Source organism: Pseudomonas sp. P110(2024), from assembly GCF_057480795.1.
The window spans coordinates 111,829-336,101 of sequence record NZ_JBLIYT010000003.1 but is presented as its reverse complement, the minus strand read 5'-3'; the positions used below and the strand labels follow the sequence as shown (position 1 = coordinate 336,101).

The following is a 224,273-nucleotide window of genomic DNA, read 5'->3' as shown; positions in this document are numbered from 1 at the left end:
CCTCGGTGAAGGCAAGGAAGTGATCGGCATCCACGCCCACGCCGACGTGGTACCGGTCACTCCGGACAACTGGAAGCTCAAGGACGGCACCAAGCTCGACCCGTTCAAGGTCACCCTGGTGGGCGACCGCATGTACGGCCGCGGCACCGAGGACGACAAGAACGGCATCGTCGTCGCGCTGTACGCGCTGAGGGTGGCCAAGGACGAGAAGCTGCCGCTGGCGCGCCAGTTCAAGCTGCTGGTGGACACCACCGAGGAAACCACCGGAGACGCCATCCCTTATTACTTCGAACGCAACGCCACCCCCGACTACAACCTGGCGCTGGACGGCGGCTACCCGGTGGTAATCGCCGAGAAAGGCTATGGCACCGTCATGGCCACCTTCGCCAAGCGTGCCGGTGACGGCAAAGGCGCCGAGGTGATCAACCTCACCGGCGGCCTGGCCACCAACCAGATCCCCGGCAGCTCGGTGGCGACATTGACCGGCGACAAGCCGGCCGACCTGGCCAAGGCGCTGAACAAGGCCGGCGCGGCCTACGTCAAACGCCATGGCGGCGACTTCAGCATCGACGCCAAGGTCGACGGCAAGCAGGTGCTGCTCACCGTGACCGGCGTGTCGGCGCACTCCTCCGAGCCCGAGTCCGGGGTCAACCCAGTGGCGCGCATGCTCGACTTCCTCAACGGCCTGGGCAAGGACGTGCCGCTCAAGCACAACCACATCACCGACGCCGCTCGCTACGCCGCCGACAACTGGGGCCTGGACTACCTGGGCAACAAGCTCGGCGTCGGTTTCAAGGACGACTTCATGGGCCCGCTGACCACCTCGTTGACCTTCGTCGGCCTGGATGACAAGGCGCTGAAGTTGGCCGTCAACCTGCGCATTCCCAAAGGCAAGTCGCTCGACACCCTCAAGGGCGAGATCGCCGGCAAGCTCGATGCGTGGAAGGCCAAGAGCAAGACCCCGGTGGCGTTCGACTACACCCTCGATCAGCCGATGTACCGCAACCCCGAGGGCGAATGGGTCAAGGCCCTGCTGGCCGTGGCCAGCGAGAACCTGGGCATGAAGCACGAGTACGGCACCTCCGCTGGCGCCACCTCGGTGCACGACCTGCCCAACGGCGTGCAGTTCGGCCTGGCCATGCCGGACGTCAAGTACACCGGGCACAACGACAACGAGTTCAAGACCGTGGAGCAGTTCATGCTCGACCTGCAGGTCGTCAGCGAGATGGTGGCGCGGATCGGGCAGATGCCGAAGCTCTGATGACCCACTCGGGGCCGCGTTGCGGCCCCTTGCCGCGATGACGTTTTTCAATCACCTCGATGCCGTTTCCTGCATTGCCGTGCAGAGCGCCGTGCCGGATGCTTTATTTACTCCGACACGTCGCATTTGCACCCACAGAGGCCCGTATGAAGAACGTCGAACAAATCCTCAAAGCCAAGTCCCAGCACCACACCGTCTACACCATCAACCCTGACGACTCGGTGTTGGATGCCTTGAAGTTGCTGGCGGAGAAGAACGTCGGCGCCCTGCCGGTGATGGAGCATGGCCAGGTAGTGGGAATCGTCAGCGAACGCGACTACGCCCGCAAGCTGGTGCTCAAGGGTCGCTCCTCGGCGGCCACGCCGGTACGCGACATCATGAGTTCTCCGGTGGTCACGGTTGAACCCAAGCAGAATCTCGAGTACTGCATGAACCTGATGACCAACCGCCACCTGCGCCACCTGCCGGTGGTGCATGAGGGCAAGCTGCTCGGGCTGCTGTCGATCGGCGACCTGGTGAAGGAAACCATCGCCGAACAGGCCAACCTGATCCTGCAACTGGAGCAGTACATCCGCGGTGAATGACCCTGCTCAGTGATAGGCGCGCTCCAGCTCGTCCAGCTGATGGTCGAAGCTGCGCAGGCGCGCCGACCAGGTGTACACCAGCACTTCCAGATCCCTGTTGAGCACGGCGGTGTTGCCGCCGTCACGGGCCGGCGCGTCGCACAGGTCCAGCTGGTAGCGCTCGCGGGCCATGGCCGTGGCCACGCTGGACAGGTCGCGGGCATTGGCCAGCCAGTGATGGTGGTGGTCGTGCACTTCCCGGTCGAGTTCCCGGCACTGGCGCTTGAGGGCGTCCAGGCTCTGCTCCAGCGGCGTGCCCTTGAGCTCGCCCATCACCTCCTCGAAGGTGCGTCCGGAGTGCCAGTAGCTGCCCCAGAAATAGCGGTCGAACACCGTCTCGACCCGGCGCAGGGCGACCTTGGTGTTCCAGATGGTCAGCAACGTTCGTCCCTGGGCGACTTCGCGCCTGTTCAGGTGCAGCTGCTGCCAGGCGATCCACGCCAGCCCGCACAACGCCACCGCCGCGGTCACGGCGGCGGCGGCATAGAGAAACTGCACGGCCTGGTTCATCGTATGGGTGTGCCGGATACCGTAGAAGTAGCCGGCGGTCAGGGTGCCCAGGATCGTCACGGTGCACCAGAAACCTGGTGCGTAGGGATCTTTCATTGCGCCATCCCCTCTTGTTTTCCCTGAGCATAGCAACGCCCCGATCACCCATCAGGTGCCGCTCGGCGCTTTATTGGCGGGGACGGCGCAGCGCCTCGTTGAGTTGGTCGAACAGCTCCGCCCAATCGGCATCTTCAAGGATGCTGTCCCTGAGGAACGAGCGCTGGGACTCGTTCCAGAACGGCGCATCCACCAGCTTCACATCCCCCTTGAGCGGCGAATGACTGGTGATGAACTGGTCGATGCCCAGCGCATCGTCCGGCAGGCCCAGTTGCTTGAACAGTTCGGAAAACTTGTGGATCGGCGCTTCCATGATTCACTCCTATGGCCGGGCCGGTCGTCCACGACGCCAGCCCGGCGTGGGTTGCGAGCATCAGCTCAGTTCGCGCACTTCGGCGTGCGGCACCAGTTTCAAGTATTGCTCCATGCTCATGTGGATAAGGTGATCGTGGTCACCTGCCTCGAGGTAGACATCACCTTGGCGGGTAAGGGTCCGGTCGAGCAGCATGGGAATGTTGTAGGCATCGCCCAGGGCCGGGATGGCGCCGCGTTCGCAATCGCCGAACAGGCTCGGCAGGTTGCTTTCGCGGGTCAGCTGCCAGGCGCCGGTCATGCGCACTTCGGTCATGTCCAGATGCCGGTTGGCCGGCAGCACGGCCATGATGTAGTTGCCATGGCGGTCATCGAGCATCACCGACTTGGCGACCCGCTCGGCGGGTACGCCGGCCGTGCGCGCCGACTCCAGGCTGGTGGCCGAATGGGGATGGGGAATGATGTCGTAGTCGCAGTTGGCCTGGTCCAGGCGCTGCTGAAGGGTCTTGGCCATACGCATGATGCACCTCCGGTTTTGCCCCCACCCTCAAGTTTAGGCCGTGGCCCGGCAGCCACGACTAAACTTCAAGGACAGGTCCGCATGAGGTGACGACAGGTGATCGCCCGGCGCTGGCGCGTGCTGCTGTTGCTGCTGATCCTGGGCTTCGCCCCGGGCGGCCAGGCCGCGCCCGGTGCCACCGTGTGGCTGCTGAGCGTCGACGACGCCATCGGTCCGGCCAGCGCCGACTACCTCCTGCGCGGGCTGGACCAGGCGCAGGCCCAGGGCGCGCAACTGGTGGTCATCCGCCTCGACACTCCCGGCGGGCTCGACAGCGCAATGCGCCAGATCATCAAGGCCATTCTCGCAAGCACGCTGCCGGTGGCCACCTACGTCGCCCCGGGCGGCGCCAGGGCGGCCAGCGCCGGCACGTACATCCTCTATGCCAGCCACGTGGCGGCCATGGCCCCGGGAACCAACCTGGGCGCGGCGACGCCGGTACAGATCGGCGCACCCGGCAAGGACGAAAAGCCCGCCGCGAACAGCGAGCAGGACACCCTCCCCCGTAAACAGGTCAACGACGCCGCGGCCTACATCCGTGGCCTGGCGCAACTGCGCGGGCGCAACGCCGACTGGGCGGAGAAGGCCGTGCGCGAGGCGGTCAGCCTGTCGGCCAGCGAAGCCCAGCGGCTGAAGGTGATCGACCTGGTCGCCGCTGACCTGCCCGACCTGCTGCGCCAGCTCGATGGCCGGACGCTGACCGTCGCCGGCCAGCCAGCATCACTGCAGACCGCCGGCGCCAATGTAGTGGAGCACCTGCCGGACTGGCGCACTCGCCTGCTGGCGGTGATCACCAACCCCAGCGTGGCGCTGATCCTGATCATGATCGGCGTGTACGGCCTGCTGTTCGAATTCATGAACCCAGGCTCCGGAGTCGGCGGCGTGGTCGGCGGCATCTGCCTGCTGCTGGCGCTGTACGCCCTGCAACTGCTGCCGGTGAGCCACGCCGGGGTGGCGTTGATCCTGCTCGGTGTGGCGTTCATGGTCGCCGAGGCGTTCCTGCCCAGTTTCGGGGTGATCGGCTTCGGCGGCATCGTCGCCTTCGTGGTCGGCGCGGTGATCCTGATGGACACCGACGCCCCTGGCTTTGGCATTCCGCTGACGCTGATCGTCAGCCTGGCAGTGTTGTCGGCGCTGTTGCTCGGCGGCGTGCTGGGCATGGCGCTGAAGGCGCGCCGACGCGCCCTGGTCAGCGGCGATGCCGGGCTGGTGGGCAGCCTGGTGACGGTGACCCAGGTACGCGCGGACAACCCGTTCTGCGGCTCGGTACAGGCCCAGGGCGAACAGTGGCAGGCGCAGTGCGCGACACCGCTGCAGCCGGGCCAGCACGTGCGGGTGACCGCCCGTCATGGCGTGACGCTGGAAGTCAGCGCCACTGCGCCCACGGCGCAAGGAGAGTAGACGATGTTCATGCAATTCGGATTCAGCGCCGTGCTGGTGCTGCTGGGCATACTGCTGCTCTTGGCCCTGCGCATCCTGCGCGAGTACGAGCGCGGCGTGGTGTTCCAGCTCGGGCGCTTCTGGCAGGTCAAGGGCCCGGGGCTGATCATCCTGATTCCCGGCATCCAGCAGATGGTCCGGGTCGACCTGCGCACCGTGGTGCTCGACGTGCCCTCCCAGGACGTGATCACCCGCGACAACGTCTCGGTCAAGGTCAATGCCGTGCTGTACTTTCGCGTGCTCGACCCGCAGAAGGCGATCATCCAGGTCGAGAACTTCCTCACCGCCACCAGCCAGCTGGCCCAGACCACCCTGCGCGCCGTGCTCGGCAAGCACGAGCTGGACGAACTGCTGGCCGAGCGCGAGCAGTTGAATTCGGATATCCGCGAGGTGCTGGACGCGCAGACCGACGCCTGGGGCATCAAGGTGGCCAACGTCGAGATCAAGCATGTCGACCTCAACGAGTCGATGGTCCGCGCCATCGCCCGCCAGGCCGAGGCCGAGCGCGAACGACGGGCCAAGGTGATCCATGCCGAAGGCGAGCTGCAGGCCTCGGAGAAGCTGATGCAGGCCGCGCAGATGCTGGGCAAGGAGCCGGGGGCGATGCAGCTGCGCTACATGCAGACGCTGGGGTCGATCGCCGGGGACAAGAGCTCGACCATCGTGTTTCCGCTGCCGGTGGATCTGCTCAAGGGGCTGGTGGACAAGCAGCGCTGATGGGGCCTCTGGGAGGCCCCATCACGCGTCAAAGCGGCGCGCGACGCAAGGTAGCGAGGAACGTCGCCGCACCGATGAACAGCCCGGCAAAGGTACGGTTCAGGCGCTTCTGCTGCTTCGGCGTGCGCAGCAGGCGCAGCACCCGCGAAGCCAGCCCGGTATATCCAGCCATCACCAGCATGTCGACACTGATCATGGTCACGGTGATCGCCACATACTGCGGCAACAGCGCCTCGTGCGGGTTGATGAACTGCGGCAGCACCGCCAGCATGAACACCAGCGCCTTGGGGTTGCTGACGTTGACCAGGAAGCCGCGGAACACCAGGCTCAGCGGCTTGCCGATCGGTCGTACGCCGGACTCGTCGCTCATGTCCATCGGCAGGGCTTGCCATTGCTTGTAGGCGAGGTAGACGAGGTAGGCGACGCCGAACCACTTGATGACCTGGAAGGCGGTGGCCGACGCGGCGAGGATGGCGCCAACACCGGCGGCGATGATGGCGATCTGCACGATCAGGCCCAATTGCAGGCCCAGGGCGTTCCAGTAACCACGCCAGAAGCCGTACTGCAGCCCACTGGACATCGAGGCGATTGCCCCGGCGCCCGGCGACAGGCTGATCACCCAGCACGCGGCAAAGAAGGCCAACCACGTTTCCATCGACATCGCACACCTCGCTCTAACAGCTTTTGCAAACCGCTAAGCTAAGGTGTTGGCGAAAAAATAACCAGACAATTCTGCGGCTTCAGTCGGTTTCCATCGCCTCAGGCTTGGCCGCCACGGCGGCTTCAGTGCCACGCCAACGCCGCACGGCCTTCTGGAAGAACTGGCTGTTCGGCACCTGCACCAGCGCTCCACCGGCTTCCGGCGTTTCCATCAGCGTGGTGTACAGCAGGTTGATGGCGATCACCCGGCCTTTCACCCCCGGCTTGTCGAGGGTATCGACCAGCTCGACCACATCGCCAATGCGAAACGGTCCGACGGTGAAGATCAGCACCGCGCACAGCAGGTTGGACAGCACGCTCCAGATGGCGAAGAACGCCACCGCCGCCACCGCGACGAAGCCCGACAGCGCCGTCCACAGCACCGTGGCGGACACCCCCATGCGCTCGAGCACGAACAGCAGCGCGCTGCCCATGATCAGCCAGCGCAGGGCGCCGCGCACCGGCACCATCAGCTCGTGCGGCAACGGGTAGCGCTCGCCCAGGCTGCGCAGGCTGCGCGCGACCATGCGCTGCAGGACGAAGGCGGCGATCAGGATCAGCAGGATCTGCAGCCCCAGCCAGAACGAGTCCATCCACTGCCCCGGCAGCAGCGAACGCAGCGCCTCCATCAGGACAGCGCCTCGAGCTCGGCCTGCATGCTTTCCAGCGTTTCCAGGGCTTCCATCCAGGCTTCCTCAAGCTCGCCTTCGCGTTGCTTGAGCTTGGTCTGACGGGCCAGCAAGTCGCGCAGCTCATCCTTGCGCGTGGCCTCGTACAGACCGCTGTCGCCCAACGTCGTCTCGATCTCGGCCAGTTGCTGGTGCACCTGGTTGAGTTCGGCCTCCAGCTTGTCGGCCGCCTTCTTGTGCGGTGCCAACTGCTGACGCAGGGCCGCAGCGGCCTGGCGCTGGGCCTTCTTGTCGGTCTTGTCCGGGTTCGCGGGCGCGCTGCTCACCGGCGCGTTGCGTTGGCGGTACTCGACCAGCCAGCGGCTGTAGTCGTCCAGGTCGCCGTCGAAGGTGTCGACCTTGCCGTCGGCCACCAGCAGGAAGTCGTTGGTGGTGCTCTTGAGCAGGTGACGGTCGTGGGACACCACCACCACGGCACCGGCGAACTCCTGCAGGGCCATGGTCAACGCCAGGCGCATCTCAAGGTCGAGGTGGTTGGTCGGTTCGTCGAGCAGCAGCAGGTTCGGCCGCTCCCAGGCGATCAACGCCAGGGCCAGGCGGGCCTTCTCGCCACCGGAGAAATTCACCACCGGCTCGTCGACACGGTTGCCGTGGAAATCGAAGCCGCCGAGAAAGTCGCGCAGGGTCTGCTCGCGCTCGCCCGGGGCGATGCGCTGCAGGTGCAGCAGCGGACTGGCCTTGTCGTCCAGCGAGTCGAGCTGGTGCTGGGCGAAATAGCCGACGGCGAGGTTCTCGCCGCGCACCAGGCGCCCGGACAGCGGCTGCAGCTCGCCGGCGAGGTTCTTGATCAGGGTCGACTTGCCCGCGCCGTTGGGGCCGAGCAGGCCGATCCGCGCACCCGGCGCCAGTTGCAGCTTGACCTTCTCGAGGATGGCCTTGTCGCCATAGCCCAGGCGGCCTTCGGACAGGTCGAGCAACGGGCTGGAAATCTTCTCCGACTCGCGGAAGACAAAGTCGAACGGCGAATCGACATGGGCCGCCGACAGCTCCTCCATGCGCTCCAGGGCCTTGATCCGGCTCTGTGCCTGGCGGGCCTTGGTGGCCTGGGCCTTGAAGCGGGCGATGTACTTTTCCATGTGCGCGCGCTGCGCCTGCTGCTTCTCGTAGGCCTGCTGCTGCTGCGCCAGGCGTTCGGCGCGGGTGCGCTCGAAGGCGCTGTAGCCGCCCTTGTAGAGATTGAGCTTGCGCTGCTCGACATGCAGCACATGGTCGACCACTGCATCGAGGAAATCACGGTCGTGGGAGATCAGCAGCAGCGTGCCCGGGTAGCCCTTGAGCCACTCTTCCAGCCAGAGGATGGCATCGAGGTCCAGGTGGTTGGTGGGCTCGTCGAGCAGCAGCAGGTCGGACGGGCACATCAGTGCCTGGGCCAGGTTCAGGCGCATTCGCCAGCCACCGGAGAAGTCGCCGACGCGGCGGTCCATCTGCTCGTTGGTAAAGCCCAGGCCGGCCAGCAGCTTGCGCGCGCGGGCATCGGCGGTGTAGCCGTCGGCGCTGTCCAGCTCACTGTGCAGGCGCGCCAGGGCGGTGCCGTCGTGTGCCTGCTCGGCGGCGGCCAGCTCCGCCTGCACCTTGCGCAGGCGGGCGTCGCCGTCGAGCACATAGTCCACGGCGATGCGGTCAAGGGTGTCGACCTCCTGGCGCATGTGGGCGATGCGCCAGTCGCCGGGCAGCAGGCAATCGCCGGCATCGGGCGAAAGCTCACCGCGCAGCAGGGCGAACAGGCTGGATTTACCGGCGCCGTTGGCGCCGATCAGGCCGGCCTTGTGACCGGTGTGCAGGGTCATCTCGGCGCCTTCTAGCAGGCGCTGGGGACCACGCTGTAAAGTGAGGTTCGATAGTCTGATCATGATGGTCGCGGAGTCTACCAGCTTCGTCGATCACTGGCGCGAGTGAAACCATGCACACCGACCTGTGGAATCACGCCCTGGCCTTGTATGCCCGGCCAGGCGTCGAAGCCGCCAGCCTGGCCCTCCAGGAACTGGGCGGCGATGTCTGCCTGCTGCTCTGCGGCACCTGGCTGCAGACCCGCGGCGTGGCCGCCGATGAACAAAGGATTACCGCCTTGAAGGCCCTTGCCGGCCCCTGGCAACGCGACGTGGTGACGCCGCTACGCATGCTACGCCGGCAATGGCGCGAGCAGGCGCTGGCCGACCCGCGACTGAGCGTGATGCGTGAGCAGGTGAAGGCGCTGGAGTTGCAGGCTGAACGCACCTTGTTGGAGCGCCTGGAGGCGTTGGCGCACGAGTGGCCTGCGCAAGCGGGCGCCGCGCAGGACTGGCTGACCCGGCTGGCGCCGGACCAGGCCCGGGACCACGACGCGCTGCATCAACTGCGCGCCGCGGCCCGTGAGCTTCAGGACGCCGAAGTCGACGACTGAGCCGGTGTGGCGGTTGCCGCAGGCGTGGCCGCGCTGTTCGCAGGCGCCGGGGTGGTGCTGGCGGTCGGCGTGGCTGGCTGGTTTTCGGCTGGCTTGCTGGCTACAGGCTTGGCCGGAGCCTTGGCAGCGGCCGGTTTGGCTGCTGTCTTGGCTGCAGGTTTGGCGGCGGGCTTGGCCGCTGCTGGCTTGGCCGGGGCCTTGGCGGCAGCAGGCTTGGCCGCTGATTTGACTGCTGGTTTCGCTGCAGCGGTCTTTGCCGGTGCCTTGGCAGCAGCTGGTTTAGCCGCTGGCTTGGCAGCAGGTTTCGCGGCAGCGGTCTTCGCCGGGGCCTTGGCGGCAGCTGGCTTGGCCGCTGGCTTGGCGGCAGGTTTCGCGGCTGCAGTCTTCGCCGGGGCCTTGGCGGCAGCCGGTTTGGCCACTGACTTGGCGGCAGGTTTTGCGGCTGCAGTCTTCGCCGGGGCCTTGGCAGCAGCCGGTTTGGCCGCTGGCTTGGCGGCAGGTTTTGCGGCTGCAGTCCTCGCCGGTGCCTTGGCGGCAGCCGGCTTGGCCGCTGGCTTGGCGGCAGGTTTTGCGGCTGCAGTCCTCGCCGGTGCCTTGGCGGCAGCAGGCTTGGCCGCTGGTTTGGCTGCAGCTTTCGCGGCGGCTTTCGGTGCCGCAGTACGCGAGTCCAAGGCCTTGGCGGCCGCCTCACGCACCTTGCCGACACCCTGGGCCAGCTTCAGGCTTTCCTGGGCATCGCGCTTGAGTTGCTGGATATAAGTACGGGTTTGCGCTTGGCGATCCTTGAGCGAATCGAGCAAGTCCTCAAGTTCTCCGGCGACTTTTTGCGCCTTGCCCTGAGCCTTGGCTTTACCGGCCTTGGCGGCGTCCTGCAACTTCAAACGAGCGTTGTGCAGTTTCTCTTGGGCCTTGCCACGTTGTTTTTCCAACTTGGCCAACAGTTTCTCGGCATCCGCCAGCGCTTGGGAGCAGGCATCTTCCAAATGTTCGAGCAAGCTACCGGAAAGTTGCTGGAGCAGGTGCAACGGCGTACTGACTGCTTTCTTCTTGGCCGACATGGTTTACCTCCTGGCTGACGAGAGTGCGGCTCATACTATGCTTCTGCTGCTACCGCCGCTAGGGCATGTTGACAGTCTCAGTAGCGCCGCGTTGCATGCCTGGGCAAAGTTGTTGTCTTGCAGCTGGAAACAAGTGTAGTTGCCCATTAGTGCACTGCCGATATTTACACATCTTCGCCCAACAACGCTGGCATACTTTGCGCTCTTTGCCGCAGGAACCGTTCATGCCTCGTTATCTGACTCTGGGCCTGTGCCTGGTGATGCCACTCGCCCTGGCCAACGCCGAAACCGCCCCCGCCAACGACAGCGACCTGGCCTACAGCCTCGGTGCCAGCCTGGGCGAGCGCCTGCGCCAGGAAGTCCCCGGCCTGCAGCTCGACGCACTGGTCGAAGGCCTGCGCCAGGCCTATCAGGGCCAGCCGCCCCGCATTGCCAAGTCACGCATGCAGGCCATCCTCGAACAGCACGAGACGCAAGCCAACGCCGCCGCCGAACAGGCCCAGGTGGACAAGCTGGTGGAAGCGGAAAAACGCTTCATCGCCGGCGAACGGGCCAAGGCCGGGGTACGCGAACTGCCTGAGGGCATCCTCTACAGCGAGCTGGCCAGCGGCAGCGGCGCACAACCCAAGGCCAGCGGTCGCGTGCAGGTGCGCTATGTAGGGAAATTGCCGGATGGCACGGTGTTCGACCAGAACCTGCAACCGCAATGGTTCAAGCTGGACTCGGTGATCGAGGGCTGGCAGGTGGCGCTGCCACGCATGAAGGCGGGGGCGAAATGGCGCCTGGTGATCCCGTCGGCGCAAGCCTACGGCGCCGACGGTGCGGGTGACCTGATCGCACCCTATACCCCACTGGTGTTCGAGATCGAACTGCTGGACGTGGCCGACTGAATCAGGCCTGCACCGCGTCCTCTTGCTTGTGGGCGTTGTGCAGCACTTCGATCAGGCAGTCTTCCAGCTCGAAACGCTCGTGCAACAGGCTTCCGAGCTTGCCCAGCTTTTCCGCGAAGCGTTCGGTGTCGGTGCATTCGCCCTTGGCGCAGTGGTCGTTGAAGGCCAGGGCGATCTGGGTGATGTCGTTGATCCGCGGGTTGATTTCCTCGGCCAGCTCCAGCGCACGCTCGTCGCCAAAAGCCTTGGCCTCGCTGATGAGCTGTTCGCACACCTCGAAGTGCCACGCCGAGACGTAGTCGACGAGGACCTCGCAGAATCCGCCGTTGTGGTGCTTGTCGGCAAAGGCCGGCTTGGCATCGCGCAACGCGCGGAAGGCCTGCACCAGTTCCTGGCGCTCCTCCAGCCAACGATCGATCAGCTTGTGAACACCGCCCCAGCGTTCCTGGGCGTTCTGGCAACTATCGAGCATGGCGATCTCTTCCCTTCTGGGTAGATGCCGCTGCACCTCGCGACACAACACCGTGGCACAAAGGTGACGTCAGCAAACGGCATCGAGCAGTTGTATTTTCGGTAAGCGTGCTGCGAGATTATTCCCGCGCGACCTGCCCTTCAAGGTACGCAGCAGACAAAGTTCATACAAGCGTTTAATCCCGTTGCCGGCCACCGCTGGTCGCGCAATGCCCGGTGCATTGCCGTGGATCAACCCGCCGCGTCCTGGCGCAATCGATACAGCACCAGCCACGACAACGGCACCGCCGCCAGCAACAGGAAGGCCAGCAGGCTCCATTCCGGCAGGGTCAGATCGAGGAAGCTCCAGTTGACCGACACGCAGTCCGGGCTGCCCAGCAGGAACGCCTGCAGAATCTCGCTCCACGGGCGTTCGACCAGGTGCGCCAGGGGCAGGTGGCAACCGCTGACCGGCAGCGGCTCGGCCTGCAGCCAGACATGCCGCCCCGCCAGCAAGGCGCCAGCCGACGCGAACAGCAGCGCCAGCCGGGCATGCCAGCGGCGGGCGCCGGTGTGTAGCGTGGCGACCAGGCAGGTCAGCGCAAAACAGCCCAGCATCAGGCGCTGGCTGAAACACAACGCGCAGGGATCCAGGCCAACCACGTTCTCGAGACGGAACGACGCAACCAGCACCACTACGGCGGCCAGGAAGGCGGGAAGGAACGAGCTGCGCAAGCAGGCCAGCGACATGGGTAGATGTGATCCGAAAATGAAGGAAGTGGTTTGAAACGGTAGAGGAAAGGAGCGCTTTGTATCAAGGCGCTACAGTGCAGACAAGTCGCTGAATGGCTAGAGAATCATTTTTGTGGAGCGTGGGAATATTCCGACGCGAAGGAAGGAAGATTCAACGCCCTCCCCGCAGAGGGCGCGTCTTGAGTCATCGCTCATCAGAAAATGCAACACGCCGCTGGCAAAACATCGCACCTGCACCGGCAGGCATGCCCGCGATGCGCAACAGTACGTCACGTGGCCAGTGAGCCCTCAGGCCCGAACACCCTCCGGCAGCGGCAACGCCAGCAGGCGCTCATCCAGCAGCCCCAGCCCTTCCTGGAACAGCTGATTGCTGCGCTCGGTCTCGCCAAGCCCTGCCAGCAAGCGTGCCAGCTCGGCGCAGGTTTCCGGATTGCGCTCCATGCGCAGACTGCTCTCCAGATAGTCTCGCGCCTTGCCCCACAAGCGGTTCTGCAGGCTCAGCCGCCCGAGGGTAAGCAGCAGGCTCGGATCCTGCGGGTGTTCCTTCAACCAGGCTTCGGCCGTCTGCAACTGGCGCGCCGGATCGTCGCCGCGCACCAGCCCGTACAGGCGTGCCAGGTGGCTTTCGTAGCCGCGCTTGAGCGCGCCGCGAAGCACCTGCTCGGCCTCGCCCTGGGCACCGACCTGACGCAGCTGTTCGGCATAGGCAGACACCAGTTGCGGCTCTTGACGCTGAGCATTGGTCAGCTGTTGCCAGGCGCGCTCGAGCGCCTGGCGCGCCGTCTGCGGATCCTCGCCACGGGTCGCCGCCAGGCCCAGGTTCTGGCCCCAGGCGCGCTGCTCCAGGTCGGCAAGCTCCGCCGCGGGCAGCACCTTGTGCTTGCGCAAGTCCGGCAGCAGGCGGATCAACGCCGGCCAGTCACCGCGCTCCAAGTGCAGGCGCTGCAGCAGGCGCAACACCTGGGCATTGTGCGGGTGACGCTCCTGCATCGCCTGCAGGGCCTCCAGCGCACCCTCGCTCTCGCCCCGGTCCATCTGCAACTGGGCATGGGTCAGGGCAACGGCGAGCTCCGCCTGGGGCTGGCGCTCCAGGGCGCGTTCGAGCAGGTTGTCACGCTCCTCCACCCGTCCCAGTTCGTTGGCGGCGCGAGCGGCACCGAGGTAGTAGAGCAGTGGCTGGCGGTCGGACTCGGCGGCACGCTGCAAGTGGCGCTGGGCACTCGCCCAGCGCCCCTCGGCCAGGTCCAGCTGGCCTTGTTCGACGGCGATGCGGGTACGGCGGCTGCGGTTGCGCCGCGACCACGGGTTGACCACCCCGGACGAGGTCAGCACCAGGCCGACCAGGTAACGCAGCAGCAACAGCAGCACGATGATGCCAACCAGCGCGCCGAGCGCCGCCCACAGCCCGGACTGATAGCGGAAGCCGCCGTAGGCGATCAGCACGTAGCCGCTATGCTTGGCAATCGCGATGCCCAGCGCCGCGGCAACGACGATCGCCAGCACCGCCAGCAGGTACACTCGCTTCATGGCTTGGCCCCCTCGGCGGCGGCCGGTAGGTGGCGACGCTGGATGTAGGCCTGCACCGCGGCCAGGCTCTCGCTCAGGTCAGGCGTGACCACCGACACCGGCTGTTCGGCCAGCTGGTTGAAGCTGTCGAGCATCGCCTTGCTTTGCGGGTTGTCCGGGTTGAAGTTGGCCAGCAACACGCTGCGCGCGTCGTCCAGGGCCTGGGCATAGACCTTGGCCTCGCCGTTGAGCGCCGCCCATTGCGCCTGCTCGATGGTCAGGCTCAGGGCCAGGCGCAGCTGGTTGAGCGACTGCCCGGACAGCAGCGGGCGGACGTTGTCGTCGGCATTGAACTCGATCTGGAAGTACTTGGAGATCTCCGCCCACCACTGCGACCAGCGGCTGGCGCCGTCGCCATCGGCGGTCAGCGCGCCCATGGCGTCGGCTTTGCTGTCGAACTCCGGCGACTGGGCGCTGAGCTGCTGCACCAGTTCACGCTGCGCGGCGAGCTTGAGGAACAGCCCAGTGCGATCCGGCTGCTCGGTGCTGGACAGCGTCGCCAGGCTGCGGGCCAGTTGCTCGCGGGCGGCGAAGGCGCCCGGGTCGCTCTGCTCGCGGAGGATCTCGTCGGCACCTTCGACCAGCGCCTTGGCGCTGGTGATGTCCTGCAGCGCCGACAGGCGCAGGGTGGCCAGGCGCAACAGGTGCTCGGCCTCGGCCAGGCGCCACTCCTTGCGGCTTTCGCCGAGCACGGTTTCCAGGCGCTGGCTCAGGCGCTGCTGGTCGCCCTGCAATTGCGCCACAAGGCGCCGGCGGTCTTCCAGCTCACTGGCTGCCGGCAAGCTGGCCAGCTGCGCGCTGAGCTGCTGCTCGCGCTGCTGCAGCGCGTCGGCGCGTTGATTGAGGGCTTGCAGGTGTTCGCCCTGGCCTTGCTCGCTGCCTTGCAGCTGACGGACCTGCCAGACGCTCCAGCCGCCGACCGCGACGCCGGCGGCGCCCAGCAGCAGGGCCAGCAGCGCCAGGCCGTTGCCGGAGCGTCGGGCGGGCTTGGCGGTGGCGGATTGCGGCGCCTCGGGCGCCGCGGGCTGTTCAGTGTTGGACAAGACAGTTTCGCTCACGTATCCATCCTTTGCATGGTGGCGCATAGCTCTCTAGCTTAGCGCCTTAAGGGGCAGGCGCAGCGGTTCGCTGCACGGCTGCCAGCAAGGCCGCGGCGCTGGCGCCACGGCAATCCACAATGTCTTTCGCCCCGAGCGCTCGGGCCTGCTCGGCCACCCGGGGGCTGGGCACGAACAGCGGCAAGCGGGAAAACCGCGGCCAATCCGCACCCGCCAGTCGCTGCAAGTGTTCCAGACCCTGCCCACTGCTGACCACCAAGCCATTGAGGCGTTCCCCATCGATGCGCTGGGCGAGGGTCGTGGCAGGGTAGTGCGGCAGGCAGCGGCGATACAATTCCAGATAATCGACACTAGCACCTTGCTCGGCAAGACGCTCGGCCAGCAGTTCACGACCTCCGACGCCGCGCACGATAAGGACGCGGGGTGCCGACACGGCGATAGCCTCGCGCAGGGCGGGCAATGCGAGCAAGGCTTCGCTGTTGTCGCCGACAGCCGGGAAGGCCACCTGCAACCGGTGCTCCTGAAGGATCCGCGCGGTTGCCTCGCCCACCGTGAACCAGCCGGCGAACGGCGGCGTCACTCCCGCTTGGGCGAGTTGCTCCAGCAGCAGGCGGGCGGCCGGCTTGCTGACCACGATGATGGCGTGGGCCTCGGCGATCGCCCGCAGGCGCTGCAACTGCGCCGGGTTCGGCGCGATTGTCTCGATCACCAGCAACGGCAGGCTGGCGCTGGCGATGCCCGCGTCGGCCAGGGTCTGCGCCAGCGCCGCACAGTCCTCTTCAGGGCGGGTCAGCAGCAGGCGCCAGGGGCTCACGGGTGGCCGGCCTCGCCGTAGACTTCCTTGAGGATCGCCTCGGCCCCCTGCCCGAGCAGGTCTTCAGCGACCTGCACACCCAGGCGCTCGGCATCGGCACGCGGCGCCCGGGCCTCGGCCACCAGCAAAGTACCGCCGGAGGGCTGGCCAACCAGGCCGCGCAGCCACAGCTGTTCGCCTTCAAGCACCGCGTAGCAGGCAATCGGCACCTGGCAACCGCCATTGAGGCGCTTGTTCAGGGCACGCTCGGCCACCACCCGGTCGGCGGTGTCGGCATGGTGCAACGGCGCCAGCAAGGCATGGATCTGGGCGTCGGCGCTGCGGCATTCGATGCCCACCGCACCCTGGCCGCCCGCCGGCAGGCTGTCATCGACGCTGATGGAGGCAGTGATGCGGTCCTCGAAGCCGAGGCGGATCAGGCCGGCGGCGGCGAGGATGATGGCGTCGTACTCACCGACATCGAGCTTGGCCAGGCGGGTGTTGACGTTGCCACGCAGGAAACGGATCTCGAGGTCGGGCCGGCGCGCCAGCAACTGGGCCTGGCGGCGCAGGCTGGAAGTGCCGACGATGCTGCCGGCCGGCAAGGCCTCGAGGCTTGCGAAGGTGTTGGAAACGAAGGCGTCGCGCGGGTCTTCACGCTCGCAGATGCAGTACAGGCCCAGGCCCTCGGGGAAGTCCATGGGAACATCCTTCATCGAGTGCACGGCGATGTCGGCCTCGTTGTCAAGCAGAGCGGTTTCCAGCTCCTTGACGAACAGGCCCTTGCCGCCGATCTTCGCCAGCGGCGCGTCGAGCAGCTTGTCGCCGCGGCTGACCATCGGCACCAGGGTCACCAGAAGACCAGGATGCGCCTGCTCCAGGCGGGCTTTGACGTATTCGGCCTGCCACAGGGCCAAGGCACTTTTACGGGTGGCAATGCGGATTTCGCGAGTGGACATGAAGCGCACCGATCCAGAGAAATGCGGTCGATGATAACAGCTCCTCTGGGTGTGCCCGCAGATTCAGATCAGCAAAGCGCCACGCGGGAGCGGGCATGACCCGCGATTGCGATGGCGGGCAACACCTCATCGCGGGGCAAGCCCGCTCCCACGCCACGAACAGGTATTCAGTGCAAGGACTGCATCATCTTGCGCACCCCCGCCACATGGCGGCGGCTGACGGTCAGGGCGTCGCCGTCCAGGCCCTTGAGATAGAGCTGGAAATGCCCCAGCGGCGTGCGCTGCAGGCGCTCGATGCGCTCACGGGCAACCAGCGCGTTGCGGTGGATGCGCACGAAACGCTCGCCAAACTCGTCCTCCAGGGCCTTGAGCGGCTCGTCAAGCAGCACTTCGCCCGCCTCATGGCGCAGGGTGACGTACTTGTGGTCGGCGATGAAGTAGATGACCTGGGGAATGGGGATCAACTCGATGCCTTTGCGGGTACGGGCACTGATATGGCTGCGCGGGCCACCACCGGCATCGCTGGCGGGGCGGGTCAGCGCGGCCAGTTGGGCCCGGTTGGGTTTTTCTGCCCGGCGCAGGGCGTCGCGCAGGGCCTGCGGCTGGATGGGCTTGTCGACATGGCTCAGGGTGCTGTCCCTGAAAGCTTCGCTGCCGTACTCATCGTCGCCGGTGCAGAACACCACCGCCGGCGGCGACTCGCGTTCGCACAGCCGGGCGGCGACCTGCAGGCCATCGAGGCCCGGCATGCCGATATCCAGCAGCACCACATCGGGCTTGAGGCTTTCGATCAGGGTCAGGGCCTCCTCGCCGTTGGTGGCGCTGGGCTCCATCACGGTGTACCCCTCCAGCTCGCCAAGCAGCCGGCTCAGGCGCTCGCGGGCCAGGGGTTCATCATCAACGATCAGGACATTCATAATTGCGCTGGATTCCTGAGTGAGTCTCGCACGGGTATAGCGTAGACAAGTGTGGGGCGACCGAAACGCGGTCACGCTACAGACCGGTGCGAAGGCCAAAGATTCACTGGTCTGGCAGATTCACCGCCAGTCCTTTGTCCAACTGTAGACGCTCCGTGGAACACTGCCGTTCAATCGTTGAATATGCCGCACCCCCTTGTAACGGGACGATTCTCGCGACCAGCGCCCTGCGGCGGCGGGCGCAACCCTGCTATGATCGGCGCACTTTTTCCGTTCACGCCTTCAACGAGTGAATCCATGAGCACCGACAAGACCAATCAGTCCTGGGGCGGCCGCTTCAGTGAGCCCGTCGACGCCTTCGTCGCCCGCTTCACCGCCTCGGTCGATTTCGACAAGCGCCTGTACCGCCACGACATCATGGGTTCGATCGCCCACGCCACCATGCTGGCGCAGGTCGGCGTCCTCACCGATGCCGAGCGCGACACCATCATCGATGGCCTGAAGACCATCCAGGGCGAAATCGAGGCCGGCTCCTTCGACTGGCGCGTCGACCTCGAAGACGTGCACATGAACATCGAAGCGCGCCTGACCGACCGCATCGGTATCACCGGCAAGAAGCTGCACACCGGCCGCAGCCGCAACGACCAGGTGGCCACCGACATCCGCCTGTGGCTGCGCGACGAGATCGACCTGATCCTGGCCGAGATCACCCGCCTGCAGCAGGGCCTGCTGGAGCAGGCCGAGCGCGAGGCCGAGACCATCATGCCCGGCTTCACCCACCTGCAGACCGCGCAGCCGGTGACCTTCGGCCACCACCTGCTGGCCTGGTTCGAGATGCTCAGCCGTGACTACGAGCGCCTGGTGGACTGCCGCAAGCGCGCCAACCGCATGCCCCTGGGCAGCGCCGCCCTGGCCGGCACCACCTACCCGATCGACCGCGAACTGACCTGCAAGCTGCTGGGCTTCGAGGCCGTGGGCGGCAACTCGCTGGACAGCGTCTCGGACCGCGACTTCGCCATCGAATTCTGCTCGGCGGCGAGCATCGCGATGATGCACCTGTCGCGCTTCTCCGAAGAGCTGGTGCTGTGGACTAGCGCCCAGTTCCAGTTCGTCGACCTGCCTGATCGTTTCTGCACCGGCAGCTCGATCATGCCGCAGAAGAAGAACCCAGACGTGCCGGAGCTGGTGCGCGGCAAGAGCGGCCGCGTGTTCGGCGCCCTGACCGGCCTGCTGACCCTGATGAAAGGCCAGCCGCTGGCCTACAACAAGGACAACCAGGAAGATAAAGAGCCGCTGTTCGACGCCGCCGACACCCTGCGCGACTCACTGCGTGCCTTTGCCGACATGATCCCGGCGATCAAGCCCAAGCACGCGATCATGCGCGAAGCGGCCCTGCGCGGCTTCTCCACCGCCACGGACCTGGCCGACTACCTGGTGCGCCGCGGCCTGCCGTTCCGTGATTGCCACGAGATCGTCGGCCATGCGGTGAAGTACGGTGTCGATACCGGCAAGGACCTGGCCGAGATGAGCCTGGACGAACTGCGCCAGTTCAGCGACCAGATCGAGCAGGACGTGTTCGCCGTACTGACCCTGGAAGGTTCGGTCAACGCCCGCAACCACATCGGCGGCACCGCGCCGGCCCAGGTGCGCGCGGCCGTCGCGCGCGGCAAGGCCTTGCTGGCTTCTCGCTAAGCAGTCAGGGGCCGCTTTGCGGCCCTTTCGCCGGCAAGCCGGCTCCCACTCCGATCACACAGCCCTCAGCGCTTCGCTGTATCCGTGGGAGCCGGCTTGCCAGCAAAAGGCCCCGACGCCAGTCAGCGCTTGCTCTTGATCATTTCCAGGAACGCCGGCATCGCCGCATCCTTGTCCGCCACGATCCGCGCCATGTGCGGGTTCTCGCCCAGCAACTGCAACAGCGCCTTCGCTTGCGGGAAATCCGCCAGGAAGTCGATATTGAGCACCTTCTTGCCCACCGCGCAGGCCAGGTCTACCGAGAAGCAGAACATCAGGTCGGCGATGGTCAGTTGCTCACCGGCCACGTATGGCTGGAACCGCCCGTTGCGCTTGAGGGTGGCGAAGCCCGCCAGCAGGTCCGCCCGCGCCCGCTCCTTGATCAGCGGTTCCACCGCCGTGCCGAAGAACGCCTCGGCGTAGCAGGTACGCGCCGGCAGCTCGATATACAGCTCGATCTCCCGCAGCAGCTCGCGCACCTTGGCCTGCCCGAAGGCATCGGCCGGCAGCAGCGCCTTGCCCGGCTGGGTCTGTTCGATGTAGTCGAGGATGACCCCGGTTTCGCTGATGAAACCGTGCTCGGTCTCAAGCACCGGCACCTTGCCGCGAGGGCTGACGGCCAGGGCTTGAGGCAACTGACCACCGAAGAACGGTACCTCCTCGAAGGGCACGCCCTTCTCCAGCAAGGCCAGCTTGACCATGTTGTAGTAGTTGCTGACTGCGAATCCATGAAGCTTGAGCATTGAGACAGCCTCCAAGGCCGTATGGGGTTGGCCCGGCTGTTATAGCCCCCTGCCCGGCCCTTGACCAGTGGCATGCTCGGCGTTGATGGCCGGGCATTGCCAACCCAGACATGGCACACTATGCGCTTCACCACAGGAGTACCGCCATGAGCGAGCACGACGAGATCGACGGCAACGACGAAGAAGCCTTCACCGAGGCTACCCTCACCCAGGCCATCGAGAACCAGATCGAAAGCGGCGAACCCGCGGCGGCCAAGGCCACCTTCAACAAGCTGACCCTGGTCGGCTACGAGCGCGAGGACATCCTCAATCTCATGGCCCATGTGCTGGCCATCGAAATCGACGCCATGCTCGACGAAGACCGTCCGTTCAACACCGAATGGTATGAAACCGCCCTGCGGGCCCTGCCGGAGCTGCCACCTGAGGCGGATCAAGGCGACATCGAATAAGCCTGACTACACTCCTGACTTCCATCCTTGTCTCGAAGTCAGGAGTTGCCCATGCCTTTTACCCCCGAACTGATCGCCGAACTGGAAGTCCTTTCTCAGTTCAACCTGGATAACCACCAGGAAGGCATCAAGGTTAGCAGCGACGCCTCCCCCGCCCTGGTCGCCGCTGCCAAGCGCTTGCATGACAAAGGGCTCACCGACCAACCCGATGGCGGTTACCTCACCAGCCTTGGTAACGATGCTGCTGAGAGCGTCCGGCTTTTGCTGACCATCCTCAAATCAAAATCCGCCCAGCCGGCCTGAACCCCTGCTCCCGCTCCTGCAGCTCGGCAGACCTGCAGGAGCGGGCTTACCGTCGATGGCTTGCACAGGCGCTGCAAATCTGACGTCAAAAACCCAGCAACCCCTTATCCGAGCGCCCCACTCAGGCTAAACTCGCCAGTGCTCCCCCGGCCTGCCTGAGTGCGCAATGTACCACCCCCATGAAATCCGCCCCGATCTCGACCAAGGCATCGACCGCAAGGAGCTGTCCAAGCTGAGCGCGCGCTTCCTGAAGATCAACCAGGGCCGCCTGGCACGGGCCATGGAAGGGCTGTCCACGCGCCAGCAACTGGTCCTCACCCTGTTGCCGCTGTTCTTCCACGTCAATCACCCGCTGTTGCCGGGCTATGTGTCGGGCACCACCCCCGCCGGCGTATCCGGCTTCGAGCCCGACAGCGACCTGCTGGCCGAGGCCCAGCGCCTGACCCGCTCGTTCACCTACAAACCGCGCCACGGCAAGCCGCAGCAACCAATCCACGGCCTGTTCCTGATGGGCAGCCTGGGCACCCTGGCTCAGGCCGAGCAGAGTGACATGGACCTTTGGGTCTGCCACGCCCCCGACCTGGACGAGCAGGCCCTGGCCGACCTGCGCCGCAAATGCCAGCTGCTCGAAGCCTGGGCCGCCAGCCAGGGCGCCGAGGCGCACCTGTTCCTGATCGAGCCACGCGGCTTCGTCCGGGGCGAGCGCGACAGCCAGCTCAGCTCAGACGACTGCGGCACCACCCAGCACTACCTGCTGCTCGACGAGTTCTACCGCACCGCCATCTGGCTGGCCGGGCGTACGCCGCTGTGGTGGCTGGTGCCGGTGTACCAGGAGCATAACTACCGGGACTTTACCCAGACCCTACTGGCCAAGCGCTTCATCCGCATCACCGACGCCCTGGACCTCGGCAACCTGGCGCACATACCGCCTGGCGAGTATGTCGGTGCTGGGCTGTGGCAGCTGTTCAAGGGCATCGACTCGCCCTACAAATCGCTGCTCAAGCTGCTGCTCACCGAAGCTTACGCCAGCGAACACCCGCAGGTGCGCTGCCTGAGCCTGGATTACAAGCAGGCCGTGTTCGCCAACCAGCTGGACCTGGACGAGCTCGACCCCTACGTCATGGTCTACCGGCGCATCGAACGCTACCTGCTTCAGCGTGGCGAATCGGCGCGCCTGGAGCTGGTGCGGCGCAGCCTGTACCTGAAAGTGAACAAGAAGCTAAGCGACCTGGGCCGCACCCGCAGCGGCGGCTGGCAGCGCCAGCTGCTCGGGCGCCTGACCGAGGAATGGGGCTGGGACGAGCGCCAGCTGGCGTTGCTCGACAGCCGCAGCCAGTGGAAAGTGCGCCAGGTGGCGGTCGAGCGCCGCGAGCTGGTGGCCGAGCTGAACCACAGCTACCGCTTCCTGACCCAGTTCGCCCGCCAGCAGAACGCCAACAGCCGCGCCGACCAGCGCGACCTCAACGTCCTCGGCCGGCGCCTGTACGCCGCCTTCGAGCGACGGGCCGGCAAGATCGAGGTGATCAACCCGGGCATCGCCCCGGACCTGGCCGAAGACACCCTGACCCTGGTGCACTCGCCCAACCGCAAGGAGCCGGGCACCCACCACTGGGGCCTGTACAACGGCAACCTCGGCGTGCACGAGTGGGAGCACTTCAGCCCGATCAAGCGCTGCCGCGAACTGCTCGAGCTGCTCACCTGGGCCCATCGCAACGGCGTGATCGACAGCGGCACACGCCTGGCCCTGCACCCTGGCGCCAGCGACCTGAGCGAGTTCGAGCTGTTCAACCTGATCGGCAGCCTGCAACAGAGCATCCCCCTGCCCCTGGAAACGGTCAGCGAGGTGCGCCTGCTGCAACCGAGCGTGGCCGACGAGATCCTGCTGCTGGTGAATGTCGGGGTCGATCCGCTGCGCCATCACCGCGACCTGAACATCCTGATGACCACCGAGCGCACCGACTCGCTGAGCTACGCCGGGGTGCGCGAGAACCTGGTGCTGACCCTCGACCAGATCACCCTCAACAGCTGGAACGAGGTCCTGGTGCAGCGCTACGATGGCGAGCATGCGCTGGTGCGCTGCCTGCGCGACTTCCTCAACAGCCTGGGCCTGCGCAGCCACCGCCCGCGGGTGCGGGTGCGCTGCTACTGCCACAACCGCGCCCAGGCTATCAGCCAACGGGTCGAGGACATCTTCGACACCGTGCAGCTGCTGCTCGACCAGGGCCTGAATCACCGCTACCTGCTGCAGGTGGCCCAGCACACCCACATCCTCGACCTGCAGCCCGGGCAGATCACCCTGGCCAGCCTCGCCGACCACGACGCGGTGCTGGCGGCCCTCGGCGAGGAGCGCAGCCGCTACAGCCCGCTGCACCTGGACGCCCATGCCCTGCAGGACCATGACCTGCCGCTGGTCCTGGCCCAGGGCCGCCCCGGCTGTATCCAGGTGTTCTACCGGCTGTTCGAAGGCTGGGCCGACCTGTATGTGCTCGACGAGCACAACGCGCTCTGGCAGCAACGGCTGCCGCTGCAGGACGAGCAGCACCTGCTGCTGCCGCTGCAACGCTTCCTGCAATCGATGCTGATGCGCCGCGATGCCCAACTGCCCCTGGACAGCCTGCCGCTGGCGTCGCTGGATATCCTCTACTACCAGTTGCTGCCATCCGGCCTCGGCAAGGCACGCAGCCTGGAGCCGCGACAGACGCCAATGGACAGCCAGAACCAGGCCTACTACGAGGTCCAGGCGATCCTCCAGGCGGGTACCGGCGACGGGGTGCATGTCACGCTCTACTGCGACCAGCAGGAGTTTTCCGAACTGGAGCATGGCGACCAGCTGTATGCCGTGGTCGCCCGGCAGATCCTGGGCCAGCGCCGCAGCAGCGGCCGTTACCGCTGCTACATCACCGACCTCGACCTGTCCGAGCTGCTGGAGGACGAGCAGGGGTCCACCAGCCTGTACCTGCGCTACAAGCGCGAGCTGGAGCAGGCGCTCAACGATGGGCTGGAACAGTTGCAGGCGCGGCTGGAGCCCTGACTCTCTCGGCGTTGACGGGCCGCTCCTACAGGGGAATGCGCAGTATCAGAGATCGAAATCCCCTGCCGCCTCCGGCTGGTACTCGACCGCCAGCAGCTCCAGCTTGAGGGTCTTGCCGCCCGGCGCCGGCCAGTCGATCTGGTCGCCCACCGACAGGCCGAGCAGGGCGCAGCCGATCGGCGCAAGAATCGATACGTTGCCCTCGGGGCCGGCATCCTTCGGGTACACCAGGGTCAGGTGGTAATCCTTGCCGCTGGCACTCTCTCGGCAGTGCACCCGCGAATTCATGGTCACCACGCCGGCCGGCACCTCTTCATGCCCGACCACCTGCTCGGCACGGTCCAGCTCGTCCTGCAGGGCGAGCACACCTGGGGTGCTTTCATCGAGGTCGTCGAGCAGGCGCTCGAGACGCTGCACGTCCAAGCGGGTGAGGATGAGGGAAGGCTTGGTGCTCATGATCCAGTCAGACTCCTTTGAACAGGCAATTTTCAACAGGCAGATAAAGCAAAACCCCGCCCAAGGGCGGGGTTTGCAAAATACTGTGGCGTCATCGACGCAGACCCTGACACTACCACAGCGGGGCAAATACTCAAGCCCACTCCTTCGTTGTGCCTATGCCGGTGCTCGCGATTTCAGGGCCAGCGCCTCGCGGCAGATCTGCCGGCGCCGCTCGTCATCGGCCGAGCGCCACTCGCGGATATGCTCGACATGGCGGTGACAGCCGGTGCAGACCTTGTGCTCATCCAGCCGACATATGCTGATACAAGGTGATGGCACCGCCGGGCTCACGTTGCTGTAGAGCGGCTTGGGTGGCCGGGGCAGGTCGCTCATCTCAGATCTCGTCGAAGTCCAGCTTCTCGCCGGCGCGTTCCCAGACGATGCGCTCGAGCATCTCGCCCAGCAGTTCTTCGCTCTTCTCACAGACCCATTTGCCGCTCTCTTCGTCGTAGTCGAAGTGGAAGCCGCCGGACTTGTCCGCCAGCCACAGCTGGCGCAGCGGCTCCTGGCGGCTGAAGATCAGCTGGCTGCCGTTGTCGAACTTGACGGTGAGAACGCCGGCGGAGTTCTCCATGTCCAGGTCCATGCCGCTTTCATCGAACAGGTCTTCCAGGGCCTGTTGGGTCGCATCGACCAGGTCGTGGAAACGCGCTTCGCTCAAACTCATTGCAGGGACCTCGAAAAATGGCTGTACACACGCAAGCCGGGCACGATAAGGGCGAACGCCTCAAGCTACAAGCTAATCGCGGTAAGAAAAAGCCGCATGTCCTTCGGTCGCCCATGCCCGCCGAGCGGGGCTGACCCTTGCATAGGCAATCAGGTGGGCGCTCGGTATACTCGGGCGCAATACTGCATATTTCCAAGGATTTCACCCATGAAACGCCTGATTTCCTCCCTCGCGGCGCTGGTCGCGGTTGCCTGCCTCGTTTCGGCCTGCGGTCAGAAAGGCCCCCTGTACCTGCCTGAAGACGGCAAGGACGGCAAAGGCCCGCGCAAATCGCACCAGCATGCCAAGCCTGTCCAGCCGCAACCGGTGCTGGTGCAGCCGCAAGAGCAGCCAGAAGAGTCGCCCGCGCAGTAAGGAAATCCCATGGACGCATTCAACTACCGCGGCGGCGAGCTGTTCGCGGAAGGGGTGGCCCTGACGGCGATCGCCGAACGCTTCGGCACGCCCACCTACGTGTACTCGCGCGCCCATATCGAGGCCCAGTACCGCAGCTATACCGACGCCCTGCAAGGGGTCGAGCACCTGGTCTGCTTCGCGGTCAAGGCCAACTCCAACCTGGGCGTGCTGAACCTGCTGGCGCGCCTCGGCGCAGGCTTCGACATCGTCTCCGGCGGTGAGCTGGAGCGCGTCCTGGCCGCCGGCGGGCGCGCCGATCGCGTGGTGTTCTCCGGGGTCGGCAAGACCCGTGACGACATGCGCCGCGCTCTGGAAGTGGGCGTGCACTGCTTCAACGTCGAGTCCACCGACGAGCTCGAGCGCCTCCAGGTCGTTGCCGCCGAAATGGGCAAGACGGCCCCGGTTTCGCTACGCGTGAACCCGGACGTCGACGCCGGCACCCATCCGTACATTTCCACCGGTCTCAAAGAGAACAAGTTCGGCATCGCCATCGCCGACGCCGAGGCTATCTACGTGCGTGCCGCGCAGTTGCCGAACCTGGATGTGGTCGGCGTCGACTGCCACATCGGCTCGCAACTGACCACCGTCGAGCCCTTCCTCGACGCCCTCGACCGCCTGCTGGTGCTGGTCGACCGCCTGGCCGAGTGCGGCATCCACCTGCGCCACCTGGACCTCGGCGGCGGTGTCGGCGTGCGCTACCGCGACGAGCAACCACCGCTGCTGGCCGACTACATCGCCGCCATTCGCGAGCGCGTCGGCGAGCGCGACCTGGCCCTGGTGTTCGAGCCGGGCCGCTACATCGTCGCCAACGGCGGCGTGCTGCTGACCCGCGTGGAATACCTCAAGCACACCGAGCACAAGGATTTCGCCATCATCGATGCGGCCATGAACGACCTGATCCGTCCCGCCTTGTACCAGGCCTGGATGGACGTCAGCGCGGTCAAGCCCCGCGAAGGTGAAGGCCGGGCCTACGACCTGGTCGGCCCGATCTGCGAAACCGGCGACTTCCTGGGCAAGGACCGCGTGCTGGACCTGGCCGAGGGCGACCTGCTGGCCGTCCGCTCGGCGGGCGCCTATGGTTTCGTCATGAGCTCCAACTACAACACCCGTGGCCGTTGCGCCGAAGTGCTGGTCGATGGCGACCTGGCCTTCGAAGTGCGTCGCCGCGAGACCGTCGCCGAATTGTTCGCCGGCGAAAGCCTGCTGCCGGAGTGAGCCCATGCTGCTGCGTTTCACCAAGATGCACGGGCTGGGCAACGACTTCATGGTCCTCGACCTGGTCAGCCAGCACGCGCACATCCAACCCAAGCACGCCAAGCAATGGGGCGACCGCAACACCGGTATCGGCTTCGACCAACTGCTGATCGTCGAGGCGCCGAGTAACCCGGATGTGGATTTCCGCTACCGGATCTTCAATGCCGACGGCTCCGAAGTCGAGCAGTGCGGCAACGGCGCGCGCTGCTTCGCTCGCTTCGTATTGGACAAGCGCCTGACGGCCAAGAAGCGCATTCGCGTCGAGACCAAGGGCGGCATCATCGAGCTCGATGTGCGCAACGACGGCCAGATCTGCGTCGACATGGGGCCGCCACGCTTCGCCCCGGCCGAGATCCCGTTCATCGCCGACGAGCAGGCCATCAGCTATGCGCTGGAAGTCGATGGCCAGGTGCACCAGATCGCCGCGGTGTCCATGGGCAACCCGCATTCGGTACTGCGCGTCGACGACGTGCGCAGTGCGCCGGTCCATGAGCTGGGCCCGAAGATCGAGCATCACCCGCGCTTCCCGCAGCGGGTCAATGCAGGCTTCATCCAGGTGGTCGACCGCCACCGCGCCAACCTGCGGGTATGGGAGCGTGGCGCCGGCGAGACCCAGGCCTGCGGTACCGGCGCCTGCGCCGCGGCCGTGGTGGCGATCAGCCAGGGCTGGATGGACTCGCCGGTGACCATCGACCTGCCGGGCGGCCGCCTGAGCATCGAGTGGGCCGGCCCCGGCAAGCCGGTGCTGATGACCGGCCCCGCCGTCCGCGTGTTCGAAGGACAAGTTCGTCTCTAAGCGAGTATCCGCCATGACCGATCAGCCTAACGTTGCATCCCCGCAGGCCCGAGAGCTCGATGCCGAAGCGGTGGTCGCCTACCTGCGCGCCCACCCGACCTTCTTCGCCGAGCACGACGAGCTGCTGCTCGAACAGCGCATCCCCCATCAGCGCGGCGACAGCGTGTCGCTGGTGGAGCGCCAGCTCAAGCTGCTGCGCGACCGCAACATCGAGATGCGCCATCGCCTGTCGCAGTTGATGGACGTGGCCCGTGACAACGACCGGCTGTTCGACAAGACCCGCCGGCTGATCCTCGACCTGCTCGACGCCGGTACCCTCGAAGAGGTGGTGATGGCGGTCGAGGACAGCCTGCGCCAGGAATTCCAGGTGCCCTTCGTCAGCCTGATCCTGTTCGGCGAGAACGCCGCGCCCGTGGGCCGCTGGGTCTCCGGGGCCGAGGCGCAGCAGGCCATCGGCGGGCTGATCGGCGGCGGCAAGACCATCAGCGGCAGCCTGCGCGAGCATGAACTGGCCTTCCTGTTCGGCGATGCCCAGCACAAGGAAGTCGGTTCCAGCGCCGTGGCCACCCTTGAGTACCAGGGCCTGCACGGCGTGCTGGCGATCGGCAGCCGCGACCCGCAGCACTACAAGAGCAGCGTCGGCACCCTGTTCCTCAGCTACATCGCCGAAGTGCTTGGCCGCGTGGTGCCGCGCTTCACCCAGACGCTGCGCTCGGTACGCTGATGGAACGCCAGCTGGAGGCTTATTGCGCTCACCTGCGCAACGAGCGCCAGGTGTCCGAGCACACCCTGCTGGCCTACCGCCGCGACCTCGAGAAAGTCATCGAATTCTGCAACACCCAGGGCATCGCCGGCTGGAGCGCCCTGCAGGTCCAGCAGTTGCGCCAGCTGGTCGCCCGTCAGCACCATCACGGCCAGTCCTCGCGCAGCCTGGCGCGCTTGCTCTCGGCGGTGCGCGGCCTGTACCGCTACCTCAACCGCGAAGGCCATTGCCAGCACGACCCGGCCAACGGCCTGGCGCCGCCCAAGGGTGAACGGCGCCTGCCCAAGGTGCTGGACACCGACCGTGCCCTGCAACTGCTCGATGGCGGCGTCGACGACGAGTTCATTGCCCGTCGCGACCAGGCGATCCTCGAACTGTTCTACTCGTCCGGCCTGCGCCTGTCGGAGCTGACCGGGCTCGACCTCGAACACCTGGACCTGGCCGCCGGGCTGGTACAGGTGCACGGCAAGGGCGGCAAGAGCCGCGTGCTGCCGGTCGGCCGCAAGGCCCGCGAGGCGATGCAGGCGTGGCTCAAGCTGCGCGGCATCGCCGGCCCGCGGGACGGCGCGGTGTTCCTCAGTCGCCAGGGCAAGCGCCTCGGCCCCCGCGCCATCCAGCTGCGGGTCAAGGCCGCCGGCGAGCGCGAGCTCGGCCAGCACCTGCACCCGCACATGCTTCGCCATTCCTTCGCCAGCCACCTGCTGGAATCGTCCCAGGACCTGCGCGCGGTGCAGGAGATGCTCGGCCACGCCGACATCAGCACCACGCAGATCTACACCCACCTGGACTTCCAGCACCTGGCCGCGGTGTACGACAGCGCCCACCCTCGGGCCAAACGCAGCAAGGACACGGACTCATGAGCATCAAGCTGATCACCTTCGACCTGGACGACACCCTCTGGGACACCGCGCCGGTCATCGCCAGCGCCGAAGTCGTCCTGCGCGACTGGCTCGAAGCCAACGCGCCGATCCTCGGCGGCGTGCCGGTCGAGCACCTGTTCGCCATCCGCGAGCGCCTGGTGCAGGCCGAACCGGGTCTCAAACACCGCATCAGCGCCCTGCGCCGACGGGTGCTGTTCCACGCCCTGGAAGAGGTCGGCTACAGCGAGCAGCACGCCCAGGAGCTGGCCAACGAGGGCTTCGAGGTGTTCCTGCATGCCCGGCACCAGGTCGAGGTGTTCCCCGAGGTGCAGCCGGTTCTGGAGATCCTGCGCCATCACTACACCCTCGGCGTGGTCACCAACGGCAATGCCGACGTGCGCAGGCTCGGCCTGGCGGACTACTTCCGCTTCGCGCTGTGCGCGGAGGACCTAGGGATAGGCAAGCCGGACCCGGCACCGTTCCTCGAAGCGCTGAAGCGCGGTGAGGTGGACGCAGGGGCGGCGGTGCACGTCGGCGACCATCCGGGTGACGACATCGCCGGCGCCCAGCGCGCCGGGCTGCGGGCGGTATGGTTCAACCCGCAGCACAAGCCCTGGAGCGGCGAACAGGCGCCGGATGCGGAGATTCAGCGGCTGTCGCAGTTGCCCGACGTGCTGTCGCGCTGGCGCTGACTGGCTTCATATTCCCCATCCCACATCTTCAGGCAATGCTCCTACAGAGACCGTGCCAACCTGACAGGCACAAAAAAGCCCGCAGCGACGGCGGGCTTTTTTGCGTTCAGCCACTCAGATAGGGCGGCTGCCGTACTTGTTGTCCGGCTTCTTGGGCGGATCGGCGACCACGTTGGCCTCCACTTCCTGCACCTTGCCACCGCGCGACAGGAACTCTTCCATCGCCTTGGCCAGCGCATCGCGCTCTTTCTGCTTGGCTTCCATGCTCGGCATCTCGTCTACCGAGACCGCCGCCTTGGACTTGCCCTTGGCCGCAGGAGCCGGGCTGCTGTCATCGTCGCCGGCGTCTTCCGCGCCGTCGTCAGCGGCCGCTTCAAGGCCGTCATCAGCCTCGTCTTCGTCGCCTACTTCGAGGTCATCATTTTCCAGATCGTCGTCGCTCATGTTCTACCTCATGACTTGCGAAAAGCAGGTTAGTTATAGACCGGTGCAGCCGTAGACCGGCAGCCACCAGTGAAAATTCAACTGGCCGTGGATTGGCCACTGCCCTGGGTGTCCACCCCCTCATGGGGGGCCCGGCACCCTGCAGGCCCTGCTCCTGGCAAGGCCTGACAAAATTGTTTGAGCCCTTGCTGGCCACAGGCTATTGGCAAGCCTAGCAAAGGGTAGCGAAGTGTGTGGACTACTCGTCCAGCTTCCTTCGGCGCGCATTCTAGCGCGCTCGCAGAAAAAGCAAAGCACCAGAAACACCCGATGGCTTGTAAGTTTTAACCCCGGGTCGCGATCAGCGCAGGGAAACCGTTTGCCCCAGGCCAAACGGTAAATTACAGGCAAAAAAATGCCCGGCGAACCGGGCAAGTTTTCCAGCATCGCGGTTACAGGTTGTAGCCGCGCTCGTTGTGTTGAGCCAGGTCGAGGCCGACCGACTCTTCTTCTTCGCTGACCCGCAGGCCCATCACCAGGTCGAGGACCTTGAGGATCACGTAGGTGACGATGGCGGTGTAGACCACGGTGAAGATCACGCCCTTGGCCTGGATCCAGAACTGCGCGGCGATGTCGGTGACCGCGCCGAAGCCGCCCAGGGCAGGTGCCGCGAACACGCCGGTGAGCAGTGCACCGATGATGCCGCCGATGCCGTGCACGCCGAAGGCGTCCAGGGAGTCGTCATAGCCCAGCTTGCGCTTGAGGCTGGTGGCGCAGAAGTAGCAGACCACGCCGGACACCAGGCCGATCACCAGGGCGCCCATCGGCCCGACAGTGCCGGCGGCCGGGGTGATGGCGACCAGGCCGGCGACCACGCCCGAGGCAATGCCCAGTGCGCTTGGCTTGCCGTGGAAGATCCACTCGGCGAACATCCAGCCCAGGGCGGCGGCGGCGGTGGCGATCTGGGTCACCAGCATGGCCATGCCGGCGGTACCGTTGGCCGCGGCGGCGGAACCTGCGTTGAAGCCGAACCAGCCGATCCACAGCATGGCCGCGCCCATCAGGGTGTAGCCCAGGTTGTGGGGGGCCATCGGCGTGGTCGGGTAGCCCTTGCGCTTGCCCAGTACCAGGCAGCAGACCAGGCCGGCGATACCGGCGTTGATGTGCACCACGGTGCCGCCGGCGAAGTCCAGCACGCCCCAGTCCCACATCAGCGCGCCGTCACCGCTCCAGACCATGTGCGCGATCGGCGCATAGACCAGGGTGAACCACACGCCCATGAAGATCAGCATTGCCGAGAACTTCATGCGCTCGGCGAAGGCACCGACGATCAGCGCCGGGGTGATGATGGCGAAGGTCATCTGGAAGGTGATGAACACCGCCTCGGGGAACAGCGCGGTGGCCGAGGTCAGGCCCGACGGCGTGACGCCGTTGAGGAAGGCCTTGGAGAAGCCACCGATGAAGGAATTGAAGTTGAGCACGCCCTTTTCCATACCAGCGGTATCGAAAGCCAGGCTGTAGCCGTAGATGACCCACAGGATGCTGATCAACCCAGTGATGGCGAAACACTGCATCATCACCGACAGCACGTTCTTCGAGCGCACCATGCCGCCGTAGAACAGGGCCAGGCCCGGGATGGTCATGAACAGGACCAGTGCCGTCGAGGTGAGCATCCAGGCGGTGTCGCCGGAGTTCAGCACGGGGGCGGCAGTTTCCTCGGCCAGGGCCAGCCCTGGCATTACGAGGGACAATAGGGCTCCTAGCCCTGCGATCTTGCGCAGAGTCATGTTGTTTTCTCCTGGGGCGTTGGGTTTGGTGAGGCTTGGTTTGGCGCTTAGATCGCGTCGGTATCGGTCTCGCCGGTACGGATGCGGATCGCCTGCTCCAGATTGACCACGAAGATCTTGCCGTCGCCGATCTTGCCGGTGTTGGCCGCCTTGGTGATGGCTTCGATCACCCGATCGAGGTCCTTGTCGTCGATGGCGACATCGATCTTCACCTTGGGCAGGAAATCGACCACATATTCAGCGCCGCGATACAGCTCGGTGTGACCCTTCTGCCGGCCGAAGCCTTTGACTTCGGTCACGGTGATGCCCTGCACGCCGATTTCCGACAGCGACTCGCGCACGTCGTCCAGCTTGAACGGCTTGATGATGGCAGTGACTAGCTTCATGAAACTCTCTCCCGATTTGGTGGACTTGCCCCAGGAAAACAAACCCGTCTCAAGTCTAAGCGCAGCGCCTGGCTTTGTAACGCGTCGTCGGCTCCATCCTCCCCGCCGACGCACGATCCGGCTGTGACGAAGAACCTTCCGGCTCCGCCTGCGCACTGCCTGGTCACAAGGGACTGCATCAGTGCATGGCTCGCTCAGGTCTTTGCAGAAACCTTGCCAGTTAGCGTAAGTCACGGGAAAACAGGTAGTTGCGTGAACCGGCAGGGATTGGCCAATCGCCAGCAAGGAAAAAGCGCACAAAATCGGTGCGCGACCTTTGGCCGCCCTGCGCGAAAAGCGTGCAGCGCAAGTGGCTCGGAGCCCCGTGCTACACTGCTGCCCTTTCAGTGATCAGCGGATACCAGACATGCTCGCGCCCAAAGCCTTCCTCGATGCCCTGAGCGACCAGGCCTCGCGCCTGTTCAGCGGTGACACCGCCGCGCCCCGCGCCGAACTGGAAAGCCAGTTCAAGGTGCTGATGCAGGGTGCCTTCAGCAAGCTCGACCTGGTCAGCCGCGAGGAGTTCGACAGCCAGATGGTGGTGCTGGCCCGCACCCGCGCCCGCCTGGAGGCCCTGGAAAAGCAGGTTGCCGAGCTGGAAGCACGGATGGCGCCGCCCGCCGCAGACTAACAATCGATACAGGGAGTGTTAGCCATGAAAGTCAGTGCCCGGAATGTCTTTGAAGGTTCGGTCAGCGACATCAAGCCAGGCGCGGTGAATGCCGAGGTCGAACTGACCCTGGGCGGCGGCGAGAAGCTGGTCGCGGTGGTCACCATGGCCAGCCTGCACAACCTCAACATCAACGTCGGCAAGCAGGCCGTGGCGCTGGTCAAGGCCTCGCACATCATCCTGGGCGCCAAGCCTTGATCGAATGCCCGCTTCTGCCTTGACCAGGCAGGAGCGGGCTTGCCCTGCGATAACACTTGCGCAGAGGTATTGCATTAATTCCCCGCCCAGCAGATGAAACATATTTAAGTTACGCCTTCCCGGTTGACTTCCCCGCTATGCTTTGCATAAAGTTCACCCGCCCCGAAAAGCGGGCCTTTATTTCAACTCACGAAGAATTCAATGGACACAGTATCTAGTCGCTGTCTGGCAGCCTTTGGCCGCCAGGCACTTGAACCGGAACTCCGGGCCCGCCCCTAGGTCGGGCAAGCCGCGCCAGAGCCTGTTGCTCCGCCGTAGCTTGCCGCCCCGGGTGCCCGCCCGGTCGGAGGCAAGCTCATGAACCTCGATATCGCCACCCCTCGCCTACGCACCTGTGCGCACAAGGCCCCGCACCGTCCTGTCCTCGGCTGGGGCTTGTCCTCGTCCCTGGAGCCGCCCAGTCGATAGCGCGCCCGTTACTGCCTTTAGTGACGCGCGCGATGCTGTCCGTTCGCTGAACTGACGCCATATAAATCGTCAGAAACGTCCGAACTTTAAATAATTAAAGTTTGTTGGCGTTCTATTGCCCGCCATTTAGCAAAGGAATTAACCGACCATGGAATCAGCCAGTCGAAAGTTCGCTGCCGATCTAATTTCCGGCATTCGCCAGCGAACACGTAAACGTCGGAAAAACCACGTTTTTCATTGTTTGAATCATTGCGACACGGGACACGTTCACTCACCTTCCCTACCGTGAGTCGACTGTGTGTCGTGCCGCCTCCTGCGGCAGGAGCACAGCCAAATGACCGTAAAAGACCGCAACACCCGCAGCAAAGCCGGCGACGATGCCCGCCTGTCGATGCGCGCCGCCCGCGAGGCACGCAACGGCCTGGCCGTGACCCTGGCCAACCTCGACGCCAGCGAGCTGGGCCTGACCGAGCACGAAGCCGCCAAGCGCCTGCAGCGCGACGGCGCCAACCAGGTTGCCCATGACAAGCCGCAACCGGCCCTGGTGCAACTGCTCAAGGCCCTGCACAACCCCTTCATCTACGTGCTGCTCACCCTCGCCGGCATCAGCTTCGTCACCGACTACTGGCTGCCGGTACGCGCAGGCGACCTGGAAGAAGCGGACCTGACCAAGGTCATCATCATCATGACCATGGTCAGCCTCAGCAGCCTGCTGCGCTTCTGGCAGGAGTACCGCTCGGGCAAGGCCGCCGATGCGCTCAAGGCCATGGTCCGCACCACCGCCACCGTGCTGCGCCGCGAGCGCCACGACCAGCCGGCGCGCCTGCGCGAAGTGCCGATGAACGAACTGGTGGCCGGCGATATCGTGCAACTGGCCGCCGGCGACATGATCCCCGCCGATATCCGCCTGATCGAGTCCCGCGACCTGTTCATCAGCCAGGCCGTGCTGACTGGCGAAGCGCTGCCGGTGGAGAAGTACGACACCCTCGGTCACGTCGCGCAGAAGTCCGCAGCCGACAACGCCAACGATGAAAGCGGCCTGCTGGATCTGCCCAACATCGGCTTCATGGGCACCAACGTGGTCAGCGGCCGCGCCCGCGCCGTGGTGGTGGCCACCGGCAAGCGCACCTACTTCGGTTCGCTGGCCAAGGCCATCGTCGGCTCGCGCAGCCAGACCGCCTTCGACCGCGGGGTGAACAGCGTCAGCCGCCTGTTGATCCGCTTCATGCTGGTGATGGTGCCAGTGGTGTTCATGCTCAACGGCGTGGTCAAGGGCGACTGGAGCGACGCCTTCCTGTTCGCCCTGGCCGTGGCCGTGGGCCTGACCCCGGAAATGCTGCCGATGATCGTCAGCGCCAACCTGGCCAAGGGCGCCGTGGCCATGGCCCGGCGCAAGGTGGTGGTCAAGCGCCTGAACGCCATCCAGAACTTCGGTTCGATGGACGTGCTGTGCACCGACAAGACCGGCACCCTGACCCAGGACCGCATCATCCTCGAGCACCACGTCGACCCCAGCGGCCACAAGGACCCGCGCCTGCTGGAACTGGCCTGGCTCAACAGCCACCACCAGAGCGGCGTGAAGAACCTGATGGACCAGGCCGTGCTGCGTTTTGCCGGCGCAGACCAAGGCTTCCAGCCACCCTATGCCTACGCCAAGGTCGACGAGCTACCCTTCGACTTCATCCGCCGGCGCCTGTCGGTTATCGTCCAGGATGCCCTGGGCGATCATTTGCTGGTGAGCAAGGGCGCCGTCGAGGAAATGCTGGCCATCGCCACCCATGTCGAGGAAGGCGGCCAGCGGGTCGCCCTGGATGCCGGGCGGCGCCAGCAGTTGCTGGCCACCGCCAGCGCCTACTACCAAGACGGTTTTCGCGTGCTGCTGGTCGGCACCCGCGACATTCCGGCCGCCGCCGGCAAGCCCCAGTACCACACCGATGACGAGCGCGAGCTGGTGATCCGCGGCTTCCTGACCTTCCTCGATCCGCCCAAGGAAACCGCCGGCCCGGCCATCGCTGCCCTGCGCGAGATGGGGGTGAAGGTCAAGGTGCTGACCGGCGACAACCCGGTGGTCACCTGCAAGGTCTGCCGCGAAGTGGGCCTGGAACCCGGCCAGCCGCTGCTCGGCCAGGACATCGAGCGCCTGGACGACACCCAGCTCAAGGCGCTGGTCGAAGAGCGCACGGTGTTCGCCAAGCTCACTCCGTTGCAGAAATCGCGGGTGCTCAAGGCGCTGCAGGCCAACGGCCACACCGTGGGCTTCCTCGGCGACGGCATCAACGACGCCCCGGCGCTGCGCGATGCCGACGTGGGCATCTCGGTGGACAGCGGCACCGACATTGCCAAGGAGTCGGCCGACATCATCCTTCTGGAAAAGAGCCTGATGGTGCTGGAAGAAGGCGTGCTCAAGGGCCGCGAAACCTTCGGCAACATCATGAAGTACCTGTGCATGACCGCCAGCTCCAACTTCGGCAACGTGTTCTCGGTGCTGGTGGCCAGCGCGTTCATCCCGTTCATGCCGATGCTGGCGATCCACCTGCTGCTGCAGAACCTGATGTACGACTTCTCCCAGCTGTCGCTACCGTGGGATCGCATGGACAAGGAATTCCTGCGTGAGCCACGCAAGTGGGATGCCCGCAACATCGGTCGTTTCATGCTGTGGATCGGCCCCACTTCGTCGATTTTCGACATCACCACCTTTGCCCTGATGTGGTACGTGTTCGCCGCCAACAGCGTGGAAATGCAGGCGCTGTTCCAGTCCGGCTGGTTCATCGAGGGGTTGCTGTCGCAAACGCTGGTGGTGCACATGCTGCGCACCCGCAAGGTGCCGTTCTTCCAGAGCACCGCGGCGCTGCCGGTGATCCTGGCCACCGGCCTGGTCATGTGCCTGGGCATCTACATCCCGTTCTCGCCGCTGGGGGCGATGGTCGGGCTGGTGCCACTGCCGTGGGAATACTTCCCGTGGCTGGCCGCCACCCTGCTGGGCTACTGCCTGGTGGCCCAGGGCATGAAGACCCTGTACATCCGCCGCTTCGGCCAGTGGTTCTGAGGGGGTGAGCATGCGCGTACTGATCTGCGCGGGGCGCAACTACGCCGACAGCCAACGCTGCCGCCAGGCGCTGGACGCCCTCCAGCGCCAGCAACCGATCCGGGTGCTGATCCACGGCGGCAGCCAGCACCTGGGTGGCGAGATCGAAGGCTGGGCCCGCGAACAGGGCGCCGACATCGTGCGCTACCCGCCCAACTGGCAGCTGCACGGCAAGCTGGCCGAGCGTCTGCGCAACGTCTTCATGCTGCGCGACAGCCGGCCCGACCTGGTGCTGGCGCTGCCAGGCGGCGACGATACCGAGGAGCTGCTGGCACGGGCGCGAGGTTCGGGGATTCCAGTGATCTGCGGCAGGCAGCCTCGGGCGGCAGGCGCCCACAGTACTGAGTGCCAGGCCGGACAAAACTCGACGCACTCTTCTCGTCCACCTGCCCAGGAGCACCACTAAGCTTTGCCAGGCCGCAGGCTGCGGCTTTCACGCGAACCTGGAGTGCCAACCCCAACCGAAACTCCCGTCGCGCAACCCGGCGGGAGGCCTCCAGTGTTCAAGATCCAGACCACCGAACAATTCCGGGCCGACTTTCGGTTGCAACTAAGCAGGGGCCCAGACCTTGCCGCCTTCAAGGATGTTGTCCGCCACCTGGAAAAGCAGCTCCCGCTGCCGCCCAGGCATTGTGATGGTCAGCTGGTAGGGGCGCCCGGTCGCTGGTGCTGCCTCGTCAGTTACGACTGGTGGTTAATCTACCAATGCGACATCAGAGCCGGCGCCATCACCTTGGAACAGACCGGCCCACACGGCTACCTGTTCGAATAGACCCTTGGCTCAAATACCCAGGTCCTTGAACAACGTCTCGGCGTTGTCATGCGTCTGTACGGTACGCTCACGGTCTTGGGCTTCCATTACCTGGCGGGCTCGCTCGTTTAGCGACAAAGCCTTCACTTCGAACGGCAGCGTTTTGGTCTGTACGACCTGGACCAGCATCATGCGGATGGCCTGGGAAACGGTGATGCCCATTTCCTCCAGGATTCTTGTCGCATTGGTCTTCAGTTCGCTATCGATGCGCGTGCGAACGACTTCGGTATGGGCCATGAGATCCCCCTTAAAGCACTTTGTAGCTACATTGTGATCACATTCTAGACCTTAGCCTCGCCCTGTCCAGATACAACAGTCAGAAAGGCGGGCTGACCGGAAAAACCTCGACGCACTCTTCTCGTCCACCTGCCCAAGCGCACCACTAAGCTTTGCCAAGCCGCAGGACGCGGCCATCACCTGCAAACACGGAGTGCCCATGTCCCTCGCCCTCGTCCACAGCCGCGCCCAGGTGGGCGTGCAGGCCCCCGCCGTCAGCGTCGAAACCCACCTGGCCAATGGCCTGCCCACGCTTACCCTGGTCGGCCTGCCGGAAACCACGGTCAAGGAGAGCAAGGACCGGGTCCGCAGCGCCATCGTCAACTCGGGCCTGGACTATCCGGCCCGGCGCATCACCCAGAGCCTCGCCCCCGCCGACCTGCCCAAGGACGGAGGCCGCTACGACCTGGCCATCGCCCTGGGCATCCTTGCCGCCAATGGTCAGGTACCGGTGGCCACCCTCGACGATATCGAATGCCTGGGTGAGCTGGCCCTGTCGGGCGCCTTGCGCCCGGTGCAAGGCGTGCTGCCCGCCGCATTGGCGGCCCGGGATGCGGGTCGGGCACTGGTGGTGCCACGGGAGAATGCCGAGGAAGCCAGCCTGGCCAGCGGCCTGGTGGTGTATGCGATGGGACACCTGCGCGAGCTGGTGGCCCACCTGAACGGCCAACCCGCGCTGTCTCCCTACGCGGCCAATGGCCTGCTGCTGGAGCAACGCCCCTATCCGGACCTCAGCGAAGTCCAGGGCCAGATCGCGGCCAAGCGCGCCCTGCTGGTCGCCGCGGCCGGTGCGCACAACCTGTTGTTCACAGGTCCCCCGGGCACTGGCAAGACCTTGCTTGCCAGTCGTCTGCCCGGGCTGCTGCCGCCGCTGGACGAGCGCGAGGCACTGGAGGTGGCGGCGATCCGCTCGGTCAGCGGCCACGCACCGCTCGATAGCTGGCCACAGCGGCCGTTCCGCCATCCGCACCATTCGGCCTCAGGTCCGGCGCTGGTCGGCGGCGGCAGCCGGCCGCAACCCGGCGAGATCACCCTGGCGCACCATGGCGTGCTGTTTCTCGACGAACTGCCCGAGTTCGAACGGCGGGTGCTGGAGGTGCTGCGCGAACCGCTGGAGTCCGGCGAGATCGTGGTGGCCCGGGCCAAGGACCGGGTGCGCTTCCCGGCGCGCTTCCAGCTGGTAGCGGCCATGAACCCCTGCCCCTGCGGTTACCTGGGCGACCCCACCGGCCGCTGCCGGTGCAGCAGCGAACAAGTTCAGCGCTACCGCAACAAGCTGTCCGGCCCACTGCTCGACCGTATCGACCTGCACCTGACGGTAGCCCGGGAAAGTACCGTGCTGACCCACCAGCCCAGTGGCGAGACCAGCGCCAGCGTTGGCCAGAGAGTGGCCGAGGCACGGGCGCTGCAGCAGCGCCGGCAGGGCTGCGCCAACGCCTTCCTCGACCTCAAGGGGCTGCGTCGGCATTGCCCGCTGGAGCCGGTTGACCAGGCCTGGCTGGAGCAGGCCTGCGAACGGCTGACACTGTCGTTGCGGGCGGCGCACCGGCTGCTGAAGGTCGCCCGCACGCTGGCGGACCTGGAGGGCGCGCAATCCATCGCCAGGGCGCACCTGGCGGAAGCGTTGCAGTACCGACCCGGCACTTGATGCTGCCCCCTGAGAAAGCGGCCTTGCCGAGGCGTAGGGCCGGTCGGAAAAGGGCGCGCAGCGGCCTCAGATTCCGAGCCACCATCGAAATTGCTGGGGCTGCTGCGCAGCCCTTTCGCGACGCAAGGCCGCTCCCACAGGGGGACAAGTTCCCTGCGCGACAGCGCAGCCCGAAGGGCTGGGCGATCTCCTCCAGGAATTAGCCAAGACGCACTCAATCAGCGTCATAGCGGAAATATATTTTGTACGCTAAATATTTGCGCGCAATATTCACTTCAAGCAGCAAGCAGTCGCCCCCACTCAGCGGAACCCGGAGAACGATCATGACCCTACGCAAAGCCTTCGCCCTTACCGTTACCACCCTGGCCCTCGGCACCAGCGCCGGCAGCTTCGCCAGCGAAGCCACCCCGTACCACTACGGCATGGATCTGGACATCGCCAAGGTCATCAGCATCGATGCACCCACCAGCGCCCAGGGCCAGGCCAGCACCGCCACCCTGACCTACCGCGACAGCAGCGGCCAGTTGCGCGCCGTGAGCTACGTGCAACCCACCGTCCTCGCCAACCAGAACTGAGCCACGGCTCGACCCCTGAAGGAGCTAGAACATGAAACTGTCCCACACCCTGACCGCCGGCCTGCTGGCCCTCGCCGTGAACAGCGCCTTCGCCGCCGGCAGCCCTGGCGTCGAGCACACCACCCAGGGCTTCCTCGAGGCCCTGGCCACAGGTGGCGGCAAGCCGCTTGAAACCCTCGCGCCCAAGGATGCCCGTGCGGTGCTGAGCGGTGCCCAGGCCGGGGTGAAGGTCGACCTGTCGGGGATCCGCGTCGAACGCCGGACCATCCAGGCCGATGGCCAGCCGCTGGAGATCCGTGTGGTGCGGCCCGAAGGCGCCAAGGGCGAGTTGCCGGTGTTCATGTTCTTCCACGGCGGCGGCTGGGTGCTGGGCGACTACCCCACCCACGAACGCCTGATCCGTGACCTGGTGGTGGGCTCCGGTGCCGCGGCGGTCTACGTCGACTACACGCCCTCACCGGAAGCCAGGTTCCCCACCGCGATCAACCAGGCCTATGCCGCCACCCGCTGGGTCGCCGAGCACGGCAAGGAGATCGGCGTGGACGGCAGCCGCCTGGCGGTGGCCGGCAACAGCGTCGGCGGCAACATGGCCGCAGTGGTGGCGATCAAGGCCAAGGAGGCCGGCACGCCCAAGCTGCGCTTCCAGGCCCTGCTGTGGCCGGTGACCGACGCCAACTTCAACAACGCGTCGTATAACCAGTTCGCCGAAGGCCACTTCCTGACCCGCAACATGATGCAGTGGTTCTGGAACAACTACACCACCGACCCGCGCCAGCGCGACGATATCCACGCCTCGCCGCTGCGCGCCAGCCTCGAGCAGCTGAAAGGCCTGCCGCCGGCCCTGGTGCAGACCGCCGAGATGGACGTGCTGCGCGACGAAGGCGAAGCCTATGCCCGTAAGCTGGACGCCGCCGGGGTACCGGTGACCGCCGTGCGCTACAACGGCCTGATCCATGACTACGGCCTGCTCAATGTGCTGAGCACCGTGCCCAGTGTGCGCAGTGCCATGGACCAGGCGGCGCAGGCGCTGAAAGACCATCTGCAGTAAGCAGTTGATCGCGGGGCAAGCCCGCTCCCACGAAGGTCAGTTACCTTGCGTGCGAGCGGGCTTGCCCCGCGATTGACTCAGCAAAGGTCCTACTTTCAGAACGCTGCTTCCTGTAACCCCAGGATTGTCCTGTTTCGCTCCCCGCCCGAAAATGCCCGCCTCTTTCATCGATGACATAAGCTGTTGCATCAAACGCTGCCGCACGCAGTTCAAGGAGTCCGAGCAATGCCACACGAAGGCAGCCTTCTACAAACCGCCGTCATCTTCCTCCTCGCCGCCGTGGTCGCCGTGCCCCTGGCCAAGCGCCTGCAACTGGGCGCCGTGCTCGGCTACCTGCTGGCCGGCGTGGCCATCGGCCCGCAGGCCCTGGGGCTGATCCGCGACACCGAGAGCGTCGCGCACATCTCCGAGCTGGGCGTGGTGTTGCTGCTGTTCATCATTGGCCTGGAGCTGTCGCCCCGGCGCCTGTGGCTGATGCGCAAGTCGGTGTTCGGCGTCGGCACCGCGCAGGTGGTGCTGACCGGCGCGGCACTCGGCGCCATCGCCCTGTTCGGCTTCAGCCAAAGCCTGCCGGCGGCCATCGTGCTCGGCCTGGGCCTGGCGCTGTCGTCCACCGCCCTGGGCCTGCAGAGCCTGGCCGAGAGCAAGCAGCTCAACGCGCCCCACGGCCGCCTGGCCTTCGCCATCCTGCTGTTCCAGGACATCGCCGCAATCCCGCTGATCGCCCTGGTGCCGCTGCTGGCCGCCAGCGGCCCGGACACCAGCCACGGCGACAGCTTCGAACATGGCCTGAAAGTATTCGCCAGCATCGCCATCGTTATCGTCGGCGGCCGCTACCTTTTGCGCCCGCTGTTTCGCACCGTTGCCCGCACCGGCTTGCCGGAGGTGTCCACCGCCACCGCACTGCTGGTGGTGATCGGCACTGCCTGGCTGATGGAGGAAGCCGGTATTTCCATGGCCCTGGGCGCCTTCCTCGCCGGTCTGTTGCTGGCCGACTCCGAGTACCGCCACGAGTTGGAATCGCAGATCGAGCCGTTCAAGGGCCTGCTGCTGGGGCTGTTCTTCATCAGCGTCGGCATGGGCGCCAACCTGCGCCTGCTGCTGGAAATGCCGCTGGTGCTGCTGGGCATGACCGTGCTGTTGATCGCGGTGAAACTGCTGCTGCTGATCGGCGTCGGCCGCATCGCCGGGGGCCTCAACAGCGCCAGCGCCCTGCGCCTGGGCATGGTGCTGGCGGCCGGTGGCGAATTTGCCTTCGTGGTGTTCAAGCTGGGCAAGGACCAGGGCCTGTTCGACACCCTGACCTACGACCTGCTGCTGATGACCATCACCCTGTCGATGGCCCTCACCCCGCTGCTGATGATCGGCTGCGCCCGCGCCCTCAAGCGTCCGCAACCCGCCCGGGAAGTACCTGAGCAATACAAGCAGATCGACGCCGGCACGCCACGGGTGGTGATCGTCGGCATGGGCCGCATGGGCCAGATCGTGGCGCGCATCCTGCGGGCGCAGAAGATCCCCTTCGTCGCCCTGGAAACCTCGGTGGACACCATCGAGCTGACCCGCATGTTCGAGCAGGTTCCGGTGTTCTACGGCGATCCGTCGCGTACCGAGGTGCTACATGCGGCAAAGGTCGACGAAGCCGAGTACGTGATCATCACCATCGACGACCCCGAGGCCGCGACCCGCACCGCGGAGCGGGTCAAGCGCCTGTACCCGCACCTGAAGGTGATCGCCCGGGCGCGCAACCGTCAGCATGTGCACAAGCTGGTGGACGTGGGCGCCGAGCCGATTCGCGAGACCTTCCATTCCAGCCTGGAAATGAGCCGGCGGGCGCTGGTCGGGCTGGGGCTGACCGAGGCCCAGGCGGCGGATCGCATCGCCCGCTTCACCGAGCATGACGAGCAGGTGCTGGAGGCCCAGGGCCATGTGCGCGACGACCGGGCCAAGGTGATGCAGACGGCCAAGGAAGCGCGGGTGGAGCTGGAGCGGTTGTTTGCGTCGGATGAGGATTGACGCTCAGCCGAACGCCAGGCGCTCGATGGGTGGATGCTCGCGGTGCGCGGCCTGCCACAGGTCGTAAGCCGCCTGCTCGGCCAGATACTGCCGGGCACTGCCAAGACCGGCCAGTTCGAGGCGATAGGCCAGGTCGGCTGAAATGGCTGCATGGCCGTTGAGCACTGTGGATAACTGACCACGTGAATAGCCAAGGTGGCGGGCCAGGGAAGAGACGTTCATGCCGATGGCGGGCAGTACGTCTTCGCGCAGGGCTTCGCCGGGGTGGGGTGGGGTGGGTTGTGCATAGTTGTCACTTCGTCTTGAAATCTTGGGGCTGCTACGCAGCCCTTTCGCGACACAAGGCCGCTCCCACAGCGATCGCGCCAGATTGAGGGACCTGAGCCAGACAGTTGCTCCTACAGGAGATCGCGATCTCTGTGGGAGCGGCCTTGTGTCGCGAAAGGGCCGCAAAGCGGCCCCCAGTTCAAACAGAGCAGATCGAGGTCTCACCCTACGCTGATGATCCAGCCGCCAACGGGTTTCCTACGCCAGTTCTCGCCACTGGATAGCAACTGGTTTCGCGCTCGCCTGAAACCATACAACAGCGGCAGTGCAGATCAACCGAGAAGCTTCCGACAAGCTCGAAGGAACGTGTTCAAAAACGCTCGAATCTGCTGAGTTCAGCCATGTCCTACGTGATCTGAAAACCTTTCCTACTGAGCAGCCTACAGCCCAAGAAATACCCTACAAAGTCTGTCGATACCCTTCTGATTGTCCGGGGAAATCATGCCCTCTAGGCTGACCGGGTCGCTGTCGCTTCAGCGATCGGACGTGGAAATCCGGTTAGGGTTATTGCCTTCAATGGCAGTTGTGCGCGGGAGGCCTTCTGGCCTGCCGGGTTGACCTCTAACCGGTTTCCACCCCGCGTACGACTGCCACCCTCTGCGTGGAAACGGACGGTTGCGGTTCAACCCTTAGAGGATCACTGCAATGAAAAAAATCGTCCCCGACCCACCCCTCCCCGACACCCGCCACCACCCCTTCGGCAAATGCGACGCCGGCCACCCACCGCTGTTCGCGGTCAACCCCAATATCAACGCCCACGACGCCCTGGTGCATGTCGCCGAGTACCTGCGCAGTGCCTACAACGTCGGCTACAAGGCGCTGGAGCATATGGATGAAACCGGCAGGAGCCTGTTGTGGGCCAGCCTGCATGGCATCGAGATGGCCGAAGGCCTGACGGAGGCAATGCTGGAGGGAATCGAGTCGTCCTGAGCGACATTGGCTTGAAGGGAGTTGGATGAGGGCCACCATCGCCCGGTAGACTGCGAGCCATTGTCCCCGGCGCGCTGCGGAGATCGCCCCTTGGAAGACCTCAACTCCCTCTACTACTTCACCCAGGTGGTCGAGCACGGTGGCTTCGCCCCGGCCGGACGGGCGCTGGACATGCCCAAGTCCAAACTCAGCCGGCGCATCGCCGACCTGGAGGAGCGCCTCGGCGTGCGCCTGCTGCACCGCAACAGCCGGCACTGCTCGCTGACCGAGATCGGCCAGGCCTACTACAACCGCTGCCTGGCCATGCGCGTGGAAGCCGAGGGCGCCGCCGAGATCATCGAGCGCAACCGTAGCGAGCCACGCGGGCTGGTGCGCATCAGCTGCCCGACCACCCTGCTCAACTCCTGGGTCGGGCCGATGCTGACCCGCTACATGCTCAAGTACCCGCAGGTGGAGCTGTTCATCGAAAGCACCAACCGCCGCGTCGATCTGCTGCATGAGGGCTTCGACGTGGCGCTGCGGGTGCGTTTCCCGCCGCTGGAGAACACCGATATGGTGATGAAGGTGCTGAGCAACAGCACCCAGTGCCTGGTCGGGCATCCGTCGTTTCTCGAACAGCTTGCGCAAGGCTTTGATCCGCAGCAGCTCAGCGAGCTACCCAGCGTCCATTGGGGCGGCGCCCAGCGTGATTACCAGTGGGAGCTGTTCCAGGGTGAGGACATGAGCCGCAGCCTGGTGATCCCGCACAAACCACGGATGGTCACCGACGACCTGTTCGCGCTGCGGCATTTCGTGGTGGCGGGCGTGGGGATCGCGCACCTGCCCAGGGTGGCGGTGCGCGAGGACCTGGCGGCGGGGCGGCTGGTGGAGATGCTGCCAGGCTGGCATCCGCGTTGCGGCATCGTGCATGCGATCTTCCCGTCACGGCGGGGGTTGCTGCCGTCGGTGCGGTCGTTGATCGATCATCTGGCGGAGGAGTTCGCCATCAGCGACATGGCGTAGCACGCCATCGCGGGGCCAGCCCGCTCCCACGAAGCCCTGTAGTCTCGGTGGGAGCGGGCTTGCCCCGCGATCAGGCCATCAGAACGCGAAGCAGGAACAACCCAACGCACCCCAGAAGCCCTGGTAATCGCTCACCGGCACACTGGAATGCCGCGCCTTCTCATGGCTGTGGGCATGCACCCCGCACGGCCCGACACACTGGTGCAGCGCCGCCGCCATCGGCGCACCGGCGCGCCAGTGCCCCGGCACCTTGGCCACCGGCGACCACTCCGGCAATACCGGTACCTGCGCTGGGCCCAGCTTGTCGAACTCCGCGGCGCCGTACACCACCTTGCCGTCGACAACGGTCAGCACCGACTCGATGCCCTTGATCGCCTCTTCATCGACGCTGAAGAAGTCCAGCGACAGCGCCGCCAGGTCCGCCAGCTGGCCGACCTTGATCTGCCCCTTCTTGCCCTGCTCGCTGGAGAACCAGGCGCTGCCATGGGTGAACAGCTGCAGCGCGGTCTCGCGGCTCAGGCCTTGCGGATACAGTTCCAGCCCACCGACGGTCTTGCCGCTGACCATCCAGTACAGCGAAGTCCACGGGTTGTAGCTGGAGACCCGGGTAGCATCTGTCCCCGCCCCCACCGGCACGCCCATGTCGAGCATGCGCTTGATCGGCGGGGTGTGTTCGGCGGCCTTGGCGCCATAACGCTCGACGAAATACTCACCCTGGAAGGCCATGCGGTCCTGGATGGCGATGCCACCGCCCAATGCCCGGACCCGCTCGATGTTCTGCGGGGTGATGGTTTCGGCATGGTCGAAGAACCATGGCAGGCCATTGAACGGGATGTCGCGGTTGACCTTCTCGAACACATCGAGCATGCGCGAGATCGACTCGTCGTAGGTGGCGTGCAGGCGGAACGGCCAGCGCTGCTCGACCAGGTGACGCACCACCGGCTCCAGCTCCTGCTCCATGGTCTGCGGCAGGTCCGGGCGCGGCTCGAGGAAGTCCTCGAAGTCGGCGGCGGAGAACACCAGCATCTCGCCGGCACCGTTGTGGCGGAAGAAGTCGTTGCCGTCGCCGGGCTTCACCTTCTGCGTCCAGTTCTTGAAGTCAGCCAGTTCTTCCTTGGGCTTCTGGGTGAACAGGTTGTAGGCAATGCGCACGGTCAACTGGTCGTTGTTGGCCAGCTCCTGGATCACCTGGTAGTCGTCCGGGTAGTTCTGGTAGCCGCCACCGGCATCGATCGCGCTGGTCAGCCCGAGGCGGTTGAGCTCGCGCATGAACTGGCGGGTGGAGTTGACCTGGTACTCCAGCGGCAGCTTCGGCCCCTTGGCCAGGGTGGCGTAGAGAATGGTGGCGTTGGGCCGGGCGATGAGCATGCCGGTGGGATTGCCGAACTTGTCGCGCTGGATTTCGCCGCCTGGGGGATTGGGCGTGTCCTTGGTGTAGCCCACCGCCCTGAGCGCGGCGCGGTTGAGCAGCGCACGGTCGTAGAGGTGCAGCAGGAACACCGGGGTGTCCGGCGCGGCCTGGTTGATCTCTTCCAGCGTGGGCATGCGTTTCTCGGCGAACTGGAACTCGTTCCAGCCGCCGACCACGCGCACCCACTGCGGGGTCGGCGTGCGCTCGGCCTGGTCCTTGAGCATGCGCAGGGCGTCGGCCAGCGACGGCACGCCTTCCCAGCGCAGTTCGAGGTTGTAGTTCAGGCCACCGCGAATCAGGTGCAGGTGCGAGTCGTTGAGGCCGGGGATCACCGTGCGCTGCTTGAGATCGATGATCTGCGTGGCGGTCCCCTTGTGGGCCATGGCTTCGGCGTCGCTGCCCACGGCGAGGAACTTGCCGTCCTTGATGGCGACGGCGCTGGCGTTGGGTTTCTCGCGATCAACGGTGTGCAACTTGCCATTGAACAAGATGAGGTCGGCGTTCATGGGATCTCCTGAAAGGGCGGCACGGGCGGAATCGGTGAACGGCAATGCGCTCCACAGCGCGCCGGCGGCACCGAGCACGGTGCTGGTGGCGAGGAACTTGCGGCGGCTCTGGTCGGTAGGGTCCTGGCTCATGGTGCTCTCCGTCCGGGTGGGTGATCGGCAGGCGGTTGAAGGCTAGCAATGGATCACGGCGGGCGCTCAGCGGCGCAACCAGCCGGCACAGCGGCGCGTCACCCAGGGCATGATGTAGAACACCACGGGCAGGATGACGAACAGGTTGGTGACCAAGTTGCCGGTGATCTGGCCACCCAGCAGCGGATAGCGAGCAAACAGCGGCGCCAGCAGCTGGGGAATGACCAGGGTCATCGGGCAGATCACCAGGTAGGTCAGCAGGGCCTGTTTCCAGCGCGGCGGTTGCGCGGCGCCGACGCTGGGCGGGGTGAACCAGAACTCCGGGTCATCGTGCACCTGGGTCTGGTCGCCGTCTTCCAGCAGTGGCAGCACTTCACTGATCAGCGCCTGGCGCTCGGCAGAGTTGACCCAGGCCTGCAGCAGGCCGGCGTCGGCGAAGCGCACCACGGTGGTGAAGTGGCGGCCGCCGTCGTCCGGGCGGATGACATTGACGTCCAGATGACCGGGCTGTTGACGAGCGGTAGTCACGGCGCGCTTGAGCCAGGTTTCGTAGCGCGCCAGCGCCTGGGCACGGACCTTGTGCTGGATCACCAGCGTGACGACGCTGCGGTTGCCTTCGGTTGCGGTGTTCATCGCTGTCATTCCCTGGAGATGAGCTGGCCTGCATCCACTGTGCAACAGCAGACGAGCGCTGGATTGGATGGGTGTGCTGCCTTGCCTGGCACCATCGCCCTCGCGGGTGCCAGGCTGGCGGCGGCTTACTTGCCGGCGGTCAGGGCGTTGTAGCTGGTGATCAGGTTGCGGTAGTCCGGGATGTGGTTGGAGAACAGCGCCGCCAGCCCTTCGACATCGTTGCGCCAGTCGCGGTGCAGCTCACAGGCCACGCCGAACCAGGTCATCAGTTGCGCGCCGGCCTGGCTCATACGGTTGTGGGCCGCGTCGCGGGTCATTTCGTTGAAGGTGCCGGAAGCATCGGTGACCACGAACACCTCGAACTCCTCTTCCAGAGCCGCCAGCGCCGGGAAGGCCACGCACACTTCGGTCACCACGCCGGCGATAATCAGCTGTTTCTTGCCAGTGGCCTTTACTGCCTTGACGAAGTCTTCGTTGTCCCAGGCGTTGATCTGGCCTGGGCGGGCGATGTACGGGGCATCCGGGAACAGCTCTTTCAGCTCCGGCACCAGCGGGCCGTTGGGGCCTTGCTCGAAGCTGGTGGTGAGGATGGTCGGCAGGTTGAAGTACTTGGCAAGGTCGGCCAGGGCCAGCACGTTGTTCTTGAAGCGGTCCGGCTCGATGTCGCGGACCAGGGACAGCAAGCCGGCCTGGTGGTCGACCAGCAGTACGGCGGCGTCGTCTTTGTTCAGGCGGTTGTATTTGAAGTTGTTCATTGCCGGTGCTCCTTGGGTTTCGATCTTCAGTGGGGTGGGTGTTTCGCGTTGATGGGAGAAGATTAAAACCGGAACCTTTGTGGCGGTAGATAGCGAAATTTGGCTGTAGCGTTCTATTTTACGAACGATGGATAGGCGCCACGTTTTCTGGCCTTATCGCGGGCTTGCCCCGCGATTGCGATACCCGCAGACAGCCATTGCCCGCTACCCCAACCTGCTCTATTACTACCCACAGCCCTCCCCCGCACCGAGACCACCATGCTGGCGTTCATCCAGTCATACCCGCTGTTGCTCGGCACCTTGCTGATCCTGCTCGACCTGCTGCTCTGGCAGCTGATTCCGCTGCACCACCGGGCTTGGCGCATCGCCACGCGGCTGGTGTGCTTCCTGGTGTTTAGCTCGGTGCTGCTGACGGCGGGCATGAGCCCGCTGCAACCGCCGCCCTGGGCCGACGATGTGCCGCGCAACCTGATGGCCACGGTGCTGGCGATCGGCTGGTGGCTGTTCGCCGCGCGCACGGTGACGGTGGTGTTCGGCCTGCTGCTGGTGGCACGCGGCAGCCACGGCGGGCGCCTGCTGCAGGATGTGGTCGGGGCGCTGATCTTCCTGGTCGCGGCGGTGGCGGCGGCGGCCTATGTGATGCAACTGCCGGTCAAGGGCCTGCTGGCGACCTCCGGGGTGATGGCCATCGTCATCGGCCTGGCGTTGCAGAGCACCCTGGCCGACGTGTTCTCCGGCATCGTGCTGAACACCACGCGGCCCTACCAGATCGGTGACTCGATCTCGATCGACGGCACCGAGGGCAAGGTGGTCGACATCGACTGGCGCGCCACCCGCCTGATCACCGGCAACAGCAGCCTGGCGGTCATCCCCAATTCAGTGGCGGCCAAGGCCAAGATCCTCAACTTCAGCCGCCCGGCCGAGGTGCATGGGGTGTCGATCAGCGTGGTGGTGCCGGCCAAGGTGCGTCCGCAGCGGGTGTTCGATGCGCTGGAAAAGACCCTGCAGGGCACCAGCATCCTGCTCGACAAGCCGGCGCCCAAGGTCACGGTGAAAGCTTCGAGCCTGGAGTCGGTGGAGTACGAAGCCAGCGGCTTTATCGCCGAGATGTCGCGCAAGACCGAGGTGCGCAACCAGCTGTTCGACCTGGCCCACCGCCACCTGGAGGCCAGCGGCGTGACCTGGAACACCGAGCTTGGCGCCCCCGTGCGCAGTCGCCAGCGCGAACTGCTGGACGAAGTGCGGGTGTTCCGCTCACTGAGCAACGAAGAGCGCGATGCCCTGAGCCAGCGCATGACCACGGTGGAGTACCTGGCCGACCAGGTCATCCTCGGTATCGGCGAGCGCTCGGAGCATGTGCTGCTGATCAGCCGTGGCGTGGTGCTGGCCTCGGTACGCGATGGCGAGCGGTTGATCGAAGGCGGGCGCATGGGGCCTGGGGAGGTGCTGGGGCTGGAGGGGCTGGTGGACGACGAGGCCTCGCCGGTCGAGTTCCGCGCCCTGAGCGGCTGCATGCTCTATCGCATCGACAAGGAACAGGTGCGCGGTTGCCTGGCCGAGAGTGGTGATGTGAAGTCGGCGCTGACCAAGCTGCAGCGGTTCCGCCGGCAGAAGCGCGAGTCACTGCTGCTGCAGAAACCGGCGGTGGTGAAGAAAGGTGGGTTCCTGAGCTGGTTGCATAAGTGAGCCAATCGCGGGGCCAGCCCGCTCCCACGTTCCTGGTTGCCCCAAGGATTATCCAGCCTGCACAGCGTGGGAGCGGGCTTGCCCCGCGATAGCGATTACAACACCACCCGCAGACACTGCCCCGCGTGATACAGCGAGAACCCCGACTCGTAGAACGCCGTGCGCAACGACGGCGCGCTCACCGGCCTCATCGGCGAGAATGGAATCGGCAGGCTGTCCGGATCATCCTTGAGCAGGAACTCGGCAAACGCCCGGCCGATCACCGTGCCGGTGGTGTTGCCGCGCCCGTTGTAGCCGGTCACCGCCACCAGCCCCGGCGCCGGTTCGAACAGGCGCATCAGGTGATCCGGGGTGAAGTCGATGCAGCCGGTCCAGTGCATCTCCCACTCGACCTTGCCCAGCGCCGGGTAGTAGTGGCTCTGGATACGGTCGGCCCAGCTGCGCACGAACCAGGCCGGCTTGTTGTCGACCCGGCCGAGGCTGCCGAGCAGCAGGCGGCCATGGTCGTCGCGGCGGATGCTGCTGAGCACGGTGCGGGTGTCCCACGAGCCCTGGCCATGGGGCAGGACCTTGTCGGCGGCGGCGCCATGCAGGGGCTTGGAGGCGACCTGGTAGTAATAGCCGCGGAAGAAGTGCTTTTGCAGGTTGCTCCAGTCGCCTTCGGTGTAGGCGCCGGTGGAGATCACCACCTTGTCGGCACGCACCGCGCCGCGTGCGGTCTTCACTCGCCAGGCGTCGCCATCACGCTCCAGGCACTCTACCGAGGACTGCTGGAACAGCTTGCCGCCCAGCCGGTTCACGGCGGCGGCCAGGCCTTGTGTATAGCCCATGGGGTTGATAGTGCCGGCGCGGCGGTCGAGCAGCGCGGCGGAAATCTTGTCGGTACCGCAGTATTCCTGGCAGTGCGCGCCGGTCAGCAGCTCGACGTCGGCGCCGCGCCGGGTCCACTGCTGGTGGCGGGCCTCGAGGTCGGCGATGCCGGTGGCGTTGTGCGCCATGTGCAAGGTGCCCTGGTGCCGGGCCTGACAGTCGATACTCAGGCGCTCGATCATGGCGAATACTTCACCCGGGGCCTCGCCCAGCACCTTGTTCAGGCGGGCGCCCTGCTTGTGGCCGAGAGTGGCCTCGACGTCGTCGGGGCGGATCCAGGTGCCGGCGTTAACCAGGCCGACGTTGCGCCCGGAGCCGCCGTGGCCGATCTTCCAGGCTTCCAGCAGGATCACCGACTTGCCCTGCTCCAGCAGGTGGATCGCCGCCGACAAGCCGGTGATGCCGCCGCCGATCACGCAGACATCGGCCTTGTGCTCGCCGGCCAGGGCCTGGGCGGCGACGGTCGGCTGGGTGACGTGTTCCCACAGACATTCTTGACGCAGTTCGGACATGGCCGGCTCCAGCAATTGTTCTTATTGCCTCTGGGGCCGCTTCGCAGCCCTTTCGCGACACAAGGCCGCTCCCACAGGAATCGCGCCGAACCCTGTGGGAGCGGCCTTGTGTCGCGATTCGGGGGCGTCAGCCCCCGCCCACGATCATCAGTCGAACACGATGCCCTGCGCCAGCGGCAACTCACGCGAATAGTTCACGGTATTGGTCTGCCGGCGCATGTAGCCCTTCCAGGCGTCCGACCCGGACTCACGCCCGCCCCCGGTCTCCTTCTCACCCCCGAACGCCCCGCCGATCTCCGCGCCGCTGGTGCCGATGTTGACGTTGGCGATGCCACAATCGCTGCCCGAGGCGCTCTGGAAACGCTCGGCCTCGCGAATGTCGGTGGTAAAGATGCACGACGACAGGCCTTGCGGCACCTCGTTGTTCAGGCGCAGGGCCTCTTCGAAGTCGTCGTAGGCCAACACGTAGAGGATCGGCGCGAAGGTCTCGTGGCGGACCACGTCGCTCTGGGCCGGCATCTCGGCAATGGCCGGCGACACGTAGTAGGCGTTCGGGTACTGGTCGGCCAGCTGACGCTCGCCACCGAACACCTGGCCACCCTCGTCGCGGGCCTTGGCCAGCGCGCCCTGCATGGCATCGAACGACTGCTTGTCGATCAGCGGGCCGACCAGGTTGTCCTTGCGCGGGTCACCGATGCGCACCTTGCCGTAGGCGGCTTTGACGCGGGCGACCACTTCGTCCTTGATCGAACGGTGAACGATAAGACGGCGCAGGGTGGTGCAGCGCTGGCCGGCGGTGCCGACGGCGGAGAACAGGATGCCGCGCACGGCCAGGTCGAGGTCGGCGCTCGGGGCCAGGATCATGGCGTTGTTGCCGCCCAGCTCGAGAATGCTGCGGCCGAATCGCGCCGCGACACGCGGGCCGACTTCACGACCCATCCGCGTACTGCCGGTGGCGCTGACCAGCGGCACGCGTGGGTCGTCGACCAGGGCTTCGCCGGCTTCGCGACCACCGATCACCAATTGCGCCAGGCCAGCCGGCGCATCACCGAAGGCCTTCACGGCCTTGTCGAACAGTGCCTGGCAGGCCAGGGCGGTCAGCGGGGTCTTCTCGGACGGCTTCCACACCACGGCGTTGCCGGCCACCAGCGCCAGCGCGGTGTTCCACGCCCATACCGCCACCGGGAAATTGAAGGCGCTGATCACCCCGACCACGCCCAGCGGGTGCCAGGTTTCACGCATGTGGTGGCCCGGACGCTCGGAGGCGATGGTCAGGCCGTACAGCTGGCGCGACAGGCCGACGGCGAAGTCGCAGATGTCGATCATTTCCTGCACTTCGCCCAGGCCTTCCTGGGTGATCTTGCCGGCTTCGATGGAGACCAGTTCGCCGAGGTCGGCCTTGTGTTCGCGCAGCACCTCGCCGAACAGGCGCACCAGCTCGCCGCGACGTGGGGCCGGCACGCTGCGCCAGGTTTCGAAGGCCTGTTGCGCCTGGTCGATGCGGGCAATGGTGTCGGCCTTGCCGAGCAGTTTCACCGAGGCGATGCGGCTGCCGTCAATCGGGGTGTGAACAGGGTAGTCGCCCTGGGTGTGAGCCGCGGCGGCAACGCCAAGACGCTCGAGCAGTGCAGCAACCATTGTGCTTCTCCTTTCATCGGGTGAAGGGGTGGAAAAGGATGTGGGTCAGTATTAATCCGATTACACAGGTGCAACAAACGACCTTTATTCCGCATATCATTCCGCCAGGTAATGATTTCAGCCGCCGAGACCGCTTATGTCCAAACGCCTGGTTCCGTCCATGACCGCCCTGCAGTGCTTCGAGGCCGCAGCCCGCCACCTGAGCTTCACCCGCGCCGCCGAGGAGCTGCACCTGACCCAGAGCGCGGTGAGCAAGCAGGTGGCGCAGCTCGAGGAGATGCTGCGTCACCACCTGTTCCTGCGCATCCGTCGACGCTTGCAGCTAACCCCCGCCGGCAGCCTGTACCTGGCCGAGGTGAACAAGATCCTTACCCAGGTGGACATGTCCAGCCGCTATGTCCTGAGCTATGGCTCGCAGACCGAAGTATTGAAGGTAGCCACTCAACCGAGTTTCGGCGTGCGCTGGTTGATTCCGCACCTAAAAGGCTTCGGCAAGCGCCACCCGAACATCCACCTGGATATCCGCAACGAGATGGAGCCGTTCTCCCTGCTGCAGGGGTCGGCCGACGTGGTGTTCTTCTATGGCCAGGGCACCTGGCCGGGGGCGACCTGCGTCGAGCTGTTCGGCGAAGAAGTGGTGCCTGTGTGCGCGCCGGAACTGTTGCAAGGCCGCACGCTGCCTGACGCGGGCGCGGTGGCGGAGCTGGTATTGCTGCAGAGCACCTCGCGCCCGGAGGCCTGGCACGCGTGGTTCCTGGAGCAAGGGCTGCACACCGACAACAGCTACCACGGGCCACGCTTCGACACCTTCTACATGGCCTTGAGCGCGGCGCAGGCGGGGTGCGGGGTGGCGCTGGTGCCGCGGTACCTGGTGGCCCGGGAGCTGGCCGAGGGCAGCCTGGTGCTGGCCTGGGACCATGCGATGAAGAGCAGTGGCGCGCATTATCTGGCGTATGCCGAGCATGCGGCGGAAGTGCCGAAGGTGCGGGCGTTGGTGGAGTGGGTTCGCGAACAGTTGCAGGCTTGAGATTGCCGGGGCTGCTTTGCGGCCCCATGGTCCTCAAGGTCGATCAATTATGGAATGAAACCCGCACTTTTTTTCGCTTGTACGCCAGCTCCATTCCCAGTTTTCATGTAACTGTCCTCCACTCACCCAGGAAGCTTGCGATGCCCGCCCATGATTTCGTCAGCCCCGACAGCATCCGCGCGCAGTTCTCTGCCGCCATGTCGCTCATGTACAAGCAGGAAGTCCCCCTGTACGGCACGCTGCTTGAGCTGGTGAGCGAGACCAACCAGCAGGTCATGGCCGCACAGCCCACGGTGGCCGAGGCCCTGCGCTGGACCGGCGAGATCGAACGCCTCGACCAGGAACGCCACGGCGCCATCCGCGTGGGCACCGCCGAGGAACTGGCCACCATCGCCCGCCTGTTCGCGGTGATGGGCATGCAGCCGGTCGGCTACTACGACCTGAGCTCGGCCGGCGTGCCGGTGCACTCCACCGCGTTTCGCGCCGTGCATGAACAGTCGCTGCACATCAGCCCGTTCCGCGTGTTCACCTCGCTGCTGCGCCTGGAGCTGATCGACAACCCGCAACTGCGCGCACTGGCCCGGGGCATCCTGGAGAAACGGCAGATCTTCACCCCCCGCGTGCTCGAGCTGATCGCCCAATGCGAACGCGACGGCGGCCTGGACGCAAGCGATGCCGAGGCCTTCGTCCAGGAGGCATTGCACACCTTCCGCTGGCACCAGGACGCCACGGTCAGCGCCGAGCAGTACCAGCAGTTGCACGACCAGCACCGGCTGATCGCCGACGTGGTGGCGTTCAAAGGCCCGCATATCAACCACCTGACCCCGCGCACCCTGGACATCGACGCGATCCAGCTCGGCATGCCGGCCAAGGGTATTCCGCCCAAGGCCGTGGTCGAGGGGCCGCCCACCCGGCGCCAGCCGATCCTGCTGCGCCAGACCAGCTTCAAGGCCCTGCAGGAGAAGGTCGCCTTCAGTGATGCCCAGGGCAGCCACACGGCGCGTTTCGGCGAGATCGAACAGCGCGGCGCGGCGCTGACGCCCAAGGGGCGCCAGCTGTACGACCGGCTGCTGGATGCGACCCGTGAAGCTTTGGGCGGCGCACCGGCGGAGGCCAATGCCGAGCGATACAGGGCGCTGCTCGCGGAGCACTTCGCCGAGTTTCCGGATGACCTGGGGCAGATGCGCGAGCAGGGGCTGGCGTACTTTCGCTACTTCGCCACCGAGAAAGGCCTGGCCGAGCGCGGGCAACAGGATCGCCCGACCACCCTGCAGGGGCTGATCGACGCCGGGCACGTGCATTTCGAGGCGCTGGTGTACGAGGATTTCCTGCCGGTGAGCGCGGCAGGGATCTTCCAGTCCAACCTGGGGGACGATGGCCAGGCCGACTATGGCAGCAACGCCAACCGCGAGGCCTTCGAGCAGGCGCTGGGGTTGCAGGTGCAGGATGAGCTGGCGCTGTATGCGCAGAGCGAGCGCCGGTCGTTGCAGGCGTGTGCGCAGGCGTTGGGGCTGGGGACGCTGTAGTATTTGAAACCGCTGGGGCCGCGTTGCGGCCCGTTCGCGACACAAGCCCGCTCCTACATGGGAACGCGCTCGCCTGGAGCGGCCTTGTGTCGCGCAAGGGCTGCAAGGCAGCCCCAGTGCACTAGCGGTGAGTGCGGAACCGATCCACTTCCTGGCGCAACTGCCCCGCCAGCCCCTCCAGCTCGCGGGCCGTCATGGCCAGTTCATTGGCCACATCACGCTGCTCGCTGTTGGCCTGGGCGATGCTCTGCAGGTTGCGGCTGAGCACCGTCGCGGTGCTGCTCTGCTCCTGGGTCGCGGTGCTGATCACGGCGAATTGCTCGCCCGCCACCCGGCTCTGCTCGTCGATGCGCGCCAGGGCTTCGGCCACCTTGTCGTTGCGTGCCAGGCCTTCCTGCATCAGCTGATTGCCCTGCTCCAACGTGCTGATGGCATGGCCGGTCTGCTGCTGGATGCTGGCGATCATGCCCGAGATCTCGTCGGTGGCCTGGCGGGTGCGCGCGGCCAAGCCACGAACTTCGTCAGCGACCACGGCAAATCCACGACCCTGCTCGCCGGCCCGCGCCGCCTCAATGGCGGCGTTCAGCGCTAGCAGGTTGGTCTGCTCGGCGATCGAGGTGATCACGCCGACAATCCCACCGATCTCCTGCGAACGGGCGCCCAGGGTGTCCATCACTCTGGCGGTGCCACCCAAGGCCTCGGCGATCTGCCGCAGGGAAACCGAGGCTTCATCCATGGCGCTGCGTCCGATGCGGGTCTGCTGGGCATTGTCGCGGGCCATGCGCTCGGTGCCGGCCATGTTGTCGGCGATGTTCATCGACGTGGCGCTGAACTCCTCCACCGCGCCGGCCATGCTGGTGATCTCGCCGGACTGCTGGTCCATGCCCTCGCAGGCACCGGACGACAGGCCCGACAACGAGCGGGCACGGCCACTGACCTGGTCGGAGGCAGCACGGATATGCTCGACCATGGTCGCCAGGGCCTCACCCATCTGGTTGAAGCTGCGGGCCAGCTGGCCGATCTCGTCATGGCTGGTGACGCTCAGGCGAGCATTCAGGTCGCCGGCGCCGAGGGCTTCGGCCTGGCGCACCAGGTCGCCCAGCGGGCGCAGTTTACGGCGCAGCAACCAAAGGGTGGCGGCCACGGCCAGCAGCATCGCCAGCACGCTGCCGATGGCCAGGCGCAGGCCAACGCTCCAGGTCACGTCGCGGATCTCGCCCTCGGGCATGCTTGCCACCACAGTCCACGGGCCCTCGGCGAACGGCTCGGTGACGCTGAACACCGGCTCGCCGGCACCGGCCCAGAACTGCCCTGCCCCCGGTTTCAGCGCCTTGACTACCTGAGCCGCCGCCTCGCCGTCACGTACCTCGGCCGGCGGCACCAGCCACTTGCCTTGCTCGTCCAGCAACGCCAGCGAGCCGGTCTGGCCGATGCGGAAGCGCTTGAGGTTGGCGAACTGGGCGTTCTGCGCATCGGTGTAGTCGAAGCCGACGAACAGCACCGCGATCACCCGGCCACCGCCGTCACGCACCGGCACGTAACGGGTCATGTAGTTGCGCTCGAACAGCACGGCGCGGCCGACATAGGTCTGCCCGGCCATCAGCTTGGCGTAGGCCGGATGCTGGCGATCGAGCTGGGTGCCGATGGCGCGGCTGCCGTCCTGCTTGGTCAGGCTGGTGCTGATACGCACGAAGTCGTCGCCGCTGCGCACGAACAGGGTCGCGACCCCGGCGGTCATCTGCTGGAACTCGTCGACCTGGCGGAAATCGTTGTTCAGCAGGTGGTCGCCCAGGTACAGCGCCGGTGTCGCGGCACCGGCGACGTTGACCGTCTCACCGGCGTGCAGCGCCAGCCCCGAGGCGAATCGGCGCTCGAACAGGCCGCTCAGGCGCTGGGTGTTGTCCTTGAGCGAGCCGTGGAAGGTGTCGAGCTGGTCGGCCAGCAGCCGCGCCTCGCTGGCCAGATGCGCCTGGCGGGTGGTGAGGTTGGCGTCGTCCAGCGAACGCAGGGCGAACAGGGTGCTACCGGTGATCACCAGCGCCAGCACGATGGCGAGGGCGATCCCGAGCTGCGAGGCGATTCGGGCACGCGGTTGAGACATGGCAAGGCTCCTGGCAAGAGGCCGGGATCGTCCTGATCACGCTGACCGCCCGCTGCATATCGACGGGGAATCGCGTCCTCTTCCGGGACGCTGGTGCAAGTTGATCGGCGTCTGTAGGAAATACTTGAGTGCTGGACCGGGATATTCGCAAACGTTTTCTTGCTGTGGCCCGCGATGGTTATCAACCTTGCGCCGACAGTACCTGCACAACCGGCAGGTCCATTGCCGCCGCCTCCTCCTGCAGGAACACACTCAACCTGCGCAGCCGCTCCCCGCCCGGCCGGGTCCGCGGCCACACCAGGTAGTAGTCCATGCCACTGGCCACCGCAGTCGGCCAGGGCAGGCTCAGCCGGCGCTGGGCCACGTCCTCGGCCACCATCAGCAGGTCGCCCATGGAGATCCCATAGCCCCGTGCCGCGGCGATCATGCCCAGTTCCAAGGTATCGAACACCTGCCCGCCCTTGAGCGAGACCTTGTCGGTCAGCCCCATGCGCGCCAGCCAGGCACGCCAGTCACGCTTGTCCGGCGTGGGGTGCAGCAGTTCGATGCCCGCCAGGCGCCGTTCGTCCCAGGGCGCGTCATCGAGCAGTTCCGGCGCGCCCACCGGGATCAGCAACTCGGAGAACAGCCGGCGCACCTCCCAGTCTGCCGGAAAGCTGCCATCGCTGAGCAGCACCGCGCAGTCGAACGGCTCCTGGTTGAAGTCGACATGATCGACATCCATCCAGGCGCTGGTCAGCTGCACCTCGTTGCCCGGCTGCAGGTGGCGAAAACGGCTCAGGCGCGCCAGCAGCCAGCGCATGGTCAGGGTCGAGGGCGCCTTCATGCGCAGGATGTCGTCCTCGCCGCGCAAGGTATCGCAGGCCCGCTCCAGCGACGCGAAGCCGTCGCGCACACCGGGCAGCAGCATGCGCGCGGCTTCGGTCAGTTGCAGGCTTCGCCCGCTGCGTATGAACAGGCGGCAGGCGAAATGCTCCTCAAGGGTGCGGATATGCCGGCTGACCGCGCTCTGGGTGATCGACAGTTCTTCACCGGCACGGGTGAACGAACTGAGCCGGGCGGCAGCTTCGAATGCGCGCAGCGCATAGAGCGGAGGCAGTTGGCGGGTCATGGCGCACCTGTTAGGCGGGGCGTAGGTCGGATGCACAGGATCATACATCCATGAGTCAGGCTCATGCCTGTGATCGCATTTATCCTTTTGTGCAAAGCTGACCGAGGCCTCAGAATCGACGGCTCGCTTCCCCGACTCATCCAGAAGGACCGCCCCCATGCATGTCGCGCCCACCACTGAACTCAAGGCTTTGCTGCGCCTGGCCGGGCCGCTGATCGCCTCGCAGTTGGCGCACATGCTGATGGTACTCACCGATACCCTGATGATGGCCCGCATCAGCCCGCAGGCCTTGGCCGGTGGCGGCCTGGGCGCGGCGAGCTATTCGTTCGTGTCGATCTTCTGCCTGGGTGTGATCGCCGCGGTCGGCACGCTGGTGGCGATCCGCAAGGGCGCCAACGACACCGAGGGCGTCACCCGCCTGGCCCAGAGCGGCCTGTGGCTGGCCTGGGGCTTGGCGTTGGTCTCGGCGCTGGTGATGTGGAACCTCAAGCCAGTGCTGCTGCTGTTCGGCCAGAAGCCGGAGAACGTCGACTCGGCGATGCAGCTGCTCACCCTGCTGCCGCTCGCCCTCCCCGGCTACATGACCTTCATGGCCCTGCGCGGCTTCACCAGCGCCCTGGGTCACTCGACCCCGGTGATGGTCATCAGCCTGGTGGGCACAGTGTTCAACTACCTGTTCAACCATGCGCTGATCGAGGGCATGTTCGGCCTGCCCAAGCTCGGGCTGATGGGCATCGGCCTGGTCACCGCCGTGGTGACCCTGGGCATGGCCATCGCCCTCGCGCTTTATATTCGCTGGCACAAGGCCTATGCCGCCTACCCGCTGCGCAAGGGGCTGTCGCGCCCTTCCCTGCCGGCACTGCGCGAGCTGTGGCGGCTGGGCCTGCCGATTGGCGGTACCTATATGGTCGAAGTGGGCCTGTTTGCCTTCGCCGCCCTGTGCATGGGCGTGCTGGGCAGCACGGAACTGGCGGCGCACCAGATCGCACTGCAGATCGTCTCGACCGCATTCATGGTCCCGACCGGTCTTTCGTATGCGGTGACCATGCGCGTCGGCCTCTACTATGGTGCCGGCAACCTGTTGGCGGCTCGCAGCGCCGGGCGCGTGGGTATCGGCTTCGGTGCCTCGCTGATGTTCGCCTTCGCCGCACTGTTCTGGTTGTTGCCGGACGCCCTGGTTGGTTTGTTCATCGACCGTAACGACCCGGCCTTCGCGGCGATCTTCATGCTGGCGGTACAGTTGGTGATGGTGGCGGCATGGTTCGAGCTATTCGATGGCGTGCAGACCATCGCCATGGGCTCGATCCGTGGCCTGAAGGACGCCAAGACCACTTTCCTGATCGGCCTGGTGTGCTACTGGCTGGTGGGTGCGCCGAGCGCGTGGCTGTTCGCCTTCAACCTCGGCGGCGGCGCGCAGGGGATCTGGTGGGGGCTGGCGCTGGGCCTGGCCTGCGCGGCGGTGGCGTTGACGTTCGGCTTTGAGTGGCGGATGAAGCGGTTGCTGGGCAAGGCAGAGCGGGCGCGGGGGGCGGCGGTGTCGGTTTGAGGGGTTTGGGGGCGCTGGGGATCACGTGATGGCGGACAAGTACCTGGCGCTGCAACTGTACCGTCGAACACCTTGAAGTAAAAACCGTCTAAAACTGTACTACTGTACCGCCATAAACATCACTTTCTGTTCACCACTTCCCTACTACCTCCACAAAACCGCACCAAAAAAGCGCACACCAGTACAGTTTTGCCAATAACAAGTGCAACAGTCCCTTCCAACAGTTAACTGCCCCCTCACAATACACCTGAACTGTACCTACTGTTCTGGACGAGAGAAGAGGAAGATGGGCACCAGTTAAATCACTCCCTAATGCCGCCACAAGCGGAAGGATGACATATCATGGAACGTACCCTCAGTTCCGACCTGGTTTTCGAAAAAGCCCAAGCTTCCAACGCCGCCCTGCCGCTGCGCGTCCTGTCCACCCTGGTACTGTGGCAGCGCCGCATGGCCAGCCGCCGCCAGCTGGCGCGCCTGGACTCCCGCCTGCTGGCTGACGCCGGCATCAGCGAGTCGCAGCGCTACGAAGAGCTGAGCAAGCCGTTCTGGCGCTAAGCGCCGGACGCCGGCCCAGGCCGGCACCGCAAACTCACAAGAACCCGTTGCAGGAAACTGCGGCGGGTTTTTTGTTTCAAGGCCCGGACTAGAGCATTCGCACGACCAAACATAACAGTTTTTATAACTTACAAATCGACAGGCACAGTTACTATTTGTGATCTTTTCTCGAGCCAAATGGCCGAACCAGCGCGTGTTACGCTTGTCTTACGCGCCTGGCAGAGAAAAGTACCGTGACGAGCCAAGCGAGCGTCCGATAAGCAGAACCATCCAGACCCTGTGCAGGAGTCCCCGACCATGTCCCGTTATCACCTGTTTGGCGCCGCCTTGCTGCTGTCGCTCGCCGGCGCGGCCAATGCCACCAGCTTCGTCGTCACCACCGACGCTGTGGTAGGCGCAGTAGCCGCCTCCACCGACGCCACCTCCGACATCTCCTCCTCGTTCCGCGACGACAAGATCGTCAAGGCCGCCCGTGACGATGCCGCCAGCTTCGTTGGCAGCGACGGCGCCATTCGCGGCGCCAAGCTGGAGAGCGCGTTCGCGCATATTCGCCAGCAACTGCCGGAGCTGCAGGCCAGCGACGCGCAACTGGCCCGCGCCATCCTCGCCATCTGAGCCCCGCACCGCCCGGATTCACTGGCCCCGCCCGTGGATCCGGGGTAGCCTTCGCAGCCCGAGATCATCGCCAGACCGCCCATGCGTTACCTGTTGCCTTCACTGTTCGCCCTGGCCTGCATGAGCAGCGCCCAGGCCATGGATACCACCACCCAGAGCCTGGTCATCAGCGGCTACGTCACCAGCCAGGTTACCGCCGCGCCGTTCGACCGCAAGCTGGTCGCCGCCGCCCGTGACGACGCTGCCGCATTCGTCGCCAGCGACGGCCGGATCCGCGGCGCGCGCCTGCAGGCGGCGCTGGACATGCTGCATCAGGACCTGGCCCGGCCTTGCGTCGGCGACCGTGAACTGGCCGAAGCGATTCTCGTCCAATAACTACATTCGACTCCCCTGTACTTCCGGAGATGCTCCATGCGTAAACCGCTGATCGCCGCCACCCTCGGCATGCTGCTGCTCGCCGACCTGGCCCAGGCCCACACCCTGGTGGCCACCAGCAACATCATCGTCCGCGCCTTTGGCCGTTCGATCGATTTCACCTCCGACACCACCACCTCGATCCGCGACTCGAAAGTGGTGCGTGAAGCCCACGACGACGCCGCCAGCTTCGTCGCCAGCAACGGTGATATCCGCGGCGCCCAGCTCGAGGCCGCCTTCGACACCCTGCGCGCCCGCGTCCCCGAGGCCCGTGACGCCAGCGACCAGGTGCTGGCCGAAGCCATCCTCGCCCTGTGAAGCGCGTGCGTGCCTGGCTGCTGGGCTGCGCCCTGACGCTGCTCGGCACGCCCGCCCTGGCCGACCTGCAGCTGGTGCTGCAGCGCGACGGCCTCGACCCTGCACAACAGCAGGCGACCCAGACGTTGCTCGACGAAGCCATGGCCAAGCTGCCACCGCGCTTCAAACAGCAATTGGACCGGCAAATCCTGGTCGGCTGGACCGAGCGCATGCCCGAGGACGCCTACGGCCAGGCTTCTCCGGTGGCCAGCCTGGAACTCAACCGGCGCCTGCTGCCGGGCCTGGTCGACGGCAGCGCCGCCCGCGAGAAGACCAACCGTCCCCACGGCACGGTCCGCGAGGAATTGCTGGCCACCGTGCTCCACGAACTCACCCATATCTATGACCGCGCGCGCCTGTGGCCGGACGCCGAGCGCCAGCTGATCAGCCGCTGCAAGCGCCAGCAAGGCGCTCTGGGCAAGGTCGGGCTGCCGCAGGACTGCCGTGGCCAGGCCGAACGCCGCTTTACCCTGAGCGACGACCCGCGCCTGCTGGATTTGGCCGGCTGGCCACAGTACGTCGGCCGGCGCGGCGAGCGCGAGCAGCACAACGGCCAGCTGGTGCGCAGCCCGGATCCCTACGAGCTGAGCAGCCCGAAAGAGTTCATCGCGGTCAACATGGAATACTTCCTCCTCGACCCGAGCTACGGCTGCCGTCGCCCTGCGCTAAACCAGTACCTGCGCGACCATTTCGGCTGGGCGCCGCAACAGGACACCTGCGCCAGGGGCCTGCCGTTCCTCAATGCCGGCAACGATTTCGCCCGCCAGCCATTGGGTGAGATCGACCCGGAGCGGGTCTACGAGGTGGACTACCTGCTGGCCGAAGCCAACCAGAACTGGGTCAGCCGTTGGGGCCACAGCATGCTGCGCCTGGTGATCTGCGCCCCGGGCCGCCCGCGCGGTCCAGCCTGCCGCCTGGACCTGGACCAGAGCCTGGTGCTGTCGTACCGCGCCTTCGTCAACGACGTGCAGCTGTCCAGCTGGGACGGCCTGACCGGCGCCTATCCCTCGCGGCTGTTCGTGCTGCCGCTGGGGCAGGTGATCGACGAATACACCAAGACCGAGCTGCGCAGCCTGGCCTCGGTGCCGCTCAAGCTCAGCCGCGGCGAGATCGAGAACCTGGTGCGCCAGGCCGCCGAGATGCACTGGAGCTACGACGGTAACTACTACTTCCTGTCCAACAACTGCGCCGTGGAATCGCTCAAGCTACTGCGCAGCGGCACCGGCAACCCGCGCCTGAACGACCTTGACAGCATCATGCCCAACGGCTTGCTGGAGGTACTCAAGGGCAGGGGACTGGCCGATACCCACGTGCTCGACGACCCGCGCGAGGCACTGCGCCTGGGTTATCGCTTCGACTCTTATCGCGACCGCTACCAGGCAATGTTCGAGGTGCTGCGCAAGCAGTTGCCGATCAAGCAGACGAGCGTGGAAGACTGGCTGGCGCTGGACGCCGAGCAGCGCCGCCAATGGTTCGACCGCGCCGACCTGCGTACCAGCGCGGCCTTGCTGCTGCTCGAGCAGGCCGGCCTGCGCCGCCAGCTGCTGCTGGCCCAGGACGAGGTCAAGCAACGCTACCTGAATGGCCGGGCGCTCAAGGACGGCAGCTTCGACAAGGCCAACGAAACCTTGCAGGCGATGCTGGCCAACAGCGGCTTCCTCAGCCGCCCGGCGGAATTGCTGGGGGCAGGGGGCTACGGCCTGCCGCAGCCTGCCGAGCGCAAGCAGCTGGAGCAGGTGAGCAGCGAGCGCCAGGCGCAGCTGCTACGGCTGAGCACCGACCTGGACCAGCAGGTGAGGGCGCTGCTGGGGCCGGAACGGGGCAGGGAGATCAAGGCCGTGGAGGCCAATATCAAGCAGGTGGGCGAGCATCTGCGGGCGTTGCACAAGGCGGCCGGGGGGTTGCAGCTGCCCTAGCGCATGGCGATAAGGCCGAACAGAGGTAGCACGATGCCCTATAGGCTTTCCTCGTCCTCCTCCGGCAACCCTTGATCCACCTGCAACCATGGCAACCGGCTCCCCACCCAGATATGCCGATTGGCCGGCACCCGCTCCGGGTGATCCAGCGTCGCCACCGTCACATCGATCGTTTCAGGGCTATGCGCGGTCACCAGCGCCACGTGCGCCCCGCAGTTGCCACAGAAATACCGGCTGCAGCTCTGCGGCGCCATGTAGCGCTGGGGCGAGCCCGCCAGCCACTGGAAACCCGCGAGGGGCAGGGTGACCCAGGTCAGCAGCGTACCGCCGCTGACCCGCCGGCAGATCGAGCAATGGCAATGGGCGACATCGCCCAGATCGGCCTGCAGCCGGTAGCGCAACGCCCCGCAATGACACCCGCCTTCCACGACATCCACCATCGAAATGACCTCCCGTCGCCTGAGCGCAGGCGAAAGCTGGCTGAAAGCTTGCCCACATAGGATAGCGCCACCACCGGCAGCAGACCGGCCAGCCAGGGCACCCGGAAACCTCCGCGCCCCGGCCCAATCAACAACAACAATGGTGATTCTGATGTTTTCCTGTGCCCGCCTTCTCGCAGTATCCCTCCGCCTGCTCCTCGCGCAGCGCCTGACGCGCTGATCCGCCCGAATCGTCCTTCCTTTCGCCGCGCCACGCCTGGAGTACCGCCATGCTGACCTTCCTCGGCTTCGCCATGGTCATCACCTTCATGTACCTGATCATGACCAAGCGCCTGTCGGCCTTGATCGCGCTGATCCTGGTACCGATCCTGTTCGCCCTGTTCGGTGGCTTTTCCGCCAAGATCGGCCCAATGATGCTCGAAGGCATCAGCAAGCTCGCGCCCACCGGCGTGATGCTGATGTTCGCCATTCTCTACTTCGCCCTGATGATCGACTCCGGCCTGTTCGACCCGGCCGTGCGCAAGATCCTCAAGCTGGTCAAGGGCGACCCGCTGAAAGTCTCGGTCGGCACCGCGGTGCTGGCCCTGGTGGTGTCCCTCGACGGTGACGGCGCCACCACCTACATGATCTGTTGCGCCGCCATGCTGCCGCTGTACAGCCGCCTGGGCATGAGCCCGCGGATCATGGCCGGCCTGATCATCCTCGCCGGCGGAGTGATGAACATGACTCCGTGGGGCGGCCCCACCGCCCGCGCCGCCAGCGCCCTGCACGTGGACCCGTCGGACATCTTCGTACCGATGATCCCGGCCATGGCCTTCGGCGTGGCGGCGATCCTGGCCATCGCCTACTGGTACGGCAAGCGCGAGCGTGCCCGCCTGGGCGAGCTGCACCTGCCGACCGACGACATCGACCACAGCGAGATCAGCGTGTCGCAGTTCCCCGAAGCGCGCCGGCCGAAACTGATCTGGTTCAACGGTGCCCTGACCGCAGCGCTGATGGTCGCGCTGATTGCCGGCGTGCTGCCGCTGCCGGTGCTGTTCATGATTGCCTTCAGCATCGCCATGATCGTCAACTACCCGTGCCTGCAGCAGCAGAAGGACCGCATCGCCGCCCACGCCTCCAGCGTGCTGGCCGTCAGCGGGCTGATCTTCGCCGCCGGCATCTTCACCGGCATTCTGTCGGGCACCGGCATGGTCGACGCCATGTCCAAGAGCCTGCTGGCGGTGATCCCGGAAGCGTTCGGCCCGTACATGGCGGTGATCACCGCGATCGTCAGCATGCCGTTCACCTTCTTCATGTCCAACGACGCCTTCTACTACGGCGTGCTGCCGGTGCTGTCGGAGTTCGCCAGCCACTACGGCGTCACCCCGGTGGAAATGGCTCGCGCGTCGATCGTCGGACAGCCGGTGCACCTGCTCAGCCCGCTGGTACCCTCCACCTACCTGCTGGTGGCCCTGGCCGGCATCGAGTTCGGCGACCACCAGCGCTTCACCCTCAAGTGGGCAGTGCTGGTGTGCCTGTGCATAATGGCCGGCGCGCTGGCACTGGGGACTTTCCCGCTGTTCAGCAGTCTGTAATACAAGCGCATCATCCAACTGCAAAGCGCCCGGTCTCTTGGGCGCTTTGCCTTTAACGCTCGAAGGAATACACATGGAATGGCTGACCAGCCCGGAAATCTGGGTTGCCTTTTTCACCCTCACCGCGCTTGAGATTGTGCTCGGGATCGACAACATCATCATGATCTCGATCCTGGTCAGCCGCATGCCCAAGCACATGCAGCCGCGCACGCGGATCTTCGGCCTGGCCCTGGCCATGGTCACGCGGATCATGCTGCTGCTGTCGATCACCTGGGTCATGCGCCTGACCGACGACCTGTTCCATGTGCTCGGCCAGGGCATCTCCGGGCGCGACCTGATCCTGTTCTTCGGCGGCCTGTTCCTGCTGTGGAAGAGCTCCCAGGAGATCTACCACGGCCTGGAAGGCGAGGACGAGAGCGCGGATGCGCCGAAAGGGGCGGGCGGCAAGTTCTTCTACACCATCATCCAGATCGCCATCATCGACATCGTGTTCTCCCTGGACTCGGTGATCACTGCGGTGGGCATGGTCTCCCACGTACCGGTGATGATCGCCGCGATCATCGTCGCGGTGCTGGTGATGATGCTCTGCGCCGGCACCATCAGCGGCTTCATCGACAAGCACCCGTCGCTGAAGATGCTTGCGCTTTCGTTCCTGATCGTCGTTGGTACCGTGCTGATCGCCGAATCTTTCGATGTTCACGTGCCGAAGGGCTATGTCTACTTCGCCATGGCCTTCTCGCTGGCGGTTGAAGCGATCAACATCCGCATGCGCACGGCGCTGGCGCGCAAGAAGGGCAAGGAGCACGATCCGGTGAAACTGCGCAAGGACATTCCCGGTCAGTAAGATCAGGAGCGCAGTACAAAAGGGCCCTTCGGGGCCCTTTTCGCATCCACGTCCCTGTAGGAGCGCCCCCTATCGCGACACAGGGCCGCTCCTACAGGCACCCGTGTTTCAAATAGATTTCAGTCATGCCAAGCTGGCACCCATCGCGCAAAACAACTAAAGCTTCAGTGAGCACTGAAAAAACCAGCCCACCCCCGGGCCAGGCTCACCGTTGTACCCATTGGCCCCGCACAGGGGCATAGAAGAAAAAAGGGGGCCCGACCATGCTGACTCTGCTCAACCTGCTCTCCGCCGTGGCATTGCTGGTGTGGGGCACCCATATCGTGCGGACCGGTATCCTGCGGGTCTATGGCTCGAACCTGCGCCGGGTGCTCGGCCAGAACATGAACAAACGTCCGCTGGCGTTCATCGCCGGGATCCTGGTAACCGCCATGGTGCAGAGCAGCAACGCCACCGCCATGCTGGTCACCTCGTTCGTCGGCCAGGGCCTGATGGCCATGACCCCGGCCCTGGCGATCATGCTCGGCGCTGACGTGGGCACCGCGCTGATGGCGCGGGTGCTGACCTTCGACCTGTCCTGGCTGTCGCCACTGCTGATCTTCCTCGGGGTGATCTTCTTCCTCTCGCGCAAGCAGACCCGCGCCGGCCAACTGGGCCGGGTGGGCATCGGCCTGGGCCTGATCATCCTGGCGCTGCAACTGATCGTCCACGCCGCTGCGCCGATCACCCATGCCCAGGGGGTCAAGGTACTGTTCGCCTCGCTGACCGGAGACATCCTGCTCGACGCCCTGATTGGCGCGTTGTTCGCCATGATTTCCTACTCCAGCCTGGCCGCCGTGCTGCTCACCGCCACCCTGGCCGGCGCCGAGGTAATCAGCCTGCCGGTGGCCATCGGCCTGGTGATCGGCGCCAACATCGGCAGCGGCCTGCTCGCCTTCCTCACCACCAGCCTGCAGAACAGCGCCGGGCGCCGGGTGGCGCTGGGCAGCCTGCTGTACAAGATCATCGGCCTGCTGCTGATCATCCCGATACTGCACCCGCTGGTGGAATGGATGGACAGCCTGAGCTTCAGCCCGCAGGAGCTGGTGATCGGCTTCCACCTGCTCTACAACACCCTGCGCTGCCTGCTGATGCTGCCGACGGTCAACCCCATGGGCCGGGTGTGCAACTACCTGCTGCCCGAGCGCGACAACGGCAACGGCCACCACCAGCCACGCCACCTCGACCCGACCGCACTGAACACGCCCAGCCTGGCCCTGGCCAACGCCGTGCGCGAAACCCTGCGCCTGGGCGATATCGTCGACAGCCTGCTTGACGCCATGCTCGGCGCCCTACGCGGCACCCAGACCGCCATGCCACAACAGGTGCGTGCCCTGGGCGAGGACGCCGAGGCCCTGTACAACGCCATCAAGCTGTACCTGGCACAGATGCCCCGCGAGGATCTTGGCGAGCAGGACAACCGGCGCTGGGCGGAGATCATCGAGCTGGCGATCAACCTCAAGCTGGCCAGCGACTTGATCGAGCGCATGCTGCGCAAGGTCCAGCAGCAGAAGACTTCGCAGCGTCGGGAGTTCTCCCAGGTCGGCCTCGAGGAACTGACCGGACTGCAGGAGCAGCTGCTGGCAAACCTGCGCCTGGGCCTCTCGGTATTCCTCAGCGCCGACCCGCAGAGCGCGCACCAGTTGCTGCGCGAGAAACGCCGCTTCCGCGCCCAGGAACGGCGTCTGGCCCATGCCCATGTCAGCCGCCTGCAACGTAAAGTGGTGCAGAGCATCGAGACCAGTTCGCTACACTTGGAGCTCATTGCCGACATGAAGCGTTTGAACTCTTTGTTCTGCAGCAGTGCCTATGTGGTACTGGGCGGCACCGATACCGGCGGGCTGATGCTCGACAGCGTGCCGGACGAAGCCCGCCAGCCCTGAGCCCAGACACCCCGGAGACCGAAGCTCGCCTATGCGTTGCCTGTTGTTCGCCTGCCTGCTGATCCTCAGCCTGCCCACGCTCGCCCTCGACCGCTCGCGGGTCGAGGGCTACCTGCTGCCCAACGGCCTGCAAGTGATCCTCAAGTCTGGCTACGAGCGCGACCATGTGTCGATCCGCCTGGTGGTTGGCGTGGGCCTGGACGACTTCGATTGCGACCAGCGCGAACTGCCGCACCTGCTCGAGCACCTGCTGTTCAGCGGGATCGACGAGACGGGCGAGGGCGGCCTGGAAGAGCGCATGCAGGCCCTGGGCGGGGAATGGAACGCCTTCACCAGCAGCGCCGACACCACCTTCGTCATCGAGGCCCCGGCGCGCAACCAGCGCAAGGTGCTCGACCTGCTGCTGGCGATCATTCGTGACACCCGCATCGACGAAAAAGCGCTGGCCACGGCGAAGAAGATCATCGAACGCGAGGACGGCGGGCACTACGGCCGCCTGCAGCGCTGGCTCGACCGCCAGGACATCGGCCACCCGGCCAGCGACCAGCTGGCCACCGAGCTGGGCCTGAAGTGCCCCGAGCGCTCCAACCTCGACGACATGACCCTGGAGCAGGTGCGGCAACTGCGTGAGCACTGGTACGTGGCCAACAACATGTCGCTGATCGTCGTCGGCGGCCTCGACCGCCTGCTGCCGGCCTATCTGGAGCGCACCTTCGGCGAGCTGCCGGCCACCGAACCCGGGGAACGCCGCAACCTGGAGAGCATCAGCCAGCAGGCCGAGCAGCGCCGCGACCTGACCCGCGGCTGGCTGGGCGACAACGTCAAGCTGCACTGGCTGTTCATCGAGCCGACGCTGGAAGAGGGCCATGACCAGACCCTCGAGCTGCTTTCGCGTTACCTGGACTGGGCGCTGTACGACCAGCTGCGCCTGCGTCACGGCCTGTCCTATGGCCCGTCGGTGCAACGCGAAAGCTTCGGCGACAGTGGGATGCTCAGCCTCAATGCCGACCTTGAGCGCCAGGACCTCGACGCGGCGCTGAAGGTGCTCGGGGAGCTGTTCGACCACCTACGCAAGCACGGTCTGGACCCGGACACCTTCGCCCGGATCAAGGAGGCGGCGATTGCCCGGGAAAGCTGGACCACCCAGGGCAACGCGGCGCTCGCCGACTACTACTGGGGGGCGCTCAACGCCTACGTGGACGGGCGTTTCACCGATCCGGTGCGGCAACTGCGCCAGGTCAGCCTCAAGCAAGCCGACGCGGCGCTGCGCGAACTGCTCAAGGAACCGGGGTACCTGCGCATCGAGAAGCCGTTGCTGGGGTATGACGAACTGTATGGTCTGGTGGCGCTGCTGCTGGGGCTGATCCTGGCTGCGGGGCTGATCCGTCGGCGCCGCGTGCTGGCCAAGCGCCCCAGTGGTGCTACACGGGAGCCGTGATTCGGCGGTATCCTGTCAGCCAATAGCGTCCACGTCCCGGACGCCTCGAACACGCCTCTTCCTGTTGTAAACCCATGCCCCCGATCCCCGGCTTCATCCTGCGCATCATCGAACTGCTCAAACGCTACCCCGGCATCATCGCGCTCTACGGTTTCCTCTCGGGGATCGGCAGTTTTATCCTGGTCGACCGCCAGGCCGGCCTGGCCAGCTGGATCGCCATCGTCATGCTGGTCAGCTGGATCTGGCTGATGCTGGAGAACACCCTCACCGAGCTGTTCGCCCGCACCTTCAAGCGCGAAATCCCGCAGCCCCTGCTGCGCTTCGCGACGCAGATGATCCACCAGGAAAGCCTGTTCTTCGTCCTGCCGTTCTTCTTCATCACCACCACCTGGAACAGCGGCCAGCTGATCTTCACCGGCCTGCTCGGCGCCGCCGGGCTGATCTCGATCGTCGACCCGCTGTACCACAAGTGGCTGGCGCCACGCCGCTGGCTGTTCCTCGCACTGCACACCCTGACGCTGTTCGCCGCGATGCTCACGGCGCTGCCGATCATCCTCCACCTGACCACCGCGCAGAGCTTCAAGCTGGCGCTGATCGCCGCCATGGTGCTGTCGTTCCCGAGCCTGGCCAGCAGCTTCCCGATCAACAACTGGCGCCGCGGCGTGGCTCTGGTGCTGGTGACCCTGGCGGTCGGTGGCGGCGGCTGGCTGCTGCGCTCCTGGGTACCGCCGGCCACGCTGTGGATGACCGACGTGGCGATCAGCACCGAAGTGCTCAACCGCCAGCCGGGCGCCTCGCTGGACGAAGTGGCCGCCAGCCGCATCCGCAGCGGCGGACTTTACGCCTATACCGCCATCAACGCGCCCCGTGGCCTGAACGAGCGCATCTACCATGTGTGGCAGCTGGACGGTAAGGAAGTGGACCGTATCGCCCTGGATATCCACGGCGGGCGCAAGGAAGGCTACCGGGCCTGGACCCACAAGCAGAACTTCCCGCCCAATCCGGTGGGCAAGTGGCAGGTGAGGGTGCTGACCGAGGACGGGCAGGTGATCGGGGTGTTGCGCTTCAAGGTGGTCGACGGCGCGCCTGCGCAGTGAAGGGCTGGGGCTGCTGTGCAGCCCTCCAGTCAGCACACATTCAACATGCGCTATGATCAGCCTCTATGCCCTCAGTCAGACGCATGGAGCCTATGACCGTCCCCAGCGCCACCCTGGACACCACCGAGCAGCCCTCGCGCCTGCGCATCGTCGGCGACTGGACCCTGGCCCACTACGCCAGCCTCAAGCGCGAATGCGAGCGCCTGGGCAGCCAGTACGGCGATGACACCCAGGTCGACCTCAGCCAGCTGGGCCGCCTGGACACCGCCGGCGCCTCGCTGCTGGCCGAGCTGCTGGGTTCCGAACGCCTGTCGCGCTGCACTGACGAACTCCCCGATGCCAGCCGCGCGCTGCTGAAGAACGTCTACTGCTCGGTGCAGGACTACTGCATCCCGGTCAAGGAGCCGGAGCAACCGGTGCTGCTCCTGCTGCTGGCGCGCATCGGCCGCGCCGTCGACCAGCTGTGGCAGGACACCAACCAGGTGCTGGGCTTCGTCGGCCTGATCCTGCAGACCCTGTTCCTGCGCCTGTTCCAGCCGCACCGCTGGCGCGTCACGCCGGTGGTCGCGCACCTCGAGCAAACCGGCCTGGACGCCGCGCCCATCGTCGCCTTGCTGACCTTCCTGGTGGGCGCGGTGGTGGCCTTCCTCGGCGCCACGGTGCTGGCCGACTTCGGCGCGACCATCTTCACCGTCGATCTGGTGGCCTTCTCCTTCCTGCGTGAATTCGCCGTGCTGCTGACCGCCATCCTCATGGCCGGTCGCACCGCCAGCGCGTTCACCGCGCAGATCGGCTCGATGAAGGCCAACGAAGAGATCGACGCCATCCGTACCCTGGGCCTGAACCCCATCGAACTGCTGGTGGTGCCCCGGGTGCTGGCGCTGCTGATCGCGCTGCCGCTGTTGACCTTTGTCGCGATGCTCTGCGGCATGATCGGCGGCGCGGTGGTCTGCGCACTGACCCTGGATATCTCGCCGGCCATGTTCCTCTCGCTGCTGCAGAGCGACATCGGCGTGCAGCATTTCCTGGTGGGCTTGGCCAAGGCACCGTTCTTCGCCTTCCTGATCGCCGCCATCGGTTGCCTGGAAGGCTTCAAGGTCAGCGGCAGCGCCGAATCAGTGGGCGCCCACACCACCTCTGCCGTGGTGCAATCGATCTTCGTGGTGATCGTGCTGGACGCGGTGGCCGCGCTGTTCTTCATGGAGATGGGCTGGTGACTGAAGCCGTGATCGAAGCCCGGGGCCTGTGCAACCGCTTTGGCAGCCAGAGCGTGCACGAGAACCTCGACCTGGACCTGTACCGCGGCGAGATCCTCGCCGTGGTCGGCGGCTCGGGCAGCGGCAAGTCGGTGCTGTTGCGCAGCATCGTCGGCCTGCGCCGGCCCAACGAAGGCACGGTCAAGGTGTTCGGCCAGGACCTGGCCAGCCTCGACGAAACCCAGCGCTCGCTGGTCGAACGCCGCTTCGGCGTGCTGTTCCAGAAGGGCGCGCTGTTCTCGTCGCTGACCGTGACCGAGAACGTCGCCCTGCCGCTGATCGAGCATGCCGGGCTGTCGCGGGCCGACGCCGAGCACCTGGCAGGAGTCAAGCTGGCCCTGGCCGGGCTGCCGATCAGCGCCGCCGACAAGTACCCCGCGTCGCTGTCCGGCGGCATGATCAAGCGCGCCGCCCTGGCCCGCGCCCTGGCCCTGGACCCGGACATCCTGTTCCTCGACGAGCCCACCGCCGGCCTCGATCCGATCGGCGCCGCCGCCTTCGACCAGTTGATCCTGACCCTGCGCGACGCCCTGGGGCTGTCGGTGTTCCTCATCACCCACGACCTGGACACCCTCTACACCATCACCGACCGGGTGGCGGTGCTGTCGCAGAAGAAGGTGCTCGTGGCAGGGCCCCTGGCCGAGGTCGAGCAGACTGAAGACCCCTGGATTCATGAATACTTTCACGGCCCGCGTGGTCGGGCGGCCGAAGACGCCGCCCTGCGCGCCCGCCAGGAGCGCTGAACGATGGAAACCCGAGCTCATCATGTCCTGATCGGCCTGGTCACCGTGCTGGTGGTGGCCGGCGCCATGCTGTTCGGCCTGTGGCTGACCAAGTCCAGCGTCGACGACGCCTTCAAGGACTACGAAGTGGTATTCAACGAGGCGGTCTCAGGCCTGTCCCGCGGCAGCCCGGTGCAGTACAACGGCATCAAGGTCGGTGACGTCAGCAGCCTGCGCCTGGACCCGAACGATCCGCGCCGGGTGCTGGCCCGCGTGCGCCTGAGCGGCGACACGCCGGTCAAGGAAGACACCCAGGCCAAGCTGACCCTGGCCGGGGTGACTGGCAACTCCTTCATCCAGCTCAGCGGCGGTACCCCGCAGAGCCCAGAACTCAAGGGCAAGGGCGGCAAACTGCCGGTGATCGTCGCCTCGCCGTCGCCGATCTCACGCCTGCTCAACGACAGCAGCGACCTGGTGACCAACATCAACCTGCTGCTACACAACGCCAACCTGATGTTCTCCGAAAGCAATATCGAGCGCCTGAGCAACACCCTGGCCAACCTGGAGCAGACCACTGGCGCCTTCGCCAGCCAGAAGGGCGGCATCGCCGATGCCATCGAGCAACTGGCCCAGGTCGGCAAGCAGGCCAACGCCACCCTGGCCGAGACCCAGGCGCTGATGCGCAACGCCAACGGCCTGCTCGGCACCCAGGGCAAGCAGGCCATCGGCAGTGCCGAACAGGCCATGCAGTCGCTGGCCGAAAGCACCGCCACCATCAACAGCCTGTTGCAGGACAACCGCCAGTCTCTGGACGACGGTGCCCAGGGCCTGAACCAGATCGCCCCGGCGATCCGCGAACTGCGTGAGACCCTCAACTCGCTCAAGGGCATCTCCCGGCGCCTGGAAGCCGACCCCAGCGGCTACCTGCTGGGCCGCGACAACAACAAGGAGTTCCAGCCATGATCCCATCGTTGCGCCTGGCCTTCGCCGCCGCCACGCTGAGCCTGGTTTCGGCCTGTTCGATCCTGCCGCAGAGCGAGCCTGTGGATATCTACCGCCTGCCGGTGAACCAGTCGGCCCGCGCCGCCGCACCGCTGGACTGGTCGCTGCGCCTGAACAAGCCGCTGACCAGCGAAGCCCTGGCCGGACCGCGTATCGCGGTGATCCCCCAGGGCGATGTGATCAGCAGTTACAAGGGCGCACGCTGGAGCGACCCGACGCCGATGCTGGTGCGCAACCGCCTGCTCGACGGTTTCCAGCGCGATGGCCGGGTGCAGCGCCTGAGCGCCGATGACAGCAACCTGCAGGCTGACTACGAGCTGGGCGGCGAGCTACAGGCCTTCCAGAGCGAATACCACCCAGGCGGGGCGGTGGAGGTGGTGATCCGCTACGACGCGCGGCTGGTGCAGGGCCGCAGCCAGCGCATCCTCGCGAGTAAACGCTTCGAGGTGCGCCAGGTGCTGGGCGAACAGCAGGTCCCGGCGGTGGTCGCCGGCTTCGGCGCGGCCAGCGACCAGCTGGCGCGCCAGGTGATCGACTGGACCGTCAGCCAGGCTCAGGCGAAGAACCAATAGCAGACGAAGATCGCCGCGATCACCCCCGACAGCTCGGCCAGCAACGCACAGCCGACGGCGTGGCGCACCCGCTGGATGCCCACCGCGCCGAAGTACACCGCCAACACGTAGAAGGTGGTCTCGGTGCTGCCCTGGATGGTCGCCGCCACCAAGGCCGGGAAGCTGTCCACGCCTTGGGTCTGCATAGTCTCGATCAGCATGGCCCGCGCCGCGCTGCCGGAGAACGGCTTGACCAGCGCGGTGGGCAACCCTTCGACGAAGCGGGTGTCCAGGCCCATCCAGTTCACCGCATGGCGAATGCCGTCCAGAGCCAGCTCCAGCGCCCCTGAGGCGCGCAATACACCGACTGCCACCAGCATCGCCACCAGGTAAGGCAGCAGGCTCTTGGCCACGTCGAAGCCTTCCTTGGCGCCTTCGACGAAGGCCTCGTACACCTGCACCCGCCTCAACGCGCCGATCACCAGGAACAGGATGATCACCCCGAACAGCGTCAGGTTGCCGAGGATCGACGACAGGCTGGCCAGCGCGGCCGCCGACAGGGTGCCGAGGAAGGCCATGAAACCGCCCAGCAGCAGGGCACCGGGAACCAGGTAGGCAAGCACCACCGGGTCCCACAGGCGCAGGCGCTGCATCACCGCCACCGACAGCAGGCCGACCAGGGTCGAGCAGCTGGTGGCCAGCAGGATCGGCAGGAACACCATGGTCGGATCGGGCGCGCCTTGCTGGGCGCGGTACATGAAGACGGTCACCGGCAGCAGGGTCAGCGACGAAGCGTTGAGCACCAGGAACAGGATCTGCGCGTTGCTCGCCGTGGTACTGCTGGGGTTGAGCTCCTGCAGCGCGCGCATGGCCTTCAGGCCGATGGGCGTGGCGGCGTTGTCCAGGCCCAAGCCATTGGCGGCGAAGTTCATGGTGATCAGGCCCAGGGCCGGGTGGCCGGGCGGCACTTCCGGCATCAGCCGGGCGAACAGCGGGCCAAGGACCTTGGCCAACCATTCGACGATGCCGGCCTTCTCGGCGATTTTCAGGAAACCCAGCCACAGGGTCAGGGTGCCGAACAGCAAGACCATGACCTCCACCGACAGCTTGGCCATGGCGAAGATGCTCTCGACCATCGCGGCGAAGATGCCGGCGTTGCCGCCCACCAGCCACTGGGCCAGGGCGGAGATGGCCGCCACCAGGAAAAAGCCGAGCCAGAGGCCGTTGAGCATCCGTGTGTTCCCCCGTGAAAAGTGCCCGAATGATAGCGAAGATTGCGGGCGAGGGCTGCGCCCTCGACTATTGCGCAGACAACAAAAAGCCCCGACAAGTCGGGGCTCTTCGTTCAGCTCAGTGGCTTACTGGTTGACGGTCTTGCCCGCCATCACAGCCTCTTTCTTGCCTTTTTCCAGCACCAGCGACTGGTAGTACGCCGCGCCTTTCTCGGCGTCGTACATGCCCTGCCACTTGGCGATGACCACTGCGGCCAGGGCGTTGCCCACCACGTTCAGCGCGGTACGGGCCATGTCCATGATGCGGTCGACACCGGCGATGAAGGCCAGGCCTTCCAGCGGAATGCCCACGCTGCCCAGGGTGGCCAGCAGTACCACGAAGGACACGCCCGGCACGCCGGCGATACCCTTGGAGGTGACCATGAGAGTCAGCACCAGCAGCAGCTGCTGGCTCCAGGACAGGTCGATGCCGTACAGCTGGGCGATGAAGATCGCCGCGATGCTCTGGTACAGGGTCGAACCGTCGAGGTTGAACGAGTAGCCGGTCGGTACCACGAACGAGCAGATCGACTTCGGCGCGCCGTACTTCTCCATCTTCTCGATCACGCGCGGCAGCACGGTCTCGGAGCTGGAGGTGGAGTAGGCGAGGATCAGCTCGTCCTTCATGATGCGCATGATCTTGATGATCGAGAAGCCGAACACGCGCGCCACCAGGCCCAGCACCATGAAGGCGAAGAAGGCGATGGCGAAGTACACCAGCAGCACCAGCTTGGCCAGCGGCAGCAGGGAGGCGAAGCCAAAGTTGGCGACGGTGGCGGCGATCAGGGCGAACACGCCGATCGGGGCGTAGTTCATGATCATGTGGGTGACCTTGAACATGGTCTCCGACACGCCCTGGAAGGTGCGCACCAGCGGCTCGCGCAGGTCGGCGTTGAGGCTCGACAGGCCCATGCCGAACATCACCGAGAAGAAGATGATCGGCAGCATCTCGCCACGCATCAGCGCCGCGAAGATATTCGACGGGATCAGGTTGAGCAGGGTCTCGATGAACGCGTGCTCATGCTGCACCTCGGCCGCGGTGGCCTGGTACTTGGAGATGTCGACGGTGCCCAGGGTGCTCATGTCGATGCCGGCGCCCGGGTGGAACACGTTGGCCAGGACCAGGCCGACGACGATGGCGATGGTGGTCACCACCTCGAAGTAGATGATGGTCTTCAGGCCGATGCTGCCCAGTTTCTTCGCGTCGCCAACCCCAGCGATGCCCACGATCAGCGACGAAATCACGATCGGGACGACGATCATCTTGATCAGGCGAATGAAGATGTCGCCGGCTGGCTGGAGGACGTTGCTGATCCACCATGCCTTTTCTGCACTGAAATGATTCAGTAGCGCGCCGACTGCAACGCCCAGCAACAGACCGATGACGATCTGCCAGGCGAGGCTCAGTTTTGCCTTCTTCATGTCATTACCCTTTGTTGTAGTGGTCACGGGCACCGGCCGAAAAGGTGCATGCCAGAGCGGCTTGAAGCCATTCCGGTTGCGCCTGGTCGATCCGGCGTCCCACTGTAAGGACACCGCGAGCGAACATTGCTGGCGCTCGGGCCGAGGAAAAAGGCGGCAACTATTGCGACGTGGGGAGGGGCAGTCTAATGCCGGAAACGACTACCCTATGCCGAATCGGCATGAGACCGGAAGGCGAAATCGGGCATCGCCAAGTCCTTGATTTTCAACGTTCGGATTTCCGAACAAGGCCAAAGCGCCATTTTTAGGCCGATTTGACGGGAGCACAGAAAGGTGTGAAGTGGCGTGTTCGACAATCCGAATGGCTGAAATGCCACATGAGCTGACCTGTCGGACAAGTAAAAAAAAATCGATATACGGTAGCGACAAAATGTGTCTGAAGTAAAAAGTCGCTCGTATTAAAGGAAGAACTCCCACAGGCGCTTCGGAAGCCAGATCGGTTACATCGTCCTGTTCGGAGCCAACCGACCTGCAACTTCCGATGCCACCCTCTCCTGACCCGGCCCATGACGGAGGCACTCCCTGTACCCCTAGGCCACTGCGACCCTGCAACAGTCAGAGCGGCCCGGCCCCCTGGTCATGCGCCGCCCCTCCTCGGGGCGGCGCACCATAGAAGCCTGAAAGGTAAAAAGGTTCAGCTTCTATAGCATTACAGTCCCCGACCGCTGGTCAGTACCAGTTCGGGTCGCGCTTGAGCTGCTCCCGCAGCAGAGCCTTCATCCCGTCATCCGGCTTGCCCAGCCAGCGGTAGTCGGCATGACGGGTAGGTGACTTGTCGGCAGGCAGCCCTTCGGGCACCTCCACAAGCATGCCGTAGGCTTCGTCCTTGTCCCAGCTGAAGGCCACGATCAGGCGCTTGTAGGTACAGTTGCCTTCGGACTCGCACAGCGGGCCGACCAAGTACTTGTCGCCGTCCTCGGTTACCGCAGACATCTGCTGCGCCGAGCTCCCGCTGAGGTTGATCACCCACTCGGGCAGGCGCTCCTCGTTCTTGAGGGTCTTCTGCCAGGTTTTCTGGTATTCGGGGTCCGAGCCAAGCAACTGGTTGGCCCGGACCTGGCCGTCATTGGCCGCCAGCGCTGTCGCGCCGCTGCCCAGCAGCAGCGCGACAAGCAGGGCCTTGGGGAGCATCCTGCTCATGGTCATCAACCTCTGCCACGGCCGAAGAAGAAGGAGGCTACGAACAGCACCAGGAAGATGATGAAGAGGATCTTCGCGATACCGGTCGCGGCGCCAGCGATACCACCAAAACCCAGGACTGCGGCGATGATGGCGATGATCAGGAAGGTGATTGCCCAACTAAGCATGATGTTTCTCCTTTTCTTGTGCGAAATCGGTCGATGGCGTCAGAACACCCAACGCTCCTCGGGCTGAACACGCTCGAGAACGGCAGGCGCATTGTCGGCACTGGGCAGCGGCTCGGCGGCCTTGACCAGGGTAGAGGCATGGGTTGTCCGTAACTGCGTCAACAGCGCGGTCTGCACCGCCACCTGCTCGGCCAGCCGGGCGGTCTGCCAGCTGTGGTAGAAGAGGCCCGCCGCCAGGGTGAGCAGCAAGGCCATGCCGAGGAACAACAGCTGGTGCAGGGGGACTACAGCGCTCTGCGTACGATTGTCTTGGGGGCGATTCATGCCGACTCCTCCTGCTGTGCTTGTTATCCATTCTGCAAAGGTTATTGCAGCCTGCATGCCAGCCTTCTCGAACAATAAAAATCCTTTTAAATCATAAAGTTACGAAATACGCCCGCCTTACCGAGGGACGTATCCTGCACGATGACCCACAATCGGGTCGTGCGTTTTGCACGACACAGCCGTCGGCCAATCCCTGCCGATGCCTCGATTTCAGCCCGTGGAATCCGAATAGAAGCCAATTGCCAGCGATCAACTTCATATTTATCAGAGACTTAGCCATCATTAAGGCATGCAGCTAGCATGCATGGAGCAGAATCAATCAGAATCGACCATGCAACTTGCCCGATTTTTCCGACACTAATTGAGATCAATCCCAAAGGAGCGCAGGAAATGGAATCAGCCCAGGACAACCAAGGCCGCATTCTGCTGGTGGATGACGAGTCCGCCATCCTGCGCACATTCCGTTATTGCCTCGAGGATGAGGGCTACAACGTGGCCACGGCTAACAGCGCTGCCCAGGCCGAGGCACTGTTGCAGCGCCAGGTGTTCGACCTGTGTTTCCTCGACCTGCGCCTGGGCGAGGACAATGGCCTGGACGTACTGGCACAGATGCGTATCCAGGCACCGTGGATGCGGGTGGTGATCGTCACCGCCCACTCGGCCATCGACACTGCGGTGGATGCCATCCAGGCCGGCGCCGCAGACTACCTGGTCAAACCCTGCAGCCCCGACCAGCTGCGCCTGGCTACCGCCAAGCAGCTGGAGGTCCGGCAACTGTCGGCGCGCCTGGAGGCCCTCGAAGGCGAGGTGCGCAAACCCAAGGACGGCCTGGACTCCCACAGCCCGGCGATGATGGCGGTGCTGGAAACCGCGCGCCAGGTGGCGACCACTGACGCCAACATTCTCATCCTGGGCGAGTCGGGCACCGGCAAGGGCGAGCTGGCCCGTGCCATCCACGGCTGGAGCAAGCGGGCACGCAAGGCCTGCGTGACCATCAACTGCCCCTCGCTGAATGCCGAGCTGATGGAGAGCGAGCTGTTCGGCCACACGCGCGGCGCCTTCACCGGCGCCAGTGAAAGCACACTGGGCCGAGTCAGCCAGGCCGATGGCGGCACGCTGTTTCTTGACGAAATCGGCGATTTTCCCCTCACGCTACAACCAAAACTGCTGCGTTTCATCCAGGACAAGGAATACGAGCGGGTCGGCGACCCGGTCACCCGCCGGGCGGATGTGCGGATCCTCGCGGCCACCAATCTCAACCTCGACGAGATGGTCCGCGAGAACCGCTTCCGTGAAGACTTGCTGTACCGACTGAACGTCATCACCCTGCACCTGCCGCCGCTGCGCGAGCGCTGCGAGGACATACTGACCCTGGCCGACCGCTTCCTTGCCCGCTTCGTCAAGGAGTACTCGCGCCCGGCCCGCGGCTTCAGCGATGAAGCACGCACGGCGCTGCTCAACTACCGCTGGCCGGGCAACATTCGCGAACTGCGCAACGTGATCGAGCGCGCCAGCATCATCTGTCCCCAGGAGCGGGTGGAGATCATCCACCTGGGCATGGCCGAACAACCCGCCAGCAACGCGCCCAGGGTCGGTGCGGCGCTGAGCCTGGATGAGCTTGAGCGTGCCCATATCGGGGCGGTGCTCGCTGCCAGCGACACCCTCGACCAGGCAGCCAAGACCCTGGGCATTGATGCCTCCACCCTTTATCGCAAGCGCAAGCAATACAACTTATGAAATGGCCGATGAAGCTACGCACACGGCTGTTCCTGAGCATCTCGGCACTGGTTACCGTGGCTTTGCTTGGCCTGTTGCTGGGCCTTTTCAGCGTGCTGCAGATGGCAGCCCTGCAGCAGCACGTCGTCAAGGACACCACCTACACGCTCGAGCTGGCCCTCAAGTTGCGGCAGAACCTGGGCGAACAGCTGAATCTGATTCTCGACGAGGACACCACCCCGAATACCCTCGTCACCCTGCAGGACCAATTCCAGACACTCCTCGATCAGGGACTGGAACAAGGCGGAGAACGCACCGGCTTGAGCAAGGCCGCCAGCAACTACCAGGCATTTGTCCAGGCCTATCGACAGAGCCCCTCGCCTGCACGCAGCATGGGTGTCGAGCAGCCCCTCGGAGCGGCCTTCAACCAGGTACGCATGGACCTGCTGGAGTCCCACCGCCACGCCTTGGAAAAAATCACCCGCAGCGAGGAGCAGTCGCGCAATCAAGCCCTGCTCATCAGTGGCATGCTCGGCATGGTTGGCCTCACTGTGCTGGTACTAGGTTTCATCACTGCCCACAACATAGCCAGGCGCTTCGGCCAGCCGATCGAGGCACTGGCCAAGGCCGCCGACCAGATCGGTCAGGGCAATTTCGACGTCACCCTGCCGGTGACCCAGGCCACCGAGCTCAATCAGCTGACCCGCCGCTTCGGCCTGATGGCCGATGCCCTGCGCAAACACCAGGCCACCAACATCGATGAACTGCAGGCCGGCCAGCAACGCCTGCAGGCGGTACTCGACAGCATCGATGACGGTCTGCTGATCATCGATCGCCAGGGCCGCCTGGAACACCTCAATCCGGTAGCCCAGCGTCAACTCGGCTGGGATCCGAGCCGCCGGGGCACAGGCCTGGCCGAGGCCTTGCAACGCCCGGAGCTGGACCTGCAACTGCGCCAGGTACTGCGCGGCGGCAGCCTGGATCGTCCACCGGACGACCTGAGTCTGGAGGTGGATGAGGAAACCCGCCTGCTGACCTACAGCCTGACCCCGGTCAGCCACCCCGAGGGGCCGATCCTTGGCGCGGTGATGGTGCTGCACGATGTTACCGAGCTGCGCGCTTTCGAGCGGGTACGCAGCGAATTCGTACTGCGCGCCTCCCACGAATTGCGCACGCCGGTCACTGGCATGCACATGGCCTTCGGCCTGCTGCGCGAGCGGGTCAGTTTCCCGCCTGATGCGCGGGAGAACGATCTGCTCGAAACCATCGCCGAAGAAATGCAGCGCCTTACCCAGCTGATCAACGACCTGCTCAATTTCTCCCGCTATCAAAGCGGCCTGCAGAAGCTGGAGCTGGCTCCCTGCGCCCTCGACGAACTGTTCGAGCGCGCTCGGGCACGTTCTGCCGAGCAGGCTTCGAGCAAGCAGATCGAGCTGATACTCGAGCTGGAGTCACCACTGCCGCGCATCCAGGCCGACGTCACGCAGCTCGACCGGGTGCTCGACAACCTGCTGCACAACGCCATCCGCCACACCGGCAGTGGAGGGCGTATCCGCCTGCACGCACGGCGCCATGCCGAACGGGTGATCATCAGTGTCGAAGACAACGGCGAAGGCATCGCCTACGGCCAGCAAGGGCGGATCTTCGAGCCGTTCGTCCAGGTCGGGCGCAAGAAGGGCGGGGCCGGCCTGGGCCTGGCGCTGTGCAAGGAGATCGTCCAGCTGCATGGCGGGCGGATGGGCGTATTCTCGCGGCCTGGGCAGGGTACGCAGTTCTACATGGCCTTACCGGTCTGACACGGCTTTTTTTCAGGCAATCAGCCTCAAGGCTCATCATCGATCCGCCGCCCTGCCACCCGCCGCCCCCGGGTAATCAGCTCGGCAAACTGACGCGCGTTCAACGGATGGGCGAACAACCAGCCCTGTCCATAGTTGACACCCTCGCTGTTAAGTAGCTCCGCCTGGTCCTCTGACTCGATACCCTCGGCGATGACCCGCAGGTGCAAGTCATGGGCCATGCGGATGATGTGCGGCGCCACACCGCTGCTGGCGGCGTCATGGCCGAGGGCGTCGATAAATGACTTGTCGATCTTCAGGCAATCCACCGGCAATGTCTGCAGGTAGGCCAGGCTGCAATAGCCGGTGCCGAAGTCATCGATCAACACTTGGTGCCCCACGGCGCGCAGGGCCTGCAGGTTGTCCCGCGCCACCACCACATCGATCAGCCCGCGCTCGGTCACCTCGAAGGCGATCTGCCGGGGCGCCACCCGATGATGGGCCAGCAGTCGCGCCGCCACTCGACCGATACGCGGCGCCATGACGTCGCAGGCCGCCAGGTTCACCGAGATATACAACTGGCGGTTGGCCCGCAGCAACTGCCCAAGCTGCTCGAGCACCCGCTGTAAGACGAAGTCGGTGATCTGGCGAATCTGCCCGGTGTTCTCTGCCAGGGGAATGAACAGGTCCGGGCTGGTCAGGCTGCCATCCGGACGGCGCCAGCGCACCAGAGCCTCGGCCCCGACACAGCGCCGGCTGTCCAGCTCGAAGATCGGCTGGTACAGCACCTGCAGCTCGCCCCGGCGCAAGGCCTGCTGCAGCTCAGAACTCATCGAGCGGCGTTGCAGGATCAGTTGCAGCACCAGCCAGCCGATGCACGCCGCCAGCACCAGGCTGCCGGGAAAAAGCAACCAGAGCAGGCCATTAAGCTTCAGGGGCAGGCTGGCGCGCGGGGCGATCAGCACCAGTTGGTAGTCCGGCGATTTGGTGGACATGCGATAGACCAGGCGATCGGGCAGCTCGATCAGCGACTTGCCCTGGGGCGGCGGCCAATCGGCGATGGGTGGCCAGGGTTGCGCCGGCCCCAGTACCGGAATGGCCCGCGTGCCCCGATCGAGCACCACCAGCAAGCTGCCGCCTGGGGGCAAATCGACCACGTCCGTGAGGTGGCCACGGGAGGTGGACACCACGAAGCGGCCCCGACCCAGCATCAGCGCCGCGAGGTTTTCGTTGGGCTCGGTGGTGGTGTTCAGCCAGTAGCTGTAGGTCGGCCCCTGGATGTCCGGGCTGCGCAAGGGTTCGATGATCCGCTCGCCGCCGCGGTTCGAACAGGCAAGCGTACCTTCCACATAGGACGCCTCGTAGATGAACCGCGACTCCAACGCCACCTGCTGCAACTGCGCCAGCATCTGCGGATCGCAGCCGCGCAGGGGTTGCGCCTGGAGCTGGTCCACACCCTCGCGCAACTGGCCGAAGACCTGCTCAAGGCGCTCCAGAAAACGCTCGCCCTGGGCGTTCATCTGTGCGCTTTCGCTCTGCTTCATCTGCTGCAAGGCCACATTGACGCTGATCGCCAGCAACAGTGCGGCACTGGCCAACGCCGCGAGCGCGGCCAACAGCCAGGGTCGGTGGAAAAATTGACGCACCGAAGCGAGGAGGTCAAACATGCGTGGCATCCAGTTGAATACCAAAGGTATAGCAACTGAATCGATGATTGGCGTGGCCGCTGGGCGTGTGATTGCCAGGATTTGCTCGCTCCCGTGTAGGAGCGGCCTTGTGTCGCGAAAGGGCTGCGCAGCAGCCCCGGCAATCTTTAGTCAGACTCGAGATCCTGGGGCCGCGCTGCGGCCCTTTCGCGACACAAGGCCGCTCCCACAGGGCAAGACCAGTTTCTATGCTATGAAAGCTGCCTCACCGCTTGCGGTTGAGCACCTGCAACATCGCGGCGGTCTGCGCATCCGGCACACCATCGAAGCGCTGCGCACGGAAGCGCATCTGGAAGGCGGCGATCACATGACGAGTGGCCACATCCCATTCGCCGGTCTGGTCGATGGCGTAGCCAAAGCGCGCCAGCTGCTGCTGGTACCAGGTGACGCTCGGCGGGTTGACCTCGAAATAGGCCTGCTGGCGTGCCACCGACGCGGCGTCCGGCCAGATGCCCAGACCGGCGTCGGCCAGGCGCTTCCAAGGGAACAGCGGGCCCGGGTCGAGCTTGCGCAACGGCGCGATATCACTGTGGCCAATGATATGGCGCGGGTCGATGTTGTTGCGCTTGACGATATCCTTGAGCAACGCGATCAGCGCCTGCACCTGTGCTTCACTGTACGGGTGCCAGACCCGCCCGGTCGGGGTGTCGGTATACCCCTCGTTGACGATCTCGATGCCAATGGAGCTTGAATTGAGCCAGGTACGCCCCTGCCACTGACTGTCCCCGGCGTGCCAGGCACGACGATTCTCGTCCACCAGTTGATAGACCGTGGCCGGGCCGTCACCGATCAGGTAGTGGCTGCTGACTTCGCCATGGGTCAGCAGGGCAAGGGAGCGCTCCAGCGAGGCATTGGTGTAATGCAGCACGACAAACTGGATACGGCTGTCCTGGTTGGCCGAAGGATGGCTGCGGTCGATGCGCAGGCCACTGGAACAACCTGCCAGGGCCAGCAGGAGCAGGGCGGTGAAGAGTCTTTTCATAGCAGGGGCACGTCATGGAGTCAGCGGCAACAATGCTACAGTATAACGTGCCGGTCACGATTGCTCACCCTGAACCCGACTAACCCTGCTCCACCCGATTGCGCCCCAGCTCCTTGGCCCGGTACAACGCCTCGTCGGCGCGCTTGAGCACCTGGTCGCCGCGCTCGCCGGAGCGGAAGGCGCTGATGCCGATGGAAGTGGTGATGACCACCCGCTCGCCCTTGAAGTGGAACGGGCAGGCCTCGATGGCCGCACGCATTGCCTCGGCCACCTGCACCGCTGCCGGCGGCGAAGTCTGCGGCATCAGCAGGACAAATTCCTCGCCGCCGAAACGGGCGATGAAGTCGCGGCCGCGCAAGCGCTTGCGCAACTGATCAGCAACGATCTTCAGCACTTTGTCGCCCGCCAGATGGCCATAGCCGTCGTTAATGCGCTTGAAATGATCAAGGTCGAGGATCGCCATGGCCAGGTGGCCACCATTTTCCTGCCAGTCGAGTACCTCGCGCTCGACCTGCTCACTCCAGGCTGCACGGTTGGGCAGACCGGTCAGCGGATCGATCATGGCTTTCTGGCGCTGCTCCTCGAGATGCTCGCGGTAACCGAGGGCCTCCTGCTCCATGCTTGCCACACGCTCGGCCAGGCCTTGCAGGCGGCTGGCCAGCTCGTGCTCACGGCGATCACGCTCGTGCTGGTGATCGTCCATGGTCACCAGCAGGCCTTCGAGGCGGTTCTCCAGGATGTGCTTGAGGCTGTCGACATCGACGGCGCCCTGCACGCTGCTTTGCAGACCATCGACCTGCTCGCGTAGCTGGCTGTCCAGCGCGCGGGCGGCGGAGCTGTTGTCGGCATGGCCGGCGCTGGCTTCGTGCAGGTGGCTCTGGAAGGACTCCAGGCGCTCGTTGAGCTGTTGCAGGTAGGCTTCGAATTCATGCTGGCCACTGTCGGTGATCGCCAGCATGAGCACAGCCAGGTCATCCAGGACCGGGATCAGTTCGTACCAGTTCAGCCCCCGTGAAACCCGCTCGCGCATCTCCAGGGCCTGGGCCTTGTGACGCTCCGGCAGGCTGAGGTCGTCGAGCAGACCGATCAGGGTCTGCTCGATATGAGCGGCGACCTGACTGTACGGCGGCTCGACCGCGTCAGGGAGGGCGTAGGGACCGTCCTCGCCGACGACCTCCTCGACCGTGGCCTCAGGTTCGCGCGCAGCGGCGCCTTCGTCCTCGACAGAGGCCTCGGCTTGCGGATCGATGTGTTCGACCGGCTGCACCAGTGCTTGCGGTTCAGGTTGCGGCTCGGCAACGGGCACCGGCGTGGCTTCAACCAGTGCGGGACCAGGTAACTCGACCTCGGGCCCGGACAATTCGGCAGGCTCAGGCGTGACATCCGGCGCGGGTGCCACGGCATGCAGCTCATCAGCGTCCCTTGGCTGCACCTCAGGCGCAATGACGGGCGCCTCCAGCGACGCAGGCACAGGGGCGTCGACCGCCGCAGGCGCCAGCTCAGCCTGGGGCTCGTCACGACCACCGAACAGACGCTGCAGGAAGCCCGGGCGAGTCCCGTCCTCGGGCTTTTGCATCGCACTCAGGGCGCGTCCCTGCAAGCCACTGAGTTCACCCAGCAAGGGCGGCAGCTCACGGGACTGGCTGACCCCGCCATCAAGCTTCTTCGCCAGTTTTTTCAGCGGTCGCGACACCTCGCCTGGCAGCGGCAGGGTCTGCAACTGGGTAACCAGCGCAGTCAGCGCGTCGCTGACCTGGTTCATGCGGGTTTCGCGGCGCTGCTCGGAGTCGAGTACGGCTTTTTCCAGGCGCGGAATCAGCCCGGCGAGGCCGGCGTCCATGTTGTCGCTGCGGATGACCTCGCGCATTTCCTTCATGCACTGGTCAACGGTCTTGTCGCTACCTTCAGCCGCCAGGGTGCTGCGCACCAGGCCACGGCGCAGCAGGTCGAGACGTGCTTCCCAGCGCCGCTCGAGCTTTTCCTGCTGCTCGATGCTCTTGAGGTATTTTTCTTTCCAGCGCTCGGCTTCTTCGGTCATGCCTGGATCCGCAACGGGTAGTGGCATCTAGTCCTGCAATCACTGGATTTCGGCGGAAAAGCCCAACACTTGAGCGCCGGATTCGCCCAGGCAGGACTAACTCAGGACCGGCAGCGTATCCACAGTCAGGGCATCAGGCAATCGTATCTCGACGGCAACCGGAAGGTGGTCGGAAATAGGCTGCGCCAGCACCTCGACACGTTCGAGCGTCAGGCTTGGGCTGAGCAGGATATGGTCAAGGCAGCGCTGGGGGCGCCAACTGGGGAAGGTGGCCTCGACCTGGGGCGCGATCAGGCCCAGATCACGCAGTGGCGAGTGGTCGATCAGGTCGTTGGCGTGGGTGTTCATGTCACCCATGAGGATCTGATGGCGATAGCCGCCGATCAGCTCGCGGATGTAGGCCAGCTGACGGGCGCGGGTCTTGGCGCCAAGGGCCAGGTGCATCATCACCACGATCAGCGCATCCTCGCCCTCGCCGAAGCGCACCAGGATCGCCCCACGGCCGGACGGGCCGGGCAGGGGATGGTCTTCCAGGTGCTGGGGCTTGAGACGGCTGAGTACGCCGTTGCTGTGCTGGGCGAAACGCCCGAGGTTGCGGTTGAGCTGCTGGTACCAGTAGGGAAAGGCGCCCAGCTGTGCCAAGTGCTCGACCTGGTTGACGAAGCCGGAGCGCAGGCTGCCGCCGTCGGCCTCCTGCAGGGCCACCAGGTCGAAGTCGCCGAGCAGGTCGCCGATCTTCTGCAGGTTGCCGGCGCGCCCGTTGTGCGGCAGCAGGTGCTGCCAGCTGCGGGTAACATAGTGCCGATAACGCTCGGTGCTGATGCCGACCTGGATGTTGAAGCTGAGCAGCCGCAGGCGACCATCTTCCGGCAGGCCGGTGGCCCGCAGGTGATGCTCGTTGACCTGCGGCTGGGGCAGGCCGATGCCTCGCGTGGCACGCAAGCGCATGGCAATCGCCGCTTACTTAGCGGCGCGCTCCTTGGCGATCAGTTGGTCGGCGACGTTCAGCACGCCTTCCGGACCTTGGGCGGTGCCCAGGTCGAAGCGGTATTTACCGTTGACGACCATGCTCGGTACGCCAGTGATCTCGTACTTCTTGGCCAGCTCCTTGGCCTGGTTGACCTGGCCCTTGATGGCGAAGGAATTGAAGGTGGCGAGGAACTTGTCCTTGTCCACGCCCTGGGTGGCCAGGAAGTCGGCCATTTCTTCAGGCTTGGTCAGACGCATGCGCTTGTTCTGGATGGCATCGAATACCGCGTTGTGGACGTTGTGCTCCACACCCATGGCTTCCAGGGTCAGGAACATCTGGCCGTGGGCATCCCATGGGCCGCCGAACATGGCCGGTACGCGCTTGAAATTGACATCCTTGGGCAGCTTGTCGATCCAGGGATTGATGACCGGTTCGAAGTGGTAGCAGTGCGGGCAGCCGTACCAGAACAGCTCGACGACTTCGATCTTGCCGGGTACCGAAACAGGCACCGGGTTGCTCAGCTCGATATATTCCTTGCCGGCGGTTGCAGGCTCCGCGGCCTGCACGGCGGCCATACCGAATACGCTGGCGGCGACCAGCGCGGCGCTGAGAATCAGTTTACGCATGCTTTACTCCTGAGCAGTCTTTGGTCGCCTCGACGCGACCCGTGTAGGACAGGCCGGATAGGGCTCGAGTTCTGTAGTGTAACGGCTATGGACAGAAAAAAGGGCAGCCTGGGCTGCCCTTTTCATCTTTAGCGCTGGTGCATTAACCGAGTGTTAACGCGTATGTCAGTGCAGGCCTTGAATGTAGCTGGACAGTGCTTCGATGTCCTTGTTGCTCAGCTTGCCGGCGATGGTGCGCATGGTCATGGCGTCGCCGTCGTTGGTGCGGTTGCCTTCGCGGAAGTCGGTCAGCTGCTTGCTGACGTACTGCGCGTGCTGGCCGCTCAAGTGCGGGAATTTCGCCAGGGCGATGCCCGCGCCGTTGGGCGAGTGACAGCCGGTGCAGGCGGGCATGCCTTTCTCGAGGTTGCCGCCATTGAACAGGGCACGGCCACGCTCGACCAGTTTCGGATCGGCGGCACCAACGCTGCCTTTCTGGCTGGCGAAGTAGGCGGCGATATCGGCCAGGTCCTGGTCGTTGAAGTTGGCCAGCATGCCGGTCATCTCCAGCACGGTACGCTTGCCGTCCTTGATGTCATGCAACTGCTTGTTCAGGTAGGGCTCACCTTGGCCGGCGAGTTTCGGGAAGTTCGGTGCCAGGCTGTTGCCGTCAGGGTTGTGGCAGGCCCCACAGACAGCTGTTTTGGCCTGACCGGCAGCAGCATCGCCTTTGATGGGGCCCGCAGCAGTTGCCGCACCTGCGACCCCCATGGTCAACAGCAGACTCACGAATAGTTTGTTCATCAGCTAATCCAACACGGCTAAGGGTGAAATGTTATGTATCGGGACTGCCGCTCATCCAAAGGATGACCAAACGGTAGTCCTCGGCACTGCAGTCCATGCACAATCCACGCGGCGGCATAGCCTTGAAACCCTGTGTAACATGTGCCACCAGTTGCTCCATGCCTCGCGCCAGCCTTGGCTCCCAGGCCGCCCGGTCACCGCTTTGGGGTGCCTGGGGCAGTTGTCCGGCGTGACAGGCCGCGCACGTGCGGTTGTACAACGCCTCGGGATCCTGTGTAGCCTGTGCGCTGAAAAACGGCAGGAACATACCGACAGCAAGCAGCCATTTCGCCATGCGAAACGACCTGACAGGGTTGGGGGCCGCGCTGCGTTCTGTTGCGCGAGCTATTGTTCGACACCCCATGCTCAATTGCCTTCGCTGGGCGAATGAGCACACAAAAACTGGGGCATTATATACTTCCGCCAGCCAAACGGAAACGACACCGCTTGCCAGGCCTGGTCCTACGCCTCCAGCGCTGGGCAACACCCACATCGGAAATCCCATGCAAGTCAAGAACCCCATCCTCGGCCTCTGCCAGAAAGCCAAATTCGCCCTCAGCGCCGCCAAGGTCGAACAATGCCCCGAAGACCAGGGTTACGAGGTGGCTTTCGCCGGCCGTTCCAACGCCGGTAAATCCAGCGCCCTCAACACCCTGACCCACGCCAGCCTGGCGCGCACCTCGAAGACCCCCGGGCGCACCCAGCTTCTGAATTTCTTCAGTCTGGACGATGAACGGCGTTTGGTCGACCTGCCGGGCTACGGTTATGCAAAAGTGCCGATTCCGCTCAAGCAGCACTGGCAGAAACACCTGGAAGCCTACCTGGGCAGCCGCGAGTGCCTGCGCGGAGTGATCCTGATGATGGACACCCGCCACCCGATGACCGACTTCGACAAGATGATGCTCGATTGGGCCAAGGCCAGCGGCATGCCCATGCACATCCTGCTGACCAAGGCCGACAAGCTGACTCACGGCGCCGGCAAGAACACCTTGCTCAAGGTGCAGGCGGAAATCCGCAAGGGCTGGGGCGATGCGGCGACCATCCAGCTGTTCTCGGCGCCCAAGCGCCAGGGGCTGGAAGAGGCCTACCGGGTGCTGGCGGACTGGATGGAGCTGGAAGACAAGCCAGCTGTCTGAAGGCCAAGGGATACTTACGTGGGAGCGGGCGTGCCCCGCGATCAGTCGATCGCGGGGCACGCCCGCTCCCACGGATTTCCCAGGCTTCAGGCCGAATTCCGGGCAAAAAAAACCCCGGACTTCGTATGGGGAGGGGGAAGTTCGGGGTCCAAGTCCGGACCGCTAGGGCGGGGTCCAGATATCTGCCAACACTTAACACAACATAGGAGCATCGAAAGGCTTCACCAGCCATTCAGTACCTCTGAGTGGCGGTTCACCGGTTTAGTTCCGAGCCCCTCGAAACTATTTGCGATAGTTTCATGAAACTCCTGATCTAAGGCCCGAGGCCAGCACCGGATCCGCGACACCACGCCGCAGATCCTACACAGCTTTCACGCGGGGTTTAGTGAGCTTCGTCCCAATTCGAGCCGACACCCACTTCCACCAGCAGCGGCACGTCGAGATCCGCAGCACCACTCATATAGCCACGAATTTCATCTTTCACCTGCTCGACCAGGTCCTCGCGCACCTCAAGCACCAGTTCGTCGTGCACCTGCAGGATCACTCGCGCATCCAGCTTGCTGTCGGTCAGCCAGTTGTCCACCGCTACCATCGCGCGCTTGATGATGTCCGCCGCGGTGCCCTGCATCGGGGCGTTGATCGCGGTGCGCTCGGCGCCTTTACGCAGGGCCGGGTTCTTGGCGTTGATGTCCGGCAGGTACAGGCGGCGGCCGAACAGGGTCTCGACGAAGCCTTGCTCGGCGGCCTGGGCGCGGGTGCGCTCCATATAGGCGAGCACGCCGGGGTAACGGGTGAAGTAGCGGTCGATGTAGTCCTGGGACTGCTTGCGATCGACCCCGATCTGCTTAGCCAGGCCGAACGCGCTCATGCCATAGATCAGGCCGAAGTTGATCGCCTTGGCGCTACGGCGCTGGTCGCTGGTGACGTCCCCCAGGGCCACGCCGAACACCTCGGCGGCGGTGGCGCGGTGCACGTCCAGGTCGTTGCGGAAGGCATGCAGCAGGCCTTCGTCCTTGGCCAGATGAGCCATGATGCGCAGCTCGATCTGCGAATAGTCCGCCGCCAGCAGTTTGTAGCCGGGGCTGGCGACGAAGGCCTGGCGAATGCGCCGGCCTTCGGCGGTGCGTACCGGGATGTTCTGCAGGTTCGGGTCGCTGGACGACAGCCGGCCGGTGGCGGCCACGGCCTGCTGATAGGAGGTGTGGATCCGCCCGGTGCGCGGGTTGATCTGCCCCGGCAGCTTGTCGGTGTAGGTGCTCTTGAGCTTGCTCAGGCTGCGGTACTGCATCAGTACCTTGGGCAGCGGGTAGCCCTGCTCGGCCAGGTCATCCAGGACCGCCTCGGCGGTGGACGGCTGGCCCTTGGCGGTCTTGCTCAGCACGGGCATGCCCAGCTTGTCGTAGAGAATCGCGCCCAGTTGCTTGGGCGAGCCCAGGTTGAACGCCTCGCCGGCCAGGGCGTACGCCTCACGCTCAAGCTCCACCAGCTTCGCCCCCAGCTCGCCGCTCTGCACGCCAAGCAGCGCGGCGTCGACCAGCGCGCCCTGGCGCTCGATCTTCGCCAGCACCGGCACCAGCGGCATCTCGATGTCCATCAGCACCGGCAGCACGCTCGGCGTCGTGGCCAGGCGCGCCTGCAACGCGTGATGCAGACGCAGGGTGATGTCGGCGTCCTCGGCCGCGTAGGGGCCGGCCTTTTCCAGGGGGATCTGGTTGAAGGTCAGTTGCTTGGCGCCCTTGCCGGCGATGTCCTCGAAACCGATGGTGGTGTGGTCCAGGTACTTCTGCGCCAGGCTGTCCATGTCGTGACGGGTGGCGGTGGAGTCGAGCACATAGGACTCGAGCATGGTGTCGTAGGCCACGCCGCGCATCAGGATGGCCGGGCTGCCGTTGGCCAGGATGTTGATGTCGTACTTGGCGTTCTGGCCGATCTTGCCCTTGGCCGGGTCTTCCAGCAGGGGCTTCAGGGCCAGCAGCACGGCGTCACGGTCGAGCTGGGCGGGGGCGCCTTCGTAATCGTGTGCCAACGGTACGTAGGCGGCCTCGTGGGGTTCGACGGCGAATGACAGGCCGACCAGTTGCGCCTGCTGCGCGTCGAGGCCGGTGGTCTCGGTGTCGAAGGCGAACAGCGGCGCCTGGCGCAGTTTCTCCAGCCAGGCGTCGAAACGCGCCTGGTCGAGGATGGTCTCGTACTTCGGCTCGACCTTCTCGGCCACTGGCTCAACGTCGGCAGCAACGCTGCCACCGGCCTGGGGCGCGCTACGCTGGACCTCGGCCACCCAGCTCTTGAACTCCATCTCGGTATACAGCGCCAGCAGCGCCTCGCGGTCCGGCTCGCCGCAGACCAGGGCGTCCACTTCGACATCCAGCTCGACATCGCACTTGATGGTCGCCAGCTCGTAGGACAGGAAGGCCGCGTCGCGGTGCTCCTCCAGCTTGGCCGGCAGGGTCTTGGCGCCACGGATGGCCAGGGCCGGCACCTTGTCGAGGTTGTCGTACAGGTCGCGCAGGCCGCCGCCGATACCGGTCAGCAGGCCGACCGCGGTCTTCTCGCCAACGCCCGGCACGCCGGGGATGTTGTCGACCTTGTCGCCCATCAGGGCGAGAAAATCGATGATGTGCTCGGGACCTACGCCGAACTTCTCGTGCACGCCGGCGATGTCCAGCACGCTGCCGGTCATGGTGTTGACCAGGGTGACGTGGCCGTCCACCAGCTGGGCCATGTCCTTGTCGCCGGTCGAGATGATCACCGGACGGCCGGCGGCGGCGCTGCTGCGCGCCAGGGTGCCGATGACGTCGTCGGCCTCCACGCCTTCGACGCACAACAGCGGGTAGCCGAGGGCGCGGACGCTGGCGTGCAGCGGCTCGACCTGCACCCGCAGGTCGTCGGGCATGCTTGGGCGGTTGGCCTTGTACTCGGCGAACATGGCGTCGCGGAAGGTCCCGCCCTTGGCGTCGAAAACCACCGCGAACAGGCTGTCCGGGTACTGCTTGCGCAGGCTCTTGAGCATGTTCAGCACGCCCTTGACCGCGCCGGTGGGCATGCCCTTGGAGGTGGTCAGCGGCGGCAGCGCGTGAAAGGCGCGGTAGAGGTAGGACGAACCGTCCACCAGGACGAGGGGCGCTTGGCTCATGAGGAGAATCAACCTTTTCGACGGGTCCGGCGCTAGAATAGCCAGATCAATGACGACAAAAGGACTAGGTTATCATGCGCACACCCATTCGCCTGTTACTGCTCGGTCTGCTGGTCACCATGCCAGTCGTCACCCAGGCGGCGGACGAAGCCCCATCGGCCGATCCCGATGTAACCATTCGCACGGAAGGCGACAAGACCATTCAGGAGTACCGTCAAAACGGCTTCCTGTATGCGATCAAGGTCACGCCGAAGAACGGCAAGCCTTATTTCCTGGTACGCGCCGATGGCTCCGAAGGCAATTTCATTCGTTCCGACCAGCCGGACATGCTGATTCCGTCCTGGAAGATCTTCGAGTGGTAAGCTAGTAACGCGTATCGTTCTTATCAACCAGGCACTTCCGGCGGAAGTGCCCGCATGGGCAATTCTTCAACATGTCAGTCTTCACCCCTGTGTCCCGGCCTGAGCTGGAAACCTTTCTGGCGCCGTACGAGCTGGGTCGCCTGCTCGACTTCCAGGGTATCGCCGCCGGTACCGAGAACAGCAACTTCTTCGTCAGCCTGGAAAAAGGGGAGTTCGTCCTCACACTGATCGAGCGCGGGCCGGCTGAGGACATGCCGTTCTTCATCGAGCTGCTCGACGTGCTGCACGCTGCCGACATGCCGGTGCCCTATGCCCTGCGCGACCACGACGGCAACGGCCTGCGCGAGCTGTGCGGCAAGCCGGCGCTGCTGCAGCCACGGCTGTCGGGCAAGCACATCAAGGCCCCGAACAACCAGCACTGCGCCCAGGTCGGCGAGCTGTTGGCGCATATCCACCTGGCCACCCGCGAGCGCATCATCGAGCGCCGCACCGACCGTGGCCTGGACTGGATGCTGGAATCGGGCGCCGAATTGCTGCCGGGCCTGAACCGGGAACAGGCCGGGCTGCTGCAGCCGGCACTGGCGGAAATCACCGCGCACAAGGTGCAGATTCTCGCCCTGCCCAAGGCCAACCTGCACGCCGACCTGTTCCGCGACAACGTGATGTTCGAAGGCACCCACCTGACCGGGCTGATCGACTTCTACAACGCCTGCTCCGGGCCGATGCTGTATGACATTGCCATCACCGTGAACGACTGGTGCCTGGACGAGCAGGGCGGTATCGACCTGCCGCGCGCCCAGGCCCTGCTGGGCGCCTATGCGGCGCTGCGGCCGTTCACCGCCGCCGAGGCCGAGCTGTGGCCGGTGATGCTGCGGGTGGCCTGCGTGCGCTTCTGGCTGTCGCGCCTGATCGCGGCGCAGGCCTTCGCCGGGATGGACGTGATGATCCATGATCCGAGCGAATTCGAAGTGCGCCTGGCGCAGCGTCAGCAGGTGGCGCTGAAGCTGCCGTTCGCGCTTTAAAGGGCAGCTCGTTCAAGTTATCGATGATTGGCCACGAAGCGGGTGCCACACAACGTGGCGCCTGCTTCGCGGCTGCTCCTACAGCTGTTCCAGACAGCCGGTCAGGTCGCTGCCCAGCTTCTCCAGCAAGCGCTCATAGCCCCTGGCATCCACTGTATCGCTGCCCCCCAACGCATCCAGCTCCGCCAGGCGCACCGGCAACCCGGCCGTCAGCGTCTCGGCCAGGCGCGGGCGCAGCGGCGGCTCGCTGAACACACAAGTCTTGCCCACTGCCTGCAGGCGCTTGCGCATGGCGGCGACGTGCTGCGCGCCCGGCTGCACTTCCGAGGCGACGCTGAACACACCGGCGTGCTTCAGGCCATAAGCGGCCTCGAAGTAGTCGAAGGCTTCGTGGAACACGAAGTACGGCTTGCCGGCGATCCCCGCTACCCGCTGTTTGATCCGCCCATCCAGGGCATCCATGCGCTCGACGAACAGCTTGAGGTTGGCCTGGTAGCGCGCCGCATTAGCCGGATCCGCTGCCGCCAGGTCGCCGGCCATCTTCGCCGCGATCACCCGGGCATTCACCGACGACAGCCACAGGTGCGCATCGAGGCTGCCCGGACGGTGGTCGTGATCGTGATCGTCGTGGTCCTCCTCGTCGTGGGAGTGGCTATCCTCGCCGAAGTGACGCAACTGCATACCCGACAGCGACTGCACGGCCACGGTCGGCTTGGCGCGGCTCTTCAGCACACGGGGCAGGAAGCCTTCCATGTCCGGGCCGATCCAGTACAGCAGGTCGGCATCGGCGACCTTGCGTACATCGGAGGGGCGAAGCGCGTAGTTGTGCGGAGACGCCCCCGGCGGCAGCAACACGTCGGGGCTGCCGACACCGTCCTGGACGGCGGCGGCGATCTGCTGAAGGGGCTTGATGCTGGTCAGCACGCGCACGTCGGCGTGGGCCGAAAAAGCGATGAAAGCGACAAAGAGGGCAAGGAATCGGGACACGGTGGATACTCGGGTCGTCAGAAACAGGTAACATAATAACGTCTCCATCCTGAACCGTCGCTGCCCATGTCCATCACGCCGCTGGCCCACCGTCCCCACGATCATTCCCACTGCGTCCACAGTGCGCTGGCCGAGGCCGACGCGCTGTGCAACCGTCAGGGCCTGCGCCTGACCGCCCTGCGCCGCCGCGTGCTGGAGCTGGTGTGGCAGAGCCACAAGCCGCTGGGCGCCTACGACATCCTCGCCGTGCTCAGCGAGCAGGACGGCCGTCGCGCCGCGCCGCCCACCGTCTACCGGGCGCTGGACTTCCTGCTGGAGAACGGCCTGGTGCACCGCATCGCCTCGCTCAACGCCTTCATCGGCTGCAGCCACCCCGAGCATGCGCACCAGGGCCAGTTCCTGATCTGCCGCGCCTGCCATGTGGCCATCGAGCTGGAGCAGAACAGCATCAGCGACGCCATCGTCAGCAGCGCCAAGGCCGTGGGCTTCGCCGTCGAGACGCAGACGGTCGAAGTGGTCGGGTTGTGCGGCAACTGCCGGGGCAAGGCATGAGCGACGCCCTGATCCGCCTTGAGCAGGTCGGCGTCAGCTTCGGCGGCGAGGCGGTGCTCGACAGCATCGACCTGGCCGTCGCGCCCGGGCAGATCGTCACTCTGATCGGCCCCAACGGCGCCGGCAAGACCACCCTGGTGCGCGCCGTGCTCGGCCTGCTCAAGCCGCACCGCGGCACGGTGTGGCGCAAGCCGAAACTGCGCATCGGCTACATGCCCCAGAAGATCCAGGTAGACGCCACGCTGCCGCTGTCGGTGCTGCGCTTCCTGCGCCTGGTTCCCGGGGTAGACCGCGCGGCAGCCTTGGCGGCGCTGCAGGAAGTCGGCGCCGAGCAGGTGATCGACAACCCGATCCAGACCATCTCCGGCGGCGAGATGCAGCGCGTGCTGCTGGCCCGTGCCCTGCTGCGCGAACCCGAGCTGCTGGTGCTGGATGAACCGGTGCAGGGCGTCGACGTGGTCGGCCAGACCGAGCTGTACAACCTGATCACCCGCCTGCGCGACCGCCATGGCTGCGGCGTGCTGATGGTCTCCCACGACCTGCACCTGGTGATGAGCGCCACCGATCAGGTGGTCTGCCTCAACCGCCATGTGTGCTGCTCGGGCCACCCGGAGCAGGTCAGCAACGACCCGGCCTTCGTCGAGCTGTTCGGCCAGAACGCGCCGAGCCTGGCCATCTACCACCACCATCACGATCACAGCCACGACCTGCACGGCTCGGTGATCGCCCCCGGCGCCCATGTCCACGGAGAGCACTGCAAGCATGGCTGATTTTCTTCTCTACGCCCTGCTTGCCGGCCTGTCGCTAGCGCTCGTCGCCGGCCCGCTGGGCTCCTTCGTGGTCTGGCGGCGCATGGCCTACTTCGGCGACACCCTGTCCCACGCCGCGCTGCTCGGCGTGGCGCTGGGCTTCGCCCTGGACGTCAGCCCGGCGTTGGCGGTGACCGTCGGCTGCCTGTTGCTGGCGATCCTGCTGGTGACCCTGCAACAGCGCCAGCCACTGGCCTCGGACACCCTGCTCGGGATCCTCGCGCCCAGCACCCTGTCGCTGGGCCTGGTGGTGCTGAGCTTCATGCACGATGTGCGGATCGACCTGATGGCCTACCTGTTCGGCGACCTGCTGGCAATCAGCCCCACCGACTTGGCCTGGATACTCGGCGGCAGCGCGCTGGTGCTGGTGCTGCTGGCGATGTTCTGGCGGCCGCTGCTGGCGGTCACCGTGCACGAGGAACTGGCGATGGTCGAGGGCCTGCCGGTGGCCGGCCTGCGCTTGGCGCTGATGCTGCTGATCGCCGTGGTGATCGCGGTGGCGATGAAGATCGTGGGCGTGCTGCTGATCACCTCGCTGCTGATCATCCCGGCCGCCGCGGCACAGCGTCACGCCCGCTCACCGGAACAGATGGCCGTGGGCGCCAGCCTGCTGGGGGTTACCGCGGTCTGCGGCGGCCTGGCGCTGTCCTGGTTCAAGGACACCCCGGCTGGGCCTTCGATCGTGGTCTGTGCGGCGGTGCTATTCTTGCTGAGCCTGGCGTTGCCGAAACGCTGAGATTCCAGGGCGCACGCTGACGCGTCCTGCAACCTTTTCATCGCTTGCAGGTCACACAAGACCCGTTTTCGAGCGTGCGCACCTGGGTGTAGACTTGCTCGCTTTTTGCGCAAATAGAGAGTCGCAGGAATGAAGCCGTTCGCCTCACGTTATCTGCTTGTTGCCGCGTTTTCCCTGTTCCTGACCGCCTGCTCCAGCAAGCCGGTCGAGCAGCCGGTCGCGCCTGCCCAGCCGGATGCCTGGCAGCAGCTGGAACAAAGCATTGCCAGCAACGAACTGGCCACCGCCGAAGACCAGCTGGCAGCGCTGCAGGCCCAGGCACCGGGCGATGCGCGCCTCGAGCCGCATCAGCGCCAGCTGGCCGAGGCCTACCTGCAACGCAGCCGCATCGTCCTGCAAAAAGGCGACGTGAATGCCGCCGCCACCGCGCTGGCCCGCGCCCGGGCGCTGATGCCCCAGGCACCGGCCCTGACCGGCGGCGATGCCATGGCCCAGGCGCGCAAGGCCGAGCTGGAAAAGGCCGAGGCAGCGCTGAAGGCGGCCGAGTCCAAGCCCAGGGCCCGGGTCATCGACCCGACCGCGCCCAGCACCGTGGTGGCGCTGAAGACCACCGACAGTCGGGCGATGCGCCGCCAGTTGGATGACATTGCCGCCGATGTAGTGAATTACCAGTGCGAGGTGGTGTTCCAGGTCCCGCGCACCCAGGACGCGCCGTGGCTCAAGACCCTGCTGGAGAAGCGCGTGCGCAAGCTCGACAGGGGTTTCGAGCTTGAGCAAAAGCATGAGATCCAGCGCTCATTGCCGGCGCAGGTGGTGTTGATTCCCCACCAGCAATAAACCTGACAGGGCCCCATCGCCGGCAAGCCGGCTCCCACACATGATCCCTGTGGAAGCCGGCTTGCCGGCGATGGGCTTCATAGCAGCCCCCGACTATGCCGGAACAACTTCGGCAGCCGCCTCCCGCGCCCACACCCGGTGACCCTCGACTGCCTTGAAAAACGCCTCGAGCACCTTCGGGTCATCGCCCAGCAACAGCCCCACATCTTCCTTGAGCCCCAGTTTGTTCAGCAGGAGCTTGCCCTCACTGGCTACGCCCATGGGCTTCAGATGCTTGTAGGCCTCGAGCAAAAAATGCTTGGCCACGCCACTGTTTTCCAGCGCCTCCAACGACACCTTGCCCGCCGGCACCCACACGCCGTCGAACATCACCGACGGCATGCCCTCCATCGACGCATCCACCGGCAGCTGCTTGCCATCGGCAGTCTTCACTGGTGCCGAAGTCGGCGCGAGCAGCATGGGGCGCGCACTTTGCGCCTCCAGCGCCTTGACCACCTTGTCGACACTCGCGTCATCCACGCCATCAGCCACCAGGATGGCAATCTTGCGCCCACTGATGCCGATGTCCCCGAGGTGGTTCATCTGGCTCAAGGCCTTTGAATGCGCCGGCTTGCTGCCCTTGACCTTGACCGTGCCGGCCTTCGGCGCCGGCAGCCCGAGGTTGGCCGCCACCGCTGCCGCCAACTTGAGATCGATGTTGGCCAGAATCTCGTTCACCTCCCGCGCCCGGATCGCCTCGCGCTCGACCTTGCCCAGCTCGAAGCTGTAGGCCTTGATGATGTGCTGCTGCTCGGTGGGGCTCATGCTCTGGAAGAACAGCCGCGCCTGGGAGAAATGGTCGCCGAACGACTCGCTGCGCTGGCGGATCTTGTTCGCATCGATACGTTCCTGGTAACTCTCGAAACCGCCATCCTGCGCGGCAGCCGGCGTTTCCTTCGGCCAACCGCCATCGATCGAGTTAGGCTCGTAGGAGGCCCGCCCCTTGTCGATGGTCATGCGGTGCATGGCATCGCGCTGGCTGCTGTGATTGGGCGCGACAGGGCGGTTGATCGGGATCTCGTGGAAGTTCGGTCCGCCCAGGCGGCTTATCTGGGTGTCGGTGTACGAGAACAACCGGCCCTGCAGCAAGGGATCATTGCTGAAATCGATGCCCGGCACGATATGCCCTGGGCAGAAGGCAATCTGCTCCACTTCGGCGAAGAAGTTGTCCGGGTTGCGGTCGAGCACCATCTTGCCCAGCGGCGTCACCGGCACCAGCTCCTCGGGGATGAGCTTGGTCGGGTCGAGCAGGTCGAAGTCGAACTTGTGCTCGTCGGCCTCCGGCACGATCTGCACGCCCAGTTCCCATTCCGGGTAATGACCGGTCTCGATCGCTTCCCACAGGTCGCGGCGGTGGTAGTCGGTGTCCTTGCCTGCAAGCTTCTGGGCTTCGTCCCACAGCACCGAGTGCACGCCCTGGCGCGGCTTCCAGTGGAACTTGACGAAGCTGGCCACGCCTTGGGCATTGATCAACCGGAAGGTATGCACGCCAAAGCCTTCCATCATCCGCAGGCTGCGCGGGATGGCGCGGTCGGACATGGCCCACATGACCATGTGCGCGGATTCCGGCACCAGCGATACGAAGTCCCAGAAGGTATCGTGGGCAGAGCCACCGGTGGGTATCTCGTTGTGCGGTTCGGGTTTGACCGCGTGGACGAAGTCGGGAAACTTGATCGCGTCCTGGATGAAGAACACCGGCATGTTGTTGCCGACCAGATCGAAATTGCCCTCATCGGTGTAGAACTTCACCGCAAAGCCGCGCACGTCTCGCACCGTGTCACCCGAGCCACGTGGGCCCTGCACGGTGGAAAAGCGTACAAACACCGGGGTTATTTTCTCGGGATCTTGCAGGAAACCGGCCTTGGTCAGTTCGGCATGGCAGCCGTAGCTTTGGAAGTATCCATGGGCGCCGGTCCCGCGGGCATGGACGATACGCTCGGGTATGCGCTCATGATCGAAGTGGGTGATCTTCTCGCGCATGATGAAGTCTTCGAGCAGCGAAGGCCCGCGGACACCGGCCTTGAGACTGTTCTGGTTGTCGGCGACCTTCACCCCCTGGTTGGTGCGCAGCGCCTGGCCGCTGGCGTCGCTGCGAAAAGCCTCCAGGCTCTGCAGCTTGGCGTTGGTGTTGGCCTTGTCCGGGGTGTCGGTGCCGGCGACAGGGCTGGGCTGTGGCGCCTGGGGCGTCTTGCTGGGCATCTTCGGCTCTCCTCATCAGTCATCAGGCTGCCCATTCGGGCTTGTTCAATTAGTGACTGGGCCGCCGTCGGATGCGTTCAATCGGATTGCCGACCGTCGCGATATGCCGATTGGATTGGAGCATTGCGAAATTAATGCTAAGAACAGGCAGGGGAAAAGGCTAAAATGCGCGACCCCGGCTAACCGCTGACCCAAATTCCATGCGCCCCACAAGGTTCGCTCAGTGATCGAGTTTCAAAATGTCCACAAGACCTACCGCGTCGCCGGTAGGGATATCCCGGCCCTGAACCCGACCAGCCTGACCATCGAAGATGGCCAGGTGTTCGGCCTGATCGGCCACTCCGGTGCCGGCAAGAGCACCATGCTGCGTCTGATCAACCGCCTCGAGGAGCCGTCCGGCGGCAAGATCGTGGTCGACGGCGAAGACGTCACCGCCTTCGACGCCAACCAGCTGCGCCGCTTCCGCCAGCAGGTCGGTATGATCTTCCAGCACTTCAACCTGCTGGCGTCCAAGACCGTCGCCGACAACGTCGCCCTGCCGCTGGTGCTGGCCGGCGAGCTGTCGCGTGGCGAGATCGACAAGCGCGTCACCGAGCTGCTGGCCCGTGTCGGCCTGTCCGAGCATGCGAAGAAGTACCCGGCGCAGCTGTCGGGCGGGCAGAAACAACGCGTCGGCATCGCCCGCGCCCTGTCCACCAACCCGAAGATCCTGCTGTGCGACGAGGCCACCAGCGCCCTCGACCCGCAGACCACCGCCTCGGTGCTGCAACTGCTGGCCGAGATCAACCGCGAGCTGAAACTGACCATCGTACTGATCACCCACGAGATGGACGTGATCCGCCGGGTCTGCGACCGCGTGGCGGTGATGGACGCCGGGCAGATCGTCGAGCAAGGCCCGGTGGCTGAAGTGTTCCTGCACCCGCAGCACGCCACCACCCGGCGCTTCGTCCAGGAGGACGAGCAGATCGACGAGAACGAGCAACGCGACGACTTCGCCCATGTGCCGGGCCGTATCGTGCGCCTGACATTCCAGGGTTGCGCCACCTACGCGCCTCTGCTGGGCACCGTGGCCCGCGAAACCGGTGTCGACTACAGCATCCTGGCCGGACGCATCGACCGCATCAAGGACATTCCCTATGGCCAGCTGACCCTCGCCTTGATCGGCGGAGACATGGACGCGGCATTCGCCCGCTTCACTGCAGCTGATGTACATATGGAGGTACTGCGCTGATGGACATCCTCAGCTATTTCGCCAACGTCGACTGGGTCGAGATCTGGCAAGCGACCAACGACACCATGGTCATGCTGTTCATCTCACTGGCCTTCATCATCCTGCTCGGCCTGCCGCTGGGCGTCGTGCTGTTCCTGTTCAGCCCTCGGCAGATGTTCGAGCACAAGAAGATCTACGCAGTGCTGGCGACCATCGTCAACATCGTGCGCTCGGTGCCATTCATCATCCTGCTGATCGTGATGATCCCGATCACGGTACTGATCACCGGTACCTCGCTGGGTGTCGCGGGCGCGATTCCGCCGCTGGTGGTCGGCACGACGCCGTTCTTCGCACGCCTGGTCGAGACGGCCCTGCGTGAAGTGGATCGCGGCATCATCGAGGCCACCCAGTCGATGGGCGCCACCACCCGCCAGATCATCTTCAAGGCAGTGCTCCCTGAAGCCATGCCGGGCATCATCGCCGCTATCACCGTAACGGCCATCACCCTGGTGTCCTACACCGCCATGGCCGGCGTGGTCGGTGCCGGTGGCCTGGGCGACCTGTCGATCCGCTTCGGCTACCAGCGCTTCCAGACCGACGTGATGATCGTCACCGTGGTACTGCTGGTGATCCTGGTCCAGGTGCTACAGATGATCGGCGACAAGCTGGTCGTGCATTTTTCCCGTAAGTAACCCCAATGGGGTCGGCCCGGCCGACCCGTTCGGGGGCCGTCGCGGCCCTCACAAGGAGTGATCAATGAAGAAGCTGCTTGCTGTTGTCGCCGCCGTCGCGGCCTTCTCGGCCCACGCCGAGACCCTGACCGTCGCCGCCACCCCGGTGCCGCACGCCGAGATCCTCAACTTCGTCAAGCCGCAGCTGGCGAAGGAGGGCGTGGAGCTGAAGGTCAAGGAGTTCACCGACTACATCCAGCCGAACGTGCAGGTCGCGGAAAAGCGCCTGGACGCCAACTTCTTCCAGCACCAGCCTTACCTGGATGAGTTCAACAAGGCCAAGGGCACCCAGCTGGTCAGCGTTGCCGGCGTGCACCTGGAGCCGCTGGGCGCCTACTCGAGCAAGTACAAGAAGCTCGACGAACTGCCATCCGGCGCCACCGTGGTCATCCCCAACGACGCCACCAACGGCGGCCGTGCCCTGCTGCTGCTGGACAAGGCTGGCGTGATCAAGCTCAAGGACAGCAAGAACATCCTGTCGACCGTGAAGGACATCACCGGCAACGACAAGAAGCTGAAATTCCGCGAGCTGGAAGCGGCCACCATCCCGCGCGTGCTGACCCAGGTCGACCTGGCGCTGATCAACACCAACTATGCGCTGGAAGCCAAGCTGAATCCGGAGAAGGACGCCCTGGTGATCGAAGGCAGCGATTCGCCTTACGTGAATATCCTGGTGGCGCGTCCGGACAACAAGGACGCCGATGCCATGAAGAAGCTGGCTGCGGCCCTGCATTCGCCTGAGGTGAAGCAGTTCATCACCGAGAAGTACAAGGGCGCGGTGATTCCGGCGTTCTAAGCTGACATCCCCGGGGCCGCTTTGCGGCCCATCGCGGCAGGCCCGAGGAACGAACACCAATCGCGGGGCCAGCCCGCTCCCACGCCAGATTGCGTTCTGGTGTGGGAGCGGGCTGGCCCCGCGATTCATTTCTACGGTCAGTCGCGCTTGACCAGCCCCGGCAACTGCGCCACCAGCTTCTGGTTGTTGAACGGCGCACGGATGAACCCGCGCTGGCGCCCGTCCGGCCCGACCACCGCCAGGTTGCCGCTGTGATCAACGGTGTAGCCCGGCTTGCTGGTATCGGCCGGGATGAACGGAATGCTCAAGGCATTGGCCAGCTTCTGGGTGTCCTCGATCGACCCCGCCACCCCGACGAAATCCTTGTCGAAGTAGCCCAGGTACTGTTTGAGCTGGTTCGGCGTGTCGCGGTTCGGGTCGACGCTCACCAGCACCACCTGCAGACGCTCCAGCGCCTCCTTGGGCAGCTCGCTCTTCACCTGGCGCAGCTGGGCCAGGGTGGTCGGACAGATGTCCGGGCAGTAGGTATAGCCGAAGAACAGCAACGACCACTTGCCCTTGAGCTGGTCCAACACCAGCGGCTGGCCGTTCTGGTCGGTCATGGTCACGTCCGGCACGGTGCGGCTCTGCGGCAGCAGGATGATGCCGGCGTCGATCAGCTCGGTGGGATTCAACTGACCACGGTCGTTGAGCACCTTGTTGACGGTCAGGCCCATGATCAGCGCGACCAGGGCAACGAGGATGAAGACGGTTTTCTGGGTTCGGGTCATAGGTTCAGCAACAGGTAGTGGTCTACGAGCAACGCGATGAACAAGGCGAATAGGTAGCCGATAGAGTACTTGAACGTCTTGATCGCCGCGTGCGGCCGGGTGCCACGGTACAACACCCAGGCCCAGTGCAGGAAGCGCAAGCCCAGGACCATGGCACAGGCCAGGTACAACGGTCCGCTCATGTGGATGGCATAGGGCAACAGGCTCACCGCCAGCAATATCAAGGTGTAGAGCAGGATGTGCAGGGCCGTGTAGCGCTCGCCGTGGGTAACGGGGAGCATGGGAATATCAGCTTTTGCGTACTCCTCCTTGCGATGAATCGCCAGGGCCCAGAAGTGCGGTGGCGTCCAGGCGAAGATGATCAGCACCAGCAGCAGTGGTTCGGCGCCCAGGTGCCCGCTGACCGCCACCCAGCCCAGCAACGGCGGAGCCGCTCCGGCCAGGCCACCGATCACGATGTTCTGCGGCGTGGCACGCTTGAGAAAGCCGGTATAGAGCACCGCGTAACCGAGCAGCGAAGCCAGGGTGAGCCAGGCGGTGAGGGGGTTGGTGAAGGCCAGCAGCAGGGCCATCCCCGCCACGGCCAACAGCAAGGCGAACAGCAAGGCCGGCAAGGGCGCGACCCGGCCCTGGGCCAGCGGGCGCTTGTGGGTGCGGGCCATCAGTGCATCGACGCGGCGGTCGACCACGTGGTTGACCGCCGCCGCGGCCCCCGCGCACAAGCCAATCCCCAGGTTGCCGAACAGCAGGACGCTCCAGGCCACCCCCGCGCGGGTGGCAAGAAACATCCCCACCAGCGAGGTGATCAGCATCAGCACCACCACCTTCGGCTTGGTCAGCTCCATGTAGTCGCGCCATCCGGCGCGCTGGCGTTCCGTGCTCAGAAGCGTCGCCACGAATCGTTCCTCATTTGATGGGAAAGGTGCACGCCGGTCACCGGCGTCAGGCGCCAGCCGTGGCCCACACGGACCTTGTCGACCACGCGGATGCGGTAGTTGACCAGTACCATGCACATCAGCAGCAAGGCGCCACCAGCGTTGTGCGCGACAGCCACGCCCAGGGGCAGGTGGAACAGCACGTTGCTGATGCCCAGGCCCAGTTGCAGCGCCAGCGCCAGCAACACCAGGCGAGCCAGGCCACCCAGGCCGTGGCGGTGCAGCTTCCAGCTCAGGGTCAGCAACACCAGCATGACCAGCAGCGCGCCCAGGCGATGGCTGATATGAATCGCGGTGCGCGCGTCACTGTCCAGTTGCCCACCGAGGTAATTGGGCCCGACGTGCTGGGTCAGGTGGAAGCCGTTGCTGAAGTCGGCCGCAGGCCACCACTGGCCATGGCAGGTGGGCAGGTCGATGCAGGCAACGGCGGCGTAGTTGGCGCTGACCCAGCCCCCCAGGGCGATCTGGCCGATGACCACCAGCAGCGCCAGCGCGGCGATGCGGCGCAGGCTCAGCGGCAGTTTCGGCAATGGCGCAAAGGCCCGGGATAGACGCAGGGAAAGCAGGAAAAGCAGGCTCACCGTGGTGAATCCGCCGAGCAGGTGCGCGGTGACTACCTGGGGCCAAAGCTTCAAGGTAACCGTCCACATGCCGAACGCCGCCTGGGCCAGCACCACGCCCAGCAGCAACACCGGCAGGCGGTAGGGCTGGCCGTCGCGGGCATGCCGGCGCACGGCCTGGAAGGCGAGCAGGGCGATCACCAGCGCCAGGGTGCCGGCGAAATAGCGATGGACCATCTCGGCCCAGCCCTTGGCTTCTTCCACCGGGTGCTCGGGGAAGTGCAGCTCGGCATGGGCCAGCTGGGCATCGGTCTTGGGCACGCTGATGAAGCCATAGCACCCCGGCCAGTCGGGGCAGCCCAGGCCGGCATGGGTCAGCCGGGTATAGGCGCCGAGCAGCACCACCAGCAGCGACAGCAGGGTGGCGAACACAGCGAGACGGAATCCGGGTCTGGCCATGGCGGCCTCCTAGCCGATGTTGGACAGCTTGAGCAGGTGACGCAGGTCGTCCAGCACATGCTTGCCGTTGACCTTGGCGTCGTAGCGCAGCACCAGGTTGCCGTGGGGGTCGACGATCCACAGCTGCGGGCCCACTTCGCCGACCTTCTGGACATAACGCTGAACATCCAGCGGGTAGCGCCGCAACTGTGGGTATTCGCGGCCCAGCAGGGCCTGGTAGTCGGCGGCCAGCGGTTGGGCCGCCGCCAGGGCATGGCTGGCGCGGCTGGCGTCACGGCCCAGGCCGACCTGGATCTGCCGGGCTAGGTACACCAGTTGCCGGCACTCCTCGGCGCAGGCCTCGGGGGCGCTGACCAGCAGCTGCCAGCGCTCGTCCTGGGCATCGATGCCGATGTCCGCGCGACCCTCGCCATTGCCGATCATCACGCCGTGATAGCTGCGCCCCTCCGGCACCCAGAACTTGAGCTTGTACATGAAGGTGGCAAGGATCATCGGCCCGAGCACGACGAACAGGATCAGCAACAGTTGCAGACGCCCCCGGGGCTTGCGGTGGTCAGGCGCGTCCAGTGGACTCGTGGCGGCGGCCATGGCGGTTCTCCTTGTCGTTGTGATGCCAGCCGAAGTACAGGTAGAGCAGCACCAGCGTGGTGGCCAGGGCGAACCACTGCACGGCATAGCCCTGGTGCTTTTCCGGCCCCATGGCGACCACCGGCCAGTCCAGGCGGTAGGCGGCCGGACCGGGCTGCAGGCGCAGTTCCTGGGCGAAGCCTTCGCGGCCCAGCTGCTGCCAGAGCCCGGCCGGGTCGATGGCCGTTAGCAGTTGCGGCCAGCGGCCATCCGGATTGTCCGGGTGCAGTTGGAAGGTCTTGCCCGGCGCCACGTATACCGTGGTGTCCAGCGCCAGGGCCTGGTCCGGGGTGTCGAAACGCACCGGCACCCGACGGTCGGGCCAGGGCAGCCAGCCGCGATTGACCAGCAGCCACAGCCCGCTGGCCTGGTCGTGGAAAGGTTGCAGCAGCTCGACGCCGGCCTTGCCGTCGCGCATCTGGTTGTCCAGCAGCAGGCTGTGGGTGGCATCGAAGCGGCCATACAAATGCACGGGATAGAACGCCGGATCCGGCAGCTGGCGCAGTTGATCGACAGCGACCGGCGCCTTGATCTGGCGCTCGGTGTACGCGGCGAGCAGGTCGCGCTTCTCATCGGCGCGGCGCAGTTGCCAGCAGCCGAGCGCGATCAGGCCCGGCAGCAGCGCGAGCACCACCAGGGTCGGCAACAGGCCGGGGCGAAACGGCCTCACCAGGGCCTCGTCAGGTCGAGCGCTATACTTGTACTCATCACCGCATCCCCCTGGAGTTACGCCATGCTCAAGGCCGCGATTGTCCTGATGCTGCTGGCCACCATCGCCAGCCTGTTCAGTGGCCTGGTGTTCCTGGTCAAGGACGACGACCAGTCGACCCGCCTGCTCAAGGCCCTTACCGTACGTGTCGCCCTCGCCACCCTGACCATCGCGCTGGTGGCCTGGGGCTTTATCAGCGGGCAGTTGGTCTCCCACGCGCCGTTCTGAATTACCTCGATCCCTGTACGAGCGCGCCGCCCTTCAAAGCACATACACGAATATGAACAACCCCACCCACACCACATCCACGAAGTGCCAGTACCAGCTCGCCGCCTCGAAACCGAAGTGCTTGTCCGGCTCGAAGTGCCCGCGCATCACCCGGCAGAACATCACGAACAGGATCAATGTCCCCAGCGTCACGTGCGCGCCGTGAAAGCCGGTGAGCATGAAGAACGTCGCGCCATAGATCCCCGACCCCAGGGTCAGCCCCAGCTTGTTATAGGCCTCGTGGTACTCGTAGGCCTGCAGCGCAAGGAACCCCAGCCCCAGCAGGATGGTCAGCCCCAACCACAGTTTCAGCGGGCCACGATGGCCCTTGCGCAGAGCATGGTGGGCGATGGTCACGGTCACGCTGGAGCTAACCAGCAGAATGGTGTTGATCAGTGGCAGGTGCCACGGGTCGATGACTTCCTTCGGTGGCGGGAACAGTTTCGGGTCCGGTGTGTGCAGCAGCGGCCAGACGAACTCGAAGTTGGGCCAGAGCATGTGCGCCACGCCCTTGGCTCCATCGCCCCCCAGCCACGGCCCGGCCAGCACCCGTACGTAGAACAGCGCGCCGAAGAAGGCCAGGAAGAACATCACCTCGGAGAAAATGAACCAGCTCATGCCCCAGCGGAAGGAACGGTCCATCTGCGCGCTGTATAGGCCGGCATGGCTCTCCTTGACCACCGCGCCGAACCAGCCGAACAGCATGTACGCCAGGAACAGCCCCCCGATGAAGAAGATCAGCGGCCCGTGGGACTCCGGGTGGCCGGCCTTGAGATCGTTGAACCAGGTGCCCAGGCCGAACACGGTGATGAACATGCCGATCGTGGCGATGATCGGCCACTTGCTCTGCGCCGGGACGTAGTAGTGCTCGTGGCTTGCCATGCTTGATCTCCTTCCCTCAACGGGCGGCCTCGGTCGCGACATGGGCGACTGGCGGGTGGCGAGCGGTGATGTCGAACAGGGTGTAGGCCAGGGTCAGGTGCTTCACCGACTCCGGCAGGTCGCGGTCGACGATGAAGCGCACCGGCATTTCGATGCGCTCGCCCGGCTGCAGCACCTGCTGGGTGAAGCAGAAGCACTCGGTCTTGTGGAAGTACGCCGCAGCCTCGGCCGGGGTGATGCTGGGGATGGCCTGGGCGCTCATCGGCTGGTTGGTCGGATTGCGGGCGATGAAGATCATCTGGTTCACCGCCCCCGGGTTGACCTCGATCTGGTCGGCGGTGGAATGAAATTCCCAGCTCATGTCGCCTGCGTTGGTGGACATGAACTGCACCCGCACCGAACGCGACGGGTCGCTCACCTGGGTGCCCGCGTACTGCCCGCCGGTCTTGCCATTGATGCCGAAAGCCTTGCACATCACATCGTAGATCGGCACCAGGGCGAAGCCGAAGGCGAACATCACCACGGTCAGCATCAGCAAGCGGCTGACCAGGCGTTTGAGCGACAGGCCGTCCATGGGCAGGCTCCTACTTCACTTCCGGCGGGGTCTGGAAGGTGTGGTAGGGCGCCGGCGAAGGAATCGACCACTCCAGGCCCTCGGCGCCGTCCCAAGGCTTGGCCGGTGCCGGCGCGCCACCGCGGATGCACTTGATGACGATGAACAGGAAGAAGATCTGCGTGGCGCCGAACATGAACGCGCCGATCGACGAGACCATGTTGAAGTCGGCGAACTGCAGGTTGTAGTCCGGGATCCGGCGTGGCATGCCAGCCAGGCCGACGAAGTGCATGGGGAAGAAGGCCAGGTTCATGCCAACGAACGACAGCCAGAAGTGCAATTTGCCGAGGGTTTCGTCATACATGTGGCCGGTCCACTTTGGCAGCCAGTAGTAGGCCGAGGCAAAGATGCCGAAGATCGCCCCGGGCACCAGTACGTAGTGGAAGTGGGCGACCACGAAGTAGGTGTCGTGGTACTGGAAGTCCGCAGGCGCAATGGCCAGCATCAGGCCGGAGAAGCCACCGATGGTGAACAGGATGACGAAGGCGATGGCGAACAGCATCGGTGTCTCGAAGGTCAGCGAGCCTTCCCACATGGTGCTGACCCAGTTGAACACCTTCACCCCGGTGGGCACGGCGATCAGCATGGTCGCGTACATGAAGAACAGCTCGCCTACCACCGGGATGCCGACCACGAACATGTGGTGGGCCCAGACGATGAACGACAAGAAGGCGATGGCCCCGGTGGCGTAGACCATCGAGGTGTAGCCGAACAGCGGCTTGCGCGAGAACGCCGGGATGATCGAGCTGACCGCGCCGAAGGCCGGCAGGATCATGATGTACACCTCGGGGTGGCCGAAGAACCAGAACACGTGCTGGAACAAGACCGGGTCGCCACCGCCGGCGGCGCTGAAGAAGCTGGTGCCGAAGTGAATGTCCATCAGCATCATGGTCACCACGCCGGCCAGCACCGGCATCACCGCGATCAGCAGGAACGCGGTGATCAGCCAGGTCCAGACGAACAGCGGCATCTTCATCAGGGTCATGCCCGGGGCGCGCAGGTTGAGGATGGTGGCGATCACGTTGATCGCGCCCATGATCGAGCTGATGCCCATCAGGTGGATGGCGAAGATGAAGAAGGTCACGCTCGCCGGGGCGTAGGTGGTCGACAGCGGGGCGTAGAAGGTCCAGCCGAAGTTCGGACCGCCACCGGGGCTGAACAGGGTCGAGACCAGCAGCAGGAACGCCGCCGGCAGCAGCCAGAAGCTGAAGTTGTTCATCCGCGGCAGGGCCATGTCCGGGGCACCGATCATCAGCGGGATCATCCAGTTGGCCAGGCCGACGAACGCCGGCATCACCGCGCCGAACACCATGATCAGCCCGTGCATGGTGGTCATCTGGTTGAAGAACGCCGGCTCCACGATCTGCAGGCCGGGCTGGAACAGCTCGGCGCGGATCACCATGGCGAACGAGCCGCCGAGCAGGAACATGGTGAAGGCGAACCACAGGTACATCGTGCCGATGTCCTTGTGGTTGGTGGTCAGCACCCAGCGCATCAGGCCTTTGGCCGGGCCGTGGGCGTGTTCATGACCGTGGGCGTGGTCGTCGATCACTGCACTCATGTCCTGTCTCCTGCAACCCTAAGGCACCGGTTCATTTGCTTTCCGCCTGCTTGAGCGCCAGCACGTCCTTCGGCGTGACCATGTCGCCCTTGTTGTTGCCCCAGGCGTTGCGTTCGTAGGTGACCACGGCGGCGATATCGACTTCCGAGAGTTGCTTGCCGAACGCCGCCATGGCGGTGCCGGGCTTGCCGTGGAAGACGATGCCCAGGTGGGCTTCCTTGGGCCCGGTGGCGATCTTCGAGCCCTTGAGCGCCGGGAACATCGGCGGCAGGCCCTGGCCTTCGGCCTGGTGACAGGCCACGCAGGTGGTGTGGTAGACCTTGTCGCCGCGTGCCACCAGCTCTTCGAGGGTCCAGTCCTTGCTGGTCAGCTCCTTGAGCTTGGCCGCCTCGGCCTTGCGCTCGCCAAGCCAGGTGTCGTAGTCGGCCTTGGACTTCACCTCGACCACCACCGGCATGAAGCCGTGGTCCTTGCCGCACAGCTCGGTGCACTGGCCACGGTAGATGCCCGGCTTCTCGACCCGGGTCCAGGCCTCGTTGACGAAACCGGGGATGGCGTCGCGCTTGACCGCGAAGGCCGGCACCCACCAGGAGTGAATGACGTCGGCGGCGGTCACCAAAAAGCGCACCTTGGCGCCCACCGGCAGCACCAGCGGCTGGTCGACCTCGAGCAGGTAGTGCTCATCCTTCGGCGATTTGTTGTGGATCTGCTCGGCGGGGGTGGCCAGGTTGCTGAAGAACTCGACGTCCTGGCCCAGGTACTTGTAGTGCCACTTCCACTGGTAGCCGGTGACCTGGATGTCGATGTCCGAGTCGCTGGCGTCGTAGATGTCGATCAGGGTCTTGGTGGCCGGAATGGCCATGGCCACCAGGATCAGGAAGGGAACCACTGTCCAGAGGATCTCGACCCAGGTGTGCTCGTGGAAGTGCGCGGCCTGCTGCCCGGTCGAGCGGCGGTGGATGACCATCGACCAGAACATCGCGCCGAACACCACGATGCCGATGATCACGCAGATCCAGAAGATGGTCATGTGCAGGTCGAACACTGCGTGGGAGACTTCCGTCGCCCCGGGCGCCATGTTCACCGTCCATGCTGCCTGTGCCTGACCGAACAACGACCACAGCAACAGGCCCATCCAGAAATGTGGATGTCGCATCATTGCGGGTTCCCCTTATCGTTCTTGTAGTCCCGGAGGCGTGGACGACCTGCTACGACAAAGGGGGGAACGGTGGCCAAGACTGCCTGGCTTCGACGACCGAGCCCCCTGCTTAAAGGCAGTCGGGCCTCATCAACGAATCACGTTTCACCCGGAGTATAGACACCGACCAATGGTGCGCAACGCAGCACTTGAAATGATCTTGGCTCAACCAAACGTTTGCTCTGAAAGCCTCATGAATACTGGGCCGGGACACAATAATGGCACTTTGATATAGCCAATTTCCTACACGCACGTGAGAGATATAACAAATGCGTCTTAGCCATTCTCGTAAGCAAGCTAACTTAGTGTCTTCCGTTTGTAACGCCATGTCCCTGGAGTTGTCATGAACATCGCTGCTGTACGCGAGCAGATCGAAAATGCCCATCAACATGAGAGCCGTACAGGCCAACTGAAAGCCCGCCTCGAACTGCAACTGCCACACCTGCATCCATCGATCCAACTACCCCAGCAGGATGCCCAGGGTACCCTGGCGCGCTTTGTCGGCGCCTACATCAACGAGGTTCCGGAACTGCTCGAAGCCGCGCACAACGTGGCGCTCGAAGCCGGCATCGAGACGCAGATCAAACCAGTACTGAAAATTGCCGAGGCCTACTTCCTGCAGCCGCCGAGCGTGATGGCGGGGCAGGTCGGGCTGGACTGCCTGCTGGACGAGGCCTACCTGGCGCATCGCCTGGTCGAGGAGGTCAACGACCTGTATATCCGCCATTTCCAGCAACCGCTGATTCCGGTGGATACCACGGTCGCCAACCTGATCGCCCATCAGCTGATCGGCGAGACGTTTGCCAACCAGCTGGATGAGGTGGTGCATCATTCGGTGGATGAGATGCTTGATGACGAGAGCTTTGCCGTGGAATCGGTGGAGGTCTACCGCGACAAGCTGTCGAGCCCGGTTACCGGCGCAGCATGGAAGCGCTGGCCGTGCCTTTCGCGCCAGCTTGGTGTGGAGCTGGGGCAATCGGCCTGAGCAAACCTCAAAATTGCCGGGGCCGCTTTGCGGCCCTTTCGCGACACAAGGCCGCTCCCACAGGTTCAGTGCATGATTCAATTTCTGCGCTGTATCTGTGGGAGCGGCCTTGTGTCGCGAAAGGGCTGCGCAGCAGCCCCAGGATCCTCAGATCAGACTAGGCCCCAACCCCCGCCGTAGTCCGCAGCCGTCCCTCGACCCGCCGCTTCAGACGCCGCTGCTCCAGCACCAGCCGCGAGCCCTTGGCCGCGCCACTGCGCCCCCAGTCCTCCAGCAGTTCCAGGCAGGAATGGTCGATATAGCTCAGGTTACCCAGCGGCACATGCAACGTGCTCCCCTCTGGCACGGTATCCAGCACCTGGGTCAGCGCCGGCACCTTGAGGAAGGTCGCCGCCCCGCTCAGGCGCAGTTCCATGTGCCCCGGCGTGCCCAATGCCACCAGGTTGATCTTCAACCGCGCCGCCTTGAACGCCAGCTTCAGCAGAGTGAGGGCAAAGCCCAGCAACACGCCGGTCAACAGGTCAGTAAAGATGATTGCCAGTGCAGTCGCCGCATAGGTGAACATCGGCATCCGTCCATAGCGGCCAAGGCCACGGAACGCCCTGAAGTCCACCAGCTTGACGCCGGTATAGACCAGCACCCCAGCCAGGCTGGCCACCGGGATCTGCTGCAGCACGCTGCTCAGTGCCACCACGAAGGCCAGCAACCAGATCCCGTGGAAGATCGCCGAGGCCCGTGTCTGCGCGCCGGCCTGGACGTTGGCCGAGCTGCGCACGATCACCCCGGTCATCGGCAGCGCACCAAGCACCCCGCAGAGCATGTTGCCAACACCTTGCGCCGACAACTCACGGTCGAAGTCCGAACGCTGGCCGCTGTGCATGCGGTCGACGGCTGCGGCGGACAGCAAGGTCTCGGCACTGGCGATGAAGGCCAGGGCGAAAGCCGCCACCAGCAGGGTCGGGTCGGCCAACTTGAGCAGGTCATCCGGACGCAACCAGTCGATGGCCTCGGACAGATCGGCCGGCACCTGAACGCGGTTGACCGGCAGCGCCAGCCACAGGCTGACGGCCGTCATCGTCGCCACCCCAAGCAGGGCACCGGGGATGAAGCGCAGCCGCTGCGGGCGCAGGCGCTCCCAGCCCCACATGATGGCGATCGTGCCCAGCCCGAGCGCGCCGGCTTGCCAGCCGTTGCCCGCGCTTTCCAGCGGCAGGGCCGAAGCCAGCGTCGCCGGGAAGCCCAGCAGGTTGTCCACGCCCGAGGGTTGTGGCGCCGTGTCGAACATCACATGCACCTGGGACAGCACGATCAGCACGCCGATCCCGGCGAGCATGCCGTACACCACCGCCGGCGCCGTGACCCGGAACCAACAGCCCAGGCGTAGGCGCCCGGCCAGCAGTTGCAGCAGGCCGGCCAGCAGCAGGATCGGCCCGAGCATCGCCACGCCATGCTGGCGCACCAGTTCGAACACCAGCACTGCCAGCCCCGCCGCCGGGCCGCTGACCTGCAATGGCGAGCCGGCAAGAAAACCCACCACGATACCGCCAATGATGCCGGTGATCAGTCCTTTGGCCGGTGGCATGCCCGAGGCGATGGCAATGCCCATGCACAACGGCAGGGCGACCAGGAAAACCACCACCGAAGCCAGCAACTCGCGCGGCAGGGCCGCCTTTATCTGTGTCATGTTCACCATGTAGCTCCTTTCTAGATTCACGGCCATTCCGCTGGCCGCCAGCACGGGGAACCCTGAATGACGCGCAGGCGCGAGCCGCCAGCAGGTCTGCCGGCAAGGCATTCAGGGAGATTCAAGGCAGGCGAAGGCCGCGCCGCACCCGTTGGGTGCAGCCGGCAATCAAGGCTTGTTCAGCGTGTTCGGGTCGCTTAGTAGCGGCCTCTCGGTGTGGCAGAGGGGATCGGCTCGCCGGCGGTCAGCGGCAGGAAGCGATCGCTGGCGGCATCGTAGGCTTCGATCTGGCTGGTTTCGATGTCGTAGATCCAGCCATGGATGTGCAGCTGTCCGGCGGCCAGGCGCGAAGCGACCGACGGATGGGTACGCAGGTGGTGCAGCTGGGCGATGACGTTTTCCTTGGTCACCAACTGCATGCTTTCGTGCTCGCTGCCGCAGGAGCAGTTGTCCTCGATCACGGTCCGCGCCACTTCGGCATGGCGCAACCAGGCGGAAACGGTCGGCATCTTGCTCAGCGACTGTGGGTTGAGCACCGCGCGCATGGCGCCGCAGTCGGAATGACCGCAGACGATGATGTGGTGCACGCCCAGCGCCAGCACCGCGTATTCAATGGCGCTCGACACACCGCCGTTCATCTGGCCATACGGCGGCACGACGTTGCCGACGTTACGGGTGACGAACAGGTCGCCCGGCGAGCTCTGGGTAATCAGCTCAGGCACGATGCGCGAGTCGGCGCAGGTGATGAACATGGCGCGCGGCTTCTGCGCGGTGGCCAGTTTCTTGAACAGCTCTTGCTGCTCGGGGAAGACTTCGGTGTGGAACCGCAGGAAGCCGTCGACGATATGCTTGAGGGCGGCATCGGCGCTTTCGGCGGGTGCGGCCGGGACAACCTTGGATGGGTCCTTGACGGGCATGATTCATCCTCTTGACGGTTTGAAAGTGAATGCCATGTTACCGGGGAAAGATTGGGGTGACGCGGGGATTTAGATGACGCGCACGGGTAAATAATCACAGTCACTGCTGACTCATGACTCACGCTAGCGTAGGAAACTTAACTGAAACTTAATTGCGCAGGCTCTAGAACGGGCGTTCTAGATGAGCGAGGGGAGTGCTGGATAATAGCAAAAAAGCATCAGATGCCAAGGGTCATGAGTGAAATTACAGGGTTGTTTTAGTTGCGCTGATGCAGTGCATGCCGTGCCAGGCGCCTAGCCGCGTGGGAAATGCAGTCAAAAACCCAAGGAGACGCTCTACTGCGAGCTTTCTGACAACATTCATGTCGCTCTTCCGATTTTTTAGAGGCACTTCGCCAGTATAGGATGCGCGTCCTTCGTCACCGCCAGACACGGACCGTCATGCGCCTCCGCAATACCTTGATCCACACCACCTTCCTGGCAGGCCTGATCTTGTGCACGCCATTGCTTGCCGAGCCGCAACGCGCCGAACTGCTGCAGGTCTATCAACACGCCGTCGAACAGGATGCGCGTCTGAGCGCCGCCCGCCACGAGTTCCAGGCACTCAGCGAACGCGTGCCGCAAGCACTGGCGGGGCTGCTGCCAACCCTCAATGCCGGCGCCACCTTCGAAAGCACCCGCCTGCAGCGCGACGAGCCCGCGCTCACCCGTACCCGCAGCGGCATGGTCTACCAGGCCAACCTCAACCAACCGCTGCTGCGCCTGGATCGCTGGTACGCCCTCAAGGCCGCCGAGGCCGGTACGGCGCAAGCCGGCCTGGACCTCGCCGCAAAGGAACAGTCGCTCATCCTGCAAACCGCAGAGGCCTACTTCGATACCCTGCGCGCGCTCGATGCGCTGGCCGCGGCCAAGGCCGAAGCCAAGGCCCTCAAGCGCCAGCAGGAACAGGCCCAGGGACGTCTGGCCAACGGCGCCTCCAGCATCACCGATGTGCTCGATGCCCAGGCAGCCTACGACAACGCCAGCGCCAACCGCCAACTGGCGCAACGCAAGGTCGACGACGCCTTCGAGGCGCTGTACCGCCTGACCCGCCAGGACTATGCGCAGATCGCCGGCATCGCCCACCAGCTGCCGGTCCAGGCGCCGGTGCCCAACGATGCCAGCACCTGGGTCGAGCAGGCGGTGCAGAGCAACCTCAGCCTGCTGTCCAGCGGACACGCTGTTGATGCCGCCATGCAGGCCAATCGCCAACGCAAGGCCGGACATGCTCCCACCCTGGATGCCGTCGCGTCCTATCGCAAGGGCGACAACGACCGTTTCGGCTACAGCAACCCGACCGACTTCGGCCGCAACGGCTACCGCGACGACATTGCGCAGGGCACCTTGGGGCTGGAGCTGAACATTCCACTGTACGCAGGTGGATTGACCAGCTCGCAGGTCCGTGAGGCAGGCGAACGCCTGGCCCAGAGCGAAGACGAACATGAGGATCGCCGCCGCGAGGTGGTGCTGCAGACCCGCAACCTGCACCGCGCGGTCAACGCCGATGTGGAACAGGTCCAGGCCCGCCAGCAAAGCATCCGCTCCAGCCAGGCGTCGCTCAAGGCCAACCTGGTGGGCAGGGCACTCGGCTCACGCAACACCGCTGATGTGCTCAATGCCGAACGCCAGTTGTACCGTGCCGTGCGCGAATACAACGACGCCCGCTACGACTACATCATCGACTCGCTGAAGCTCAAGCAGGCCGCCGGCAGTCTGGCCCCCCAGGACCTGCTTGAGCTGTCCCACTACTTGAGCCGGGACTACGACCCGGATCGCGACTTCCTGCCGCCAGAGGCCAGGCGGCCTGTCGCCGGCTAAACAATCGAATGAAATAACAATCATCTGATGATGGCAAAATGATTACAAAGCTTTGCAAAACTTCGCTAACCTATTGAAATAGGTAGCTTTACCAGGCCATACCAGCCTGCATGGACGCGTTATGAGTGAACACCAAACAGGCACCCCGGACACCGGGCTGATCTGCCTGCTGATGCTGGCCCGTTTCCACAATGTGGCAGCCTCCAGCGAACAGTTGGCCCACGAATTCACCGATGGCCAGCAAGCCTTCACCACCCCGCAAATACTGCTGGCTGCGCGCAAGCTCGGGCTCAAGGCCAAACGCGTCGAGAGCCGCGCAGAGCGCCTGGCGCAGACGCCACTGCCGGCGATCGCCGCCGACCGTGAGGGCGGCTTCTTCATCATCGCCCGCATGGACCAGGGCAAGGTGCTGATCCAGGATCCGCGTGCCGAGCGACCCGAGGTCATCGACCTGGCCACCCTCGAGCAACGCTGGAGCGGCGAGTTGCTGCTGATGCGCAGCGAAGCACTGGCCCCCGGCGAATCCTCGCGCTTCGACTTCACCTGGTTCATCCCGGCCATCGTCAAGCACCGCAAGCTGCTCGGCGAAGTGACCCTGGTGTCCTTCGTGCTGCAGATCTTCGCCCTGCTCACGCCGCTGTTCTTCCAGGTGGTGATGGACAAGGTCCTGGTGCACCACGGCCTGACCACCCTGGACGTGATCGCCATCGGCCTGCTCGGCATCATGCTGTTCGAAACTGCCTTGAGCGGCCTGCGCAGCTTCGTCTTCGCCCACACCGCCAGCCGCATCGACGTCGAACTGGGCTCACGCCTGTTCCACCACCTGATCCACCTGCCGCTGGGCTACTTCCAGGCGCGCCGGGTCGGTGACTCGGTGGCGCGGGTGCGCGAGCTGGAGAACATCCGCAACTTCCTCACCGGCAACGCCATCACCCTGGTGATGGACGTGTTGTTCTCGGTGGTGTTCATCGCCGTGATGTTCTACTACAGCGGCTGGCTGACCTTGGTGGTGGTGGCTTCGCTGCCGCTCTACGCGCTGGTTTCGCTGCTGATCACACCGGTACTGCGCCAGCGCCTGCAGGACAGCTTCAACCGTGGCGCCGAGAACCAGGCGTTCCTGGTCGAGACGGTCAACGGCATCGACACCCTCAAGTCGATGGCCGTCGAGCCGCAAGTCCTGCGGCGCTGGGACAACCAGCTGGCGGCCTATGTCGCCGCGGGCTTCAAGACCCAGACCCTGTCGACCCTGGCCAACGAAAGCGTCGGCCTGATCGGCAAGCTGGTGACCGTCGCCACCCTCTGGCTCGGCGCACGCCTGGTGATCGACGGCCAGCTCACGGTCGGCGAGCTGATCGCCTTCAACATGCTGGCCGGGCGCGTGGCCCAGCCGATCATGCGCCTGGCCCAGCTGTGGACCAGCTTCCAGCAGACCGGCGTGTCGGTGCAGCGCCTGGGCGACATCCTCAATACCCGCACCGAACTGTCGTCCTCGGCCCGCAGCGCACTGCCGCCGTTGCAAGGTGGCATCGAGTTCGACCAGGTGCATTTCCGCTACCGTGCCGACGGCTCGGAGATCTTGCGCGGGGTCAGCCTGCGTATCGCGCCGGGCGAAGTGATCGGCGTGGTCGGCCGCTCCGGCTCCGGCAAGAGCACCCTGACCCGCCTGCTGCAGCGGCTGTATGTGCCCGAACGCGGCCGGGTGCTGGTCGACGGTATGGACCTGGCCCTGGCCGATGCGTCCTCGCTGCGCCGACAGATCGGCGTGGTGCAGCAGGACAACCTGCTGTTCAACCGCAGCATCCGCGAGAACATCGCCCTGGCCGACCCCGGCACCCCGCTGGAAACCGTCATGCAGGCGGCGCGCCTGGCCGGTGCCCACGACTTCATCCTCGAACTCGCCGAAGGCTACGACACGATGGTGGGCGAGCACGGCGCCTCGCTCTCGGGCGGGCAACGCCAGCGCATCGCCATTGCCCGGGCGCTGATCGGCGACCCGCGCATCCTGATCTTCGACGAAGCCACCAGCGCGCTGGACTACGAGTCCGAACGCATCATCCAGCAGAACATGCGTTCGATCTGCCAGGGGCGCACGGTGATCATCATCGCCCACCGCCTGTCCGCCGTGCGCGATGCCAACCGCATCGTCGTGGTGGACCGTGGGCAGATCGTCGAACAAGGCAGCCACGCCGAACTGCTCGCGCACCAGGCCGGGCACTACGCCAGGCTGCACCGCCTGCAACAGGGCTGATCCTCTCACCACCTCATACCAAGGAGAGGCCATGTCCGCCTATTCCAGCCTCTGGCAGCGCTACCGCGAGGCCTGGCAGCACGCCTGGCGCCAACGCAAGGCGCTCGACGCGCCCCTGCGCGCCGCCCACGAAATCGAGTTCCTGCCCGCCGCCCTGGCCCTGCAAGAGCGTCCACCGCACCCGGCGCCGCGGGTGTTCGTCTGGAGCATCATGGGCTTTGCCGCCCTGGCCCTGCTGTGGGCCTGCCTCGGTCATATCGACGTGGTCGCGGTGGCCTCGGGCAAGGTGGTGCCGAGCGGGCGCACCAAGCTGGTCCAGCCCAGCGAGACCGCGGTGGTCAAGGCCATCCACGTCAGCGATGGCCAGCGCGTGAAGGCCGGCGAGTTGCTGCTCGAACTCGACCCGACCACCGCCGACGCCGATGTGCGTCGCAGCGAAAGCGAACTGTTGGCCGCGCGCATCGACGTGGCACGCAGCAGCGCGATGCTCCAGGCCATCGCCAGCGGCCAGCCTCCGCAGGGGCTGCAAGGCGACATCGAGCATGCCGACGCGCTGCAGGTGCAGGATGCCGAACGCTGGCTGCAGGGGCAGTACCAGGAATACCGCAACAACCTCGACCAGGTCGATGCCGAGATCCAGCAGCGCGGCGCCGAGATCCAGGCCGCACAGGTGCAGGTGGCGAGCCTGCGCAAGACCCTGCCGATCGCCACGCAGCTGGCCCGGGACTACCAGAACCTGCTGGAGCAGCAGTACGTGGCCCGCCACGAATACCTCGACAAGGAACAGGCCCGCCTCGACCTGGAGCGCCAGCTGCAGGTGCAGCAAGCCAGCGTGCTGCAGTCGACCGCCGCGCAGTCCGAGGCCCGCCGCCGCCGCGAGGGCGTGGTGGCCCAGGCCCGGCGCAGCCTGCTCGACCTGCAGCAGACCGCCGGGCAGAAAGTCGCCAGCCTGCGCCAGGAACTGGCCAAGGCGCGCTACCAGGAAGCCCGCACGCAACTGCTGGCCCCGGTCGACGGCACCGTCCAGCAGCTGGCGGTGCACACCGTCGGCGGCGTGGTCACCCCGGCCCAGGCGTTGATGGTCATCGTGCCCGGTGACCAGCCGGTGGAGGTCGAGGGGCTGCTGGAGAACAAGGACGTCGGCTTCGTCCAGGTCGGGCAGGCGGTGACGGTCAAGGTCGAGACCTTCACCTACACCCGCTACGGCACGGTGCAGGGCGAAGTGCTGAGCGTGTCGCGCGACGCCATCGAGGATGAACGCCGCGGGCTGGTGTACAGCAGCCGCATCCGCCTGGCCAGTGATCACCTTCAGGTCAACGGTCAGGCCGTGGCGCTGACTCCAGGCATGGCGGTGAGTGCCGAAATCAAGACCGATCGGCGGACGGTGATCGATTATTTCATGAGTCCGTTGCAACAGCATGTGCAAGAGAGTTTGCGGGAACGGTAACTATCTGAAGACGAGCACGCGACACGAATTTAGTCAGATATGCAGCCATATGAGCGAGTTATTTTTCACAACTTCAAGCCTGATTGACTGCTGGACGAGGATCCTTCGTTTTTGCAGACTCTGCCGCACAGCAGCGCGAAGACGTGCGGCAAGCCACTCGACGAATTAGATAGAGAGCACATCAAGAAATTCCGTACAACACATGAACCTCACCCACACTTTTGAGGAGCCACCCATGAGAAAATACTTATGCAAGCAAATAAAGCCATTCCTCCTAGGACTGATGTCCTTCTTATATATTTCGCTAACCGCCTGTTCTGACCCGGTCATTATCAGGATGCCACTAGATATTTCCAGGGCAAATCAAATAGCAACTGCGAAATTCACTGTTAAACGCACCGGCACCTACAGAGTCGCGCTCTTATTCAAGAGAGAAAACAGCCTAGCAGGTATTGAAAAGCAGGAAAAAATTTGGGGAAACATTGATGATGAAGGAATAGCTACTGAAGTCAGCCTTCAAGTCCAACGAGATTCAAAGCTTATCTTTGACAGTACAATCAAGGCCGTCGGAACTGGTTGGGGTCAATCATTCGAGTATGAAGGAGAGCGGCTTAATACCGCCGTGCGTTTAATAAAGATCATTGAACTGCAACCCGGTGACTACACGATCGAAGCGCGCACCTTAAATGACATTCAAGCATTTCGAGACATATCAAGCTACATAGAATTCACCTACTACAACCCAAAGCATTGAGTCAACATTAAGTACGCAAGGACATGCGCATGGAAAGGAATTATAGCGTCACTTATAAAGTTGCGAAGATTGGTGCTCGGTACGAGTATCAGGTCGACAAAAATGACCATAAGGCAGGTGATACTCACGCGTCAACCGGCGGCCATATGTGGTATTCAATAAGCAACGGCGTAGACGCCGCTAAAAGCTATGGCTTTGAATCAAAATATGACTCAGTACATGGTGAAGGACAGGTAACACCATACGATGACCGCGGATACAAGGAAACCATCTACGAGGTCACTATCGCACTATCTAAAGATCAGTACGAAAAGCTATTGACGTTCTCGACCGACCCAAAGAGTAACGGCTTCGACGATTCTCGCTACAGGTTGTTGACCAACAGCTGCGTGGATTTCGTCTTCGCCTCATTGAAAACGATTGGTTACAACGAATATGGCATCGAAGGCTATCTGTTACCCCAGGAGAACAAGTCTTCGCTCAACATACTTCTCCATACCCAAGGCGCCCAGATCATCCGCGATAACCTGGCCCGCCACGGTGAATACTACGAGGCCAAGGACGGCCAGAAGTGCCTGTGGCTTGGCGCCGGTGACATCCGCAACGCGCCGCAGGCTTCTGGCCTGATCAACATCGACATCAATCCCTCCCCGCAACCTCAGCAGCACATCCAGGGCGAAAGCAAAGCCCAACAGGACGTCGCCAACGGCTACATCCAGAATTCGGCCACCCATGGCATCTATGCCCTCGGCGGCATCCTCAGCAAAACAGATTTCACCTCCACACAAATGGCCAGCCTCGCCTCTGGCGGTATTCGCCCAGGTGAAATGCAACTTGATCCCAACGCTCGCCCCAACACCTACCTGTCGCAGTTCTACTCGACGCCGAACGCGACCAAACCGGATTTCAGCCTGCGCAGCGCGGTGACCCTGAACGGCCTGTCGGCGATGTCGACCTTCAACACCTACGTCGACCCGCTACTGCTGGACCTGACCGGCAATGGTGTGCGCATGACCGACCTGCGCGACGGGGTGCTGTTCGACACCGACCATAGCGGCACCCTCAAGCGCAGCGGCTGGGCTGACCGCAACACCGGCATGCTGGTAATCGACGACGGCAGCGGCCAGATCAAGGACGTCAGCCAGATGTTCTCCGAATACTACGGCGGCAAAGCCGGGGTAAACGGTGCAGCGGGAGAGCGGCGTTTCAAGGACGGTTTCGCCGCGCTGGCCAGTGAAGATGGCAACGGCGATGGTGTGATCGACCAGAGCGATCCGATCTGGAGCAAGTTGCGAATCTGGGTCGATGGCAGCCACGATGCCAAGGTCGACGGTGGCGAGCTCAAGACACTCGCCGAGCTGGGCATCACCCAGATCAACGTGCGTCCAGCCTCGAGCGCCCCACAGACTCGCGACGGCAACAAGGTGCTGGCCAGCGGTTCGTTCACCCTCAACGGCAAACAGCAGGAAATGCTGGCGGTGGACTTCCTCGGCGACCCGGTCAGCAACACCGTGGCCAGCCAAGGTAGCGGTACCCGAGTGACCTCGACCACCAGCGGCAGCAACAGCCGAACCACCAGCGCCTTTGCCAGCCAGAGCAGCGTCGGGGAAACCTTGGACGCGGCAGCGCTGGGGGTGAACAACCTGTACGGCGGCAGCGGCGACGACACGCTGATCGCTGCGCCTTCCGGCAGTTGGCTGGTTGGCGGCGCAGGCAGCAACACTTACAACGGCGGTGCGGGCGACGATGTGTTCGTCGTCAGCGCATCCGACAATCCGGCCAATATCCACGGCAACGGTGGCCACGACACGGCGATAGTGGTCGGCGACAAGGGCGTGGAACTGAACATGGCCAAGGCCGGCCTGACCATTGCCCAGGGCGGCGATGGTGACGACAAGCTGGTCAGCGGTGGCCACGCCAGCGTCTTCATCAAAGGTGGCACCGGTAATTCGGTCCTGGTGGGCGGTGGCGGTAACGATGTGCTGGTTGGCGGCAGTGGTCACAACACCATCATCGGCGGCAGCGGCAAAGCGGTGATCTACGCCGGCCCACAGGGCGACACCATCTACGCCGCCGAAGGCGGCAGCATCATTCACGCCGGTGGCGGCGCCGACCGCATCTTCGGCGGCGTCGGCAACGACGTGATCGAAGTGGGCCACGGCAATGCCGTGATCGACGGCGACGGCGGGGTCAACCTGGTCACCCTGCACGGCAACCACGGCGAATACCGAATCACCCGAACCGCCAGTGGCTACGAGGTAGCCGACAAGGTCGCCGGACGCGACGGTACCGTGACCCTGAAGAACATCCAGAAGCTGAACTTCTCGGATATCTCCGCCGTCGATCTGCAAACCCCCAACGCCATGCCGGTGGCCGACGTGCTCAGCCTCGACAAGGAGGGCTGGGCCTTCGACCGCAGCCGCACCCACCTGGTCGCCGCCGCCAGCCTGCTGGCCAACGACCTGCTGCTCAATAGCCAGGGCGGCCTGCGCATCGACAACGTCGGCGATGCCACCGGCGGTTCGGTCAGCCTCACCGCCCAAGGTGATGTGCTGTTCACCCCGCTGGCCGGCTACACCGGCATGATGGGCTTCAAGTACGGCATCATCGATGCCCAGGGCAACAAGTCGGCCTCGGTGGTCGACCTGGGCAGCGGCCAGACCGCGCCGATGCGCGCCAGCGTGACCCTGCTCGACGCCGGCATGCCAAACGACCCGCTGGCCGCGCAGCAGTGGTACCTGAGCGACACCAACGTGCTGCCGGTATGGCAGGACTACACCGGCAAGGGCGTGCGCATCGCCATGTTCGAACCGGGCGGCGAGTTCGCCACGGCGCCGGAGATCTTCGACATCCAGCACCCGGACCTGGCCGCCAACGTCGACCAGGCCTGGCTCAAGACCCAGCGCGACAAGGGCGTGCTGCCGGAGCTGGCCTCCAACCACGCGACCATGGTCGCCGGGGTGATGGTGGCCGGGCGCAACGACCAGGGCGGCGTGGGCGTGGCCTATGACGCCAAGCTCAGCGGCTTCTACCTGGCCAACAAGGGCGACGATCTGACCGGCTTGGGCAACATGGTCAGCTACGATGTCGCCAACCACAGCTGGGGCTTCCAGAACGACTTCGCCATCAGCAACCTGCAGAACGGTGCCATCGACACCGCCAGCGCCCTGGCGGCCAACGCCCGCTATGCCGCGCACAACGGTCGCGGTGGCCTGGGCACGGTGATCGTCACCGCCGGCGGCAACCAGCGCGCCCACGGCGGCAGCGCCCAAGGCTCGCTGACCAACAACAACCGCTTCTCGATCGAGGTCGGGGCGATCAACGCCCAGGGCGACCTGTCGACCCTGCAGATCGGTTCGACGCCGTTCTCCAACCCCGGCGCCAGCCTGCTGGTCTCGGCCCCGGGCAGCAACGTGCTGTCCACCAGCCGCCTGGTGGAGACCGAACGCGGCTCGACCTTCGGCAACGACTACACCAGCATGCAAGGCACCAGCTTCGCCGCGCCGATCGTTTCCGGCGTGGCCGCGCTGATGCTCGAAGCCAACCCCAACCTGGGCTACCGCGACGTGCAGCAGATCCTTGCGCTGTCGGCCCGCCGGGTCAACGACAGTGCCACCCGCTGGGACGACAACGGCGCGCGCAACTGGAACGGCGGCGGCATGCACACCAGCCACGACTATGGTTTCGGCGAAGTGGACGCCCGCGCGGCCGTACGCCTGGCCGAAAGCTGGATGACCCGCAGCACCGGTGCCGACGAAAGCGTGTTCAGCGCCAGCAGCGGCGCCCTGGGCAAGACCCTGAGCGGCGGTGGCAGCCTGAGCACCTCGCTGCAGATGGACGCCGGGCTGAACGTGGAGCACGTGGAGATCGACCTGGACGCCAGCGTCGGCCGCCTCGGCGACCTGACCGTCACCCTGGTCTCGCCCGATGGCACCCGCAGCATCCTGCTCGACCGCACCGGCAAGGTGCCGCAGGGGATGGCCGGCGCCAGCGACGCCGACATGGGCAGCACGCGCTCCGGGGCCTTCAAGTACAGCTTCATGAGCACCCGTGACTGGGGCGAACGCTCGGCCGGCACCTGGACCCTCGAGGTCAAGGACGCCAGCAACGGCCAACCGGTGACCCTCAACAACTGGGCCCTGCGCCTGTATGGCAGCAAGGCCGGTGCGGACGACACCTACTTCTACACCGACGAGTACCTCAAGGCGGTGCAGGGCCAGGCCAGCCGCGGCGTGCTGGATGACGCCGGCAACGGCACCGCGGGCGGGCGCAATACGCTCAACGCAGCGGCGGTCAGCGGTGATGTCCAAGTCAACCTGGCCACCGGCGTGGCCAGCATCGGCGGCGCGGCGCTGACCTTGCGCAACCCGAACGGCGTGCACAACCTCATCAGCGGTGACGGCAACGACACCCTGGTGGCCGGCAACGCCGATGCCCTGCTCGACGGTGGCCGAGGCAACAACAGCCTGACCGGCGGCAACGGCAAGGACTTCTTCGTGGTCCATCGCCGCGAGGGCGGCCAGGACACCGTGCACCGCTTCGAAGCGGCAAAAGGGGAGGTCATCGACCTGGTCGGTTTCACTGGCAAGACCTTCGCCGACCTGACCCTGCAGCAGCAGGGCGCGGATGTCCGCGTCGACCTGGGCAACGGCCAGCACATCCTGCTGAGCGGACAGTCGCTGGGCAACATCAGCGCGGCGAACTTCCAGTTCCAGGACCGCTTCGTCGCCCCGGCCAACTATGTCGACAGTAGCCGACCAAACGTGGACACCGGCACCGTCGCCGGCACCGTGGTGCTCAGCGGCGGTGGCGAGGGCGTAAGCTTCAGCAGCGGCGCCGACGGCCAACTGATCGCCGCGCTGGCGGGCAAGGTGTACAGCCACGACAGCGCCACCTCGGACCGCTTCATCATCAGTCACCAGCTCAATGCCAGTGACTACCACAATGCCTTGCGCGGCTTCCGTCATGGCATCGACAAGATCGACCTGAGCCAGGTCGGTGTCACCCGTTTCGAAGAGCTGAGCATCGTCCAGAAGAACCGCGGCACCATCAATGGCCTGTCGCAGATCCATGGCGTTGAACTGAGCACCAACGTGCTGCGCGGCGCGAATCAGCCGGTCAACCTGGCTTACCTCGACGCCATCGAAGTGGCCCAGCTCGATGCCGGCGACTTCATCTTCGCCAGCGCCCATCTGCCGGTGGAAACCGGCCAGCCCCCGCTGCCGCCGACCCGCCTGCCGGGGATCGACCTGTCGCTGCCGGACCGGGTCAAGCCCATCGAGATCCCCGACCGGCTCACGCCGATCGTCGAGCGTCCCGACATCAAGATTCCCGATGTCCGGGTTCCGGACTTCAGCATTCCGGATCACCGGATCCCGGATCTGAACGACCTGCTCAATCGCGGCACGGACGACTGGCGCAAGCGCTTCGATGACCATCCGGGCGTACCGACGCGGCCTGTCGAGATTCCTGACATCCGGCCATCGGCCATCGAGATCCCGGAAATCAGAATCCCTGACCGATCTACGGTCGACCTGCGTCCAAGTACCGATATCAACTCGATCCTCGAAGAAGCGAGGCGTCGACACGAGCAGATCATGGAGGAAAGCAACCGCCGCACGGACGAATTGCTCAAGCCGACCCGACCTGTCGAAATCCCCGACTTTCGGCCAACGCTCATCGAAATCGCTGATCGACCTGCGGTCGACCTGCACACAAGCACTGATGTCGACTCGATCGTCGAAGAAGCAAGGCGCCGGCACAAGCAGATCATGGAGGAGGTCCACAACGACCGGTTCGAGCACAAGCCGGTGACACTGCCGGACATCAATGCCAGCGACTACCTCAAACACCCCACGTCCTCCGACGCCACCCCGGCATCGAAGCCACAGGCCAGCACCTCACCAGCGCAGGCCTATCAGTTGATCGTCGCCGGTCAGGCCTGGAGCGCTGGCTCCTTGAGCGGGCTATTCGGCATGGCGCTCAAGGACCAGGCACCGGTTTACCAGGTCAGCCTTGCCGACGGCTCGCCGCTGCCAGCCTGGATGAGCTTCGACTCGGCTCAGGCGTCGCTGGCAGGGATACCTGAGGCCGGTCTCGGCGGCACCTTCGATATCAAGGTGAATGCCGGCAGCCAAACTAGTGCCGTGCTGCACCTGATGGTCCAACCGACGGTGATGACCGTGCCGATGTTCAGCAGCGTCACCCTGGCAGACGACCAGTACGCGGTGAACCTAAGCAATTCGTTCACCAAGGTCACCGCCAGCGGCGGCCGTCATCTGGCACTGCTCGGCAGCGGGGCCAAAGCCACCCTGCTGGGCAGGGACGACCAGCAGGTCTTTGCCACTGGCTCGCGGGCAGAGGTAACCCTGGGTGATGGTAACAACACGGTCAAGGGAGGGGTCGGCACGCTGGTAGCCGGTCATGGTGACAACCTCATCGAAACGACCGGATCGTCTACCAACCTCACGCTGGGCAACGGCCACAACACCATCAAGGGTAGTCTCGACAAGCTGGTGGCCGGCAATGGCGACAACTTCATCGAAACCACCGGCTCATCCGCCGACGTCACGCTGGGCGATGGCCGCAATACCATCAACGGCAGGCTCGACAAACTGGTTGCCGGTAATGGCGACAACCATGTCGAAAGCTCGGGCTCGTTCGCCGAGATCACCCTGGGCAATGGCGGCAACTCGATCAAAGGCGAATTCCGCAAGCTGGTGGTCGGCGATGGCGACAACCGCATCGAGACGTCATCGTCGTTCACCAAGATCAAGCTGGGCAAAGGCCACAACAACGTCGTGGTCGAAGGCAGCATGGCCGATGTGGAAGTCGGTGAAGGTCATACCGAGGTTGCATTCCGGGGCTCCATGAGCACCTTGAACTTCGGCAAGCCCGTACTGCCCGAACAGCTGTGGTTCCAGCACCAGGGCGATGACCTGCTGATCAGCCGTATCGGCAGTGCGCAGCAGGTCACCCTGCATGACTGGTATGCCAGCTCACCAGCCCGGGTCCGCGACATCGTTGCCGGTAACGGTCAGCACTTGTCGGACCGCAATGTCGAGCAACTGGTCCAGGCCATGGCGGCGTTCGCGCCGCCCGGCGCGGCTGCTACCAGCTTCGACGCGGCGCAGGCGCAAGCCTTGCAGCCGGTCCTCGCCGCCAACTGGCGCTAACGCCTGGCACCTGGAGGCTTGCGAGCCTCCAGGTGACGGCATCCTGATCAAAACAACGCCATCTGCCCGCCCGGCGGGCAGAATGCGCTGCAGTCCAGCGCCAACGCCTCCCGCCCTTCGAACCCCAGCCGCCTGGCCGCCTTGCGAAAGCGCTGGGCCAACAGCTCGGCGAATACTCCCTCGCCGCGCATCCGAACGCCGAAGCGGCTGTCATACAACTCGCCCCCCCGGCTCTGGCGAATCAGGCTCAGCACATGCGCGGCCCGCTGTGGGTAGTGATCCTGCAGCCACTGCTCGAACAACGGTGCGACCTCCAGCGGTAGGCGCAGCATCATGTACGCCGCGCTCTGCGCGCCGGCCTCCTGCGCCGCCTCCAGCAGGTGCTCCAGTTCGCTGTCATTGATCATCGGGATCATCGGCGAACACAGCACGCCCACTGGCACTCCGGCCTCACGCAGCACGCGGATCGCCCGCAAACGCGCCTTGGGGGCGGCCGCACGGGGTTCGAGGGTGCGCTTTAGCTCATCGTCGAGAGTGGTGAGGCTGATCATTACCCGCACCAGACGCTGGCTGGCCAGTTCGCTGATCAGATCAAGGTCGCGCAGTATCAGCGAGCCCTTGGTGACGATGGTCACCGGGTGGCGGTAGCGCAGTAGCACTTCGAGCAAGCGTCTGGTGAGCTGATGCTCGCGCTCGATGGGCTGGTAGGGATCGGTGTTGGAACCCAGATTGATTGGCGCACATACGTAACCGGGCTCGCTCAATTGCTGTTCAAGTATCTCGGCGGCATTGGTCTTGGCAATCAGCTTGGTTTCGAAATCGAGGCCGGGGGAGAGGTCCCAGTAGGCATGGCTAGGACGGGCGTAGCAGTAGATGCAGCCGTGCTCGCAACCGCGGTAGGGGTTGATGGAGCGGTCGAAGGGCAGGTCGGGGGAGGTGTTGCGGGCGATGATGGTCTTGGCCGTCTCGATCCGCACCTCGGTGCCCTGGGTGAGTGGGACTTCCTGGTACCAGCCATCGTCCTCGACCACTGAAACGCTCGGGGCGAAGCGGTTGCGGGGGTTGTCGGCGGTGCCGCGACCGCGAATGGGGGCTGGTTTCATGATGAGAACCCGGATAACTGTATACACATACAGTAATCCGGGTTCGGCAGGATAGCTACAACCGATTATCGCGGGGCAAGCCCGCTCCCACGCTTGCCGCGTGACTTACCTTCAATCCTGCGGCTTCTTCAGCTTCGGATTGGGGAAGAACTGCACGGTCTGCACCTTGGCCGGCGCCGCCTTGGGCGCCAGGTGGTTGACCCGGGTGCCGAGCTCGCTGGGTACCGACAGGCCTTGTTCGTTCAAGGTGTCAGTGAACCCGCAGGCCACGCACTCTCGGTGCGGCACGCCGTCCTCGTTCCACATCATCAGCTTGTCCATCTCGCTGCATGCCGGGCAGACCGCCCCGGCGATGAAACGTCGTTTGCTCTTGCTCACGGCTACCTCGCTCATGCCGCCGCGTCCTCGGTAAGGCCACTGTGGCGCAGCAATGCATCGATGGAAGGCTCACGGCCCCGGAAGTCGACGAACAGCACCATCGGCTCGCGGGAACCACCACGGGCCAGGATGGCTTCGCGGAAGGCGCGGCCCGTCTCGGCGTTCAGCACACCTTCTTCCTCGAAGCGCGAGAAGGCGTCGGCCGACAGCACTTCGGCCCACTTGTAACTGTAGTAACCCGCCGCGTAGCCGCCGGCGAAGATATGCGCGAAGCTGTTGGGGAAGCGGTTGTAGGCCGGCGGACGCATCACCGAGACCTCGTCGCGCACGCCTTCGAGCACCTGCAGCACGCTGCGGCCGTCGCCGTGGGTGGCGTGCAGCTCGAAGTCGAACAGCGAGAACTCCAGCTGGCGCACCATCATCATGCCGGATTGGAAGTTCTTCGCCGCCAGCATCTTGTCCAGCAGGTCCTGGGGCAGCGGTTCGCCGGTCTCGTAGTGGCCGGAAATCAGCGCCAGGCCCTCAGGCTCCCAGCACCAGTTCTCCATAAACTGGCTCGGCAGCTCCACCGCGTCCCAGGCCACGCCGTTGATGCCGGACACGCCGGCATGCTCGATACGGGTCAGCAGGTGGTGCAGGCCGTGGCCGAACTCATGGAACAGGGTGGTGACTTCGTCGTGGGTCAGCAGCGCCGGTTTGCCGGGCGTGGCCGGGGTGAAGTTGCACACCAGGTTGGCCACCGGGCTCTGCAGCGCGCCAGCGGCGGTGCGGCGGTGATCGCGGGCACCGTCCATCCAGGCACCGCCACGCTTGTTGGCGCGGGCATAGAGGTCGAAGAAGAAGCGGCCGACGTGCTGGCCGTTTTCCTTTATCTCGAACAGGCGCACGTCCGGGTGCCAGCTGTCGAAGCCCTTGAGCTCGGCGATCTCGATGCCGTACAGGCGCTGGACGATGGCGAACAGCCCGGACAACACCTTGTCGATCGGGAAGTAGGCGCGCAGGGCTTCCTGCGACACGCTGTAGCGCTGTTCGCGCAGCTTTTCGCCGAAATAGCCGGCGTCCCAGCTGGCCAGCTCCGGAGTGCCCTGCTCGGCGGCGAAGGCCTTGAGCTGCTCCAGGTCCTGGGCGGCGAACGGCTTGGAACGCTTGGCCAGGTCACGCAGGAAGCTCAGCACCTGGTCGCTGGACTCAGCCATCTTGGTGGCCAGGCTCAGGTCGGCGAAGTTCGGGTAGCCCAGCAGCTTGGCCAGCTCCTGGCGCAGCTCGAGGATCTCTTCCATCACCGGGCCGTTGTCGAACTGGCCGGCGTTCGGGCCCTGATCGGAGGCGCGGGTGCAGTAGGCGGCGTACAGTTCTTCGCGCAGGGCGCGGTCGTCGGCGTAGGTCATCACCGCGTAGTAGCTGGGGAATTCCAGGGTGATCAGCCAGCCGTCGAGGCCCTTGGCCTGGGCGGCGGCGGCCATCTGCGCCTTGGCCGAGTCGGTCAGGCCGGCGAGGGCGGCCTCGTCGGTGACGTGCTTGGTCCAGGCCTGGGTGGCATCGAGCAACTGGTTGGAGAAGCGGCTGCCCAGCTCGCTGAGCTTGCTCTGCACTTCGGCATAGCGCTGCTGCTTGTCGGCCGGCAGGTCGATGCCCGACAGGCGGAAGTCGCGCAGGGCGTGATCGATGATGGTCTTCTGCGCCACATCGAAGCCGGCAGCCTCGGGGCTGGCGGCCAGGGCTTCATAGGCTTCGAACAGGGCACGGTTCTGGCCCAGCTCGGTGGAATAGGCGCTCAGGGCTGGCAGGCACGACTCGTAGGCCTCGCGCAGTTCCTGGCTGTTGCACACCGCGTTGAGGTGGCTGACCGGGCTCCAGGCGGCGCCCAGGCGGTCGTTGAGTTCGTCCATCGCCAGCACCAGGCCGGCCCAGGTCGGGTTCTTGCCCTGCTTTTCGAGGATCTCGGCGATGGCCTTGCGGTTGTCGGCGAGGATCTGCTCGATCGCCGGCAGCACATCCTCGGCACGGATTGCCGAGAAGGGCGGCAGATCATGGGACTGCAGCAGCGGGTTGTTCGCACTCACGGTTCGGGTACCTTGGCAGGAGAAACACGGGACCATCTTAATTACAATCGACGCCGACCGCAGCAGGCAGCCTGCCTATCGGCATTGCAGAGGAACACTATCATGGCCCTCCGGACCTTCCAGCAACACACGCCGAAAGTGGGAGCACGGGCCTTCGTCGACCGCTCGGCGGTGGTCATCGGCGACGTCGAGATCGGCGAGGACAGCTCGATCTGGCCGCTGACCGTGGTGCGCGGCGACATGCACCGCATCCGCATCGGCGCGCGCACCAGCGTGCAGGACGGCAGCGTGCTGCACATTACCCACGCCGGGCCGTTCAACCCCGACGGTTTTCCGCTGATCATCGGCGACGAGGTGACCATCGGTCACAAAGTCATGCTGCATGGCTGTACCCTGGGCAACCGCATCCTGGTCGGCATGGGCAGCACCATCATGGACGGCGCCATCGTCGAGGACGAGGTGATCATCGGCGCCGGCAGCCTGGTGCCGCCGGGCAAGCGCCTGGTCAGCGGCTACCTGTACATGGGCAGCCCGGTGAAACAGGTGCGCCTGCTGAGCGAGCAGGAGCACGCGTTCTTCCCCTACAGCGCCGGCAACTACGTGAAGCTCAAGGACCAGCACCTGGCCGAAGGCTACGACCGACCGCAATGACGCCATCGCGGGGCGGGCAAGCCTGCTCCCCCGACCTTTGCATACCCCGCGATGGCATCCAGATGAACAGCAGAGTGAACAGCTCCATGCACCAGCAGAACATCCTTTTCGACCTCGACGGCACCCTGACCGACCCGCGCTCAGGGATTACCCGCTCGATCCAGTACGCCCTGGCCAAGCTGGGCATCGACGAGCCAGACCTGACCCGCCTCGAGCACTTCATCGGCCCACCCCTGTTGCAGGCCTTCATGCAGTTCTATGACTTCGACGAGGCCAAGGCCTGGGACGCGGTGAACTTCTACCGCGAGCGCTTCAAGGTCACAGGGCTGTACGAGAACCGGGTGTTCGAGGGTGTGCCGCAGCTGCTGCAGGCGCTCAACGGCCAGGGCCGCACCCTGTATATCGCCACGTCCAAGCCATGGGTCTATGCCCGCGAGATCGCCCGGCATTTCGAATTCGACCACCACTTCAAGGTGATCTACGGCAGCGAGCTGGACGGCACCCGTACCAACAAGGTCGAGCTGATTCGCCACCTGTTGGATGAAGAGGGACTGGACCCGGCACAGACTCTGATGATCGGCGACCGCAAGCATGACCTGATCGGTGCGCGCAGCAATGGTGTGCAGTCGGTGGCAGTAGGCTATGGGTTCGGCAGCCGGGAGGAACTCGAGGCCGAGACGCCGGCGTTCCATTTCGAGACGCTGGCCGAGTTGCATCAGGCGTTCATCAAAGGCTGATATGTATCGGGGCTGCAAAGCAGCCCCTTTATCTCAAGGCCTTGCCATCAACCGTCCAAGCACCGCCTTGCGCTGTTCGATCGGCATCCGCCCCAGCGCCTCGACCCGCTCGTAAAACAGTCCCCAGTCTCCTCCAACCTCATCGAACAGCTTCGAAAACGCCGGGACCCACTGGTCATAAAGCCCAAAAGGCAGCAACTTGGCATTGTTCAATGGAGCAAAGATCCAGGCATCGAAACGCCGATCCCCACCCCAATCGCGGTCCCGCACCTCGCGGTACTCCCGCCGCAACCGCTCGAACTCGGCCTGCTTGGCTGCCCGCTTGCCCCCCTCATCCAACGGCCCGGCATAAATTGCCTGCAATCGCTCGCGGCTGGCCAACACCAGCCGGGTGAACTGTTCGCGCTGCCGGGCCCCGACCTCATCGATGGCAGCCAACCCACGTGCCGCGCGCCATTGCCGTGTTCCCTCCTGCTCGACAAAGGAGGCGAACGACTCGTTGAACTCGGTATCGTCCTGCACGTAGAAGCGCTGGTGCGCCAGCTCATGAAAGATCACCGTGGCCAGGCGCTCATCGCCCCAGCCGGCCATGGTCGACAGGATCGGATCGTCGAACCAGCCCAGGGTGGAATAAGCCTCCACACCTCCCACATAGACATCCAGGCCCTCCTGGCGCATCAACGCCGCCGCGCCGCGGGCCGCGCCCTGCCGGTAATATCCTCGATAGGCCACGCAGCCGGCGATGGGGAAGCAATGGGTCACCGGCTGCAACGACAGCTCAGGGGTCGCGAACACATTCCATACCACATACGGTCGCCCCAAATCGGCGTAGACCCGGTAACTGCCGTTGTCCGGCAACTTCAACTGCGCGCTGGCGAAGGCCCGGGCCTTTTCGGCAAACAACAGGCGCTGGCGCAACACCGGGCTGGTGGCAGGACTCTCGATAACCCGGTCCAGCGGCTGGCGTGCCCGCAACAGCTGCCACTGGCCCTCCGCCAGTTGGCCGTAGTAGCTCACGCTGGAGCAACCGCTCAGCAGAACGCCCAGCGCCACGGGAACCAACCCGGTGAAAACGCGGTCGAGAACCCGACGGCTGCAGCGCATGAAAAGAAAAAGTCCAAACATCGAGGCTGTCTATCTCGCTCGTCGGCCGAATGCGACCAAGACTATCTCGCAAAGGGGAAGCTTCGCCATGCGTACTCTGCTGTTTGCCGCCGGCACGCTCGTGCTGCTGTCCGGTTGTGCCTCATTCCTGCCCAGCGCCGACCCGAACCAGGCTTGGATCGACCTGGCCCCGGGTGACAACGACTCGCTGCATGCCTTGCAGGTTGATGAGCGCGCCTGGGCCGACACCCGCTATTTCGAGGTGCAGCCCGGCAATCACGAGCTGACCGTGCGCTACCAGTTCGCCGTGACGCCCAGCAACATCGGCCCGGTGGACGAGCCGCTGTGGCGCGACTGTCAGCTCAATCTCACCTACAAGGACTTCACGGCCGGGCAGCGCTATCAGATGCAGGCCGGCAGTATCGGTTTCCGCCCCTGGATCAAGCTTTACGACCAGCAGCAGAAACTGATCGGCCAAGGCGAGCCGGCAGGCTGCCAGCGCACCTGAACCCCGCGAACGGCGCTATGCTTGTAACCTGTGAACCGCGAGCGGGAGTTTCACCATGCGCCAGCCCATGATGCTGATGGCCCTCAGTGCCCTGGGGGCGTGCGCCAGCCCCTTGCCGCCCGTTGACCCAGGCAAGGCCTGGGTCGATCTCTACACCATCACCCCCGGCAGAACCATCATGGCCGACCGTCTGGACGGCCAGCGCCTGGATGACGGCCGCTACTTCCAGGTGACACCTGGCAAGCATGAGCTGGTGGTGCGCTTCGACTACGAGATCTATTCCGGCGGTTTCAGCACTGACCCCACCGAGCGAACCTGCTATCTCACCGTGCGCTACAACGATTTCAAGGCCGGCCAGCGTTATCGCCTGGAAGCGCGGGCCCCGGCGATGCAGCCGCAGGTGCTGTTGTACGACGCCAACCGAAAGGTGGTCGTGAACGAGCCGAGCAACGTCACCTGTATTCCTTGAACGATGATGGGGCTGCCGTGCAGCCCCGACCGTCGAACCTTACTGATCGTTCTTCTGGTAGATGATCTTCTTCGTGCCGCCCTCGCAGCTGCCAACGATCATGTTGGGATCACTGACCTCGGCATTGGACACGATCTCAAGCGTGTAGGAGGAAACCTTGTTCGCCTGGATCTTCGCTTCGATCTCGGCCTTCAGTTCCTCGCACGGCTTGGGCGCGGCCAGTGCGGCGGTGGCCAGCAGGGAAGCCAGCACACCAAATGCAACGCGGATCATGGAACGGCTCCTGGGGCAGGGCAGACGAGCTGCCAACGCTGTTTAGACTACAGGAAACCGCCGCCGTTGCGCCGCCTAGGACAGCAGGGTGGCGTCCAAGCTTATCGTCGCGTTGAGCACCTTGGACACCGGACACCCAGCCTTGGCCTTGTTGGCGATCTCCTGGAACTGCGCCTCGCTGGCCCCAGGCACGGTGGCCTTGAGGGTCAGGTGAACGGCGGTGATGGCAAAGCCATCAGCCTGCTTGTCCAGGCTTACCTCGGCGTGAGTGTCGATCCGTTCAGGCGTGAATCCCGCCTCGCCCAACATCATCGACAACGCCATGGAGAAGCAGCCGGCATGGGCAGCGCCGATCAGTTCCTCCGGGTTGGTCCCAGGCGTGCCTTCGAAACGGGTGTTGAAGCCGTAGGGCGCTTGCTTGAGCGCGCCGCTTTCAGTGGAGATCTGGCCCTTGCCATCCTTCAGGCCACCTTGCCAGACCGCCGATGCTGTCTTCTTCATGCTGCCTCCTGTCACAGGGTTGGGGTGTCTAAGGTTCTGAGGACCAAGCCCACGCCAAGTTCAGATCAATCCGCAGGAAGGCATTGAATCCGGCGAATATGCCCATACAGAGTCCAGAAGGCCATGGCCAATCACCTGAAGCGGAGGCTCCAATGACGCACCTGCGAGACCTGAAGATATCCACCCTCGACCTGGTGCCCGTGCGCGCCGATGGGAGCCCCGCGCAATCACTGCGCAACTCGCTGGACCTGGCCCGGCACGTCGAGCGCTTCGGCTACAACCGCTTCTGGGTCGCCGAACACCACAACATGGACGGCATCGCCAGTTCGGCCACCGCCGTGCTGATCGGCTACCTGGCCGGCGGCACCTCGAGCATCCGCGTCGGCTCCGGCGGGGTGATGCTGCCCAACCATGCACCGCTGGTGATCGCCGAGCAGTTCGGCACCCTGGCCAGCCTGTACCCGGGGCGTATCGACCTGGGCCTGGGCCGCGCCCCGGGCTCCGACCAGATGACCGCCCGCGCCCTGCGCCGTGAACGCTCCGGCAGTGCCGACGACTTCCCCGACGATGTCGAGGAACTGTCGCGTTACCTCGGCCCGCGTACAGATGATCAGAAAGTGATCGCCGTGCCTGGCCACGACACCGAGGTGCCAATGTGGTTGCTCGGCTCCAGCCTGTTCAGTGCCCAGCTGGCAGGCATGCGCGGCATGCCCTATGCCTTTGCCTCGCACTTCGCGCCGCGCTACATGCACGAGGCGATCCGCATCTACCGCGACCATTTCAAGCCGTCCACCACGCTGGACAAGCCTTACGTGATGCTCGGCATCCCGATGGTGGTTGCCGAGACCGACGAGAAGGCCGAGTACCTGGCGACGTCGGTGTACCAGCGTATCCTCGCGCTGATCCGTGGCCAGAGCCTGATGCAGCGCCCGCCGGTCGAAAGCATGAATGGACTGTGGCTGCCCCATGAGCGCGATGCGGTGAGCAGTTTCCTGGGCCTGGCGATGATCGGCAGCCCGCAGAAGGTGCGGGCGAAGGTGGAGGTGCTGCTGGAACAGACCGGGGCGGATGAGCTGATCTTCACCAGCGATCTGTACGAGCATGCCGACCGGATCAGGTCCTATGAGCTGATGGCGCAGGCCTTGAAGACCGGTTAAAGGTCATCGCGGGGCAAGCCCACTCCTACAGGGTACGCTCTGTGGGAGCGAGCTTGCCCCGCGATGGAGCCACAATCAGTCACGACTATAGGCAATTACCTTGGTCCCAGCCTCGCAGGTACCCACCACCTTGTCGGCAGGATCACCCTTGGGGGCGATCGTAAGCTTGTAACCCTTCACCCCCTTGGCATCCAGCTTCGCCGCAATCTCCGCCTTGAGCTCCTCGCACGGCTTGCCCGCCGCCAGCGCACCACCGGCCAACGCCATCAGCCCCACGGCCAGAATCAACTTCTTCATCGATCGCTTTCCTTGTACAGATCCAAGACGAAAAGGGCGCGAAGCTCGCGCCCTGCAACCTTATTACCCGATCAGGCCGGGCAAGCCTAGCCCAGCTTCGTTTCAGCTGTTGGCGATGCGGAAGCCCACCTTCAGCGTCACCTGGAAGTGCGCGGCCTTGTTGTCGCGGATATGCCCGCGGGTATCGACCACCTCGAACCATTCCAGGTGCTTGATGCTCTTGCCGGCCTCGGCCAGGGCATTGTTGATCGCTTCTTCGATGCTGGTGGGGGAGGATCCGACCAGCTCGATCTTCTTGTAGGTGTGATGATCCGACATGAGTGCTCTCCTGGGTTGGGTAGTCCGTTGAGCCTAGCAGCGCAGGCCCGGTTTACCTGCGAGCGATCGGCGCAGGAGAAAGTTCGACTGCACTTTCTCAGCGCCGCGCAGTCGCATTCCTAACAGCCCATACCGCGAAGGAGAGTCAACATGCCACGCAATTCCCTGCGCCAAACCTCCCTGGAAAGCATGGAAGCCGAGATCGAAAGCCTGCTCAAGACACTGGAGCACCTCAAGCACGATGCCTCGGAGGAGTCCCACAAGACCATGAAGGCGCTGCGCGGCAATGCCGAGAACGCCCTCAAGCATTCGCGCAGCCTGCTCAGCGATGCCTACGAGGAAGTGAAGACCCGCACCCGCCAGACCGGTGTTGCCACCCGAGACTATGCCCAGGAACATCCCTGGACCACTGCGGGTGTGGCAGTTGGCGCCCTCGGCCTGCTGGCCGCCTACCTGATGTGCCGGCGTAATAACTAGCCGACCTGCTGCAGCTCCCGGCGCAGCCATTGCGCCAGCTGCTCGGCGCGCCCGTCCGCGGCGCGCCGGGGCACCCACAGGGCCAACGCAGCGTGGGTCGGGGAGAATCCCCAAGGCGCAGCCAGCCGCCCGGCCTTCAGGTCGTCCGCCACCAGCGGCTGTGGCGCGATGGCCACGCCAAGGCCGGCCACCGCCGCTTCCAGCAGGTAGTACAAATGCTCGAATGCCTGGCCGTAACTCAAAGTGCCAGGCTCGATGCCATGCTGCTGCGCCCAGGTCGGCCAGGCCTGTGGCCGCGAAGTCGTGTGGAGCACGGCCTCGCGTTGCAACGCCACGGCTGGCGCGGCTTTCAAACGATCGAAGCCTTCGAAGCGCGGACTCATCACCGGACCGATCCACTCTTCGGCGAGCACATGTACCTGCATGTCCGCCGGCCATGGCGGCTCGGCATAGACCAGCAACGCATCCAGCCCCGGGCGCCGCGGATCGAGATCGCCTTCACCCGCGGACAGGTGCAGGCGCAACTCCGGCAGGTCGGCCTTCAGGCGCCCCAGCCGCGGAATGAACCAGCGCGCCAGCAGGCTGCCAGAACAGCCGAGCACGAAGGGTGCTTCGTCGGCATCGCGGGAAAGCTCGGCGCAGACACCGCGCAGCCGGTCGAACGCCTCGAAGCTGGCATCACGCAGGCGCACCCCGGCATCTGTGAGTTTGACGCCACGCCCATCCTTGCCGAACAGGGCCACGCCCAGATGCTCCTCGAGCACCTTGATCTGCCGGCTGACGGCACCATGGGTCACATGCAGCGCCTCGGCAGCCTGGCTGACACTGTTCAGCCGGGCGGTCGCCTCGAAAGCCCGCAGGGCGTTGAGGGGGGGAAGGTCATGGGCCATTTGAGTTGTGAGTTTTCCTGACAGGTTTGCGCAATCTTATCGGTTTTCAGCCGGCCACGTCGTGGTTAGAGTAAAGCCCATCACTCATCCATTACGCCCTGGAGCGCCCCATGACCCAGACCCAATACCGCGCCGGCCCCGATGCCAACGGCCTGTTCGGCTCGTTCGGCGGCCGCTACGTGGCCGAAACCCTGATGCCCCTGGTGCTGGACCTGGCCCGCGAATACGAAGCGGCCAAGGCCGACCCCACGTTCCTCGAAGAACTGGCCTACTTCCAGCGCGACTACATCGGCCGCCCCAACCCGCTGTACTTCGCCGAGCGCCTGACCGAGCACTGCGGCGGCGCGAAGATCTTCTTCAAGCGTGAAGAGCTCAACCACACCGGCGCGCACAAGGTGAACAACTGCATCGGCCAGGTGCTGCTGGCCAAGCGCATGGGCAAGAAGCGCCTGATCGCCGAGACCGGCGCCGGCATGCACGGCGTGGCCACCGCCACCGTCGCCGCGCGCTTCGGCCTGCCCTGCGTGATCTACATGGGCGCCACCGACATCGAGCGCCAGCAGGCCAACGTGTTCCGCATGAAGCTGCTGGGTGCCGAGATCGTCCCGGTGACCGCCGGCACCGGCACCCTGAAGGACGCCATGAACGAGGCCCTGCGCGACTGGGTCACCAACGTAGAGGACACCTTCTACCTGATCGGCACCGTGGCAGGCCCGCACCCGTACCCGGCGATGGTCCGCGACTTCCAGTCGATCATCGGCAAGGAAACCCGCGCCCAGCTGCAGGAGAAGGAAGGGCGCCTGCCCGACAGCCTGATCGCCTGCGTCGGCGGCGGCTCCAACGCCATGGGCCTGTTCCACGACTTCCTCGATGACGCCAGCGTGCAGATCATCGGCGTCGAAGCCGGCGGCCACGGCGTGGACACCGACAAGCACGCGGCCAGCCTCAACGGCGGCGTGCCGGGTGTGCTGCACGGCAACCGCACCTACCTGCTGCAGGACGACGACGGCCAGATCACCGACGCCCACTCGATCTCCGCAGGCCTGGACTACCCCGGCATCGGCCCGGAGCACGCCTACCTGCACGAAGTGAAACGCGTGGAGTACGTCAGCATCACCGACGACGAGGCCCTCGACGCCTTCCACGCCACCTGCCGCCTGGAGGGCATCATCCCGGCGCTGGAAAGCTCCCACGCCCTGGCCGAGGCGATCAAGCGCGCGCCGAAGCTGCCCAAGGACCACCTGATGGTGATCTGCCTGTCCGGTCGCGGCGACAAGGACATGCAAACTGTGATGAACCACATGGCCGCCCAGGAGAAACAGGCATGAGCCGTCTCGAACAACGCTTCGCCGAACTGAAGGCCGAAGGCCGTTCCGCCCTGGTCACCTTCGTCACCGCTGGCGACCCGGGCTACGACGCCTCGCTGGAGATCCTCAAGGGCCTGCCGGCCGCTGGCGCCGATGTGATCGAACTGGGCATGCCGTTCACCGACCCGATGGCCGACGGCGTGGCCATCCAGCTCGCCACCCTGCGCGCCCTGGAAGCCGGCCAGACCCTGGCCAAGACCCTGCAGATGGTTCGCGAATTCCGTGTGGATAACCAGACCACGCCCATCGTGCTGATGGGTTACTACAACCCGATCCACCGCTTCGGCGTGGAGCAGTTCGTCGCCGAGGCAAAAGAAGCGGGCGTCGATGGCCTGATCATCGTCGACCTGCCACCGGAACACGACGCCGAACTGGCCACCCCGGCCCAGGCCGCAGGCATCGACTTCATCCGCCTGACCACCCCGACCACCGACGATGCGCGCCTGCCGCGCGTGCTGGAGCGCAGCTCCGGGTTCGTCTACTACGTGTCGGTGGCAGGTGTGACCGGTGCGGGTTCGGCAACCACCGAGCATGTGACCGAGGCCATTGCGCGCCTGCGCCGGCATACCGATCTGCCGATCAGCGTCGGTTTCGGCATCCGCACACCGGAGCAGGCTGCTGCCATTGCCCGCCTGGCCGATGGCGTGGTGGTCGGTTCGGCGCTGGTCGACAAGATCGCCCAGGCCAAGGATGCCGGTCAGGCAGTGAAGGATGTGCTGAACCTGTGCTCGGCGCTGGCCGAAGGCGTGCGCGCCGCCCGCAACTGATCCGCGCAGCAGGTGTATTTGTGGGAGCGGGCTTGCCCCGCGATAACGATGGTGGACTCACCGCCGCTGTCGCGGGACAAGCCCGCTCCCACTGTTGCATCAAGCACCAAATATCGACAGATCCAACGGCCTGATCGCCCCCATCCAGATCGCATGATCGCGGTGATCCGCCAGCTCATCCCCGGTTTCCGGGTGCAGGAACACCACCAGCCCCTTGCGATACAGCGCCAGCCACGGCAACACCACACCCACCACCTCCGGCCCGAAGGCCAGCTGACAGCTCCAGTCAGGGTGCGGCCCGACCAGTTTCTGGTGCATGCGTCCCATGGTCACGGGAAACAGCCGCGTTGCTTCCTCGCATAGTTCACGGGCCTGCTCCATGGTCGATGCGTCGTAGTACACGTGGGCGTGATAGCCCTTGATCCTTTGCACGATGGCTCCTGATTGCAGTAATGCGAACATCTTGAAGTCTACGCCATCTCATTACAGGCGCTCCTGCTCCAGCCAATCCACAAACCGCTCGATCAACGCCCCACGCCGCTTGCGTGGCGGCAGCACCACGTAATACCCCCGCTTCGAGCGCAAGCTGCCTTTCAGCGGCCGGCACAGCAGCCCCTGCCCGACCAGCCCGTCCACCAGATGCGCCCAGCCGATCGCCACGCCTTGGCCAGCAATCGCCGCCTGAATCAGCAGGGTGTAGTTGTCGAACCGCAGTTGACCGGACGGAGGAGGGCTGTCCACACCAAGACCACGGAAGACACCGGCCCAATCGAACCAGCGACTGGCCTGCTCGCCCTTCAGGTGCAACAACGGCAATCGTTGCAAAGCCTCGGCTGACAAGGGTTTGCCATGAGTCAGCCGTGGGCTGCAGACCGGGAAGACCTCCTCGTCGAACAACCAGCGACTCTCGCCCTGATGGAAACGCCCATCACCAAACAGCACCGCCACATCGATGTCCGGGCGCAACATCCCCTGGCTGCGCTCGCCGGTCACCAGGCTCACGTCCACCTGTGGATAAGCGTCGTGGAAACGCTGCAAGCGCGGCATCAGCCAGAACGCCGCAAAGGCGAAGTCCGTAGCCACCTGCAGCACCTCGCGCTGGCCGCGCCCACTGGCTTGGGCGACGCCATCGTCCATCGCCTGCAAGCCCTGGTGCACCTGTTCGAACAATAGCAACCCCGCCTCGGTCAACTCGATGCCCCGGTAGATCCGGTCGAACAACCGCGTGCCCAACTGCGCCTCCAGGCGCTTCATCTGCTGGCTGACCGCCGGCTGGGTGGTGCCCAGCTCCACGGCCGCAGCCGTGAAGCTACGCAAGCGCGCGGCGGACTCGAACACGCGCAATGCGTCCAGAGACAGGTCGGCAAGGTGTTCAAACATAAGCATGGCTAATCCCAGTCATTGCCCGACGTGGGCTTTACCCACCTTATCCACAGCCCCATGCTGTATTGCAAGCGTTCACCATAACTCTCGACGATGGAAGGGCACCATGAAGCAACCCAATATCCTGTTCATCATGGCCGACCAGATGGCCGCGCCGCTGTTGCCGATCTACAGCCCGTCGCCGATCAAGATGCCCAACCTGGCGCGCCTCGCCGAGCAGGCCGTGGTGTTCGACTCCGCCTACTGCAACAGCCCGCTGTGCGCGCCCTCGCGCTTCACCCTGGTCAGCGGCCAGTTGCCCAGCCACATCGGCGCCTACGACAACGCCGCCGACTTTCCCGCCGACATTCCGACCTACGCCCACTACCTGCGCCGCATCGGCTACCGCACCGCGCTGTCGGGCAAGATGCATTTCTGCGGCCCGGACCAGTTGCACGGCTACGAAGAGCGCCTGACCAGCGACATCTACCCGGCCGACTATGGCTGGGCGGTGAACTGGGACGCGCCTGACGAGCGCCCGAGCTGGTACCACAACATGTCCTCGGTGCTTCAGGCCGGGCCGTGCGTGCGCACCAACCAGCTGGATTTCGACGAGGAGGTGGTGTTCAAGGCACGCCAGTACCTTTATGACCACGTGCGCGAAGACGATGGCCGGCCGTTCTGCCTGACCGTGTCGATGACCCACCCGCACGATCCGTACACCATCCCCAAACGCTACTGGGATCTCTACGAGGCTGTGGATATCCCGCTACCCCGCGACGTGATCGCCCAGAGCCAGCAAGACCCGCACTCGCAGCGCCTGCTCAAGGTCTATGACCTGTGGGACAAGCCGCTGCCCGTGGACAAGATCCGCGATGCCCGCCGCGCCTACTTCGGCGCCTGCAGCTATATCGACGACAATATCGGCCTGCTTCTGCAGACGCTGGAAGACTGCGGCCTGGCCGACGACACCCTGATCGTCTTCTCCGGCGACCACGGCGACATGCTTGGCGAGCGGGGGCTTTGGTACAAGATGCACTGGTTCGAGATGTCGGCGCGGGTACCGCTGCTGATCCACGCGCCCAAGCACTTCAAACCTGCGCGCATCAGCGCCAGCGTTTCCACCTGTGACCTGCTGCCGACGTTGGTCGAGCTGGCTGGCGGTGCTGTGGATAAAGACCTGCACCTGGACGGCCGCTCGCTGCTCGGCCACCTGCAAGGGCAGGGCGGGCATGACGAGGTGATCGGCGAATACATGGCCGAAGGTACCGTCGGCCCGCTGATGATGATCCGCCGCGGCGCCTACAAGTTCGTGTACAGCGAGGACGACCCCTGTTTACTCTACGACCTGAGCCGCGACCCGCACGAGCGGGAGAACCTCACCGGCAGCCCCGACCACCAGGCGCTGCTGCAGGCATTTGTCCATGAAGCGAAGCTGCGCTGGGATATCCCCAGCCTGCGCCAGCAGGTGCTGGCCAGCCAACGCCGCCGCCGCCTGGTAGCCGAGGCGCTGGCCATCGGCACGCTGAAAAGCTGGGACCACCAACCGCTGGTGGACGCCAGCCAACAGTACATGCGCAACCACATCGATCTCGACGACCTCGAGCGCAAGGCACGTTATCCACAGCCCGCACCCCTGGATTGAGAAGAGAGGCCGCCATGCAGAAGTTCTCCACCGCCGTACTTGCCCTGGCCCTGAGCCTGGGCACGGCCCACGCCGCCGACGGCGACGCGCAATGCAGCACCGTGAAACTGGCCGACCCCGGCTGGAGCGATATCGCCAGCACCAACGCCGTCGCCCGCCTGCTCTTGGAAAGCCTGGGTTACCAGGTGAAGATCGACAGCCTGGCCGTGCCGATCATCTACGGCGGCCTGAAAGATGGCCGGGTGGATGCCTTCCTCGGCAACTGGATGCCGGCGCAGCAGGGTTTTCATGACAAGTTCATCGCCAATGGCGACGTGCAACAGCTGGCGCGCAACCTGGAGGGCACCGAATTTACCCTGGCGGTGCCCGATTATGTCTGGGAGGCCGGCGTTAAGGAATTCGCCGACCTGCACAAGTACGCCGACAGGTTCGACAAGAAGCTCTACGGCATCGGCTCCGGCGCACCGGCCAACCTGTCGCTGAAGGCGATCATCGACAAGAACGACTTCGCGCTTGGGCAGTGGAAGCTCGTCGAATCCAGCGAACAGGCGATGCTGGCCCAGGTGGATCGAGCGGTGAAGAAGCAGCAGTTCATCACCTTCCTCGGCTGGACACCGCATCCAATGAACGTGAAGTTGAAGATGCATTACCTCACGGGTGGCGAAAAATGGTTTGGGAGCAAAGGTGATGTGTACACGCTGACTCGCAAGGGATATCCACAGGCTTGCCCGAATGCGGCGAAGCTGTTGAGCAACCTGACGTTCACGCTGGACATGGAGAACAGCATCATGGCCGAGGTTGTGGACAAGAAGGTGAGCTTTGATGAGGCGGCCAGGGCTTGGGTGAAGAAGCGCCCAGAGTTGCTGGATGGCTGGTTGGCTGGAGTGACTACCAAGGCTGGTGGGGACGCAGCAGAAGCGGTTAAAGCCAAACTCTGATTTTTGTCTGTTAGGCTGCCGGGGCCGCTCTGCGGCCCTTTCGCGACGCAAGGCCGCTCCCACAGGGATTCGCGCTCTTCTGTGGGGGCGGCCTTGTGTCGCGAAACGAGGGCAAGGCCCTCGCCAGCGATACTGAACAGGAATGACGCATGCCTCGTCTCCACCACCTGCTGCCCTTCCTCACCTGGCTCCCCCGTCAATCGGGCCGCAGCCTGCGCCAGGACCTGCTGGTAGGCCTAAGCGGCGCTATCCTTGCCCTGCCGCAATCCATCGCCTACGCCCTGATCGCCGGTCTGCCCGCCGAGTACGGCCTGTACGCCGCCATCGTGCCGGTGCTGGTGGCCTGCCTGTGGGGCTCGTCCTGGCACCTGATCTGCGGCCCCACCGCCGCCATCTCCATCGTCCTGTATGCCAGCATCAGCCCGCTGGCCGTGGCCGGCAGCGACGACTACGTGACCCTGGTGCTGCTGCTGACCTTCCTCGGCGGCGTCTTCCAGCTCATGCTGGGACTGCTGCGCTTCGGCGCGCTGGTCAACTTCGTCTCCCATTCGGTGGTGCTGGGCTTCACCCTCGGTGCCGCCGTCGTCATCGCGCTGGGGCAACTGCCCAACCTGCTGGGCCTGGACCTGCCAAGCCAGGCCACGGCTCTGAAGACCGTGGAGGAACTGGCTGGTCATGTTGGCGAGGTGGACATGCCATCGCTGGTGCTGGGGCTGAGCACCCTGGCGATTGGCGTGCTGTTGAAACTGTGGCGGCCACGCTGGCCGAGCCTGTTGATAAGTCTGCTGCTGGTCAGCCTGACGGCCTGGCTGTTGCCCGGCGTGTTCGGCCATGTGCCGCGTGTGCCCGCCTTCGTCGGCCAGTTGCCACCGCTCAGCCCACTGCCGTTACTCGATGTGGAGCTGATCCTACGCCTGCTGCCCAGTGCCGTGGCTGTCGGCATGCTCGGGCTGGTCACCAGCCTGTCCATCGCCCGTTCCCTGTCCGCACGTTCCGAGCAACTGATCGACGCCAACCAGGAGATTCGCGCCCAGGGCTTGTCGAACATCATCGGGGCATTGTTATCCGGCTACCTGTCCTCCGGCTCCTTTACCCGCTCCGGGCTCAGCTACGACGCAGGGGCCCGCTCGCCGTTGGCCGGGGTGTTCTCGGCGCTGTGGGTGGCGCTGTTCGCGGTGGCGGGGGCCGGGCTGATCGCCCATCTGCCGATCCCGGCGATGGCGGGCAGCATCTTGCTGATTTGCTGGGGGCTGGTAGACCATCGCGGCATCCGCGCGCTGTTCCGGGTCAGCCGTTCGGAGTTCCTGGTCATGGCGCTGACCGCCGCCGCGACCCTGCTGCTCGAGCTGCAGACGGCGATCTACGCCGGGGTGCTGGCATCGCTGTTCTTCTACCTCAAGCGCACCTCGAGTCCGCGAGTGCAGCAGAGCCGGGAAGGGGAGGCGGACGTGTTGCGGGTGGGCGGGTCGATCTTCTTCGGCGCGGCGCATTACCTGCAGCTGCGCTTGCAGCGCTGCCAGGGGCCGCATGTGGTGATCGATGCGCGACAGGTGAACTTCATCGATTATTCGGGTGTGGATATGTTGCACCGCGAGGCGCGGCGGTTGATGCGTAATGGCGGAAGCCTGACGTTGCAGCGGGCAAGGCCGCAGGTGATCGAGGAACTGCAGAAGCTGGAAGGCATGGCGAGTTGCCCGATTCGCTTCGAGGGCTGATGGTCAACTGGCATTTCTGTCAGTTGCGAACAGCGTGCAGGCGATGAAAGAGTAAACAACGCTCATTCACTGCGGAGCACGCCATGAGTAGTTGCGTTCATCTCGCCCTGGCACTCGTGCCATTACTAGCTGCTCAAGGCAGCGGCGCTGTGGATAACTGCTGGAGCGTTGCCGATGCTCAAGTACGGATTGCCCGGCTGGAAAGCGACATGACCGCTCGCGATCCCTACACTGGCGAAACGCAATCCACAGCCAAACTCGCTCACTACCAGCAGCAAATCGACCTGGAACGCCAATTCATCCAACAGCGCCCCGAAGTCAACTGCGCGCCAGTTGCCGACGCAACTCATCCAGCACAGGCACCGTGTCAGGACGCACCCCCCGCCAGATAAAGAACGCCTCGGCCGCCTGCTCGGCCAGCATCCCCAGCCCATCCAGCACCTTGGCCGCACCCAGCTTGCTGGCCCACTGGCAGAAAGGTGTCGGCTCCTTGCCATACATCATGTCGTAGCAGACGGTGCGCCCCGCCTCGACCAGGCTGTCGGCAATCGGCGGCAGTTCGCCAGACAAGCTCGCAGAAGTAGCGTTGATGATCACGTCTACCGGCTCCTGCAACCAGCTGAAACCACTGGCCACCACCGGCCCCAGCTCATCGAACTCCCGCGCCAGCTGCTCGGCTTTCTCGACGGTACGGTTGGCGATCACCAGCGACTGTGGCTTGTGCGCCAGGATCGGCTCCAGCACACCCCGAACAGCACCGCCGGCGCCAAGGATAAGGATGCGCTTGCCAGCCAAGGTCACCCCGGCGTTCACCGTCAGGTCACGCACCAGCCCGGCGCCGTCGGTGTTGTCGCCTTGCAAGGTACCGTCGGCCAGCTTGGTCAGGGTGTTCACCGCGCCAGCACGTTGCGCACGCGGGGTGAGGCTGTCGCACAGGCGATAGGCCTCTTCCTTGAATGGCACGGTGACGTTGGCGCCGCTGCCTTGCTTGAAGAAGCCTGTGGCGCAGTCGCTGAACTCGTCCAACGGCGCCAGCAGGGTGGCGTACTCCAGGTCCTGGCCGGTCTGGTCAGCGAACAGGCGGTGGATCAGCGGCGACTTGCTATGGCCGATTGGGTTGCCGAATACGACGTACTGGTCCATGGGAGCTCCTCGGTTATCCACAGGCTTACTGGGCGAGCCAGTCGCGGTCCTGCAGGAAATAGTCGGTCAGGCGCGCTTCCTCGCTGCCAGGCTCCGCTTTCCAATCGTAACCCCAGCGCACCTGCGGCGGCAGCGACATCAGGATCGACTCGGTGCGACCGCCCGACTGCAAGCCGAACAGCGTGCCACGGTCGTAGACCAGGTTGAATTCGACGTAGCGGCCACGGCGGTATTCCTGGAATTCGCGCTGCTTGGCGGTGTACGGCGTGTCCTTGCGGCGCTGGATGATCGGCAGGTAGGCATCGACGTAGGCGTCGCCGATGGCGCGCATGAAGGCGAAGCAGGTGTCGAAGTCCCACTCGTTCAGATCGTCGAAGAACAGGCCGCCGATGCCGCGTGGCTCGCCGCGGTGCTTGAGGTGGAAGTAGCGGTCGCACCAGGCCTTGTAGCGCGGGTAGACGTCGGCGCCGAACGGCGCGCAGGCCTGCTCGGCGACGCGGTGCCAGTGCACGCAGTCTTCTTCGTTGCCGTAGTACGGGGTCAGGTCGAAGCCGCCACCGAACCACCATACCGCCTCTTCACCCTCTTTTTCGGCGATGAAGAAGCGCACATTGGCGTGGGAGGTCGGCACATGCGGGTTGTGCGGGTGGATCACCAGCGACACGCCCAGGGCCTCGAAGCCACGGCCCGCCAGCTCCGGGCGGTGGGCACTGGCCGACGGCGGCAGGCCGGCGCCGAACACGTGGGAGAAGTTCACCCCGCCTTTCTCGATCACCTTGCCCTCGCCGATCACCCGCGTGCGACCACCGCCGCCGGCATCGCGCACCCAGGCATCCTCGACGAAGCGGGCGCCGCCGTCTTCGGTTTCGAGGGCAGAGCAGATGCGGTCTTGCAGGTCGAGCAGGTAGGCTTTTACGGCCTCGGTGCGGCTGGTCATCGGGTCACCTGGAAGGAGCGGGAAAATTCGCCGCGTAGCATACCACCGGCCGACGCCGCGTCGCAGTTGACGGCGGTCAAGCAAAGGCGTCCGATAGAAGGCCTTTGCGACCCTCGACGACAGGAGTATGTGATGGCCAAGCGTATCCAGTTCAGCCAGCATGGCGGCCCGGAAGTCCTGCAACTGGTGGAGTTCGACCCGACACCGCCCGGCCCGCAGCAGGTGCGGGTGCGTAACCATGCAATCGGCTTGAATTTCATCGACACCTATTTCCGTGGCGGGCTGTATGCGCCGCCTGCGCTGCCTTCCGGGCTGGGCACCGAAGCGGCCGGCGTGGTCGAGGCGGTGGGCGAGGGTGTCAGCCGGATCAAGGTCGGCGACCGCGTGGCCTATGCCGGTGGGCCGCTTGGGGCCTACAGCGAGGTGCATACGCTGCCGGAGGCCAACCTGGTGAAGCTGCCGGAGGCGATCAGCTTCGAACAGGCGGCGGCGGTAATGCTCAAGGGGCTGACCACGCAGTATTTGCTCAAGCAGACCTATGCCGTGCAGCCGGGGGACTTCGTGCTGTTCCATGCCGCCGCTGGCGGTGTGGGGTCGCTGGCTTGCCAGTGGGCCAAGGCGCTGGGCGCGAAGCTGATCGGTACCGTCAGCTCTGCTGAGAAAGCCGAACGGGCCAAGGCCCTCGGCGCCTGGGCGACCATCGACTACAGCCATGAAGACGTGGCCAAGCGTGTGCTGGAGCTGACAGACGGTCAGAAGTGCGCGGTGGTGTATGACGGCGTGGGGGCCGATACCTGGCTGACTTCGCTGGATTGCCTGCGGCCGCGCGGTTTGATGGTCAGCTTTGGCAATGCCTCCGGCGCGGTAACCGGGGTCAACTTGGGGATCCTGTCGCAGAAGGGGTCGTTGTATGTCACCCGGCCGACGCTGGCGAGCTACGCCAACAATGCCGAGAACACCCAGGCCATGGCCGATGACCTGTTCGCGATGATCGCCAGCGGCAAGCTGGTTGTGGATATCCAGCAACGGTATCCGTTGAGCGAGGCGGCCAAGGCGCAGGCGGAGTTGTCGGCGCGGCGGACCGTTGGCTCGACTGTGCTTCTGCCTTGAAGCCCCTATCGCGCAGGTGGTCGAGGGCCTTGATGCCGGTGTCGTAGGCACAGCGCAGGTAGAGCGCGACGTGCACCAGGGCGTCGTGGGCTTCAATGTTGGGGTTTACGGTGAAGAGTGGAGGGTGGCCGGCGTCGCAGCGGCCGAAGGGGTGGGTTGTGGTGTTAGGAAGTGGTGGATCGCGGACAATCTTCTTGTTCATGGCAACCTCTACCAGGGTAGGGCTGACACCTCGTCCGTTACCACACGAATGGGTGGCAGCTGTACACGGGGTGGTAAACCGGGGAGGTACCAGACCCGGCAGGCTCGAAAGCCTCCCGCGCACAGCCGCCATGGACGACTCTGATACCTTCCTGTTACCGGGTTACCACACCCGATCGCCAAGTTATTCGGCGACGGTTTGGAGCCTAAAGGCAGGCGTTCCCACTGAGAAGGTAATCGCAGTCGACAGACTGCGTAGGATATTTCTCTGAATTCAGAATGGGCAGCCATCTGGGTGCAAATCAGAAAAATCGGCGGGAATTCTGGGGCCGCTTTGCGGCCCTTTCGCGACACAAGGCCGCTCCCACAGGTTACAGCGCCAAGCCTGAGAGCTGCGCTGTACCTGTAAGAGGGGCCTTGTGCCGCGAAACGAGGGCGAAGCCCTCGCCAGCGGTATCAGCCCGGGCGCACAACCTCGCCGGTCGCCAGGTCGCGAATCAGGCTCGGGTTCTTCCGCCCACCCAACGCCCCACCCAGCACCATGTCCAGCTGCTTGTGGAAATACTGCTCCACTCGCAACCGGCTCTTGGCCGCCGGCCGCCCGGCCGGGTTGCACGAGGTGGAGATCAACGGCCCGACCAGCGCGCACAGCTCCCGCACCTGTGGGTGATCGCTGACCCGCAGCGCCACGGTGTCGTGCTGCCCGGTCACCCACTCGGGCAGCAGGCCCTGGTGCGGCACCAGCCAGGTGTTAGGCCCAGGCCAGGTGGCGCTCATGCGGTCGATCCAGTCCTGGGGGAAATCCTCGAACAGAAAGTCGAACTGGCGAATGTTGTCGGCGACCAGGATCAGCCCTTTATCCACAGGTCGCGACTTGAGCGCCAGCAGGCGATACACCGCGTCCTCGTTCCACGGGTCGCAGCCCAGGCCCCAGACCGCTTCCGTCGGATAGGCGATCACCGCACCCGCCTTCACCTCGCGCGCGGCTTGTTGCACACGCCAACTGCTCACCATTTTCCGTCTCTCCGCATTAACGCCGTGCGCGCAGTGTACTTAGCCCGCACGGGCAAACCAACGCCCGGCTTCATTGCTCACCCGGCCTTCGAGCTCCAGCTCGGTAAGGCTGGCCAGTACCTGGGCCAGTGGCAGGCCGCTGCTGCTGGCCAGGCCCTCGGTGGTCTGGGGTGCGGCGTGGAGCAGGGCGATCAATGGATGAGCGGGTTTATCCACAATCGCAGGCGGCAGGTTCTGCCACCCACGCAGGCTGTCGAGGATCTGCTCCACGCTTTCCACCAGCAGGGCACCGTCGCGGATCAACTGATGGCAGCCCTTGGCGCCGGGGTGATGAATGGACCCGGGAATCGCGTACACCTCCCGCCCCTGTTCGGCGGCAAGCCGTGCGGTGATCAACGAACCGCTGGCCAGGCTGGCCTCGACCACCAGCACACCCAGCGACAAGCCGCTGATGATCCGGTTGCGACGCGGGAAGTTGCCGGCCAGCGGGCCGGCATCCAGCGGGTACTCGGAAACCAGCGCGCTGCCACTGTCGAGCATTGCCCGTGCCAGGTCACGGTGGCGCTGTGGATAAAGTTTTTGCAACCCCGTGCCGAGCACCCCGATGGTCTGCCCGCCGGCCTTCAAAGCGGCCCGATGAGCGGCACCGTCGACGCCCAGCGCCAGCCCGCTGGTGATGGTGAAACCAGCCTGGGAAAGGCATCGGGAAAACGCGCCTGCGGTATCCAGCGCCGGGGGTGAAGCACGCCTGCTACCCACGATCGCCAGTTGCGGTTGTTCGAGTAAATCGGGGTCGCCCGCGACGAACAACAGCGGCGGCGGATCGTCTATCTCGGCCAGCAACGCCGGGTAGCCAGGCCCGTCCCACATCAGTAAATACTGGCCCGGACGCTCTAGCCAGCGCATTGCAGCCAATGCGCCATCGCGCACTTGCGGGCTGCGCCGGGCGTCTATACTGGCAACCTTCAGTCCCAACGCCTGCCAGGCACTGGCCGGCGCGCTGAGTGCCGACGAGGCACTGCCGAACGCTTCGATGAGGGTATGGAAACGACGCAAGCCAATCTCCGGAAGGCTATGAAGACGCAGCCGCGCCTCCAGTTCCGCAGGCGGACAAGGCGACGAACGGGATGGGTTCATGGTGGATCATCCTTGATCGACAGGGGGCCATATACGTGGCGCAACCTGTGGATAACTTTGTGAGTAACACTTTGAAAAGCTGTCCATGAAATGGCAGCTATCAAGCCCATAGAGACCCTAGCCAAGCTTCACAGGTGCCGAACGCCCCATTTCCCTTTATTATGTGTGCTCAGTTTTCAACCGACCGCACAGTGACTGCCTGACCGCCATGGCTATTTTGAACATTCTCGAATTTCCCGATCCGCGCCTGCGCACCATCGCCAAACCGGTGACGGAGTTCGACGACGCCTTGAGCCAGCTGATCGACGACATGTTCGAGACCATGTACGAGGCGCCCGGCATCGGCCTGGCCGCCACCCAGGTCAACGTGCACAAGCAGGTCGTGGTGATGGACCTGAGCGAAGACCGCAGCGAGCCGCGCGTCTTCATCAACCCCACGGTCGAGGAGCTGACCCACGACATGGGCCAGTACCAGGAAGGCTGCCTGTCGGTGCCCGGCTTCTACGAGAACGTCGATCGCCCGCTGCGCGTGCGGGTCAAGGCCCAGGACCGCGACGGCAAGCCCTACGAACTGGAATGCGAAGGCCTGCTGGCCGTGTGCGTGCAGCACGAGTTCGATCACCTCAACGGCAAGCTGTTCGTCGATTACCTGTCCCAGCTCAAACGCGATCGGATCAAGAAGAAGCTGGAAAAGCAGCACCGCCAGCAAGCCTGATCCCCACCTTCCAGAAGGCTTGCTCCGGCAAGCCTTTTTCTTTTTGAAGAAGCGAGAACTCCATGCGCATCGTCTTCGCAGGCACTCCAGAGTTTGCCGCCGAACACCTCAAGGCCCTGCTCGACAGCCCGTACGAGATCGTGGCCGTCTACACCCAGCCCGATCGCCCGGCCGGCCGTGGCCAGAAGCTCATGCCGAGCGCGGTAAAGGCGCTGGCCGTGGCCCACGACATCCCGGTGTACCAGCCGCAGACCCTGCGCAACGCCGAGGCGCAAGCCGAGCTCGCCGCGCTCAAGCCGGACCTGATGGTGGTGGTCGCCTACGGCCTGATCCTGCCGCAAGTGGTGCTGGATATTCCGCGCCTGGGCTGCATCAACAGCCACGCCTCGCTGCTGCCGCGTTGGCGTGGCGCGGCGCCGATCCAGCGCGCCGTGGAAGCCGGCGACGCCGAGAGCGGTGTGACCGTGATGCGCATGGAAGCCGGCCTGGATACCGGCCCGATGCTGCTCAAAGTGGTCACCCCGATCAGCGCCGAGGACACCGGTGGCACCCTGCATGACCGCCTCGCCGAAATGGGCCCGCCTGCTGTAGTCCAGGCAATCGCCGGCTTGGCAGACGGTTCGCTGCAAGGTGAAGTGCAGGACGATGCCCTGGCCACTTATGCCCACAAGCTGAACAAGGACGAAGCCCGCATCGACTGGAGCCGCCCGGCCGTCGAGCTGGAGCGCCTGATCCGTGCCTTCAACCCCTGGCCGGTGTGCCACAGCACCCTCGACGGCGAAAGCGTGAAGGTGCTGGCCGCCAACTTGTCCACAGGCAAGGGCGCCCCCGGCGAAATCCTCTCCGCCAGCAAGGACGGCCTGGTGGTCGCCTGCGGTGACGGCGCACTGAGCCTGACCCGCCTGCAACTGCCCGGCGGCAAGGCCCTGGCCTTCAGCGACCTGTTCAACAGCCGTCGCGAGAAGTTCGCCGGTGGCAAGGTGCTCGGCCAATGAACCCACGCCTGGCCGCCGCCCGTGCCCTTGCCGCTGTGCTCAGCGGCAAGGCTTCGCTGAACAGCTCGCTGCCGGCGCAGCTGGACAAGGTCGAGGAGCGCGACCGCGGCCTCACGCAAGACCTGGCCTTCGGCACCGCCCGCTGGCAGCCACGCCTGGACCTGCTGGCCGCACAACTGCTGCAGAAGCCATTCAAGGCCGCCGACGCCGATGTGCAGGCGCTGCTGCTGGTCGGCCTGTACCAGCTGTTCTACACGCGCATCCCGGCCCACGCCGCCATCGGCGAAACCGTGGGTTGCGCCGACAAACTCAAGAAGCCGTGGGCCAAGGGGCTGCTCAACGCCGTTCTGCGCCGCGCCCAGCGTGAAGGCGAGGAACTGCTCGCCAGCATGGAACGCGACCCGGTGGTGCGTACCGCCCACCCGCGCTGGCTGCAGAAATCGCTGAAAGCCTTCTGGCCGGAACAATGGGAAGCCATCTGCGCCGCCAACAACGCCCACCCGCCGATGATCCTGCGGATCAACCGCCGCCATCACAGCCGCGATGCCTACCTGGCGCTGTTGGCCGAGGCCGGCATCCAGGCCAGCGCCTGCCAGTACAGCCGTGACGGCATCGTCCTGGCCGAGGCCTGCGACGTGCGCGGCCTGCCGGGCTTCGCCGACGGCTGGGTGAGCGTGCAGGACGAAGCCGCGCAGCTGTCCGCCGACCTACTCGAACTGGCCCCCGGCCAGCGCGTGCTCGACGCCTGCTGCGCCCCGGGCGGCAAGACCTGCCACCTGCTGGAAGCCGAACCTGGCCTGGCCCACATGGTCGCCATCGACCTGGAAGCCAAGCGGCTGGCCCGCGTGCGCGAGAACCTCGACCGCCTCAAGCTCGACGCCGAGCTGATCGCCTGCGACGCCCGCGATACCGCCAGCTGGTGGGACGGCAAGCCGTTCCAGCGCATCCTGCTCGATGCGCCCTGCTCGGCCACCGGCGTGATCCGCCGCCACCCCGACATCAAGCTGACCCGCCAGGCCGAGGACATCCCGGCCCTGGCCACGCTGCAAGGCGAGCTGCTCGACGCCCTGTGGCCGACCCTGGAAGTGGGCGGCATGCTGCTCTACGCCACCTGCTCGAGCCTGCCGACCGAGAACACCGAAGTGATCGACGCCTTCCTCGCCCGCACCCCCGGCGCCCGCGAACTGGACCTGGCCACCGAGGCCGGCCTGCGCCAGCCCCACGGCCGCCAGTTGCTGGCCCAGGAAGGCGGCCACGACGGTTTCTACTATGCCAAGCTGATCAAGATCGCCGCCTCGCGCGGGTAAGAACAAGAACCTAGGGAGTAGCGGATGAAGATCATCATCCTCGGCGCAGGACAGGTCGGCGGCACGCTGGCGGAGCATCTGGCCAGCGAAGCCAACGACATCACCGTGGTCGACACCGATGGCGACCGTCTGCGCGACCTGGGCGACCGCCTGGACATCCGCACCGTGCAGGGCCGCGGCTCGCTGCCGACGGTGCTGCGCCAGGCCGGCGCCGACGACGCCGACATGCTGGTGGCGGTGACCAACAGCGACGAGACCAACATGGTCGCCTGCCAGGTCGCCTATTCGCTGTTCCACACCCCGACCAAGATCGCCCGGGTGCGCGAGTCGGCCTACCTGACCCGCGAAGAGCTGTTCGACAACGACCATATCCCGGTGGACGTGCTGATCAGCCCTGAACAGGTGGTGACCAACTACATCAAGCGCCTGATCGAACACCCCGGCTCGCTGCAGGTGATCGACTTCGCCGAAGGCAAGGCCCAGCTGGTGGCGGTCAAGGCCTACTACGGCGGCCCGCTGGTGGGCCAGCAACTGCGCCAGATCCGTGCCCACATGCCCAACGTCGATACCCGCGTGGCGGCGATCTTCCGTCGCGACCGGCCGATCACGCCTAAGGGCGACACGGTGATCGAGGCCGACGACGAGGTGTTCTTCATTGCCGCAAAAAAGGATATCCGCGCAGTGATGGGCGAGCTGCGGCGCATCGACGAAACCAACAAGCGCGTGGTCATCGCCGGCGGCGGACAGATCGGCGAGCGTCTGGCCGAGGCCATCGAGAGCCGCTACCAGGTAAAGATCATCGAGATGAACCCGGCGCGCTGCCGCTACCTCTCCGATACCCTGGAGAGCACCGTGGTGCTGCAGGGCAGCGCTTCTGATCGCGACCTGATGCTCGAAGAGAACATCGCCGACGCCGACATCTTCCTGGCCCTGACCAACGACGACGAAGCCAACATCATGTCGTCGCTGCTGGCCAAGCGCCTAGGCTCGCGCAAGGTGATGACCATCATCAACAACCCGGCCTACGTCGACCTGGTGCAGGGCGGCGAGATCGACATCGCCATCAGCCCGCAGCTGGCCACCATCGGCACTTTGCTGGCCCACGTGCGCCGCGGCGATATCGTCAGCGTGCACTCGCTGCGCCGGGGCGCGGCCGAGGCCATCGAAGCGGTGGCCCATGGCGATTCGAAATCGAGCAAGGTGGTGGGCAAGGCCATCGAGGACATCTCGTTGCCACCGGGCACCACCATCGGCGCGATCATCCGCGACGAGGAAGTGCTGATCGCCCACGACGACACGGTGATCGAGTCGGGCGACCATGTGATCCTGTTCGTTGTGGATAAAAAGCATATTCGGGACGTGGAGAAGCTGTTCCACGTGGGCCTGAGTTTCTTCTAGGAGGGAAGGACATGCGCGAATCGCTGGAGAAGATGCTGGCCAAGGGTGTGGATAACCCGCTGCTGAGATTCGGCCTGGGCAAGGCCTGGCTGGACGAGGGCAATGGCGCGCAAGCGGCGGTGCACCTGTCGGCTTGTGTGAAGCAGGATCCGAAGTACTCGGCTGCGTGGAAGCTGCTGGGGAAGGCGTATCAGTTGAGCGGGGATCTGGACGGCGCGCGCAAGGCCTGGGAAGAGGGGATCGTCGCGGCGCAGGCCCATGGCGACAAGCAGGCCGAGAAAGAAATGACCGTTTTTCTCAAGAAGCTAAACAAGGCTTGAGATCGCCGGGGCTGCTTTGCAGCCCATCGCGACACAAGGCCGCTCCTACAGAGGATTGCGGTCGCCTGTAGGAGCGGCCTTGTGTCGCGAAAGGGGCGCAAAGCGCCCCCAACAATCTCAATACCAGCGCGCCTCACCCGCCGGACGCTTCTTGAAGCGCTTCATGCTCCACATGTACTGGCTCGGATACTCGCGCACATAACGCTCGACCACCTTGCTCATGGCCGCCGCCGATTCAGTCACATCGGTGCTGTACATCGCTTCCGGCGCCGCTTCCAGGAACACCTTGAAACCCGAGCCATCCGGCAACCGCAGGGCATGCAGGAAAACCCCCACCGCCTTGCCGCCAGCCAGCATGTTCGGCACGAACTTGCTGGTCAGCGCCTGGGTGCCGAGGAACGGCACGAACACACCCGCGGACTCGGCCGGCTCCGGGTCGGCCGGAATCCCCACCTGGCCACCCCGGCGCACTTCCTTGATCACGCTGAGGATGCCTTCCTTGGTCGAAGGCGCCACGCGGTTGCCCATCTGCACCCGCTGTTCACGCAGCAGGTCATCCACCGCCTTCAGCTTGGGCGGGCGGTAGAAGATGATCGGTTTGCACTGGTTGCAATAGAAGTGGTTGAGCACTTCCCAGTTGCCCAGGTGGCTGGTGATGCCCACCACGCCCTTGCCCGAGGCCAGGGCCTGCTCCAGCACTTCAAGGCCGTGCACTTCCTTGACCAGCTCCAGCGAGCGCTGCGGCGGCCAGATCCAGGCACAGGCGCTCTCGACAAACGACTTGCCGATGTCCTTCAACGCACGGCCAACCAGCTGCTCGCGTTCGACCGGGTCCATCTCCGGGAAACACTTGGCCAGGTTGATGCGCACGACATTGCGCGAGCCATTGGGGATTTTCCACATCAGCCAGCCGATACCAGCGCCGACGCGCTGCACAGCGCCCCAAGGCAGCTTGGCAAACAGGCGCAGCACCCCGACCATCAGGGCGCCCTTGAACTTTTCCACAGGCGAATTCCTTATTTCAGCAAGGCGCGCATTGTACCCCGTCAGCGCACCAGCGCGGCGTAGCGATCGCAGTCGGTGGTGTGGTCCATGACCATGCCGGTGGCCTGCATGAAGGCGTAGCAGATGGTCGGCCCGACAAAGGTGAAACCGGCCTTTTGCAGGGCCTTGCTCATGGCCTTGGCCTCGTCGGTGACCGCCGGCACGTCGCCACGGCCCTGGAAATGATTGATCTTCGGCGCGCCTCCGACGAACGACCACAGCCACTGCGCCGGGTTATCCACAGCCAGCCAGGCCAGGGCGTTGCGGCGCACGGCCTTGAGCTTGAGACGATTGCGGATGATGCCGGGGTCCAGCATCAGCTCCTCGATGCGCTCATCGCTCAGGCGCGCCAGCTTCACCGGATCGAAGCCATCCAGCACCTGGCGATAGCGTTCGCGTTTCTTCAATACCGTGATCCACGACAACCCCGCCTGGAACCCTTCGAGCAAAAGCATCTCGAAGAGCAACGCCGGGTCGTGCTGCGGCGTTCCCCACTCGTGGTCGTGATAGGCCTGGTACAACGGATCGTCGGAACACCAAAAGCAGCGTGGCATAAGGCTCCAATAACGTAGAGGGCGAGGCGAATCGGGTATACTCCCGCTCTTTACATCCGCATCCCCAGATACAGGTGAATTTCGTGAGCCAGCCTACGCCAGCCGTGCGTACCTTCCAAGACCTGATCCTCGCCCTGCAGAACTACTGGGCCGAGCAAGGTTGTGTGGTGCTTCAGCCCTACGATATGGAAGTAGGCGCCGGCACTTTCCACACCGCTACCTTCCTGCGCGCCGTCGGCCCGGAGACCTGGAACGCCGCCTACGTGCAGCCCAGCCGTCGCCCTGCCGACGGGCGGTATGGCGAAAACCCCAACCGCCTGCAGCACTACTACCAGTTCCAGGTGGTGCTCAAGCCGAACCCGGCCAACTTCCAGGAGCTGTACCTCGGCTCGCTGAAAGCCATCGGCCTGGATCCGCTGGTTCACGACATCCGCTTCGTCGAAGACAACTGGGAATCGCCGACCCTCGGCGCCTGGGGCCTGGGTTGGGAAATCTGGCTGAACGGCATGGAAGTGACCCAGTTCACCTACTTCCAGCAGGTCGGTGGCATCGAGTGCTACCCGGTCACCGGTGAGATCACCTACGGCCTGGAGCGCCTGGCCATGTACCTGCAGGGCGTGGACTCGGTCTACGACCTGGTATGGGCCGACGGCCCGTTCGGCAAGGTCACCTACGGCGACGTGTTCCACCAGAACGAAGTGGAGCAGTCGACCTACAACTTCGAGCACGCCAACGTCGAGAAGCTGTTCGAACTGTTCGACTTCTACGAAAGCGAAGCGAACCGCCTGATCAAGCTGGACCTGCCGCTGCCGACCTACGAAATGGTCCTGAAGGCCTCGCACACCTTCAACCTGCTGGACGCCCGCCGCGCCATCTCGGTGACCGAGCGCCAGCGCTACATCCTGCGCGTGCGTACCCTGGCCCGGGACGTGGCGCAAAGCTATCTGCAAGCCCGCGCACGCCTGGGCTTCCCGATGGCCTCTCCCGAACTGCGTGACGAAGTGTTGGCTAAGCTGGAGGCTGCACAATGAGTGCTCAAGATTTCCTGGTTGAACTGGGCACCGAAGAGCTGCCACCGAAGGCCCTCGCCACCCTGGGCGACGCCTTCCTCGCCGGCATCGAGAAAGGCCTGCAGGCCGCCGGCCTGAACTACACCGGCAAGCAGGTCTACGCCGCGCCGCGTCGCCTGGCCGTGCTGATCCGCCAGCTGGACGTGCAGCAGCCGGACCGCAGCATCAACATCGACGGCCCGCCCGTGCAGGCCGCGTTCAACGCCGAAGGCCAGCCGACCCAGGCCGCCCTGGGCTTTGCCAAGAAGTGCGGCGTGGAGCTGTCGGACATCGACCAGAGCGGCCCCAAGCTGCGCTTCTCCCAGCACATTCCGGGCAAGGCCACCGCCAGCCTGCTGCCGACCATCGTCGAGGATTCGCTCAACGACCTGCCAATCCCCAAGCGCATGCACTGGGGCGCCAGCCGTGAAGAGTTCGTGCGCCCAACCCAGTGGCTGGTGATGCTGCTGGGCGATCAGGTGGTCGACTGCACCCTCCTGGCCCAGAAGGCCGGCCGTGAATCGCGTGGCCACCGCTTCCACCACCCGGAAAACGTACTCATCACCACCCCTGCCAACTACGTCGAGGACCTGCGCAAGGCCCACGTGCTGGCCGACTTCGCCGAGCGTCGCGAGCTGATCAGCAAGCGCACCGCCGAGCTTGCCATGCAGCAGGAAGGCACGGCCATCGTGCCGCCGGCGCTGCTGGACGAAGTGACCGCCCTGGTCGAGTGGCCGGTGCCGCTGGTGTGCTCGTTCGAGGAGCGTTTCCTCGAGGTGCCGCAGGAAGCCCTGATCACCACCATGCAGGACAACCAGAAATACTTCTGCCTGCTGGACAGCGAAGGCAAGCTGCTGCCGCGCTTCATCACCGTGGCCAACGTCGAGAGCCGCGATCCGAAGCAGATCGTGCAGGGTAACGAGAAGGTCGTGCGCCCACGACTGACCGACGCCGAGTTCTTCTTCAAGCAGGACAAGAAGCAGCCGCTGGAAAGCTTCAACGAGCGCCTGAAGAACGTGGTGTTCCAGGCTCAGCTGGGCACCGTGTTCGACAAGGCCGAGCGCGTTTCCAAGCTGGCCGCCTTCATTGCCCCGTACATCGGTGGCAGCGCCGCCAACGCCGGCCGTGCCGGCCTGCTGTCCAAGTGCGACCTGGCCTCGGAAATGGTCGGCGAATTCCCTGAAATGCAGGGCATCGCCGGCTACTACTACGCCCTCAACGACGGCGAGCCGCAAGACGTCGCCCTGGCGCTGAACGAGCAGTACATGCCGCGCGGCGCCGGCGCCGAGCTGCCGCAGACCCTCACCGGTGCCGCCGTGGCCATCGCCGACAAGCTCGACACCCTGGTCGGGATCTTCGGCATCGGCATGCTGCCCACCGGCAGCAAGGACCCGTACGCCCTGCGTCGTGCTGCCCTGGGCGTGCTGCGTATCCTGATCGAGAAGCAGCTGGACCTGGACCTGGCCGTCGCGGTCGAGTTCGCGGTCAAGCAGTTCGGTGCCAAGGTCAAGGCCGCCGGCCTGTCCGAGCAGGTGCTGGAGTTCGTCTTCGACCGCCTGCGCGCGCGCTACGAGGACGAAGGCATCGACGTCTCCACCTACCTGTCGGTGCGTGCCCTGAAGCCGGGCTCGGCGCTGGACTTCGACCAACGCGTGCAGGCCGTGCAGGCCTTCCGCAAGCTGCCGGAAGCCGAAGCCCTGGCCGCGGCGAACAAACGCGTATCGAACCTGCTGGGCAAGGCCGAAGGCGCCATCGCCGACCAGGTCGAGCCGAAGTACTTCGACAACGCCAATGAGTTCTCCCTGTACTCGGCCATCCAGCAGGCCGACCAGGCCGTGCAACCGATGGCGGCCGCGCGTCAGTACAGCGAGGCCCTGGCCCGCCTGGCCGCCCTGCGTGACCCGGTCGACGCCTTCTTCGAGGCGGTGATGGTCAACGCCGAGGATGCCAAGGTGCGCGCCAACCGTTATGCCCTGCTCAGCCGCCTGCGCGGTCTGTTCCTGGGCGTGGCCGATATCTCGCTGCTGGGGTGAGTCGTTGAAACTGCTGATCCTTGATCGAGACGGAGTGATCAACCACGACTCCGACGCCTACATCAAGTCGCTGGAGGAGTGGATCCCCATTCCTGGCTCGATCGAGGCCATCGCGCAGTTGAGCAAGGCAGGCTGGACGGTGGCGGTTGCCACCAACCAGTCCGGCATTGCCCGCGGCTACTACCCGCTGGAAACCCTCGAGGCCATGCATGCGCGCCTGCGCGCGCTGGTGGCCGAGCAGGGCGGCGAGGTCGGCCTGATCGTGCATTGTCCGCACGGCCCGGACGAGGGCTGCGACTGCCGCAAGCCCAAGCCCGGCATGCTGCGGACAATCGCCGAGCACTACCAGGTACCGCTGGCCGGCGTATGGTTCGTCGGTGACAGCAAAGGTGACCTGGAGGCGGCCCTGGCCGTCGATGCACAACCCGTGTTGGTAAAAACCGGCAAGGGTGAAAGGACCCTGGAAAAAGGTGTCCCGCAAACTACACTGATTTTCGACGATCTGGCAGCCATCGCCAGAGAAATTATTTAAATGAGTGCGCCAGGACCGGCGCACTTTTCATTAGGCGGGCACGCCCCGCAACGGTACACGCCACTATGTCGATCCTGCAGGCGATCAGAATCTTTCTTTTTTACCTGCTGTTGGGCACCAGTTCGCTGCTGTGGTGCTCGCTGAGCTTCTTCGTCGCGCCTTTCCTGCCGTTCCCCAAGCGCTACAAGTTCATCAACGTGTACTGGTGCCGCTGCGCGCTGTTCCTGGTGCGGACGATCCTGCGTATCGACTACAAGGTCACCGGCGCCGAGAACGTGCCTGACGTGCCCTGCGTGATCCTGTCGAACCACCAGAGCACCTGGGAGACATTCTTCCTCTCGGCGTACTTCTCGCCGCTGAGCCAGGTGCTCAAGCGCGAGTTGCTGTACGTGCCGTTCTTCGGCTGGGCCATGGCCATGCTGCGACCGATCGCCATCGACCGGAAGAACCCGAAGGAGGCTCTGCGCCAAGTTGCCAGCCAGGGCGACGAACTGCTCAAGCAGGGTACCTGGGTGCTGATCTTCCCCGAAGGCACCCGCGTGCCGCATGGGCAGATGGGCAAGTTTTCCCGCGGCGGCACCGCGCTGGCGGTGAATGCCGGCCTGCCGGTATTGCCGATCGCCCACAACGCCGGCAAGTTCTGGCCGCGTGAAGGCTGGGGCAAGCGCCCGGGCACCATCGAGGTGGTGATTGGCGAGCCGATGTATCCGGAGGGGACAGGCCCGCGTGCCATCGCCGAGCTCAACGACCGTGCCCAGGCATGGAACGAGGCGGCTCAACGCGCCATGGGTTCGCTGCCGCCAGCGGCGGAAAAACCCGAGCAGCAGCCTGCCTGACGTTCTGTGGATAACTTGTTAGCAATTTTTGGATTAAGCGTCTTAAAACATAGCTAAGTGATTGAATTAGCTATTTATTTCCGTGTATGACGTTTTTTCGAAAATCGTGCATAAGTTTTTTCCCGCGATAAAAAAACCGGCTTTTACGCCGGTTTTTTTATAGGTTGATCGCTTTGATCGAGTCGTGGGAGCGGGCTTGCCCCGCGATGGCGTCCTCAGTGCTGGCGACATCGCGGGGCAAGCCCGCTCCCACGTTGTATCCCTCTCAATCCTCACACCTTGTCGATATCCACATCCCGGGTCTCTTTCAGGCAGAAGATCCCCACCACCAGGCTCACCCCGGTGATCAGCACCGGGTACCAAAGCCCATAGAAGATGTCCCCGGTGTACACCACCAACGCGAACGACACCGTCGGCAGGAAGCCGCCGAACCAGCCGTTGCCGATGTGGTAGGGCAGCGACATCGAGGTGTAGCGGATGCGCGTCGGGAACAGCTCGACCATCACCGCCGCCAGCGGCCCGTAGGTCATGGTGGCGATCAGGATCATGGCGACGATCAGCACCACCACCATCACCTGGTTCACCTGCGCTGGGTCCGCCTTGGCCGGGTAGCCGGCGCTATCGATGGCACTGCGCATGGCCGTTTCGTCGAAGCCATTGATGGTCTTGTCGCCGATGCTGACGATCACCTCGCTGCCAGCGACACTCACCGAGCCGTAGGGCAGGCCCTGCTTGACCAGGAACGTCTTGACCTTGTCGCACGGGCTGTCGAAGCGTGCCTTGCCCACCGGATCGAACTGGAAGGTGCAGCCCTTGGGATCTGCGGTGACGACGATCGGCGCCTGGCGACTGGCGGCGTCGATCTGCGGATTGGCGTAATGGCTCAGGGCCTTGAACAGCGGGAAGTACAACACCGTCGCCAGCAAAAGGCCAAGCATCAGGATCGGCTTGCGCCCGACCCGGTCCGATAGCCAGCCGAAGAACACGAAGAACGGCGCACCGATCACCACGCTGATGATCAGCAGGGTGTTGGCCTGGGCCGGGTCCATCTTGAGCATCTGGGTCATGAAGAACAGCACGTAGAACTGCGCGGTGTAGAAGGTCACCGCTTGCCCGGCATTGATGCTGAACAGTGCCGTGAGCACCACTTTCAGGTTCGGCCAGGAGGTGAACGACTCGCGGATCGGCGACTTGCTCACCTTGCCCTGGGCCTTCATTTTCACGAAGGCCGGCGACTCGTGCATGCTCATGCGGATCCAGGTGGATATCGCCAGCAGCACGATCGACAGCAGGAACGGCAGGCGCCAGCCCCAGGTTTCGAACTGGTCGCCACTGATGTAGCGGCTGGCCAGGACGACGGTCAGCGACAGCAGCAGGCCCAATGTGGCAGTGGATTGGATGAAGCCGGTGTGGAAACCACGTTTGCCATGAGGCGCGTGCTCGGCGACATAGGTGGCCGCGCCGCCGTATTCACCGCCCAACGCCAGGCCCTGAAGCATGCGCAGCACCACCAGGATGATCGGCGCGGCGATACCGATGCTGGCGTAGGTGGGCAAAAGACCCACGGCGAAGGTCGACAGGCCCATCAGCACAATGGTCACCAAGAAGGTGTACTTGCGCCCGATCATGTCGCCCAGCCGGCCGAACACCAGCGCGCCGAACGGGCGCACCAGGAAGCCGGCGGCGAAGGCCATCAGGGCGAAGATGAAGGCGGTGGTGTCGTTGACCCCCGCGAAGAATTGCTTGCTGATGACCGCGGCCAGCGCGCCATAGAGAAAAAAGTCATACCACTCGAACACCGTCCCGAGGGATGACGCGAAAATGATCTTGCGCTCTTCACGACGGCTTGGGCTGCTCGCCGCCGCCCCCTGTTCCTGGATGTAATCCGACATCGTTGCTGTCCTCGGCCCGCAGGCCACAGTGATTATTCTTGTTGTTCCACTGTCGGCGACTTGCGACCACAAGCCGCCGCTGTTGCAAACACCCGGGTCAGGGCGTCGGTATCGCGCTGGCGTCGCTGAGGTTGGTCTGGGTATTGGCCCCCTTGAGGATCAGTTGTGCCGCCTTTTCGGCAATCATCAACGTGGGTGAACAGGTATTGCCGGAGACGATCTGCGGCATGATCGATGCGTCGGCCACGCGCAGGCCGGGAATGCCATGCACGCGAAGCTGGTTATCCACAACATCGAGCGCGCCACTGCCCATGCGGCAGGTGCCCACCGGGTGGAAGATGGTGGTACCGATCTGGCCGGCGGCCTGGTGCAGGTCGTCCTCGCTCTGCAAGGCGGGGCCTGGCAAATACTCGCGAGGATCGAAGGCCGCCAGGGCAGGGGCCTGGACGATGCGTCGGGTGAGGCGGATGGCCTCGGCGGCGACGCGCAGGTCCTCGGGGTCGCTCAGGTAGTTGGGGTCGATCACCGGCGCGGCATTCATGTCCGCCGAGCGGATGTCGATGCGTCCACGGCTCGCCGGGCGCAGGTTGCACACCGAGGCGGTGAACGCCGGAAAGCGATGCAGCGGCTCGCCGAAGCGGTCCAGCGACAACGGCTGCACGTGGTATTGCAGGTTGGCCGTTGCCTGCTCGGGGCCTGAACGGGCGAAGGCGCCCAGCTGGCTCGGCGCCATGGCCAATGGGCCACTGCGGTCGTAAGCGTAGCGCAGGCCCATGCCCAGCTTGCCCCACAGGCTGTTGGCCATCTGATTGAGGGTGCGGGTGTTGTGGACCTGATAGATCAGGCGCAGTTGCAGGTGATCCTGCAGGTTGCCGCCAACCCCGGGCATCTCATGGCGAACTCCGATACCCAAGCCTTCGAGCAGCTTGCGTGGGCCGATGCCGGAGCGTTGCAGAATGCCGGGGGAGCCCACGGAGCCCGCGCACAGGACGATCTCGCGGCGAGCGGCGAACTCATGCCAGGCGCCTTGCCACGAGGCCTTCACCGCCCGGGCGCGGGTGTTGTCGAGCAGCACCTGGTCGACCTGCACGCCCGTCAACACTGTCAGGTTGGGGCGCTTGAGGATGGACCTGAGAAACGCCTTGGCCGAGTTCCAGCGCACACCGCTGCGCTGATTGACCTGAAAATATCCACAGCCCGCGTTGTCGCCCATGTTGAAGTCGTCGACCTTGGCGATGCCACTCTGCTCGGCGGCATCGCGGAAGGCATCGAGGATCGGCCAGCTGTAGCGCTGCTGCTCGACCCGCCATTCCCCCTCGGCGCCGTGGCTGTCGCTGGCGCCGGCGAAGTGGTTCTCGCAGGCCTTGAACAAGGGCAGCACATCCTTCCACGCCCAGCCGTCGTTGCCTTGCTCGGCCCAGCGGTCGTAGTCGGCGGCCTGGCCCCGCATGTAGATCATGCCGTTGATCGACGAGCAGCCGCCCAGCACCTTGCCCCGTGGATAACCCAGGCTGCGACCGTTCAGGCCGGGCTGGGCCTCGGTCTTGAAGCACCAGTCGGTGCGTGGATTGCCGATGCAGTAGAGGTAACCGACGGGGATGTGAATCCAGGGATAGTTGTCGCGGCCACCCGCCTCGAGCAGCAATACGCGGCACGAAGGGTCGGCGGACAAGCGGTTGGCCAATAGGCAACCGGCGGGACCGGCTCCCACGACCACATAGTCGTAGACAGGATCGGCTGATGGCATGTGCAACCTCGCGCCTGATTATTATTCTTGTCCCGATCCATCTTATTGATTAATTTCGCCGAGGAAACACGAGATTTCGCGCAGCCGTTGTGCGTTTTAGCACAACGACTATCTGATTGTGGGAGCGGGCTTGCCCCGCGATGGCTTCAACAGCCAGCACTTCCAAGGACGCCCATGTTCGACTGGAACGATCTGCGGTTTTTCCTCGAGTTGCAGCGCAGCGGCCGCCTGCTCACCGCCGCCAAGCGCCTCAACACCACCCACAGCACCGTGGCCCGGCATATCGAGAGCATCGAAAAGCACCTGGGTACCGCGCTGTTCGTCCAGCACGCCCAGGGCTATGAACTCACGCCTTCCGGCCAGGCCCTGCTCAAGCACGCCGAAGCCATGGAGAACGTTGCCCTGCTGGCGCAGGAAGAAATCACCCAGGCCATCACGCCACTGGGCAAGATCCGCCTGGGGGTGACCGAAGGCATCGGCATCATGTTCTTCACCCCGCGCATGAAAGCCTTGTTCCAACGCTACCCGGGGCTCGAAGTGGAATTGGTGGCGGTGCCGCGTTTCGTCAGCATCCTCAACCGCGAAGCCGAGATCAGCATTCACCTGGAACGTCCCAACGCCGACCTGCTGATCACCCGCAAGCTCACCGATTACCGCCTGGCCCTGTACGCCAGCCAGGACTACCTGGACCGCGCACCACCGCTGCACAGCCGCGAAGACCTGGCCCGGCACAGCTGGATCGGCTATGTCGACGACCTGCTGTTCAGCCAGGAGCTGCTGTTCCTCAACAGTTTCTGCCGGGCGCCCACCGTGGTGTTCCGCAGCACCAGCGTGATCGCCCAGCAGCACGCCGCACAGGCCGGGCTGGGCATCGCCGTGTTGCCGAACTACATGGCCCGCCACGATCCGAAGCTGGTGCGCGTGCTGCCCAGCGAGACCATCCAGCGCAGCTACTGGATCTGCACACGCCGCGAGCTGCACAAGTCGGTACGCCTGCGAGTGGTGTGGGACTACCTGCTGGCGCTCTGCGCCGCCGAGCAGGACGAGTTGCTAGCCGAATAGCGCCTTGCCGGCCAGCAACACCGCGGCGCCACAACCCACCACGGCGAACAGCTGCTGCAGGCGCGGGCCGGCCAGCTTGCTCGCCAACGGCCGCGCCAGCAGCAAACCCAGCACTGCCCCCACCGCGAACGGCGCCGCGACCCACCAGTGCATCACGCCCGCCACGCTGGCGCTGATCACACTACCGGTAGACACCAGGGCAATCACCGCCAGCGAGGTGGCGACGATGCTTTTCATGTTCAGGTTGGTATAACGGTTCAGCGCCGGGATGATCACGAAACCACCACCGACCCCCAACAGGCCTGACAGCAACCCCGACAGCATCCCGGTGAACGCCAGTGCCCGGGCGCAGGGCAGGGTCCAGCGCAAGCGCCCCTGCAGCGGGTTGAGCACGCAGGGCATGATCTCCCGCTCCCCACAGGGCGACTCGCCACGCAGTTCACGCGCGGCCTTGCGCCAGATCCGCAGGCAGGCGTACACCAGTACCCCGGCGAACACCAAGGCCAACGGCGTGTTGGGCAAACGATGGGCGAGCATCAGGCCGAACGGCGCGCAGGCAATTCCGATCACCGCGATGAACGCGGCCGCCCGATAGCGCACCAGCCCTTGGCGCAGGCCGAGCACCGCACCAACCGACGCCGCCAGCCCTACGGCCAGCAGACCGATCGGCGCCGCCTCGACCATGCTCAGTCCCAGGCCGAACACCAGCAGCGGCACCGCCAGGATGCCACCGCCGGCGCCGGTCAGCGCCAGCACCGCGCCAATGATCGCGCCGAGCCCGGCGCCCAGCAGTTGGTGTTCGATCACTGCTGCGCCTCGACCACCAGAGGTTGCGGCCGGGCTAGCCATTCGCGGCCCTTGAGCATGGCCTTCCAGTACAGCGGCGGCAGGATCTGCGCCTTGAGCAACCAGGCCAGGCGGGTTGGCTTGCGGCCATCGAGCAGCCAGCGCGGGAAGCTCGGCGCCACCTTGCCGCCATAGGTGAACTCGGCCAGGACGATCTTGCCGCGTTCCACCGTCAACGGGCAGGAACCATAGCCATCGTACTGGGCCAGGGTCGACAGGCGACCGAGTGCCACCAGCACATTGTTGGCCACCACCGGCGCCTGCTTGCGGGCGGCGGCGGCGGTCTTGGCGTTGCTGGTATTGGCCACGTCACCCAACGCGTGGACATTGCCGAACTGGCGATGACGCAAGGTATGCGGGTCGACATCCACCCAGCCCGCCGCATCGGCCAGCGGGCTCTGGCGGATGAAGTCAGGCGCCACCTGCGGCGGCACCACATGCAGCATGTCGAAGGCTTCGACCCGGGTCTCGGTGGTGCCATCGGGGAGGGTACGGATAAACGTGGCGCGCTTGTTCGGACCATCCACCGCCGTCAGGCGATGCTGGTAGTTCAGGTCCACGCCGTACTTGTCGATGTAGCTCATCAGCGCCGGCACATAATCCGGCACACCGAACAGCACCGCCCCAGCATTGAAGAAGCTGGCCCTGACATTGCCCAGGTGCCCCTTGCGCAACCAGTGATCACAGGACAGGTACAGCGCCTTCTGCGGCGCACCGGCGCATTTGATCGGCATCGGCGGCTGGGTGAAGAGGGCGCGCCCCTGCTTGAGGTTCTGTACCAGTTGCCAGGTGTAGGGCGCCAGGTCGTAGCGGTAGTTGGAGGTGACACCGTTGCGACCGAGCGTTTCGCTCAAACCCTCGATGGCGTTCCAATCGAGTTTCAATCCCGGGCAAACCACCAGTTGCTCATAGCTGACCGCACGCCCGTCCTCGAGCACGACCAGTTGCCCTTGAGGGTCGAAGCTCTCCACCCGCGCCTTGATCCAACGCACGCCACGGGGCAGGGTGGCCGCCATGGTCTGGGCGGTGCTCGGCGCCTTGAAAACACCGGCACCGACCATGGTCCAGCCAGGCTGGTAGTAGTGCACGTCGGCAGGGTCGATCAGGGCAATGTCCAGCGACGGATCACGGGCGATCAGGCTGGACGCGGTGGCGATACCAGCGGCACCGGCGCCGACGATCACCACCTTGTGGTGGTCGGCACGGGAGGAATCGGCAGGGGACAGCAAGGCAGGCATGGCGGTGTTCCTTGGAAATCTCGTTATGGGTACGGCGTGGCTTACAGCTTGTTCAGCGGGATCTTCAGGTAGCTCACACCGTTGGCTTCAGGTTCGGGGAATTGCCCGCTGCGCATGTTGATCTGCACCGACGGCAGGATCAGCACAGGCATGTCGAGGGTCTTGTCACGGGCTTCGCGCATCTGCACGAAGCTGTCTTCGCTGACCCCTTCATGGATATGAATGTTGTCGGCGCGTTGCTCGGCCACGGTGGTGACGAAGCGCAGCTCACGGCCACCAGGCAGGTAGTCGTGGCACATGAACAGCCGGGTCTGGTCGGGGAAGGCGAGCAGGCGACGGATCGACTGGTACAGGGTTCGCGCGCTGGCGCCAGGAAAGTCGCAACGGGCGGTGCCATAGTCGGGGGTGAACAAGGTGTCGCCGACGAACACAGCGATCTCGCCCGCATCCTCGACCATGTAGCTCATGCACGCCGGGGTATGCCCAGGGGTGTGCAGGGCACGGGCATGCAGGTTGCCGATGCGAAATCCCTCCTCATCTTCGAACAGGACGTCGAACTGGCTGCCGTCACGGGCAAAACCCGGCTCGGCGTTGAACAGGGTGCCGAAGACTTTCTGCACCTGGGTGATCTGCGCGCCGATCGCGATGCTGCCGCCAAGCCGCTCCTTGAGGTAGGCCGCCGCAGACAGATGGTCGGCGTGCACATGGGTATCCAGGATCCATTGCACCTTGGCATCCAGCGCTTCGACGCGGGCGATCAGCTTGTCCGCCGAATCGGTGCAGGTGCGCCCGGACTTGGGGTCGTAGTCCAGCACGCTGTCGATCAGCGCGCATTGGCGCGTCTCGCCATCCATGACCAGGTAGCTGATGGTCCAGGTCGCCTTGTCGAAGAACGCTTCGACGTGAAGGTTGTTGCCGATGATCATTGCACTCTCCAGTTATCCACCGAGCCTCCTTGAAGGCATAGGCAGTGAAGGGTGCTTTATCAAGATACATGCCAGCCCTTCAGATAGGACGCCGTCCCCTTGCAGGAGCGGCCTCGTGCCGCGATGGCTGCGCAGCAGCCCCATTACAGCCAGCCAAAGGTGACAGTTCCTGGCAGTCGACTGTCAGCCGATGGCAGTGTTTGGCAGTCCTTGCTACCCTCGCCAGGTCCTTCACCTGGTGCTGTCATGCTAGCCGCTTCCCATCCCGCGATCCTCGCGCTGGTGTCCTACCTCGAACACGATGTGCTACCCAGCATCGTGCTGGATACCGACTACAACATCCTGGCTGCCAACGCGGCGTACCGTCGTCAGTTCGGCAACGAGGAGCACGCGCCGATCGGCGAAAAATGCCACCGGGTCTCGCACCACTATGCCGTGCCCTGCGACCAAGCCGGGGAACATTGCCCGCTGCGCAAGTCGCTGGACAGCAAAGTGCCCGAGCGCGTGCTGCACATCCATCACACCCCGCGAGGGCCGGAGCATGTGGATGTGGAACTGCGCCCGATCCTCGATGACGAGGGCAGGGTGGTGGCCTTCGTCGAACGCCTGACCAGCGTCACACTGGCATCGGCACAACCTCAACAACAAGGGTTGGTTGGCCGGGCGCCAGCCTTCAAGAACGCCGTGGCCAGTTTGCAACGTGCAGCCCCTGCGCAGATTCCGGTACTGCTCCAGGGCGAGTCGGGTACGGGCAAGGAGCTGTTCGCCCGCGCCTTGCACCTAGGTAGCCCCCGAGCCAATGGCCCCCTGGTGGTGGTGGACTGCACCGGGCTGACCGAGTCGTTGTTCGAGAGTGAACTGTTCGGCTATGAGAAGGGCGCCTTCACCGGCGCGACTCAACGCAAGATCGGCCTGGCCGAGGCTGCTCACGGTGGCACCCTGTTCCTCGATGAGATCGGTGAAGTACCGCTGGCGATGCAGGTGAAACTGCTGCGCCTGATCGAATCCGGCAGCTTCCGTCCGGTCGGCAGCACGCGCACGGTCCATTCGGATTTCCGCCTGGTCTCGGCCACGCACAAGCCCTTGAAGGAGATGGCCGCCGAAGGGACGTTTCGCGAAGACCTGTATTACCGCATCAGCGGATTCCCGATTCGCCTGCCATCGCTGCGTGAGCGAGTCGAGGATTTACCGTTGCTCTGTGAGAGTCTGCTACAACGCATGGCCGGCAAGCACTCGCCCAAGGTCACCGCCGAAGCACTCGCTTGCCTCAACCTGCATACATTCCCAGGCAACATTCGCGAGCTCAGAAACATCTTGGAGCGCGCGCGATTGTTTGCTGATGATGGGCTGATTCGTCCCGAACATCTTCCGGAAGATATCCACCCGACTGTAAGGCAACCAGGTGTTCGGGGACGTAGGAACGAAATGGCCGATCTGGCCCATGCCCTGGAAACCTTCAGCGGTTCCCGAAGTGAATTGGCCGATCACCTCGGGATGAGCGAACGCACGTTGTACCGCCGACTTAAAGCATTGGGGATTTCGTAGTTCCACGTGGAACATTCATGAAGGTAAAAAAAAAGCCAATCCCTGGGGATTGGCTTTCTTGTACTACCCGCAGATCAGAAGTCCAGGTTGGACACCGACAGCGCGTTGCTTTCGATGAAGTCGCGACGCGGTTCGACCGCATCCCCCATCAGGGTGTTGAACAGCTGATCGGCGGCGATGGCGTCCTCGATGGTCACCTTGAGCATGCGGCGCACGGTCGGGTCCATGGTGGTTTCCCACAGCTGGTCCGGGTTCATCTCACCCAGTCCTTTGTATCGCTGGATGGTGTGGCGCTTGGTGCTCTCGTTCATCAGCCAGTCGAGGGCTTCCTTGAACTCGGTGACAGCCTTGCGACGTTCGCCACGCTGCACATAGGCGCCGTCGCCCAGCAAGGTACCCAGCTTTTCACCCAGGGCAACGACTGTCTTGTAGTCATTGCTACCGAAGAAGTCACGGTTGAAGGTGACATAGCTGGCCAAACCATGGGAGGTCGTTTCAACGACAGGCAGCCAGAGGTTGCGCTCCTTGTCCTCGTGCAAGTCGGCCTTGTAAGCCAGACCAGAACGCTGGCTATTATCCAGACGCTGCTGGAACGCCTTCAGCCAAATGTCCATCTGCGCCTTATCGGCCAGTTGCTCGAGGGAAACCTTTGGCAGGTAGATGAAGTGCTCGGTCAGCTCTTCCGGGTACAGGCGCGAAAGACGCTTGAGGGTTTTCATCACCGCGCGGAATTCGTTGACCAGCGCCTCGAGCTGCACGCCGGAAACGGCTGGCGCGGACTCGTCCAGGTGCAGGCTGGCATCTTCCAGGGCCGACTGGGTCATGTACTCTTCCATGGCCTCGTCGTCCTTGATGTATTGCTCCTGCTTACCTTTCTTCACCTTGTACAGCGGCGGCTGGGCGATATAGATGTAGCCACGCTCGACCAGTTCCGGCAGCTGACGGAAGAAGAAGGTCAGCAGCAGGGTACGGATGTGCGAACCGTCGACGTCAGCATCGGTCATGATGATGATGTTGTGATAACGCAGCTTGTCGATGTTGTACTCTTCACGGCCGATGCCACAACCCAGCGCGGTGATCAGCGTGCCGACCTCCTGGGAAGAGATCATCTTATCGAAGCGCGCTTTCTCGACGTTGAGGATCTTGCCCTTGAGCGGCAGGATCGCCTGGGTGCGACGGTTGCGGCCTTGCTTGGCCGAACCACCCGCGGAGTCACCCTCCACCAGATACAGTTCGGAAAGGGCAGGGTCCTTCTCCTGGCAGTCGGCCAATTTGCCCGGCAGGCCGGCGATGTCCAGAGCACCTTTGCGGCGAGTCATCTCACGGGCTTTACGCGCCGCTTCACGGGCCCGGGCAGCGTCGATCATCTTGCCGACCACGGCCTTGGCTTCGTTGGGGTTCTCCAACAGGAAGTCGGCGAAGTACTTGTTCATCTCCTGTTCCACGGCAGTCTTCACCTCCGAGGAAACCAGCTTGTCCTTGGTCTGCGAGCTGAACTTAGGATCCGGCACCTTGACCGAGATGATCGCGGTCAGGCCTTCACGGGCGTCATCACCAGTGGTGGCGACCTTGTTTTTCTTCGCCAGGCCTTCCTGCTCGATGTAGCTGTTCAGGCTACGGGTCAGCGAGGAACGGAAGCCGACCAGGTGGGTACCACCGTCGCGCTGGGGAATGTTGTTGGTGAAGCACAGCAGGTTTTCGTTGAAGCTGTCGTTCCACTGCAGGGCGACTTCGACACCCACGCCATCGTCACGCTGGACGTTGAAGTGGAAGACCTGGGAGTTGACCGGGGTCTTGTTGGTGTTCAGGTATTCAACGAATGCGCGCAGGCCGCCTTCGTACTTGAAGAACTCTTCCTTGCCGCTGCGCTCGTCCTTCAGCAGGATGCCGACACCCGAGTTCAGGAACGACAGCTCGCGGATACGCTTGGCGAGAATGTCCCAGCTGAAGTGAATGTTCTTGAAGGTTTCAGCCGAAGGCTTGAAGTGAATGTGGGTACCGGTGGTTTCGCTTTCACCGACCACCGCCATCGGCGCCTGTGGCACGCCATGGACGTAGGTCTGTTCCCAGATCTTGCCGCTACGACGAACGGTGAGCACCAGTTGCTCGGACAGGGCGTTTACCACCGATACACCTACGCCGTGCAGACCGCCGGAAACCTTGTAGGAGTTGTCGTCGAACTTACCGCCGGCGTGCAGCACGGTCATGATGACCTCGGCCGCGGAAACGCCTTCTTCTTTATGCACGTCGACCGGAATACCACGGCCATTGTCACGGACGCTGATGGATTCGTCCGGGTGAATGATGACGGTGATGTCATCGCAGTGCCCGGCCAGGGCTTCGTCGATCGAGTTGTCGACCACCTCGAATACCATGTGGTGCAGGCCGCTGCCGTCATCGGTGTCGCCAATGTACATGCCGGGACGCTTGCGTACGGCATCCAGCCCTTTCAGCACCTTGATGCTGGAGGAGTCGTACGTTTGATTTTCGCTCATGCCTTCACTCCCGATGGTCGTGGGTCTGGGTGATACGGCCTTGTTCCACGTGGAACAAGGCGACTGGCGTTTCCGTCTGCCAGCCTTCCCTCAGAAATTCGTGGTCTACACAGGTGATGAACACCTGGCAGTTCAATTCTTCAAGCAAGCGGCACAGGGCGCGGCGATGCTGCTCGTCCAACTCGGACGGCAGGTCGTCCACCAGATAAATACACTGGCCCCGACGAACCTGGCTGACCAGATGTCCCTGGGCAATGCGCAAGGCGCAGACCACCAGCTTCTGCTGCCCCCGCGAGAGGATGTCGGCCGCGTTGTTCGCGCCCAATCGCAGGCGCAGATCGGCACGTTGTGGCCCGGCCTGGGTATGGCCCATCTGCTGATCGCGAAGGAGAGAGGTTGCGAGGACTTCGTTGAGTTCCCGGTCCTTGTCCCAACCTCGGTAGTAGCTCAGGGTCAGCCCGTCCAGTTCGACCAGCTCGCTCAGGGTACGCTCGAAGACAGGCTTCAAGGCCTTGATGTAGTTGCGACGGTATTCATCTATTTCCGCACTGGCGAGACATAGCTCCCGATCCCAGGCGGCTTGCGAAACGGCATCAAGTGTACCATGCCGCAGCCATGAGTTCCGCTGCCGCAGGGCCTTCTGCAGGCGCTGCCAGGTCGCCATGAAGCGAGGTTCCACGTGGAACACGCCCCAATCGAGGAACTGCCGGCGCACCTTGGGCGCACCTTCGAGCAGGCGGAAACTGTCCGGGTTGATCAGTTGCAGGGGCAGCATCTCGGCCAGTTGCGCGGCGCTGCGCGCATTCTGTCCGTCGATACGAATGGTGAAATCACCCTGCCGCTCCCGTGAAACACCCAGGTTGCTGGTACCGCCTTCGGCCAGTTCGACCTGACCGAACACGGTGCAGGTCGGCTGCTCGTACTGAATCACCGGGTTCAACCGGGTGCTGCGGAACGAACGGGCGAGCCCCAGCAGGTGCACGGCTTCGAGCACGCTGGTCTTGCCGCTGCCGTTGGCGCCGTAAAGGATGTTGATGCGGGGGGAGGGTGAAAGGGTCACCGGGTGCAGATTGCGCACCGCGGTGACCGAGAGACGTCGAAGGGACATGTCGCCTGCTATGGGTTACAGACGCATCGGCATGACAACGTAGGACGAATCGTCATTGCCGGCTTCCTGCAACAGGGCGCTGCTATTGGAGTCGGACAGAATCAGGCGAACCTGTTCGGTGGTCATGACGCCCAGCACATCCAGCAGGTAGCTGACGTTGAAACCGATCTCCAGCGAGCTGCCGTTGTAGTCGACGCTGATCTCTTCTTCCGCTTCTTCCTGTTCCGGGTTGTTGGCCTGGATCTTCAGCTGGCCGGCGGCCAGTTGCAGACGGATGCCGCGGTACTTCTCGTTGGACAGGATCGCGGTACGGCTGAACGCCTCGCGCAGCGCCTGGCGATCACCGATCACCAGCTTGTCGCCGCCCTTGGGCAGGACACGCTCGTAGTCCGGGAACTTGCCGTCGACCAGCTTGGAGGTGAAGGTGAACTCACCGGTGGTGGCGCGAATGTGATGCTGGCCCAGGACGATGCTGACCATGCCTTCCGGATCGGTGAGCAGGCGCGCCAGCTCGAGGATACCCTTGCGTGGCACGATGACCTGGTGACGGTCAGCCTGACCGATCGGTGCCTGCATGGCGCACAGCGCCAGACGGTGACCGTCGGTGGCGACGGCGCGCAGGGTATCGGTGGACACTTCCAGCAGCATGCCGTTGAGGTAGTAGCGCACATCCTGCTGGGCCATGGCGAAGCTGGTTCGCTCGATCAGGCGGCGCAGCTTACTCTGTTCCAGGTTGCAGGTCAGCGAGCCCGGGCCTTCTTCCACGGTAGGGAAGTCGTTGGCCGGCAGGGTGGACAGGGTGAAACGGCTGCGGCCGGCCTTGACCAGCAGCTTCTGTTCGTCGACCTTGATGTCGACCAGCACATCGCTGGGCAGGCTCTTGCAGATGTCCATCAGCTTGCGCGCCGGAACGGTGATCTCGCCCGGCTCCGCAGGCTCTTCCAGCTGGACGCGGCCAACCAGTTCGACTTCCAGGTCGGTACCGGTCAACGACAGTTGCTGGCCTTGCACGACCAGCAGGACGTTGGACAGGACCGGCAAGGTCTGGCGGCGCTCGACGACGCCTGCGACCAGTTGCAGGGGTTTCAACAGGGCTTCGCGTTGAATGGTGAAATGCATGGTCTAGTCCCTTGCCTTCAATTAGCTGCGCTGACGGCCATCAGGTCGTCAGCGTGCGCAGCAGGTTCTTGTAGTCCTCGCGGATGTCCGCGTCGGATTCCTTCAATTCGTTGATCTTGCGGCAGGCGTGCAGCACGGTGGTGTGGTCGCGGCCGCCGAACATGTCGCCGATCTCCGGCAGGCTGTGGTTGGTCAGCTCTTTCGACAACGCCATGGCTACCTGGCGTGGACGCGCCACGGAGCGCGACCGTCGCTTGGACAACAGATCGGAGATCTTGATCTTGTAGTACTCGGCCACGGTGCGCTGGATGTTATCCACACTGACCAGCTTGTCCTGCAGCGCCAGCAGATCCTTGAGCGATTCTCGGATCAGCTCGATGGTGATGTCGCGGCCCATGAAGTGCGAGTGGGCGATCACCCGCTTCAGGGCGCCTTCAAGCTCACGCACGTTGGAGCGGATCCGCTGGGCGATGAAGAACGCGGCATCGTGCGGCAGCTCGACCTTGGCCTGGTCGGCCTTCTTCATCAGGATCGCCACGCGGGTTTCCAGCTCCGGCGGCTCGACGGCCACTGTCAGGCCCCAGCCGAAGCGGGACTTCAGGCGCTCTTCCAGGCCTTCGATTTCCTTCGGGTAGCGGTCGCTGGTGAGGATCACCTGCTGGCCGCCCTCAAGCAGGGCGTTGAAGGTATGGAAAAACTCTTCCTGGGAACGCTCCTTGCGGGCAAAGAACTGGATGTCATCGATCAGCAACGCATCGACCGAACGGTAGAAACGTTTGAATTCGTTGATCGCGTTCAGCTGCAGCGCCTTGACCATGTCGGCGACGAAGCGCTCCGAATGCAGGTAGACCACCTTGGCATTCGGGTTCTTCTTCAGCAGGTGGTTACCCACAGCGTGCATCAAGTGTGTCTTACCCAGGCCGACGCCACCATAAAGGAACAGTGGGTTGTAGCCGTGCTTGGGGTTGTCGGCCACCTGCCATGCCGCGGCGCGAGCCAGTTGGTTCGACTTGCCTTCGACGAAGGTTTCGAAGGTGAAGGTGCGGTTCAGGTAGCTGGTGTGCTTCAGGGCACCCTCGACCTGCACCGTGCGCTGCTCGGTGCGACCGCTGGCAACCGGAGCGCTCGCGATCTCGGCCATGCTGTCGAAGCTGTCACGCGAAGAGGGTTCCTCGACTTCGGCCACCTGCGCCGGCTCCACCACAGGTGCGCTGACAGGCTCGAGTGCGGGCGCCGCCTGCTGTACCTGCGCCTGTTGCGCGAGGGTTGCCGCAACGGCGGCACTGACAGGGGCGTTGGGTGCGGCACGGGCTGCGGAACTGCGCCGGCTGCCTATTAATAAGGAAAGGGCAGGTGCGATACCGCTGCCCTGTTCACCCAGCAGTTCGAGCAGGCGGCCAAGGTACTTTTCATTGACCCAGTCGAGCACGAAGCGGTTGGGCGCATAGACGCGCAACTCGTCGCCTTCGGCTTCGACCTGTAGCGGACGGATCCAGGTGTTGAATTGCTGGGCAGGCAGCTCATCGCGCAGAAGCTCCACGCACTGCTGCCAAAGTTCCACTGACACGGATATCCCCTGAGTTGAAAGCCGGATGAGGCAAAAACAAACCGCCATTGTACCGGGCGGGCGATCAGTTATCCACACGTGACGCCACCCACTATCAGGGTAAATCCGCCAAAAAACGACTTGAATACCCTTCGGCCACTGTTGATAAGCCCTGTGGATAACGACACATGAGGGCTATGCACAACCCTGGGTTCTGGGCTGTGGATAAATCACCTGTGGATAAAGCGCCTTTTCCCGCACAGGTTTTCCTCATGCGGGACACAGACAGAACACTCCTTACCGACAAGGTTGTGATTTTCTGTACAGTACGTCAATCGTGGCCTTGATAAGGTTATCCACAGAAGGTTATCCACCTAAGATCTATAAGTTCTTCAGAAAAGCTTTTTATATGCCTCTTCTGTTTTTTTGATTTGCCCGCTTTCAGGTTAGCAAGGTCAACAGGATGCCCATCGACCTGGCTCGACCTTCCATAAGGAAAGGCTGGTTGGAAATTGACCTATCGGCTTGCTTTCTCTAGAATCGCCGATCTCTTAAAAAGGGGGCCCTTCCGGCCCGTTGTCGACCAACCCAGGTAACACGCCATGAAACGTACTTTCCAACCAAGCACCATCAAGCGCGCCCGCACCCACGGTTTCCGTGCCCGTATGGCCACCAAGAACGGCCGTGCCGTTCTGTCGCGTCGCCGTGCCAAAGGCCGTAAGCGTCTGGCCATTTGATTTTTCGGTACAGGTGGTGAGTCAGGACTTCAGTCGGGACAAGCGACTGCTTACACCCCGGCATTTCAAAGCGGTCTTCGACTCCCCAACCGGCAAGGTTCCAGGGAAAAACCTGCTTATCCTTGCCCGCGAGAACGGTCTCGATCATCCACGCCTCGGCCTGGTGATCGGCAAGAAGAGCGTCAAGCTCGCCGTTCAACGCAATCGCCTGAAACGCCTGATGCGCGATTCGTTCCGCCTGAACCAGCAGATGTTGGCCGGGTTGGATATCGTGATCGTTGCACGCAAGGGGTTGGGCGAAGTGGAAAACCCAGAATTGCACCAACACTTTGGCAAGCTCTGGAAGCGACTGGTCCGCAGTCGGCCCTCTCCAGCGGTCGCCGATTCCGCAGGGGTAGACAGTCACAATGCGTAAACTGGCCCTCGTTCCGATCCAGTTCTACCGTTACGCCATCAGTCCACTGATGGCCAGTCACTGTCGTTTCTATCCCAGCTGTTCCTGTTACGCCTATGAAGCCATCGAAAACCATGGCCTCTTGCGTGGTGGGTGGCTGGCCGTTCGTCGCCTGGGGCGTTGTCATCCGTGGAACGACGGCGGTTTCGATCCCGTTCCACCTGCTCCTTCCTCCCGAACTTCTTCGATAGCCGAGTAATCATGGATATTAAACGCACGATCCTGATCGTCGCCCTGGCAATCGTGTCCTATGTCATGGTCCTCAAGTGGAACCAGGACTATGGCCAGGCTGCCCTGCCGACTCAGAATGCTGCTGCCAGCAATGCTGCCCCGGCCCTGCCGGACACCGTGCCGGCCGGCAACGCCGGTGCCAGCGCCGATGTGCCGAGCGCCAATGCTGAATCCAGCCCTGCTGAACTGGCGCCGGTCGCGGTCAGCAAGGACCTGATCCGGATCAAGACCGATGTCCTGGACCTGGCTATCGACCCGGTCGGTGGTGACATCGTCCAGCTGAACCTGCCGAAGTACCCACGTCGCCAGGACCATCCGGACATTCCGTTCCAGCTGTTCGACAACGGCGGCGAGCGCGTGTACCTGGCCCAGAGCGGCCTGACCGGCACCAACGGCCCGGACGCCCGCGCCACTGGTCGCCCGCTGTACGCCGCGCAGCAGAAGAGCTTCCAGCTTGCCGACGGTCAGGACCAGATGGTCGTGGACCTGAAGTTCAGCGAGAACGGGGTCAACTACATCAAGCGCTTCAGCTTCAAGCGCGGTGAGTACGACCTGACCGTCAGCTACCTGATCGACAACCAGAGCGGCCAGGCCTGGAGCGGCAACATGTTTGCCCAGCTCAAGCGCGACGCCAGCTCCGACCCGTCGTCGAGCACCGCGACCGGTACGGCCACCTACCTGGGCGCCGCCCTGTGGACAGCTTCCGAGCCGTACAAGAAAGTGTCGATGAAAGACATCGACAAAGGCAGTTTGAAAGAAAATGTGACCGGCGGCTGGGTCGCCTGGCTGCAGCACTACTTCGTGACCGCCTGGATTCCGAGCAAATCGGACAACAACGCTGTTCAGACCCGCAAGGACAGCCAGGGCAACTACATCATCGGCTACACCGGCCCTGCGCTTAACGTCCCTGCCGGCGGCAAGGTCGAAACCAGCGCCATGCTGTATGCAGGTCCGAAAATCCAGTCCAAGCTCAAGGAACTGTCCCCAGGCCTGGAACTGACCGTCGACTACGGTTTCCTGTGGTTCATCGCCCAGCCGATCTTCTGGCTGCTGCAACATATCCACAGCCTGCTCGGCAACTGGGGCTGGTCGATCATCGTCCTGACCATGCTGATCAAAGGCCTGTTCTTCCCGCTGTCGGCCGCCAGCTACCGCTCGATGGCGCGCATGCGTGCCGTGGCGCCGAAACTGGCTCAGCTCAAGGAACGCTTCGGTGACGATCGCCAGAAGATGTCCCAGGCGATGATGGAGCTGTACAAGAAAGAGAAGATCAACCCGCTGGGCGGCTGCCTGCCGATCCTGGTACAGATGCCGGTGTTCCTGGCCCTGTACTGGGTACTGCTGGAAAGCGTAGAGATGCGCCAGGCTCCGTGGATGCTGTGGATCACCGACCTGTCGATCAAGGATCCGTTCTTCATCCTGCCGATCATCATGGGCGCTACCATGTTCATCCAGCAGCGTCTGAACCCGACCCCGCCGGATCCGATGCAGGCCAAGGTGATGAAAATGATGCCGATCATCTTCACCTTCTTCTTCCTGTGGTTCCCGGCCGGTCTGGTGCTGTACTGGGTTGTGAACAACTGCCTGTCGATTGCACAGCAGTGGTACATCACCCGCAGCATCGAGGCAGCGACCAAGAAAGCTGCCGCTTGACGGGCAAGCCTGTTTGCCTGTGAATAAAAACGCCCCCTAGTGGGGCGTTTTTGCTATCTGACGAATTCGTTGTAGAGGCTTTCGAGCATGAACACTGTGCGTGAAACCATCGCTGCCATCGCCACCGCCCAAGGCCGCGGCGGGGTCGGCATTGTCCGTTTGTCCGGGCCGTTGGCCAGCCAGGCCGGGCAGGCCATTACCGGCCGCACGCTGACCCCGCGCCATGCCCACTATGGCCCGTTCCGCGATGCCGATGGCCTGGTCCTGGACGAAGGCATCGCGCTGTTCTTCCCCGGGCCGAACTCGTTCACCGGCGAAGACGTGCTCGAGCTGCAGGGCCACGGGGGACCGGTGGTCATGGACATGCTGCTGCAGCGCTGCCTGCAGTTGGGCTGCCGGTTGGCACGCCCGGGCGAGTTCAGCGAACGTGCGTTTCTCAACGACAAGCTCGACCTGGCCCAGGCCGAAGCCATCGCTGACCTGATCGAAGCCAGCTCCACGCAAGCTGCCCGTAATGCCCTGCGCTCGTTGCAGGGGGCTTTCTCCAAGCGCGTGCATGGGCTGACCGAGGCGCTGATTGCCTTGCGCATCTACGTCGAGGCGGCGATCGACTTCCCTGAGGAAGAAATCGACTTTCTCGCCGACGGCCATGTGCTGCGCATGCTCGATGATGTGCGCAACGAGTTGTCCACAGTGCAGCGTGAAGCCGGGCAGGGTGCCCTGTTGCGCGACGGCATGACGGTGGTCATCGCCGGCCGGCCGAACGCCGGCAAATCTAGCCTGCTCAACCAGCTGGCCGGACGCGAGGCGGCGATCGTCACCGATATCGCCGGCACCACCCGGGATATTCTGCGCGAACATATCCACATCGATGGCATGCCGCTGCATGTGGTCGACACCGCCGGTCTGCGCGATACCGATGACCATGTGGAAAAGATCGGGGTGGAAAGGGCGCTCAAGGCCATCGGCGAGGCTGACCGAGTGCTGCTGGTCGTCGACTCGACCGCGCCGGAAGCCAGTGACCCCTTTGCGCTGTGGCCGGAGTTCCTGGACCAACGGCCAGATGTGGCAAAAGTCACGCTCATCCGTAACAAGGCCGACTTGAGCGGTGAGCATGTCGGCATGGAGCAGAGTGACGATGGCCACGTAACCATTACCCTGAGTGCCCGCGAAGACGACATGGGGCTGGATCTGCTGCGTGACCACCTCAAGGCCTGCATGGGGTATGAACAGACCGCGGAGAGCAGCTTCAGCGCCCGTCGCCGACACCTGGAAGCGCTGCGTCAGGCCAGCGAGCACCTGGAGCATGGTCGGGCACAACTGACCCTGGCTGGCGCCGGAGAGCTGCTGGCAGAGGATCTGCGCCAGGCACAGCAAGCGTTGGGTGAAATCACCGGGGCGTTCAGTTCGGACGACCTGCTTGGCAGGATTTTCTCGAGCTTCTGCATCGGCAAATAGTCCACAGCCCTTCGATAACAAGGCCGCTTCTGTCTGGAGCGGCTTTTTTTTGCCTGTGATTCGGGTAGGGAGAGAGCCGGCTTGGTCTGCGGTATCTGTAGGCCCGCCGCCCAAGCCGTCATCCACAGATGAGATTTCAGGCCCAGGAGCTCTGTGGAAAACTCGCCATCAGCTCCGTTGATAACTGGCCTTTTTTTCTGAGGACAAACCCGCCTGTGGGTAATCGACACTTTAATCCACAGGTTACACGCCGTTATCCAGAACCCCCAAGCCTACTACACCACAGGGTTATGATTCCGGCAAAGCCACGCAGTGAAAGGGCTTAGGTAACTTATCCACATGTGGATAGGTGCCTAAACATAAACATAAAAACAAAGCTTTTTTAAATTTTTCCTCTTTGTTTTCTTTTACCTGCCACTCATCCACAGCCTGCTCATTTTTTGCTCAGAAGGTTTCTTTGAAGGGCGGTAAGTCCCTATACTTGTCCGCTTACCTTCTCTATTCGCAAAAACAGGCACGAGGTGCGTGGTGGATTTCCCTTCCCGTTTTGAAGTGATCGTCATCGGCGGCGGCCATGCCGGTACCGAGGCTGCGCTTGCGTCCGCACGCATGGGTGTGAAAACCCTGCTGCTGACCCACAACGTGGAAACCCTCGGTCACATGAGTTGCAACCCGGCCATCGGCGGCATCGGCAAGAGCCACCTGGTCAAGGAAATCGATGCGCTCGGCGGCGCCATGGCGTTGGCCACCGACAAGAGCGGCATCCAGTTCCGCATCCTGAACAACCGCAAGGGGCCGGCCGTACGCGCCACCCGTGCGCAGGCCGACCGCGCCATCTACAAGGCGGTGGTGCGCGAAATCCTGGAAAACCAGCCGAACCTGTGGATATTCCAGCAGTCGTGCGATGACCTGATCGTCGAGCAGGACCAGGTCAAGGGCGTGGTCACGCAAATGGGTCTGCGCTTTTTCGCCGACTCCGTGGTCCTGACCAGCGGCACCTTCCTCGGCGGACTTATCCACATCGGTCTGCAGAACTACTCCGGTGGCCGTGCCGGTGATCCGCCCGCCAACGCCCTGGCCCAGCGCATGCGTGAACTGCCGCTGCGCGTCGGTCGCCTGAAGACCGGCACACCGCCGCGCATCGATGGCCGTTCGGTGGACTTCTCGGTGATGACCGAGCAGCCGGGCGACACGCCGATCCCGGTAATGTCGTTCATGGGCAATGCCGACATGCATCCGCGCCAGGTCAGTTGCTGGATTACCCACACCAATGCCCGTACCCACGAGATCATCGCCTCGAACCTCGACCGTTCGCCGATGTACTCCGGCGTGATCGAAGGCATCGGCCCGCGCTACTGCCCGTCGATCGAGGACAAGATCCATCGCTTCGCCGACAAGGAAAGCCACCAGGTGTTCATCGAGCCGGAAGGCCTGACCACCCACGAGCTGTATCCCAACGGTATTTCCACCTCGCTGCCGTTCGACGTGCAGCTGGACATCGTTCGCTCGATCCGCGGCATGGAAAACGCCCACATCGTCCGCCCGGGCTATGCCATCGAGTACGACTACTTCGACCCGCGCGACCTGAAGTACAGCCTCGAGACCAAGGTCATCGGCGGCCTGTTCTTCGCCGGCCAGATCAATGGCACCACCGGTTACGAAGAGGCCGGCGCCCAGGGCCTGCTGGCCGGGACCAACGCCGCGCTGCGTGCCCAGGGCCGTGAAAGCTGGTGCCCGCGCCGCGACGAAGCCTACATCGGTGTGCTGGTCGACGACCTGATCACCCTGGGGACCCAGGAGCCGTACCGCATGTTCACCTCGCGCGCCGAATACCGGCTGATCCTGCGCGAAGACAACGCAGACCTGCGCCTGACCGAGAAAGGCCGCGAGCTGGGCCTGGTCGACGACCAGCGCTGGGCCGCGTTCTGCGCAAAGCGCGAAGGCATCGAGCGCGAGGAACAACGCCTGAAGAGCACCTGGGTCCGCCCGGGCACGCCGCAGGGCCAGGCCATTGTGGATAAGTTCGGCACGCCGCTGGCCCACGAATACAGCCTGCTCAACCTGCTCGCCCGTCCGGAAGTCGACTACGCTGGCTTGATCGAGGCGACCGGCGGTGAAGTGATCGATCCACAGGTCGCCGAACAGGTCGAGATCAAGACCAAGTACGCCGGCTACATCGACCGCCAACAGGAAGAGATCGCCCGTCTGCGCGCCAGCGAAGACACGCGCCTGCCTGTGGATATCGACTACACCACGATTTCCGGCCTGTCCAAGGAGATCCAGGGCAAGCTCGGGCAGACCCGCCCGCAGACCCTAGGCCAGGCGTCGCGCATTCCGGGCGTCACCCCGGCGGCGATTTCCCTGTTGCTGATTCACTTGAAAAAACGCGGCGCAGGCCGCGAATTGGAGCAAAGCGCTTGAGTTCCCTGGTCACCCCGCAACACGCCGAAGAGTTGTCCACAGGTGCGCGCCAGCTCGGTGTCGAGCTGAGCGCGCAGCAGCACGAGTCGCTGCTGGGCTACCTGGCCCTGTTGATCAAATGGAACAAGGCCTACAACCTGACCGCCGTGCGCGACCCGGACGAGATGGTCTCGCGCCACCTGCTCGACAGCCTGAGCGTCATGCCGTTTATCCACAATGACACCCAGCGCTGGCTGGATGTCGGCAGCGGCGGCGGGATGCCGGGCATTCCGCTGGCCATCCTGCATCCGCACAAGCAGGTAACGGTGCTGGACAGCAACGGCAAGAAGACCCGCTTCCTGACCCAGGTGAAGATGGAACTGAAACTGGACAACCTCACGGTTATCCACAGCCGGGTGGAAGAGGTCCAGCCCGAGCAGCCGTTCTGCGGGATCATTTCCCGGGCCTTCAGCAGCATGGAGAATTTCACCAACTGGACCCGCCACCTGGGTGACGCCCGCACGCAATGGCTTGCAATGAAGGGGCTGCATCCTGCCGACGAACTGGTAGCATTGCCCGCAGACTTCACAGTGGAAAGCGAGCAGGCCCTGACCGTTCCAGGTTGCCAGGGCCAGCGCCATCTGCTGATACTGCGCCGCAAGGCATGACTGGGAACACACGCAACAATGGCTAAGGTATTCGCAATCGCGAACCAGAAGGGTGGCGTGGGCAAGACCACCACCTGCATCAATCTCGCCGCATCGCTGGCCGCGACCAAGCGTCGCGTGCTGCTGATCGACCTCGATCCACAGGGCAACGCCACCATGGGCAGCGGTGTGGATAAACACGAGCTCGAGCACTCGGTGTACGACCTGCTGATCGGGGAATGCGACCTGGCCCAGGCCATGCACTATTCCGAGCACGGCAACTTCCAGTTGCTGCCGGCCAACCGCGACCTCACCGCCGCGGAAGTCGTGCTGCTCGAGATGCAGATGAAGGAGAGCCGCCTGCGCAACGCGCTGGCGCCGATCCGCGAGAACTACGACTACATCCTCATCGACTGCCCGCCGTCGCTGTCGATGCTGACGCTCAACGCTCTGGTCGCCTCCGATGGCGTGATCATCCCCATGCAGTGCGAGTACTACGCGCTGGAAGGTCTCAGCGACCTTGTGGATAACATCAAGCGCATCGCCGCCCGGCTGAACCCGGAGCTGAAGATCGAAGGCCTGCTGCGGACCATGTACGATCCGCGCCTAAGCCTGAACAACGATGTTTCGGCGCAGCTCAAGGAGCACTTCGGCGATCAGCTGTACGACACGGTGATTCCACGCAACATCCGCCTGGCCGAGGCGCCGAGCTTCGGCATGCCGGCCCTGGCCTACGACAAGCAATCCCGCGGCGCGCTCGCCTATCTGGCGCTGGCCGGGGAACTGGTCCGCCGTCAGCGCCGTCCATCACGCACTGCACAAACAACTTAAGGAATCCGCATGGCCATCAAGAAACGCGGTCTCGGACGTGGGTTGGATGCACTGCTCAGTGGTCCTTCCGTCAGCGCGCTCGAAGCGCAGGCAGTGAAGATCGACCAGAATGAACTGCAACAGCTGCCGGTCGAGCTGATCCAGCGCGGCAAGTACCAGCCGCGCCGCGACATGGATCCCGAGGCGCTGGAGGAACTGGCGCACTCGATCCGCACCCACGGCGTCATGCAACCGATCGTGGTGCGCCCGATCGGCGACAACCGCTACGAGATCATCGCCGGTGAGCGCCGCTGGCGCGCCACCCAGCAGGCCGGCCTGGACACCGTGCCGGCCATGGTCCGCGAAGTGCCCGACGAAGCCGCCATCGCCATGGCGCTGATCGAGAACATCCAGCGCGAGGACCTCAACCCGCTGGAGGAAGCCCTGGCCCTGCAGCGCCTGCAGCAGGAGTTCGAGCTGACCCAGCAGCAGGTGGCCGATGCCGTCGGCAAGTCGCGGGTGACCGTGGCCAACCTGCTGCGCCTGATCTCGCTGCCCGAGGCCATCAAGACCATGCTCGCCCACGGCGACCTGGAGATGGGCCACGCCCGCGCCTTGCTCGGCCTCGAGGAGGATCGTCAGGAAGAAGGGGCGCGTCATGTTGTCGCACGCGGGCTCACCGTGCGCCAGACCGAGGCACTGGTGCGCCAGTGGCTCAATGGCAAACCTGAGCCGGTCGAGGCCAGCAAACCTGATCCGGATATCGCCCGTCTTGAACAGCGTCTGGCAGAGCGCCTGGGCTCGGCGGTACAAATTCGCCACGGCAACAAGGGCAAAGGCCAGTTGGTTATTCGCTACAACTCCCTTGACGAGTTGCAAGGCGTGCTTGCTCACATCCGCTGAAACAATTCCTGTTGTAGCGCGCAGTCGGAAATCACTACCGAAGAGTTGAATAGGGGTTAATCCACCCCTATACTCTGCGCGCATTTTGTCGGCACAAATTATGCCAAGTCATTGCTGACTAGGCGGTCGACTTTCGAGGAGCAGTTGTGATGGAAATACGCACGCCAAACCGCCTGCCTTTCCATCGCTGGGCGGTTTTTCCGGTACTGCTGGCTCAATTTGTCGTCCTGCTGCTGGCAACCTTGGTGTTGTGGCAGTGGAAAGGGGCGGTCAGTGGATATTCAGGCCTCTGCGGAGGATTGATTGCCTGGCTGCCCAATGTGTATTTCGCCTGGAAGGCTTTTCGCTTCAGCGGAGCCCGGGCGGCGCAGGCCATCGTCAAGTCGTTCTACGCGGGCGAGGCAGGCAAGATGATTTTGACGGCAGTGCTGTTTGCACTGACCTTCGCAGGAGTGAAGCCATTGGCGCCGTTGGCAGTATTCGGCGTCTTCGTGCTGACCCTTTTGGTCAGCTGGTTCGCGCCCCTGCTGATGAATAAAAGACTTTCGAGACCTTAGGGCGTTTGAGGCAACCATGGCAGCAGAAACCGCTTCGGGCTATATCCAGCACCACTTGCAGAACCTGACCTACGGTCAACTACCAGACGGCAGCTGGGGCTTCGCCCATTCGGCTGCAGAAGCCAAGGCAATGGGCTTCTGGGCGTTCCACGTGGACACCCTCGGCTGGTCCGTTGCGCTGGGTCTGATCTTCCTGTTCATCTTCCGCATGGCGGCCAAGAAGGCGACTTCCGGCCAGCCGAGCGGTCTGCAGAACTTCGTGGAAGTGCTGGTGGACTTCGTCAACGGCAGCGTGAAGGATTCCTTCCACGGCCGTAGCCCGGTGATTGCTCCGCTGGCGCTGACCATTTTCGTCTGGGTCTTCCTGATGAACGCCATCGACCTGGTACCGGTCGACTGGATTCCTCAGCTGGCCATCCTGATCTCCGGTGATCCGCACATTCCGTTCCGCGCGGTTTCGACCACCGACCCGAACGCGACCCTGGCCATGGCCTTCTGCGTGTTCGCCCTGATCATCTTCTACAGCATCAAGGTCAAGGGCCTGGGCGGCTTCCTCGGCGAGCTCACCCTGCACCCGTTCGGCAGCAAGAATATCTTCGTGCAGATCCTGCTGATCCCGGTGAACTTCCTGCTTGAATTCGTCACCCTGATCGCCAAGCCGATCTCGCTGGCCCTGCGTCTGTTCGGCAACATGTACGCCGGCGAACTGGTGTTCATCCTGATCGCGGTGATGTTCGGCGCCGGCATCCTCTGGCTCAGCGGCCTGGGTGTGGTGCTGCAGTGGGCGTGGGCCGTGTTCCACATCCTGATCATCACCCTGCAAGCTTTCATCTTCATGATGCTGACCATCGTCTACCTGTCGATGGCTCACGAAGATAACCATTAAGACCGCCTGGCGTGTCTGATAGCCTTCCCCGCCCGTTTGGGGGGAGGGCTTAAAAAGTCCGCAAGGGCATGCTGTACCAAACGATTTGTTTTACCGCTTCAAACTAAAAACCTAACCAATACGACGTAAAAGTCGGGAGGAAAGATGGAAACTGTAGTTGGTCTGACCGCTATCGCTGTTGCTCTGCTGATCGGCCTGGGTGCTCTGGGTACCGCCATTGGTTTCGGCCTGCTGGGCGGCAAGTTCCTGGAAGGCGCTGCTCGCCAGCCAGAAATGGTTCCGATGCTGCAGGTCAAAATGTTCATCGTTGCCGGTCTGCTCGACGCCGTAACCATGATCGGTGTTGGTATCGCTCTGTTCTTCACCTTCGCGAACCCCTTCGTTGGTCAGATCGCCGGCTAATCACTCGTTCCTACGAGTTGATTGGTGTGATGGACAAAGACCGAGCGAGGTGTTGGCGTGAACATTAATGCAACCCTGATTGGCCAATCCGTTGCTTTTCTGATTTTTGTACTCTTCTGCATGAAGTACGTATGGCCTCCGGTCATCACTGCCCTGCAAGAGCGCCAAAAGAAGATTGCCGACGGCTTGGACGCTGCCAACCGCGCAGCTCGCGACCTGGAGCTGGCCCAAGAGAAAGCGGGTCAGCAACTGCGTGAAGCGAAGGCACAGGCAGCCGAAATCATTGAGCAAAGCAAGAAACGCGCTGCTCAGCTTGTCGAGGAAGCCCGTGAACAGGCTCGCGTCGAAGCTGACCGTGTGAAGGCTCAGGCTCAAGCCGAGATCGAACAGGAACTGAACAGCGTCAAAGACGCCCTGCGTGCCCAAGTGGGTGCCCTGGCCGTTGGCGGTGCTGAAAAGATCCTTGGCGCCACAATCGATCAAAACGCGCATGCGGAGCTGGTTAACAAACTGGCCGCTGAAATTTAAGCGAGGGCGATCATGGCAGAACTGACCACGTTGGCCCGACCTTACGCTAAGGCTGCCTTCGAGCATGCCCAGGCCCATCAGCAACTGGCCAATTGGTCAGCCATGCTCGGCCTGGCTGCTGCGGTGTCGCAAGACGACACCATGCAGCGCCTGCTCAAGGCCCCGCAACTGACTAGCGCAGAAAAGGCCGCCGCATTCATTGAAGTGTGCGGTGACAAGTTTGACGCCAAGGCACAGAATTTCATTCATGTTGCCGCGGAAAACGAACGTCTCCTGCTTCTGCCGGAGATTTCGACTCTGTTCGACCTGTACAAGGCCGAGCAAGAGAAATCCGTGGACGTGGAAGTCACCAGTGCTTTTGCGTTGAACCAAGAACAGCAAGACAAACTCGCCAAGGTTCTCAGTGCACGGTTAGGCCAGGAAGTGCGCCTGCACGCGTCGGAGGATGCCAGCCTGATCGGCGGCGTCGTCATCCGCGCTGGCGACCTGGTAATCGACGGTTCGGTTCGCGGGAAGATCGCGAAACTGGCCGAAGCCTTGAAATCTTGAGTTTGAAGGGGCAGCAGAGCAATGCAGCAACTCAATCCTTCCGAAATTAGTGAAATCATCAAGGGCCGCATCGACAACCTCGATGTTGGCTCCCAAGCCCGTAACGAAGGTACCGTCGTTTCGGTTTCCGACGGCATCGTGCGGATCCACGGTCTGGCCGACGTCATGTACGGCGAAATGATCGAGTTCCCGGGCAGCGTATTCGGCATGGCCCTGAACCTGGAGCAAGACTCCGTAGGTGCAGTGGTCCTGGGTGCCTATGACACCCTCGCCGAAGGCATGAGCGCCAAGTGCACCGGCCGCATCCTGGAAGTTCCGGTTGGTAAGGAACTGCTGGGTCGCGTCGTCGACGCACTGGGTAACCCGATCGACGGCAAAGGTCCTCTGGGCAACACCCAGACCGACGCGGTCGAGAAAGTAGCTCCAGGCGTGATCTGGCGTAAGTCGGTAGACCAGCCTGTACAGACTGGCTACAAGTCCGTCGACGCCATGATCCCTGTCGGCCGTGGCCAGCGCGAGCTGATCATCGGTGACCGTCAGATCGGCAAGACCGCCATGGCCATCGACGCCATCATCAACCAGAAAGACTCCGGTATTTTCTGTGTTTATGTTGCAGTCGGCCAGAAGCGTTCCACCGTTGCCAACATCGTTCGCAAGCTGGAAGAAGCTGGCGCCCTGGCCAACACCATCGTGGTCGTTGCCAGCGCCTCGGAATCCGCCGCACTGCAGTTCCTGGCCCCGTACGCCGGCTGCACCATGGGCGAGTTCTTCCGTGACCGCGGTGAAGACGCGCTGATCGTCTACGATGACCTGTCCAAGCAGGCCGTTGCCTACCGTCAGATCTCCCTGCTGCTGCGCCGTCCACCAGGACGTGAAGCGTACCCAGGCGACGTGTTCTATCTCCACTCCCGTCTGCTGGAGCGTGCATCGCGCGTTTCCGAAGAGTACGTCGAGAAGTTCACCAACGGTGCCGTAACCGGCAAGACTGGCTCGCTGACCGCCCTGCCGATCATCGAAACCCAGGCTGGCGACGTTTCCGCGTTCGTTCCGACCAACGTGATCTCGATCACCGACGGTCAGATCTTCCTGGAATCGGCCATGTTCAACGCAGGCATCCGTCCTGCCGTTAACGCCGGTGTGTCGGTATCCCGTGTTGGTGGTGCCGCCCAGACCAAGATCATCAAGAAGCTGTCCGGTGGTATCCGTACCGCCCTGGCCCAGTACCGTGAACTGGCGGCCTTCGCCCAGTTCGCTTCGGACCTGGACGAGGCTACCCGCAAGCAGCTGGAGCATGGTCAGCGCGTTACCGAGCTGATGAAGCAGAAGCAGTACGCGCCAATGTCGATCGCCGACATGGCCCTGTCGCTGTACGCCGCTGAGCGTGGTTTCCTGACCGACGTAGAAGTCGCCAAGGTCGGTAGCTTCGAGCAAGCTCTGATCGCCTACTTCAACCGTGATCACGCCGAACTGATGGCGAAGATCAACGTGAAGGGTGACTTCAACGACGAAATCGACGCTGGCATGAAAGCCGGTATCGAGAAGTTCAAGGCCACCCAGACCTGGTAAGCCGCAGCGGGGGCTCCGGCCCCCGCTTGCTAACCTGATAGGTGATACATGGCAGGCGCAAAAGAGATTCGCAGTAAGATTGCGAGCATCAAAAGCACGCAAAAAATTACCAGCGCCATGGAGAAAGTGGCGGTCAGCAAAATGCGCAAGGCACAAATGCGCATGGCTGCTAGCCGTCCTTACGCGGAGCGTATCCGCCAGGTGATCGGTCATCTGGCCAACGCCAACCCGGAATATCGCCACCCGTTCATGATCGAGCGCCCTGTAAAGCGCGCCGGTTATATCGTGGTGAGCAGTGACCGTGGTCTGTGCGGTGGCTTGAACACCAACCTGTTCAAGGCCCTGGTCAAGGACATGAACGAAAACCGCGAACAGGGCGTTGAAATCGACCTGTGCGTGATCGGCAGCAAGGGTGCGACTTTCTTCCGCATCTTTGGCGGCAACGTCGTAGCCGCGATCAGCCACCTGGGCGAAGAGCCATCGATCAATGATCTGATCGGCTCCGTCAAGGTGATGCTGGACGCCTACCTGGACGGCCGCATCGATCGCCTCTCGGTGGTTTCGAACAAGTTCATCAACACCATGACCCAAAAACCGACGGTCGAGCAATTGGTACCGTTGGTGGCAACCCCGGATCAGGAACTCAAGCACCACTGGGACTACCTGTACGAACCCGACGCAAAAGAGCTGCTGGACGGCTTGATGGTGCGTTACGTGGAGTCGCAGGTCTACCAGGCGGTGGTCGAGAACAACGCTGCTGAACAAGCGGCCCGGATGATCGCCATGAAGAACGCCACAGACAACGCCGGTGATTTGATCAAAGAGCTTCAGTTGATCTACAACAAGGCGCGTCAGGCTGCGATCACCCAGGAGATCTCGGAAATCGTCGGCGGCGCTGCCGCGGTTTAACGGTTCAAAAATTCAGAGGATCCAGCTATGAGTAGCGGACGTATCGTTCAAATCATCGGCGCCGTCATCGACGTGGAATTCCCACGTGATGCCGTGCCGAGTGTTTACAACGCGCTGAAAGTACAAGGCGCGGAAACCACCCTGGAAGTTCAGCAGCAGCTGGGCGACGGCGTGGTTCGTACCATTGCGATGGGCTCGACCGAAGGTCTGAAGCGCGGTCTGGATGTCGTCGACACCAAGGCAGCCATCTCGGTACCTGTCGGCAAGGCAACCCTGGGCCGTATCATGGACGTCCTGGGCAACCCGATCGACGAAGCCGGCCCAATCGGCGAAGAAGAGCGTCGCGGTATTCACCAGCCAGCGCCTTCGTTCTCCGACCAGGCGGGCGGCAACGACCTGCTGGAAACCGGTATCAAGGTTATCGACCTGGTCTGCCCGTTCGCCAAGGGTGGTAAGGTTGGTCTGTTCGGTGGTGCCGGCGTCGGCAAGACCGTGAACATGATGGAACTGATCCGTAACATCGCCATGGAACACAGCGGTTACTCCGTGTTCGCTGGTGTGGGTGAGCGTACTCGTGAGGGTAACGACTTCTACCACGAGATGAAGGACTCCAACGTTCTCGACAAGGTAGCGCTGGTCTACGGTCAGATGAACGAGCCACCAGGAAACCGTCTGCGCGTAGCGCTGACCGGCCTGACCATGGCCGAGAAGTTCCGTGACGAAGGTAACGACGTTCTGCTGTTCGTCGACAACATCTATCGTTACACCCTGGCCGGTACCGAAGTATCCGCACTGCTGGGCCGTATGCCTTCGGCAGTAGGCTACCAGCCGACCCTGGCCGAAGAGATGGGCGTTCTGCAAGAGCGTATCACTTCGACCAAAGAAGGTTCGATCACCTCCGTACAGGCCGTATACGTACCTGCGGACGACCTGACCGACCCGTCGCCAGCGACCACCTTCGCCCACTTGGACGCCACCGTCGTTCTGTCCCGTGACATCGCTTCCCTGGGTATCTACCCAGCGGTCGACCCACTGGACTCGACTTCGCGCCAGCTGGACCCGAACGTGATCGGCACCGAGCACTACGAGACCGCTCGTGGCGTTCAGTATGTTCTGCAGCGCTACAAAGAGCTGAAGGACATCATCGCGATCCTGGGTATGGACGAACTGTCTGAAGCCGACAAGCAACTGGTTGCCCGCGCTCGTAAGATCCAGCGCTTCCTGTCGCAGCCGTTCTTCGTGGCCGAAGTCTTCACCGGCTCGCCAGGCAAGTACGTTTCGCTCAAGGACACCATCGCTGGCTTCAGCGGCATCCTCAAAGGTGACTACGACCACCTGCCAGAACAAGCGTTCTACATGGTCGGCAGCATCGACGAAGCGATCGAGAAAGCCAAGAAACTGTAATCCCGGCGCCCCGCAAGGGGCGCTAATCAGGTTGAGGCAAGCAGATGGCTATGACAGTCCATTGCGATATCGTCAGCGCGGAAGGAGAGATCTTCTCCGGCCTGGTCGAGATGGTAGTAGCGCACGGCAACCTGGGCGATCTGGGTATCGCTCCAGGCCACGCGCCGCTGATCACCAATCTCAAGCCTGGTCCGATCACGCTGACCAAGCAGGGTGGCACTCAAGAGGTGTACTACATCTCCGGTGGCTTCCTCGAAGTGCAGCCGAACATGGTCAAGGTTCTTGCCGACACCGTGCAGCGCGCTGCCGACCTGGACGAAGCTCAGGCTCAGGAAGCCCTCAAGGCTGCCGAGAACGCGCTGAACACTAAAGGCTCGGACTTCGACTACGGCGCTGCTGCCGCACGTCTGGCCGAGGCTGCAGCTCAGCTGCGTACTGTCCAGCAATTGCGCAAAGGCAAGTAAACCGGCCTTGGCCGCTTACCGCTGTTGCGATTGAGTTAAAGGGTAGCCTCGGCTACCCTTTTTCTTTTTCTGAAATTCCCCTTCGGTCACGTCCCTGACCACCCAGGATTGGTAGCCAGTCAATGTCCCTCGATATCGTCATTCTCGCCGCAGGCCAAGGCACCCGCATGCGCTCCGCGCTGCCGAAGGTCCTGCACCCGGTCGCCGGCAACTCCATGCTCGGGCACGTTATCCACAGCGCACGCCAGTTGCAGCCCAAAGGTATTCACGTGGTTATCGGCCATGGCGCCGAGCTGGTTCGTGAGCGCCTGGCCGCCGACGATCTGAACTTCGTCATGCAGGACAAGCAACTGGGTACCGGCCATGCCGTGGCCCAGGCGTTGCCGGCGATCACCGCCGAAATCGTGCTGGTGCTCTACGGGGATGTGCCGTTGATCGAGGTGGAAACCCTGCAGCGCCTGCTGGCCAAGGTCAGTGAGCAGCAGCTGGGGCTGCTCACCGTCACCTTGCAGGATCCGACCGGTTACGGGCGCATCGTGCGTGACGCAGCGGGCAACGTGACCGCGATCGTCGAGCACAAGGATGCCAGCGAAGCGCAGAAGGCGATCAAGGAAGGCAACACCGGCATCCTCGCCATGCCTGCCGCACGGCTGGCAGACTGGATGGGACGGTTGTCCAATAACAACGCTCAGGGCGAGTACTACCTTACCGATGTGATCGCCATGGCCGTGGCCGATGGCCTGGTGGTCGCCACCGAGCAGCCCCAAGATCCGATGGAAGTGCAGGGCGCCAACGACCGCCGCCAACTGGCGGAGCTTGAGCGTCACTATCAACTGCGTGAAGGCCGCCGTTTGATGGCCCAGGGCGTCACGCTGCGCGATCCGGCGCGCTTCGATGTGCGTGGTGAGGTGACGGTTGGCCGCGATGTGCTGATCGACATTAACGTCATTCTCGAAGGCAAGGTGGTGATCGAGGATGACGTACAGATCGGCCCCAACTGCGTGATCAAGGACAGCACCCTGCGCAAGGGCGTGGTGGTCAAGGCCAACAGCCACCTTGAAGGCGCGGTGCTGGGCGAGGGCAGCGATGCTGGTCCGTTCGCCCGTCTGCGTCCGGGCAGCGTGCTGGAAGCCCGCGCCCATGTGGGTAACTTTGTCGAGCTGAAGAACGCGCACCTGGGCGAGGGCGCCAAGGCCGGTCACCTGACCTACCTGGGCGATGCCGAGATCGGTGCCCGCACTAACATCGGTGCCGGCACCATCACCTGCAACTACGATGGCGCGAACAAGTTCCGCACCGTGATGGGCGAGGATGTGTTCATCGGTTCCAACAACTCGCTGGTGGCACCTGTGGAAATCCAGGCGGGAGCCACTACCGCCGCGGGCTCGACCATCACCCAGACAGTCGAAGCCGGGCAGTTGGGCGTTGCCCGTGCGCGCCAGCGCAACATCGAAGGTTGGAAGCGGCCGGAGAAGCTCAAGAAGAGCTGAGTTATCCACAGCACTTTCAATCGAAAGCCGGCTTATGTGAATAAGCCGGCTTTTTATTGGGTGTCGTATAGAGGCCGCTCCTACAGGGACCGCGTCAGGGCAGGGAAAAACTATCCACAGCACAGCGGCAACTTGACGAATCCCTCATCTTAGGTTTTGATTGCAACACTATCTTTCGAATCGAAACTTAAACTGACATGTCGAAACGAAACACTCCCCAGCGCCGCCACAACATCCTGGCCCTGCTCAACGAGCAGGGCGAGGTGAGCGTCGACGCCCTGGCCAAGCGTTTCGAAACTTCCGAAGTCACCATCCGTAAGGACCTCGCCGCTCTGGAGGCCAACGGCTTGCTGCTGCGCCGGTACGGTGGCGCTGTGACCATGCCCCAGGAACTGCTGGGCGACACAGTCCAGCCGGTGTCCTTGTACAAGCAGGCCATCGCCCGGGCGGCGGTCGGACGCATCCGCGAGCATGCGCGCATCATCATCGATAGCGGCAGCACCACGGCGGCGATGATCCCCCAGCTCGGGCGCCAGCCGGGTCTGGTGGTGATGACCAACTCGCTCAACGTGGCCCGCGCCATCAGCGAGCAGGAGCATGAGCCTGTATTGCTGATGACCGGTGGTACCTGGGACCCACATTCGGAGTCCTTCCAGGGCCAGGTGGCCGAGCAAGTACTACGCTCATACGACTTCGATCAGCTGTTCATCGGTGCCGACGGCATCGACCTGGAGCGTGGCACCACCACCTTCAACGAGCTGTTGGGCTTGAGCCGGGTCATGGCCGAGGTGGCGCGCGAGGTGATCGTCATGGTCGAGTCGGACAAGGTCGGTCGCAAGATCCCCAACCTCGAGCTGCCCTGGGGCAGCGTCAATACCCTGATTACTGATGATCGCCTGCCCGCCGAGGCACGCGACCGGATTCAAGCCCGCGGCATCACCCTTATCTGCGCCGCTATCAGCTAGGAGCAACATCTTATGTGTGGAATCGTTGGTGCCGTTGCCGAGCGCAATATCACTGCCATCCTCATCGAAGGCCTCAAGCGCCTGGAATACCGTGGTTATGACAGCGCCGGCCTGGCCGTGCTAAACCAGCAAGGCGCGCTGGAGCGTCGCCGTCGCATCGGCAAGGTCAGCGAACTCGAAGGCGCCGTGACCGCCGACCCGCTGGCCGGCCAGCTGGGCATCGCCCACACTCGCTGGGCAACCCATGGCGCGCCGACCGAAAACAATGCCCACCCGCATTTCTCCGGGCACGACGTGGCGGTGGTGCACAACGGCATCATCGAGAATCACGAAGAGCTGCGTGAAGAGCTCAGGGGCCTGGGCTATGCCTTTGTCTCGCAGACCGACACCGAAGTCATCGTCCACCTGATCCACCACCTGCTCAAGGACATTCCCGACCTGACCGACGCGCTCAAGGCCGCGGTCAAGCGCCTGCACGGGGCTTATGGCCTGGCGGTGATCAGCGCCAGCCAGCCGGACCGCCTGGTCGCCGCCCGCAGCGGCAGCCCGCTGGTGATCGGCCTTGGCCTCGGTGAAAACTTCCTGGCCTCCGACCAATTGGCCCTGCGCCAGGTCACCGACCGCTTCATGTACCTGGAAGAAGGCGATATCGCCGAGATCCGCCGTGACCAGGTGCAGATCTGGGATCAGGCCGGTCATCCGGTCCAGCGTGAGACGGTGCAGTACCACGAAGGCGCCGAAGCCGCCGAGAAGGGCAACTACCGCCACTTCATGCTCAAGGAAATCCACGAGCAGCCCACCGTGGTGCAGCGCACCCTGGAAGGGCGCCTGGGCAAGGACCATGTGATGGTCCAGGCCTTCGGCCCACAGGCCGCCGAGCTGTTCGCCAAGGTGCGCAACGTGCAGATCGTTGCCTGTGGCACCAGCTACCACGCCGGCATGGTCGCCCGCTACTGGCTGGAAAGCCTGGCCGGCATCCCTTGCCAGGTGGAAGTGGCCAGCGAGTTCCGCTACCGCAAGGTGGTGGTGCAGCCGGACACCCTGTTCGTCTCCATCTCGCAGTCCGGTGAAACCGCCGACACCCTGGCGGCCCTGCGCAATGCCAAGGAGCTGGGCTTCCTCGGCAGCCTGGCGATCTGCAACAAGGGCATCAGCTCGCTGGTGCGCGAATCCGACCTGACCCTGCTGACCCTGGCCGGGCCGGAGATCGGCGTCGCCTCGACCAAGGCCTTCACCACCCAGCTGGTGTCGCTGATGCTGCTGACCCTGGCCCTCGGCCATGTGCGCGGCACCCTCGAAGCCGGTGTCGAAGCCGAGCTGGTGGACGAGCTGCGCCGCCTGCCGGCCCGCCTGAGCGAAGCGCTGGCGATGGATGGCGTGGTCGAGAAGATCGCCGAGCTGTTCGCCGACAAGCACCACACCCTGTTCCTTGGCCGCGGCGCCCAGTACCCGGTGGCGATGGAAGGTGCGCTCAAGCTCAAGGAGATCTCCTACATCCACGCCGAAGCCTACCCGGCCGGCGAGCTCAAGCATGGCCCGCTGGCGCTGGTGGACAACGACATGCCGGTGGTGACCGTGGCGCCAAACAATGAACTGCTGGAGAAGCTCAAGTCGAACCTGCAGGAAGTCCGCGCCCGTGGCGGCGAGCTGGTGGTGTTCGCCGACGAGCAGGCCGGCATGAGCAACGGCGAGGGTACCCATGTGATCAACGTACCGCACATCAACGATGCGCTGGCGCCGATTCTCTACACGGTCCCGCTGCAGCTATTGTCTTACTACGTGGCGGTACTCAAGGGCACTGATGTCGATCAACCACGTAACCTCGCCAAATCCGTCACTGTGGAATGACGCTTGTGCCGGGCTTGACCTGACGCAATATAGCTTGCGTTGCACTATTTATAGTTGAGCTGTTGATTCAAAGGCCTGGTGAGCGTTAATGCCAGGCCTTCCCTCCTTCCGAGCGCATTCATGCGCTGTTAAAACGTCGATATTCACTATTGCCTGTTGCATTAAATAGATGGCGTTTCTGACAGAATCGAGCACATAGATGGCACTCGTTCGAATGGTTGAACTTCGTGTCGCCGTTGCGGTGGCGACAGTACGTGAGAAGAAAACGACCCCTCAAACGATGGCAACCGTGCGCCTTGTGTCACCCTTCGCGTACTGCTTACTTGCCCAGCGCAGACTCAGTGAAATCTATAAGCTGCTGAAGTAAATTGATTTTTCAAGGGCTATCATTTTTATCTGAGTGATGGCGATTTGATGGTCTTGGCATTGCCGACGATATTCGATTGCCTGAGTTCTTCTGTCGCTAACTGACATGTGGACGCTGACGTGTCGCAAAACGGTAAACATCTATTTGTACGGTTTGACTGAGGTCTGCCTTTGCGCGTCGATACTGGACAAAATAAACAAAGGCTACTTAGGATTTTGCCGCTGATTGCCTTCTCTGATTTTGAATCTTGTCGAGAGGCTGTACACAGACGTACGCCGTTGCGCTGCTCAAGGAGAGAGACTGATGGTTTCCCAGGAAACGTGTACGCTAGCCGCCGCTGCCCTCAAGAAACTTGCGATGAACAAAGCATGCAGGGAGGCATTCAACGAAGACTCCTTGTTCTTCAAATTGTTCGAGCCTGCCGCTAAGCGCTACTTCCTCGGCGCAGATCGCGAAGAACTGCTTCCAAAACTTCAGTTACTCGCGGGGAAGGGCTATGCGCTGAGCGCCGAGTACGTGGGCGAGGAGAACGCCGACCCTGTTGTCGTCCAGCGTTTCGTCGATGAGTATCTGGCCTCTATCAAGCCATTCGTCGGGGCTGGTCTCAGGCCCCAACTGAGCTTTGACCTGAGCGCTGTTGGCCTGGCCTTGTCCCAGGATACCGCGTACAGGAACGCTGCCACGATCATTTCCGCTGCCGCCGAGCATGACATTCCAGTCATGATCAGCATGGAGCATGCCTCCTCGGTGGACCGCATCCTCGAGGTCTACGGGGAACTGGCGCCTGAATACGCAAACGTTGGCGTGACCCTCCAGGCCTACCTGCACCGCACCCTCGATGACCTTCCGAAGGTCCTTGGTCATCGGCGCAAGATCAGGTTGGTCAAGGGGGTTTACAACGAACCTCAAGAAGTCGCGCTGCCACGTGGCGAGGCGCTCGATCAACGCTACCTGGACATGCTGCGCTTGATCCTGGACGCGGGTGTTCCCGTAAGTTGTGCGACCCAGGATCCAACCATGATTGCCCGTATCCTGGCAGAGCCGCGCGGCTCTGCGAGTCTGGAGCTGGAAATGCTCCACGGCGTGCAACCCGCCTTGATGCGCCAGGCCAAGGAAGCCGGACTGCCTTGCCGCATCTATGCGGTGTACGGCGGTAGTTGGTATTTGCACTTCCTGCATCGCTTGGCGGAGTCGCCGCAGGAAATCCTGGGGGCGCTCGCCGATTTCAGCGAACCCTCCCGTGTTGTTTTTGGGGCTGGGTACTAATCCGCCTTGTCACTTGTTGATCAGACAAGGGGCCTGCTTCAGTAGTTGAGCGCAGCGAAAGTGAGAGGTATCAATGATCGTTCATACCTCGTCACGCCATTTTCGCAAACTGAATAAGTTGCTGTTATTAAAAGTGAATATATCACGCGGTTGACCGTGTGAATAAGCATGCCTTGCACACGATAAATAAGGAAGTCGACATGTTCATTGACCTCAGAAGTGATACGGTGACAAAGCCCACGGAGGGCATGCGTAAGGCAATTTACGAGGCCGAGGTCGGTGACGACTGTTTTGGCGAGGACCCCAGTGTCCGTGCCTTGGAAGAATATTGCGCGGACTATTTTCAGAAGGAATCCGCGTTATTCACCACGGGGGGCACCTTGAGCAACCAGCTGGCAATCAAGGCCATGACCCGGCCAGGTGATGAAATATTTCTGGATGCCTCTTACCACATAAATTTCTATGAAGCGGCTTCAACGTCGGCATTTTCAGGTGTGAACTTTTCCCTGACCCGTCATGACGATGGCCTGTTCGACGTAGCCGACCTCGAGCGGCTGTACGCATCCAAGTGCCGTTGGAACCAGAACTACGCAATGCCGCGAGTCGTTGTTGTGGAAAATACGTTGGGTTGCAAGGGGGGGGCTGTATTTCCGCTTGAGCAGATGAATCGCGTGTTCTCCTATGCCAAGCAAATCGACGCCTACCGCTATCTGGATGGCGCACGCATTCTGCATGCCTCCATCGCGACAGGTATCGACGTGACGTCCTACACCGATAACGCCGACCTGTTGTCCATGTGTTTGTCCAAGGGGCTTGGAGCGCCGGTTGGCTCGATCATGATGGGATCGCGCGAGCTCATCCAACAAGTCAGGAAGTACCGCAAATGGTTTGGGGGAGATCAGCACCAGGCCGGCATGATGGCGGCTGCGGGCCTGTATGCCATGCGCAACAACATTGAGCGCCTGGCCGAGGACCATGAGCACGCGGCGCTGCTGCATCAACAACTCAGTGTCATGGAGCACGCGCGTTCGGGCTACAAAGGCACCAACATGGTGACCCTGGATATTTCCCGTCTTGGCGTTACACCGATGCATTTTGCCGAACGGCTCAGGGAGCGAGGTGTGGGCGGGCTTCCCTACAACGACAAGGAGATTCGTCTTGTCCCGCATATCAACGTCGATCGTGAGCACATCATCAAGGCCGCGGAGCTGATCAAGACATTGGTGCGTGATCTTGCCCATACCACGGAGACCGCCAAATGATCTTCAAGAAAAATGTGGTCGTGGTTGTGGATGCATACTCCATAGGAAGTCTGATTGCCCCGGCGTTCATCTCCCGTGGTTACGAGTGCATTCATGTCCGTTCGACGGACAATGTCAACGCGTTCTACGAGTCGTGGTTTCGGCCGGCAGATTTTATCAAAGACCTTCCCTACATTTCCGACGCCTTGCTCGACGAGCAACTGAGCCAGTACAACGTTCAATTTGTCCTGGCAGGGTGTGAGTTCGGGGTCGAATTGGCGGCTGACCTGGCTGCGCATTTCAATGTCGCGCGTCACAACAATCCGGCACACGCGGTACGTTGGAGAAACAAGTACGAAATGCATGAGGCGCTGAAGCGTGCGGGCGTTCGCTCGATCAAGCATTTCCGCTCGGCGGAGCTGGTCAAGATCCAGGAATGGATCGAGGAGCAGAATCTCTTCCCGGTCGTCTTGAAGCCGATCAACAGCGCCGGCTCCGACAACATCCATATCTGCACCAATGCCGCCGAGGTGGAAAGTGCCTTCGCAGCCGTCAAGGGCAGTCGCAATATCTTCCTCGCGCAGAATGAGCAAGTACTCGTTCAGCAGTACCTGGATAACGCCGACTTTTATTCAGAAATGAAGGCTGACAAGGGGCGCGACGTCGACATTGAGTATTGCGTCAATACCGTCAGCGTGGATGGACAGCATTTTGTCAGTGAGATCATTCGTGTGTACCGTACCCGCATCGGTGCCGCGCCGGTGCATGACTACAACCAGCTGATGTGCCCGGTCGACAATCAGGATGTGTATAGCCGGTTGTCCGAGTATGTCTTTTCGGTCCTGGATGCCTTGGGTATCAAGCACGGCGTCGGGCACAGCGAACTCATGATCGTCAATGATGAGCCGGTGCTGCTCGAGACCGCCGCAAGAATGCCGGGAGGGATCGATCTTTCAGCCTATACCCGTGCCCTCGGGCATAACCAGCTCAATCTGTGGGTGGAGTCGCTGGTCAATCCGCAAGGATTCCTGGATTACCGCGCCAAGCCCAGGAAGAAATTGTTTTTCCACTCCAGTTGCGTCTTCCTCATTGCGCGCGCCAGTGGTGAGATCAAGCGCCTTCCCGATGTCGCCGTGTGGAAGCATATCCCTGGTTTGCACAGCATCAAGATCCAGCATGAGGGCATGCTCAGCGAGACCAACTCGCTGGAGAACTCTCCTGGCCACGTGTTCATCCTGGACAAGGATCGTTCTTCCATCCAGGACAGCATCCAGTTGTTGCGGGAGGCCGAGTCCGCCATCTATCAGGGCATGCTGGCATGAAGCCGGGGGCGGCCGAGCTGACGCTGGCTGAGGGCCGGGTGTACACCACGCCAGTGATGGTGATGCTGTCGGCCACGTTTATCCTGACCCTGGCACGGGCAATGACATTGCCCTATCTGGTGGTCTACTGTGCGCAGCGGTTTGGCCTGGGTGTTGCCGATGTCGGACTGGCATTGGGCGGGGCACTCATAGCGAGTTCCCTGCTCAGCCTGTATGGAGGGTTCCTGGTCGACCGATTTTCCAACCACCGGATCCTGGTGGTGGCCGGAAGCCTGTTTGCCCTTGCGTTTGGCGCTGCCTTCCTCACTGACTCGATGGCGCTGTTCTTTCTGGCGATCGTGGTGGTCAACCTGGCCTATGCGGTCATCGACATCGCCATCAAGGCGGGCATTGGCACGTTGGTCGCGGCGCAACGAAGAGGAGCGGTGTTCTCGGTCAAGTACACGCTTACCAACATCGGATTTGCCGCGGGGCCATTCCTGGGGGTTCTACTGGCCAAAGCCGGGCCTGGATTGCCATTCGCGGCTGCGAGTTGGGTCGGGGTGGGTTTCGTTCTGCTGTATGCCTTGTTCGGAACCAAGTTGGGCAAAGCGGCTAGCGATGTTCCACCTCAGACAGGATTCCTCGAGGTAATGGGGTATCTGCTCAAGGACTATCGACTGGTGTGCTTTACCTTGGGCGGGCTGCTCAGCGTCGTCGTATTCGGCCAGTTCTCGGCTTACCTATCCCAGTACCTGCTGGTGACCGGCACGCCGGAGCATACCTACCAGGTCATCAACTATCTGGTAACGACCAACGCCTGCGTGGTCATTGGCCTGCAGTACTTGGTGGGGGCTCGGATCAACCAGAACAACCTGTTCCGCATGCTGTGCCTGGGCATGCTGTTCTTTTTGGTGGGGCTGATCGGCTTCAGTCAGGCAGAGCAGGTGCCGTTCTGGGTCATTGCGATGATCGTGTTCACCATTGGTGAAATCATCATCATTCCCACCGAGTACCTGTTCATCGACTTCATCGCACCCGCGCATCTGCGAGGCATCTATTACGGCGCACAGAACCTGTCGAACCTCGGCGCGGCATTGGGGCCGATGCTTTGTGGGTTGGCACTTTCGATGTATCAGCCACAGGTCATGTTCTATGTGTTGTGCCTGTGCGTGGTGCTGGCCACAGGGTTCTACTACATGGGTTGCAAAGCCAAGGACGGTAAAGATGATCCACTTTAATACCGCTGGCGCGGGTGTGATGTCGGCGCAGGCATTGGAGGTGATGCAGGCCTTCCTGCAAGATGAACGCGAGCATGGCGCCTATGAGGCCGAGCTGGCCGGTTCGGCAGTGCTGGAGTACGAGATATACGCCAACGTCGCACGCCTCATCGGGGCACTGCCGGCGGACATCGCTCTGTTCGACAGTGCGACCAAGGCCTGGGTGACGGCGCTCGATGCCCTGGACTGGAACGGCGGCGACCGTGTACTGGTAACGCCTTATGAGTATGCGGGCAACTTGATTGCACTGGATCGCTTGCGCCAGCGCCATGGTGTCGTGGTCGAAGTCATTCCCTTGCTGGAAAATGGCGATCTCGACCTGACGTGGCTGGCCGAACATCTACGAGAAGACGTCAAGCTTGTCTCGATCGTTCATGTACCTTCCTGTTGCGGCATCGTCAATGACGTGCAGAGCATCGGTAGGCTATTGCAGGCGCATCCTTGTGTGTTTTTCCTCGACGCCTGCCAGTCGGTGGGGATGCTGCCGATCGATGTCAAAAGCATCGGCTGCGATGTGCTCACGGCTGCAGGGCGCAAGTTTCTCTGTGGCCCCAGAGGCACCGGATTTGCGTATCTGTCCAAGGCGTTCCGTGCCGTTGCCGCGCCGAGATTCACCGATCTGCACCGGGCGACCTTCACCGTGAACGATGGTGTGTGCCTGGATCAGCACGATGCCCGATGCTTTGAGTACGCAGAGCGAAACAGTGCCGCGCTCATGGGGCTGAACATCGCTGTGCAGGATCGCCTGAGGGGCGGTTATGTCGATGATTGTGCGGCCTACCGGTTCCTGGTGGAGGAGCTCAAGGGTGATGCGCGTCTGCAATTGATCCTTCCAGGCGCGCGGCAACGCGCCATCGTTTCGTTCTTCCATGACGCATTGCCCGCACCGGAAACCGTCGCCCGGCTTCGCGCCGATGGCATCAACTGTTGGGCCGGCCACGCCTCACATACGCCCTACTTCATGAAAGGCCGGGGTGAGCGGTTTGTGCGGGTCTCGCTGGGACACGGCAGCACCGTTTCACAAGCCGAACAGTTCATGCGCCTGCTGCGAAACATGCATTAGACCCTAGCGGCCAGACCGGCACCTTGGCCAGGCCTGCGCCAGGTGCTGGAGGCCTTCCATCGCCTCGACTTACGAACAGGGACTTTCGATGAACGATGTGAACAGATTCAAACCGTCGACCGAGATCAAGGAGCGCTTGCGTCCTTTGTACAAGAAGGACAATTGGCACTGGGCGCTTGCGCTTTCGCTCGATCTGGCAGTGATCGGACTTGCGGTATACCTGAGTCAGCAGAGCCCTTACTTCTATCTCCTGACCGTACTCCTGATCGGTTCACGTCAACGGGCGCTCGCCTCCTTGTTGCATGAAGCGGCGCATATGACCTTGATGAACAACAAGGTGCTGTGTCGGGCCATCGGGGAGTATCTGCTTGCCTATCCGATCTTCCAGAACTATGAGGCGTATCGCCGCTCTCATGTGCAGATGCATCACCATCACCTGGGGGACCAGCAGACGGACCCCGACCACAGGTACTACATCGACTCTGGTCTGTATGCTGCCAGTGACCGAATGGATTTCCTCCTGCGTCACTTGCTCAGGAGCATCACGCTGACCAACACATCGCAGTACTTCGTCTATCTGGTGAAGAATCGTGCAGGCGATGTCGTGGCCAAGCCGGTGCAAGGTCTCAAATTGCTCCTGGTGCACGCGGTGATACTGGCGGTGTTCTGGTATTCGGTCGGACCGTGGGGCTATCTGCTGTTCTGGCTCGTGCCGTACTTCACCGCGTTTCAAGTCATCGGCTGGTTCTCGGAAATTTCAGAGCATTTCGGCATGTTCGGGGTGTACAAGGATGAAGTGAAGCTGACGCGCAACCGTTTTCCAAACCTCTTGGAGCGGCTGTTCATCGGTATGCACGGCGACAACTATCACCTGACCCATCATTTGTTTGCTGGCGTGCCTTTCTGGAATCTTGCCAAGGCACACAGGGTGCTGATGGACGATCCCGACTACGCCGAGGCGAATCTCGGTTGTGGGGGAATCTTCACTGCGAAGGGCGATGCGAGGTCGAGCCTTGCGCAGATTTTCGAAGCTTACCGAAGCGGAAAGATCAGCGCAGTCATGACCACGGAGTGACTTGTTATGGCTAATGCGTTCCAGAAACGTCGCATTAGCCATCGGCGTGACTCTCCGTCGGTCAAATGACAAGACCTGTGGTGTGGTTGTCATGGCATAGGTCATATTTTGCTGTCGGAATCTGCCTTACCTTCTCGATCCTGCTTAAACAACAAGGACGACGAGGTAATGCTGATGCTGGTAAGGAAACTCGATATTCAGCCGCTGTCGGGTGATGGCCTGACGATTCATCTGAACGGTCTTCCAGTGGTTGTCGCCCCAGGGGAGACCGTGCTGACCGTCTTGAACGCCGTCGGGCTGCGCCAGGTCGCCCGCAACGATCATGGTCAGCTCAGCGGTGCCTTCTGCGGCATGGGCGTCTGCCATTGCTGCCTGGTGCAGATCGATGGTCGTCCCAAGCGTCGCGCCTGCCAGACCATCGTCAAGCCGGGCATGAGCATCGAGACCGAGGTCAATCGCGTGCAAGAGGAGGCCCACCCATGAGCCTTCGTCCCGTGATCGTCGGTGGCGGTTCGGCCGGCATGGGCGCCGCCATCGAGCTGGCCGAACATGGCGTGGATTGCCTGCTGTTCGACGAGGCGTCGCGCCCCGGTGGCGTGGTCTATCGGGGCCCGCTGCGCGCGGGTGTCGACCTGGGCTACCTGGGGCCGCGCTACACCAAGGCTCTGACCAAGCTGCATGAAGATTTCGCCGCCTGCGCCGAGCGCATCGACCTGCGCCTGAACCATCGCGTGGTGGGTGGGGACGATCAACGGCTGATGGTCCTCGACGCTGATGAACAGCTGCACGAGATCGACTACTCGCACCTGCTGTTGGCCGCCGGATGCCACGAGCGCAACGTGCCGTTCCCTGGCTGGACCTTGCCCGGTGTGATCCTGCTCGGCGGCTTGCAGCTGCAGATCAAGAGTGGCGTGGTCAAGCCACTGGGCAGCACGCTGATTGCCGGTACCGGGCCGTTGCTGCCACTGGTCGCGTGCCAGCTGCACGCCGCCGGCGCCAAGGTGGCCGGCGTGTACGAGGCCAGCTCGTTCAACCGTATCGCCAAGGAAAGCCTGGCGTTGATGAACAAGCCGCAGCTGTTCCTCGACGGCCTGAGCATGCTGGCCTACATGAAGCTCAACAGCATCCCCATGCATTACGGCTGGGGCGTGGTGGGCGCCACGGGTGACGGCGAATTGCAGGAGGTCCAGGTCGCCCCCTACACCCAGGATTGGCAGCCGGACATGACCCGCATCCAGCGCGAGCAGGTGCGCACCCTGGCGGTGGGCTACGGCTTCATTCCGCGGACCCAGCTCAGCCAGCAACTGGGCCTGGCCCATGGTTTCAGCGAGGACGGCTACCTGCGCGCCGAGTGCAACGTGTGGCAGCAGAGCAGCCAGCCGAACATTCACCTGGCCGGCGACATGGCCGGTATTCGCGGTGGCGAGGCAGCGATGCTCACCGGGCGTATCGCCGCGGTGTCGATGTTGCAGCAGATGGGCAAGCTCGATGCCGAGCAGGCGATCGAGCGCCGTGAACGCTTCCTGGGCAAGCTGGCGGCGATCAAGCGCTTCCGTTCCGGGGTGGAACGCTACACCGCGCGCGGCGCGGCGCAGATCCAGCTGCCCCAGGCCGATACGGTGATCTGCCGTTGCGAAAACGTCACCCGCGATCAGATTGACCTGGCCCTGGAGCAGGGTGTGGAGGACATGGCCAGCCTGAAGATGCGTACCCGGGTAAGCATGGGCGACTGCCAGGGGCGCATGTGCGTCGGCTACTGCAGCGACCGCCTGCGCAGCGCCACCGGCCGCGCGGACGTGGGCTGGCTGCGTCCGCGCTTCCCGGTGGACCCGATCCCTTTTTCCGCATTCGAACAACTCGGCACGGAGGCCTGAACATGAACAAGCATTACGACATCATCATTGCCGGTGGCGGTGTGATCGGCGCGTCTTGTGCCTACCAGCTGTCCAAGCGGCACAACCTGAAGATCGCCCTGATCGACTGCAAGCGTCCGGGCAACGCCACCCGCGCCTCGGCCGGCGGCCTGTGGGCCATCGGTGAGTCGGTGGGGCTGGGCTGCGGGGTGATCTTCTTTCGCATGATGTCCTCGCGCAACAAGCGTGAGGCCAACGGCGCCGCGGTGGTGGTCGACTCGAGCACGCCGCATATCCTGCCGGAATGCTTCTTCGACTTCGCCCTGCAGTCCAACGCGCTTTATCCACAGCTGCACCAGGAACTGATCGAGCGCCACGGCATGGACTTCAAGTTCGAACGCACCGGGCTCAAGTACATCATCCAGGATGAAGAAGACCAGCTGTACGCCGAGCACATCGTCAAGCAGATCCCGCACCTGGCCGACCAGGTTCGCTGGCTCGACCGTGACGCGCTGCGGGCCTCGGAGCCGGCGGTGACGCTCAAGGCCAATGGCGCGCTGGAGTTTCTCTGCGACCACCAGGTCAGCCCGTTCCGCCTGGGTGATGCCTACATGGAGGCGGCGCGGCAGAACGGTGTCGACCTTTACCCGAACGTGAACATCACCGGCGTGCTGCATGAAGGCTCGCGAATCAAGGGCGTGCGCACTGCCGAGGCCGGCGAGTTCCATTGCGGCACGTTGATCAATGCTGCTGGCGCCTGGGCCGCGGAGCTGAGCGAATGGGCGACGGGGGAGAGTATTCCGGTCAAGCCGGTGAAGGGCCAGATCGTGCTGACCGAGCGCCTGCCCAAACTGCTCGATGGCTGCATCACCACCAGCGATTGCTACATGGCGCAGAAGGACAATGGCGAGATCCTGATCGGCAGCACCACCGAAGAGAAGGGCTTCGATGTCAGCAACACTTTCCCGGAAATCAGTGGCCTTGTGCAGGGCGCGATCCGTTGCGTGCCGCAGCTGGCGCAGGTGAACCTCAAGCGCACCTGGGCCGGCCTGCGCCCTGGGTCACCGGACGAACTGCCGATTCTCGGGCCTGTGGATAATGTTCAGGGCTACTTCAATGCCTGTGGGCATTTCCGTACCGGAATCCTCACGTCGGCCATTACCGGTGTGCTGTTGGACAAGGTTGTCCACAATGAGGCGTTACCGTTGGATATCACGCCATTTTTGGCGTCGCGCTTCCATGGGGGAATGGATAAACAGTTGGCGCACGGTTGATGGATGCGGGGGCCGCAAAGCGGCCCCCAGGAATCAGATCTGCATCGCTTTCCCATCCACATTCATCGCCGCCTGGCGCAGGGCCTCGGAGCGGGTCGGGTGCGGGTGGCAGGTGAGGGCGATGTCCTCGGCCGAGGCCGAGAATTCCATGGCCACGCAGAACTCGCCGATCATCTCGCTCACGCTCGGGCCCACCAGGTGCACGCCCAGGACCTCGTCGGTGACGGCGTCGGCGATGACCTTGGCGAAGCCTTCGGTCTCATGGTTGATCTTGGCCCGGCTGTTGGCGGTGAAGGGGAATTTGCCGACCTTGTAGGCACGGCCTTCGGCCTTGAGCTGCTCTTCGGTCTTGCCGACAGTGGCCAGTTCCGGGCGGGTGTAGATGACGCCTGGGATCAGGTTGTAGTTCACCTCATGCGGCTTGCCGGCGATGCGCTCGATGCACGCCACCGCTTCATCCTCGGCCTTGTGCGCCAGCATCGGGCCGGAGGTGACGTCGCCGATCACCCAGATGCCTGGGACCGCGCTGCGGTGATGGTCGTTGGCGAGCATGCCGCGCTTGTCGGTTTCCAGCCCCACGCTTTCCAGGTTCAGGCCCTTGGTATACGGACGGCGACCGATGGCCACCAGCACATAGTCGGCCTGCAGGGTTTCGGCGTTGCCACCGGCGGCGGGCTCCAGGGTCAGGCTGACGCCGTCGGCGCTGGATGTGGCCTGGGTCACCTTGCTGCCGAGCTTGAAGGTCATGCCTTGCTTGGCCAGGGCCTTCTGCAGGGTCTTGGCGGTTTCCTCATCGGTGCCCGGGCAGATGCGGTCGAGGTATTCGATCACCGTTACTTCGGCACCCAGGCGGCGCCATACCGAACCCAGCTCCAGGCCGATCACGCCGGCGCCGATCACGACCAGGTGCTTGGGCACCTGAGGCAGCGACAGGGCGCCGGTGGAATCGATGATGCGCTGGTTGTCGATGGTCACACCGGGCAGTGGCGTGGGTTCGGAGCCGGTGGCGATGACGATGTCCTTGGCCTGCAGGGTGGTTTCGCTGCCGTCCTCGGCCTTGACCAGCACTTTGCCGGCGCCGTCCAGGCGGCCCCAGCCCTTGACCCAGTCGACCTTGTTCTTACGGAACAGGTACTCGATGCCCTTGGTCAGGCCGGTCACGCTTTCGTCTTTCTGCTTCATCATCTGGCCCAGGTTGAGGGTCGGCTTGACCTCGATCCCCAGGTGGGCGAACTCTTCGCCGCTGGCCGCCTCGTAGAGCTCGGACGCATGCAGCAGTGCCTTCGACGGCATGCAGCCAACGTTCAGGCAGGTGCCGCCCAAGGTCGAGCGACCTTCGACACAGGCCACGCTCAGGCCCAGCTGGCCGGCACGGATCGCTGCGTTGTAGCCGCCGGGGCCGCCGCCGATGATCACCACGTCATAGGATTTCATGGGTTTCGTTACTCCGAGAGTGTGAGGAAGCGAAGAGGGGCACAAGGTTAGTCTGAGTGATGAAGATTGTATACAATCTGTTGGGTGACCCGGACCAGATAGTTCTAGACTATGGTCGCGATTAACGGAAACTTCGCACGAATGAACTACCCTGATCCGGTGACGTCCGACACCTTGAGGCTTGGCGTCCGTATCAATGAAAGGGAGGGTCATGAATGCTTGCGCAACTTCCACCCGCATTGCAGAGCCTGCACTTACCTTTGCGCGTCAAGCTGTGGGACGGCAACCAGTTCGACCTGGGGCCGAGCCCGCAGGTTACCATCCTGGTCAAGGAACCCCAGCTGATCACCCAGCTCACCCATCCGAACCTGGATGAGCTTGGCTCTGCCTTCGTTGAAGGCAAGCTGGAACTGGAAGGTGATATCGGTGAAGTCATCCGGGTCTGCGACGAGCTCAGCGAAGCATTGCTCAAGGATGAAGACGAGTTTGTGCCGGAGCGCACTTCCCATGACAAGCGCACCGACGCCGAAGCCATTTCCTACCACTACGACCTGTCCAACGATTTCTACCGACTGTGGCTCGACCCGGACATGGTCTATTCCTGCGCCTACTTCAAGGAACCGGACAACACCCTGGCCCAGGCGCAGCAGGACAAGTTCGACCACCTGTGCCGCAAGCTGCGCCTGCAGGCCGGCGACTACTTGCTGGATGTCGGTTGCGGTTGGGGCGGGCTGGCACGATTCGCCGCCCGCGAGTACGGCGCCAAGGTGTTCGGCATCACCCTGAGCAAGGAGCAACTGAAGCTGGGCCGCCAGCGGGTCAAGGAGGAGGGCCTGGCCGACAAGGTCGACCTGCAGATTCTCGACTACCGTGACCTGCCGCAGGATGGCCGCTTTGACAAGGCGGTCAGCGTTGGCATGTTCGAACACGTCGGGCATGCCAACCTAGAGCTGTACTGCCAGCGGCTGTTCGGTGCGGTGCGCGAAGGTGGCCTGGTGATGAACCATGGCATTACCGCCAAGCACGTCGATGGTCGCCCAGTCGGCCGTGGCGCGGGGGACTTCATCGACCGTTATGTGTTCCCCCACGGCGAGCTGCCGCATATCTCGATGATCACGGCGCGTATCTGCGAGGCGGGCCTGGAGGTGGTCGATATCGAAAGCCTGCGCCTGCACTACGCCAAGACCCTCAACCACTGGAGTGAGAACCTGGAGAACCAGTTGCACCGCGCCGCCGCGCTGGTGCCGGAGAAGACCTTGCGTATCTGGCGCCTGTACCTGGCCGGTTGCGCCTATGCCTTCACCAAGGGCTGGATCAACCTGCACCAGATTCTCGCGGTGAAGCCCTACGCCGACGGCCACCACGACCTGCCTTGGACGCGTGAGGACCTCTATCGTTGACCGGGTAGCCCGGCGTGCCGACAAGGCTCGCCGGGTCACAGGATCGGTGAAATCAACCGCGCGATACGCATCCCCAACTGTTGCAGGCGGTGGGTGTCGCGGCTGTCTTCCGCGGTGATCTCCCGGGCTCGTTCGAAGTCATTCTCCAACATCCGTTCGACTTGGTTGGCGAAAGTGCGGTCCACGGTGAGCAGGGTGATCTCGAAGTTCAGCCGGAACGAGCGGTTGTCGAGGTTGGCGCTGCCGATGGCGCTGACCTCATCGTCCACCAGCACCACCTTCTGGTGCAGGAAACCGGGCAGGTAACGGAACATACGCACTCCGGCGCGTACAGCCTCGAAGGCGAACAGGCTGGAGGCGGCGTAGACGATGCGGTGGTCGGGGCGCGAGGGAATCAGGATACGTACGTCGACACCCCGCAGCACTGCCAGACGCAGGGCGGCGAAGATGGCTTCGTCGGGGATGAAATAGGGACTGGTGATCCATACCCGCCGGGTGGCCGAGTGAATCGCCTCGAGGAAGAACAGCGCACAGGTTTCCTGTGGATCGGCCGGGCCGCTGGCCAAGGCCTGGCACAGTACGCCGTTCTCCGGGTAGACGTCGGGCAGGATCAGCGGCGGCAGCTGGCGCGTGGCCCAGTACCAGTCCTCGGCGAAGGATTCTTGCAGGCAGGCCAGCACCGGGCCGCCGATCTGCACATGGGTGTCGCGCCACGGTGACAGCTTGGGGTGTGCGCCGAGGTATTCGTCGCCCACGTTGTGCCCGCCGAGAAAGCCTTGCACGCCATCGACCACGACGATCTTGCGATGGTTGCGGAAGTTGACCTGGAAACGATTGAACCAGCCACGCCGGGTGGCGAACGCCTCGATCTGCACGCCGCCGTCGCGCAGCACCTGGCTGTAGCTGGCTGGCAGGGCATGACTGCCGACGCGGTCGTACAGCACGAACACCTGCACGCCTTCGGCGGCCTTGCGCAGCAGCAGTTGCTGCAACTCCCGGCCGAGGGCGTCGTCATGGATGATGAAGAACTGCACCAGCACGGTGTCCCGCGCCATGCGGATGGCCGAGAAGATCGCCTCGAAGGTGGCTGCGCCATCGATCAGCAGCTTCACCTCGTTGTTGGCCAGACACGGCATGCGCCCCAGCTTGGGCATGGCGCGCAGGGCGGCGTAGCTGTCGGACTCGCGGGCGGTCAGCGCTTCCTCCACCCAGGGCCGCCAGTTCAGGTTGGCCATGGCCACGTGCATTTCCTGGTTGGCCTGGCGTCGGGCCTGGATGTAGGCGTAGAAGGAACGGGCGCCGAACACCAGGTAGGGGATGAGGGTGAGGTAGGGGATGAACAGCAGCGACATGGCCCAGGCGATCGCACCTTGGGCGGTGCGTACGGTGAACACCGCATGCAGCGCGGCGACGAGGCCGAGCAAATGAATCAGGCCGAGCAAGTAACCGAAGAAGTAGGGGCTGTGGAAATCCATACGCATCCTGCTTGCCGAGAGCACTGCTGCCTAACAGACCACGTTCGAGGGGTGGCCTGCAACCCGCAGGCGTTTTTGACGTCTAACGGCTCAGTCCGGCAAGAGCCGGTATTTCGAGGAGCTTTCATCCATGAAGATTCGTCTGCCACTGCTCGCCCTGGTGCTGGGGCTGGGCAGCCCGCTGGTTCACGCGCAGATGTTGCAACCCGGCCTGTGGGAGCTGACCACCAGCAACATGCAGGTCGATGGCAAGCCGTTGCCGGACATGGAGTTCATGCTCGGTCAGTTGAAGAACCTGCCGCCGGAGCAACGGGCGATGATGGAAGGTGCCCTGGCCAAGCAGGGCATCACGGTGGGGGGCAAGGGGGTGCGCTCGTGCCTGACCGCGGAGCAGGTCAAGACCAATGACATTCCGCTGCAGGATCCGCAATCGGGCTGCACGCAGAAGATCACCGAGCGCAATGGCAATGTCTGGAAGTTCCAGTTCAGTTGCCCCAAGGCCCAGGGTAACGGCCAGGCCACCTTCCTCAGTGACCGGGAGTTCCTGACCAAGGTCAACGGCACCTTCAATGCCTCCGGGGTCCAGCAGCAGGGCAGCATGGATACACGGGCGGTCTGGCTTGGAAATGACTGTGGAACGGTCAAACCGCGTACCTGATCGGTCACCCGCGATAACGACTGACCGCCACCGCGTCGTGGGCATGCAGGCTCTCTGCATGTTCCACGCGCACGCTGAAGCCGCTTACGCCCGTTAGCGTTCGCAAGGCCGCATGCAAGCGGCGGGCGGCATCCTCGCAGAACATCAGGTTCTGTCCGTTGGCCAGGGCGAAGGCCTGCTCGTCGGCGCGCTTGACTGCCGTCTGTACGGCCGTGCCCAAGGCGGCCTCCGCAGTCTCGATCAACTCGGTCAGCCTGAACGCGTCGCCGTCCAGACGGACCTGCAGCTTGGCCATGCTCCTTTGGCTATGGGGTGTCGCAACGATGCCGTCACTGCTGCCGAGCCACTGGCGAACACGCTCCCACTCCAGTGACTGGCCAGCGAAGTCCCGGTCGAATTGCGCCTGGATCAGCTGTCTGGCCAGCGCCGCCGAGCATGGGCAGGTCGAGGAGTAGGGAATGTGCACCGATAGTTCCACGTGGAACATTCCATCTTTCAGCTGTGCGTCGATGCTCACTGGGTAGCGTTTCCAGCCTGCTAGCGGGCTGACCAACGCCGGGCGCTTGAGCAGGTGATCGAACGCCAGGCGCAGGTAGGCGGCGTTCGAAAGGCCCTCGTGGCTGGCGAGAAACTGCTCGAGCGTCCGGCGAATCAGGCGTGGACTCAAGGCTTGCTGTTCCAGCGCTTCCAGCGCCAGGTACAACCGTGACATGTGGATGCCCCGGGCTGAGCCGTCATCCAGGCTCACGCCGGCATCGGCGTGCGCGCCGAGGCTGCGTCCGTCGACCAGCAGCGGCAGGGCGATACCGCACATGCCGACCCAGTCCAGCGGCAGTGTCTGCTGGCTGCTTTGTGTGGCGATGTCGGGAAGGGCAAGGCTAGACATGGAAGGATCCTGAAGTGATGGCAGTCAGCGGCAACCGCCGACAAGGCTGCAGTGCAGGTTGAAGCGTTGACCGCTGGAGCTGGAGACACGGTTGAGGGTGGTCCAGCCGATGCGACGGCTGTAGCCCACCCAGGCTTCACCGTCGCTGGCCAGCCCGGTGAAGAAGGTCAGCGTGCCGTAGCGGCTGTTAGTCTGAGCCCACAGGCGCTTGCCTGCTACTTCGTAGCCTCGCAGGTAAAAGGTGCTGCCTTCGGTACGCACGCTGTAGTAGTTGCCTTGGCCATCCTGGCAGGCGAGCAGGGTCGCGCTGCGGGTGCACAGGGCGAGGTCGGTGTGAGGCATGGCGAGAAGCTGCATAGGTGCTGCGAGCAGCAGCAAGGCAGCGAGGCCGGATGATTTCATGACGCTCTCCAGACAACCGTTCGGTCGACACGGCTTGGCGAAATTGTATTGTTATAATATAACATTGTGCAATGCATCGATTCGAATGCGCCTGCCCGATGAGGTTAGTCATGCCCAACCGTCTCCCTGTCACCGTGCTGTCCGGCTTCCTCGGCGCCGGCAAGAGCACGCTGCTCAACCATGTCCTGCGCAACCGCGACAACCTGCGCGTCGCCGTGATCGTCAACGACATGAGCGAAATCAACATCGATGCCAGCGAGGTCCAGCGCAACGTCAGCCTGAATCGGGCGGAAGAAAAACTGGTGGAGATGAGCAACGGCTGCATCTGTTGCACCTTGCGCGAGGACCTGCTGGAAGAGGTGGCGAGGTTGGCGAGTGAGGGCCGCTTCGATTACCTGCTGATCGAGTCGACCGGAATATCCGAGCCGCTGCCGGTCGCCGAGACCTTCACCTTTCGCGACGAGCAGGGGCGCAGCCTCTCCGACATGGCGCGCCTGGACACCATGGTCACCGTGGTCGACGGGCTGAACTTCCTGCGCGACTACCAGGCCGCCGAGAGTCTCGCCAGCCGTGGCGAGACCTTGGGTGAACAGGACGAGCGCTCGATCAGCGACCTCTTGATCGAGCAGGTCGAGTTCGCCGACGTGCTGTTGCTGAGCAAGATCGACCTGATCAGCCAGTCTGACCGTGAGGAACTGGTGGCCATCCTGCGCAGCCTCAATGCCCGGGCGCAGATCGTGCCGATGGTGATGGGCCAGGTGGCGCTGTCGCGCATCCTCGATACCGGCCTGTTCGATTTCGACCAGGCGGCCCAGGCACCGGGCTGGCTGCGCGAACTGCGTGGCGAGCATGTGCCGGAAACCGAGGAATACGGCATCGCCGCCAGCACCTGGCAGGCACGTCGGCCATTCCACCCGCAGCGCTTCTACGACTTTATCCACACACCCTGGAGCAACGGCCGGTTGCTGCGTTCCAAGGGCTTCTTCTGGCTGGCCAGCAAGTACCAGGAGGCTGGGAGCTGGTCCCAGGCCGGTGGCATGATGCGTCACGGCCTGGCGGGGCGCTGGTGGCGCTTCGTGCCACGAGAGCAATGGCCGCAGGACGAAGAGAGTACCGCGGCGATCCTCAAGCAGTGGTCGGTGGAAAGCGGCGATTGCCGCCAGGAACTGGTGTTCATCGGGCAGAACATCGACTTCGAGCGGTTATCCACAGAGCTGGAGGCCTGCCTGCTCACGGACGACGAGATGGAGTTGGGGCCGATGGCCTGGCTGCGTCTGCCCGATCCTTTCGGGGCCTGGCATGAGGACGCGGTGGCATGACTGTGGATATCCGCCAGGTGTTCGGTGAATCGCCCCAGGTGATGACCGACATCCTTCAGGATGGTGTCAACCTGGCGGTCTGGCAGCGCCGCCTGCCGGCCCAGGTGGAGGACTTCGCCAACCTGGTGCTCAGCCTTGGCCAATCCCTGGCCGATGAGCGGGTGATCGAGGTGGATGAACGCCACCCGCCAGCCTTGCCCGGTTTGCTCAGGGAGGCCGCCGATCTGCACGGCTATGACGGTTTCGTCGCGGATGTGGCTTGGCTGGTGGCTGCCTATACCTGCCTGCTGGGCGCCCGTCGTCTCGGTGTGCGCGTGCGGGTACTGGACGGGGCGATGTGCCCGCGCATGCATGTGGACCATGTGCCGGTGCGCCTGCTCAGTACCTATGCCGGCGCGGGCAGCGAATGGCTGGCGGAGGGAGCGATCGATCGCGCGCGCTTGCAGCAGTCGTTACCGGCTGTGGATAAAGTTCGGCGCCTGGCGGCGGGAGAGGTGGCCCTGCTCAAGGGCGAGAAGTGGCTGGGCAACGAGGGCGCGGGATTGGTTCACCGGTCACCGCTGACGCCTGCCGGGGAGCGCCGATTGTTGCTGAGCCTGGACTGGTTGGCATGAATCGCGGGGCCCGGCGGTATAGACTGCCATCAAGCCATCCCGATACCGAGCCATGCTGCAGAACATTCCCACCCATGTGATCGCCGGCCCCCTCGGCGCCGGCAAGACCAGCCTGATCCGCCACCTGCTGGACCAGCGTCCAGCCGGCGAGCGCTGGGCCGTGCTGGTCAACGAGTTCGGTCAGATCGGCCTCGATGCCGCCTTGCTCAGCCGCGACGAGGCGGGCATCGCCATCGGTGAAGTGGCGGGAGGCTGCCTGTGCTGCGTCAATGGCGCACCGTTCCAAGTGGGGCTTGGCCGCTTGCTGCGCAAGGCGCGCCCGGACCGCCTTTTCATCGAACCGTCCGGCCTCGGTCACCCGGTCGAGTTGCTGGAACAACTGGGACGCGCACCTTGGACTGGCGTACTGTCGGTGCAGCCAATGCTGATGGTGCTGGATGCCGCGGCCCTGTCCCGGGGTGACGTCCTGCCTGAGGCTCAGCACCAGGCACTGACGAAGGTGGGGTTGCTGGTGTTCAACAAGGCGAGCGTTGTGGATGAAGCTGCACGCTTGTTGATAACTGCATCACTACCCGCCATACCGGCGCGCTGGACGGACCACGGGACACTGCCGCTTGCTGCATTGCCTGTTTCAACCCTCGTGGCGGCAGGTACAGTCGACCATGGCCGCCTGCCTGTGGATAACGATGCAGTGCCGTTGCCCACCCTGTGGACCGATCCACGACAGCCGATCTGCCATTTTCAGCAGGGGGAGGGAGGTTGGAGCATCGGCTGGCGCTGGCATCCCGACCAATGCCTCGACGCGGCCGTGCTGCGCGGTGTTCTTGAACAATGGCCGTGGCGCCGGGCGAAGGGCGTTATCCACAGCACCGAAGGCTGGCAGTCGTTCAATGGCCTTGAAGGCGGGACGCTGGAATGGCGTTCCAGCGAATGGCGCAAGGACTCGCGCATCGAGCTGATTTTCGATCAGCCGCAGCCCTTGCAGGCCCTGCAAGCGGCCTTCGGCGGCTGCCCGCTGATCCGTTGATCAATTGCGCCAGCGGTTGTGCTCCTGGCGCCACTGCTGCATTTCGATAACGTTGTCGGTACGCGGCGGGGTCTTGATCTCGAACGGGTAGGGCGCGAGTTCGATCTGCATGGTGTGAGCGCCGAACTGGGTGACGGTCCCGGGGTGGCGTTGTTCACCGGTGACGGTGAACTCGAAGTTGTAGATGCGCGCCAGGCGCTTCCTGCCATTGGCGTCGCGCACGAAGGCGATGCGCTTGAGCGCCACGGCGTCGTCGAGCAGTTCCAGGTCGAGCTTGGCGCAATGCTGCTTGACCCGTGCCAGGGCCTTTTCGCGCAGCCCGTGGTTGTGCCACAGCCAGGCGCCTGCGGTCGCCACCAGCATCAGGACGAAGAGGTTTTCCAGGGTCAGCATTTGCGTAAGCTCCAGACAGGTCGATCCAGCTTAACTGCGTCTCTGGCCTGTCGTACAGATGGCAATCGGGTTCATACTGCGGGCCGCACCTTTCTTCACACAGTTTCGGAATCGTCCCGCATGAAACGTACACCGCACCTGCTCGCCATTCAGTCCCACGTGGTCTTTGGACACGCCGGCAACAGCGCCGCGGTGTTTCCCATGCAGCGGGTCGGGGTCAACGTCTGGCCGCTCAACACCGTACAGTTCTCCAACCATACTCAGTATGGACAGTGGGCCGGGGAAGTGCTTGCCCCAGCGCAAATTCCCGCGTTGGTGGAAGGCATTTCCAATATCGGTGAGCTGGGCCATTGCGATGCGGTGTTATCGGGCTACCTGGGCAGTGCCGAGCAGGGGCGGGCGATCCTGGCCGGCGTCGAGCGGATCAAGGCGGTCAATCCCAAGGCCCTGTACCTGTGCGACCCGGTCATGGGGCATGCCGAGAAGGGCTGCATCGTGCCGGCGCAGGTCAGTGAGTTCCTGCTCGAGGAGGCGGTCGCCAAGGCCGATATCCTGTGCCCGAACCAGCTCGAGCTGGACAGCTTCTGTGGCCGTCGCGCGCAGTCGCTGGAAGATTGCGTGGGCATGGCGCGCGGGTTGCTGGAGCGCGGGCCGCAGGTGGTACTGGTCAAGCACCTGAATTATCCACAGCGGGCGGACGATGCCTTCGAGATGCTGCTGGTGACCCGCGATGCCAGCTGGCACCTGCGCCGGCCTTTGCTGGCCTTCCCACGCCAGCCGGTGGGGGTGGGCGACCTGACCTCCGGGCTGTTCCTCGCCCGCGTGCTACTGGGCGACGACTGGCTACAGGCTTTCGAGTTCACCGCCGCCGCCGTGCATGAAGTGCTGCTGGAAACCCAGGTCTGCACCCGCTATGAACTGCAACTGGTGCGAGCCCAGGACCGCATCGCCCACCCGCGGGTGCGCTTCGAGGCGCAGCGTTTGCTCTGTTAGATCGAATCAGTCTTGAGGTTCTGGTAGCGCTGTTCCAGCTCCTGGCGGATCTGACGGCGTTGCTGACCCTGCAGGAAGCGGCGCTTCTCCTCGCTGCTCTGCGGCTGGCGCGGTGGTACCTTCACCGGGCGACGGTCGTCGTCCACCGCGACCATGGTGAAGAAGCAGCTGTTGGAGTGGCGCACCGAGCGCTCGCGGATGTTCTCGGTGACCACCTTGATGCCCACCTCCATCGAGGTGTTGCCGGTGTAGTTGACCGAGGCCAGGAAGGTCACCAGCTCGCCGACATGAACCGGTTCGCGGAAGATCACCTGGTCCACCGACAGGGTCACCACATAGGTGCCGGCATAGCGGCTGGCGCAGGCATAGGCGACTTCGTCGAGGTACTTGAGCAGGGTGCCGCCGTGTACGTTGCCAGAGAAGTTGGCCATGTCCGGTGTCATCAGGACGGTCATGGTCAGCTGGGCGTTTCCAGGTTCCATAGAGA

At 64.0% G+C, this 224,273-nt stretch carries 211 protein-coding genes and 3 pseudogenes (1 of these 214 running past the window's edge); 123 read left to right on the top strand and 91 right to left on the bottom strand.

Going from position 1 to position 224,273, the window contains the following annotated elements; all coding sequences use genetic code 11:
* Positions 1–1,261 carry the 3' portion of a dipeptidase gene (locus tag AC25ND_RS06710; protein WP_486976180.1) on the top strand. It extends 470 nt beyond the left edge of the window, so only the last 1,261 of its 1,731 coding nucleotides appear in the window; its start codon lies beyond the left edge, outside the window; it ends in the stop codon at positions 1,259–1,261.
* A gap of 146 nt (positions 1,262–1,407) precedes the next feature.
* Positions 1,408–1,845, top strand: coding sequence for a CBS domain-containing protein (locus AC25ND_RS06705; RefSeq protein WP_028688590.1), 438 nt, complete (start codon positions 1,408–1,410; stop codon positions 1,843–1,845).
* A 6-nt stretch (positions 1,846–1,851) separates the two neighbouring features.
* Here AC25ND_RS06705 and AC25ND_RS06700 read toward each other — a convergent pair whose 3' ends face one another.
* The 3 genes from AC25ND_RS06700 to AC25ND_RS06690 form a co-directional block, all read right to left on the bottom strand.
* Positions 1,852–2,490: a hypothetical protein gene (locus tag AC25ND_RS06700; protein ID WP_028688591.1), complete on the bottom strand. Its 639-nt coding sequence runs from the start codon at positions 2,488–2,490 to the stop codon at positions 1,852–1,854.
* Between the two features lie 70 nt (positions 2,491–2,560).
* On the bottom strand, positions 2,561–2,803 hold the full coding sequence (locus AC25ND_RS06695; protein ID WP_028688592.1) for a DUF2789 domain-containing protein: 243 nt from the start codon (positions 2,801–2,803) through the stop codon (positions 2,561–2,563).
* Between the two features lie 60 nt (positions 2,804–2,863).
* Positions 2,864–3,322 (bottom strand): aminoacyl-tRNA deacylase, encoded by a 459-nt coding sequence (locus AC25ND_RS06690; protein ID WP_028688593.1) that lies wholly within the window; start codon positions 3,320–3,322, stop codon positions 2,864–2,866.
* Positions 3,323–3,418: 96 nt separating this feature from the next.
* Here AC25ND_RS06690 and AC25ND_RS06685 point away from each other — a divergent pair, with 96 nt between their 5' ends.
* The gene (locus AC25ND_RS06685) at positions 3,419–4,762 is read left to right on the top strand and encodes an NfeD family protein (RefSeq protein WP_486976179.1); all 1,344 of its coding nucleotides are present in this window, start codon (positions 3,419–3,421) and stop codon (positions 4,760–4,762) included.
* Positions 4,763–4,765: 3 nt separating this feature from the next.
* Positions 4,766–5,518: a slipin family protein gene (locus AC25ND_RS06680; protein ID WP_186594519.1), complete on the top strand. Its 753-nt coding sequence runs from the start codon at positions 4,766–4,768 to the stop codon at positions 5,516–5,518.
* 28 nt (positions 5,519–5,546) lie between these two features.
* Here AC25ND_RS06680 and AC25ND_RS06675 read toward each other — a convergent pair whose 3' ends face one another.
* The 3 genes from AC25ND_RS06675 to AC25ND_RS06665 form a co-directional block, all read right to left on the bottom strand.
* Entirely contained in the window at positions 5,547–6,179 is a 633-nt protein-coding gene (locus tag AC25ND_RS06675) for a LysE family transporter (protein ID WP_028688596.1), read from the bottom strand.
* A gap of 79 nt (positions 6,180–6,258) precedes the next feature.
* Positions 6,259–6,846: a mechanosensitive ion channel domain-containing protein gene (locus AC25ND_RS06670; protein ID WP_486976178.1), complete on the bottom strand. Its 588-nt coding sequence runs from the start codon at positions 6,844–6,846 to the stop codon at positions 6,259–6,261.
* Positions 6,846–8,756 (bottom strand): ATP-binding cassette domain-containing protein, encoded by a 1,911-nt coding sequence (locus AC25ND_RS06665; RefSeq protein ID WP_028688598.1) that lies wholly within the window; start codon positions 8,754–8,756, stop codon positions 6,846–6,848. Before AC25ND_RS06665 ends, AC25ND_RS06670 begins: the two co-directional genes overlap by 1 nt.
* A gap of 50 nt (positions 8,757–8,806) precedes the next feature.
* Between AC25ND_RS06665 and AC25ND_RS06660 the strand changes: the two genes are divergently transcribed.
* The gene (locus tag AC25ND_RS06660; RefSeq protein ID WP_062359917.1) at positions 8,807–9,286 is read left to right on the top strand and encodes a TIGR02444 family protein; all 480 of its coding nucleotides are present in this window, start codon (positions 8,807–8,809) and stop codon (positions 9,284–9,286) included.
* Here AC25ND_RS06660 and AC25ND_RS06655 read toward each other — a convergent pair.
* A complete protein-coding gene (locus AC25ND_RS06655; RefSeq protein ID WP_486976177.1) occupies positions 9,262–10,344 on the bottom strand; it encodes an AlgP family protein in 1,083 nt (360 codons plus the stop codon). The genes AC25ND_RS06660 and AC25ND_RS06655 overlap by 25 nt on opposite strands.
* 224 nt (positions 10,345–10,568) lie before the next feature.
* On the opposite strand from AC25ND_RS06655, the gene AC25ND_RS06650 reads away from it, so the two are divergent.
* Positions 10,569–11,234 (top strand): FKBP-type peptidyl-prolyl cis-trans isomerase, encoded by a 666-nt coding sequence (locus tag AC25ND_RS06650; RefSeq protein WP_028688601.1) that lies wholly within the window; start codon positions 10,569–10,571, stop codon positions 11,232–11,234.
* Position 11,235: 1 nt separating this feature from the next.
* Here AC25ND_RS06650 and AC25ND_RS06645 read toward each other — a convergent pair whose 3' ends face one another.
* From AC25ND_RS06645 to AC25ND_RS06615, 7 genes are all read right to left on the bottom strand, one after another.
* On the bottom strand, positions 11,236–11,706 hold the full coding sequence (locus AC25ND_RS06645; protein WP_028688602.1) for an Rsd/AlgQ family anti-sigma factor: 471 nt from the start codon (positions 11,704–11,706) through the stop codon (positions 11,236–11,238).
* 230 nt (positions 11,707–11,936) lie between these two features.
* Complete coding sequence (locus AC25ND_RS06640; RefSeq protein WP_028688603.1) at positions 11,937–12,434, bottom strand: disulfide bond formation protein B; 498 nt, start codon at positions 12,432–12,434, stop codon at positions 11,937–11,939.
* A gap of 291 nt (positions 12,435–12,725) precedes the next feature.
* A complete protein-coding gene (locus AC25ND_RS06635) occupies positions 12,726–13,964 on the bottom strand; it encodes a heme biosynthesis protein HemY (protein WP_062359920.1) in 1,239 nt (412 codons plus the stop codon).
* Positions 13,961–15,061, bottom strand: coding sequence for a uroporphyrinogen-III C-methyltransferase (locus AC25ND_RS06630; RefSeq protein WP_028688605.1), 1,101 nt, complete (start codon positions 15,059–15,061; stop codon positions 13,961–13,963). Before AC25ND_RS06630 ends, AC25ND_RS06635 begins: the two co-directional genes overlap by 4 nt.
* Before the next feature lie 46 nt (positions 15,062–15,107).
* Positions 15,108–15,875: a uroporphyrinogen-III synthase gene (locus tag AC25ND_RS06625; RefSeq protein WP_069015922.1), complete on the bottom strand. Its 768-nt coding sequence runs from the start codon at positions 15,873–15,875 to the stop codon at positions 15,108–15,110.
* Positions 15,872–16,813, bottom strand: a complete 942-nt coding sequence (hemC, locus tag AC25ND_RS06620; RefSeq protein ID WP_486976176.1) for a hydroxymethylbilane synthase — start codon at positions 16,811–16,813, stop codon at positions 15,872–15,874. Before hemC ends, AC25ND_RS06625 begins: the two co-directional genes overlap by 4 nt.
* A gap of 167 nt (positions 16,814–16,980) precedes the next feature.
* Positions 16,981–17,730: a LytR/AlgR family response regulator transcription factor gene (locus AC25ND_RS06615; protein ID WP_028688608.1), complete on the bottom strand. Its 750-nt coding sequence runs from the start codon at positions 17,728–17,730 to the stop codon at positions 16,981–16,983.
* Positions 17,731–18,027: 297 nt separating this feature from the next.
* Here AC25ND_RS06615 and argH point away from each other — a divergent pair, with 297 nt between their 5' ends.
* Complete coding sequence (gene argH / locus AC25ND_RS06610) at positions 18,028–19,422, top strand: argininosuccinate lyase (protein WP_028688609.1); 1,395 nt, start codon at positions 18,028–18,030, stop codon at positions 19,420–19,422.
* 122 nt (positions 19,423–19,544) lie between these two features.
* Here argH and AC25ND_RS06605 read toward each other — a convergent pair whose 3' ends face one another.
* A complete protein-coding gene (locus tag AC25ND_RS06605; protein ID WP_236247719.1) occupies positions 19,545–20,204 on the bottom strand; it encodes a glutathione S-transferase in 660 nt (219 codons plus the stop codon).
* A gap of 146 nt (positions 20,205–20,350) precedes the next feature.
* Between AC25ND_RS06605 and AC25ND_RS06600 the strand changes: the two genes are divergently transcribed.
* The 3 genes from AC25ND_RS06600 to AC25ND_RS06590 all read left to right on the top strand — a co-directional run bounded on the left by AC25ND_RS06600 (position 20,351) and on the right by AC25ND_RS06590 (position 23,987).
* The gene (locus tag AC25ND_RS06600) at positions 20,351–20,653 is read left to right on the top strand and encodes a hypothetical protein (protein ID WP_028688611.1); all 303 of its coding nucleotides are present in this window, start codon (positions 20,351–20,353) and stop codon (positions 20,651–20,653) included.
* A 51-nt stretch (positions 20,654–20,704) separates the two neighbouring features.
* Complete coding sequence (locus tag AC25ND_RS06595; RefSeq protein ID WP_028688612.1) at positions 20,705–20,956, top strand: TIGR02647 family protein; 252 nt, start codon at positions 20,705–20,707, stop codon at positions 20,954–20,956.
* 166 nt (positions 20,957–21,122) lie between these two features.
* On the top strand, positions 21,123–23,987 hold the full coding sequence (locus tag AC25ND_RS06590; RefSeq protein WP_486976175.1) for a class I adenylate cyclase: 2,865 nt from the start codon (positions 21,123–21,125) through the stop codon (positions 23,985–23,987).
* A gap of 45 nt (positions 23,988–24,032) precedes the next feature.
* On the opposite strand, the gene rnk is transcribed toward AC25ND_RS06590, so the two are convergent.
* The 3 genes from rnk to cyaY all read right to left on the bottom strand — a co-directional run bounded on the left by rnk (position 24,033) and on the right by cyaY (position 25,152).
* Positions 24,033–24,443 (bottom strand): nucleoside diphosphate kinase regulator, encoded by a 411-nt coding sequence (gene rnk / locus AC25ND_RS06585; RefSeq protein ID WP_028688614.1) that lies wholly within the window; start codon positions 24,441–24,443, stop codon positions 24,033–24,035.
* A gap of 156 nt (positions 24,444–24,599) precedes the next feature.
* Positions 24,600–24,818: a DUF1289 domain-containing protein gene (locus AC25ND_RS06580; RefSeq protein WP_028688615.1), complete on the bottom strand. Its 219-nt coding sequence runs from the start codon at positions 24,816–24,818 to the stop codon at positions 24,600–24,602.
* Between the two features lies 1 nt (position 24,819).
* The gene (cyaY, locus tag AC25ND_RS06575) at positions 24,820–25,152 is read right to left on the bottom strand and encodes an iron donor protein CyaY (protein ID WP_028688616.1); all 333 of its coding nucleotides are present in this window, start codon (positions 25,150–25,152) and stop codon (positions 24,820–24,822) included.
* A gap of 207 nt (positions 25,153–25,359) precedes the next feature.
* On the opposite strand from cyaY, the gene lptM reads away from it, so the two are divergent.
* Genes lptM through AC25ND_RS06545 form a run of 6 tightly spaced genes read left to right on the top strand, consistent with a single transcriptional unit; the run spans position 25,360 to position 29,973 of the window.
* The gene (gene lptM, locus AC25ND_RS06570; RefSeq protein WP_050703271.1) at positions 25,360–25,566 is read left to right on the top strand and encodes an LPS translocon maturation chaperone LptM; all 207 of its coding nucleotides are present in this window, start codon (positions 25,360–25,362) and stop codon (positions 25,564–25,566) included.
* 9 nt (positions 25,567–25,575) lie between these two features.
* Positions 25,576–26,823 carry a diaminopimelate decarboxylase gene (lysA, locus tag AC25ND_RS06565; protein ID WP_062359926.1) on the top strand — a complete coding sequence of 416 codons (1,248 nt, stop codon included), beginning with the start codon at positions 25,576–25,578 and terminating at the stop codon, positions 26,821–26,823.
* A 4-nt stretch (positions 26,824–26,827) separates the two neighbouring features.
* Positions 26,828–27,658: a diaminopimelate epimerase gene (gene dapF / locus AC25ND_RS06560; protein WP_486976174.1), complete on the top strand. Its 831-nt coding sequence runs from the start codon at positions 26,828–26,830 to the stop codon at positions 27,656–27,658.
* A gap of 13 nt (positions 27,659–27,671) precedes the next feature.
* Positions 27,672–28,382, top strand: a complete 711-nt coding sequence (locus tag AC25ND_RS06555) for a DUF484 family protein (protein WP_028688619.1) — start codon at positions 27,672–27,674, stop codon at positions 28,380–28,382.
* Positions 28,382–29,281, top strand: a complete 900-nt coding sequence (xerC, locus tag AC25ND_RS06550; protein WP_028688620.1) for a tyrosine recombinase XerC — start codon at positions 28,382–28,384, stop codon at positions 29,279–29,281. The genes AC25ND_RS06555 and xerC overlap by 1 nt, the downstream gene beginning before the upstream one ends.
* Positions 29,278–29,973, top strand: a complete 696-nt coding sequence (locus tag AC25ND_RS06545; RefSeq protein ID WP_062359929.1) for an HAD family hydrolase — start codon at positions 29,278–29,280, stop codon at positions 29,971–29,973. The genes xerC and AC25ND_RS06545 overlap by 4 nt, the downstream gene beginning before the upstream one ends.
* A gap of 114 nt (positions 29,974–30,087) precedes the next feature.
* Here AC25ND_RS06545 and sutA read toward each other — a convergent pair whose 3' ends face one another.
* The 3 genes from sutA to glnK all read right to left on the bottom strand — a co-directional run bounded on the left by sutA (position 30,088) and on the right by glnK (position 32,569).
* Positions 30,088–30,417 (bottom strand): transcriptional regulator SutA, encoded by a 330-nt coding sequence (sutA, locus tag AC25ND_RS06540; RefSeq protein WP_023632536.1) that lies wholly within the window; start codon positions 30,415–30,417, stop codon positions 30,088–30,090.
* Between the two features lie 431 nt (positions 30,418–30,848).
* Positions 30,849–32,183, bottom strand: a complete 1,335-nt coding sequence (locus AC25ND_RS06535; protein WP_028688622.1) for an ammonium transporter — start codon at positions 32,181–32,183, stop codon at positions 30,849–30,851.
* Between the two features lie 47 nt (positions 32,184–32,230).
* The gene (gene glnK, locus AC25ND_RS06530) at positions 32,231–32,569 is read right to left on the bottom strand and encodes a P-II family nitrogen regulator (protein ID WP_002555808.1); all 339 of its coding nucleotides are present in this window, start codon (positions 32,567–32,569) and stop codon (positions 32,231–32,233) included.
* 406 nt (positions 32,570–32,975) lie between these two features.
* Between glnK and AC25ND_RS06525 the strand changes: the two genes are divergently transcribed.
* From AC25ND_RS06525 to AC25ND_RS06505, 5 genes and pseudogenes are all read left to right on the top strand, one after another.
* Positions 32,976–33,239: an accessory factor UbiK family protein gene (locus AC25ND_RS06525; protein WP_028688623.1), complete on the top strand. Its 264-nt coding sequence runs from the start codon at positions 32,976–32,978 to the stop codon at positions 33,237–33,239.
* A gap of 24 nt (positions 33,240–33,263) precedes the next feature.
* A pseudogene (locus AC25ND_RS06520) lies at positions 33,264–33,461 on the top strand (TOBE domain-containing protein); the annotation flags it as partial.
* A gap of 817 nt (positions 33,462–34,278) precedes the next feature.
* Entirely contained in the window at positions 34,279–36,990 is a 2,712-nt protein-coding gene (gene mgtA, locus AC25ND_RS06515; protein WP_486976173.1) for a magnesium-translocating P-type ATPase, read from the top strand.
* Positions 36,991–37,000: 10 nt separating this feature from the next.
* Positions 37,001–37,435 carry a DUF2493 domain-containing protein gene (locus AC25ND_RS06510; RefSeq protein WP_236179218.1) on the top strand — a complete coding sequence of 145 codons (435 nt, stop codon included), beginning with the start codon at positions 37,001–37,003 and terminating at the stop codon, positions 37,433–37,435.
* Between the two features lie 93 nt (positions 37,436–37,528).
* Positions 37,529–37,801, top strand: coding sequence for a type II toxin-antitoxin system RelE/ParE family toxin (locus AC25ND_RS06505; RefSeq protein ID WP_486976172.1), 273 nt, complete (start codon positions 37,529–37,531; stop codon positions 37,799–37,801).
* Positions 37,802–37,810: 9 nt separating this feature from the next.
* Here AC25ND_RS06505 and AC25ND_RS06500 read toward each other — a convergent pair whose 3' ends face one another.
* Positions 37,811–38,077 (bottom strand): type II toxin-antitoxin system RelB/DinJ family antitoxin, encoded by a 267-nt coding sequence (locus AC25ND_RS06500; protein WP_486976171.1) that lies wholly within the window; start codon positions 38,075–38,077, stop codon positions 37,811–37,813.
* 199 nt (positions 38,078–38,276) lie between these two features.
* Between AC25ND_RS06500 and AC25ND_RS06495 the strand changes: the two genes are divergently transcribed.
* The 4 genes from AC25ND_RS06495 to AC25ND_RS06480 all read left to right on the top strand — a co-directional run bounded on the left by AC25ND_RS06495 (position 38,277) and on the right by AC25ND_RS06480 (position 43,400).
* Entirely contained in the window at positions 38,277–39,764 is a 1,488-nt protein-coding gene (locus AC25ND_RS06495) for a YifB family Mg chelatase-like AAA ATPase (RefSeq protein WP_028688629.1), read from the top strand.
* 323 nt (positions 39,765–40,087) lie between these two features.
* The gene (locus AC25ND_RS06490; protein WP_028688630.1) at positions 40,088–40,339 is read left to right on the top strand and encodes a DUF2790 domain-containing protein; all 252 of its coding nucleotides are present in this window, start codon (positions 40,088–40,090) and stop codon (positions 40,337–40,339) included.
* 31 nt (positions 40,340–40,370) lie between these two features.
* A complete protein-coding gene (locus AC25ND_RS06485; protein WP_083241991.1) occupies positions 40,371–41,387 on the top strand; it encodes an alpha/beta hydrolase in 1,017 nt (338 codons plus the stop codon).
* A gap of 225 nt (positions 41,388–41,612) precedes the next feature.
* Positions 41,613–43,400, top strand: coding sequence for a monovalent cation:proton antiporter-2 (CPA2) family protein (locus AC25ND_RS06480; RefSeq protein ID WP_186594484.1), 1,788 nt, complete (start codon positions 41,613–41,615; stop codon positions 43,398–43,400).
* 3 nt (positions 43,401–43,403) lie between these two features.
* Here the strand turns inward: AC25ND_RS06480 and AC25ND_RS06475 are convergent, their stop codons facing one another.
* Positions 43,404–43,709, bottom strand: a complete 306-nt coding sequence (locus tag AC25ND_RS06475) for a HigA family addiction module antitoxin (RefSeq protein ID WP_486976204.1) — start codon at positions 43,707–43,709, stop codon at positions 43,404–43,406.
* 663 nt (positions 43,710–44,372) lie between these two features.
* Here AC25ND_RS06475 and AC25ND_RS06470 point away from each other — a divergent pair.
* Positions 44,373–44,657: a DUF6124 family protein gene (locus tag AC25ND_RS06470; RefSeq protein ID WP_028688634.1), complete on the top strand. Its 285-nt coding sequence runs from the start codon at positions 44,373–44,375 to the stop codon at positions 44,655–44,657.
* 90 nt (positions 44,658–44,747) lie between these two features.
* On the top strand, positions 44,748–45,659 hold the full coding sequence (locus AC25ND_RS06465; protein WP_182321962.1) for a LysR substrate-binding domain-containing protein: 912 nt from the start codon (positions 44,748–44,750) through the stop codon (positions 45,657–45,659).
* A 78-nt stretch (positions 45,660–45,737) separates the two neighbouring features.
* Here AC25ND_RS06465 and AC25ND_RS06460 read toward each other — a convergent pair whose 3' ends face one another.
* The 3 genes from AC25ND_RS06460 to ycaC form a co-directional block, all read right to left on the bottom strand.
* The gene (locus AC25ND_RS06460; protein WP_486976170.1) at positions 45,738–47,708 is read right to left on the bottom strand and encodes an amidohydrolase; all 1,971 of its coding nucleotides are present in this window, start codon (positions 47,706–47,708) and stop codon (positions 45,738–45,740) included.
* 66 nt (positions 47,709–47,774) lie between these two features.
* Positions 47,775–48,341 (bottom strand): antibiotic biosynthesis monooxygenase, encoded by a 567-nt coding sequence (locus AC25ND_RS06455; protein ID WP_028688637.1) that lies wholly within the window; start codon positions 48,339–48,341, stop codon positions 47,775–47,777.
* Between the two features lie 125 nt (positions 48,342–48,466).
* Positions 48,467–49,096: an isochorismate family cysteine hydrolase YcaC gene (ycaC, locus tag AC25ND_RS06450; RefSeq protein WP_028688638.1), complete on the bottom strand. Its 630-nt coding sequence runs from the start codon at positions 49,094–49,096 to the stop codon at positions 48,467–48,469.
* A gap of 258 nt (positions 49,097–49,354) precedes the next feature.
* On the opposite strand from ycaC, the gene AC25ND_RS06445 reads away from it, so the two are divergent.
* Positions 49,355–50,782, top strand: a complete 1,428-nt coding sequence (locus tag AC25ND_RS06445) for a mechanosensitive ion channel family protein (protein WP_062359949.1) — start codon at positions 49,355–49,357, stop codon at positions 50,780–50,782.
* A gap of 95 nt (positions 50,783–50,877) precedes the next feature.
* On the opposite strand, the gene amaA is transcribed toward AC25ND_RS06445, so the two are convergent.
* A complete protein-coding gene (gene amaA / locus AC25ND_RS06440) occupies positions 50,878–52,164 on the bottom strand; it encodes an L-pipecolate oxidase (protein WP_486976169.1) in 1,287 nt (428 codons plus the stop codon).
* Positions 52,165–52,311: 147 nt separating this feature from the next.
* Positions 52,312–53,802 carry an L-piperidine-6-carboxylate dehydrogenase gene (gene amaB / locus AC25ND_RS06435; protein ID WP_182321965.1) on the bottom strand — a complete coding sequence of 497 codons (1,491 nt, stop codon included), beginning with the start codon at positions 53,800–53,802 and terminating at the stop codon, positions 52,312–52,314.
* A 136-nt stretch (positions 53,803–53,938) separates the two neighbouring features.
* Here amaB and AC25ND_RS06430 point away from each other — a divergent pair, with 136 nt between their 5' ends.
* Positions 53,939–54,829, top strand: a complete 891-nt coding sequence (locus tag AC25ND_RS06430; RefSeq protein ID WP_028688642.1) for a LysR family transcriptional regulator — start codon at positions 53,939–53,941, stop codon at positions 54,827–54,829.
* Between the two features lie 140 nt (positions 54,830–54,969).
* Complete coding sequence (gene hglS / locus AC25ND_RS06425; protein ID WP_182321966.1) at positions 54,970–56,355, top strand: 2-oxoadipate dioxygenase/decarboxylase HglS; 1,386 nt, start codon at positions 54,970–54,972, stop codon at positions 56,353–56,355.
* A 121-nt stretch (positions 56,356–56,476) separates the two neighbouring features.
* On the opposite strand, the gene AC25ND_RS06420 is transcribed toward hglS, so the two are convergent.
* The 3 genes and pseudogenes from AC25ND_RS06420 to AC25ND_RS06410 all read right to left on the bottom strand — a co-directional run bounded on the left by AC25ND_RS06420 (position 56,477) and on the right by AC25ND_RS06410 (position 59,567).
* Positions 56,477–57,208, bottom strand: coding sequence for a methyl-accepting chemotaxis protein (locus tag AC25ND_RS06420; RefSeq protein WP_371877808.1), 732 nt, complete (start codon positions 57,206–57,208; stop codon positions 56,477–56,479).
* Positions 57,209–57,343: 135 nt separating this feature from the next.
* Positions 57,344–58,456, bottom strand: a pseudogene (locus tag AC25ND_RS06415) (Cache 3/Cache 2 fusion domain-containing protein); the annotation flags it as partial.
* A 181-nt stretch (positions 58,457–58,637) separates the two neighbouring features.
* Positions 58,638–59,567, bottom strand: coding sequence for a LysR substrate-binding domain-containing protein (locus tag AC25ND_RS06410; protein ID WP_028688645.1), 930 nt, complete (start codon positions 59,565–59,567; stop codon positions 58,638–58,640).
* 157 nt (positions 59,568–59,724) lie between these two features.
* On the opposite strand from AC25ND_RS06410, the gene AC25ND_RS06405 reads away from it, so the two are divergent.
* From AC25ND_RS06405 to AC25ND_RS06380, 6 genes are all read left to right on the top strand, one after another.
* A complete protein-coding gene (locus AC25ND_RS06405) occupies positions 59,725–61,113 on the top strand; it encodes a NorM family multidrug efflux MATE transporter (RefSeq protein ID WP_050703226.1) in 1,389 nt (462 codons plus the stop codon).
* Positions 61,114–61,455: 342 nt separating this feature from the next.
* Positions 61,456–61,668 carry a DUF1127 domain-containing protein gene (locus AC25ND_RS06400; protein ID WP_028688647.1) on the top strand — a complete coding sequence of 71 codons (213 nt, stop codon included), beginning with the start codon at positions 61,456–61,458 and terminating at the stop codon, positions 61,666–61,668.
* A 297-nt stretch (positions 61,669–61,965) separates the two neighbouring features.
* Positions 61,966–62,283, top strand: a complete 318-nt coding sequence (locus tag AC25ND_RS06395) for a DUF2388 domain-containing protein (protein ID WP_028688648.1) — start codon at positions 61,966–61,968, stop codon at positions 62,281–62,283.
* Between the two features lie 81 nt (positions 62,284–62,364).
* A complete protein-coding gene (locus tag AC25ND_RS06390; protein ID WP_062359958.1) occupies positions 62,365–62,658 on the top strand; it encodes a DUF2388 domain-containing protein in 294 nt (97 codons plus the stop codon).
* A 36-nt stretch (positions 62,659–62,694) separates the two neighbouring features.
* On the top strand, positions 62,695–63,015 hold the full coding sequence (locus AC25ND_RS06385; protein ID WP_011531558.1) for a DUF2388 domain-containing protein: 321 nt from the start codon (positions 62,695–62,697) through the stop codon (positions 63,013–63,015).
* Positions 63,012–64,970 carry a DUF7844 domain-containing protein gene (locus AC25ND_RS06380; protein ID WP_207851246.1) on the top strand — a complete coding sequence of 653 codons (1,959 nt, stop codon included), beginning with the start codon at positions 63,012–63,014 and terminating at the stop codon, positions 64,968–64,970. Before AC25ND_RS06385 ends, AC25ND_RS06380 begins: the two co-directional genes overlap by 4 nt.
* Before the next feature lie 38 nt (positions 64,971–65,008).
* Here AC25ND_RS06380 and AC25ND_RS06375 read toward each other — a convergent pair whose 3' ends face one another.
* Positions 65,009–65,410 (bottom strand): GFA family protein, encoded by a 402-nt coding sequence (locus AC25ND_RS06375; protein WP_182321968.1) that lies wholly within the window; start codon positions 65,408–65,410, stop codon positions 65,009–65,011.
* Between the two features lie 269 nt (positions 65,411–65,679).
* Here AC25ND_RS06375 and AC25ND_RS06370 point away from each other — a divergent pair, with 269 nt between their 5' ends.
* From AC25ND_RS06370 to AC25ND_RS06330, 9 genes are all read left to right on the top strand, one after another.
* Positions 65,680–66,987 (top strand): CitMHS family transporter, encoded by a 1,308-nt coding sequence (locus tag AC25ND_RS06370; RefSeq protein WP_028688652.1) that lies wholly within the window; start codon positions 65,680–65,682, stop codon positions 66,985–66,987.
* A gap of 73 nt (positions 66,988–67,060) precedes the next feature.
* Positions 67,061–67,831 carry a TerC family protein gene (locus AC25ND_RS06365; protein WP_182321970.1) on the top strand — a complete coding sequence of 257 codons (771 nt, stop codon included), beginning with the start codon at positions 67,061–67,063 and terminating at the stop codon, positions 67,829–67,831.
* Positions 67,832–68,094: 263 nt separating this feature from the next.
* The gene (locus AC25ND_RS06360; RefSeq protein ID WP_028688654.1) at positions 68,095–69,753 is read left to right on the top strand and encodes a Na/Pi cotransporter family protein; all 1,659 of its coding nucleotides are present in this window, start codon (positions 68,095–68,097) and stop codon (positions 69,751–69,753) included.
* Positions 69,754–69,784: 31 nt separating this feature from the next.
* The gene (locus AC25ND_RS06355) at positions 69,785–71,191 is read left to right on the top strand and encodes a M16 family metallopeptidase (protein ID WP_486976168.1); all 1,407 of its coding nucleotides are present in this window, start codon (positions 69,785–69,787) and stop codon (positions 71,189–71,191) included.
* 74 nt (positions 71,192–71,265) lie between these two features.
* Positions 71,266–72,288 carry a DUF5924 family protein gene (locus tag AC25ND_RS06350; protein WP_028688656.1) on the top strand — a complete coding sequence of 341 codons (1,023 nt, stop codon included), beginning with the start codon at positions 71,266–71,268 and terminating at the stop codon, positions 72,286–72,288.
* 83 nt (positions 72,289–72,371) lie between these two features.
* Positions 72,372–73,505 (top strand): ABC transporter permease, encoded by a 1,134-nt coding sequence (locus tag AC25ND_RS06345; protein ID WP_028688657.1) that lies wholly within the window; start codon positions 72,372–72,374, stop codon positions 73,503–73,505.
* Positions 73,502–74,287: an ABC transporter ATP-binding protein gene (locus tag AC25ND_RS06340; protein WP_062359969.1), complete on the top strand. Its 786-nt coding sequence runs from the start codon at positions 73,502–73,504 to the stop codon at positions 74,285–74,287. Before AC25ND_RS06345 ends, AC25ND_RS06340 begins: the two co-directional genes overlap by 4 nt.
* Positions 74,288–74,290: 3 nt before the next feature.
* Positions 74,291–75,229 (top strand): MlaD family protein, encoded by a 939-nt coding sequence (locus AC25ND_RS06335; protein ID WP_028688659.1) that lies wholly within the window; start codon positions 74,291–74,293, stop codon positions 75,227–75,229.
* Positions 75,226–75,840, top strand: a complete 615-nt coding sequence (locus tag AC25ND_RS06330) for an ABC-type transport auxiliary lipoprotein family protein (RefSeq protein WP_062359971.1) — start codon at positions 75,226–75,228, stop codon at positions 75,838–75,840. The genes AC25ND_RS06335 and AC25ND_RS06330 overlap by 4 nt, the downstream gene beginning before the upstream one ends.
* Here AC25ND_RS06330 and AC25ND_RS06325 read toward each other — a convergent pair.
* From AC25ND_RS06325 to AC25ND_RS06305, 5 genes are all read right to left on the bottom strand, one after another.
* A complete protein-coding gene (locus AC25ND_RS06325; RefSeq protein WP_062359973.1) occupies positions 75,822–77,051 on the bottom strand; it encodes a nucleoside recognition domain-containing protein in 1,230 nt (409 codons plus the stop codon). The two genes, AC25ND_RS06330 and AC25ND_RS06325, sit on opposite strands and share 19 nt — an antisense overlap.
* 126 nt (positions 77,052–77,177) lie before the next feature.
* Positions 77,178–78,512, bottom strand: coding sequence for a glutamate/aspartate:proton symporter GltP (gene gltP, locus AC25ND_RS06320; protein WP_028688662.1), 1,335 nt, complete (start codon positions 78,510–78,512; stop codon positions 77,178–77,180).
* A gap of 729 nt (positions 78,513–79,241) precedes the next feature.
* A complete protein-coding gene (locus AC25ND_RS06315) occupies positions 79,242–79,712 on the bottom strand; it encodes an inhibitor of vertebrate lysozyme family protein (protein ID WP_028688663.1) in 471 nt (156 codons plus the stop codon).
* Positions 79,713–79,717: 5 nt separating this feature from the next.
* Positions 79,718–79,879 (bottom strand): DUF1328 domain-containing protein, encoded by a 162-nt coding sequence (locus AC25ND_RS06310; protein ID WP_028688664.1) that lies wholly within the window; start codon positions 79,877–79,879, stop codon positions 79,718–79,720.
* 39 nt (positions 79,880–79,918) lie between these two features.
* A complete protein-coding gene (locus AC25ND_RS06305; RefSeq protein WP_028688726.1) occupies positions 79,919–80,203 on the bottom strand; it encodes a hypothetical protein in 285 nt (94 codons plus the stop codon).
* A 390-nt stretch (positions 80,204–80,593) separates the two neighbouring features.
* Between AC25ND_RS06305 and algB the strand changes: the two genes are divergently transcribed.
* Positions 80,594–81,940 (top strand): sigma-54-dependent response regulator transcription factor AlgB, encoded by a 1,347-nt coding sequence (gene algB / locus AC25ND_RS06300; RefSeq protein ID WP_062359975.1) that lies wholly within the window; start codon positions 80,594–80,596, stop codon positions 81,938–81,940.
* Positions 81,937–83,715 carry a KinB sensor domain-containing domain gene (locus tag AC25ND_RS06295; RefSeq protein WP_062359977.1) on the top strand — a complete coding sequence of 593 codons (1,779 nt, stop codon included), beginning with the start codon at positions 81,937–81,939 and terminating at the stop codon, positions 83,713–83,715. Before algB ends, AC25ND_RS06295 begins: the two co-directional genes overlap by 4 nt.
* 26 nt (positions 83,716–83,741) lie before the next feature.
* Here the strand turns inward: AC25ND_RS06295 and AC25ND_RS06290 are convergent, their stop codons facing one another.
* From AC25ND_RS06290 to AC25ND_RS06260, 7 genes are all read right to left on the bottom strand, one after another.
* Positions 83,742–85,361: an EAL domain-containing protein gene (locus tag AC25ND_RS06290; RefSeq protein ID WP_062359979.1), complete on the bottom strand. Its 1,620-nt coding sequence runs from the start codon at positions 85,359–85,361 to the stop codon at positions 83,742–83,744.
* 244 nt (positions 85,362–85,605) lie between these two features.
* Positions 85,606–86,382: an N-acetylmuramoyl-L-alanine amidase gene (locus tag AC25ND_RS06285; protein ID WP_028688668.1), complete on the bottom strand. Its 777-nt coding sequence runs from the start codon at positions 86,380–86,382 to the stop codon at positions 85,606–85,608.
* A gap of 79 nt (positions 86,383–86,461) precedes the next feature.
* Entirely contained in the window at positions 86,462–88,420 is a 1,959-nt protein-coding gene (locus tag AC25ND_RS06280; RefSeq protein WP_062359981.1) for a GGDEF domain-containing protein, read from the bottom strand.
* Positions 88,421–88,516: 96 nt separating this feature from the next.
* A complete protein-coding gene (locus AC25ND_RS06275) occupies positions 88,517–89,368 on the bottom strand; it encodes an endonuclease/exonuclease/phosphatase family protein (RefSeq protein ID WP_028688670.1) in 852 nt (283 codons plus the stop codon).
* A 12-nt stretch (positions 89,369–89,380) separates the two neighbouring features.
* Positions 89,381–90,016 (bottom strand): thiol:disulfide interchange protein DsbA, encoded by a 636-nt coding sequence (dsbA, locus tag AC25ND_RS06270; protein WP_062359983.1) that lies wholly within the window; start codon positions 90,014–90,016, stop codon positions 89,381–89,383.
* Between the two features lie 165 nt (positions 90,017–90,181).
* Positions 90,182–90,799 carry a c-type cytochrome gene (locus tag AC25ND_RS06265; protein WP_028688672.1) on the bottom strand — a complete coding sequence of 206 codons (618 nt, stop codon included), beginning with the start codon at positions 90,797–90,799 and terminating at the stop codon, positions 90,182–90,184.
* Positions 90,800–90,830: 31 nt separating this feature from the next.
* Positions 90,831–91,133: a c-type cytochrome gene (locus AC25ND_RS06260; RefSeq protein ID WP_028688673.1), complete on the bottom strand. Its 303-nt coding sequence runs from the start codon at positions 91,131–91,133 to the stop codon at positions 90,831–90,833.
* A 208-nt stretch (positions 91,134–91,341) separates the two neighbouring features.
* On the opposite strand from AC25ND_RS06260, the gene yihA reads away from it, so the two are divergent.
* A complete protein-coding gene (gene yihA / locus AC25ND_RS06255; protein WP_028688674.1) occupies positions 91,342–91,974 on the top strand; it encodes a ribosome biogenesis GTP-binding protein YihA/YsxC in 633 nt (210 codons plus the stop codon).
* Between the two features lie 382 nt (positions 91,975–92,356).
* Here the strand turns inward: yihA and polA are convergent, their stop codons facing one another.
* The gene (gene polA / locus AC25ND_RS06250) at positions 92,357–95,107 is read right to left on the bottom strand and encodes a DNA polymerase I (protein WP_062359985.1); all 2,751 of its coding nucleotides are present in this window, start codon (positions 95,105–95,107) and stop codon (positions 92,357–92,359) included.
* Between the two features lie 74 nt (positions 95,108–95,181).
* Here polA and AC25ND_RS06245 point away from each other — a divergent pair, with 74 nt between their 5' ends.
* Positions 95,182–95,469, top strand: coding sequence for a DUF2782 domain-containing protein (locus tag AC25ND_RS06245; RefSeq protein WP_028688676.1), 288 nt, complete (start codon positions 95,182–95,184; stop codon positions 95,467–95,469).
* Positions 95,470–95,540: 71 nt separating this feature from the next.
* The gene (locus AC25ND_RS06240; protein ID WP_028688677.1) at positions 95,541–96,491 is read left to right on the top strand and encodes a homoserine kinase; all 951 of its coding nucleotides are present in this window, start codon (positions 95,541–95,543) and stop codon (positions 96,489–96,491) included.
* Positions 96,492–96,569: 78 nt separating this feature from the next.
* Here the strand turns inward: AC25ND_RS06240 and AC25ND_RS06235 are convergent, their stop codons facing one another.
* Positions 96,570–97,526, bottom strand: coding sequence for a zinc ABC transporter substrate-binding protein (locus AC25ND_RS06235; RefSeq protein WP_051555603.1), 957 nt, complete (start codon positions 97,524–97,526; stop codon positions 96,570–96,572).
* 18 nt (positions 97,527–97,544) lie between these two features.
* Here AC25ND_RS06235 and zur point away from each other — a divergent pair, with 18 nt between their 5' ends.
* From zur to AC25ND_RS06215, 4 genes are all read left to right on the top strand, one after another.
* Positions 97,545–98,030, top strand: coding sequence for a zinc uptake transcriptional repressor Zur (zur, locus tag AC25ND_RS06230; RefSeq protein ID WP_028688679.1), 486 nt, complete (start codon positions 97,545–97,547; stop codon positions 98,028–98,030).
* Positions 98,027–98,800 (top strand): zinc ABC transporter ATP-binding protein ZnuC, encoded by a 774-nt coding sequence (znuC, locus tag AC25ND_RS06225; RefSeq protein ID WP_028688680.1) that lies wholly within the window; start codon positions 98,027–98,029, stop codon positions 98,798–98,800. The genes zur and znuC overlap by 4 nt, the downstream gene beginning before the upstream one ends.
* Positions 98,793–99,575, top strand: a complete 783-nt coding sequence (gene znuB, locus AC25ND_RS06220; RefSeq protein WP_028688681.1) for a zinc ABC transporter permease subunit ZnuB — start codon at positions 98,793–98,795, stop codon at positions 99,573–99,575. Before znuC ends, znuB begins: the two co-directional genes overlap by 8 nt.
* Positions 99,576–99,704: 129 nt before the next feature.
* Entirely contained in the window at positions 99,705–100,412 is a 708-nt protein-coding gene (locus tag AC25ND_RS06215; protein ID WP_062359987.1) for a PA5502 family lipoprotein, read from the top strand.
* Between the two features lie 93 nt (positions 100,413–100,505).
* On the opposite strand, the gene katE is transcribed toward AC25ND_RS06215, so the two are convergent.
* Positions 100,506–102,650: a catalase HPII gene (gene katE / locus AC25ND_RS06210; protein WP_062359989.1), complete on the bottom strand. Its 2,145-nt coding sequence runs from the start codon at positions 102,648–102,650 to the stop codon at positions 100,506–100,508.
* A gap of 223 nt (positions 102,651–102,873) precedes the next feature.
* On the opposite strand from katE, the gene AC25ND_RS06205 reads away from it, so the two are divergent.
* The 3 genes from AC25ND_RS06205 to AC25ND_RS06195 all read left to right on the top strand — a co-directional run bounded on the left by AC25ND_RS06205 (position 102,874) and on the right by AC25ND_RS06195 (position 105,387).
* Positions 102,874–103,881: a methionine ABC transporter ATP-binding protein gene (locus tag AC25ND_RS06205; protein ID WP_028688684.1), complete on the top strand. Its 1,008-nt coding sequence runs from the start codon at positions 102,874–102,876 to the stop codon at positions 103,879–103,881.
* Positions 103,881–104,552 (top strand): methionine ABC transporter permease, encoded by a 672-nt coding sequence (locus tag AC25ND_RS06200; RefSeq protein WP_028688685.1) that lies wholly within the window; start codon positions 103,881–103,883, stop codon positions 104,550–104,552. Before AC25ND_RS06205 ends, AC25ND_RS06200 begins: the two co-directional genes overlap by 1 nt.
* Positions 104,553–104,616: 64 nt before the next feature.
* A complete protein-coding gene (locus AC25ND_RS06195; RefSeq protein WP_028688686.1) occupies positions 104,617–105,387 on the top strand; it encodes a MetQ/NlpA family ABC transporter substrate-binding protein in 771 nt (256 codons plus the stop codon).
* Positions 105,388–105,524: 137 nt separating this feature from the next.
* On the opposite strand, the gene AC25ND_RS06190 is transcribed toward AC25ND_RS06195, so the two are convergent.
* From AC25ND_RS06190 to AC25ND_RS06170, 5 genes are read right to left on the bottom strand one after another with little or no spacing between them, the layout of a single operon-like run.
* On the bottom strand, positions 105,525–106,157 hold the full coding sequence (locus AC25ND_RS06190; RefSeq protein ID WP_028688687.1) for an SCO family protein: 633 nt from the start codon (positions 106,155–106,157) through the stop codon (positions 105,525–105,527).
* Entirely contained in the window at positions 106,154–107,053 is a 900-nt protein-coding gene (gene cyoE, locus AC25ND_RS06185) for a heme o synthase (protein ID WP_028688688.1), read from the bottom strand. Before cyoE ends, AC25ND_RS06190 begins: the two co-directional genes overlap by 4 nt.
* Positions 107,038–108,111 (bottom strand): COX15/CtaA family protein, encoded by a 1,074-nt coding sequence (locus AC25ND_RS06180; protein ID WP_062359993.1) that lies wholly within the window; start codon positions 108,109–108,111, stop codon positions 107,038–107,040. Before AC25ND_RS06180 ends, cyoE begins: the two co-directional genes overlap by 16 nt.
* Positions 108,112–108,120: 9 nt before the next feature.
* On the bottom strand, positions 108,121–108,699 hold the full coding sequence (locus AC25ND_RS06175) for a hypothetical protein (RefSeq protein WP_028688690.1): 579 nt from the start codon (positions 108,697–108,699) through the stop codon (positions 108,121–108,123).
* Entirely contained in the window at positions 108,665–109,408 is a 744-nt protein-coding gene (locus tag AC25ND_RS06170; protein ID WP_062359995.1) for an SURF1 family protein, read from the bottom strand. The genes AC25ND_RS06175 and AC25ND_RS06170 overlap by 35 nt, the downstream gene beginning before the upstream one ends.
* Positions 109,409–109,471: 63 nt before the next feature.
* Here AC25ND_RS06170 and AC25ND_RS06165 point away from each other — a divergent pair, with 63 nt between their 5' ends.
* Complete coding sequence (locus AC25ND_RS06165) at positions 109,472–109,675, top strand: twin transmembrane helix small protein (protein ID WP_028688692.1); 204 nt, start codon at positions 109,472–109,474, stop codon at positions 109,673–109,675.
* Between the two features lie 33 nt (positions 109,676–109,708).
* On the opposite strand, the gene AC25ND_RS06160 is transcribed toward AC25ND_RS06165, so the two are convergent.
* Genes AC25ND_RS06160 through coxB form a run of 4 tightly spaced genes read right to left on the bottom strand, consistent with a single transcriptional unit; the run spans position 109,709 to position 113,929 of the window.
* Positions 109,709–110,596: a cytochrome c oxidase subunit 3 gene (locus tag AC25ND_RS06160; RefSeq protein WP_028688693.1), complete on the bottom strand. Its 888-nt coding sequence runs from the start codon at positions 110,594–110,596 to the stop codon at positions 109,709–109,711.
* Positions 110,597–110,612: 16 nt separating this feature from the next.
* Positions 110,613–111,170, bottom strand: a complete 558-nt coding sequence (locus AC25ND_RS06155) for a cytochrome c oxidase assembly protein (protein WP_028688694.1) — start codon at positions 111,168–111,170, stop codon at positions 110,613–110,615.
* 10 nt (positions 111,171–111,180) lie between these two features.
* Complete coding sequence (gene ctaD / locus AC25ND_RS06150; RefSeq protein ID WP_023628965.1) at positions 111,181–112,770, bottom strand: cytochrome c oxidase subunit I; 1,590 nt, start codon at positions 112,768–112,770, stop codon at positions 111,181–111,183.
* Positions 112,771–112,801: 31 nt separating this feature from the next.
* The gene (gene coxB / locus AC25ND_RS06145) at positions 112,802–113,929 is read right to left on the bottom strand and encodes a cytochrome c oxidase subunit II (RefSeq protein ID WP_486976167.1); all 1,128 of its coding nucleotides are present in this window, start codon (positions 113,927–113,929) and stop codon (positions 112,802–112,804) included.
* A gap of 382 nt (positions 113,930–114,311) precedes the next feature.
* Between coxB and AC25ND_RS06140 the strand changes: the two genes are divergently transcribed.
* Entirely contained in the window at positions 114,312–114,953 is a 642-nt protein-coding gene (locus AC25ND_RS06140) for a hypothetical protein (protein WP_028688696.1), read from the top strand.
* A 157-nt stretch (positions 114,954–115,110) separates the two neighbouring features.
* On the opposite strand, the gene AC25ND_RS06135 is transcribed toward AC25ND_RS06140, so the two are convergent.
* Both AC25ND_RS06135 and AC25ND_RS06130 read right to left on the bottom strand, forming a co-directional pair.
* Entirely contained in the window at positions 115,111–116,646 is a 1,536-nt protein-coding gene (locus AC25ND_RS06135) for a SulP family inorganic anion transporter (protein WP_422121282.1), read from the bottom strand.
* A gap of 188 nt (positions 116,647–116,834) precedes the next feature.
* On the bottom strand, positions 116,835–117,554 hold the full coding sequence (locus tag AC25ND_RS06130) for a carbonic anhydrase (protein ID WP_028688698.1): 720 nt from the start codon (positions 117,552–117,554) through the stop codon (positions 116,835–116,837).
* 441 nt (positions 117,555–117,995) lie between these two features.
* Between AC25ND_RS06130 and AC25ND_RS06125 the strand changes: the two genes are divergently transcribed.
* The 5 genes from AC25ND_RS06125 (at position 117,996) to AC25ND_RS06105 (ending at position 131,035) form a co-directional block, all read left to right on the top strand.
* The gene (locus AC25ND_RS06125) at positions 117,996–119,411 is read left to right on the top strand and encodes a TolC family outer membrane protein (protein ID WP_082750403.1); all 1,416 of its coding nucleotides are present in this window, start codon (positions 117,996–117,998) and stop codon (positions 119,409–119,411) included.
* A gap of 121 nt (positions 119,412–119,532) precedes the next feature.
* On the top strand, positions 119,533–121,659 hold the full coding sequence (locus tag AC25ND_RS06120) for a type I secretion system permease/ATPase (protein ID WP_062359998.1): 2,127 nt from the start codon (positions 119,533–119,535) through the stop codon (positions 121,657–121,659).
* Between the two features lie 31 nt (positions 121,660–121,690).
* On the top strand, positions 121,691–123,106 hold the full coding sequence (locus tag AC25ND_RS06115) for an HlyD family type I secretion periplasmic adaptor subunit (protein WP_062359999.1): 1,416 nt from the start codon (positions 121,691–121,693) through the stop codon (positions 123,104–123,106).
* Positions 123,107–123,308: 202 nt separating this feature from the next.
* Positions 123,309–123,860 (top strand): DUF5625 family protein, encoded by a 552-nt coding sequence (locus tag AC25ND_RS06110; RefSeq protein WP_236248625.1) that lies wholly within the window; start codon positions 123,309–123,311, stop codon positions 123,858–123,860.
* Positions 123,861–123,889: 29 nt separating this feature from the next.
* Positions 123,890–131,035: a S8 family serine peptidase gene (locus AC25ND_RS06105; protein ID WP_486976166.1), complete on the top strand. Its 7,146-nt coding sequence runs from the start codon at positions 123,890–123,892 to the stop codon at positions 131,033–131,035.
* A 47-nt stretch (positions 131,036–131,082) separates the two neighbouring features.
* Here the strand turns inward: AC25ND_RS06105 and AC25ND_RS06100 are convergent, their stop codons facing one another.
* The 3 genes from AC25ND_RS06100 to prlC all read right to left on the bottom strand — a co-directional run bounded on the left by AC25ND_RS06100 (position 131,083) and on the right by prlC (position 134,615).
* Positions 131,083–132,138, bottom strand: coding sequence for a PA0069 family radical SAM protein (locus AC25ND_RS06100; protein ID WP_373875717.1), 1,056 nt, complete (start codon positions 132,136–132,138; stop codon positions 131,083–131,085).
* Between the two features lie 111 nt (positions 132,139–132,249).
* The gene (locus AC25ND_RS06095; protein WP_050703177.1) at positions 132,250–132,531 is read right to left on the bottom strand and encodes a YheV family putative zinc ribbon protein; all 282 of its coding nucleotides are present in this window, start codon (positions 132,529–132,531) and stop codon (positions 132,250–132,252) included.
* Positions 132,528–134,615 (bottom strand): oligopeptidase A, encoded by a 2,088-nt coding sequence (gene prlC, locus AC25ND_RS06090; RefSeq protein WP_062360003.1) that lies wholly within the window; start codon positions 134,613–134,615, stop codon positions 132,528–132,530. The genes AC25ND_RS06095 and prlC overlap by 4 nt, the downstream gene beginning before the upstream one ends.
* A gap of 66 nt (positions 134,616–134,681) precedes the next feature.
* Here prlC and AC25ND_RS06085 point away from each other — a divergent pair, with 66 nt between their 5' ends.
* On the top strand, positions 134,682–135,230 hold the full coding sequence (locus AC25ND_RS06085; protein ID WP_028688707.1) for a gamma carbonic anhydrase family protein: 549 nt from the start codon (positions 134,682–134,684) through the stop codon (positions 135,228–135,230).
* Positions 135,231–135,316: 86 nt separating this feature from the next.
* A complete protein-coding gene (locus AC25ND_RS06080) occupies positions 135,317–135,967 on the top strand; it encodes an HAD family hydrolase (protein ID WP_062360143.1) in 651 nt (216 codons plus the stop codon).
* Between the two features lie 33 nt (positions 135,968–136,000).
* On the opposite strand, the gene AC25ND_RS06075 is transcribed toward AC25ND_RS06080, so the two are convergent.
* Complete coding sequence (locus tag AC25ND_RS06075; protein ID WP_062360005.1) at positions 136,001–137,071, bottom strand: aminopeptidase; 1,071 nt, start codon at positions 137,069–137,071, stop codon at positions 136,001–136,003.
* An 88-nt stretch (positions 137,072–137,159) separates the two neighbouring features.
* Between AC25ND_RS06075 and AC25ND_RS06070 the strand changes: the two genes are divergently transcribed.
* Both AC25ND_RS06070 and AC25ND_RS06065 read left to right on the top strand, forming a co-directional pair.
* Positions 137,160–137,579, top strand: coding sequence for a PA0061/PA0062 family lipoprotein (locus AC25ND_RS06070; protein WP_028688710.1), 420 nt, complete (start codon positions 137,160–137,162; stop codon positions 137,577–137,579).
* Positions 137,580–137,634: 55 nt separating this feature from the next.
* Positions 137,635–138,048 (top strand): PA0061/PA0062 family lipoprotein, encoded by a 414-nt coding sequence (locus tag AC25ND_RS06065; protein WP_028688711.1) that lies wholly within the window; start codon positions 137,635–137,637, stop codon positions 138,046–138,048.
* 39 nt (positions 138,049–138,087) lie between these two features.
* Here the strand turns inward: AC25ND_RS06065 and AC25ND_RS06060 are convergent, their stop codons facing one another.
* Both AC25ND_RS06060 and AC25ND_RS06055 read right to left on the bottom strand, forming a co-directional pair.
* Positions 138,088–138,321: a DUF1161 domain-containing protein gene (locus AC25ND_RS06060; protein ID WP_236248623.1), complete on the bottom strand. Its 234-nt coding sequence runs from the start codon at positions 138,319–138,321 to the stop codon at positions 138,088–138,090.
* A gap of 75 nt (positions 138,322–138,396) precedes the next feature.
* On the bottom strand, positions 138,397–138,822 hold the full coding sequence (locus tag AC25ND_RS06055; protein WP_028688713.1) for an OsmC family protein: 426 nt from the start codon (positions 138,820–138,822) through the stop codon (positions 138,397–138,399).
* 152 nt (positions 138,823–138,974) lie between these two features.
* Here AC25ND_RS06055 and AC25ND_RS06050 point away from each other — a divergent pair, with 152 nt between their 5' ends.
* Entirely contained in the window at positions 138,975–139,979 is a 1,005-nt protein-coding gene (locus tag AC25ND_RS06050) for an LLM class flavin-dependent oxidoreductase (RefSeq protein WP_028688714.1), read from the top strand.
* Positions 139,980–140,054: 75 nt separating this feature from the next.
* On the opposite strand, the gene AC25ND_RS06045 is transcribed toward AC25ND_RS06050, so the two are convergent.
* Together AC25ND_RS06045 and AC25ND_RS06040 are read right to left on the bottom strand one after the other, a co-directional pair.
* Positions 140,055–140,276 carry a DUF1161 domain-containing protein gene (locus AC25ND_RS06045; RefSeq protein ID WP_028688715.1) on the bottom strand — a complete coding sequence of 74 codons (222 nt, stop codon included), beginning with the start codon at positions 140,274–140,276 and terminating at the stop codon, positions 140,055–140,057.
* A gap of 102 nt (positions 140,277–140,378) precedes the next feature.
* Complete coding sequence (locus tag AC25ND_RS06040; protein ID WP_011531496.1) at positions 140,379–140,594, bottom strand: dodecin; 216 nt, start codon at positions 140,592–140,594, stop codon at positions 140,379–140,381.
* A 150-nt stretch (positions 140,595–140,744) separates the two neighbouring features.
* On the opposite strand from AC25ND_RS06040, the gene AC25ND_RS06035 reads away from it, so the two are divergent.
* A complete protein-coding gene (locus AC25ND_RS06035) occupies positions 140,745–141,071 on the top strand; it encodes an ElaB/YgaM/YqjD family protein (RefSeq protein WP_028688716.1) in 327 nt (108 codons plus the stop codon).
* On the opposite strand, the gene AC25ND_RS06030 is transcribed toward AC25ND_RS06035, so the two are convergent.
* Positions 141,068–141,961, bottom strand: coding sequence for a LysR family transcriptional regulator (locus tag AC25ND_RS06030; RefSeq protein WP_028688717.1), 894 nt, complete (start codon positions 141,959–141,961; stop codon positions 141,068–141,070). The two genes, AC25ND_RS06035 and AC25ND_RS06030, sit on opposite strands and share 4 nt — an antisense overlap.
* A gap of 110 nt (positions 141,962–142,071) precedes the next feature.
* On the opposite strand from AC25ND_RS06030, the gene trpB reads away from it, so the two are divergent.
* Both trpB and trpA read left to right on the top strand, forming a co-directional pair.
* A complete protein-coding gene (trpB, locus tag AC25ND_RS06025) occupies positions 142,072–143,289 on the top strand; it encodes a tryptophan synthase subunit beta (RefSeq protein WP_062360010.1) in 1,218 nt (405 codons plus the stop codon).
* Entirely contained in the window at positions 143,286–144,095 is an 810-nt protein-coding gene (gene trpA, locus AC25ND_RS06020; protein ID WP_062360012.1) for a tryptophan synthase subunit alpha, read from the top strand. The genes trpB and trpA overlap by 4 nt, the downstream gene beginning before the upstream one ends.
* A 99-nt stretch (positions 144,096–144,194) precedes the next feature.
* On the opposite strand, the gene AC25ND_RS06015 is transcribed toward trpA, so the two are convergent.
* A complete protein-coding gene (locus AC25ND_RS06015; RefSeq protein WP_236248620.1) occupies positions 144,195–144,527 on the bottom strand; it encodes a DOPA 4,5-dioxygenase family protein in 333 nt (110 codons plus the stop codon).
* 51 nt (positions 144,528–144,578) lie between these two features.
* Positions 144,579–145,475, bottom strand: a complete 897-nt coding sequence (locus tag AC25ND_RS06010) for a choline sulfate utilization transcriptional regulator (protein WP_069015971.1) — start codon at positions 145,473–145,475, stop codon at positions 144,579–144,581.
* Positions 145,476–145,584: 109 nt separating this feature from the next.
* Between AC25ND_RS06010 and betC the strand changes: the two genes are divergently transcribed.
* The 3 genes from betC to AC25ND_RS05995 all read left to right on the top strand — a co-directional run bounded on the left by betC (position 145,585) and on the right by AC25ND_RS05995 (position 149,755).
* Positions 145,585–147,102 (top strand): choline-sulfatase, encoded by a 1,518-nt coding sequence (gene betC / locus AC25ND_RS06005; protein WP_486976165.1) that lies wholly within the window; start codon positions 145,585–145,587, stop codon positions 147,100–147,102.
* A gap of 14 nt (positions 147,103–147,116) precedes the next feature.
* On the top strand, positions 147,117–148,040 hold the full coding sequence (choX, locus tag AC25ND_RS06000; RefSeq protein ID WP_486976164.1) for a choline ABC transporter substrate-binding protein: 924 nt from the start codon (positions 147,117–147,119) through the stop codon (positions 148,038–148,040).
* Between the two features lie 149 nt (positions 148,041–148,189).
* Positions 148,190–149,755 carry a SulP family inorganic anion transporter gene (locus AC25ND_RS05995; protein ID WP_486976163.1) on the top strand — a complete coding sequence of 522 codons (1,566 nt, stop codon included), beginning with the start codon at positions 148,190–148,192 and terminating at the stop codon, positions 149,753–149,755.
* A gap of 318 nt (positions 149,756–150,073) precedes the next feature.
* On the opposite strand, the gene aroE is transcribed toward AC25ND_RS05995, so the two are convergent.
* Both aroE and hemF read right to left on the bottom strand, forming a co-directional pair.
* The gene (aroE, locus tag AC25ND_RS05990; protein ID WP_062360019.1) at positions 150,074–150,898 is read right to left on the bottom strand and encodes a shikimate dehydrogenase; all 825 of its coding nucleotides are present in this window, start codon (positions 150,896–150,898) and stop codon (positions 150,074–150,076) included.
* A gap of 25 nt (positions 150,899–150,923) precedes the next feature.
* Positions 150,924–151,835 carry an oxygen-dependent coproporphyrinogen oxidase gene (gene hemF / locus AC25ND_RS05985; RefSeq protein ID WP_011531485.1) on the bottom strand — a complete coding sequence of 304 codons (912 nt, stop codon included), beginning with the start codon at positions 151,833–151,835 and terminating at the stop codon, positions 150,924–150,926.
* Positions 151,836–151,967: 132 nt separating this feature from the next.
* Here hemF and AC25ND_RS05980 point away from each other — a divergent pair, with 132 nt between their 5' ends.
* Entirely contained in the window at positions 151,968–152,945 is a 978-nt protein-coding gene (locus AC25ND_RS05980; protein ID WP_182321988.1) for an NADPH:quinone reductase, read from the top strand.
* 1 nt (position 152,946) lies between these two features.
* Here AC25ND_RS05980 and AC25ND_RS05975 read toward each other — a convergent pair.
* The 3 genes and pseudogenes from AC25ND_RS05975 to dprA all read right to left on the bottom strand — a co-directional run.
* Positions 152,947–153,147, bottom strand: a pseudogene (locus AC25ND_RS05975) (hypothetical protein); the annotation flags it as partial.
* Positions 153,148–153,602: 455 nt separating this feature from the next.
* A complete protein-coding gene (tsaC, locus tag AC25ND_RS05970) occupies positions 153,603–154,160 on the bottom strand; it encodes an L-threonylcarbamoyladenylate synthase type 1 TsaC (protein ID WP_069015955.1) in 558 nt (185 codons plus the stop codon).
* 39 nt (positions 154,161–154,199) lie between these two features.
* A complete protein-coding gene (gene dprA, locus AC25ND_RS05965; RefSeq protein ID WP_186595184.1) occupies positions 154,200–155,297 on the bottom strand; it encodes a DNA-processing protein DprA in 1,098 nt (365 codons plus the stop codon).
* A 208-nt stretch (positions 155,298–155,505) separates the two neighbouring features.
* Between dprA and def the strand changes: the two genes are divergently transcribed.
* The 5 genes from def to AC25ND_RS05940 all read left to right on the top strand — a co-directional run bounded on the left by def (position 155,506) and on the right by AC25ND_RS05940 (position 160,032).
* Positions 155,506–156,012 (top strand): peptide deformylase, encoded by a 507-nt coding sequence (gene def / locus AC25ND_RS05960; protein WP_028690050.1) that lies wholly within the window; start codon positions 155,506–155,508, stop codon positions 156,010–156,012.
* Between the two features lie 62 nt (positions 156,013–156,074).
* Positions 156,075–157,007: a methionyl-tRNA formyltransferase gene (gene fmt / locus AC25ND_RS05955; RefSeq protein WP_028690049.1), complete on the top strand. Its 933-nt coding sequence runs from the start codon at positions 156,075–156,077 to the stop codon at positions 157,005–157,007.
* Entirely contained in the window at positions 157,004–158,314 is a 1,311-nt protein-coding gene (gene rsmB / locus AC25ND_RS05950; RefSeq protein ID WP_069015957.1) for a 16S rRNA (cytosine(967)-C(5))-methyltransferase RsmB, read from the top strand. Before fmt ends, rsmB begins: the two co-directional genes overlap by 4 nt.
* A gap of 24 nt (positions 158,315–158,338) precedes the next feature.
* The gene (gene trkA, locus AC25ND_RS05945; protein WP_182321991.1) at positions 158,339–159,712 is read left to right on the top strand and encodes a Trk system potassium transporter TrkA; all 1,374 of its coding nucleotides are present in this window, start codon (positions 158,339–158,341) and stop codon (positions 159,710–159,712) included.
* Positions 159,713–159,723: 11 nt separating this feature from the next.
* Positions 159,724–160,032 (top strand): tetratricopeptide repeat protein, encoded by a 309-nt coding sequence (locus AC25ND_RS05940; protein WP_028690046.1) that lies wholly within the window; start codon positions 159,724–159,726, stop codon positions 160,030–160,032.
* Between the two features lie 117 nt (positions 160,033–160,149).
* Here AC25ND_RS05940 and AC25ND_RS05935 read toward each other — a convergent pair whose 3' ends face one another.
* Together AC25ND_RS05935 and AC25ND_RS05930 are read right to left on the bottom strand one after the other, a co-directional pair.
* Positions 160,150–161,037: a lysophospholipid acyltransferase gene (locus tag AC25ND_RS05935; protein WP_028690045.1), complete on the bottom strand. Its 888-nt coding sequence runs from the start codon at positions 161,035–161,037 to the stop codon at positions 160,150–160,152.
* A gap of 41 nt (positions 161,038–161,078) precedes the next feature.
* Complete coding sequence (locus AC25ND_RS05930) at positions 161,079–161,630, bottom strand: DNA-3-methyladenine glycosylase I (protein ID WP_028690044.1); 552 nt, start codon at positions 161,628–161,630, stop codon at positions 161,079–161,081.
* A gap of 83 nt (positions 161,631–161,713) precedes the next feature.
* Here AC25ND_RS05930 and glyQ point away from each other — a divergent pair, with 83 nt between their 5' ends.
* The 4 genes from glyQ to AC25ND_RS05910 all read left to right on the top strand — a co-directional run bounded on the left by glyQ (position 161,714) and on the right by AC25ND_RS05910 (position 166,080).
* A complete protein-coding gene (glyQ, locus tag AC25ND_RS05925) occupies positions 161,714–162,661 on the top strand; it encodes a glycine--tRNA ligase subunit alpha (protein WP_011531473.1) in 948 nt (315 codons plus the stop codon).
* Positions 162,658–164,712 (top strand): glycine--tRNA ligase subunit beta, encoded by a 2,055-nt coding sequence (gene glyS, locus AC25ND_RS05920; protein ID WP_062360031.1) that lies wholly within the window; start codon positions 162,658–162,660, stop codon positions 164,710–164,712. The genes glyQ and glyS overlap by 4 nt, the downstream gene beginning before the upstream one ends.
* Positions 164,713–164,716: 4 nt before the next feature.
* Positions 164,717–165,244, top strand: coding sequence for a D-glycero-beta-D-manno-heptose 1,7-bisphosphate 7-phosphatase (gene gmhB / locus AC25ND_RS05915; RefSeq protein WP_028690042.1), 528 nt, complete (start codon positions 164,717–164,719; stop codon positions 165,242–165,244).
* 65 nt (positions 165,245–165,309) lie between these two features.
* Positions 165,310–166,080 carry a lysophospholipid acyltransferase family protein gene (locus AC25ND_RS05910; RefSeq protein ID WP_028690041.1) on the top strand — a complete coding sequence of 257 codons (771 nt, stop codon included), beginning with the start codon at positions 165,310–165,312 and terminating at the stop codon, positions 166,078–166,080.
* Between the two features lie 272 nt (positions 166,081–166,352).
* On the opposite strand, the gene AC25ND_RS05905 is transcribed toward AC25ND_RS05910, so the two are convergent.
* Together AC25ND_RS05905 and AC25ND_RS05900 are read right to left on the bottom strand one after the other, a co-directional pair.
* Positions 166,353–167,972 (bottom strand): MFS transporter, encoded by a 1,620-nt coding sequence (locus tag AC25ND_RS05905; protein ID WP_062360033.1) that lies wholly within the window; start codon positions 167,970–167,972, stop codon positions 166,353–166,355.
* A 97-nt stretch (positions 167,973–168,069) separates the two neighbouring features.
* The gene (locus tag AC25ND_RS05900) at positions 168,070–169,719 is read right to left on the bottom strand and encodes a GMC family oxidoreductase (protein ID WP_028690039.1); all 1,650 of its coding nucleotides are present in this window, start codon (positions 169,717–169,719) and stop codon (positions 168,070–168,072) included.
* Between the two features lie 174 nt (positions 169,720–169,893).
* Between AC25ND_RS05900 and AC25ND_RS05895 the strand changes: the two genes are divergently transcribed.
* The gene (locus AC25ND_RS05895) at positions 169,894–170,781 is read left to right on the top strand and encodes a LysR family transcriptional regulator (RefSeq protein WP_028690038.1); all 888 of its coding nucleotides are present in this window, start codon (positions 169,894–169,896) and stop codon (positions 170,779–170,781) included.
* Here the strand turns inward: AC25ND_RS05895 and AC25ND_RS05890 are convergent.
* From AC25ND_RS05890 to AC25ND_RS05880, 3 genes are read right to left on the bottom strand one after another with little or no spacing between them, the layout of a single operon-like run.
* Complete coding sequence (locus AC25ND_RS05890) at positions 170,770–171,588, bottom strand: sulfite exporter TauE/SafE family protein (protein ID WP_028690037.1); 819 nt, start codon at positions 171,586–171,588, stop codon at positions 170,770–170,772. The two genes, AC25ND_RS05895 and AC25ND_RS05890, sit on opposite strands and share 12 nt — an antisense overlap.
* Complete coding sequence (locus tag AC25ND_RS05885) at positions 171,585–172,865, bottom strand: NAD(P)/FAD-dependent oxidoreductase (protein ID WP_028690036.1); 1,281 nt, start codon at positions 172,863–172,865, stop codon at positions 171,585–171,587. The genes AC25ND_RS05890 and AC25ND_RS05885 overlap by 4 nt, the downstream gene beginning before the upstream one ends.
* Positions 172,866–172,906: 41 nt before the next feature.
* Positions 172,907–173,791: an MBL fold metallo-hydrolase gene (locus AC25ND_RS05880; RefSeq protein WP_028690035.1), complete on the bottom strand. Its 885-nt coding sequence runs from the start codon at positions 173,789–173,791 to the stop codon at positions 172,907–172,909.
* Between the two features lie 246 nt (positions 173,792–174,037).
* On the opposite strand from AC25ND_RS05880, the gene AC25ND_RS05875 reads away from it, so the two are divergent.
* Positions 174,038–175,336 carry a sigma-54 interaction domain-containing protein gene (locus tag AC25ND_RS05875; protein WP_062360041.1) on the top strand — a complete coding sequence of 433 codons (1,299 nt, stop codon included), beginning with the start codon at positions 174,038–174,040 and terminating at the stop codon, positions 175,334–175,336.
* 74 nt (positions 175,337–175,410) lie between these two features.
* Here the strand turns inward: AC25ND_RS05875 and gyrB are convergent, their stop codons facing one another.
* The 4 genes from gyrB to dnaA are packed head-to-tail and all read right to left on the bottom strand — an operon-like array spanning position 175,411 to position 181,625.
* Positions 175,411–177,831, bottom strand: a complete 2,421-nt coding sequence (gene gyrB / locus AC25ND_RS05870) for a DNA topoisomerase (ATP-hydrolyzing) subunit B (RefSeq protein WP_028690033.1) — start codon at positions 177,829–177,831, stop codon at positions 175,411–175,413.
* A gap of 4 nt (positions 177,832–177,835) precedes the next feature.
* A complete protein-coding gene (gene recF, locus AC25ND_RS05865) occupies positions 177,836–178,939 on the bottom strand; it encodes a DNA replication/repair protein RecF (protein ID WP_028690032.1) in 1,104 nt (367 codons plus the stop codon).
* 15 nt (positions 178,940–178,954) lie between these two features.
* Positions 178,955–180,058, bottom strand: coding sequence for a DNA polymerase III subunit beta (gene dnaN / locus AC25ND_RS05860; RefSeq protein ID WP_028690031.1), 1,104 nt, complete (start codon positions 180,056–180,058; stop codon positions 178,955–178,957).
* A 40-nt stretch (positions 180,059–180,098) separates the two neighbouring features.
* Positions 180,099–181,625, bottom strand: a complete 1,527-nt coding sequence (gene dnaA, locus AC25ND_RS05855; protein ID WP_062360044.1) for a chromosomal replication initiator protein DnaA — start codon at positions 181,623–181,625, stop codon at positions 180,099–180,101.
* Between the two features lie 581 nt (positions 181,626–182,206).
* On the opposite strand from dnaA, the gene rpmH reads away from it, so the two are divergent.
* From rpmH to hcnC, 30 genes are all read left to right on the top strand, one after another.
* Positions 182,207–182,341, top strand: a complete 135-nt coding sequence (rpmH, locus tag AC25ND_RS05850) for a 50S ribosomal protein L34 (protein WP_003253163.1) — start codon at positions 182,207–182,209, stop codon at positions 182,339–182,341.
* Positions 182,342–182,354: 13 nt separating this feature from the next.
* A complete protein-coding gene (gene rnpA, locus AC25ND_RS05845; RefSeq protein WP_011536515.1) occupies positions 182,355–182,756 on the top strand; it encodes a ribonuclease P protein component in 402 nt (133 codons plus the stop codon).
* A complete protein-coding gene (gene yidD / locus AC25ND_RS05840; RefSeq protein ID WP_011536514.1) occupies positions 182,749–182,994 on the top strand; it encodes a membrane protein insertion efficiency factor YidD in 246 nt (81 codons plus the stop codon). The genes rnpA and yidD overlap by 8 nt, the downstream gene beginning before the upstream one ends.
* A 2-nt stretch (positions 182,995–182,996) precedes the next feature.
* On the top strand, positions 182,997–184,679 hold the full coding sequence (gene yidC / locus AC25ND_RS05835) for a membrane protein insertase YidC (protein ID WP_062360047.1): 1,683 nt from the start codon (positions 182,997–182,999) through the stop codon (positions 184,677–184,679).
* An 87-nt stretch (positions 184,680–184,766) separates the two neighbouring features.
* Entirely contained in the window at positions 184,767–186,137 is a 1,371-nt protein-coding gene (gene mnmE / locus AC25ND_RS05830) for a tRNA uridine-5-carboxymethylaminomethyl(34) synthesis GTPase MnmE (protein WP_028690027.1), read from the top strand.
* A 528-nt stretch (positions 186,138–186,665) separates the two neighbouring features.
* On the top strand, positions 186,666–188,558 hold the full coding sequence (gene mnmG / locus AC25ND_RS05825; protein WP_062360049.1) for a tRNA uridine-5-carboxymethylaminomethyl(34) synthesis enzyme MnmG: 1,893 nt from the start codon (positions 186,666–186,668) through the stop codon (positions 188,556–188,558).
* Positions 188,555–189,205: a 16S rRNA (guanine(527)-N(7))-methyltransferase RsmG gene (gene rsmG, locus AC25ND_RS05820; protein WP_062360051.1), complete on the top strand. Its 651-nt coding sequence runs from the start codon at positions 188,555–188,557 to the stop codon at positions 189,203–189,205. The genes mnmG and rsmG overlap by 4 nt, the downstream gene beginning before the upstream one ends.
* An 18-nt stretch (positions 189,206–189,223) precedes the next feature.
* Positions 189,224–190,015, top strand: coding sequence for a ParA family protein (locus AC25ND_RS05815; protein WP_028690024.1), 792 nt, complete (start codon positions 189,224–189,226; stop codon positions 190,013–190,015).
* Positions 190,016–190,024: 9 nt separating this feature from the next.
* Positions 190,025–190,897 carry a ParB/RepB/Spo0J family partition protein gene (locus AC25ND_RS05810; RefSeq protein ID WP_028690023.1) on the top strand — a complete coding sequence of 291 codons (873 nt, stop codon included), beginning with the start codon at positions 190,025–190,027 and terminating at the stop codon, positions 190,895–190,897.
* Between the two features lie 149 nt (positions 190,898–191,046).
* Positions 191,047–191,454: a F0F1 ATP synthase subunit I gene (locus AC25ND_RS05805; RefSeq protein ID WP_008092225.1), complete on the top strand. Its 408-nt coding sequence runs from the start codon at positions 191,047–191,049 to the stop codon at positions 191,452–191,454.
* A 16-nt stretch (positions 191,455–191,470) separates the two neighbouring features.
* Positions 191,471–192,340, top strand: a complete 870-nt coding sequence (gene atpB, locus AC25ND_RS05800) for a F0F1 ATP synthase subunit A (RefSeq protein WP_028690022.1) — start codon at positions 191,471–191,473, stop codon at positions 192,338–192,340.
* A 144-nt stretch (positions 192,341–192,484) separates the two neighbouring features.
* Positions 192,485–192,742 carry a F0F1 ATP synthase subunit C gene (gene atpE / locus AC25ND_RS05795; RefSeq protein ID WP_003097235.1) on the top strand — a complete coding sequence of 86 codons (258 nt, stop codon included), beginning with the start codon at positions 192,485–192,487 and terminating at the stop codon, positions 192,740–192,742.
* 57 nt (positions 192,743–192,799) lie between these two features.
* Entirely contained in the window at positions 192,800–193,270 is a 471-nt protein-coding gene (locus tag AC25ND_RS05790; protein ID WP_023383136.1) for a F0F1 ATP synthase subunit B, read from the top strand.
* A gap of 12 nt (positions 193,271–193,282) precedes the next feature.
* Positions 193,283–193,819: a F0F1 ATP synthase subunit delta gene (locus AC25ND_RS05785; RefSeq protein WP_023628561.1), complete on the top strand. Its 537-nt coding sequence runs from the start codon at positions 193,283–193,285 to the stop codon at positions 193,817–193,819.
* A gap of 21 nt (positions 193,820–193,840) precedes the next feature.
* Positions 193,841–195,385: a F0F1 ATP synthase subunit alpha gene (atpA, locus tag AC25ND_RS05780; protein ID WP_028690021.1), complete on the top strand. Its 1,545-nt coding sequence runs from the start codon at positions 193,841–193,843 to the stop codon at positions 195,383–195,385.
* A 48-nt stretch (positions 195,386–195,433) separates the two neighbouring features.
* Positions 195,434–196,294, top strand: a complete 861-nt coding sequence (gene atpG / locus AC25ND_RS05775; protein ID WP_028690020.1) for a F0F1 ATP synthase subunit gamma — start codon at positions 195,434–195,436, stop codon at positions 196,292–196,294.
* 27 nt (positions 196,295–196,321) lie between these two features.
* Entirely contained in the window at positions 196,322–197,698 is a 1,377-nt protein-coding gene (atpD, locus tag AC25ND_RS05770; protein ID WP_028690019.1) for a F0F1 ATP synthase subunit beta, read from the top strand.
* A gap of 44 nt (positions 197,699–197,742) precedes the next feature.
* A complete protein-coding gene (locus AC25ND_RS05765; RefSeq protein WP_028690018.1) occupies positions 197,743–198,162 on the top strand; it encodes a F0F1 ATP synthase subunit epsilon in 420 nt (139 codons plus the stop codon).
* 122 nt (positions 198,163–198,284) lie between these two features.
* Entirely contained in the window at positions 198,285–199,652 is a 1,368-nt protein-coding gene (glmU, locus tag AC25ND_RS05760) for a bifunctional UDP-N-acetylglucosamine diphosphorylase/glucosamine-1-phosphate N-acetyltransferase GlmU (RefSeq protein ID WP_186595129.1), read from the top strand.
* Between the two features lie 197 nt (positions 199,653–199,849).
* Positions 199,850–200,617, top strand: coding sequence for a DeoR/GlpR family DNA-binding transcription regulator (locus AC25ND_RS05755; protein WP_028690016.1), 768 nt, complete (start codon positions 199,850–199,852; stop codon positions 200,615–200,617).
* A gap of 12 nt (positions 200,618–200,629) precedes the next feature.
* Positions 200,630–202,465, top strand: a complete 1,836-nt coding sequence (gene glmS / locus AC25ND_RS05750) for a glutamine--fructose-6-phosphate transaminase (isomerizing) (RefSeq protein WP_182324059.1) — start codon at positions 200,630–200,632, stop codon at positions 202,463–202,465.
* A gap of 670 nt (positions 202,466–203,135) precedes the next feature.
* On the top strand, positions 203,136–204,098 hold the full coding sequence (locus tag AC25ND_RS05745) for a proline dehydrogenase family protein (RefSeq protein WP_084940902.1): 963 nt from the start codon (positions 203,136–203,138) through the stop codon (positions 204,096–204,098).
* 200 nt (positions 204,099–204,298) lie between these two features.
* Positions 204,299–205,360, top strand: a complete 1,062-nt coding sequence (locus AC25ND_RS05740) for a threonine aldolase family protein (protein ID WP_062360061.1) — start codon at positions 204,299–204,301, stop codon at positions 205,358–205,360.
* Positions 205,357–206,661: an ATP-grasp domain-containing protein gene (locus AC25ND_RS05735; RefSeq protein WP_084940897.1), complete on the top strand. Its 1,305-nt coding sequence runs from the start codon at positions 205,357–205,359 to the stop codon at positions 206,659–206,661. Before AC25ND_RS05740 ends, AC25ND_RS05735 begins: the two co-directional genes overlap by 4 nt.
* A complete protein-coding gene (locus tag AC25ND_RS05730) occupies positions 206,658–207,881 on the top strand; it encodes an MFS transporter (RefSeq protein ID WP_182324051.1) in 1,224 nt (407 codons plus the stop codon). Before AC25ND_RS05735 ends, AC25ND_RS05730 begins: the two co-directional genes overlap by 4 nt.
* Positions 207,868–208,983, top strand: coding sequence for an aminotransferase class V-fold PLP-dependent enzyme (locus AC25ND_RS05725; protein ID WP_063630088.1), 1,116 nt, complete (start codon positions 207,868–207,870; stop codon positions 208,981–208,983). Before AC25ND_RS05730 ends, AC25ND_RS05725 begins: the two co-directional genes overlap by 14 nt.
* 88 nt (positions 208,984–209,071) lie before the next feature.
* A complete protein-coding gene (gntB, locus tag AC25ND_RS05720; protein WP_062360068.1) occupies positions 209,072–210,058 on the top strand; it encodes a guanitoxin biosynthesis L-arginine gamma (S) hydroxylase in 987 nt (328 codons plus the stop codon).
* A 168-nt stretch (positions 210,059–210,226) separates the two neighbouring features.
* The gene (gene hcnA / locus AC25ND_RS05715; RefSeq protein WP_062360070.1) at positions 210,227–210,541 is read left to right on the top strand and encodes a cyanide-forming glycine dehydrogenase subunit HcnA; all 315 of its coding nucleotides are present in this window, start codon (positions 210,227–210,229) and stop codon (positions 210,539–210,541) included.
* Positions 210,538–211,932 (top strand): cyanide-forming glycine dehydrogenase subunit HcnB, encoded by a 1,395-nt coding sequence (gene hcnB / locus AC25ND_RS05710; protein ID WP_486976162.1) that lies wholly within the window; start codon positions 210,538–210,540, stop codon positions 211,930–211,932. Before hcnA ends, hcnB begins: the two co-directional genes overlap by 4 nt.
* 2 nt (positions 211,933–211,934) lie before the next feature.
* Entirely contained in the window at positions 211,935–213,185 is a 1,251-nt protein-coding gene (hcnC, locus tag AC25ND_RS05705) for a cyanide-forming glycine dehydrogenase subunit HcnC (RefSeq protein ID WP_062360072.1), read from the top strand.
* Positions 213,186–213,218: 33 nt separating this feature from the next.
* On the opposite strand, the gene lpdA is transcribed toward hcnC, so the two are convergent.
* Positions 213,219–214,619: a dihydrolipoyl dehydrogenase gene (gene lpdA / locus AC25ND_RS05700; RefSeq protein WP_028690010.1), complete on the bottom strand. Its 1,401-nt coding sequence runs from the start codon at positions 214,617–214,619 to the stop codon at positions 213,219–213,221.
* Positions 214,620–214,834: 215 nt separating this feature from the next.
* Here lpdA and cfaB point away from each other — a divergent pair, with 215 nt between their 5' ends.
* Complete coding sequence (cfaB, locus tag AC25ND_RS05695; protein WP_028690009.1) at positions 214,835–216,019, top strand: C17 cyclopropane fatty acid synthase CfaB; 1,185 nt, start codon at positions 214,835–214,837, stop codon at positions 216,017–216,019.
* A gap of 35 nt (positions 216,020–216,054) precedes the next feature.
* On the opposite strand, the gene cls is transcribed toward cfaB, so the two are convergent.
* Positions 216,055–217,494, bottom strand: coding sequence for a cardiolipin synthase (gene cls / locus AC25ND_RS05690; protein ID WP_486976161.1), 1,440 nt, complete (start codon positions 217,492–217,494; stop codon positions 216,055–216,057).
* A gap of 130 nt (positions 217,495–217,624) precedes the next feature.
* On the opposite strand from cls, the gene AC25ND_RS05685 reads away from it, so the two are divergent.
* On the top strand, positions 217,625–218,152 hold the full coding sequence (locus AC25ND_RS05685; protein ID WP_050707585.1) for a DUF3617 domain-containing protein: 528 nt from the start codon (positions 217,625–217,627) through the stop codon (positions 218,150–218,152).
* A gap of 4 nt (positions 218,153–218,156) precedes the next feature.
* Here the strand turns inward: AC25ND_RS05685 and folE2 are convergent, their stop codons facing one another.
* On the bottom strand, positions 218,157–219,038 hold the full coding sequence (folE2, locus tag AC25ND_RS05680) for a GTP cyclohydrolase FolE2 (RefSeq protein WP_028690006.1): 882 nt from the start codon (positions 219,036–219,038) through the stop codon (positions 218,157–218,159).
* 24 nt (positions 219,039–219,062) lie between these two features.
* Positions 219,063–219,440, bottom strand: coding sequence for a hypothetical protein (locus tag AC25ND_RS05675; protein ID WP_028690005.1), 378 nt, complete (start codon positions 219,438–219,440; stop codon positions 219,063–219,065).
* 110 nt (positions 219,441–219,550) lie between these two features.
* Here AC25ND_RS05675 and zigA point away from each other — a divergent pair, with 110 nt between their 5' ends.
* Genes zigA through AC25ND_RS05660 form a run of 3 tightly spaced genes read left to right on the top strand, consistent with a single transcriptional unit; the run spans position 219,551 to position 222,400 of the window.
* Positions 219,551–220,759, top strand: coding sequence for a zinc metallochaperone GTPase ZigA (gene zigA, locus AC25ND_RS05670; protein WP_028690004.1), 1,209 nt, complete (start codon positions 219,551–219,553; stop codon positions 220,757–220,759).
* Complete coding sequence (locus AC25ND_RS05665; RefSeq protein ID WP_028690003.1) at positions 220,756–221,373, top strand: DUF1826 domain-containing protein; 618 nt, start codon at positions 220,756–220,758, stop codon at positions 221,371–221,373. Before zigA ends, AC25ND_RS05665 begins: the two co-directional genes overlap by 4 nt.
* A gap of 52 nt (positions 221,374–221,425) precedes the next feature.
* Complete coding sequence (locus tag AC25ND_RS05660) at positions 221,426–222,400, top strand: CobW family GTP-binding protein (protein WP_062360078.1); 975 nt, start codon at positions 221,426–221,428, stop codon at positions 222,398–222,400.
* Here the strand turns inward: AC25ND_RS05660 and AC25ND_RS05655 are convergent, their stop codons facing one another.
* Positions 222,401–222,793: a DUF3301 domain-containing protein gene (locus tag AC25ND_RS05655; RefSeq protein WP_023629680.1), complete on the bottom strand. Its 393-nt coding sequence runs from the start codon at positions 222,791–222,793 to the stop codon at positions 222,401–222,403.
* Positions 222,794–222,913: 120 nt separating this feature from the next.
* On the opposite strand from AC25ND_RS05655, the gene pdxY reads away from it, so the two are divergent.
* Entirely contained in the window at positions 222,914–223,786 is an 873-nt protein-coding gene (pdxY, locus tag AC25ND_RS05650) for a pyridoxal kinase PdxY (protein WP_486976160.1), read from the top strand.
* Here pdxY and AC25ND_RS05645 read toward each other — a convergent pair.
* Positions 223,783–224,268, bottom strand: a complete 486-nt coding sequence (locus AC25ND_RS05645; RefSeq protein ID WP_023629682.1) for an acyl-CoA thioesterase — start codon at positions 224,266–224,268, stop codon at positions 223,783–223,785. The genes pdxY and AC25ND_RS05645 overlap by 4 nt on opposite strands.
* Positions 224,269–224,273 lie beyond the last annotated feature (5 nt).

Excerpts from the sequence above, each read along its gene's own strand:
- gltP (WP_028688662.1), bottom strand. The coding sequence starts at position 78,512 with ATGAAGAAGGCAAAACTGAGCCTCGCCTGGCAGATCGTCATCGGTCTG.
- AC25ND_RS05755 (WP_028690016.1), top strand. The coding sequence starts at position 199,850 with ATGTCGAAACGAAACACTCCCCAGCGCCGCCACAACATCCTGGCCCTG.
- AC25ND_RS05880 (WP_028690035.1), bottom strand. The coding sequence starts at position 173,791 with ATGATCATCGGCAACAACCTTCACGTCGAAGCGTTCTTCGACAAGGCG.
- hcnB (WP_486976162.1), top strand. The coding sequence starts at position 210,538 with ATGAGCCTTCGTCCCGTGATCGTCGGTGGCGGTTCGGCCGGCATGGGC.
- AC25ND_RS05905 (WP_062360033.1), bottom strand. The coding sequence starts at position 167,972 with ATGTCGGATTACATCCAGGAACAGGGGGCGGCGGCGAGCAGCCCAAGC.
- choX (WP_486976164.1), top strand. The coding sequence starts at position 147,117 with ATGCAGAAGTTCTCCACCGCCGTACTTGCCCTGGCCCTGAGCCTGGGC.
- AC25ND_RS06280 (WP_062359981.1), bottom strand. The coding sequence starts at position 88,420 with ATGACCGAAGAAGCCGAGCGCTGGAAAGAAAAATACCTCAAGAGCATC.
- AC25ND_RS06305 (WP_028688726.1), bottom strand. The coding sequence starts at position 80,203 with ATGAATCGCCCCCAAGACAATCGTACGCAGAGCGCTGTAGTCCCCCTG.
- AC25ND_RS06460 (WP_486976170.1), bottom strand. The coding sequence starts at position 47,708 with ATGAGCCAGGACCCTACCGACCAGAGCCGCCGCAAGTTCCTCGCCACC.
- xerC (WP_028688620.1), top strand. The coding sequence starts at position 28,382 with ATGGAACGCCAGCTGGAGGCTTATTGCGCTCACCTGCGCAACGAGCGC.
- hcnA (WP_062360070.1), top strand. The coding sequence starts at position 210,227 with ATGCTGATGCTGGTAAGGAAACTCGATATTCAGCCGCTGTCGGGTGAT.
- betC (WP_486976165.1), top strand. The coding sequence starts at position 145,585 with ATGAAGCAACCCAATATCCTGTTCATCATGGCCGACCAGATGGCCGCG.
- AC25ND_RS06660 (WP_062359917.1), top strand. The coding sequence starts at position 8,807 with ATGCACACCGACCTGTGGAATCACGCCCTGGCCTTGTATGCCCGGCCA.
- hglS (WP_182321966.1), top strand. The coding sequence starts at position 54,970 with ATGCCCGCCCATGATTTCGTCAGCCCCGACAGCATCCGCGCGCAGTTC.
- AC25ND_RS06290 (WP_062359979.1), bottom strand. The coding sequence starts at position 85,361 with ATGTTTGACCTCCTCGCTTCGGTGCGTCAATTTTTCCACCGACCCTGG.
- atpB (WP_028690022.1), top strand. The coding sequence starts at position 191,471 with ATGGCAGCAGAAACCGCTTCGGGCTATATCCAGCACCACTTGCAGAAC.
- aroE (WP_062360019.1), bottom strand. The coding sequence starts at position 150,898 with ATGGACCAGTACGTCGTATTCGGCAACCCAATCGGCCATAGCAAGTCG.
- znuC (WP_028688680.1), top strand. The coding sequence starts at position 98,027 with ATGAGCGACGCCCTGATCCGCCTTGAGCAGGTCGGCGTCAGCTTCGGC.
- AC25ND_RS06385 (WP_011531558.1), top strand. The coding sequence starts at position 62,695 with ATGCGTAAACCGCTGATCGCCGCCACCCTCGGCATGCTGCTGCTCGCC.
- cls (WP_486976161.1), bottom strand. The coding sequence starts at position 217,494 with ATGGATTTCCACAGCCCCTACTTCTTCGGTTACTTGCTCGGCCTGATT.
- AC25ND_RS06330 (WP_062359971.1), top strand. The coding sequence starts at position 75,226 with ATGATCCCATCGTTGCGCCTGGCCTTCGCCGCCGCCACGCTGAGCCTG.
- AC25ND_RS06295 (WP_062359977.1), top strand. The coding sequence starts at position 81,937 with ATGAAATGGCCGATGAAGCTACGCACACGGCTGTTCCTGAGCATCTCG.
- AC25ND_RS05730 (WP_182324051.1), top strand. The coding sequence starts at position 206,658 with ATGAAGCCGGGGGCGGCCGAGCTGACGCTGGCTGAGGGCCGGGTGTAC.
- cyaY (WP_028688616.1), bottom strand. The coding sequence starts at position 25,152 with ATGAGTTTGAGCGAAGCGCGTTTCCACGACCTGGTCGATGCGACCCAA.
- trpB (WP_062360010.1), top strand. The coding sequence starts at position 142,072 with ATGACCCAGACCCAATACCGCGCCGGCCCCGATGCCAACGGCCTGTTC.
- AC25ND_RS06370 (WP_028688652.1), top strand. The coding sequence starts at position 65,680 with ATGCTGACCTTCCTCGGCTTCGCCATGGTCATCACCTTCATGTACCTG.
- AC25ND_RS06595 (WP_028688612.1), top strand. The coding sequence starts at position 20,705 with ATGCCTTTTACCCCCGAACTGATCGCCGAACTGGAAGTCCTTTCTCAG.
- fmt (WP_028690049.1), top strand. The coding sequence starts at position 156,075 with ATGCGCATCGTCTTCGCAGGCACTCCAGAGTTTGCCGCCGAACACCTC.
- AC25ND_RS06235 (WP_051555603.1), bottom strand. The coding sequence starts at position 97,526 with ATGGAGACGTTATTATGTTACCTGTTTCTGACGACCCGAGTATCCACC.
- def (WP_028690050.1), top strand. The coding sequence starts at position 155,506 with ATGGCTATTTTGAACATTCTCGAATTTCCCGATCCGCGCCTGCGCACC.
- AC25ND_RS06705 (WP_028688590.1), top strand. The coding sequence starts at position 1,408 with ATGAAGAACGTCGAACAAATCCTCAAAGCCAAGTCCCAGCACCACACC.
- AC25ND_RS06190 (WP_028688687.1), bottom strand. The coding sequence starts at position 106,157 with ATGACCCGAACCCAGAAAACCGTCTTCATCCTCGTTGCCCTGGTCGCG.
- AC25ND_RS06075 (WP_062360005.1), bottom strand. The coding sequence starts at position 137,071 with ATGCGCTGCAGCCGTCGGGTTCTCGACCGCGTTTTCACCGGGTTGGTT.
- glmS (WP_182324059.1), top strand. The coding sequence starts at position 200,630 with ATGTGTGGAATCGTTGGTGCCGTTGCCGAGCGCAATATCACTGCCATC.
- AC25ND_RS05660 (WP_062360078.1), top strand. The coding sequence starts at position 221,426 with ATGCTGCAGAACATTCCCACCCATGTGATCGCCGGCCCCCTCGGCGCC.
- AC25ND_RS06690 (WP_028688593.1), bottom strand. The coding sequence starts at position 3,322 with ATGCGTATGGCCAAGACCCTTCAGCAGCGCCTGGACCAGGCCAACTGC.
- AC25ND_RS06495 (WP_028688629.1), top strand. The coding sequence starts at position 38,277 with ATGTCCCTCGCCCTCGTCCACAGCCGCGCCCAGGTGGGCGTGCAGGCC.
- AC25ND_RS06670 (WP_486976178.1), bottom strand. The coding sequence starts at position 6,846 with ATGGAGGCGCTGCGTTCGCTGCTGCCGGGGCAGTGGATGGACTCGTTC.
- yidD (WP_011536514.1), top strand. The coding sequence starts at position 182,749 with ATGCGTAAACTGGCCCTCGTTCCGATCCAGTTCTACCGTTACGCCATC.
- AC25ND_RS06260 (WP_028688673.1), bottom strand. The coding sequence starts at position 91,133 with ATGGCGAAATGGCTGCTTGCTGTCGGTATGTTCCTGCCGTTTTTCAGC.
- tsaC (WP_069015955.1), bottom strand. The coding sequence starts at position 154,160 with ATGGTGAGCAGTTGGCGTGTGCAACAAGCCGCGCGCGAGGTGAAGGCG.
- AC25ND_RS05900 (WP_028690039.1), bottom strand. The coding sequence starts at position 169,719 with ATGCCATCAGCCGATCCTGTCTACGACTATGTGGTCGTGGGAGCCGGT.
- AC25ND_RS06035 (WP_028688716.1), top strand. The coding sequence starts at position 140,745 with ATGCCACGCAATTCCCTGCGCCAAACCTCCCTGGAAAGCATGGAAGCC.
- AC25ND_RS06325 (WP_062359973.1), bottom strand. The coding sequence starts at position 77,051 with ATGCTCAACGGCCTCTGGCTCGGCTTTTTCCTGGTGGCGGCCATCTCC.
- AC25ND_RS06060 (WP_236248623.1), bottom strand. The coding sequence starts at position 138,321 with ATGATCCGCGTTGCATTTGGTGTGCTGGCTTCCCTGCTGGCCACCGCC.
- AC25ND_RS06245 (WP_028688676.1), top strand. The coding sequence starts at position 95,182 with ATGCGCACACCCATTCGCCTGTTACTGCTCGGTCTGCTGGTCACCATG.
- dsbA (WP_062359983.1), bottom strand. The coding sequence starts at position 90,016 with ATGCGTAAACTGATTCTCAGCGCCGCGCTGGTCGCCGCCAGCGTATTC.
- sutA (WP_023632536.1), bottom strand. The coding sequence starts at position 30,417 with ATGAGCGACGACGATCTGGAAAATGATGACCTCGAAGTAGGCGACGAA.
- AC25ND_RS06285 (WP_028688668.1), bottom strand. The coding sequence starts at position 86,382 with ATGAAAAGACTCTTCACCGCCCTGCTCCTGCTGGCCCTGGCAGGTTGT.
- amaB (WP_182321965.1), bottom strand. The coding sequence starts at position 53,802 with ATGGTTGCTGCACTGCTCGAGCGTCTTGGCGTTGCCGCCGCGGCTCAC.
- AC25ND_RS06105 (WP_486976166.1), top strand. The coding sequence starts at position 123,890 with ATGGAAAGGAATTATAGCGTCACTTATAAAGTTGCGAAGATTGGTGCT.
- AC25ND_RS05810 (WP_028690023.1), top strand. The coding sequence starts at position 190,025 with ATGGCCATCAAGAAACGCGGTCTCGGACGTGGGTTGGATGCACTGCTC.
- AC25ND_RS06080 (WP_062360143.1), top strand. The coding sequence starts at position 135,317 with ATGCACCAGCAGAACATCCTTTTCGACCTCGACGGCACCCTGACCGAC.
- AC25ND_RS05725 (WP_063630088.1), top strand. The coding sequence starts at position 207,868 with ATGATCCACTTTAATACCGCTGGCGCGGGTGTGATGTCGGCGCAGGCA.
- dnaN (WP_028690031.1), bottom strand. The coding sequence starts at position 180,058 with ATGCATTTCACCATTCAACGCGAAGCCCTGTTGAAACCCCTGCAACTG.
- hcnC (WP_062360072.1), top strand. The coding sequence starts at position 211,935 with ATGAACAAGCATTACGACATCATCATTGCCGGTGGCGGTGTGATCGGC.
- AC25ND_RS06160 (WP_028688693.1), bottom strand. The coding sequence starts at position 110,596 with ATGGCAAGCCACGAGCACTACTACGTCCCGGCGCAGAGCAAGTGGCCG.
- AC25ND_RS05735 (WP_084940897.1), top strand. The coding sequence starts at position 205,357 with ATGATCTTCAAGAAAAATGTGGTCGTGGTTGTGGATGCATACTCCATA.
- AC25ND_RS06180 (WP_062359993.1), bottom strand. The coding sequence starts at position 108,111 with ATGGCCAGACCCGGATTCCGTCTCGCTGTGTTCGCCACCCTGCTGTCG.
- AC25ND_RS05815 (WP_028690024.1), top strand. The coding sequence starts at position 189,224 with ATGGCTAAGGTATTCGCAATCGCGAACCAGAAGGGTGGCGTGGGCAAG.
- AC25ND_RS06700 (WP_028688591.1), bottom strand. The coding sequence starts at position 2,490 with ATGAAAGATCCCTACGCACCAGGTTTCTGGTGCACCGTGACGATCCTG.
- folE2 (WP_028690006.1), bottom strand. The coding sequence starts at position 219,038 with ATGTCTAGCCTTGCCCTTCCCGACATCGCCACACAAAGCAGCCAGCAG.
- AC25ND_RS06490 (WP_028688630.1), top strand. The coding sequence starts at position 40,088 with ATGACCCTACGCAAAGCCTTCGCCCTTACCGTTACCACCCTGGCCCTC.
- AC25ND_RS06665 (WP_028688598.1), bottom strand. The coding sequence starts at position 8,756 with ATGATCAGACTATCGAACCTCACTTTACAGCGTGGTCCCCAGCGCCTG.
- trpA (WP_062360012.1), top strand. The coding sequence starts at position 143,286 with ATGAGCCGTCTCGAACAACGCTTCGCCGAACTGAAGGCCGAAGGCCGT.
- gyrB (WP_028690033.1), bottom strand. The coding sequence starts at position 177,831 with ATGAGCGAAAATCAAACGTACGACTCCTCCAGCATCAAGGTGCTGAAA.
- AC25ND_RS06335 (WP_028688659.1), top strand. The coding sequence starts at position 74,291 with ATGGAAACCCGAGCTCATCATGTCCTGATCGGCCTGGTCACCGTGCTG.
- AC25ND_RS05675 (WP_028690005.1), bottom strand. The coding sequence starts at position 219,440 with ATGAAATCATCCGGCCTCGCTGCCTTGCTGCTGCTCGCAGCACCTATG.
- pdxY (WP_486976160.1), top strand. The coding sequence starts at position 222,914 with ATGAAACGTACACCGCACCTGCTCGCCATTCAGTCCCACGTGGTCTTT.
- AC25ND_RS06040 (WP_011531496.1), bottom strand. The coding sequence starts at position 140,594 with ATGTCGGATCATCACACCTACAAGAAGATCGAGCTGGTCGGATCCTCC.
- polA (WP_062359985.1), bottom strand. The coding sequence starts at position 95,107 with ATGAGCCAAGCGCCCCTCGTCCTGGTGGACGGTTCGTCCTACCTCTAC.
- AC25ND_RS06065 (WP_028688711.1), top strand. The coding sequence starts at position 137,635 with ATGCGCCAGCCCATGATGCTGATGGCCCTCAGTGCCCTGGGGGCGTGC.
- AC25ND_RS06510 (WP_236179218.1), top strand. The coding sequence starts at position 37,001 with ATGCGCGTACTGATCTGCGCGGGGCGCAACTACGCCGACAGCCAACGC.
- AC25ND_RS05895 (WP_028690038.1), top strand. The coding sequence starts at position 169,894 with ATGTTCGACTGGAACGATCTGCGGTTTTTCCTCGAGTTGCAGCGCAGC.
- recF (WP_028690032.1), bottom strand. The coding sequence starts at position 178,939 with ATGTCCCTTCGACGTCTCTCGGTCACCGCGGTGCGCAATCTGCACCCG.
- mgtA (WP_486976173.1), top strand. The coding sequence starts at position 34,279 with ATGACCGTAAAAGACCGCAACACCCGCAGCAAAGCCGGCGACGATGCC.
- ctaD (WP_023628965.1), bottom strand. The coding sequence starts at position 112,770 with ATGAGTGCAGTGATCGACGACCACGCCCACGGTCATGAACACGCCCAC.
- AC25ND_RS05805 (WP_008092225.1), top strand. The coding sequence starts at position 191,047 with ATGGAAATACGCACGCCAAACCGCCTGCCTTTCCATCGCTGGGCGGTT.
- AC25ND_RS05995 (WP_486976163.1), top strand. The coding sequence starts at position 148,190 with ATGCCTCGTCTCCACCACCTGCTGCCCTTCCTCACCTGGCTCCCCCGT.
- AC25ND_RS05745 (WP_084940902.1), top strand. The coding sequence starts at position 203,136 with ATGGTTTCCCAGGAAACGTGTACGCTAGCCGCCGCTGCCCTCAAGAAA.
- glyS (WP_062360031.1), top strand. The coding sequence starts at position 162,658 with ATGAGTGCTCAAGATTTCCTGGTTGAACTGGGCACCGAAGAGCTGCCA.
- AC25ND_RS05875 (WP_062360041.1), top strand. The coding sequence starts at position 174,038 with ATGCTAGCCGCTTCCCATCCCGCGATCCTCGCGCTGGTGTCCTACCTC.
- glnK (WP_002555808.1), bottom strand. The coding sequence starts at position 32,569 with ATGAAGCTAGTCACTGCCATCATCAAGCCGTTCAAGCTGGACGACGTG.
- algB (WP_062359975.1), top strand. The coding sequence starts at position 80,594 with ATGGAATCAGCCCAGGACAACCAAGGCCGCATTCTGCTGGTGGATGAC.
- AC25ND_RS06485 (WP_083241991.1), top strand. The coding sequence starts at position 40,371 with ATGAAACTGTCCCACACCCTGACCGCCGGCCTGCTGGCCCTCGCCGTG.
- hemC (WP_486976176.1), bottom strand. The coding sequence starts at position 16,813 with ATGTCCACTCGCGAAATCCGCATTGCCACCCGTAAAAGTGCCTTGGCC.
- AC25ND_RS06125 (WP_082750403.1), top strand. The coding sequence starts at position 117,996 with ATGCGCCTCCGCAATACCTTGATCCACACCACCTTCCTGGCAGGCCTG.
- AC25ND_RS05885 (WP_028690036.1), bottom strand. The coding sequence starts at position 172,865 with ATGCCTGCCTTGCTGTCCCCTGCCGATTCCTCCCGTGCCGACCACCAC.
- AC25ND_RS06110 (WP_236248625.1), top strand. The coding sequence starts at position 123,309 with ATGAACCTCACCCACACTTTTGAGGAGCCACCCATGAGAAAATACTTA.
- AC25ND_RS06480 (WP_186594484.1), top strand. The coding sequence starts at position 41,613 with ATGCCACACGAAGGCAGCCTTCTACAAACCGCCGTCATCTTCCTCCTC.
- gntB (WP_062360068.1), top strand. The coding sequence starts at position 209,072 with ATGAACGATGTGAACAGATTCAAACCGTCGACCGAGATCAAGGAGCGC.
- AC25ND_RS06605 (WP_236247719.1), bottom strand. The coding sequence starts at position 20,204 with ATGCTCAAGCTTCATGGATTCGCAGTCAGCAACTACTACAACATGGTC.
- AC25ND_RS06240 (WP_028688677.1), top strand. The coding sequence starts at position 95,541 with ATGTCAGTCTTCACCCCTGTGTCCCGGCCTGAGCTGGAAACCTTTCTG.
- AC25ND_RS06545 (WP_062359929.1), top strand. The coding sequence starts at position 29,278 with ATGAGCATCAAGCTGATCACCTTCGACCTGGACGACACCCTCTGGGAC.
- AC25ND_RS06355 (WP_486976168.1), top strand. The coding sequence starts at position 69,785 with ATGCGTTGCCTGTTGTTCGCCTGCCTGCTGATCCTCAGCCTGCCCACG.
- lpdA (WP_028690010.1), bottom strand. The coding sequence starts at position 214,619 with ATGAAATCCTATGACGTGGTGATCATCGGCGGCGGCCCCGGCGGCTAC.
- AC25ND_RS06635 (WP_062359920.1), bottom strand. The coding sequence starts at position 13,964 with ATGAAGCGAGTGTACCTGCTGGCGGTGCTGGCGATCGTCGTTGCCGCG.
- AC25ND_RS06055 (WP_028688713.1), bottom strand. The coding sequence starts at position 138,822 with ATGAAGAAGACAGCATCGGCGGTCTGGCAAGGTGGCCTGAAGGATGGC.
- atpD (WP_028690019.1), top strand. The coding sequence starts at position 196,322 with ATGAGTAGCGGACGTATCGTTCAAATCATCGGCGCCGTCATCGACGTG.
- AC25ND_RS05655 (WP_023629680.1), bottom strand. The coding sequence starts at position 222,793 with ATGCTGACCCTGGAAAACCTCTTCGTCCTGATGCTGGTGGCGACCGCA.
- AC25ND_RS06555 (WP_028688619.1), top strand. The coding sequence starts at position 27,672 with ATGACCGATCAGCCTAACGTTGCATCCCCGCAGGCCCGAGAGCTCGAT.
- AC25ND_RS06010 (WP_069015971.1), bottom strand. The coding sequence starts at position 145,475 with ATGTTTGAACACCTTGCCGACCTGTCTCTGGACGCATTGCGCGTGTTC.
- AC25ND_RS06365 (WP_182321970.1), top strand. The coding sequence starts at position 67,061 with ATGGAATGGCTGACCAGCCCGGAAATCTGGGTTGCCTTTTTCACCCTC.
- AC25ND_RS05910 (WP_028690041.1), top strand. The coding sequence starts at position 165,310 with ATGTCGATCCTGCAGGCGATCAGAATCTTTCTTTTTTACCTGCTGTTG.
- hemF (WP_011531485.1), bottom strand. The coding sequence starts at position 151,835 with ATGACCAGCCGCACCGAGGCCGTAAAAGCCTACCTGCTCGACCTGCAA.
- AC25ND_RS06645 (WP_028688602.1), bottom strand. The coding sequence starts at position 11,706 with ATGCTCGATAGTTGCCAGAACGCCCAGGAACGCTGGGGCGGTGTTCAC.
- AC25ND_RS05685 (WP_050707585.1), top strand. The coding sequence starts at position 217,625 with ATGAAGATTCGTCTGCCACTGCTCGCCCTGGTGCTGGGGCTGGGCAGC.
- AC25ND_RS06175 (WP_028688690.1), bottom strand. The coding sequence starts at position 108,699 with ATGGCCGCCGCCACGAGTCCACTGGACGCGCCTGACCACCGCAAGCCC.
- zur (WP_028688679.1), top strand. The coding sequence starts at position 97,545 with ATGTCCATCACGCCGCTGGCCCACCGTCCCCACGATCATTCCCACTGC.
- AC25ND_RS06155 (WP_028688694.1), bottom strand. The coding sequence starts at position 111,170 with ATGGACGGCCTGTCGCTCAAACGCCTGGTCAGCCGCTTGCTGATGCTG.
- atpA (WP_028690021.1), top strand. The coding sequence starts at position 193,841 with ATGCAGCAACTCAATCCTTCCGAAATTAGTGAAATCATCAAGGGCCGC.
- AC25ND_RS06315 (WP_028688663.1), bottom strand. The coding sequence starts at position 79,712 with ATGAGCAGGATGCTCCCCAAGGCCCTGCTTGTCGCGCTGCTGCTGGGC.
- AC25ND_RS06430 (WP_028688642.1), top strand. The coding sequence starts at position 53,939 with ATGTCCAAACGCCTGGTTCCGTCCATGACCGCCCTGCAGTGCTTCGAG.
- AC25ND_RS06070 (WP_028688710.1), top strand. The coding sequence starts at position 137,160 with ATGCGTACTCTGCTGTTTGCCGCCGGCACGCTCGTGCTGCTGTCCGGT.
- AC25ND_RS06140 (WP_028688696.1), top strand. The coding sequence starts at position 114,312 with ATGAACATCGCTGCTGTACGCGAGCAGATCGAAAATGCCCATCAACAT.
- rnk (WP_028688614.1), bottom strand. The coding sequence starts at position 24,443 with ATGAGCACCAAGCCTTCCCTCATCCTCACCCGCTTGGACGTGCAGCGT.
- AC25ND_RS06045 (WP_028688715.1), bottom strand. The coding sequence starts at position 140,276 with ATGAAGAAGTTGATTCTGGCCGTGGGGCTGATGGCGTTGGCCGGTGGT.
- AC25ND_RS06535 (WP_028688622.1), bottom strand. The coding sequence starts at position 32,183 with ATGACTCTGCGCAAGATCGCAGGGCTAGGAGCCCTATTGTCCCTCGTA.
- AC25ND_RS06615 (WP_028688608.1), bottom strand. The coding sequence starts at position 17,730 with ATGAATGTCCTGATCGTTGATGATGAACCCCTGGCCCGCGAGCGCCTG.
- dprA (WP_186595184.1), bottom strand. The coding sequence starts at position 155,297 with ATGAACCCATCCCGTTCGTCGCCTTGTCCGCCTGCGGAACTGGAGGCG.
- yidC (WP_062360047.1), top strand. The coding sequence starts at position 182,997 with ATGGATATTAAACGCACGATCCTGATCGTCGCCCTGGCAATCGTGTCC.
- AC25ND_RS06420 (WP_371877808.1), bottom strand. The coding sequence starts at position 57,208 with ATGGCCGGCGCGGTGGAGGAGTTCAGCGCCACGTCGATGAACATCGCC.
- AC25ND_RS06405 (WP_050703226.1), top strand. The coding sequence starts at position 59,725 with ATGCATGTCGCGCCCACCACTGAACTCAAGGCTTTGCTGCGCCTGGCC.
- AC25ND_RS06275 (WP_028688670.1), bottom strand. The coding sequence starts at position 89,368 with ATGCGCTTGCGTGCCACGCGAGGCATCGGCCTGCCCCAGCCGCAGGTC.
- AC25ND_RS05940 (WP_028690046.1), top strand. The coding sequence starts at position 159,724 with ATGCGCGAATCGCTGGAGAAGATGCTGGCCAAGGGTGTGGATAACCCG.
- AC25ND_RS05980 (WP_182321988.1), top strand. The coding sequence starts at position 151,968 with ATGGCCAAGCGTATCCAGTTCAGCCAGCATGGCGGCCCGGAAGTCCTG.
- AC25ND_RS06695 (WP_028688592.1), bottom strand. The coding sequence starts at position 2,803 with ATGGAAGCGCCGATCCACAAGTTTTCCGAACTGTTCAAGCAACTGGGC.
- AC25ND_RS06100 (WP_373875717.1), bottom strand. The coding sequence starts at position 132,138 with ATGAAACCAGCCCCCATTCGCGGTCGCGGCACCGCCGACAACCCCCGC.
- trkA (WP_182321991.1), top strand. The coding sequence starts at position 158,339 with ATGAAGATCATCATCCTCGGCGCAGGACAGGTCGGCGGCACGCTGGCG.
- AC25ND_RS06395 (WP_028688648.1), top strand. The coding sequence starts at position 61,966 with ATGTCCCGTTATCACCTGTTTGGCGCCGCCTTGCTGCTGTCGCTCGCC.
- katE (WP_062359989.1), bottom strand. The coding sequence starts at position 102,650 with ATGCCCAGCAAGACGCCCCAGGCGCCACAGCCCAGCCCTGTCGCCGGC.
- AC25ND_RS06085 (WP_028688707.1), top strand. The coding sequence starts at position 134,682 with ATGGCCCTCCGGACCTTCCAGCAACACACGCCGAAAGTGGGAGCACGG.
- rpmH (WP_003253163.1), top strand. The coding sequence starts at position 182,207 with ATGAAACGTACTTTCCAACCAAGCACCATCAAGCGCGCCCGCACCCAC.
- ycaC (WP_028688638.1), bottom strand. The coding sequence starts at position 49,096 with ATGAACAACTTCAAATACAACCGCCTGAACAAAGACGACGCCGCCGTA.
- AC25ND_RS06640 (WP_028688603.1), bottom strand. The coding sequence starts at position 12,434 with ATGTCGCTGGCCTGCTTGCGCAGCTCGTTCCTTCCCGCCTTCCTGGCC.
- AC25ND_RS06135 (WP_422121282.1), bottom strand. The coding sequence starts at position 116,646 with ATGGTGAACATGACACAGATAAAGGCGGCCCTGCCGCGCGAGTTGCTG.
- AC25ND_RS06525 (WP_028688623.1), top strand. The coding sequence starts at position 32,976 with ATGCTCGCGCCCAAAGCCTTCCTCGATGCCCTGAGCGACCAGGCCTCG.
- AC25ND_RS06410 (WP_028688645.1), bottom strand. The coding sequence starts at position 59,567 with ATGACCCGCCAACTGCCTCCGCTCTATGCGCTGCGCGCATTCGAAGCT.
- AC25ND_RS05665 (WP_028690003.1), top strand. The coding sequence starts at position 220,756 with ATGACTGTGGATATCCGCCAGGTGTTCGGTGAATCGCCCCAGGTGATG.
- AC25ND_RS06445 (WP_062359949.1), top strand. The coding sequence starts at position 49,355 with ATGCTGGCGTTCATCCAGTCATACCCGCTGTTGCTCGGCACCTTGCTG.
- AC25ND_RS06600 (WP_028688611.1), top strand. The coding sequence starts at position 20,351 with ATGAGCGAGCACGACGAGATCGACGGCAACGACGAAGAAGCCTTCACC.
- AC25ND_RS06165 (WP_028688692.1), top strand. The coding sequence starts at position 109,472 with ATGCTCAAGGCCGCGATTGTCCTGATGCTGCTGGCCACCATCGCCAGC.
- prlC (WP_062360003.1), bottom strand. The coding sequence starts at position 134,615 with ATGGTCCCGTGTTTCTCCTGCCAAGGTACCCGAACCGTGAGTGCGAAC.
- AC25ND_RS06680 (WP_186594519.1), top strand. The coding sequence starts at position 4,766 with ATGTTCATGCAATTCGGATTCAGCGCCGTGCTGGTGCTGCTGGGCATA.
- znuB (WP_028688681.1), top strand. The coding sequence starts at position 98,793 with ATGGCTGATTTTCTTCTCTACGCCCTGCTTGCCGGCCTGTCGCTAGCG.
- atpG (WP_028690020.1), top strand. The coding sequence starts at position 195,434 with ATGGCAGGCGCAAAAGAGATTCGCAGTAAGATTGCGAGCATCAAAAGC.
- dapF (WP_486976174.1), top strand. The coding sequence starts at position 26,828 with ATGCTGCTGCGTTTCACCAAGATGCACGGGCTGGGCAACGACTTCATG.
- AC25ND_RS06350 (WP_028688656.1), top strand. The coding sequence starts at position 71,266 with ATGCCCCCGATCCCCGGCTTCATCCTGCGCATCATCGAACTGCTCAAA.
- AC25ND_RS06310 (WP_028688664.1), bottom strand. The coding sequence starts at position 79,879 with ATGCTTAGTTGGGCAATCACCTTCCTGATCATCGCCATCATCGCCGCA.
- AC25ND_RS06580 (WP_028688615.1), bottom strand. The coding sequence starts at position 24,818 with ATGAGCGACCTGCCCCGGCCACCCAAGCCGCTCTACAGCAACGTGAGC.
- AC25ND_RS06115 (WP_062359999.1), top strand. The coding sequence starts at position 121,691 with ATGTCCGCCTATTCCAGCCTCTGGCAGCGCTACCGCGAGGCCTGGCAG.
- AC25ND_RS06215 (WP_062359987.1), top strand. The coding sequence starts at position 99,705 with ATGAAGCCGTTCGCCTCACGTTATCTGCTTGTTGCCGCGTTTTCCCTG.
- AC25ND_RS06500 (WP_486976171.1), bottom strand. The coding sequence starts at position 38,077 with ATGGCCCATACCGAAGTCGTTCGCACGCGCATCGATAGCGAACTGAAG.
- AC25ND_RS06265 (WP_028688672.1), bottom strand. The coding sequence starts at position 90,799 with ATGAACAAACTATTCGTGAGTCTGCTGTTGACCATGGGGGTCGCAGGT.
- mnmE (WP_028690027.1), top strand. The coding sequence starts at position 184,767 with ATGAACACTGTGCGTGAAACCATCGCTGCCATCGCCACCGCCCAAGGC.
- AC25ND_RS06195 (WP_028688686.1), top strand. The coding sequence starts at position 104,617 with ATGAAGAAGCTGCTTGCTGTTGTCGCCGCCGTCGCGGCCTTCTCGGCC.
- zigA (WP_028690004.1), top strand. The coding sequence starts at position 219,551 with ATGCCCAACCGTCTCCCTGTCACCGTGCTGTCCGGCTTCCTCGGCGCC.
- AC25ND_RS06130 (WP_028688698.1), bottom strand. The coding sequence starts at position 117,554 with ATGCCCGTCAAGGACCCATCCAAGGTTGTCCCGGCCGCACCCGCCGAA.
- AC25ND_RS06360 (WP_028688654.1), top strand. The coding sequence starts at position 68,095 with ATGCTGACTCTGCTCAACCTGCTCTCCGCCGTGGCATTGCTGGTGTGG.
- AC25ND_RS05785 (WP_023628561.1), top strand. The coding sequence starts at position 193,283 with ATGGCAGAACTGACCACGTTGGCCCGACCTTACGCTAAGGCTGCCTTC.
- AC25ND_RS06120 (WP_062359998.1), top strand. The coding sequence starts at position 119,533 with ATGAGTGAACACCAAACAGGCACCCCGGACACCGGGCTGATCTGCCTG.
- glmU (WP_186595129.1), top strand. The coding sequence starts at position 198,285 with ATGTCCCTCGATATCGTCATTCTCGCCGCAGGCCAAGGCACCCGCATG.
- AC25ND_RS06375 (WP_182321968.1), bottom strand. The coding sequence starts at position 65,410 with ATGGTGGATGTCGTGGAAGGCGGGTGTCATTGCGGGGCGTTGCGCTAC.
- lptM (WP_050703271.1), top strand. The coding sequence starts at position 25,360 with ATGAAACGCCTGATTTCCTCCCTCGCGGCGCTGGTCGCGGTTGCCTGC.
- AC25ND_RS05765 (WP_028690018.1), top strand. The coding sequence starts at position 197,743 with ATGGCTATGACAGTCCATTGCGATATCGTCAGCGCGGAAGGAGAGATC.
- rsmB (WP_069015957.1), top strand. The coding sequence starts at position 157,004 with ATGAACCCACGCCTGGCCGCCGCCCGTGCCCTTGCCGCTGTGCTCAGC.
- AC25ND_RS06675 (WP_028688596.1), bottom strand. The coding sequence starts at position 6,179 with ATGTCGATGGAAACGTGGTTGGCCTTCTTTGCCGCGTGCTGGGTGATC.
- AC25ND_RS06050 (WP_028688714.1), top strand. The coding sequence starts at position 138,975 with ATGACGCACCTGCGAGACCTGAAGATATCCACCCTCGACCTGGTGCCC.
- coxB (WP_486976167.1), bottom strand. The coding sequence starts at position 113,929 with ATGATGCGACATCCACATTTCTGGATGGGCCTGTTGCTGTGGTCGTTG.
- AC25ND_RS06400 (WP_028688647.1), top strand. The coding sequence starts at position 61,456 with ATGGAACGTACCCTCAGTTCCGACCTGGTTTTCGAAAAAGCCCAAGCT.
- AC25ND_RS06030 (WP_028688717.1), bottom strand. The coding sequence starts at position 141,961 with ATGGCCCATGACCTTCCCCCCCTCAACGCCCTGCGGGCTTTCGAGGCG.
- yihA (WP_028688674.1), top strand. The coding sequence starts at position 91,342 with ATGCAAGTCAAGAACCCCATCCTCGGCCTCTGCCAGAAAGCCAAATTC.
- AC25ND_RS06470 (WP_028688634.1), top strand. The coding sequence starts at position 44,373 with ATGAAAAAAATCGTCCCCGACCCACCCCTCCCCGACACCCGCCACCAC.
- AC25ND_RS06345 (WP_028688657.1), top strand. The coding sequence starts at position 72,372 with ATGGAGCCTATGACCGTCCCCAGCGCCACCCTGGACACCACCGAGCAG.
- AC25ND_RS06650 (WP_028688601.1), top strand. The coding sequence starts at position 10,569 with ATGCCTCGTTATCTGACTCTGGGCCTGTGCCTGGTGATGCCACTCGCC.
- amaA (WP_486976169.1), bottom strand. The coding sequence starts at position 52,164 with ATGTCCGAACTGCGTCAAGAATGTCTGTGGGAACACGTCACCCAGCCG.
- AC25ND_RS06455 (WP_028688637.1), bottom strand. The coding sequence starts at position 48,341 with ATGAACACCGCAACCGAAGGCAACCGCAGCGTCGTCACGCTGGTGATC.
- AC25ND_RS06590 (WP_486976175.1), top strand. The coding sequence starts at position 21,123 with ATGTACCACCCCCATGAAATCCGCCCCGATCTCGACCAAGGCATCGAC.
- AC25ND_RS06655 (WP_486976177.1), bottom strand. The coding sequence starts at position 10,344 with ATGTCGGCCAAGAAGAAAGCAGTCAGTACGCCGTTGCACCTGCTCCAG.
- AC25ND_RS05930 (WP_028690044.1), bottom strand. The coding sequence starts at position 161,630 with ATGCCACGCTGCTTTTGGTGTTCCGACGATCCGTTGTACCAGGCCTAT.
- AC25ND_RS06200 (WP_028688685.1), top strand. The coding sequence starts at position 103,881 with ATGGACATCCTCAGCTATTTCGCCAACGTCGACTGGGTCGAGATCTGG.
- atpE (WP_003097235.1), top strand. The coding sequence starts at position 192,485 with ATGGAAACTGTAGTTGGTCTGACCGCTATCGCTGTTGCTCTGCTGATC.
- argH (WP_028688609.1), top strand. The coding sequence starts at position 18,028 with ATGAGCACCGACAAGACCAATCAGTCCTGGGGCGGCCGCTTCAGTGAG.
- lysA (WP_062359926.1), top strand. The coding sequence starts at position 25,576 with ATGGACGCATTCAACTACCGCGGCGGCGAGCTGTTCGCGGAAGGGGTG.
- AC25ND_RS05645 (WP_023629682.1), bottom strand. The coding sequence starts at position 224,268 with ATGGAACCTGGAAACGCCCAGCTGACCATGACCGTCCTGATGACACCG.
- AC25ND_RS06390 (WP_062359958.1), top strand. The coding sequence starts at position 62,365 with ATGCGTTACCTGTTGCCTTCACTGTTCGCCCTGGCCTGCATGAGCAGC.
- cfaB (WP_028690009.1), top strand. The coding sequence starts at position 214,835 with ATGCTTGCGCAACTTCCACCCGCATTGCAGAGCCTGCACTTACCTTTG.
- AC25ND_RS06095 (WP_050703177.1), bottom strand. The coding sequence starts at position 132,531 with ATGAGCGAGGTAGCCGTGAGCAAGAGCAAACGACGTTTCATCGCCGGG.
- AC25ND_RS05740 (WP_062360061.1), top strand. The coding sequence starts at position 204,299 with ATGTTCATTGACCTCAGAAGTGATACGGTGACAAAGCCCACGGAGGGC.